We start from the raw sequence: 230,686 nt of genomic DNA on the forward strand, positions 1-230,686 counted from the left end.
GCTGGATACGTTGCTGATGTTCCAGAATTTCACTGGGATCAGCTTGCCTTTGTTCAAGATTGAATTCATGTATGACTTCATCAATGGGGGTTTCTGATGTCGTTTGACGTTGGTTGCGTCGCCAGTGATCAATTAAAACATGATTAGCAATTTTAAACAGGTAAGCTCGGCTCTCTTTTACTGGTGTTTTTTCTTTGCGATTAAGCCATAGTGTAAACACATCCTGTGATAAATCATCAGCATCATTGCTGTTATCTAGCCGATTGCGGAAAAAGCGCACAAGCTGGCTATATGTTGACTGATATGCTCCGCTAATTTTGCGGGCAAGGGATTTATCAATAGTCATTTTGCTGGTGTTAATATCATAAAATGCACAAACAAGGAGTGGGGACCGATGAATTGTGCTGATTAATAATCTGCTCAGATTACTTTTGTAATTAAATCAATGGGTTATTTTTCAGACTGTGTTTTTACTAATAATAATGAATATCATTTTTGTTTGTATTATGCCTATAATTAACAAAAAATAAAGTCGTGAGGCAGAATATGAGCAGTATGACGGGCAAGTTCGAGCGCCCGATTTTCCGTCCACTGGGCGGTTTGTTTTTAAGTTGTCTTTTCCATGGAACACTGGCAGTCATTTTCATCGGATGGTTTACTACTTCAATCCCGAAAACAGGGGTATTACCACCTGCAATTTCACTACAACTCGGGGTATACCAGTTAGAGCAGCAGGCTGAGCCTGAGGTTAACCATGCGCCAAAGCAGCAAGTCACAACGCATGAAGAAGTCTTGCCTGAGGTAGTTGAAAAAACGGAAAAATTACCAGAAACTGCCATCGTAGATAATGGGACGTTAACCAAAGTTAGTGAGAAAAAGCGCCCACCGAAAAAGAAAACAGTACAAGAGAAAAAAGTGCTTGAAGAGGTTCCTACTGCAGATCAAGAGTCTACAGTAACCTCTGCTCCCGCGTCGGGGAGTGAAGCGAGTAGTCGGGCAAATTTTTCCAGTAATGCCTCTGCTGCACTAAGCGGTCACCAAGGCTGGCAGAGTGAAGTCCATCAGCGTATTGCAAAGTCAAAACGTTACCCACGTGCGGCCCTGCGTTTCCGTTCAACTGGGGTTTCTCAGGTAAAAGTGGTTGTGGACAGTAAAGGTGAGGTTATTACTGCCAGTTTATTTAATTCATCGGGAACTAAAATATTGGACAAAGAAGCCTTAGCTACAATTTCACGTGCAGCACCTTTCCCTATGCCACCAGAAACACTGTTGGTGGATGGGCGAGTCGAATTTGTTGCACCAATCGTGTTTGATACTACTTCGATTTAAAATTAACAGTTATTTATCGGCCTGAGGAGGCTTGCTTTTGGGGGCAGGCCGCTTTGGACGGTATGGCCTAGGTTCTTTTTTTCGTCTCAGACGGGCTGGTTTAGGTTTTATTGTTGTTTTGCTAGTAAGGTCATCAGGTTCGTTTTCTTCAGGGTTATCTTCAGTATTTACCACTAATGGCGGCGGCTGTTTGTGGCCTTTCTTTTTCTTTAAACGCAATAATGTATTGGCTAAAACAAAACCGATACATAAAGCGAACAGAATAAAAATCCTTAATACATTCGTACTGTTATCTGCTTGCTGAATTTCAGCAGAAAGTAACTCGGTATCGATAGTTAAACGCAAATAGCCCTTTGGCTCTTTTGCCCCTTGGATTGGTACAACTAATTGATATTGAAAGTTTTGTAGTGATGAATTGCCATCGATAGCTAGCCGTTCTTTTACGGTGGCAGGTTCGCCGACTTGTGTCACAAGAACGCCATTGGCAGTGTAGATGCTGGCATCTAAAATATACTTATCTTTTGCAATGTTATTTAAATTGGCATTAATTCGGTCTAAATTAAAATCTTTGCTGCCGGGGACAATATAATCGGATAAGCTGAAAGCGACTTGTTCTGCGAGCACGTAGGTCAATTGTTTAAACTGTTCAATTCGGTTTTGGTTTTGGCTATTACCCAAATATGAAACACCATGCATAAGTAAGGTTACCAGCGCAATGCAGATAACAATAATGACTGTTTTATGTAGCCTAAAAGTTTGTTTCATTTGGTTAGTTGATGCTCTTTGTCAGTATATCCGTCATACTTCAGGTTATCGTATTGTTAGCGGCACTTCACTACCTAAAATGAGTGATTTAAGGTATAAATTGCAGCGGTATATAAGATTTAAATAGTATACATAGTTAATCGGCGCAAAAACTAAGGCGTTGGCGTTAAGTATAGTGGCTTCGTTCGGCTACTCGCAACTCATCATTAAAATAAAGATTACATCGATTACAGGAGCTAATTTTCATGTCAACGAGTTTGACCTATTGTTATTTACCCGACGAGATCCAAAAATGGCCCGGTTTGCCACTTTCTTTGAGTGGTGAAGAAGTGATGCCTCTGGATTACCGTGCAGGTGACAGTGGGTGGCTACTATATGGCCGTGGATTAGATAAAGCTAGGATCAGTAATTTCCAACAGCGATTAGGGATCGCGATTGTGATTGTGTCCTCATGGCGTATTGATGATTACCAAGTTGTCAGAATCGCTGGGAGTATTACCCCTAGGATTAAAAAGCTCGCTGATGAATGTTTATTAGATGTGGTACCGCTAGGGCAAATTCCACGTTTGCGTTCACCAGGTCTGTTATTGATGGATATGGACTCAACTGCCATTCAAATTGAATGTATTGATGAAATTGCTCGTTTAGCCGGTGTTGGTGAGCAAGTCGCAGAGGTGACAGAGCGTGCAATGCAAGGGGAGCTAGATTTTACCGAAAGCTTGCGCGCACGCGTTAGCTTACTAGAAGGTGCAGATGCGTCAATTCTTGACCAAGTATTGGAAACATTGCCTTTGATGCCAGGGTTGACTAATTTGGTGCGTAAACTTCAAGCCATGAATTGGCATATTGCGATAGCTTCTGGTGGGTTCACTTTCTTTGCTAATGATTTGCAGCAGCGGTTAAAACTCGCAGCCGCAGTTGCTAACCAGCTCGAAGTTAAAAATGGCAAACTGACTGGTAAAGTCAAAGGGCCAATAGTCGATGCAAAATATAAAGCCCAAACGTTGGTCAAACTAGCTGAAAAACTGGAAATACCTATCGAACAAACAGTGGCAATCGGCGACGGGGCAAATGACTTGAAGATGATCCGTAAAGCAGGGCTGGGTATTGCATATCATGCGAAACCAAAGGTGTATGCAAGGGCGAAGGTGGCTATTCGTCACGCGGATCTCATGGGGGTGATGTGTGTGTTGAGCGGGGGCTTGAAGCACGAGGAACGCTAAATATTCGTTATATTTCGTGCTGTGGCGGTGTTGGCTGCACTCGGCTGCTTGGGTCACATACTTTTGTATGCTCCCCAAGACATCCTCTTTTGCCGCCTAGCCACAACCCGAACTATTTTGAATATTGGTATCGATATTTTATGGTTTGCGCTGTGGCGGTGTTGGCTGCACTCGGCTGCTTGGGTCACATACTTTTGTATGCTCCCCAAGACATCCTCTTTTGCCGCCTAGCCACAACCCGAACTATTTTGAATATTGGTATCGATATTTTATGGTTTGCGCTGTGGCGGTGTTGGCTGCACTCGGCTGCTTGGGTCACATACTTTTGTATGCTCCCCAAGACATCCTCTTTTGCCGCCTAGCCACAACCCGAACTATTTTGAATATTGATATCGATATTTTATGGTTTGTGAGATAGCAATAATCTAAAACTAAGTTAATTATCAAGAGGAGTTTGCTGTGGCGAAAGGGGTAAAAAGGGCGTTTGTCTGTAATGAATGCGGGGCGGATTATCCACGTTGGCAAGGGCAGTGTAGTGCTTGCCATGCATGGAATACCATTACAGAAGTGCGTCTGGCCTCAACAAGCTCTTCATCACGTAATGACCGTTTAACGGGCTATGCAGGGAATGCGGCTGGGGTAAGTAAGGTTCAGAAATTATCTGAAATCAGCCTCGAAGAACTTCCTCGTTTTACTACAGGCTTTAAAGAATTTGATAGGGTGCTAGGCGGAGGCGTTGTGCCGGGTAGTGCCATTTTAATTGGCGGGAACCCGGGGGCGGGTAAAAGTACATTATTGCTACAAACCATGTGCTTGCTTTCACGTGAAATGAAAACCCTCTATGTCACTGGGGAAGAGTCATTGCAACAAGTGGCGATGCGTGCGCATCGACTTGGTTTGCCAACAGATTCGCTCAATATGCTATCCGAAACCAGTATTGAACAAATTTGTTTAACCGCGGAACAAGAACAGCCGAAACTAATGGTAATAGACTCCATCCAAGTGATGCATATGGCCGATATCCAATCATCACCGGGCAGTGTGGCGCAAGTTCGTGAAACAGCCGCGTATCTGACTCGCTTTGCGAAAACCCGCGGTGTTGCGATTATTATGGTAGGCCATGTCACAAAGGATGGTTCACTTGCGGGGCCAAAAGTCCTTGAGCACTGTATTGACTGTTCTATCATGCTTGATGGTGATGCCGATAACCGTTTTCGCACGTTACGTAGCCATAAAAACCGTTTTGGTGCCGTTAATGAACTCGGGGTATTTGCTATGACGGAGCAAGGGCTTAAAGAGGTCAATAACCCATCGGCAATTTTCTTAAGTCGCGGTGATGAAGTGACCTCTGGCAGTTCCGTTATGGTGGTCTGGGAAGGGACGAGGCCATTGCTGGTGGAGATCCAAGCCCTAGTTGACCATTCGATGATGTCTAATCCACGTCGGGTTGCTGTCGGGCTTGAACAAAACCGCTTAGCAATTTTGCTGGCCGTGTTGCACCGTCATGGTGGCTTACAAATGTCGGACCAAGATGTTTTTGTGAATGTGGTGGGTGGCGTCAAAGTGACTGAGACCAGTGCTGATTTGGCGTTATTGCTTTCTTTAGTTTCAAGTTTTCGAGACCGGCCGTTACCTAGGGATCTTGTGGTGTTTGGCGAAGTTGGGCTAGCAGGGGAAATCCGTCCGGTTCCAAGCGGGCAAGAGCGTATCTCTGAGGCGGCAAAACACGGTTTTAAACGTGCGATTGTGCCTCATGCTAATATGCCCAAAAAATCGCCGCCAGACATGAAAGTCTACGGGGTGAAAAAGTTGGCGGATGCGCTCAGCATTTTAGATGAGCTATAACGCTTATTACTAAGAGTAAAAAGGAAAATAAATGGCTGAATTTGACTATCTTAAAAACGCAATCAAACGAGCGGGTTACACTCTCCAGCAAGTGGCTGATGCGACAGATATGACCAAAGGCTACCTCAGCCAGTTGATAAACGATAAAATCAAGAGCCCAAGTGCCCAAAAAATAGCGGCTCTTCATCGTTTTTTAGGCCTTGAATATCCCAATAAGCAAAAAACGATCGGCGTGGTATTTGGCAAATTTTACCCACTACACACAGGGCATATTTATTTGATCCAACGTGCTTGCAGCCAAGTGGATGAACTGCATGTAATCCTTTGCCATGATGAACCTCGTGATAAAGACCTGTTTATTAATAGTTCAATGTCACAACAACCAACTGTCAGTGACCGGCTGCGTTGGTTACTGCAAACCTTTAAATATCAAAAAAACATTCACATTCATTCATTTGATGAAAATGGCATAGAGCCTTATCCACACGGCTGGGAAGTGTGGAGCGATGGTATGAAAGGCTTTTTGAAAAAGCACAATATCCACCCTAGTTTTATTTATTCGGGGGAGGCAAACGATGCTCCTCGCTACAAAAAATATTTAGGTATTGAAACTGTTTTGGTTGACCCTGAGCGCACCTTTATGAATATCAGTGGTAACCAAATTCGTCAGGCACCGTTTCGCTATTGGGATTACATTCCAACGGAAGTTAAACCTTTCTTTGTCCGGAAGGTGGCGATTTTAGGAGGCGAATCAAGTGGGAAATCTACCTTAGTTAACAAATTAGCCAACATTTTTAATACCAGTAGTGCATGGGAGTATGGGCGCGATTATGTTTTTAGCCATTTAGGTGGTGACGAAATGGCATTGCAATATTCAGATTACGATAAAATCGCCTTGGGTCATGCACAATATATTGATTTTGCAGTAAAATATGCCAATAAAGTGGCGTTTATTGATACGGACTTTGTGACAACGCAAGCCTTCTGTTTACGCTATGAAGGCAAAGAGCATCCATTCGTTCAGGCACTGATCGATGAATACCGATTTGATTTGGTGATAGTACTGGAAAATAACACGCCGTGGGTGGCTGATGGTTTAAGAAGTTTAGGAAGCGATAAAGACCGCAAAGCTTTCCAAAACTTACTCATTGAAATGCTTAAGAAAAATAATATTGAGTTTGTACGTGTAGAGTCCTCTGATTACGATACGCGTTTCTTAGAATGTGTAACCCTCGTTCAGCAGTTATTGATGTTGGATGACTTATAAATAAAGTCACCCAATAAAAAACGGCATCGAATGATGCCGTTTTGATTCTATCTATATGATATCGATCCCTTAAATAATTTGAATTATAGGTAGGCGGCAAGAGAGTGAGTCCCTAGGAGCATACACCAGTATGTGACTAGGTCTCACAAAAGCAGCCAACACCGCTATAATTCTAAATTATGACAAGGATTATTTGGTCATACGCTTATACTTCATACGATGTGGCTGCAGCGCTTCGGCACCTAATGTACGTTTCTTGTAATCTTCATATTCAGAGAAGTTACCTTCGAAGAAGCTGATATTCCCTTCATCTTGATAATCAATGATATGTGTTGCAATACGGTCAAGGAACCAACGGTCATGGGAAATAACCATTGCGCAGCCCGGGAACTCTAATAGGGCGTTTTCCAACGCACGTAAAGTTTCTACGTCGAGGTCGTTGGTTGGTTCATCGAGTAGCAAGACGTTACCGCCCACTTGCAGTAGTTTAGCTAAGTGTAAACGACCACGTTCACCACCAGATAACTCACCGACGCGCTTACCTTGGTCAATGCCTTTAAAGTTAAAGCGGCCAACATAAGCACGGCTAGGAATTTCAAAGTTACCGATACGCATGATGTCCTGACCGTTAGAAATCTCTTCCCAAACAGTTTTGCTGTCATCCATGGAATCACGGAACTGATCAACAGAGGCAATCTTCACGGTTTCACCAACAGTGATGGAGCCAGAATCAGGCTGTTCTTGCCCTGAAATCATCCGAAATAGTGTTGATTTACCCGCACCGTTCGGCCCGATAATCCCAACAATTGCCCCTTTAGGAATGGAGAAGCTCAGGTTATCAATCAGAACGCGGTCGCCATATGATTTGCTTAGGTTTTCAACATCAATAACCTTATCACCTAAACGTGGACCTGGTGGAATAAATAGCTCACTGGTCTCGTTACGTTTTTGATATTCAACGTTATTAAGTTCTTCAAAACGCGCCAGACGCGCTTTCCCTTTCGATTGACGGCCTTTAGGGTTTTGACGTATCCACTCAAGCTCTTTCTCGATAGACTTACGGCGAGCCGCTTCAGTTGAGGCCTCTTGGGCTAAACGAGCATCTTTTTGCTCAAGCCAAGAAGAATAGTTACCTTCCCAAGGAATGCCTTCACCACGGTCAAGCTCAAGGATCCAACCTGCTACGTTATCAAGGAAGTAACGGTCATGCGTGATAGCTACGACGGTACCTTCATAGTCGTGTAAGAAGCGCTCTAACCACGCCACAGACTCTGCGTCTAAGTGGTTGGTTGGCTCATCGAGTAACAGCATATCTGGTTTTTCTAGCAGCAGGCGGCAAATCGCCACTCGGCGGCGCTCCCCCCCAGATAGATTCTCTATTTTTGCATCCCAAGGGGGAAGACGTAATGCATCAGCAGCACGTTCTAGTTGGTTATCAAGGTTGTGGCCATCTTGCGCAGAAATAATGGCTTCTAACTCGCCTTGTTCTTTGGCCAGTTTATCAAAATCCGCGCCTTCTTCTGCATAAGCCGCATAGACTTCATCTAAGCGGGTCAATGCACGTTTAACCTCACCAACGGCCTCTTCAACGGCTTCACGCACTGTGTGTTCAAGGTTGAGTTTTGGTTCTTGTGGTAGGTAACCAATTTTTAGACCTGGTTGAGGACGCGCTTCACCCTCGATATCGGTATCAATACCTGCCATGATACGCAGTAATGTTGATTTACCCGCCCCGTTTAGACCTAAAACACCGATCTTAGCCCCCGGAAAGAAGCTCAGAGAGATATTTTTTAAAATATGACGTTTCGGTGGAACAATTTTTCCAACCCGATACATACTATAAACGTATTGAGCCAATTTATTTACCTTTTGATTTATAAAGGGAACTTTAGTTTTTTAGTTTATTTTGCTTTAACAAGCTTAGGCTGAAAAGCATTTAATAAACAGCCATATAATTTTCTAGAACTATACCTGAACATCAGGAGATCATCCATCCCTCCCTCTCAGTGAGACAAGCTTGATGACTTTCTATTATCAACTCATGGGGATGTAGTGATGTGATGCGCTATACAGGGAGTTACCCATGATAAACATAAAGGAATTGAATACTTTTTTAAAATGGGCGTTACGTCAGGTATTTAATCGAAACACATAACAAAGTTACGAATACAACTGATTGCGCTGAATATTGCCGAGGGGCAGAGACTTTAAATCATTCATAAAGTGGCTGATACGTAAAAGACTGTAAAGTCGAAATAATCAAGAACTCTCCGCTGTTACTAAATAAAAACTTTCGGTAGCATTCATAGTATTGATATATGCTTAATATACCCGTAATCCTTCAAGTTGCAGTGGTGTTAACTGCGCTCAGCTAGCCGAGTCACATAGTTTATCTATGCTCTCTGTCTATCTTCGCTTGTCGCCTACCTACAACTCGAATTATTTGGGATATGTGTATATATAGGTTAAGGTTTTCCCTGTAGTTTGACTTTAGTTTAGCGATGGAGCGAGTGAATATGAAAGGTTGGTTAGCGGCAGTACCAGTAACAATGTTGCTGGTTTCCAGCACCGTATGGGCTGATTCCTTACAAGCGCAGCGGGAGCGCTATCAGGCAATTAAGGTTGCATGGGATGCCAATAAAATGGATGAAGTCGAGCGCTTACTGCCGACCTTGCATGATTATCCACTTTACCCTTATCTTGCTTATCGTGAGCTAACTCAAGACTTAGATATTGTATCACCTCGCCAAGTTCAGGAATTTATTAACACTTACCCGACGCTACCTGTCGCAAAAAATTTAAAAACTCGCTTTGTTAATGAATTAGCACGCCGCCAAGAATGGAAATCATTGTTGGAATTTAGTCCTGAAGCTCCAAAGCCGGCTGAAGCACAATGTAATTTTTATTTTGCAAATTGGGCAGTAGGTAACAAGCAAGTTGCTTGGCAAGGTGCAGAGAAAGCGTGGTTAAACGGCCGTTCTATGCCATCAGCGTGTGATAAGCTTTTCAATGAATGGGAAAAAGAAGGTTATTTAACCCCTGAAATGACCCTTGAGCGTATTAGTTTGGCAATTAAAGAAGGGAATACTTCGATTGCGAGCTATTTGGCTAAACGTTTACCACCGAGTTATAAAACGATAGGCGATGCGCTGATTAAACTACAAAATGACCCAGCGTCTGTTGTCACTTTTGCTAAAACAGTAACTCCTACCGACTTTACTCGCCAAGCCACGACAGCAGGCTTTAGCCGCTATGCACGTCAATCCCCAGATGCAGCTCGTGCAGTATTAAATACGGTAAGTTCTGCACAAAAAATGAATATGACAGAAAGCCAAGCGCTTAAAGATAGTATCGCATGGCAATATATGGGGGATGTCACGCCAGAACAGGCGCAATGGCGCGATGAAACTATTCAGGAAAGTCATTCATCATCACTGAAAGAACGCCGAGTCCGCCTTGCTTTAGGGGCAGGGGATAAAACCGGAGTAGCCGCGTGGCTGAGGCAATTACCTGCTGATGTGAAAAATAAAGAAGAATGGCAATACTGGCAGGCTATTACGCTCATTGATGCGGGTAAGAAAGCCGAGGGTGAAGCAAAGCTTCGTGAATTAACCAAGAAACGTGGTTTTTACCCAATGGTTGCTGCGCAGGTTTTAAATATTGAATACCCTGTCTATGTCAATACTGCCGCTAAGCCTGATGCCAGTATTAATCAGTTACCTGAAGTGCAACGCGTGCGTGAGTTAATGTACTGGGAACTGGAAAATCTTGCGCGTTCTGAATGGGTTAGCTTAGTGGCTTCTCTCCCTGCTAATCAACAAGAACAGCTTGCGCGTTATGCATTTGATAACAAGTGGCCCGATCTTAGCGTTCAAGCTACGATCACAGCAAAATTGTGGGATCACTTGGAAGAGCGCTTCCCATTGGCGTGGGATAAAGAATTTAGCCTCTATACAAAATCAAAAGATATTCCAAAGAGTTATGCCATGGCAATTGCTCGCCAAGAAAGCGCTTGGAACCCACAAGCACGCTCACCCGTAGGGGCTACAGGTTTAATGCAGTTAATGCCAGCAACAGCGAAACATACCGCTAAAAAGCAAGGTATTAATTATGTGAATACGAGTCAGTTGACTAATCCAACTACCAATATCGAGTTAGGAACTGCCTATCTTGAAGATGTATACCAGCAGTTTGGAAATAACCGTATTTTAGCCAGCGCAGCCTATAATGCAGGCCCTTCAAGGGTAACTCGTTGGTTAGGTAATAGTGGCGGACGCATTGATGCAATTGCATTTGTTGAAAGTATTCCGTTTTCTGAAACCCGTGGTTATGTGAAAAACGTTTTATCCTATGACTTGTTTTATCGCCATTTTATGGGGCAAAAAGGTATGAAGATTTTGCTTCCTAATGAATGGAATATGAAATACTAAAGATACTCTTCATATTTCGAATTGTAGGGGTGTTGGCTACGTTTGCTAACCCTAGTCACATACTTGTGTGTGCTCCTAGGGCTTAGCATCACTTGCCTCCTACCTACAATCCGAACTATTTTGAGTATTCATATTTTTTATATTTCGTTTTATTGGGGCTTCGTGTTACATACAGGTGTATGCTCCCCGAGCTATCCTCGCTGATCGCCTTGCTACAGTACGAATGCTTTAGCGTATAACTCACATTATTTGGCATCTTGGCAATCGCTTTGTGTTTGGTTGATGATTTCTAATAAGAGTGTGTTATTATCTGTACTAGTTAAATAGTATGGATGGATAGACGATGACAGCAAATCAACAATATGACCCGGCTTTGACCGCGGATGAGAACGCTGACTGGCTGCGCTTTGTGAATTTATTACAATTGGCATTTGAACAAGATATCCATTTGCCAGTTCTTCAGTTATTACTTACGCCAGATGAGCGTACAGCCTTATCGACCCGAGTTAAAATAGTGCAAGAGCTAATGCGCGGCGAAATGAGCCAAAGAGAACTTAAAAATGAACTCGGAGTGGGGATAGCGACCATAACGCGAGGTTCGAATAGTTTAAAATCGGCTCCATTGGATGTGAAGGCTTGGCTCGAGTCTCAACTTCTCTAAAATACTCTTCATATTTCAAATTGTAGGGGTGTTGGCTGCGCTTGCTAACCCTAGTCACATACTTATGTATGCTCCTAGGGCTTAGCGCGACTTGCCGCCTACCTACAATTCGAACTATTTTGAGTATTGGCATTTATCTATTTTAAAATAGCAGGGGTGTTAGCTGCATTTGCTAACCCTAGTCATATACTTATGTATGCTCCTAGGGCTTAGCGCGACTTGGCGCCTACCTACAATTCGAACTATTTTGAGTATTGGCATTTATCTATTTTAAAATAGCAGGGGTGTTGGCTGCGCTTGCTAACCCTAGCCACATACTTATGTATGCTCCTAGGGCTTAGTGCGACTTGCCGCCTACCTACAATTCGAACTATTTTGAGTATTGGCATTTATCTATTTTTAAAATTAATAGACACAAAAAAAGTATGGTTTCCCATACTTTAGTGTGAAAAGCGTGATGTTTAATCGCACATGCAATTTTAATTATTTTAAGTATAATTAGTCTTCTACTTGGTTTAGCTCTTTATAAATTTCATGCTTAATGGGAACTAAGGCCAAAATTAAGGCTTGTTGGTAAACACTTGTGCGGGTTAATACCCCGTCGGTGAAAAAACCAATAGCGCCACCTTGTTGTTTGATATTATCAATACCGGTCAAAAAGGCCATTTCATCGCCAAGTTCACGACCTTCACGAATACCTGCCAGAATTTTTTCTGGGATCATAATACTCGCAGAGCGAGACTCGCCGCGTATTTGCTTATGTTCAATAACTATCCAAGCAAAAGTCATATCATCTTCAATGCCTGCTTCGATACCGACCCAAAAGTCTGCTTCAGGGCGAACTTGTCTTGAAGCCATTACGCGTTGTCTAGCCCCTGTACGGGTTTCATTATTACCGATAGGTTGCTGTGGAACACTGCTATCGACATTAATATCTTCAATTTGATAACTGCCAGCCCCAAATACAGCATCGAAAGCTAGATGGATCGCTTTAATTTTGGCAGGATTAGTCGTTGCAGCTATAACTTGGTACATTAATTATTTTCCTTTGAACACATACTTCGAAAAGTAATAACGGAACACATCTATGTTACAGGTTTATCTTGTTCGCCATGGCGAAACTGAATGGAATTTAGCTCGTCGCATCCAGGGACAATCCGATAGCCCTCTGACAGCCACTGGACGACTGCAAGCAAGGCAGGTGGCTGAAAGGATAAAATCAGAAGGCATTACCCATATTATCACTAGTGATATGGGACGCACACTGGAAACTGCACAAATAATTGCAAGTGTATGCGGATGTGAAATTACCACAGAACCGCGTCTACGTGAACTAAATATGGGGGTTCTTGAACAAAGAGCGATTGAGTCGTTAACCTCAGAAGAAGAACAGTGGCGTAAAAGCTTGATTGACGGCACTCGTGGTGGTCGAATCCCTGAGGGGGAATCGATGGAAGAACTCTATACGCGTATGTTTGCGGCATTAAATAGTTGCTTAGATCTCCCCGAAGGGAGTCGACCCCTGCTTGTAAGCCATGGCATCGCACTAAGTACTTTAATTAGCCGTATTATGGGGGTTCCTGCGTATTCAGAGCGCCGCTTACGTTTACGTAATTGCTCATTATCTCGAGTAGACTACCAAAACAGCCCATGGCTTGCGAATGGGTGGATAGTCGAAACTGCGGGGGAAGTGACTCATTTAACGCAGCCAGCCCTTGATGAACAACAAGGCTAATTATTGAAAAGTAAGGAGTTTCAATGTAATGAAACTCCCTCAGCTTAGCGTGCTTTAGTACCGTCTGCTTTGATAGGAACATAATAATCAAACGTATCGATATGCGTTTTAGGGTCATCACTTTCTGGTGTGATATTATGCAAGTCGATATTTTTTAGTCGGTAATGTTCAATATCATACCCAGGGCGACGCGTTAAATTGAGTTTGGGTAAATAAACACCATAAATTTGGTATAAAAACTCCTGTAACGCATTTCGGGTAGGCACGCCATTAAATGAAAATTTCACATACTTACCACTCGGTAATGTCAAATTGGTATACTGATTAGTATTGAAACTTGCATCTTCAGGCCTAACTGCTGTGGTATAGAACACAGTTTGCTCGTCTTCTTTTTCAGGGTTATGGATTGCATGATGCAGCCCGAACACCTCAGAAGCAATCTTGGTGGTATTATCTAAATAATAATGCCAAAACGTTTGGCGCATTTCTGAACATGCGGTTGACCATTCCTCTAAAGCATAAGAACAGCTTTGCTCCAAACCGACCAATTGCAGTTCAGGCATTTGCATAAATTCATGTTCGATATTTATATGATTATCTAAGATAATCGGTGGGCAAATCCCAGTAGCACACCACTCCTCACTACGGCGGTAGAAAGCCGGTGTCAGGTTAAACTGTTTTTTAAATGCGCGCGTAAAAGTTTGTTGCGAGTCAAAGCGATACTGTAGCGCAATATCAAGAATTGGGCGGCTTGTTAAGCGCAGTGCAACCGCAGCACGAGAAAGTCTTCTGGCTCGAATATAAGCACCAATCGCTTGGTCAGTGACTTCTTTAAACATTCTTTGTAAATGCCACTTAGAGTAGCCTGCTTTTGCGGCAACATTATCCAGCGAGAGTGGTTTATCAAGGTTGTCATCTATCCAGCGAAGCAAGTCGCGAATAATATTAGTTTGATCCATGTATATCCCCAGCCAATGCGACTTATAGTACAGATATAATCTATCAATGAATCGCTATTCTATATCAAGTTACCTTTTTCGTTTATAGTAAATGAGTTGTATTTGAGAATTAGTTAGAAAAGTGAATAATTAACCTTGTATTGATACGAGGTTTACCGATTGTGAGTTGAATAGGAAACCCAGTATGCGTTGTTCCAGATTAAAAAATATTGTTCTCGCGTCATTATTATCAGCGTTGCCTTGTATTACTTTCGCTGAAGAAATCGGTTCAGTCGATACTGTATTTAAGATTTTCGGCCCTGACCATAAAATTGTCGTGGAAGCATTTGATGACCCTGATGTTGATAACGTTACCTGTTATTTGAGTCGCTCAAAAACGGGTGGTATCAAAGGGGGGTTGGGGTTAGCGGAAGATACTTCTGATGCTGCTATTTCATGTCAGCAAGTTGGTCCGATTGAACTGAGCGACCGTGTAAAGCGTAAACCAACAAAAGGCCAAGTTGTTTTTCAAAAGCGCACATCGTTAGTTTTCAAAAAACTGCAAGTGGTTCGTTTTTATGACCCGAAACGTAACACACTGGTTTATTTAACGTATTCAGACAAAATGATCGACGGCTCACCGAAAAATGCGTTAAGTGCTGTACCGATCATGCCGTGGTGATTATGACGAGTGTTTGGGCTGCAATCCTCTGATAGTATGGATGCCACTCATAAAAAAATCCGCTGCTTAAAAGACAGCGGATTTCGATAACTATAATGCAAATAATTAGGTTGTTAATTATTCGTCTAAATCACCACAGAAACGGTAACCTTCACCGTGGATAGTGGCAATAATTTCTGGTGTGTCAGGCGTAGATTCGAAGTGCTTACGAATACGACGGATAGTCACGTCAACAGTCCTGTCATGAGGTTTTAATTCACGGCCAGTCATTTTCTTCAGTAAGTCAGCTCGAGTCTGAATTTTCCCTGGGTTTTCACAGAAATGCAGCATTGCACGGAACTCACTGCGCGGCAATTTGTAGTGTTCACCAGCAGGGCTAACTAATGAACGGCTATTAATGTCTAATTCCCAACCATTAAATTTATAGCTTTCAACCAAACGACGCTCTTCAGTACCGCCAGCCAAATTCATGGTACGTGACAGTAAGTTACGCGCACGAATAGTTAATTCGCGTGGGTTAAATGGTTTGGTGATATAGTCATCAGCACCGATTTCCAGACCGAGAATTTTATCAACTTCGTTATCACGGCCAGTTAAGAACATTAACGCAATACTTTCTTGCTCACGTAATTCACGAGCAAGTAATAAGCCATTTTTACCTGGTAAGTTAATATCCATGATGACTAAATTGATGTCATGTTCGGAGAGAACGTTGTTCATCTCTTCGCCATCAGTTGCCTCATGAACCACATAGCCTTCAGCTTCAAAGATACTTTTCAGCGTATTGCGTGTGACTATTTCGTCTTCAACAATCAAAATGTGTGGGGTCTGCATAGTTGCTACCTAAAGTATTAAAATAAAAATACTGAACTCACAAGCCGTTTTCAGTTAGGTGGTTATTATATTTTTCTCTGAAAAAACACGTTTATGAGTATAAATTTGTTTCAAAATCCAACAGTGACATTATGTTGCTTTTGCAGCAAATGGCTCTAAAAAACTAGCCAAAATATAAGCACTTTCCCAATATTGGGCTGTTAACAGCAATATAACAGCTAATACTGCATTTACCACCTAAAAAACTAACTTTTGTTGATACATATCAAAATCAATTGTAGCACGTTAACAAAAATTGTTAGGTACATAATTATATAAATTAACATGCGATTTAGATATCAGATAGTCGGTCAAAATGCAGAAGACGAATATGAGGGTTGTTGCTTTGACTTGAAATTAAAGAATTTAATCTGCAATTCCCCCAATATACCATCAAAAATAATGTCTGATTTGTGACTCATCTCGAATTTTGACAGGTTGTTTTGTTTAAATGATAGAGAGCAAACGCTTCTAAACTAGAAGTAAAGTGTCTATGAAGTAATATGATGAGTCGTTTATGACTGTAAATAAGTAGATATACTTATGTTATTTTAAGGGTGAAGAAATTTACTAACAATATTTTTACATTTAAATAAAGCATAAATTGGTGGAGATTATGCTAAACAACGAATATGAGTGTAAATGTAGAGAGTGATATCAGATATTTTCAGATTAAGCCCATATGATAACGATCAACTTTCCCGGTAAATCACAAAACCCCATGCATTGATCTACAACTAGAAATAAGTCTCTATCAGGTTAATTGGAACATGGGTTTTTTCTGACTCATCTTGGTGGAAATTCCTGCTTATTTTTAGTGGTACATAACTTTTATCAAATCCCATCATTGTATTTATTTGCTTATTTAATAAACAAATAATCCATTAAAATCGCAAAAAATTATTCATCTGCTAATTTAAATTATTTTGGTTGTTAAAGCTGGTACTGGTGGGGTTTTTGTTTTTTTATGAAGATTTTTTCCCTTTTCCTAGAGGGGTTTTTATTGAAAAACTGTTTTGTTAAAGGGGTTGGAATCAAATAAATTTGACAAATTATGCCGATTGCTTTAACCGTATAGGGAGAAACCCAAAAGATCTAAGAGACAGACAGAATTTATGCGTAATATCAGCCTGACTATTATTATTACCACCACCACCGTAACCACAGGAAACGGGGCGGGCTGACGCATCCAAAAAATAAAAATGAAAAAGCCCGCATCCCCATAAGATGCGGGCTTTTTTTTGGTGTTAATTCAGGAGAGAAATACCATGCGTGTGCTTAAATTTGGCGGTACTTCGGTTGCAAATGACGAACGGGTACTAAATGTTGCTGACATCGCTGAAAGTAAATTAGCAGATGGGCAAGTGGCACTGGTGCTATCAGCACCAGCAAAAATCACTAACCATCTGGTTGCTATGATTGAAAAAACGGTTGCAGGTCAAGATGTCATCACGCATGTAAATGATGCCGAAATGATTTTTGCTAACCTTTTAAAAGGATTGAAAGAAAAACAGCCTGGTTTCGAATATGACAAGCTGAAAAAACTTACAGAACAAGAATTCGCACAAATCAAACAAGTACTGCATGGTATTACTCTCCTAGGTCAATGCCCTGATAGCATCAACGCTACAATTATCTGCCGTGGTGAAAAGCTCTCTATTGCTATTATGGAATCTGTATTAAAAGCTCGTGGTCATAATGTGACAGTGATTAATCCAGTTGAAAGCCTATTAGCAAAAGGGCATTACCTTGAATCTACTGTTGATATAAATGAATCGACAAAACGTATTGCTGCTTTAAATATTCCCAAAGATCACTTTGTCTTAATGGCTGGTTTTACCGCTGGGAATGATAAAGGCGAACTAGTAGTGTTAGGCCGCAATGGTTCTGATTACTCCGCCGCGGTATTGGCAGCTTGCTTACGTGCAGATTGTTGTGAAATTTGGACTGATGTTGATGGTGTGTATACTTGTGACCCGCGTTTAGTACCTGACGCACGCTTATTGAAGGGGATGTCTTATCAAGAAGCCATGGAGTTATCTTATTTTGGCGCCAAAGTTCTTCATCCTCGTACAATCGCTCCTATCGCCCAATTCCAAATACCTTGCCTAATTAAAAATACCACTAACCTAAGTGCTCCCGGTACTCTGATTGGGGATGGTCAAACGGATGACAGCACACCAGTTAAGGGGATCACTAACTTAAATAACATGGCAATGATCAACGTATCGGGGCCTGGTATGAAAGGAATGGTGGGCATGGCTGCACGTATTTTCTCTGTCATGTCACGTAAAGGCATTTCAGTCGTGTTGATCACCCAATCTTCATCAGAGTACAGCATCAGTTTCTGTGTGCCACATAATGAACTACAGCGTGCTCGCGCTGCACTAGAAGATGAATTCTATTTAGAGTTGAAAGATGGCGTATTAGACCCACTGGGCGTGATGGAGCAATTAGCGATTATTTCTGTAGTCGGTGATGGCATGCGTACATTGAAAGGTATTTCAGCGCGCTTTTTCTCTGCATTGACCCGTGGCAATATCAATATTGTTGCTATTGCACAAGGCTCATCTGAGCGCTCTATTTCAGCCGTAATTGCGAACGAGGCGGGAACCACGGCGGTACGTCTTTGTCACCAAATGTTGTTCAATGCAGAGCAAGTGATTGAAGCCTTTATCATCGGAGTCGGTGGGGTGGGAAATGCATTGATTGAACAAATACACCGTCAGCAACAATGGTTGAAGCAAAAGCATATCGACCTGCGTGTGTGTGGTATCGCAAACTCACGTGCAATGTTAACGGATATGCAAGGCATTGATTTAGCTAACTGGAAAGCTGAATTAGCGGAAGCAAAAGAACCTTTTAGCTTAAGCCGTTTGATCCGTTTAGAACGCGAGTATCATTTCTTAAACCCTGTGATTATCGATTGTACTTCCAATCAAGAAATTGCAGAGCAATATGTGAATTTCTTAAAAGATGGTTTTAACGTCGTCACGCCAAATAAAAAAGCCAATACATTATCCATGGATTACTACCACCAATTGCGTGGCGCAGCAGAAAGCTCGAAACGTAAATTTCTCTATGATACAAACGTTGGTGCGGGCTTACCTGTTATTGAAAATTTACAAAATTTGCTCAATGCAGGGGATGAATTAGTTCACTTTAGTGGTATTTTATCGGGCTCACTGTCCTTTATCTTTGGTAAGCTTGATGAGGGCATGTCTTTATCTGAGGCAACGGCGCTGGCAAAAGAGAAAGGCTTTACAGAACCAGACCCTCGCGATGATTTATCCGGTATGGACGTAGCACGTAAATTATTGATTTTAGCCCGCGAAGCAGGTTATGACTTAGAGCTACAAGATATTGAAATTGAACCTGTTTTACCTATGGATTTCGATAGCAGCGGCTCTGTTGCTGAATTTATGGCTCGTTTACCACAATTAGATGTACAGTTTGCTCAGCGTATAAAAGCCGCAGAAGCAGAAGAAAAAGTGTTACGCTATGTTGGGTTAATTGAAGAAGGGCGCTGTCAGGTTAAAATTGTTGCTGTTGATGGCAATGACCCACTCTTCAAGGTTAAAAATGGCGAAAATGCACTGGCTTTCTATACACGCTATTACCAACCAATTCCTTTAGTCTTAAGGGGTTATGGCGCAGGTAATGATGTTACTGCTGCTGGTGTATTTGCAGATATGCTGCGTACCCTTTCATGGAAATTGGGAGTTTAAGAAGTGATTAAAGTTTATGCACCAGCTTCAATAGGTAATGTTAGCGTTGGGTTTGATGTCCTTGGAGCGGCGGTCTCCCCTGCGGATGGCTCATTATTAGGTGATTGTGTCACCGTTGAAGCTGCGGATACTTTCTCGCTAACGAACAAAGGTAAATTCGTTGCTAAGTTACCGAAAAAGAACGAACACAATATTGTCTACCAATGTTGGCAGCTGTTTTGTGAACGCCTTGGCAAACAGTTGAATGTTGCAATGACCCTTGAAAAAAATATGCCAATAGGTTCTGGTCTTGGTTCAAGTGCATGTTCCGTGGTTGCCGCGTTAATGGCATTAAATGAGTTTGCGGACAAGCCATTTGATGATACGCAATTATTAGGCATGATGGGCGAATTAGAAGGGCGAATTTCTGGTAGCGTGCATTACGATAATGTAGCGCCTTGTTTCTTAGGTGGGCTACAGTTGATCATCGAACAAAATGGCATTATTTCCCAACCTGTGCCTGCATTTGAAAACTGGTATTGGGTAATGGCGTATCCGGGAATTAAAGTATCGACAGCAGAAGCGCGTGCTATTCTCCCTGATAGCTACCCACGCCATGACATTGTAAATCATGGCCGGTATTTATCTGGTTTTATCCATGCATGCCATACTAACCAACCATTACTTGCTGCAACAATGATCCAAGATGTCGTGGCTGAGCCTTATCGCACTCAGCTACTGCCAGGGTTTGCAGAGGCACGTAAAAATGCCAAAGAAATTGGTGCGTTAGCATGTGGTATTTCCGGTTCGGGGCCGACACTGTTTGCCATTTGCGATGATAAACAAATCGCTGAAAATATGGCGGATTACTTGCAACAACATTATATTCAGAATGATGAAGGCTTTGTGCATATCTGCCGTTTGGATCTCGCAGGGGCAAGGACAATAGGGTAAATAATGAAACTGTATAATTTAAAAGATAATAACGAACAAGTAAGTTTTGCACAGGCAGTTAAGCAGGGGCTTGGTAAACAACAAGGCTTATTTTTTCCGCAAGACCTGCCAGAGTTTAGTGCAAGCGAAATTGAAGAACTATTAAAATTAGATTTCGTGACACGTAGTAGCCGTATTTTAAATGCCTTTATTGGTGATGAAATTCCTCAAGAAGAATTAGCTGCACGCGTGAAAGCCGCATTTGCCTTCCCTGCACCAGTGTCTAAGGTTGAGGAAGATATCGCGACTTTAGAGCTTTATCACGGCCCTACGCTAGCATTTAAAGACTTTGGTGGGCGTTTTATGGCTCAAGCTTTAGGGCAAGTCGCAGGTGACCAACCAGTTACTATCTTAACGGCAACCTCCGGTGATACAGGGGCAGCAGTTGCACATGCATTTTATCGTTTAAAAAATGTGCAGGTTGTTATTTTATACCCAGAAGGGAAAATCAGCCCGTTACAAGAAAAGCTATTCTGTACACTGGGTGACAATATTCATACCGTTGCTATCAAAGATGATTTCGATGCTTGCCAAGCATTAGTCAAACAATCATTTGATGATGAAGCACTGAAAAAGGCCCTATACCTTAACTCAGCTAACTCGATCAATATTAGCCGCTTACTGGCTCAGATTTGTTATTATTTTGAAGCCGTTGCACAGATCCCAGCTGAAAAACGTGATCAACTCGTGATCTCTGTACCAAGTGGTAACTTTGGGGATCTAACCGCAGGTTTATTAGCTAAATCAATGGGGTTACCTGTTAAGCGTTTTATTGCAGCGACTAACGTGAATGATACTGTCCCACGCTATCTTGTTGAAGGCGAGTGGAAACCACATCAAACCGTAGCTACTTTGTCGAACGCTATGGATGTTAGCCAACCAAATAACTGGCCACGCATTGAGGAATTATTCCGTCGTAAAGGCTGGTCACTGAAAGATCTTGGTTATGGCACGGTTAATGATGATGTGACAAAAGAAACCGTACGTGAATTGGATAAAAAAGGTTATCTATCAGAACCACATGCTGCTGTTGCTTATCGTGTTTTACGTGATCAGCTACAACAAGGGGAATACGGACTATTTTTAGGAACGGCTCACCCAGCTAAGTTTAAAGAAAGTGTCGAGGAAATCTTAGGTAAACAGATCCCTTTACCAAAAGAGCTTGCTGAGCGTGCTGAACTTCCGCTGTTATCGCATTTCTTACCTTCTGATTTTGCAGAGTTGCGTACATTCTTGATGAAATTAGCACCTAAGCAATAAGAGTAAATAGCATATTAATAAATAACGGAGGCTCTGGCCTCCGTTATTTATTCAAGTGAATGAACAAGTAAATTTAATCTATTAATTGAGCTGCTCTAAATGACGGTTAATTTCATTTTGAATATTCGCTGAGGAACTATTTTTATTAAACTTCAGAATAGTAATTGCCTTCTCATGTTCATTCATATCGGTAAATAATGTTGAGCTCAAAGGTTTTGATTGTTGAAAATCTTTAGATTGGCTTTTGTGATTTAAAATTGCTTGCCTCATAGTTGGTGACGTATTATTTTTAGTAAAACTAAGGGCAACAGCCGCTTTAGCATGGCTATCTAATTCAGAAAAACTTAATCCTTGGTTAATGGCTTTTTTTGTATTAATTCCAGCTTGATTAAGGTGGTTATTAATCGCCTTTTGAGTCGATGCAGATGTGCTATTCTCAGTAAATGAAAGCGCCGTTGCCGCATTTTTATGTATATTATTTTCAGGTTTTGCGTAAGCCATATTAGCAGTGACAACGATAAGCCCCAAAGTCAAAATAACTTTTTTCATGATAAATCCTTATTAAAATAAAACAGAATAACTTTCTATATGGTTATAATAAGGGTTTATTTCTGTCTAATACCTGACAGAAAAATGACAAATCTGCCATTTTTCTTTTTTAACTCTAAATGAGAAATTTTATATATTATTAGGAAGGAAAATTGTAAAACGGGTAGAATACTCATCTGAAGTAATCTGAATAGATCCTTTATGTGCAAGTATAATTGATTTCACAATCGCTAAACCAATTCCACTTCCCTCATTTTTTCTTTGCCTTGATTTATCCACCCGATAAAAGCGATCAAATAACTTAGGGAGATGTTCTTCAGGGATTTTTTTACCTGGGTTACTAATGATAATCTCAATTCCACCTTTGACATTTGCCAAATTTATACTGACGGAATCACCTTTTGGCGTATAGCGGATGCCATTCGAAATTAAATTGGTAATTGCTCGACGAAGCATGTTTTTATCTGCAAAAATAGGGTTTGCTTCACCAATAAGTTTTAATTGAATTTCATTGTCTTCTGCTAAAAACTCAAAGTAATCAAGAATTAAAGTTATTTCCTCCTTAAGATTGATCTGTTTTTTCTCTGGGATCAATCGGTTATCATCGGCTTGCGCCAGAAATAACATGTCTGAGATCATCCGTGATAGTCGATTATATTCTTCCAAGTTTGAATAAAGCACCTCGACTAATTCTTCCTTTGTTCGATTTTTATTTAAAGATATTTGTGTTTCAGTCATTAAATTAGTGATAGGAGTGCGCATTTCATGGGCTATATCCGCTGAAAAATTGGTTTGCCTGACAAAAACATCTTCAATTTTAACCAACATTTGGTTAAATGAAATAGTTAATTGTTTTAGTTCTTTAGGGACAGCGGTTGGGTCTAAGCGAATACTTAAATTCTCTGAGGTGACATTTTTTATTTCATCACTGACATCTTTAAGTGGTTTCAACCCTTTGATAACAAGAAAATAAACAATAGAAACGGTTAAAAAACATAGCAAAACCGCACTGATAATTAAATTATTTATTAGTGAATTAAGGTAATCATGATGGAAATTTAAGGATAAAGCTGTTACTAGCCGATATTTTTTTGCTTCTGAAGGGCCACTGATTTGAATATAGCTTTCTGACAGGCGGTAATTTTTAAGGTAGAGGTCTTTATTGCTTTTGCTAGGGTCATAATTTTTTAAGTGGGAAATAAGTTCTGTTGTTGCATTCGGTGATGTTAATACCTTTCCATTATTGTCACTCAAATAAACCACAATATCTTGATGTTCATTAATAATAGTTCTGATCAGTGTATATTGCTCATCTTGTGAGCCAGCATTTTCGTTTAATAAACTGTGGATCGTTAAATTAATTTGGTTGAGTGTATATTCATCTTGCTGTTTAAAATGCAAAACGACAGAGTTGATCATAAGCCAGCTAAATAATAACAATGCAAGGGAAAGGGTGATGCTGATCAAGAAAATAAGCCGAGCAGAAATAGAGATCGGGGAGCGAAATAGCTTATTCATTTTCTGGGATCTCAAGTAAATACCCCATACCCCTAATGGTATGGATCAGTTTCGGTTCGTAATTATGATCGATTTTTGATCTTAAACGCTTAATCGCGACATCAATAACATTGGTGTCGCTATCAAAATTCATGTCCCATACTTTTGATGCAATTAAAGAGCGTGATAGCACTTCGCCTTGATGTAGAACAAAAAGCTCAAGCAAAGCAAATTCTTTACTCGTTAAATTAATTTTTTCATTAGACCGAGTGACTCGTCTTTTAATTAAATCAACATGCAAATCAGCAATAGAAAATTGAGTTTTTTGAATATTATTATTTCCTCGACGTAAAAGAGTTCTAACACGAGCAAGTAATTCAGAAAAATCGAAAGGTTTTACAAGATAATCGTCAGCGCCAAGTTCAAGGCCTTTCACTCGATGCTCAACATTACCTAATGCAGTTAACATTAATATAGGAGTGTTTTTGCCAATAGTACGTAGGTTTTTCGCTATTTCCCAACCGTTAATATCAGGCAACATGACATCAAGGATGATGAGGTCATACTCTTCTGTTGTTGCCATATGAAGCCCCGTAATACCATTTTCTATCGCATCGACAATAAAACCAGATTCAGTTAACCCTTTTGATAAATATTCTCTGGTTTTATGTTCATCTTCTACAATAAGTAATTTCACAAGTACCTCAAAGCTGAGTTGGAGCTATTTTATCCAGCTTTATTCTAAGCATTGAAACCAACAAATGTAAAATGACAAATTTGTCATTTTCATGTCATGAATCTAACAGGAGGTGTTTTTTACCATAGCAATAATTTTAATTACTAGGGGCGTGGCTATACCATGTTTTCACCAAAAATATTACTGATAGCTCATGCTCTAATTTTAACAGGGTGCGTCTCTCTCGCTCCTGAATATCAGCGCCCAAAGTCTAATGTACCAGAACAATTACATTCTGATTTAACGGCCGCTAGCAGAACAAGGGAATCGACATTTTCTATACCTAGCTGGCAAGCGTTTATTCAAGACCCGCAAATGAAAAGGGTGATACAGACAGCCCTTGAAAAGAACAGTGACCTTTATCTTGCCGCATTAGATGTGGAAGAAGCTCGTGTTCGTTTTGGCTTGTCTCAGGCTGAAAAGTACCCACAAATTAGCTCATCAGCGAGTGGTGATTATAACCAGTCACTGAATTCTGATTCATCTCTGAATAAAAAATACAGTGCGGGTATTGATATTAGTTATGAGCTCGATTTTTTTGGTCGTATTAAGAATTTATCAGAAGCTGATAAAGCAAAATTCCTTTCTTCTAAAGAAATGAGCCGAGCTACACAAATTTTAACGATTAAGGCTGTCGCTGACGCATATTTAGATGTGGAATACAACCAACAACTTTTATTAATTGCTCAAGAAACAAAAAACAGTTATCTCAACAGCCAATCTATTGTGAGGCAAAAAGTTGCAGCAGGAAATGCGACACTATCAGATTTAGAGCAAGCGAAAGGGCAAGTTCAATCCATTGAAATTAGTATAGAAAAAATTAATAGTGAAATAGTAAGAAATGAAAACTTAGTCAATTTCTTGACGCATGATTACGCTGAGAAAATAAAAATAGCCTCAACGAGCTATGAGCCAAAGTATCCACTTATTATAACCCCCTCAAATATACCTTCTGAAATGTTATTAAAAAGGCCTGATATTATGGCGGCAGAGCAAAATATTATTTCAGAAAATGCGAATATTGGTGTAGCAAGAGCGGCATTCTTCCCTTCTATTTCTTTCAATACTGGCATTGAGAATAGTAATGACTCTTTGTCGGGACTATTTGATTCCTCGAATGGTATTTGGAATTTTATTCCTAAAATTACACTCCCTATTTTTACTGGTGGTACAAATAGCCGAAATTTAGAGCTAGCGACTATTCGCAAAAATAAAGCAATTGTTAATTACGAGAAAAATATCCAAGTGGCTTTTCGTGAAGTGAAAGATGCGTTGGTGATTAAATCTAGTTTAGAAAAACAAATATTCTCTCAAAAGCAGTATGTCAAAACGTTAGAACATGTATTGGCTCAAAAACAAGCTAGTTACCAATATGGCAGTTTAAGCTATTTAGATGTTCTTGAATCACAAAGAATTTTATTTACAGAGCAACAGAATTTATTGATGTTGAAAATAGAGCAGCAGAAGAATGAAGTGAATTTATTCTCTGCATTAGGTGGCGGACAAATAGGATCGTAAACATGAAAAATTTGAATAAAGTTATTTTTGCCCTTTCGATAGGGATGTTCACAACGATAGGTTACGCAAATACAGCGGAGCACGATCATTCTGTTTACCCAGAAAAAGTTGCTGAGCCGGTTATTAACACAGAAGGTAAGTTAATTGCGATTGATAAAGCGAATAAAAAACTAACAATTAACCACCAAGCAATTGAAAGTATTGGTTGGCCACCAATGACTATGCGTTTTACCTATGAAGATGAAAATATGATTAAAGGTTTACAAGAGAATGATGAACTAACGTTTTCTTTTTCTCAAAAAGGCAACCTTTCCATATTGAAATCAATCGAAAAGATAAATTAAATAGATAGAGAGATGTTATGTCATTAGTCAACCTGGCCAAATTACTGCTTGTGGTTATTTTATCGAGTGCGATTTCAATTTTATTTTACCGTTATTTCTTTGTAGATGAAAAACTGGTACAGGAAACTGAAAAACAAGAGCGCACCGTTTTATATTGGTATGACCCGATGTACCCAAATACTAAATTTGAGCAGCCGGGTAAGTCTCCTTTTATGGATATGGACTTAGTACCTAAATATGCGGATGAGAATTTAGCTTCAGCAGATAGTAAAGGGGTCACTATTAACCCAACACAAACGCAAAATTTAGGTGTAAAAACAGTGGCTGTGAAATGGGGAAAATTAAACTATGACTTAACATTTCCTGCTGAAATTGTATTTAATGACCACCAATTTGCCATCGTACAAGCACGGGAAAGTGGTTTTGTCGAAAAAGTTTATCCATTTACGGTGGGGGAGCAGATCCAAAAAGGAGAAGCTATCGCTGAGTTAACCATCCCTGCATGGGTCGAAGCTCAAAGTGAATATCTCGCCTTGAAGCAGATGGGCGTTCCACAAACAGATCTTAATAGCGTGCTTGAACGCCTACGTTTAAATGGCATGCCAGAAAATTCAATTGCTCAATTTATTAAAAGTAGCAAAGTACAAACTCGTTTTATCATCAAAGCGCCTATTTCAGGGGTGATTACAGCACTAAACCTACGCCTTGGAATGAATGTGACAAAAGAAGGAGTTATTGCTCAAATTCAAGGAACAACTCCATTATGGTTGAATGCATCTATTTCACAATCAACAGCAGAATTGTTGAATAAAGAGGTTCAATTTTCTGTTGCTATTCCTGCTTATCCTAATCACCAATTTAAAGTAAATAACTGGTTGATATTACCGAGTGCTGATGCGGCTAGCCGGACTATTAATATTCGTGCAGAAATTACAAATGGAGAAAATTTATTAAAACCTGGGATGACTGCTTATTTAAATTTAGTCGCTGAAGATAAAGAAAGTCTGTTAATTCCTTCTCAGGCGATAGTGGATTCAGGTAAAGAACAACATGTGATTGCGGTAGGGAAAGACGGTGAGTTTATCCCGAAAAAAGTCCGGGTCATCAAGGAATCTCAACAAATGACAGCCATATCTGAAGGTTTACAAGTTGGAGAGCCTATAGTGACTCAAGGTATTTTCCTTATTGATTCTGAAGCCAATATTGCTGGTGCATTAGCACGAATGGAAGCACTTTCTGAGCAAGCCACACCATCTAATCATTCATCACATAAATCTCAGGAGTAGACTATGTTGGAATGGATTATAAGACGCTCAGTAGCTAATCGGTTCTTGGTATTAATGGGGGTAGTTTTTTTAGTTATTGCAGGCCTCTGGAGTATTCGCCATACACCAGTTGATGCCTTGCCTGACTTATCCGATGTTCAAGTCATTATTAAAACGACCTATCCGGGTCAGGCCCCACAGTTAGTTGAAAACCAAGTTACTTACCCAATAACTACCACGATGTTATCTGTACCAGGTGCCAAAACAGTACGAGGTTTTTCTGCATTTGGTGATTCATATGTTTATGTTATTTTTGAAGATAATACTGATTTGTACTGGGCTCGTTCAAGGGTTTTGGAGTATTTAAATCAGGTTCAAACTAAGTTACCTAAAGGGGCAGTCGCATCGATTGGACCAGATGCGACAGGAGTAGGCTGGGTTTTTGAATATGCTTTAGTCGATAAAACTGGAAAGCATAATCTAGCTGAATTACGTTCATTACAAGATTGGTTTTTGAAGTATGAATTAAAAGCGCTGCCTAATGTTTCGGAAGTAGCAACCGTTGGTGGTGTGGTGAAATCATATCAAATAGTGGTTGACCCTCTGAAGCTTGCCCAGTTCTCAATTACTTTACCTGAGATAAAACAATCGGTAGAGATGGCTAACCAAGAAGCTGGGGGCTCTTCAATTGAGATTGCTGAAGCTGAGTATATGGTTAGAGCTAGTGGCTATCTTCAGTCACTGGATGATTTTAATAAAATTTACCTGAAAACATCTGAAAGTGGCATTCCTATTTATTTACAAGATGTTGCTCGAGTACAAGAAGGCCCTGAGATGCGCCGTGGGGTCGCGGAGCTGAATGGTGAGGGGGAAGTTGTTGGTGGAATAATTTTACTTCGCTCAGGTGAAAATGCACGTGATGTTATCCAAGATGTAAAACAAAAACTTGATGATTTAAAAGCTAGCTTACCCGAAGGTATTGAAATCATCACAACCTATGATAGAAGCATATTAATTGATAATGCTATAGATAATTTAAGTTATAAATTACTGGAAGAATTTATTGTTGTAGCCCTCGTCTGTGCCGTTTTTTTATGGCACTTTCGTTCGGCATTAGTGGCTATTATTTCTTTACCGCTTGGTTTATTTATTGCTTTTATTGTAATGCGCTATCAAGGAATAAATGCAAATATTATGTCGTTAGGGGGGATTGCAATTGCGATTGGTGCGATGGTTGACGCTGCAATCGTGATGATAGAGAACGCCCATAAAAAATTAGAAAAATGGCAACACCAAAATGAAGGTAAAATACTCGATAATGCTCAGCGTTGGAAACTTATAACTGATTCCGCTGTGGAAGTTGGGCCTGCCTTATTCATTAGTTTATTAATTATCACTCTTTCTTTTATCCCTATTTTTACGTTAGAAGGGCAAGAAGGACGGTTATTTGGACCACTTGCGTTTACAAAAACCTATGCAATGGCTGGGGCAGCTGCCTTAGCGTTAATAGTGATCCCTATTTTAATGGGGTATTGGATCCGCGGTAATATTCCAAATGAAAATAAAAACCCACTTAACCGTTGGCTTATCTCACTGTATAGCCCTATTTTGCTTAAGGTTTTAGCATGGCCGAAAACGACATTATTAATCGGTTTTTTAACACTATTTACCGTGATATGGCCGTTAAAGCATTTAGGCGGTGAATTCTTACCATCAATTAATGAAGGCGACTTGTTATATATGCCTTCAACATTGCCGGGGGTTTCACCCGCTCAAGCTGCATTTTTATTACAGAACACCGATAAGCTTATAAAAACCATTCCTGAAGTAGACACTGTATTTGGCAAAGTTGGTAAAGCTGAGACGGCAACAGACTCCGCTCCTATGGAAATGATTGAAACGACAATTCGTTTGAAACCACAATCACAGTGGCGAGAAGGGATGACGCTTGAAAAAATCATTGACGAATTAGATGAAACAGTTCGTTTACCAGGGGTTGCAAACCTATGGGTTCCACCAATTCGTAACCGGATCGATATGCTTTCAACCGGGGTAAAAAGCCCTATCGGGATTAAAGTTTCAGGTAAAGATCTCCAAGAAATTGATGCTTTAGCGCAAGAAATTGAAAAAGTAACTAAATCTGTGCCCGGTGTTGTTTCTGTATTAGCAGAAAGGTTGGTTGGTGGCCGCTATATTGATGTCAAGATTGATAGAGAAAAAGCCGCCCGTTATGGAATGAGTATTAGCGATGTACAAGTGTATATATCGATGGCGACAGGGGGGGAAATGATTGGTGAAACGGTAGAAGGTATTGAACGTTATCCCATAAGTCTAAGATATCCACAGGATCATCGAAATAGTGTTTCCGCATTGAAATTATTACCGATTTTAACGCCAAGTAAGCAACAAATTGTACTGAGTGATGTCGCCGATGTGGCTGTCAATATGGGGGCACCTATGTTGAAAACAGAAAATGCACGTCCAACAAGTTGGATTTATATTGACGCACGAGACCGCGATATGGTTTCTGTTATTAAAGATATTGATGCCGCAATAAAAGATAACATCCAAATGAAGCCGGGGTTGAGTTATTCATTTACAGGGCAATTTGAATTATTAGAAAGAGCTAACCAAAAGCTTATGCTAATGGTACCCGCAACTATTATGATCATTTTTGTGTTGTTGTATTTAGCTTTTAGGCGTTTCAGTGAAGCATTACTTATTTTACTCAGCCTACCTTTTGCTTTAGTCGGGGCTATTTGGTTCCTTTATTGGATGAATTTTAATTTATCCGTTGCGACGGGAACGGGGTTCATTGCATTGGCGGGCGTAGCCGCTGAGTTCGGTGTTGTTATGTTGATTTATTTAAGACATGCTATTGAAGATAAAGAAAAAGTGCAAGGAATTAACCAGTTATCAAAACAAGATTTAGATAGTGCATTATATGAAGGTGCAGTACTTAGAGTCAGACCTAAAGCCATGACGGTTGCGGTAATTTTAGCAGGTTTATTACCTATTTTATTAGGTACTGGAGTTGGCTCTGAAGTGATGAGTCGGATTGCAGCTCCCATGATTGGAGGAATGATCACTGCACCATTATTATCGTTATTTATTATTCCTGCTGCATACAAACTAATTTGTCAGGCGCGCAATAAAAAATAGATTTTTATAAATATTATTAGTGATTATTTAAAAGGTGAACTGGATGAAAAAACTAATTTTAAGTGGAATGTTATTACTGTCATTTTCGGCTTTTTCGCAAGCAGAAAGCGTACAATTGTATAAAGATGCAAACTGTGGCTGCTGCCAGTTATGGGGGGAAGCAATTAATAAAGCGGGCTATGATGTTGTTATTAATGAGATAAGTTATGATGAATTAAGCCAGTTAAATGATAAATTAAAGGTGCCTTATAATTTACGTAGCTGCCATATTGCGAAATATAAAGGGAAAGTGATTGTTGGTCATGTCCCTGTAAGTAGTCTTGACGCTATTGAATCACTCCCCGCGGATGTCGTTGGTATTTCGGTGCCGGGGATGCCAATTGGCAGTTTAGGGATGGAACAACCGGATGGCAGAACCCAGCCATATTCCGTCGTCCAATTTAAAGCGAATGGTGAATACCGTTAGTTTTTATTATTATCAAGTTGCAGATGTACTCTGCAACTTGCCTTAAGAAGCAATTTATATTGAATCTTCTAAAATCAATTCAATAGTTTTAAGTTCCTGTTGCGTAAAAGCGCGATTTTTCAATATCCCCATAGCATCATCAATTTGGCTAATGCGACTAGCACCAATCAATACCGAGGTGATTCGGTCATGACGAAGTAGCCATGCTAAGGCCATTTGGTTGAGTTTTTGACCTCTTTTTTCCGCAAGTTCGTTCAACTGTTTGACTTTAGATAAAACACTTGAAGTGAGCCTTTCTGGCGGTAGTGAAGGGTTACCGGCAGCCCGTGAATCGGCAGGGATACCGTTTAAATAGCGGTCAGTTAAAATTCCACCAGCCAGTGGTGAATAAGCGATAGAGCCAACCCCTTCTTCTTCCAGTAAATCAAGGAGTCCTTCTTCGGGCGTGCGTTCTAACATGGAATATTTAGGTTGATGGATAAGACATGGAGTACCTAATTTATTGAGGATACTGATGGCCTCCTTTGCTACATCTGCAGGGTAATTTGATATACCTACGTATAATGCTTTACCTTGGCGCACAATGAGGTTAAGAGCCCCCATGGTTTCTTCTAAAGGGGTGTTTGGATCAGGGCGGTGATGATAAAAAATATCGACATAATCAAGTCCCATCCGTTTCAAACTTTGATTTAGGCTTGCAATAAGATATTTTTTACTTCCCCAATCACCATAAGGGCCATCCCACATGGTATAACCTGCTTTTGAAGAAATAATCATTTCATCACGATAAGGTAGGAAATCTTGTTGTAAGATCCGACCAAATTTGCTTTCCGCAGCACCGGGTGGCGGGCCATAATTATTGGCGAGATCAAAATGGGTGATCCCAAGGTCAAATGCGTGCCGAAGCATGGCTTGGCAATTATCAAAAGGTTTGTTATCGCCGAAATTATGCCATAACCCTAATGAAATCATTGGTAAACGTAACCCGCTACGGCCACATGAACGATACTCCATTTCAGTATAGCGCTTTGATGATGCAACATAAGGCATACTTTACCTCCAAAATAGTGGGTAAAACTTAGCCTATGTTGTCATAAACTGAAACCGTAAACTGAGTAATCGATGCGAATTTTTGTGAGTATGCAGGCTTTATTATTAAACTGTGATGGGGTACGAAAAAATAAAACATCTTGAAATATTCAGGTATTGACCTTATGGCAATACCTGAATTTGAGTTTTAAGGCTGTTCTGAGCGGGTAAAGACTAACTCATTACCTTTAGACTGGCTTTCATCAAATTGATAACCATCTAAATTAAAATCAGAAAGCTGATCTGTTTTCGTTAATTTATTTTGGATAATAAACCGGCTCATTAAACCACGAGCTTTCTTTGCATAAAAACTGATGACTTTATATTTACCGTTTTTTTCATCAAGAAAAATAGGTTTAATGATTTCGCCATCCAGTTTTTTAGTGTTCACTGATTTAAAATATTCATCGGATGCAAGGTTGACGAGCACTTGGTCTTTTTGCTCTGCAAGTGCTTGGTTAAGCTGTTTGGTGATAATGTCTCCCCAAAATTCATACAAGTCTTTGCCACGGGTGTTTTTTAAACGAATGCCCATTTCTAAGCGATATGGCTGCATCAAATCTAAAGGCCTTAATACGCCATACAGACCAGATAAAATACGCAAGTGAGATTGGGCAAATTCAAAATCTGCTTGAGAAAAGCTTTCGGCTTGCATGCCAGTATAGACATCACCTTTAAACGCTAAAATAGCTTGCCTTGCATTGTCAGGTGTAAAATCAGCATGCCACTCTGCGAAACGAGCGGCATTGAGCCCTGCTAGCTTATCACTAATTTTCATTAAACTTGCAATATCAGCGGGGGTTAGCTTACGGCATACATTAATCAGTTTCTGTGATTCAGCCAATAGCTCGGGTTGTGTGAATTGCTGGGTTGCCAGGGGGCTTTCGTAGTCTAATGTTTTTGCAGGTGAAATAGTAATCAGCATGACTTGACCCTTTTTAAACAATGATAGCCGTTACTTTAGCAAAAATTCATCCTTAATGGCTAATTGATATAATAAGCCAAACCAATATTGTTTTTTGTTATTCTTTAATCAATGATGTTTAGCTAAAAGGATTCAGTTTTATATCAAGGGGCGAAACCGATTGCCAATCAAATAGTTGCTTCTGACTGGATTTCCTTGCTTGCAGCAATGTGGATGCATGATATTATCTGTATACGGTGCGGCTATAGCCACAATTCCTTTATAATACGCAAAGTAATTCAAATTGTAGGTAGGTGGTAAGCAAACACCACTACAGCTTGAAGTATGACGGGTATAACAACGAGATTAAAGAAATGACCGATAAACTAACCTCCTTACGTAGTCTGACAACCGTTGTTGCTGATACTGGCGACATCGAAGCGATGAAGCTATACAAACCACAAGATGCGACAACTAATCCGTCGCTGATCTTAAATGCTGCACAAATGCCTGAATACCGCAAACTAATCGATGAAGCGGTAGAGTGGGCGCGTAAGCAAAGCAGCAACCGCGAGCAACAAATTGTTGATGCTTGTGACAAACTGGCAGTTAATATCGGTCTGGAAATTCTGAAATTAGTTCCGGGTCGTATTTCTACTGAAGTTGATGCGCGTCTTTCTTATGACGAAGAAGCTTGTATTGCTAAAGCTCGTCATTTAATCAAAATGTACAACGATGCTGGCATCAGCAATGACCGTATTCTGATTAAACTCGCTTCAACTTGGCAAGGTATCCGTGCTGCGGAGAAACTAGAAAAAGAAGGCATTAACTGTAACCTAACCTTATTATTCTCTTTTGCTCAAGCTCGTGCTTGTGCGGAAGCGGGGGTTTACCTAATTTCCCCATTTGTAGGCCGTATCCTTGACTGGTACAAAGCCAATACGGATAAAAAAGAATTTGCGCCACAAGAAGACCCAGGTGTGATTTCTGTGACTGAAATCTATAACTACTACAAAGCTCATGGCTATAAAACAGTAGTGATGGGTGCAAGCTTCCGTAATGTTGGTGAAATCATCGAATTAGCAGGTTGTGACCGTCTAACAATCTCTCCGGGCTTACTGAAAGAGTTATCTGAATCACAAGGTGAATTAGTTCGTAAACTGACTGATGCGGGTAAAACTCAAGAGCCAGGTGAAAAACTGACTGAAGCTGAGTTCTACTGGCAGCATAACCAAGACCCAATGGCGGTTGATAAACTGTCTGATGGTATTCGTAAGTTTGCGGTAGACCAAGAAAAACTGGAAAAAATGATTGCAGATTTACTGTAATATTACCTTTTTCTATTCAAACCCAGCTTACGAGCTGGGTTTTTTTATGGAAATTTTTCATTGAGTTAGTTCTCAATTTCAATATATAAAATTGAGGGCGCTGTATGAAAAAACGCATCATGATATGATAAGAGCCTGTTTACCCATGAGTAAACAGCTTCTGATTGATCAATTTTTTGAGGTTTATATGAATGAATTGCGCATAGGTCTGGTTTCAGTATCTGATCGTGCTTCGAGTGGTATTTATGAAGATAAAGGTATTCCTGCATTAGAAGAGTGGTTAGCAAAAACGCTGACAACGCCTTTTCGTATTGAAACTCGCCTGATCCCTGATGAGCAAATCATGATTGAGCAAACACTGTGTGAGCTGGTGGATGAATTTGCTTGCCACTTGGTTCTAACAACAGGTGGTACTGGGCCAGCTCGCCGTGATGTGACTCCAGATGCAACTCTTGCGGTTTCAGACCGTGAAATGCCCGGGTTTGGTGAACAAATGCGCCAAATTAGTTTGAAGTTTGTCCCTACGGCGATTTTATCCCGCCAAGTTGGTGTGATCCGTAATCAAGCTTTAATTTTGAACTTGCCAGGGCAGCCGAAAGCAATTGCCGAGACTCTTGAGGGGTTAAAAGATAAAGACGGTAATGTATTAGTCTCTGGGATTTTTGCCAGTATTCCATATTGCATTCAATTACTTGACGGCCCATATGTGGAAACTGACCCTGCAATAGTCAAAGCTTTTAGGCCTAAATCGGCGATCCGGTCAGAATAGTTATCGTGAGAAGTGTCATTGAACGTAATCAGGTGAGTGTTCCCCACCTGATTAAAACGATTTAAGGTAAATAATTAAAAACTATTCCTTATCATTAACTGCGCAGCCCAATAGGTAATACTGTTTTGCCATATTGTTCATTTAAAATCTCAGCAACAGCTAAGTAAAATGCACTGGCGCCGCAGATAATGCCCTCAAAACCTGCAAATTTCAGTAATGTGGCATTGCCTGTTATATTTCCAATGGCTAATAGCGCGAATAAAACCGTTAAGCTACCAAAGACAAATTGCAGTGCTAAGTTTGCTTTAAAGGTTCCTAAGAACATAAAAAAGGTAAAGATTCCCCAAATAGCGAGAAAGACGCCTAAAAACTCAGGGGAAGTTGCTTCGGCTAACCCTAATGTTGGTAAAAATAATAAACCAACTAATGAAATCCAAAACATGCCGTAGGAGGTAAATGCGGTTGCACCAAATGTATTGCCTTTTTTATACTCAATCAGTCCAGCAATAAATTGAGCAAGCCCACCGTAGAAAATCCCCATACTTAAAATAACAGATGAAAGAGGAAAGAAACCTGCATTATGGATATTTAGCAGGATGGTTGTCATACCAAAGCCGAGTAAACCAAGCGGGCCTGGATTTGCAAGAGAGCTAGGCTGCATATAACCTCTAGTAAAATATATAAAATTCAAGTAGATATAAGTTGATTAATGCTGCCTGGTTGGCAGCAACGGCGGATCATACGCAGTTTCAATTGCTCAAACCATGATCACAAGACAGGTTTTTTTGCAATAAATGCAAATTTTTTTTAATTCCCCCCTTGATGAATGGATTTGTGACCCCATCTTTAAGACATCGACGGATATCAATCAGAATTATTGCGTATTTAAAAATAATTTTGAGCTCAGAGTGAAAACTCCCTTGAAAATGAAATATTGAGCCACATATAGATTGATATCGAAATCATAGTGAAAAGAATTCCTTTGGAGGCGTTTTAGATGGGTAAAATTATTGGTATCGACTTGGGTACAACAAACTCATGCGTTGCAATTATGGATGGTACTACAGCTCGTGTTCTGGAGAACAGCGAAGGTGATAGAACTACTCCTTCCATCATTGCGTACACTCAAGATGGTGAAATTTTAGTTGGTCAGCCAGCAAAACGTCAGGCTGTGACTAACCCTGAAAATACTTTATTTGCAATCAAACGTTTGATTGGTCGTCGTTTCCAAGACGAAGAAGTTCAACGCGACGTTTCTATCATGCCATATAAAATTATTGCGGCTGATAACGGCGACGCTTGGTTAGACGTGAAAGGCCAAAAAATGGCTCCACCACAAGTTTCAGCTGAAGTTCTGAAAAAAATGAAGAAAACAGCAGAAGACTATTTAGGTGAGCCTGTAACAGAAGCTGTTATCACTGTTCCTGCATACTTTAATGATGCACAACGTCAAGCAACTAAAGATGCGGGTCGTATCGCTGGTTTAGAAGTAAAACGTATCATTAACGAACCAACAGCTGCTGCTCTGGCCTATGGTTTAGATAGAGAAGTTGGTAACCGTACTATTGCGGTTTATGACTTAGGTGGTGGTACATTCGACTTATCAATTATCGAAATCGATGAAGTTGATGGCGAAAAAACATATGAAGTACTGGCAACCAACGGTGATACTCACTTAGGTGGTGAAGACTTCGATACTCGTTTAATCAATTACTTAGTTGAAGAATTTAAGAAAGAACAAGGTGTTGACCTGCGTAACGACCCGTTAGCAATGCAACGTCTGAAAGAATCTGCAGAAAAAGCAAAAATTGAGCTGTCTTCTGCACAACAAACTGATGTTAACCTGCCGTATATTACTGCGGATGCAACAGGTCCTAAACATATGAATATCAAAGTGACTCGTGCGAAATTAGAGTCACTGGTAGAAGATTTAGTTAAGCGTTCAATGGAGCCAGTTAAAGTTGCTCTACAAGACGCAGGTTTAAGCGTGAGTGAAATCAACGACGTTATTTTAGTTGGTGGTCAAACACGTATGCCAATGGTACAGAAAGTTGTTGCTGATTTCTTCGGTAAAGAGCCACGTAAAGACGTGAACCCAGACGAAGCAGTGGCAATGGGTGCAGCAGTCCAAGGTGGTGTTTTAGCGGGTGATGTTAAAGACGTTCTGTTACTTGACGTAACGCCTCTGTCTTTAGGTATCGAAACTATGGGCGGTGTGATGACTTCGTTAATCTCGAAGAATACGACTATCCCAACGAAACACAGCCAAGTATTCTCAACCGCTGAAGATAACCAAGCTGCAGTAACTATCCATGTTCTGCAAGGTGAGCGTAAACGTGCAAGTGATAACAAATCACTGGGTCAGTTTAACTTAGATGGTATCCAAGCAGCACCACGTGGTATGCCACAAATTGAAGTTACTTTCGACATTGATGCTGATGGTATCTTGCATGTTTCTGCGAAAGATAAAAACAGTGGTCGTGAGCAAAATATCACTATTAAAGCTTCCTCTGGTCTGAATGACGAGGAAATCGAAAAAATGGTACGTGACGCAGAAGCGAACGCTGAATCTGACCGTAAATTTGAAGAGTTGGTTCAAGTTCGTAATCAAGCTGACCAACTGGTGCATGGTACTCGTAAACAAATCGAAGAAGCCGGTGATAAACTCCCAGCGGAAGATAAAGCGAATATCGAAAAAGCAACTTCTGAGTTAGAAGCAGCATCTAAAGGTGAAGATAAAGCAGATATTGAAGCGAAAATCCAAGCCTTAGTAACTGCATCTGCGAAACTTTTAGAAATTGCACAACAACAAGCTCAAGCTGGTGGCGCAGATGCAACTGGTGCTGAAGCTAAGAAAGATGATGATGTTGTTGATGCTGAATTCGAAGAAGTTAACGACAAAGACAAAAAATAATGCCCTTAGCGGGCGCAGTAGCTGTAGCAAATGATAGTTACTGATACCGGATACGGGCGTCGAGGAAACTCTACGCCCGTTCCGCATGTTAAGGGTAAATAGAGAATGGCAAAAAGAGACTTTTATGAGGTTCTAGGCCTCGAGAAAAATGCTTCCGAAAAAGATATTAAGCGGGCTTATAAGCGCTTAGCAATGAAGTATCACCCTGACCGTAATCAGGGGAATAAAGACGAATCCGAAGTCAAATTTAAAGAAATTAAAGAGGCTTACGAAGTTCTATCTGACGATCAAAAACGTGCGGCTTATGACCAATATGGCCATGCAGCGTTTGAACAAGGTGGAATGGGCGGCGGTGGTTTCGGCGGTGGTGCTGACTTTAGCGATATCTTTGGTGACGTCTTCGGTGATATTTTTGGAGGCGGCCGCAGACAGCAACGCCCAAGCCGTGGTTCTGACCTGCAATACAACATGGAACTGACTCTTGAAGAAGCCGTCCGTGGAGTGACCAAAGAAATTCGTATTCCAACACTGGAAACCTGTGATGTGTGCCATGGAAATGGTGCTAAACCAGGGACCAGTGCAGATACCTGCTCAACCTGTCATGGGATGGGGCAAGTACATATGCGCCAAGGCTTTTTCTCAGTACAACAGCCTTGCCCAACCTGTCATGGTCGCGGTAAAGTGATTAAAGACCCATGCAATAAATGTCATGGTCATGGTCGAGTTGAAAGGTATAAAACCTTATCAGTAAAAATTCCTGCAGGGGTTGATACAGGTGACCGCGTTCGCTTATCTGGCGAAGGTGAGGCCGGTGAAAATGGGGCACCATCAGGGGATTTATTCGTTCAGGTTCATGTATTACCTCATAATATTTTTGAGCGTGATGGTAATAACTTGCATTGTGAAGTGCCTATTAACTTCGCTGACGCTGCACTTGGAGGGGAAATTGAAGTCCCAACTCTTGATGGGCGTGTGAAACTAAAAATCCCGGCAGAAACTCAGACCGGTAAAATTTTCCGCATGAAAGGGAAAGGGGTGAAATCCGTTCGTGGGGGCTTACAAGGTGATTTAATGTGCCACATTGTGGTCGAAACACCAGTCAAACTGAATGAGAAACAAAAAGCATTACTGCAAGAGTTTGGTGAGTCGTTAGGTGGAAAAGGGGGAGAAAAGAATAGCCCTCGTTCTAAAAGTTTTTTAGATGGTGTTAAAAAATTCTTTGATGATTTAACTAAATAAATAATTAGTTAATAATAAATCAAGCTGGATGGCTGACTTTACATATGGTGAAGTCAGCCATTTTTATACCTTATTTAACAACTTCTCCGCTAGCAATCACCGTTTTACGTACTTGGTTAGCAAAATCTTGGGCCTCTGCAATAATTGACCCCTCATTTGCGGTCAGTAATTGGCGATCTTTCATCAATAGCTTACCATCAACAATAGTATGGCGAACATTCGAGCCATTGGCTCCATACACTAAAGCAGCATATGGGCTATACATAGGAACCATATTTGGTGATTTAGTATCAATAACAATAATGTCTGCCAGCTTACCTTCTTCAAGGGAACCTAATTTATCTTCCATATGTAGTGCTCGAGCAGAACCCATTGTTGCCATTTCAACAACGGTAATAGGTGGCATAGCAGCTCTATCTTTATTTTCGAGTTTGTGAATTTTACCGACCAAATTGAGTTCATTTAAGGTGGTTAGCGTGTTGCTCGACATCGGCCCATCGGTCCCTAGACCTACCCGAATTCCTTTTTCTAGCATAGTTGTTACGGGAGCAACTCCCTTAGCTGATTTAGTATTCGCACTAATATTATGTGCGACACCTACATCATATTGCTTTAATAAATCCATGTCTTTTTCATCGACCATAATGGCATGGGCGGCGATAACTTTATTATTCAATGCGCCAATATCAGCCATGTACTGAACAGGGCTTTTACCACCAGTGCGTTTCGCAATTTCTTCTTGTTCACGGTCTGTTTCGGCGAGGTGGATCATCACTGGCACATTCAGTTCTTGAGATAACTTAGCAATTTTCTGCAAATGTTCAGTTGAATTGGTATAGGGAGCATGAGGGGCGAAAGCTGGTGTAATACGTGGATGATTTTTATATTGGTTAATAAAGTTAACGGCATATTCAATGCCTTCATCGGCATTTTTCGCATCAGCCACAGGGAATTTGATGACTGACTCCCCTAGTACCGCCCTTAAACCAATTTTATCTACTGTTTTAGCGACTTCATCCTCAAAATAATACATATCAACGTATGTGGTAACACCACCTTTAATCATTTCGATATTGGCGAGATTTGCTCCAATACGTACCATCTCACGAGATACCATTTTGCTTTCTAATGGGAAAATATAGCGATGTAAGCGGTCAGGCACATCATCGGCTAAAGAGCGAAATACAGTCATAGAGGCGTGAGTATGGGTATTAATTAGCCCAGGCATAACAATATCACCATTAACATTTAGAACATCTGATGCTTGATAATTTTTTGCTAGCTCAGGCCCCCCAACAGCTATGATTTTGTTGTCTTTAACCACAACGGTTCCGTGGTCGATAACTTGTTTTTTATTATCCATAGTGAGGACAGTACCATCAACAATCATGATATCAGCGGGCGTAGCAGCAAAGCTGGTGAAAGAAGCGCTGATAACAGTTAGTGCTAGTAAGGATTTTGAGAATGACATTATTGCCTCATATCTAAATGAAAAATTAGCTGCGTTTTTTATATATCGTTTCAGGGTGTTTGAGAGTGAAGTTAATTGCAATCACTCTGGGTATTTTGATATACCAATGATAGTTTACAGAGACTATTATAAAAACTAATAGTTATTTTATTAGTAATATCAGTGTATTAGTATATTAGGTGCTGAGTTTAGCGAGTAAGACACCAAATAAAATAACGACACAGGCAATGACCCGCATCATATTGAACTTTTCTTTCAGAAAAACAATCGATAAAAACATGGCAAACAGAACGCTGGTTTCTCTAATGGCAGCAACGACGACAATAGGTGCTTGGCTCATTGCCCATATTGCAATCCCGTAACTGATAAGTTGCATTAACCCACCTAATAGCCCTGAACGCCAATATTGCTGAACCCCGCTCAATAAACGACGACGGTATTTAATGATGCCAGGTACGATTAATACGACCCCATTTAATAAAAATAACCAAAGTGTATACACCACAGGGTCTTCGCTAGATCGAGAACCATGACCATCTGATAGGGTATAGCAAGCCGTAAAAAAAGCGGTACATAAGGCGAAGGTGAGCGCCTTCCCATTGATATTTAAGGTGAATTTCTTCCCTGCAAAAGCAATTAAGACAACACCACTTATAATTAATAGGATGCCAATAAACCCCATTAATGGTATTAACTCATTGAATAATAAAGCACTAAGTAGAGCCGTTATTAAAGGTGCAGACCCACGAGATATTGGGTAAATCTGCCCTAGATCGCCGTATGTATAAGCCTGACTCAAAAAGTAGGTATAACCAATATGAAACAGTACCGATAACGCAAGCCAATGGATGGCCTCAGGCGAAGGTAAACCAAGCCAAAGTATTGCAGGTATGGTTAATACCCCTGAAAAAAAAGAAATCATCACAAGGCCGAAGAAACGGTCACTGCCAAATTTAACTAGGGCATTCCAAGTCGCATGGCAAAAAGCAGCGAAAAGTACGGCAAATAGTACGTAAGTTGTCATCGTTAAATAGTAATCGTTAGTGTTTTATTGGCAAATTAACCACATCGTTTTTGAGAAGCGCTTGGCAACTATTTTATTAGCAGTCTCCCACATTTAACTTTTTTGCGAAAGGAATCGAATAAAGAAAGGAGGAAGCTTTTATCAGGACATAAAGAAATGTAGATTTTGTACTGTAATAAAAGTTGAATTTATAAAGTTTATTTTTAACAAAAGTTATTATTTGTTTTTATAAAAATTGTCTATAGTAAAATTAACGTTTTTTTATCATTTAGCGTGATCATCGCCCTTAAAACATCGTCTATTCCGAGTGGTAATGGATAAATAAACGATTTTTTACGAATTAATAATTAGCATAGTATTAACATTCAAAAAAATACTGGGGTTATATATATGACAGCAATTATTCGTAAATTTTTAAGGTTAGAAGCAGCAGGGGGCTTACTTCTGATTATTGCTGCCATAGTCGCTTTAGTAATGGCTAATTCACCATTACAAGGGGCTTATCAGCAATTTTTAGATATCCCCGTGTCCATTAAAATATCAGAGTTTGGTTTGGATAAGCCATTGATATTATGGATTAATGACTTCTTAATGGCGATCTTCTTTTTGGTTGTTGGCCTTGAAGTAAAGCGTGAATTATTAGAAGGATCTCTTGCTGGACGAGATAAAGCCATATTTCCTGCAATTGCAGCACTTGGAGGAATGTTAGCACCTGCATTAATTTACCTTTTATTTAATGGCGGAGACAGTGTTACTCAACAAGGTTGGGCGATACCTGCTGCAACTGATATTGCATTTGCATTGGGAGTGATGGCGCTATTAGGAAAGCGTGTACCAACAGAATTAAAAGTGTTCTTATTAGCACTAGCCATTATTGATGATCTTGGTGTCATTGTTATTATTGCATTTTTCTATACAAGTTCTGTATCTCTGATTGCCTTAGGTTTATCAGCATTATGTATCGCCTTGTTATGTGTAATGAATTGGCGTAGGGTTGAGAATACTGCCGCATATTTGGTTATTGGTATCATACTGTGGGTGTGCATATTAAAATCAGGTGTTCATGCTACATTAGCGGGTGTTATTGTTGGCTTCTTAATTCCATTACATGGTACGAATAAGACTAAGCCTTCTGAAGAATTAGAGCATGTTTTACACCCATGGGTTGTCTATCTAATTTTACCTATATTTGCTTTTGCGAATTCGGGCGTTCAGCTACAAGGCGTCACTTTTGAAGGGTTACTCAGCCCATTGCCATTAGGTGTCGCTGCGGGGCTTATTCTCGGTAAACCAATTGGGATTTTTCTGTTTAGTTGGGTTTCGGTAAAACTTGGGTTTGCAAAATTACCTGAGTCGATTAACTTAAAGCAAGTCTTTGCTGTTTCGGTTCTATGTGGGATCGGTTTTACTATGTCTATTTTTATAACGGGTCTCGCATTTGATGGGCTTGATGAGGTGTATAGTACCTATTCACGCCTAGGGATCTTAATTGGCTCTACATTAGCAGCATTCTTAGGTTATTTTATGTTAAGGGTAGTCTTACCGAAGCAAAAAGAGTCAGTATAGTTCATACTATCGAAATAATTTTTCAAATTATTAGTAAGAATTTCCGAGCTAATACTCTATGATATGCCGCAGTATATTGTGAATATACTGCGGCATTTAAATGAAAGCTCCTGAGTTATGGGGTACAGGTAAACGTGTATAACCAGCAGCGCGGATGATTACTGTTGGCGGTGCAAAAGGAATAGATATGCGGGTTTCACATCTTAATTTTAACCACCTTTACTACTTTTGGCATGTATGCAAAGAAGGTTCTGTAGTTGGAGCAGCGGAAGCACTTTACCTGACTCCTCAAACAATTACAGGGCAAATAAAAGCACTAGAAGAGCGTTTAGGGGGGAAATTGTTTAAGCGGCAGGGGCGTGGGTTAGTTCCTTCCGAGCTTGGGCAATTAATTTTTCGCTATGCAGACAAAATGTTTATGCTTAGCCAAGAAATGTTAGATATCGTCAATTATAGCCGGGAATCTAACCTACTGTTTGATGTAGGAGTGGCAGATACACTATCAAAACAGTTAGTCAGTAAAATATTAGAAACTACAGTTGTTGAGCATGAGCAAATTCACTTGCGCTGCTTTGAGTCAACGCATGAGCTGCTATTAGAACAACTTAGTCAACATAAGCTCGATATGATTTTATCGGATTGCCCTGTTGACTCATCTCAACAAGAAGGCTTGTTCTCGGTAAAACTCGGGGAGTGCAGCATGAGCTTCTTTTGCCGTCAGCCTATCCCTAAAAAACCCTTTCCTGAATGTTTAGAAGAACGTCGTTTACTAATACCGGGACGGCGCTATCTATTAGGTCGGCATATACTCGCTTGGATACGGAATAAAAATTTACAAGTGGAAGTGTTAGGTGAGTTTGATGATGCTGCATTAATGAAAGCATTTGGTATGCATTATAATGCAATTTTTGTCGCTCCATCTCAATATACACCTGATCTTTTAGGTGGTGATGATATTGTGGAGTTAGGGCGTTTAGAAAGTGTAAAAGAAGAGTATTATGTTATTTTTGCCGAAAGGATGATCCAGCACCCTGCGGTACAACGTGTCTGTAATAAAGATTTTTCTGATCTATTCTCGGTTCCATTTAATAGCGTAGAGAAAAAAGCTTAGCAGACAAAAAAACCGGCAAAAGCCGGTTTTTTTAGCTAATCAAGAAGCAAAATTACATTGCTTTAATTTGAGCAACTAAGTTAGCTTTATGACGTGCTGCTTTATTCTTGTGGATCAGGCCTTTACTTGCATGGCGATCAACAATAGGTTGCATGTCATTGAATGCTTTCTGAGCAGCTTCTTTATCGCCAGCAGCGATAGCAAGGTAAACTTTCTTGATAAAAGTACGTACCATAGAGCGACGGCTAGCGTTGTGCTGGCGACGTTTCTCTGCCTGAACGGCACGTTTCTTAGCTGATTTGATATTAGCCAAGGTCCAACTCCCAAATGTATTCTATTGAGGACAATTCAAAGGTCGAGGAATATGCCCTTTCGCCCTTCATTTGTCAATGGATTTGTGCAAATAAACATCGTGTACTTCGATGCTAATGCGTTGTGAATGGTGCAAGATTCTATCAGCAAATATGAGAAGAATACAGATCTTAGCGTGAAAAAATGCGTAATTGATGGCAGATATTTGAAAAAAATGAAAACTAAAAAAAAATTTGGCCTATCAATCAGTGGGTAGTATGAAATTTACCCGGTTATTGGTTGCTTATTAATCGTAATCTATGTTTAGCTATAGGCATTGATGAGAAAACGATAAAAATTTAATATTTTTAGAGACCTCGGAACAAATTTGTTGTATTGATAATCCATTGGTTATCCCAACGTTTTTGATATTCGTGCCTAACAGCTCTGTTTGGGTAGCATTATAACCGACTAATCACATAAAATGGGTCGGTAATAAATCGTGTAGAGATCAAAAAAATAGGGTTTAATGAAACCTTTTGCGAACTAAGGTTAACCTTAGGCGTCGTACAAGGTATAATCCTGCAATTTCCTCGGTATTGAGCCTGTTATGGAGCTAATTCGCGGTATACAGAATATCCGGGCGTGCCATCATGGTTGCGTGCTGACTATTGGTAATTTTGACGGTGTCCATCGTGGGCATCAGGTTTTACTTCAAAATTTGAAGCTCAAAGGTGCGGAGTTAGGGCTACCAACGGTAGTGATGATTTTTGAACCACAACCTCTTGAGTTTTTTATTGGTGACAAAGCGCCTGCGCGTTTGACACGTTTGCGAGACAAAGTGAAATATCTTGCAGATAGTGGTATTGATTACCTCTTATGTGTTGAATTCAACCAGCACTTTGCGTCATTGACTCCGGCTGAGTTTGTATTGGACTTACTTGTCAACAAACTAGGCGTGAAGTACCTTGCTATTGGCGATGATTTCCGTTTTGGGAAAAATCGTATGGGTGACTTTACCTTTTTAAAACAAGCGGGTCATGAATTCGGTTTTGAGGTTGCAGATACAGAAAGCTTTTGTGATTCGGGTCTTCGTATCAGTAGCACGGCTATTAGAAAAGCGATACAAGACAATGACCTTGAATTGGCAGAAAATCTGTTAGGGCATACTTATCGTATTAGCGGGCGGGTCGTACATGGTAACCAGCTCGGTAGGACAATCGGTTTTCCCACAGCTAACTTGCCGTTAAAACGTTTAGTCACACCAGTTACAGGTGTGTATGCTGTAGAAGTTTATGGTTTAGGCGATAAGCCTTTACCTGGTGTGGCGAATATCGGCACACGACCGACTGTATCTGGAAAAGGAACGCAGTTAGAAGTTCATCTGATTGATGCAAGTATGGATTTATACGGGCGTCATATTGATGTAGTGTTACGTAAAAAATTACGTGATGAGCAGCGGTTTGCTTCGTTGGAAGCGCTTAAGGAGCAAATTGCTAATGATGTAATTGCAGCGAGAGAATATCTTACTGCAATAGGAATCAGATAATTTAGCGGAAAATTGGAACTGAGAATCGATGAGTGATTATAAAAATACCCTGAATCTACCAGAAACAGGGTTCCCAATGCGTGGCGATCTCGCTAAACGCGAACCACAGATGTTAGAGCGCTGGTACAAAGAAGGTTTGTATCAGGCAATCCGTAAAGCAAAATCGGGCAAGAAAACGTTTATTCTGCACGATGGCCCTCCATATGCGAACGGTAGTATTCATATTGGTCACTCAGTTAACAAAATTCTCAAAGATATTATTATTAAATCCAAAGGGTTGTCGGGTTATGATTCCCCGTATATTCCTGGTTGGGATTGCCACGGATTACCTATTGAACATAAAGTTGAACAAATCGTAGGTAAACCGGGCGAAAAAGTTTCTGCCGCTGAATTTCGTGCACAATGCCGTCAATATGCAAAAGAGCAAATTGAAGGGCAAAAAGCTGATTTTATACGTTTAGGGGTTTTAGGTGAGTGGGATAAACCTTACCTAACGATGGATTTTAAAACTGAGGCTCATATCATTAGGGCATTGGCAAAAACCATCGAAAATGGCCATTTAGTGAAAGGGGCTAAACCTGTTCACTGGTGTACTGCGTGTGGTTCATCACTTGCAGAAGCTGAAGTGGAATATTATGACAAAACGTCCCCTTCTATCTACGTACGCTTCCCTGCGGTAGATGGCAAAGCCGTATGCGAAAAATTTGGCATTGTTAGTGAAAAAACACCTTCATTAGTTATCTGGACGACGACCCCTTGGACTTTGCCTGCTAACCGTGCAATTTCTTTGAATCCTGAATTCAAATACAATTTAGTTGAAGCAAATGGCGAATTAGTCATTTTAGCTGCCGACCTCGTAGAAGATGTGATGAAAACATCCGGTATCGAGTCGTGGAAAGTGTTAGGTGAGTGTGAAGGCACTGCGCTGGAATTGCTGCGCTTCCAACATCCATTTATGGGCTTTGATGTTCCAGCAATTTTGGGCGACCACGTGACATTAGACGCCGGTACGGGAGCCGTTCATACGGCGCCAGGCCACGGTCCTGAAGACTACATTGTTGGTCAAAAATATGGTTTAGAAACAGCGAACCCAGTGGGTCCAGATGGCTGTTTCCTACCAAATACCTACCCAACATTGGATGGGCTATTTATTTTTAAAGCGAATGACCTGATCGTTGAATTACTCGATGAAAAAGGGGCATTGCTCTATAAACAAGCAATTCAACATAGCTACCCATGCTGTTGGCGCCATAAAACTCCTGTTATTTTCCGTGCGACACCTCAATGGTTTATCGGTATGGATAAAAACGGCTTACGTGAACAATCATTGAAGGAAATTGATATTGTTCAATGGATTCCTGGCTGGGGTCGTGCTCGTATTGAGGCAATGGTTGAAAATCGCCCTGATTGGTGTATTTCTCGTCAGCGTACATGGGGCACACCAATGTCTCTGTTCGTTCATAAAGACACTGAAGAGTTGCACCCTCGTACATTAGAATTAATGGAAGAGGTTGCTAAGCGTGTTGAGGTCGATGGTATTCAAGCATGGTGGGATCTTGACCCAGAAGAGCTATTAGGCGCTGAAGCGGAGACTTACCGAAAAGTCCCTGACACATTAGATGTGTGGTTTGATTCTGGTTCGACACATTTTGCAGTGGTTGATGCTCGCCCTGAGTTCCACGGTAATTCAGCGGACATGTACCTTGAAGGTTCAGACCAACATCGTGGTTGGTTTATGTCTTCATTAATGCTATCAACTGCGATGAAAGGTAAAGCACCTTACCGCCAAGTTCTGACACACGGCTTTACTGTTGATGGCCAAGGCCGCAAAATGTCTAAATCGTTAGGCAATACAGTGAGCCCACAAGATGTCATGAACAAACTGGGTGCGGATATCTTACGTTTATGGGTGGCATCAACGGATTATACGGGCGAAATCGCTGTTTCTGATGAAATTTTAAAACGTGCCGCTGATTCTTATCGCCGCATTCGTAATACGGCCCGTTTCTTATTGGCTAATCTGAATGGCTTCAATCCTGAAACAGACATGGTTAAGCCTGAAGATATGGTGCTGCTAGACCGCTGGGCGGTTAGCCGTGCGCTTGAAGCTCAAGCTGAAATTACTAAAGCATATGATGAGTATGACTTCCTATCAGTCATTCAGCGTTTAATGCATTTCTGCTCCATTGAAATGGGGTCGTTCTACCTAGATATCATCAAAGACCGTCAGTATACAGCGAAAAGTGATAGCTTAGCGCGTCGTAGCTGTCAAACTGCTCTGTTCCACATTGTTGAAGCATTAGTACGTTGGGTTGCACCTGTTCTTTCTTTCACTTCAGATGAAATTTGGAACCAGTTACCAGGTAAGCGCTCACAGTTTGTTTTAACCGAAGAATGGTATGACGGTTTATTTGGTTTAGATGCGTCAAACGAAATGAACAACAGTTTCTGGGCTGAGTTGTTAGCTGTTCGTGGCGAAGTGAATAAAGTGTTAGAGCAAGCTCGTACAGATAAACACATCGGTGGTTCATTAGAAGCGGCGGTCACACTGTATGCTGATAAAGCATTAGCAAGTAAACTGCAAAGCTTAGGTGACGAACTACGTTTTGTGCTACTGACATCACAAGCTACAGTTGCAGATATTGCAACAGCGCCAGTGGATGCGCAAGAAAGTGAATTAAGCGGCCTGAAAATTGCTTTCAGCAAAGCTGTGGGTGAAAAATGCCCACGTTGCTGGCACTATGCGAGTGATATTGGTTCTTCAAGCGAGCAACCTGAAATTTGTGGTCGCTGTGTGATTAACGTAGCCGGCAACGGCGAAACCCGTAAGTTTGCTTAATGAAGGCGCCAATTTGTTCGACCGGTCTGCGTTGGTTATGGTTAACCATTGTGATCATCGTTGCGGATTTAGGGATCAAGCAATTAGTGCTAAAAGATCTCAATCTGTACGAACCGCATCCTGTAATGCCGTTTTTCAACATCATGTATGCCCAAAATTTTGGTGCTGCATTTAGTTTCTTAGCGGATGAAGGCGGCTGGCAGCGTTGGTTCTTCGCTGGGATAGCGGTTGGGATCTCCATTATTTTAATGGTTATGATGTATCGCCAAAGTGCACAAAAGCGCTTATCGAATATTGCTTATGCATTAATTATTGGTGGTGCAATTGGTAATCTGAGTGACCGGTTAGTTCATGGCTTTGTTGTTGATTACCTTGACTTTTACGTCGGTAATTGGCATTGGCCAACATTTAACCTAGCTGATATGGCCATTTGTATTGGTGCAGCACTCGTCATTTTTGAAGGTTTCTTGCCAGATAAACCAAAGCAAGAAAAAGCTAAATAAATTGGCGACACAATAGGTTACAATGCAATAACTCACAGCCCAGATTTTCTGGGCTGAATTTTATGACAAAATAGGTTTGGTTTATGTCTACTCAAATACAGGCGCAGAGCTCTGTTTTACTGCATTTCACATTGAAATTGGAAGATGGCTCTACCGCAGATTCCTCACACGCACAAGGAAAGCCTGCGTTGTTTGTCTTAGGGAATGATTCTTTATCTCCAGAACTTGAAGCCCAGCTTATTGGCCTCAATGAAGGTGAAAAGAAAAACTTTTCATTACCCGGAGACACTGTTTTTGGGAAACATAACCCTGATTTAGTGCAATACTTTTCATTGCGTGATTTTACTGAAACAGGTATACCTGAAATTGGTACTATCATGTTATTTAGCGCGATGAATGGCAGTGAAATGCCAGGGGTAGTAAAATCGATTGAAGGCGAATCTATCACAGTCGATTTTAATCATCCTCTGGCAGAGCAGCAGATTAGCTTTGAAATAGAAGTGCTTGAAGTAGACCCGCAATTGGAGGATCACAATGCAAATATTAATGGCTAATCCTCGTGGATTTTGTGCAGGTGTAGACCGCGCAATTAGTATCGTAGAAAGGGCGTTGGAAATTTACGGCGCACCTATTTACGTTCGTCATGAAGTGGTTCATAACCGTTATGTTGTGGATGATCTACGGCAGCGTGGGGCTATTTTTATTGAAGAAATTTCTGAAGTGCCTGATGGTTCAATTTTAATTTTCTCGGCACATGGCGTATCACAAGCTATTCGTCAGGAAGCTCGTTCACGTGATTTAACCATGTTATTCGATGCAACTTGCCCATTGGTCACTAAAGTTCATATGGAAGTTGCACGTGCAAGCCGCAAAGGTAAAGAGGCTATTTTAATTGGGCATGCAGGCCACCCTGAAGTTGAAGGTACTATGGGGCAATACAGTAACCCTGAAGGTGGTATGTACCTTGTTGAAAGCCCTGAAGACGTTTGGAAGTTAACCGTGAAAGATGAAAATAATTTGTCTTTTATGACCCAAACAACACTCTCAGTCGATGATACATCAGATGTAATCGATGCACTGACAAAGCGTTTCCCAAGCATTGTCGGGCCGCGTAAAGATGATATCTGCTACGCAACAACTAACCGCCAAGAAGCTGCGAGAGAGCTTGCTGAACGTGCTGATATTGTCTTAGTTGTCGGTTCTAAAAACTCCTCGAACTCAAATCGCCTTGCTGAATTAGCATCTAGAATGCAAAAACCTGCATTTTTAATTGATGGCGCAGAGGATATCAAAACAGAATGGCTAGCAGGTAAAAATATTATTGGCCTAACGGCTGGGGCGTCAGCACCCGATATTCTAGTTAGGCAAGTTATTGATCGACTTAAAGAGCTAGGTGCAGATTCTGTTGTGGAATTACAGGGACGGGAAGAAAATATCGTCTTTGAAGTACCTAAAGAATTACGAGTTGAAGTCAAAGAAATCAATTAATTATTTGCTGTAAATAAGGCAGCTACATTTTCATAAAGTAGCTGCTATTTTTATTTTGTTTAAACATTCATTTCCTGTTTTTTTCCTACTATTAAAACTTTTTCTGATAATCAACGCGCTCTCTATGCTTTTGTTAATATCAATGCATTTTTGCTAGCGGATTGCCGCTATGATGGTTAATCTGTATCACAATCATTTTTCAGACTGCGGGCAATATATTAATTTTGCAGCCTAAAGCAGTTTAGATTCAATTTCTTGCATTAATAATGAAAAAAGGATGAACCATGGCAAATTCAGTGGTACGTGTTGCGGTAGTCGGCGCAGGTGGTCGCATGGGGCGGCAATTAATTCAAGCGGCACAAGAGCAAGAAGGTATTCAACTAGGCGCAGCCATTGAACGTGAAGGCTCATCACTCATTGGAGCTGATGCCGGTGAGCTTGCAGGGGTTGGTAAACTAGGTGTTTCTGTTGTTGATTCACTCAACCAAGTGGTAAATGATTTTGATGTTGTGATTGATTTTACACGCCCAGAAGGCACATTACATTATTTAGCATTTTGTAAAGAGAATCAAAAAGCGATGGTCATTGGCACGACAGGCTTCGATGAACAAGGTAAGCAAGCTATTGCAGATGCTGCAACGGTGATCCCAATTGTTTTCGCGGCAAACTTTAGTGTTGGTGTTAATTTAGTACTCAAATTACTAGAAAAAGCCGCAAAAGTGATGGGAACTTACACTGATATTGAAATTGTTGAAGCCCATCATCGATATAAAGTTGATGCGCCATCAGGCACAGCTTTAGCAATGGGAGAATCTATTGCTGGTGCACTTGGTAAAGATTTAAAAGATTGTGCGGTATATGCAAGAGAAGGCTATACCGGTGAGCGTGAAGCTGGGACGATCGGTTTTGCAACTATTCGAGCTGGTGATATTGTGGGAGAGCATACCGCGATGTTTGCCGATATTGGTGAGCGAGTTGAGATCACTCATAAAGCGTCTAGCCGGATGACGTTTGCAAATGGCGCAATAAGGGCATCAGGCTGGGTAGTCGCTAAAAAACCAAGTTTATATGATATGAAAGATGTATTGTGTTTAGATGATATTTAATTTTTAAATTATAATTTTTGTTTATAATCAGGTTGATATAGTTATCAACCTGATTATATTTAATGTTCGGTGTTTTTACCTTTTCAAGTAATCATTTCTATTTGTTTTCCTGTTTTTTAGTGCTTTTTTTATCACTAATTTCTCTTTAAACTGATTTTTAGCTGAGTTATTATCATTTTTACAGTTATCTTACGTTGCAACCGTTTACTTATTCATATTGGCTATCATTTTTGGTGGTCATAACGATAAATTCAGGGTAGCTTGGCAAAAAAGTAAGGTAAAATTGTAAAAAATGCATTTTTTTCTAGACAAGACCCTATCTCATCATTAGAATGCGCGCAATTTGCCAAAAATCTGCTTAAAAACTCATTTTGGCATTGATTTAGATCGCAAAATCTGAATTAATATGCAAAAAACGTGATTTATTATTCTCCGGAGGGTGTTTTGATTAAGTCAGCTATATTGGTTCTGGAAGACGGAACCCAATTCCACGGGCATGCCATAGGCGCAGAAGGTGCCGCAGTTGGAGAAGTCGTTTTCAATACGTCAATGACCGGATATCAAGAAATAATTACAGACCCTTCCTATTCCCGCCAAATTGTTACTCTCACTTATCCCCATATTGGTAATGTCGGCACAAATGCTGATGACGAAGAATCTCCAAATGTTCATGCTCAAGGTCTAATCATTCGTGACTTACCATTGGTTTACAGCAACTTTCGTGGGCAAGAAGGGTTGTCAGAGTATCTGAAACGCCACAACGTTGTGGCTATCGCAGATATCGATACACGTAAATTGACCCGCTTATTGAGAGAAAAAGGGGCTCAGAATGGCTGCATTATCGCAGGGGATAGTCCAGATGCCGCATTGGCACTTGAAAAAGCACGTAGTTTCTCTGGGTTGAATGGATTGGATTTAGCAAAAGAAGTCTGCACTAAAGAGATTTATAGTTGGTCTCAAGGATCTTGGACACTAGAAAATGGTCAGCAAGGTGCGAAAGCCGCTGAACAGCTTCCTTTCCACGTCGTTGCCTATGATTTTGGTGCTAAACGTAATATTTTACGAATGCTAGTTGACCGCGGTTGCCGCTTAACAGTTGTTCCCGCAACGACCTCGGCAGAAACGGTTCTAGCGATGGAGCCGGATGGTATTTTCCTATCTAACGGGCCTGGTGATCCTGCCCCTTGTGATTACGCAATCAATGCAATTGAAACATTTTTAACCACCAATATACCTGTTTTTGGGATCTGCTTAGGGCATCAATTATTGGCTCTGGCTAGTGGTGCAAATACCATGAAAATGAAGTTTGGTCATCATGGTGCTAACCATCCTGTGAAAGATTTAGACAACGATGTTGTTATGATCACCGCGCAAAATCATGGTTTTGCTGTCGATGAATCAACACTCCCCGATACACTGCGTGTGACGCACAAGTCACTGTTTGATGGGACATTGCAAGGTATTCACCGTACGGATAAACCAGCATTTAGTTTCCAAGGCCATCCTGAAGCAAGCTCAGGGCCACATGATGCGGCGAACTTATTCGACCATTTCATTGATTTAATCAATGAATACCGTCAAAACACGCCACGTCAAAACGCAAAATAATCGGGAGCAGAAAAATGGCAAAACGTACTGATATAAAAAGCATTCTGATTTTAGGTGCGGGCCCAATCGTTATCGGCCAAGCATGCGAATTTGACTATTCAGGTGCACAGGCATGTAAAGCGTTACGTGAAGAAGGTTATCGCGTTATTTTAGTTAACTCGAACCCTGCAACGATCATGACTGACCCTGAGATGGCTGATGCTACTTATATTGAGCCAATTCATTGGGAAGTGGTTCGCAAAATCATCGAAAAAGAGCGCCCTGATGCGGTATTGCCGACGATGGGTGGGCAAACGGCACTAAACTGCGCACTTGAATTGGAACGCAAAGGGGTTTTAGCCGAATTTGGTGTAACAATGATTGGGGCTACTGCAGATGCGATTGATAAAGCAGAAGACCGTCAGCGTTTCGATAAAGCAATGAAAAAAATCGGCTTGGGTACGGCGCGTTCTGGTATCGCACATAATATGGAAGAAGCCTACGCAGTTGCTGATGATGTTGGCTTCCCATGTATTATTCGCCCATCGTTTACTATGGGCGGAACGGGGGGCGGTATTGCATACAACCGTGAAGAATTCGAAGAAATTTGTACGCGTGGTTTAGATTTATCACCAACGAATGAGTTATTAATTGATGAGTCATTAATTGGTTGGAAAGAATATGAAATGGAGGTTGTCCGCGATAAAAAAGACAACTGCATTATTGTCTGTTCAATCGAAAACTTTGATGCGATGGGGATTCATACCGGTGACTCTATCACCGTTGCACCAGCGCAGACTTTGACGGACAAAGAATACCAAATCATGCGTGATGCCTCTATGGCTGTTTTACGTGAAATTGGTGTGGAAACAGGTGGCTCTAACGTTCAATTTGCTGTAAACCCTAAAGATGGGCGCTTAATTGTTATTGAAATGAACCCGCGTGTTTCTCGTTCATCGGCGCTAGCATCAAAAGCGACAGGGTTCCCTATTGCCAAAATTGCTGCCAAATTAGCGGTCGGCTATACCCTCGATGAGTTGATGAATGATATCACTGGAGGCCGTACACCAGCTTCATTTGAGCCTTCTATCGACTATGTTGTGACAAAAATACCACGCTTTAACTTTGAGAAATTTGCAGGCACGAATGACCGCTTAACGACTCAGATGAAATCTGTGGGTGAAGTGATGGCAATTGGTCGCACATTCCAAGAATCAATGCAAAAAGCCCTACGTGGTTTAGAAGTCGGTGCGACTGGTTTTGACCCAAAAGTCTCTCAAGAAGACCCTGAAGTATTAACTCGGATCCGCCGTGAATTAAAAGATGCGGGAGCAGAGCGAATTTGGTTTATCGCAGATGCTTTCCGCGCAGGTCTTTCGGTAGATGGTGTCTTTAACCTAACGAATATCGACCGTTGGTTCTTAGTACAAATTGAAGAGTTAGTCCGTTTAGAAGAGAAAGTTGCAGAGTTAGGTGTAAATGGCCTGACAAAAGACTTTTTACGGGTATTGAAGCGCAAAGGTTTTGCAGACGCACGTCTTGCTAGCTTAGTTGGCGTCTCCGAAGCCGAGCTACGTAAATTACGCCAAGGGTATGGCTTACACCCTGTTTATAAACGAGTGGACACTTGTGCAGCAGAGTTTGCAACAGATACGGCTTATATGTATTCCACTTATGAAGAAGAGTGTGAATCAAACCCAAATAATGATAAGCCCAAAGTAATGGTGTTAGGCGGTGGCCCGAACCGTATTGGCCAAGGGATTGAGTTTGACTACTGTTGTGTACATGCTTCTTTAGCACTACGTGAAGATGGTTATGAAACCATCATGGTTAACTGTAACCCTGAAACGGTTTCAACAGATTATGACACATCTGACCGCCTGTACTTTGAGCCAGTGACATTGGAAGATGTTCTTGAAATCGTGCGTATTGAACAACCACAAGGTGTGATTGTGCAATATGGCGGTCAAACTCCGCTTAAATTAGCGAGAGCACTTGAGGCAGCAGGTGTTCCTGTTATTGGTACTAGCCCTGATGCCATTGACCGCGCTGAAGACCGTGAACGATTCCAACAAGCAGTTAATCGTTTAAATTTAAAACAACCCCAGAATGCAACGGTAACTGCTATTGAACAAGCGGTTGAAAAAGCTGCGGGAATTGGTTACCCACTGGTAGTTCGCCCATCTTATGTGCTAGGCGGTCGTGCGATGGAAATCGTGTATGATGAGGTGGATTTACGCCGTTATTTCCAAACCGCGGTGAGTGTATCGAATGATGCACCAGTACTGCTTGACCGTTTCTTAGACGATGCAGTCGAGGTGGATGTTGATGCGATTTGTGACGGTGAAATGGTATTGATTGGCGGTATTATGGAGCATATTGAGCAAGCCGGTGTGCATTCTGGCGATTCCGCATGTTCGTTGCCTGCCTATACCTTAAGCCAAGAAATTCAAGATGTCATGCGTGAACAAGTTCGTAACCTTGCATTTGAGTTACGTGTGCGTGGCTTAATGAACGTACAGTTTGCGGTGAAAAATAATGAGGTGTACTTGATTGAAGTTAACCCTCGAGCAGCAAGAACCGTCCCATTTGTGTCGAAAGCAACCGGTGTGCCATTAGCTAAAGTGGCAGCACGTGTGATGGTTGGGCAAACATTGGCTGAACAAGGTGTTACAGAAGAAATCATTCCCCCTTATTACTCAGTGAAAGAAGTTGTTCTTCCATTTAATAAATTCCAAGGCGTAGACCCGATCCTTGGGCCTGAAATGCGTTCAACGGGTGAAGTCATGGGCGTCGGGCGGACATTTGCAGAAGCATTCGCTAAAGCAATGTTAGGCAGTAGCTCAACCATGAAAAAATCAGGGCGAGCGCTCCTGTCTGTCCGTGAAGGTGATAAAACGCGCGTCGTGGATTTAGCCGCAAAATTGCTAAAACATGGTTTCGAATTAGATGCGACGCACGGAACAGCGATTGTATTAGGGGAAGCTGGGATTAACCCTAGGTTGGTGAATAAGGTTCATGAAGGTCGTCCACATATTCAAGATAGAATTAAGAATGGTGAATACGATTATATTGTAAATACAACCGCGGGGCGCCAAGCCATTGAAGATTCTAAATTAATTCGCCGTAGTGCCTTGCAGTATAAAGTACATTATGACACAACGTTAAACGGTGGGTTTGCAACGACTATGTCATTGAGTGCTGACCCAACAGAAAAAGTGATTTCAGTTCAAGAAATGCATGCGTTAATTAAGTAAATTATTCATTAGCCATTAATGAGCCCCTGCAGTTCAGTCTGCTGGGGCTTTTTTGTTTATCTGGGGATAATATGCAATTTCAATAAAAAAATGCAAAATGCTGGTTGACTCTCACGTAACGTGAGGCACTAACCTTAGTCGCAATTACAGGAGGAATGTATGCTATTTCAAGTCGGTGAAATCGCGGAAAAAACAGGGTTAACCATCCGTACACTTCATCATTATGAAGAGATTGGCTTGTTGCTTCCAACTGCAAGGACCGATGCGGGTTATCGGCTTTACAACATGCAATGTATAGAGCGTTTAACGCAAATTCAATTGTTACGGCAAGTTGGAGTCAAACTGAAAGACATCGGTGAATTACTCGATGGTCAGAGTGGGGATATCGCAAGTTTGTTGCAAGAACGTATTGCATTATTAACGGAACAAATGGAACAAATGGCAACGTTACGTTATCGATTAGAGCAATTACATAGGCAAATGCAAACAGGAGATGTTTTAACTCAGGCTGATTGGTTTTCTGTATTGGAGATGATGTCGATGTTTGATAAATATTTTACCCCCCAAGAGTTGGAACAATTGCCATTGTATACAGCACATACGCTGAAAAACCAAGAATGGCAACAGCGTATAGCAGCAGTAAGTCAGTTAATGGAGCAAGGTGCAGCACCGCAATCTACAGAGGTGCAACAAATTGCACATGAATGGATGACTGCACTAGAAAGAGATACCGGAGGGAACCCTGATTTCTTTGCTCGGCTGAATCAAATTCATTTATCCGATAATACATTAGCTTATTCATCGGGAATTTCCGTTGCAATGATCCAATATGTTGCAGAGGGTTTTAGTGAATACCAATTGTCGTTGTTTAGACCACATTTAACGGCTGCACAATTTGCTTTGGTTAGGCAGCATTATTTTGCTTCGGGGCAGGTGTGGCCCGAATTAATTGCAGGTTTATATAATGCAATGAAAGCACGTAAATCCCCAGACTCAGAGGAAGTTCAGCAGTTGGCGAAAACCTGGTTAGCGATGTTTAATCAATTCACGGGGAAAGACCCTGAACTACAGGAAAAGATCCGTATGGTATATCGAGAAGAACCAAGGATTTCTCAAGGGACGTGGATGACCCCAGAAATTGGTCAGTATTTGTTTTCAGCTATCACTGTTTTGATGGCGCAATAAGTGAAACGGCCGCTATTTAGCGGCCATTGAAGTTGCTGACGAAGCGGGATAAAAGCGTGGTTTTCCCCGCTCCGTGTTATCAGCCGAAAATCAATAAATTGATTTTCCTCGTTTATTTCAGAACCCCTAACGACTGTCGCCAAACATGATATGTTTGTCAACAGTCTGAATGGCCGCTATTTAGTGGCCATTGCTGTTATCAATTTTATTTGTTATTTGACAGGGCCTTACGGTGTTTCCAATACACGACAATTGAACCAATTAACCCACTCACGAGTAAAACAACAGGGATGATCATCAGTGCGCTGATAACAATTTGCTCATGTTCTTTTACAAAAGGAATTTGATTGAGGGCGTAACCTAAGCTCACAATTAAGCCAACCCATAATAAGCCACTTAACCAATTGAAAAATTGGAAACGACGGTGGCTGAGTTCGGATAGCCCCGCGAGCAATGGTAATATTGTTCTAACAAATGCAAGAAACCGGCCTATAAGTAACGCATATAACCCTTGTTTGTTAAACATATTGTTTGCTTTAGTATGATATTCCTCAGGGATTTGGGATAACCAACGTTTGACAACGGTGGTCTCGCTTAGCCATCTTCCTTGTAGAAAACCTAGCCAACACCCTAAACTTGCCGCCACCGTTAACAATAATATGGTTGGAATAAAATGTAATACACCTTTGGCTATTAGTGCACCTGACAAGATAAGCAAGGTGTCTCCCGGTAAAAATGCAGCGGGAAGAACGCCATTTTCTAAAACAATGACAACAAAAAGCACGGTATAAATAACCCAAAGCACTTCAGGGTTGGAGAGTTTAAGGAAATCGTGGTTCCAAAGTGCCAGTACGATTTCGCGTAGGACTTCCATAATCGTTCCTGTATTTGCGTAAAAGCGAATTTCTTTATTAACTATATTACAGGAAAAATGTGCGTCGAGTTTGATTTGTTTGATGAATTAGTGATTTAGCAAATTAATTGCAGGCAACAAGCAAATGGAAACCTGCAATTTAAAATAATTAATTTATTGATTTTTAATGAAAATCAAATTCGCTCGAAAGCTAATTGTAAATCATGAATTAAATCATCAGGGTGCTCTAAGCCGATATGCACTCGGAAAAATGTCCCCTCTTTAGGTGAAAAATCATATTGGCGCATGTTTTGTAAATCCTCTTTTTGATACCCCAAAATCAGTGATTCAAACCCACCCCATGAATACCCCATTTTGAAATGAGTAAAGTTATCAAGAAATATGGTGAATTGCTCAGGAGATAATCGAGATTTTAGTTGAAAAGAGAATAAGCCATTACAGCCAGAAAAATCGCGTATGAAGTATTCATGACCGGGCGATGATGGAAGTGCAGGATGAAAAACTTGGTCGACTTCTGGCCGTTGCTGTAGCCAGTGTGCAATCTGCAAACTATTAATTTGGTGCTGTTTTAATCGAGTTGCTAGGGTATGAAGCCCTCTGTTTGCCATATAAACGGTATCAGGATCTGCGGTTTGGCCTAATAGATAAGAATTTTCACGTAATGTTTCGATACAACGTTGATTGGCAACAGCAAGACCTAACATGCCGTCAGAGTGGCCGTTAATATATTTTGTGGCTGACTGAATGGATATATCAATATCGAATAATAAGGGTTTAAGCAATACGCCAGCCGCCCAAGTATTATCAATCATAATAATAATTTCAGGTGATTTGGCACGGACTGCATGAACAATAGCCGGTAAATCATGAACTTCCATTGTAATAGAGCCGGGTGATTCTAAGAAGACGATACGAGTATTTGGCTGGATTAACTCAGCGATATCTTCCCCAATTAATGGGTCGAAATAAGTCGTTTGAACGCTTAGCTTAGTTAAAATGTTGTCGCAAAAATTCTGCGTAGGGTCATAGGCAGAGCCGGTAACAAGGATGTGCTCTCCCGCTGAAATAAAAGACAAAATAGCATTGGTAATTGCGGCTGCACCCGAAGGATAAAGCACACAGCCAGCCCCTTGTTCTAATTCGGTCATTGCTTCTTGAAAAGCAAAATGTGTTTGTGTACCCCGTCGCCCATAAAATAAAGTGTTACCCGCACGGTGACGGGTTGCGTGACGTTTTTCTTCCAGAGTGTCAAAAATAATAGATGATGCACGCTGAATAACTGGGTTTACCCCTTTTTGTGTGTACTTAGGGTTTCGACCAATATGTACTAATTGAGTTTCAGGTTTACTCTCTGCCATGATTTTTCCCTACACAGAATGTGATTTGCCGAATTCTAAGGTGATTAATACTAAGACGTTAAATGATCTCGAAGGAAATGTAACCTGAGTATTCTTCAACTTTCATTTTAAATATGGGGATGAAGTAAATTTGTGGGTAATCTACCGAGTGAAAGCAACCAAGGCCGATGGTGAACTAGCTAAATTGTTAACTCAAAGCTGAAGATAAATAACCGTATCATAGAAGAGGGCTTCTTTGTCGAAGAGCAAAAAAACATAAAAAAATTGCAAATACTAATGATAATTACTATCAATTCGCGCTGTGTTTGATATTATCAGCAGCGTCTTTTTGAAAAGAATGGACAGTGCGAGTCAAATTTCGCTTTTAATGGTTAGTCGATGAATGGCACAATCATCGATATAAATTTTGTTATACAACACTAAAAAGAGAGTAAAGGCCAACTGATGCGTAAACTAACAGCTTCTATTCTATTGGCGTTCGGCTTGATGGGGACGGCAGTCGCTGAAACCACACCTGCAACAACACCAGCGGCGTCTCAAAATACATCCTCAACACCATCGGTAGAAAATTCTGCTACGCCAACCACAACGGCACCAAATGCTGAGGTTGCATCAGTACCCGCAGAGCCCATTCAAGGGGAAGGTGGAAATACATCAGCGGTTAGCGAAAATATTGAGCTGGCAACAGAGGCACCAACTGGCGGGTTTGATCAAGACTTATCTGTTTGGGGGATGTACCAAAATGCAGATAATGTGGTTAAAACCGTGATGATAGGTTTAGTCATTGCTTCAATTATTACTTGGGCACTGTTCTTTTCAAAAGGGTTAGAAATCTTAGTTGCACGTCGCCGCTTAAAAGAAGAAGCCAAAGCGATTGCAGAGGTAAAATCACTTGATGAAGCTGTCAGCATTGCAGATGGTTTCAAAGCTAATAGTGTTACCCGTATGCTATTAAATGAAGCTGTTAATGAAAGAACACTTTCTGTCAATAGTACTGACTTATCAGGGACTAAAGAGCGTACTTCGTTCCGCCTCGAAAGAGCTGTCGCTGGAATTAGCCGTTATATGGGGCGCGGAAATGGTTATTTGGCAACGATTGGCGCGATCTCTCCATTTGTCGGTTTATTTGGCACAGTTTGGGGGATCATGAACAGCTTTATTGGAATTGCTCACTCACAGACCACTAACCTTGCCGTCGTTGCACCAGGGATAGCAGAAGCATTGCTAGCGACTGCAATTGGTCTTATCGCCGCAATTCCAGCCGTTGTGATTTATAATATTTTTGCTCGGATGATCAACAACTACCGTGGTCAAGTAGGGGATGTCGCTGCTCAATCTGCATTATTATTGGGACGTGATCTCGATCTGGCAAATAGCAAAGCAAGGTAATTATTATGGCAATGCGTTTAGGTGACGAACAAGACGATAGTGGTGAAATGCATGAAATTAACGTAACGCCTTTTATTGACGTTATGTTAGTTTTATTGATTATCTTTATGGTTGCGGCACCGTTGGCAACTGTTGATATTAAAGTCAACTTACCTGCTTCGACTGCGAAGCCGCAGCCACGCCCAGAAAAACCCGTATTTCTAACTGTTAAAGCAGACAACCAACTCTTTATTGGTGATCAAGCGGTATCAAAAGATCAGCTTTCAGCAATGCTTGACCAAGCCACTAGTGCGAATAAAGATACAACAATCTTTTTTCAAGCTGATAAGAGTGTAGATTATGAAACTATGATGGATGTAATGAACGCATTACGCCAATCAGGGTATTTAAAAATCGGTCTAGTTGGTATGGAAGCGACATCCTCTTCTAAATAAGGGGAGCATCAAATCTTTCCGGCGCGTTTTATCCTTTGGGATGGAACGCGTTTTTTTATGTATAAAATTAATTGTTCAAAAATAGCTATGTAGTGTTTTGAGCTAACCTCTTTATAGTATTTCTCTTGTGCTTAATCATATTTTTTAGTGATTAACTTATTTTTAAAGCGTTTTATTCTTATTTCACACTATTTTTTCGTCAAATTTATGGGGCTATAGTTTGTTCTTCATGTTTTTTCGCCGATTTTTAGGCGGGGCGTTGGTTATAGTAATAAAAAAATAAGGGGGGAACATTAAATTTTATAATGAATAGGTGTTACTTGGCATCTGATTTTTGATGATAACGGTAAGTGATAGCTTTATTTTTCTAGAATACGCATAAGAAATGTTGATTATTGAGTTGGTTTTTTAGTTTTAAAATGCGAGTTTGTCTGGTTGTAAATGCTTTTTATTTTGTTAAAAACGATTTTAAAGATAAGTTATATATAATAAAAAATAAACCATTTTATTAATAAGGTTTTATGTATTTATCTTTTTTACCAGTTAATATCAATAACCATATATATGTTGCGGCTATTTTATTGTTTTAAAAAAAACAAAAAATGATTGTTAATCATAGGAATAGTAGCTATTAGTTTTATTATGTAAATTTAAAATACACAGATAAGTATATTTGCTTATTTCTTTTGTTTTTTTATATGTAAGCATTATTAATGTTTATATGGGGTTTGAAATCTTAAATAATATATTTAAGTAATTATCTGTAGTGATTAAATAATATTAAAGTTATTTATTGGAAATTATTTTAAATATGTAAAATATATATTTAACGAATAAATGTAAATTGTCTGTAATATCTTAACTATAAGACTATTATTTTGTTGTTTTTCTGTAAATTTACATAACCAATTGATTTTCAATGAAAATATTTTTTTATTTTCACGTGGAGACTCGAGCAAAAAAATGCTTGCGCAACAAATGTATTACGTTATAATGCAATCAATAACATTTAGAAACACTTTTAAATACCTTGTTATATTGAAATGTTTATTTAAAATTTACTTACGCTAGGGTTAATAAAGCCATCGCTAATTTTTGAATTTTAAATTTAGCAAGTTATTAGGCTTTATCTTAAAAATAACTATAATTACTTGGTTAGATAATTCGAATAGCGGGCGTATTTATATAGTGAGATAAGTGTTATTACTGGAGTCAAATGGGCTGACTACAGACTACGCATAGCAAGCGTCGCCGTAATACGGCAATTTCATATTATACACCTCTATAGATAAAATAAGACTACACTTCCAGCGTTATCATTTCGATAACGCTTTTTTTTTGTATTCATTTCGTAGTTTAAGCTCTCATCTCTTTCTGGGATAACATAAAGAAAAACAATACAAGTTAACTAAAGAATGAATTGATATAGCTAAGGGGGTGAGATATGAGAAGCATCAACCTTTTCTGTGTTTTATGATGAAATGGCTTCACGAAAAAATTTATCAGAGTATGATATTGCCTCTTCGCTGTGGGGTATCGATATAACTACTTATAAAGATAATTATACAACGGCGAATTTCTCTGCCAGGATCTGGCGTGAAACGAATTGGAAGTAACAATGACTTGGTCTGATTTTAAATCTCACTATCTCATCGGTTTTTGGAAACCATTACCTGCAGTAATTGCTGCGGGGATCTTATCAACTTATTATTTTGGCTTAACGGGCACATTTTGGGCTGTGACTGGCGAGTTCACTCGCTGGGGCGGACATGTCATGCAACTTTTTGGTGCGGAGCCTGAAACTTGGGGATATTTTAAAGTTATTGGCTTTGAAGGCACGCCATTAGACCGTATTGATGGTGTTATGATTATTGGTATGTTTGCAGGGTGTTTTGCGGCAGCCCTTTGGGCCAATAACATCAAATTACGTATGCCTCAACACCGAATCCGTATTTTCCAAGCAATATTAGGCGGTATTATTGCGGGGTTTGGGGCTCGTTTAGCTATGGGCTGTAATTTAGCCGCATTCTTTACTGGGATACCTCAATTTTCATTACATGCGTGGTACTTTGCCGTTGCCACTGCTGCTGGGTCATATTTTGGCGCCAAGTTTACACTGATGCCAATGTTTCGGATCCCCGTGAAGCTCAAAAAGGTCAATACTGCATCCCCACTAACCCAAAACCATGATGTGGCGAAAAGACGTTTTAAACTTGGTATGGTGATTTTTACTTTAGCCATTGCTTGGGGTTTTTATACGTTGCTTGATTCTCCAGTGATGGGTTTCGCGATTTTATGTGGGATAGGTTTTGGTTTATTAATTGAGCGAGCTCAGATCTGCTTTACTTCTGCGTTTCGTGATCTTTGGATCACGGGGCGTACGCATATGGCGAAAGCAATTATTATCGGCATGGCGGTTAGTGCCGTGGGGATTTTTAGCTACGTACAACTAGGTGCTACACCTAAAATCCTATGGGCAGGCCCGAATGCAGTAATTGGTGGTCTATTATTTGGCTTTGGTATCGTTCTTGCTGGTGGTTGTGAAACGGGCTGGATGTATCGTGCTGTTGAAGGCCAAGTTCATTATTGGTGGGTTGGCTTCGGTAATATTATTGGCGCAACAGTTCTTGCTTATTATTGGGATGATTTGGGCCCTTGGTTGGCCACTGATTTTGATAAAGTTAATCTATTAGAAACTTTTGGGCCAGAAGGTGGTTTATTGGTTACTTATGCATTATTAGCGGTAGCGTTTGTGCTGATGCTGTTATGGGAAAAACACTTTTTCCGTAAACGAGAGCAAAAGTCATCGAATACATCCGTGGAGGCAGTATGAACAAGAAAGACATTATCCCTGATTACCGCTTAGATATGGTTGGAGAACCTTGTCCATATCCTGCTGTAGCAACGTTAGAGGCTATGCCATCACTGAAAAGCGGTGAAATCTTAGAAGTGGTAAGTGACTGCCCCCAGTCAATTAATAATATCCCACTAGATGCGAAAAATTATGGTTATACGGTGTTGGATATTCAACAGGATGGGCCGACTATTCGTTATCTTATCCAAAAATAACAGATACCCGTCATACTTCGCGCTGTAGCGTTGTTGACCGCTCTCACCGCCCCTAGTCACATACTTTTGTATGCTCCTAGGGTTCGGTTCGCTTGTCGCCTAGCTACAACCCGAATTATATAGGGTATCCAAATGGTATTGTTATATTTTGCGTCGGGGCGCTGCCGACTGTAACGACAGCCCTAGTCACATACTTTTGTATGCTCCTAGGGTTCGGTTCGCTTGTCGCCTAGCTACAACCCGAATTATATAGGGTATCCAAATGGTATTGTTATATTTTGCGTCGGGGCGCTGCCGACTGTAACGACAGCCCTAGTCACATACTTTTGTATGCTCCTAGGGTTCGGTTCGCTTGTCGCCTAGCTACCACCCGAATTATATAGGGTATCCAAATGGTATTGTTATATTTTGCGTCGGGGCGCTGCCGACTGTAACGACAGCCCTAGTCATATACTTTTGTATGCTCCTAGGGTTCGGTTCGCTTGTCGCCTAGCTACGGCACAAATTATTTAGGGTATATTAGTGACTTACCATTCAATTTATTAAAATATTTAAATTGCAGATGGGTTTATGAGTAAAATATCGACAGATGTTCAGTTAATCTTCTTGCCAATTTGTAATATCAAGGACTAATTCACACTCATCGTCAATATATCCCCCTGTAGGGACAAAACCGAGCTTTTTGTAAAATTCGAATGGGCTTTCCTCCCCTTCGCCACAACTGTTATAAAGGCGCGGATAGCCTTTCTTTTTTAGATAAGCAATGACTTGAAGTAATGCTTCGCGACCAAACCCTAGTTTTTGATAGGGTTCCGCAATCATAAAGCGCCACAGCATAATGCCATCATATTCTAATTCATCATCATCTAAACCAGAGTGAAGCATGATAAAGCCAACAGGGACATCATCTGCGTAAATTCCTCGGTACCACGCACAACTAGAAAATTGTGCTTCGACCATAGAATAAGCATTGTCTGCCACCATATTACGTTGTGCTTCACTAAGGGTATGACTTAGTAAGCAAATTTCAGAGAAATTATCAGCAGTGATTTTTTGCAAGGTGACCAGTGAATTTTCATCCACTTCAGGTTCGATGAGCTCTTTCATAACAATTCCTTCGATAGAATATTGACCATAGCTCCAATGATGGAGGTTATTATTTATTATTTTTATTTAACAAACTAAGTATCAAATAAATTGGTGGTGTGGATGTAATTTAATCAACCAGAGATTGAGTGAGCAGTCAATGACTTAATTGTGGCTATGTAAGCAGGGTCTAAAAAGAAATGGCAACTTAGTTAGGTAATAAGTTGCCACCGTGAGATGAAAGGGAACCTGAAGGAAAATTAGTGCTCGGCTTCGCCACCTAACACATCAATTAAACGGGCGATCAAAGCGCTAAGTTCGCCGGTCATTAACACATAGTCCGCATCAAATTTTTGGGCGAAATCTTCTTTCGCAATATCATCGTTTTGATCTTTTAATGTATCGCTAAATTTTAACCTTTTTAGTGAGCCATCATCAGATAACATAAACTGAATTCTTTCTTCCCAATCTAACGCTAACTTAGTGACTAATTTGCCCGCTTCGATATGAGTTGTAATTTCATCAGAAATTAAATCTTGTTTTTTACAACGGATAATTCCGCCTTCTTCTAGGATGGCTTTAAGTTCTGCTTCATCCATTACCGCGAAACCTTGTGGTAATGAGCCAGAACGAACCCATTCGGTTAGTGTGAGTTCTATTGGGTCTTTAAATGTAAGTGGAACTACGGGTAAAGACCCTAAGCTTTTACGTAACAAAGCAAGGTTGTCTTCTGCACGTTTTGCACTGGCGGCATCAACAATAATTAATTGATTGACGGTGTCGATCCAAATATAGGTTTTGCTAAACTTACTGAATGCACGGGGAAGCAGAGTATGCACGACTTCATCTTTTAAGGCGTCTTTTTCTGTTTTCTTTAATTTGCGGCCTTGGTCTGCTTCTAGTTTTTCAATTTTATCCTGTACTTCTTGCTTAATTACAGGAGATGGCAGCATTTTTTCTTCTTTTTTTGCACAAATGAGAATTTGATTGCCTGCTACATGGGTTAAGGCGTCTGCGCCATTCATCGGTGCTACCCAGCCTGTTTGCATCATATCTTGGCTGCCACAAGGGTGATAGGCAAGTGAGGCAAGCTGTTTTTCCAGATCATCAGCGGAGAGTGCCAAATCCCGATTCAGGCGATAGACTAATATATTCTTGAACCACATGAAAAACCTACCTTTGTTGATAAATAGCCAATTAGAGCAAGGGGCTATGATAGCGAATTGTCCGTTATTAAGCGAAAAAAAATGTGTTTAGGCTTTGTCGTCCACAATTTTAATGTCTAAGCCTTGAAAATATTGATGAAGACAAGCCATGATAACCAGATAAATGAAAAAAACATTAGAGAGCATCATTATGAGAATAGGTATTGACCTTGGTGGTACAAAAATTGAAGTGATTGCACTAGATAATAACGGTGAAACGCTATTTCGTAAGCGGGTCCCTACTCCTAGGGGGGATTATGATGCGACACTTAGGGCCATTGCAAGTTTAGTGAGTGATGCGGAAACTGCGACAGGGCAGTCAGGGAGCGTTGGCGTTGGGATCCCAGGAACATTATCCCCCGTGACAGGAAGGGTTAAAAATGCCAATTCAACATGGTTAAATGGTCAATTTTTTGATGCAGATTTAGGTCAATTACTAGGACGACCCGTTAAAATTGCTAATGATGCGAATTGTTTAGCGGTATCAGAAGCGATTGATGGGGCTGGAGCTGGCGGAAAAGTTGTTTTTGCGGTGATTATTGGTACGGGGTGTGGTGCAGGGGTGGCAATCAATGGGCAAGTTCACTCTGGCGGCAATGGTGTAGCTGGGGAGTGGGGGCATAATCCTCTACCTTGGCAAGATGACCAAGATAGGCTATTTATTGCTGAAGAGCATTGTTATTGTGGGCTAAATGGCTGTACAGAGCAGTTTGTTTCAGGGACGGGGTTTATCGCTGATTATAAAAAGTTAGCAGGAGAATCTAAGACTGGAATAGAAATTATTCAGTTGGCGCAAAATGGTAACAAGCACGCCATCAAAGCATTTGAAAATTACCAGAATCGCCTCGCGAAAGCTTTGGCTCAAGCTGTTAACATGTTAGACCCTGATGTTATTGTGCTAGGTGGGGGGATGAGCAACGTGGATGCGTTGTATGTCAATTTGCCTGAAAAAATACACCAGTGGGTATTTGGTCGGGAGTTCGATACACCAATTCGTAAAGCCGCGCATGGCGATTCTAGTGGCGTGCGCGGTGCTGCATGGCTATTTTCCGCCTAATTCCAATATGTGTTATTGGCTACACTCTGCGAATCGGGCCATATACATTAGTATATGGCCCACGTTATCCTCTTTTGTCGCCTAACGATAAAGCAAAATTTCAGCAAATAATTTAGAGGATTAATTATAATTCAGTATTTAAATAGTTTTTATATTACTTAAATTAAATTTAGGTTAATTAAAATACTATTTAAGTTGTGATACTTATTAAGTCACGTAGGTAACATGGCTAATTATTTTATTTATCAAATTTAATAATGTTTTAATGCCTATTATGTATAGAAAATAGGGAGTGATTTAAATCACAGTTCTCTTTCTCTTCAAAAAATAGATTCAGCAAAATAACTTCAATTATTTGATGTGAATTTGTCACTATTAATTCATTTTTGTGACCGATATAAAAATCAGGCTTGATAAAAAGATGAAAACCGTGATTTAGTCACAAAAAATGGTTACTGTTTGCAGTGTATTATCATTAAAGATTGATGCTATGCACATAGTGTGAATTTTTAACGCTATTTTTGTTTGTTAATTGTTCAATAGCGCGGGATGAAAATACAAATTTGAGAGGCGATTTTCTCTCAGTAATGGCAACGAAGGGGATTACATGAATAAAGTATTGAAGCTTTCAACGCTTGCTATGCTAGTCGCATTTAATGCGAATGCCGCAACGGTTGATTTACGAGTGATGGAAACATCAGATGTTCACAGTAACTTGATTGATTTTGATTATTATAGAGACAAGCCAACCGAACAGTTTGGATATGTACGTACGGCAACACTGATTAATGCCGCAAAAAAAGAAGCAACAAACTCTGTATTAGTCGATAACGGAGACTTAATCCAAGGTAGTCCACTGGCTGACTATATTGTTGGCGAAGGTTTAAAAGAGGGTGAGTCGCATCCGGCACATAAACTATTAAATACGATGGGTTACACAGTAGGTAATTTTGGTAACCACGAATTCAACTTTGGATTAGATTTCCTGCATAAAGCAATTAAAGGTGCTAAATTCCCATACATCAATGCGAATATTATTGATGCAAAAACAGGTGAAAATTACTTTAACCCATACATTATTGTTGATACACCTGTTAAAGATAGGGATGGTAAAACACACACCATCAAAATTGGTTACATCGGCTTTGTACCACCACAAATTCTAATTTGGGATAAGCCAAATCTAGAAGGTAAGGTTTTAGTGAATGATATCACTGAAACTGCGAAAAAATTTGTTCCTCAAATGAAAAAAGAGGGAGCCGATTTAGTTGTTGCTATTCCTCACTCAGGCTTCTCTCAAGAGCCTTATAAAGCAATGGCTGAAAACTCAGTGTATTACCTCAGTGAAGTTCCAGGTATCGATGCCATCATGTTTGGCCATTCACACGGTGTATTCCCAAGCAAAGACTTTAGCGATATTAAAGGTGTTGACGTTACAAAAGGTACAGTCAATGGTGTACCTGCGGTAATGCCAGGTCAATGGGGCGATCATTTAGGTGTCGTTGATTTAGTCGTAAATAATGATGATGGCGGTTGGAAAGTTGTCGATGCGACAGCTCACGCGCGCCCTGTTTATGATAAGCCTAATAAGAAAGCCCTTGTTGAGCGTGATGAATCTCTCGCTAAAATTATCGATAAAGAACACCAAGATACGCGTAAATTTGTTGGTAAACACATCGGTAAAGCATCTGAAAATATGTACAGCTATTTAGCGTTGGTTCAAAGTGACCCAACTGTACAAATTGTTAACGATGCCCAAGTTGATTACACCAAAAACTTTATTCAGGGTGACCCAGACCTTGCTGATTTACCTGTTTTAGCAGCTGCTGCACCATTTAAAGCGGGTGGACGTAAAAATTCTCCAACTGAGTTTATTGAAGTTGAAAAAGGGGATTTAACCTTCCGTAATGCGGCAGATTTATATTTATATCCGAACACACTTGTTGTTGTTAAAGCAACTGGTGCAGATGTTGTGGAATGGTTAGAATGTTCTGCGGGGATGTTTAATCAAATTGACCCACAATCAACAGCACCACAAAGCTTACTAAATTGGAATGGTTTCAGAACTTATAATTTTGATACTATCAGCGGTGTAAATTACCAAATCGACCTGACGCAGCCTGCAAAATATGATGTTGATTGCCAAACGATTAATAAAGATGCTAACCGAATCAAAAATGTAACCTATCAAGGTAAACCAATTGATCCTAAAGCAACTTTCTTAGTAGCAACGAATAACTATCGTGGCTACGGCGGTAAATTTGCGGGAACAGGTGAGAATAATATTGCATTTGCTTCCCCTGATGAAAACCGTTCTATTTTAGCTGCATATATCGCTAAAGAGTCTAAAGATAAAGGGCAAATCGCTACCAAGGCGGCTAATAATTGGTCATTTACACCAATTAAAACAGACAAAAAGCTGGATGTACGCTTTGAAACTGCGCCAAGTGAAAAAGCAGCAAACTTTATCAAAGAAAATGCTCAGTACCCAATGAAACAGGTTGGTACTGATGAGATTGGCTTTGCTATTTACCAAGTTGATTTAACAGCTAAGTAATTATTCAAGTAGTTATCTGAGTTTAAGCCTACCGTTTGGTGGGCTTTTTTATATTTATAAATTGGTGAATATAGAGATAATATGCTTGAAGTGTTGCTAGATAAAATGAGTCTTACGAAAATGTTATTTTGGATAAATAATGCTCGGAATATTATGACTGTATTTAAATTAAATATTCCGAGCTATTTTAATATTAAAAATAAATTATTCATAAAAAACATTCAACATCGGTAGTTTTGTATTTTTGTCATATTCGACTTTAACATAATCAGACTCTACAGTTTTGCCTCCACGTAAAGAACCTGTTATTGATATATCTTTTCCTTTTCGATAACACTTAATATTGACTTGCTCTTTACTTTCCATATTTATAGAGCATTGAGGTTCATAGACATAGCCTGTAAATGTAATTGCACCTCCTGAATAATTATTACTAGCATAGGTGAAAGAAAAACTTGAAAGGATTATAGCAATAGCAGATGTTAGCAAAGATAAACATTTCATAGTCCACCCCCCTTAATAACACAAGCCACTATTATTAGTGCTTTTGTGTTCTTATTTCAGTGTAGTTCAAATATCGGCAATGCAAAATAAAAAATGAGAATATATTGAATGTTTTTTTATTGAGTTTTATATGTTATTGATAATTATGTGTTTTTGTATTTCATTCTAATTGGGGGTTAAAAGGCAATGAAAGATGAAGGAGGAGAGTAGAATTGAAAATGTATCTTTTAGTTAAATGTTATTAATAGTTTTTCAATAATCATTGATAAATCTAGTTAGTTTGGATTAAGTTGCCATTTAATATTTTTGACACATTTAGAATTATTAGGTATCCCTGATGATGACGAAAATGTATTAACTTAAATTAGATTGAAAAATAACCTTCCCACAAAAATATGCAGTAGGAAGGTTATTTGAAAGTTTTGTATATTATTTGAAAACTTTAAAACGCACTTCGTCAGCCATAAAGTCTTTATCACCAGCCGGCGCATTAATTGAGCCAAAAACAAGTTGTGCACGTAATATCCAGTTAGCTGGCACATTCCACGTTTTTTGCACATCATTATCAATTAACGGGTTGTAGTGTTGTAATGAAGCACCAATATTTTCTTGTGATAATGCCGTCCATACTGCAAATTGTGCTATACCGCTAGCTTGTTCAGACCAAATGGGGAAATTATCTGCATATAATGGGAATTGTTCTTGTAAACCAGTCACAATATCTTGATCTTCGAAGAAAAGAACCGACCCCGCACCAGCAGCAAAACTATCAATTTTTTGTTCTGTTGCAGCAAAAGCCTGTTCAGGAACAATTTTACGTAATGCTTCTTTAGTTATGTTCCATAATTTTTTATGTTCCGCACCAAATAAAATCACAACACGTGAAGTTTGGGAGTTAAAGGATGATGGAGAATGTTTTACTGCTTCTTTAATCAATTTTGTAACATGCTCTTCAGACACCGGCAAAGCCTCGCCAAGGTTATAAATAGTACGGCGATTTTTAATCATTTCGATAAATGCATTAGACATTTTGGTCTCCTAGCTTTTCATTAGCGCACGGCATTATTATGGAATAAATTTAAGAAGCCGTAGTTTGTTTCAATGGTTATTACTATAACGGGCTAGAGATAAAATCATAGAAAAAAAATTTAACGATAAGGTTCAAAATTTTGATTTAAGTTTTAAATATTATTATTTTCAATAATATCAATTGATTAGTTGTTATTTTTGTTGATCGTAGGAATATTATGGAATATAAATAGGAAAAATAAATTAAATTGAAAGAAAAAAATTGAGAGAGTAGAAAGACCATCAATAATATATAAGTTCAAAAGAAAAACCCAATGGGGTGGCGTAAGACCCCACTAGGTAAAGTGATAAATAATTAAGCTCAATCTAGCTAGTTAAGGCCTTTGGTCATTTAAAATTTTGAGCCACCAAAGTTATCATTGATATATTTTTTGACTCATTCAGTGTGGTACAGTTTTGTTGGTTTAGCAAATTTAAGGTCAGCTTATTGCTCGTTGTTACAACCAATAAGCTGATACTATGGTTAATTGTTTTGTCATGCTCTCTCTGTATGGCTTAGCCTAGGATTTCAACAAATTAAGTGTGTACTCACTATCATAAAGGCAGTCAATTTACCCGGTACTGTGCAGGGAGTTCGCTAAAGCCAAGCCCATTGGCCTTTTTTACTGCAATTTGAACGGGAATGCGTTCTTTCATTGCTTCAATATGGCTAATTACACCGATGGTTTTACCAGATGCGTTTAAACTTTCTAATGCATCAAGAGCAATATCTAAGGTTTCAGCATCTAAAGTGCCAAAGCCTTCATCTAAAAAGAGTGATTCTAATTGTGTGCGGTTACTCACCATGTCCGATAACGCTAGTGCTAACGCTAAACTGACTAAGAAACTTTCCCCTCCAGATAAGGTTTTAATATCCCTCACGGTATCAGCTTGCCAGCCATCGATGACTTGCAACTCAAGGTTAGACTGATGATTCCGCTGTAATAAATAGCGGCCATGTAGTTTATCAAGTTGTTGATTAGCAAGAGACACTAAACAGTCTAAAGTCAACCCTTGTGCATAACGACGGAATTTATCCCCTTCGGCGGAACCAATCAGCCCACTTAAGTAGCTCCAATCATCATAGCTTAATTGGCTTTTTTCTATTTCCTGTAGCAAACCTTGCTGCTGCTGGCGTAGTTGCTTGTCCATCCCTAACTGGTTAATAATTTGGCCTTGTTCTTGGTTTAACTGTTTAATTTCTTCATCAAGAGCAATAATAGTGGTGTGTATTTGCTCTTCAGGGATATCAGAAAAACCCGTAATCACTTGTTGCTTTAGCGCTTCTATCGCGAGTTGGCATTCTTTATGGCGTGTTTGATTTTGTAAAAGGTTTTGATTGACGCGTTGCTTTAATTCTTCTAACAGTTGTTTTTCCTCTGAGGTTAATAAAGCATCGAGGAATTTTTGTTGGCTGCTAAATGGGCTGTTCTCCAGCGCTTGTGTGAATTGCGACTCAGCCTGATCCCGCGCTGTGGTGGTCTTACGGGTTATTTCAATTAATTCTTGGTAACTTCCATTCATTACAGAAATTGCATTATCAATCTCATTGAGTTGCTTATGCAGTGCTTCCTGTGCTTGGGAAAGCATTTCCTGTTTTGTATTCAATCGCTGAATATATTGACTCACAGGGAGCCCTGAAAGGTGTGTTTTTCGCAAAGTAGATTTCTGTTCTAAATCGATTTCAATGCGTTTTAATTGATGTTTATCGTTATCGAGCTGTTGGTTAAGCTTGTTTAGCTGGTTGGACTCTGATTGTAATGTCGCATTACTAACATCAATTTGTTGGCTGAGTGTTTGTGCCAACATTTTTTGAGTATTAAAAAACTCACCCCGTTGAGTGACTTCAGTTAGCCATGTATCAAATGTTTCGCTTTCCGGTAAGTTGAGGTCAAAAGGAGCTAATGCTAATTGTAGTTGACCTATTTGTTCGCGTTCGCGCTGTTGTATCTGGCATTGTTCTTTTTGGGTTTCATCAAATAACTGTGTTTGGTATTTCAGGCGTTCCTCGATTAATAATTGGTCAGCCTGTAATTGGTTAAAACTGGCTTGTAGTTCATGTTGCTGGTGTTTTGCTTGTTGGTATTCGTGTTCCAACGTCGCAAAATCGGCAACGATTTTTTGTTGGGAGGCCAGTTGGCAAGTCAACTCATCAATTAATTTGGTTACGGATTGTTCGTTCTGAGCAAGTTTTGGTGTAAGTGCTTGCTCACATGTTTTTTGCCAATGGTGAGTAAGCTCTTCTAATTGTGTTTTAACTTTCTGCTGTTGCTGTATGTTTTCGCTTTGGCGTTGGTTTTGTGTTGCTAATAATGATACCAGCCCAGCATGGTGTTGTTTGAGGTTATCCAGTTTTTCGGTTAACTCGTTCAACTGGCTTTGTGTTTCGCTCAGATGAATAGATTTATATTTATCGACTGCTGGGTGTTCAGTTGCTCCACATAATGGGCAAGGTTCACCGGCGATAAGGTGTTGGCGTTCATTTTCTAAACTGACAATTTTCCGCTCTAGCTGCAACTTTTCATTTGTTAGTTTAATGAGTGGGGTTAACTCATTAATTTTTACCTTGGTTATATCTAGCTCTTTTTCAGATTGAGCGAGAGCTTGTGCTATTTCAGCTTGCTGTAGGTGGTGTTGCTGGAACTGTGCCTGAGTTGCGAGGTATTGGGATAACATTAATGGCAGCAACTTAGCGTGTTGTAGGCGGTTCTGTATTTGCTCAATGCGTTGAGTGTTAACCTTAATGTCTTGTTCTTGTTTGCTATTTTTGTAGCGTTCTTCTAATTGACGAAATACCGCCGTGTGTTGTTCTAGTTCGGCACGTTTTTGGGTTAGTTGTTGTGAGTGCTGTTGGTTGTTTTTTTGTAATTGCTGAGTTTCATGTGCGAGCGTTTGTTGTTTTTGAGTTAAATTAGCCCGTTTGTCGGCTAATTCAAAGACAAACTGGCTCTGTTGTTTCCAACTACCTATTTGCGTATGAATGTCGGCATCTTTATGTTTTTCTTCTAAAAATATATGCAACTGCGCTAATTCTTGGGTTGCGCTTTGAATATGATTTTGCGCTTCAATGACTTGTTGTTGCTTCAGCGTAAAAGAAGCCTGCTGCTCTGTTATTTGTTTAGTAAATTCAACCTGTTGCTGCTTTAATTGCGCAATTTGATTGTCAAGTGGGCGAACAATTTCCTCAATGAGTTGGTGCTGTTGTTTCGTGAAATTAATATGTTGTTGATAATCATTTTGGGCTTGTATTAATTTTTGTTGAACAGGGGTTCGTTCACCTTGTTTTATCGTTAAGGCATTATGCAGACGAGTTTGTTTCTCCATTTGTTCAGTGAGTAGTTGCTGTTGGCGCTCGATATCTTGCCATAAGGGACGAAGAAGCTCTGCTGGGCTATTGTCAGCTAATTTTTTCAATTGGGGTTGTGCATTCTCTAGCGCCAACTCAGCATTTTTTAATTCGCTGTCTAATGATTGCATTCGTTGAGTGAGCTGATGGAATTGCTTCCACCAATTAATGGCTTGCTGGTGGTGGTCACGCTTTTGTTTGAGTTGCGTTTCTTGTTGTAATAGCCCTGTTTGTTTTTCTAGCAGTGATTGATGTTCAGATTCGCTAAGTAAATTAATAGCTTGAGCTTTAGCTTTCAGTAGGTCTAAATCAATTTTGGCTTGCTTATGTTGATTAAAAATATATATCGAGATTTGGCTATAGATTTCAGTGCCAGTAATTTCTTCGAGTAAGTCGGCTCGTTCTTTTTCAGATGCGTTTAAAAAGGCGGCAAAATCCCCTTGGGAGAGCAATATAGATTTAGTAAAGCGTTCATAATCTAGGCCTGTAATTTGGGCGATTAAATCTTTTATTTCAGTTATTTTTACTGTCAGTATTTGGTTGTCAGCAACGGTAGCGAGTTCTGCTTTTGGTTGTTGTAGATTCCCATCGGGTTTGCCTCCTGCCCGCCGTTGGCTCCAAAAGGCACGATAAGCTTTGCCTTTTACCTCAAACTCGACCTCTGTTAGGCACTCTCCAGTATGACGGGTCATTAGTTCATTTTGTGAGTTAGAAATGGTCTTTAAGCGAGGAGTTCGGTGGTATAAAGCTAAGCAAATTGCATCAAGTAGGGTGGTTTTACCTGCACCTGTAGCGCCGGTGATCGCAAATAACCCATTGCTAGCAAAAGGCTCTTGGGTAAAGTCGATTTTCCATTCACCTTTGAGGGAGTTAATATTTTTTAGGCGTAAACTTAAAATTTTCATATTGCTCCTTGCTACTCTTGGCGTAATGCGTCGTAAGATTGTTTAAATAGTTGGATAAGACGCTGCTCACGTTCAGGGTCGTCTAATTCCCCTTCAGCCAGACGACGTAAGAAAACGTCCTCGACACTGAGTTCACTCAGAGTTTCATTAGCTAAAGTGGTTGATTGCCCTTGTCGTAGTTTACGAGCGCGACGTAGCAAAACAATTTCAACGGGTAGGTTGTGTGTTAGAGATTCAATACGTTGTTGAATATCAGCAAGGTAATCTTGGGAAGCGACCTCGATATCTAGCCAAACGGGCTTATCGCCTTGGTAATTTCCCCATGCTTCGAGTTGTTTTTCTATGTCTTTTAATGACCCTTTAATGCTTTGCAGTGGTTGAATAATAGGGATTTCTAGTTGTGTGATTTGAGTGAGTTTAGCGCCATTGAATTCGACCAGACAAATACTTTTTAGCTGGGATGTCTCATCAAAACTTAGTGCAATGGGGGAACCACAGTAACGAATATGTTGGTTCCCGCCAATAACCTGAGGGCGATGAATATGCCCAAGAGCGATATAATCTGCGGGGGGAAATGCCCCAGATGGGAAAGCATCTAAAGTACCGATATAAATATCACGAACAGAATCCGTTAAAGCGGCACCGACAACGGTTAGGTGCCCTGTTGCGATAATAGGAAGATCTAACCCCATTGTTGTACGCTGTTCAAGGGCTAGTTGATAACTGGCTTGGTAATGGTTATGGATCGCTGTTTGCAATGATTGTTGTTTTTCTTCAATACTTTGCCCCGCAATACTTAGTTGAATATCGCGTGGTCGCAGAAATGGAATTGCACACACTAAAGCGGCTGGCTGTGACTGTTTATCGCACAAGGTAATAACATTGGGTTCACTACTTGAAGTTATAACGTGAGTATTAAGATAGCTAAGCAATGCGCTAGACTCATTGAGCACAGAGACGGAATCGTGGTTGCCACTTAATATCACTAATTGGCACCCTGTTTTTTGCAAATTAACAATAAACTTATTGTATAACTCACGTGCATAGCTTGGTGGTGAGCCTGTATCAAAAATATCGCCAGCAACAATGATGGCATCAACTTGGTATAATTCGACTTGTTCAACGAGCCAATTTAAGAAGTGTTGGTGCTCAGGCGCACGGCTTTTGGTAAAAAAGTACTGACCAAGGTGCCAGTCAGAAGTATGAATAATGCGCATGAGTAATCAGTTCCTATCATCATTAAGAGCTATGAATATTCTACAAATCAGTATACCTGATCCCGCTAATTCATAGGGGAAAGTCAATTAATTTCTCATCTATTGCGGAAATATTTCACTTAGATGACATTTAACCGCTAAAATATAGAGGAATGTGTACTATATAGATTGATATTCATAATTCTGTCATAAAAGTGACGCATAATGCGTTCACATTAAAAATGTCTTCTTAGTTTACAGGAACAATCATGGCAAGACGCATTCTAGTTGTTGAAGATGAAGCGCCCATCCGAGAAATGGTTTGTTTTGTGTTAGAACAGAATGGTTTTCAGCCTATTGAAGCTGATGATTATGACAGTGCCATCGCTCAGATGGTCGACCCTTTACCTGATTTAGTATTACTTGATTGGATGATCCCCGGTGGTTCTGGTATCCAAGTGATTAAACACATGAAGCGTGATAGCGCCACGCGTGATGTTCCAGTCATGATGTTGACGGCTCGGGGAGAAGAGGAAGATCGCGTAAAGGGTTTAGAAGTTGGCGCTGATGACTATTTGATTAAGCCGTTTTCCCCAAAAGAATTAATTGCCCGAGTGAAGGCGATTTTACGTCGCATTTCACCAATGGCAACAGAAGATATTATTGAAATGAATGGGTTAACGCTAGATCCAACTTCCCATCGTGTGACCAGTAATGAGACGCCTATTGATATGGGGCCGACAGAGTATAAGCTCTTACATTTCTTTATGACCCACCCGGAGCGTGTATATAGCCGTGAACAGTTATTGAATTATGTCTGGGGGGCTAATGTGTATGTGGAAGATAGAACTGTAGATGTGCATATTCGGCGTTTGCGAAAAGCGTTGGAAATTGGTGGGCATGATAAAATGGTTCAAACTGTGCGCGGTACAGGTTATCGTTTCTCGGTTCGTTATTGAAAACTACCTAAAGAGAGGCATGCGTGCTTGAACGCTTATCCATTAAACAGCTGATTTTAGGGCTGTTTTTATTTATCTTACCAGCACTGATATTATCAGTTTTTATTGGCCACTTACCTTGGCTATTGGTGATATCACTGCTGGCCGCGCTAGTTTGGCATGGGTATAATTTATTAAAACTTTCCTATTGGCTCTGGTTAGATAAAAGTATGCTGCCACCGGAAGGGCGTGGAGGTTGGGAGCCTATCTTTTACGGTATCTACCAGATGCAGCAACGTAACCGTAAGCGCCGTCGTGAATTAGGCCAATTAATTAAACGTTTTCGAAGTGGTGCTGAATCCTTACCTGATGCGGTAGTCATGATGACAACCGAAGGGACGATTTTTTGGTGTAATCGTCACGCCCAAGCTTTACTGGGTTTTCGCTGGCCAGAAGATAATGGTCAACATATTTTTAATTTGTTGCGTTACCCTGATTTTAGCCGTTATTTTTCCATTAAAAATTACGAGCAAGCGCTAACTATTGAGCTTAATAGTGGTGAGATTGTTGAGTTTCGTATCTTACCTTATACCGAAGGGCAGTTATTGATGGTGGCACGAGATGTCACAGAAAAACGCCGTTTGGAAAAGGCTCGTAGGGATTTTTTTGCGAATGTAAGCCATGAATTACGTACTCCTCTTACCGTTATTCAGGGTTATCTTGAAGTGATGGATGACCAAGAAGGGGTACCTGCAGTTAATAAAAAAGCCTTGCATGTTATGCAAGAGCAAACGCAGCGGATGGATAATTTAGTTAAGCAACTGTTGCAGTTATCCCGTATTGAAATTGCCCCACAAATCAACCTTGATGAACAAGTTAATATCCCGTTGATTCTCAAAATGATTGAGCAAGAAGCTCTGAGTTTAAGTCAGGGGCGTCATCAGTTTGTGTTTAATATTGATGAAAAACTGCGGGTTCATGGCAATGAAGAGCAGTTACGTAGCGCGGTTGCAAACTTAGTGTATAACGCAATAAGTCATACACCGGAAGGGTCAAAGATTTGGGTTGATTGGCAAAGAAATTATAGTGGTGCACGTTTTAGCGTGAGGGACAATGGTCCAGGTATCCCTGCAGAACATATTCCACGCCTCACTGAGCGGTTTTATCGGGTAGATAAAGCGCGTTCACGGCAAGGTGGCGGTGGGACAGGTCTTGGGTTAGCTATCGTCAAACATGCGGTTCAACATCATAGTAGCCAATTAGTGGTGACTAGCCAGATTGGTAAAGGGAGTGAATTTTCATTTACTTTACCAACGGTGTTAATTGTTGATGATAAAAACCTTAAAAAGTCATAAATAACTCCACTTTATTAATAGAATCAAAATATTAATAAAGTGGATTCTTTTTATTAATCGATTGATTAATTCTATTAATTCATTTTTTTTATATTTTATCCCACCAACTGTTCATTTTGAAAAAATATATCCTGAAAATTATCGAAATATGGGGGTGACAAAATGATGGGTTGTTTGTTTTTCGAGCAAATCATATAACGGGGATTGTGATTTTACTGAAAGGAATCACTGGTTCTGAAAATTAGTTTAGTGATTTACTCTTGTTTTCACGTTTGCTATTGCCTTTTTGCCCTATAAAAGTTCTACTTGTTGTCAGTTATTGGCGAATTTTTCTGTTTATTAATTTTTCATTTTGTCAAATGCAAAAGAACATACCTTTTTGTATTGTTAATAGTATGTTTCTCAGAATTCTATCTCGCTATATATATTTCAAAGGGTTGCTAAGTGTAAACCCATAACTTTCTATTTTCGTCACTAAAAATTAACATAATATGGCTCATCGTTTATCATCTAGAGATATCATCGCATTAGGTTTTATGACCTTTGCGTTATTTGTTGGGGCTGGGAATATTATCTTCCCGCCTATGGTTGGTTTGCAGGCAGGGGAACAAGTTTGGACGGCAGCACTTGGGTTTCTTGTTACAGGTGTCGGTCTACCCGTTTTAACCGTTATTGCCCTTGCTAAAGTGGGTGGGGGGATTGAAGCCCTTAGTACCCCAGTGGGGAAAACAGCAGGGTTACTACTCGCGGTTATTGCTTATCTATCTGTCGGCCCTCTTTTCGCTACACCAAGAACGGCAACAGTGTCCTATAAAGTCGGTATCGCACCATTATTTGGTGGTGAATCTGACATGTTGTTACTGATCTACAGCCTAGTGTACTTTGTCTTAGTTATTGGTATTTCACTGTATCCAGGTAAATTACTAGATAGCGTAGGGCACATCTTGGCCCCTGTAAAAATGCTTGCTTTAGCTATTTTAGGCGTGGCTGCGGTAATGTGGCCTGCAGGCGACCCAATCCCTTCAACGGTAGATTACCGTGAAATGGCTTTCTCCAATGGTTTCATTAATGGTTATTTGACCATGGATACTCTTGGTGCCATGGTATTTGGTATTGTCATTGTTAATGCCGCCCGCTCAAGGGGGATTGAAAACTCTTCGTTATTGACGCGTTATACGATGTGGGCAGGTTTAATTGCTGGGGTATTATTAACGCTGGTTTATTTATCCTTATTTAAACTGGGCGAAAATAGCGGTTCTTTAATCCCTAACCCAGCAGATGGTGCAGATATTCTGCATACATATGTACAATACACTTTCGGTAACTATGGCAGTTTCTTCTTAGCCGTATTAATTTTTGTGGCGTGTATGGTTACTGCGGTTGGTTTAACCTGTGCATGTGCAGAATTTTTTAGCCGCTATGTATCTATTTCTTATCGTAAATTAGTTTTGATCCTAGGGGTTTTCTCCATGGTGATATCAAACCTTGGTTTAAGTAAACTAATTGCGTTTTCATACCCCGTGTTGGTCTCTATTTATCCACCATGTATTGTTTTGATTTTATTGAGTTTTACTCTGAAGTGGTGGAAGAATCCGACCGTGGTTATTGCCCCAACCATGTTAGTTAGTTTTGTTGTTGGTTTAATTGGCGCAGTTAAAGCCTCTGATCACTTAAAAGTGTATATCCCTGAGTGGATGACAGCAATGCCACTGTATAAGCAAGATTTAGTATGGGTATTGCCAACAATTGTTGTGTTAGTGGTTGCAATTTTGTGTGATAAATTTGTGTCACCGGCGGCGCAACATAAACAAGCGTAATCTAATTCACATGCTGATTTTTAGCTAATAAGACAAAGAGGAAAATACATTTTATCCTTCTTTGTTCGCAAGTTTAAATGCCCCCGTCATTATGGCGGGGGCATTTTTTTCAGGTATTAGTCAACCCCAACGGCACTCCCAGCAGGGCGTCGGACATCGTTAGAGCCATAAATAAAGCCTTCACGTACTTTTCCTGAAACAGCAGAATCATTGCCTGATGATTTGGCACTGACGCCAGCCCCTTCTGGAATGGCGACCATAATCAGCTCAGCTGCGCCCCAAGGGGTTTGTTCAACCATCTTGTAACCCATTTTATCAAGCAGGGCTAAGCTATCTTTAGAGACACCTCTTTGCTCATAATACACTTCATCTGGTAACCATTGATGATGGACCCTCGGTGCATTAACAGCTTCTTGTGGTGGCATACCGTGGTCAATAATATTTAATGCTGTTTGTAAGGTGATAGAAATAATTCTTGAGCCACCAGGCGAGCCTAATACTAAGAATACCTTGCCATCTTTGGTCACAATGGTTGGGCTCATTGAGGACAGGGGGCGTTTACCCGGAGCAATAGAATTGCGCTCACCTTGTACTAAACCATATAGATTTTTTTCTCCCACTTTAGTCGTAAAATCATCCATTTCATCGTTTAGAAAGAAGCCTGTCCCCGGTGGGATCACGACAGAACCAAAGCGACCATTGATAGTATAAGTAGTTGAAACTGCGTTACCTTTTTCATCAACGATAGAATAGTGCGTCGTCTCTGGTTTTTCGTGTGGTCCCATACCCGGTTGAACTTGAGTTGATGGTGTTGCTTGATTAGGTTTTATTTCCTTACGTAATTCTTCCGCGTAAGTTTTACTCAGTAGTTTTTCTGTTGGGTTATCTACAAATTCAGGGTCACCAAGGAAGGTATTTCTATCCATATAAGCATGGCGCATAGCTTCAGTTAGCGTATGGATATAATCCGCAGAATTAAAACCCATTTCTTTGAGGTCATAGCCTTCTAAAATATTGAGGGTTTGGCAAATGGTAACGCCTCCAGAACTTGGGGGTGGCGCCGAAATGAATTTATAACCTCTATAGGTACAGCTAATAGGGGTTGTATCTGTGATGGTATAATCTGCAAAGTCTTTTGCCGTCAAAATACCGGCATTTTTCTTTGAGGCTTCCTCGATAATTTTGGGGATTTCTCCCTCATAGAAGGCGGAAGGCCCATTTTTAGCAATTTTTTCTAGGGTATTGGCTAAATCGCTTTGCACTAATAAATCGCCCGGTTGATAAGGGCTACCATTAGGTTTTAAGAAGATACGTGCGACTTCTGGGTCTTGTTTAAAACGCTCAGTGGTTGTGTCTAACACATCGGTATCTGCACGGGTTAGTACAAAACCTTCTCTAGCTAATTTGATAGCAGGCTCCATCACCTGTTGACGGCTCATTGTGCCATATTTTTCTAAGGCGTAGTCTAAGCCTTTGACCGTTCCCGGTACACCGGAAGCTAGGTAGCCATACAGGCTGGCATCTTTGATTAACTTACCCTCTTTATCGAGATACATATCAGCACTTGCTGCGGCAGGAGCGGTTTCTCTAAAGTTGATAAATAAATCTTTTCCATCTGCCAAATGAATGGTCATAAAGCCGCCGCCGCCAATATTACCACAGCATGGGTTCACAACCGCTTGGGCATAACCGACAGCAACAGCTGCATCTATCGCATTACCACCAGATTTGAGGATATCCGCACCAATCTGCGAGGCTAAATGTTGGGATGAAACAACCATGCCTTTCTTGGCTTCAACGGCAGGTTCTGATGCGGCAAAGAGTTGAGTTGAAAATAATAAGGAAAGTAATAAAGCAGCAGGGCGTAATGATGTTCTGATCATTAGTATCTCCCAGTTAAGGTAAGGTTTGATGTAACACAAATTAATAATATGAATGATTTGTTAATTATTTGTGTTTTTAATGTATAGCATACAATAGTGCGGAATGTTGAATATTTGAGTTAATAAGTGTTAACTTGGTAGGGTTATTTATGAATAAGCAGGGATTAAATATGGATAGGAAAAGGGCTCAAAAAGAGCCCGTAAAGTATATTATTTTTTGTTAAACAACGACATGTGGACCCAGCCATTATTGGTTAAAATGAGAGGGCTTTGTTGTGCACGCTCAGCATGTGTTTGTGCTGATTGAATTTGCGGGTAAGCCGCCATCACTTTTTCATTTTTAGCCCATGGAGCCACATCTTCCAGTTTTTGGGTATAGTTGGCTATAGAGATTTTCTGCCCACCGCGTTCAGCGGGTTCAGTAAAGTTTGTGACTTCATTGACGACTAATTTGCCAGTGCAAAAGCTACCGCGTCCTGAAAATTGAGATTGTTTTTCGTCGTAGAATTTCTCACCTTCACTAGTCAGCGTATATTCAACCCCTTCGCCAGTATGTTCCCCACTCCACATGTCTTTCATGGTGACTTGTTTTTCAGCTTTAGCTAGCAAGCCCGCATCAACTAAGGTATCGAGTTGTTCAATATTACGAGCGCTAAATTTCGTGATAAAGCCTGCTGGCATTTGACCGACATTGATGCAAATAACTTTTCTAGTATCAAGGTAGTCTTGGATGGATTTTTTGAAGTTACTTTCAGATGCGGTTTGGCTGTTGTCACAGCCAGCAAGCAATGCACTGATAATAGCCACTGAGGCTGCGAGTTTTAAGTTCATTTTCCTATACCTAGTTTTCGTTATTTTTATTTAAATTAAAGATGCGATAGTTTAATTGGAGCATCTAAAAATGATGAATTTGTAACTAAATGTCGCTAAATGTAACCATATTATAAATGGAGTAGGGTTTACAGTAAGAATGAGGGGGGAAAGTGGGGTTTTGGCGTGATTTGGGAACTTTCTGACGTAATGATATGTAGCGAATAATGGGGATTTTAGGCAAATAAAAAAGCGGGCATCTGCCCGCTTTTTAAAAACTCATATCACTGATTACAGTTTGGTAGAGTTTTTAGTCAGGTAATCAGCAACGCCTTTCGGAGATGCATTCATGCCTTCTTTACCTTTTTCCCACTGAGCTGGGCATACATCACCGTGCTCTTCGTGGAATTGTAAAGCGTCAACCATACGGATCATTTCATCGATGTTACGGCCTAATGGTAGGTCGTTAACTACTTGGTGGCGAACAATACCGTTTTTATCGACGAGGAAAGAACCACGCAGTGCAACACCTGCATCTGGGTGTTCGATGCCGTATGCTTTAATGATTTCACGTTTGATATCAGCAACCATCGGATATTTAACTTCACCGATACCACCGTTATCTACAGGGGTTTTACGCCATGCGTTATGAACAAACTCAGAGTCAAAAGAAACACCAACCACTTCAACACCACGTTTTTTGAATTCTTCGTAGCGGTGGTCAAATGCGATCAGCTCTGAAGGGCAAACGAAAGTAAAGTCCATTGGCCAGAAGAAGATGACAGCTGGACGACCGTTCAGGTGGTTTTTCAGGTTGAAGTTATCAACAATTTCACCGTTACCTAAAACAGCAGCAGCAGTAAAGTCAGGGGCTTGACGTGTTACCAGAACCATAATTTACTCCTATGAGTTTGAATTAAAGGTTTTTTGCCCTTATCCATTTTTAATCTAAACGGATATTTAGGACATAGACTTCCAAAAGAATAAGGAATTATCTTTTGATAATAAAGGCATTTAAACCAATTATTGTGATAGGTTTTGCCTATCAATCATAATGCTTTATGAAATTAATATCAATAAGATAGTTTTATTCCATTAAAGTGCAAGCTTTAATTTATTACTTTGTATTAATTGTGACATCTTGTACAAAAAAATGTTGCAGCGCGTTTGCCATCATTTGTGGGTAGAATTGGAAGAAAATATTTTCAAGCTGATTATATTGCAATAAAAAATCATCAAATGAACCACTTAGCGCCCCCAGTTTTGGCCGCCTTCTGGCCATACCATTGAGTGATTTGCCTATATAGTTTTTATCTGCATAACGAATTAGCCAGTGTTGTGGCCACAAGTATTCATTTAACTCTTGGAATTTTTCAGGAGTATGACACAGTTGAGGTTCAATTGTTTTTCGGCAATAGCGCACAAAATCTACTAGTGGCAGAGTCGGTTCAAGAGTTGACCAATGTAGCGATAAAAAATGATCCCAGACTAAATCTAATGTAATAGGGGCAACACGGCGGTACTCATCACGAAATAGGCCTTTCGCTTCTTTGACTAGCGGGTGAGTGTCGGTGACCCTATCGACGGTTCGGTGCATAAATATACCCGCGACAATCTCAGGTGAGTATCGCCCAGTAGGGTTACCGCGGACGTAGTCAGCCATGATGTTACCCAATAGGGAACTATGGGCGATATGAGCGAGGTGTAGGTGTGCTAAATAATTCACTTTAAAATGTCCGTCGTCTTTCAAACCACTGGGGTGTTAGCTTTGTAAAGCCACCCGAATCACATACTCATGTATGCTCATCGGGATATCTTTACTTGCTGCCTACCTGTGATTCGAAACCCATAGGACATGTAGCGCAGCTTAGCTAACTTTTTGATTGCTCAAACTATAGCAGTAATTACGTTTAATTCGAAACTTACAGGGCATGACTTGAAAATGGAGTAAAAAACCTTCCTTAATTTGCAGCTTATAGGTATCAGTATTGAGAAACAAAAGAAAAAAGATTGAAATAAATTTGTCATGAAATCTTAGCAAAACAGAAATAATTCATTCTTTGAATGGATAAATAGTACGCAGAATTTTTTGCTAACAAAATATTTGTTAAATAATGGCGAATATTTATACTATTTTGCGCTTATTTCTTGCGCCAAAGGCGGTGCGGCACTAGACTAGTCGCCTGTTTTTTTAGATTGATGTCAATACAATGCGTGTTTCTGATTTTACTTTTCAATTACCTGAAGAACTGATTGCCCACTATCCACAGGCGGAACGTAGCGCTTGCCGCTTATTAAGTCTGGATGGAAGCTCGGGGCAGCTAACGCATGGTGTTTTTACAGATGTTCTAGAAAAATTGGAGAAAGGGGATTTACTGGTATTCAATAATACCCGCGTGATCCCAGCAAGGTTGTTTGGTCGCAAAGTCAGCGGCGGTAAAATTGAAGTTCTCATTGAGCGTATGTTAGATCAACACCGTGTATTGGCCCATGTTCGCGCATCAAAAGCACCGAAAGAGGGGGCTGAACTGTTGTTGGGTGAAGATGAAAGTGTCAAAGCCACGATGATGGCGCGTCACGGTGCCTTATTTGAACTGCGTTTTGATGATGAACGGGATGTTTTGAGCATTTTAAACCAAATTGGTCATATGCCATTACCCCCTTACATCGACCGGCCTGATGAAGAAGCGGATAAAGAGCTTTATCAAACTGTGTATAGTGAAAAACCGGGGGCTGTAGCAGCGCCAACGGCGGGTTTGCACTTTGACGAGCCTTTACTTGAAGCTTTGCGCCAAAAAGGCGTTGAAATGGCATTTGTTACCTTACATGTCGGCGCAGGTACTTTCCAACCTGTTCGTGTTGATACTATCGAAGATCACATTATGCACTCCGAATATGCGGAAGTGCCACAAGATGTGGTTGATGCGGTATTAGCCTGTAAGGCGCGTGGCAATCGCGTTGTTGCTGTAGGAACAACGTCTGTGCGCTCACTGGAAAGTGCGGCTAAAGCTAGCCAAGATGCCTTGATTGCTCCATTTTTTGATGATACCCAGATTTTTATTTATCCCGGGTATGAATATCAAGTGATAGACGCACTTATCACTAATTTCCACTTACCAGAATCAACATTAATTATGTTGGTTTCTGCGTTTGCGGGATATAAAAATACTATCAATGCGTACAAAGAGGCGGTTGAACAAAAGTATCGTTTCTTTAGTTACGGTGATGCTATGTTCATCACACCCAATGCGAATGCACCATTCGAAAAAATTGGGGAATAATCAGTTCGAGCGGTGGCGTTGGCTGCTTGCTTAGCAAATTAATATTATCGACAGCATCAGACTGTTTTTCTGATTGCGTCACAAAAACATTTTGTCAGCGATAAATATTAACTTAATAGAATCAGTCATTTACTATGGAAAGTTTCAGTGGGTGGCTGTTTTCTATATTTGCTTGTGCCAAAAACGTGACAGTGTTGCTGTATTTGGCTAAATGTTCACCACTAAGGTGAGCGTATTTATTGACCATTTCTAGTGTCTCCCATCCTCCCATTTCTTTTAACATCATTAATGGAGTTCCGTTTTGAATGTGCCAACTTGCCCATGTGTGCCTTAAGTCGTGAAAGCGAAAATCATCAAGGCCAGTTAACTTTGTTGCATTTGCAAAATCAGTGCGGCTAATTTGATTTATTTTACTTCCATCAACAGAGAATACATGGTCAGAGTTTTTTTCTATTGAGTTTAAAATAGTAATAGCATCATCATTTAGAGGAACAGCTCTACCTCTTCCTGACTTAGCGTTGTCTGCCGTAACAGATGCAACTTTCCTTTTTAAATTCACGTTAGACCATGTCAGTGATAGAATTTCGCCCTTTCTCATCCCTGTAAGCAAGGCGAAAGACACAACGCGCTTCATCCAATCCAGCCTGAGATTTTCTACCAATTCACTAGCAACGTCTTTTTCTATCCATCTAACTCTAACTTTCGGCTCCCTTAATCTGGCGACATATGGACACTTATCTATCCACCCCATTTTGTGAGCCAGAGAGAAGCATCGAATAATAAATGCCCTGTAGCGATTAATAGTTGCGTTTGATAGTCGTTTTCCTGTGGTGTTATTATGCGTTGGTAGCTTATCGAGTATTTCAGATCCAGTTATGGTGGCTATATTTCTGTTAGCGAAAACAACTCGAAAATATTTTGCGTATATTTTTTTGTTGCTATAACTGGACTGCCCTTCTGCATCCTTGATCCCCAACTTCAGTATGTCATCAGTTGAGCGGTCAGGTCTTTTTTCCAACCGCTCGATAGCCCATTGCTCATGCTTTACTTTATCGTGATACTCTTGCGCCTTTAGCTTGTCGCTTATCCCAGTAGAGCGTCTAATTCTCTTGCCGTCTGGTGTTGAGATATCAATCCAGTAGACATCTCCCCTTTTGTATATAGGCATTCTGTGGTCTCCTTCTTGCCGCCAGAAGCCAGCCTGAGAACATTATTCTGGCTTAGCATTGATTGTTCAAATAGTTTTAAACTATGGTCGTTAGCTCTCCATGAGCCGCCAACCTTAAACATGTTGTATTTTCTAGGGTTTCTTTGGATCGTATGAGGGGATATTTTTAATTTTTCAGCATATTCAGGGATGGTATAGTAATTTTCACTCACCATTAATCTCCTTATCTATCAATTTTGCTGTATATGATAAAAATGAAACTGGGTAATATTTCTTTAATTGCTCACTTGTCATTAACGACTTAAACTTATCTAGGTGTTTATTTAAAACGCTAATTTCTATTTCAGAGGTTAACTTTTCTTCATCCGCTATTTTTTTAAGTTCGTTCCTGCAATCCCTTGCTACTTTTCTGCGTCCATTCTCCATTTCCTGCGGTGTCATAGGCCACCTATGCTATTTTCAATATGTTATTAAATTTAATATTGCTTTCCACTTGATCCCCGAATACATCCCAATCACCAAATTTCTCACGAGCGAATAACTCGATGCGCGGTACGTCTCCATATAACTCTTCAAGCCTGTGGTGTGCTTCCTTTGGCTTTTCACTATGATCACCAAGGCATGAGTAAATTACTTGTCGAACACTGGCAGACTTACGAGGCAAGCCATTACCACGAACAGCTATCAGGCATATTTCGGCATTTGCTCGAGTGTAATTGCCGCCATTGATTTTCGTTTCGTTATTTAGAATATCCATATAATCGTAGGCGTCGAATAATTCACCGTTTTGAATTTGTTTTGTTATTCTTTCCATTGCCAACTTATTTAATTTAATCCAAACGAAACCGAGCATAGTTTTAACCTTAAACCCCCATGCTTCGGATAGCTTAATTGCTTCAAGCGCAAAATTACCCGTGTACCACATGCACAGGACGGAATTTTCAGAGGCTATAGTTTCTATTGGTAATCGAGAGAGGGAGTATAAATCGGTGGTGTTGTAATGATTGGTTGCTGCGCCGTTTGATGCTTTATTATTATATTGCCAAGGAGGGTCGGCTAATATGAGGTCATACTTTTTCATTCTCCGCATCCTTCATTAATAGAAATAATTCCATAGCTGCGCGGTATAAGTTATTGCTTCTAGTTCTTTCACTTGCAAAACCATACGCAGGTGAAGCAACCCAATTACCGCTGTCGTGTTCTTCTGCAAATACATCAAATGCGGTGCATATCTTAATCGGCATTGCATCTGATGGGTTGTTGCATGGGTCGAAAGATTCACCATCAACAAGTATCACCGACCAACTGTCGGTAAATTTAAGAAATAAACTCTCAGCAACCTTTTTATTAATCTCGAAGTCAGATAGTTCGGTGTATTTATTCATTGCTTCACCTCGAATTTAATGCCGACATCTTTATTAATTGATATCTTGATGCATGTACTGTCGTAATAAGGGCTAAGTTGGTCACGTTCGCGCTGTAGGTCTATAGAAACATTATTATCGTGGTAATAAAAATATCGACAACGAAACCAATTATCACCAACCTTAATTACATCATTGGGATTTAATTCACTTGCTGATTTATTCATTGATTAACTCCAGCTCTTCTTCAAGCCACCATGACGTTTGATCGTCTTCATCTACAACTAAATATGGTAATACTGCATCTTTATCGTCAATGGTATAAATAGTTGCTGTAATATCCCACGGTTTAATTTTAACCTTATCGCCGACTTTAAATTTCATATCTCACCCATTTCTATTCTTGCCAATTTATCTAACACCCTATCTCTCCTATATTTATGAACCTTAGGTTCATTCTTTTTATTTCCATGCCTACCACTGAAATAGTAATTAACGATTAATCTGCAATGTTCGTTATAGCTAGCCTCTATTAACTCATCCATCGTTGATAGCTTTTTCATTCCACACCTCCCCACAAACTACCTCAACATCCCGCACCTGCATTAATTGACTGGCACGACTCTCGCATTCTTGCTGTGTGTATATTTGCTCTGTAACAGGCACAGCAGAATCCTGTATTAGCATGAGTAATACATATCCTATTATTTACATTAATTGTTACTCTGAATTTTAGGGATAAAAAACCCCGCTAGTGCAGGGTGTTGATAAATAAAATAGATTGTATTTCTTTTTGTTTATCCATGAATGAATTGCATGATTTTTGTAAACCATCGGCTGTTGAGTATAAAGAGCCAACCTCGTATCCTTTTACTATCTTCTCAGAAAGAAGCATTGAATCATAAAGAATATCATAAGCATCGATTATAAAATCACTAAATAATTCTATCAATGCATCATCATTAATTAGGTTTGTGAGTTCCTTTAGAATTGATTCTAAATTTTCAGTGTTAATGTTTATTATTGCTGATGGCTTATACTCATTGTTGAATATAAAATCAAATCTATTATCTTTGGTCGCAACCAATATGTAACCATTAGTTAAATGATATTTGATATCAATATGCTTACCAACGTTTAATATAATGGATATTAATGATTTAAGCTCCATTACGATATGGTTATTTATTTTCATTTGATGTGTAAATTGATTTCTCACAGCACATATTTTTCTTTCGATAATAGCGTTGTTTGTTTTTTGTGCATCCCATTTCTGCCAAAAATATACAATTATTGTTACCAATATTCCCAATGATGAAATGAGACTAAATATAAGAGATAATTTTTTAGAGGTAATATCACTAGCATGCCAAATTTCAGATATAATTGGATATAAGACCGCAATTAAGAGCATTAAAGTAAAACCAAACGATAGTTTTGTTGTAAGACATTCATCTCTTTTTTTACGCATAACCCCTCCTTATTTAAAGCAGGAATCATACTCACATCCATGTGACTAATCCACTGTCAAAATACCTCCTTAATTCACACTTATTTGTTTTAATGCCTCACGAACTGCATTTAAGCGCGATTCCATTCTTAGATATTTAGGGTTGGAAATAGACGGCCAATCGTTATACCAAGCATCATCACCAAACAAATTAAGTAACTTACTGCCTATATAGCAATTGCAACAATCACTCTTAACATCATCGGATGATTCAATTAAATCCCAATACTCCCTTGCTTCGCATTGGTCTATTTCATCATCTTTGCGCAGTTCGATAACTTGCTTTTTAGCATATTCAGCATTTGCATCGTTATCATCATCTATCTCAGAGTTTAAATTAGAATCTAGCTTACCTATCCAGTAGTGGTTATTAATCCTATGAATAAACTCAACTAGTGAGCTGCCCATAGAGCCCCAAAAACAAGACCATGAATCGCCACTTTCGCTAATAGTAACTCTGCCATTTTTGTTATCACCGTAATCTTCAAGGTAAACATGAATGGGGTCGTGACGCTCTATGCCTGCTATCACCAGTTTAGTCACTTGAGATTGTTCAACCTTCATATTCATTCCTCTTATTGCATCTATTTAATCGATATGATTAAAATAATTCATCATTGTTTTTAATTTATGACCTATAGTTAATTTGAACTTTCTAATTATTTTTGTAGTCCTCGCCGATTCTCCCTGTGTCGGCATTTTTTTATCTACTTCCTTGCTAAATTCCATGCCTTAACTATTCTTAAACTGCATACACAGATAAATTATAAGTTTCATTCCTGCACGTCCCCTTGCCGTCCGCTACGTGGCGGCTTTTTTATTCATTGCATCCCTGCGAGTTAATGGCGATTCTTTAATCCGTAGTAATAACCACGTTTTAACCAGCGATATATTTTCTTAACCGCACCTGGCTTGGCTCTAATTTCGTCGGGAATGCATGATATATGCTTTATCATTGTATTTAATCGCCACCCCTTCTTACCTAAATTAACACCATTATTAATGTATTCACTGCGATATTTTTTAAGCCATTCGTCTGAGTTACACCTAGGGCACGGCATGACATCATCTGAATAATCGTAATAGTCACTATGATTGTCGATATATAAGCGACCTCCGACGCATTTACCTGTCCTATGGCTTCCATAGTTGCACGAGTATTGAGTTTTGTTTTTCATATCTATCTCCTGTTTGCATCCTTGCAAATATATCCTTGTATTTAAACGTATGGCTTAATATCGAATTGTTTAAACCATTCTTTTATTTCGTCGTATTCATCATCGCTAATTCCATTTTCCTCTAGCCATTCTTGAAATGAATCTCTGGCGGCATCTTTAGTTAAGTAATAAATGAAATTTTGCAATTTGTTTGGTGCTTTCATGGCTATATCCTTTGGTTATTATTCGATTGGCTTTTCCCATTCGATGTAAGCACAATCTTCAGCCTCAACTACAACATGACCTGTGTTATCACACCCGCAGCATTCAACCTTATCGTAATTAAACACCTTCTCATGACTTCCTTCCGTGTGAATAATTACTTTATTGGAATGGCAAATTTCGCATAGATTAAATGCATCAATCTCAATTAACTTTTTCATGGTTATATCCTTTGGTTAAATCACATAAATAGCGGGAAGTGTTGCTAGAATGGTGGTTCTTCATCAAAATTCATTGGCGGCTCGTTATAACTCGGTGCCTTTGGTTTATTTGATTGCTGTGGTTTCGGGCTTCCTGCCTGAATACCACCGTTACCGCCTAACATCTGCATGGAGCCACCGATATTTACCACCACTTCTGTTGTGTATCGGTCTTGACCGCTTTGGTCTTGCCATTTACGAGTTTGCAAAGAACCTTCGATATAGACTTGTGAGCCTTTTTTCAGGTATTCACCTGCAATCTCAGCTAATTTCCCGAAGATGCACACTCGATGCCATTCAGTTTTCTCGCGCATTTCACCTGATTGCTTATCATGCCACGATTCCGATGTGGCTAGTGTGAGATTTGCTACTGCGCCACCATTTGGCATATAGCGAATTTCAGGGTCTTGCCCTAAGTGACCAATGAGAATTACCTTGTTTACGCCTTTACTAGCCATTTACGCCGCCTTTTTAAGTTCGTTAATTCTAATACCTGTTAATCTATGGCATTCATCCTGAAGTTGCTTATTGCCTTCCAGCGCGCCCCACGTTTCCCTATATTTAGTCATGATTTCGTCTTCATTGGTCGCCTTTAATAGATAGGCTGTAAAAACATCAAGTGGGGTCTCAGCTTCCTGCTGTTGGTTCACTTGCTGTTTATGTTCATTTCGTGGCGCATTAGATGAAGGCAGTGCCCATGCTGGTAGTGTAGGGATTTCCCACCAAAATATAGTTCCATCCTTGGTTTTGGCTCTAACCCATCCATTTTGATCTTTGGGCTTTTCAGTAACGCATTTGGTAAATGACTCTTCTAGTTGATACAGGTATCTACCAATGCCCCACTGAACTGCCGCGCGTTTCATTGAGCCAGACATACCGCCTTTTACCGCTTCCACTGCGGTATTTTCAGCGCCATCCCATTTAGTGATCCATTCGTTATCAATTTTTATTGATATTCCACACATGACGCCTTTATCTGGTGCTGGGGTGAATTCATTTTTCCAGCCTTGTTTTCCGCAAACTTCATCCAATCGCTTTTGAATAGCTCGATTTGTCACATATGCGAGAACCATTGCCCAGCAAGCACCTTTGTTTGTTTTTCCTGATTGCTGAACTCTCCATTCAATATCGTTAGGGCTGAATGGCTCATCTAGTTTGTCTAAGTCCATATTTACCTCTCAAGCCAGTAATTAATGCTAAACTCAACATCAGGGTCTAAATCAGGTTGGCCTAGCAGCCAAGTTAAATACCCTGCGTTTTCTTTCTTCACTTCGGTAAATGTCATCCCTTTGTACTTACCGAAACGCAACTTGCTTAATAGTGATGGCTGATTAGTTATTTCTAACATTTCCGTATCTGACCATCCGGAATCATCCTTGATCCGCTTAAATAATGACGCTGTAACAATGCAGTCATATAGCGCTCTGTGAGCGTGTAACCCCCCTGGCACATGAACATCCAGTTTCAGTGCGTAGCGCAGATATTGATTACTGTGACTTTCTAGCTCAGGCCATAAACGCCTTGCTAGTTTTAGAGTGCAAATAAAAGGCACGTCCATTTCTTGCATCATCCGTTTATCGAACTCTGCATTGTGTGCAATCAGATAATCAGCGCCTTTGTAGTTAGCGATAACTTCATCAATAATCGGAGAGTTAACTACCATCTCATCGGTGATGTGGTGAATGGCCATTGCGCTTATTGAGATTGGTTTCTGAGGGTTTACAAAGTGGGATTGCTGCGAGTTATAATCAATTTCCGTGTCGTTTAAATCGATACTTGCTATTTCAACTATTCCGCTATCAAAATCACAAGTTTCGGTATCTATTGTTCTGTATTTAGTCGCCAACTTTTCTACCTCCCATTGGTAGCTCTGGAATATTTAGATAAGGGTCAAAGTTATCTTTGAATAAATGCCTTGCGTATCGCTCCAAGTCAGCCTGTCTTCGTTGAGCTTTAATGTGTTCAGGTAGAGGAGGGTAGAATTGAGACATTTCTAAGTTTTGACTTTTAACTACTGCGGCAAGAGCTGTTTCTAGTGTTGAAATCCTTTCAACTGGTTTAATTTCATCGCCCGTTAGGTCGCGCACTCTTCGCCTTTCGATATCTTCATCAATCATTGAGAAAGCATATTTTCGGGCAGCATCCTTGCTTTTATGACTAGGGAATGCAGGTATTAAATACTTACCCATATTCTCTCCTTAGCCAGCCTGTTGGCACTGATTGAGGCTGAATACCAAGGCTTTCCATGCGATAGTATTCTTCTTCCTCCTCACGTTCCCTGCGTCGCTTCTCGGCATCCTGCCTTTGCTTGAGTTCATACTCTGAAATTCTCATGCTGCGTCCTCATGCTGTTCCCTGATGATCTTCTCCAACAGTTCCCTTGTTGGGTTTAAACTCAATATCAGCCATTCCGTGGCGTTGGTTTCTATCCTTGTATGTGAATCAAACTCAAGCGATATTCGCTGCCCTCTGTGCGCCGCTGGCTTTGAATTCAAATAAATAGCATCGCTTTCTATTTCAATTGTTTGCATACGTCACCTCATAAAAGCAGGAAGAAGAAAAAATATAAATATCAGGATGGTAGCTACACAAAATCCGGCACTTGGTTTATTTTTGATAGCTTGCGGCTTGGTAGGTCTAACCATGCAAACGTCTCGCATTGCACGGCTGTATTTATTTTTTTCTTGCATGATTAATCCTCACTTATCGATTGATAGCGATTGTTATTTAGGTTCTGGTGTTGGTGCGGTGGGTATTAGTAATTCATTGTCATGTGGGGGATTTGGTTACTTGCAACTAGCTTAATAAATTCAGTCGCTAATTTTTCGTCAAATCCGTTACTGACTAAGGCTTTCAATGCCTCTTGATTAAATACACGGCGATGTTCTTTATCTTCTTGACGCTTCGCATCTTCCTTACGCTTGCGTTCTTCTTCTGCCAGTCGTGCTTGTTCAGCTTCATGAGCTTTCTTACTTTCAGCTTCGATAGCTAATTGCTTCTCAAGCTCCGCTCGCTCCTGAGCTTCTTTAGCGTCACGCTCGGCCTTTTCCTTGGCTTCTTTAGCTTCTTGCTCTGCACGTTGAATAGCTTCCTGCTTTTCACGCTCGGCGCGTTCGGCGGCTTCTTTTGCTTCACGTTCGCGCTGTGCTGCTGCTTCGATTTCTTGCTGTGCTTTTTGTTCGGCTTCTAACCTAGCTTGCTCTGCTGCTTGTTTCTTCAGCTCTTCTTCGTGAGCAATACGTTGGCGTTCTGCTTCGGCTTTAGCTTCTACTAAATCACGGTCGAATTTCTCATTCATGAGCAGGGCGATTTCATGGTCTGACTCGATGCGCTCAGCAAGTGCCTTATCGAATGCCGCGTTCATTTCTAATGCTTCTTCGTGCCACGCTAACATTTGCTTTTCTGCTTCGATTCGCTCTTGCTCGGCTTCCCACTCAGTTAATGGCTGTCGAACTTTATCGCGCAATGTATCGAAACGCTCTCGCACAGTTCGGCGATTGGCGTCGATTAGCTTTGGTATTTCTTTTAAATCTGCTACTAAATCTTTACCGAGCCCATCAAGGTAAGTTTTTGATTGAGCGACTTTGTAGGCCAATGAAGCAATTTCCTTGCGACCTTTAATAGTGGTGACATCAGGAATAAAAGAGTTAACTTCTTGTTCTACTTTGCGAATGATATCTTCGACGCTATCCGATGACTTAAATACTTCAAGTGCTGTCGATTTCTCAATTACGACTAATTCATTTGCCATTTCCTATGTTCCTTATGTGCGTATTCCTCACTATTAATAGCGATATGAATGATTAAGTGGTGGGTTACTACTGACCGAGGGCTTTTGCGATTACAGCGTCAGTGATATCTAAATTGTCGCCACTGTCCTGTTTGTAGCTTGCAACTATGTTTCGTAGTCGAATGAGCTCACTTAATAACTCTGGTGCTGCTGCGATTAGATGAGCGTTGGCCTTATGCTCTCCACGAGAAAAACTACTAGAGTCATTAATTAATGCAATGAACTTGTCACCAGAGTGTATTGAGCATTGAACTACTTCATCTATTTGCCAAGGTGCTGTACTATGCTTAAATTCCATATCACCCCCTAGCCTTTAACATTGCATCTGCCATGGTATAAGCATCACGCGCTACCCATTTAGCCGCTTCATCATTGACGTTATCCAACTGACCGGGATTAGCTAAAATTCCCTGCATAGCCTTAGCAGCTAGATAGTCACGTAAACTCATACCTGTATGAGTGCCATGTAACTCTGTTGCTGGAATTGGAAAAGCCGCACCACCTGTTTTATCTGTCATACTCCCTCCGTTATTAACTAAACACGATGCTAGTTGTTTTCAATCGCTTGCATTGTGTCGAAAACGCTCCAGTATTTTTCCCAATCGTAGATATCGTATTCTTCTGTTTCTTCGTTCCAGTCACCACTAAACGGGTTTTCACATACTGAAGTTAACCAGAAACCAATAGCAGGGTAGTCAGGGTTACTTTCGAATATTTCAGCAATTCGAGGCCAGTGATTTACACGCTCCTCATTTGGCTTGAAATCAACTAGATAATCCCTTATGCATTTAGCAGCCTCTGCATAGTGTTCTTTTTTCACATAGCAATTATCATAGGTCATCGCTAGAACTGCGCGTTGGTGATAGGGGATGTCTTTGTTTTTATACAAAGGCCATAAACTATCTATAACTCTTGAATACCCAAAATCATCACAGCCTAAATACTTAATAGCCATGTCATTCCATATTACAGGGCCTGAGCCAAATCCATTTTGTAGCTCTTCAATGCAACCGTGGTCTTCATTAGGCCATACCGCAACAATTGTTGTTACGCTCATCTCTATCTCCTATCTATTAATCAACTCACCACAGCCCACCTTGATGGACTGTAATTAGTTAACTGTGCCTGCTTTTACGTTAACGATTTTAATCTTGCTATCAATGTGTTGTAACTTGTTGAAAACCTTTCGCAAGATTCTTTAAGGTCATAATGATTAATTGCGTCAAGGATTACGCTAGCTTCTACATGCGTTAATTGCTTATCTCTGAAGTTATAGGCGGCCGCTGAAATCACTCTCCCGCCTAACGCATCCATTCCTATATCTGGCTGAGGTTCTTTGCCGTTTTTATATTCGACAACATATGTTATTTTTCCCATCTGCTAATCACCTTCTAATTAATTGTTAATAATTGCTTTATTCTTGTTGGTGAGTGTTTTTGTGCATCAAGAACAGCATCACAGAACTCTATTTGGTGATAATAAAATTTAAGCATTAACTCACTCATCATTGATTCATTCATGAATACCTCTTTTGCATCAATACCTCTCTCAGTAAGAAAGAGAATGAATTCTTTTAGGTGCTGTTCTATGTTTAAGTTCATATTCATCCCCTTGCCGTAACGCTTCCATCACTCATAATCGGCTTGCGTAGCCGTGGGTGCTTGCGTTCTACATCGGGTATGTCTTTTATCCCAATAAGTAAATTTGCCAGTACATCGGTTTCGTCTACTGGTTTGAATATCGAGTCCCATATTTCTTCCACTGAGCGGCTTGGCGTTTTTATCTCTTCACGTTTACGAGCTAGAAATGCAGCTCTGCGCTCATATCTACGTTGAGAGTAATTACTTCTCTCAATGACTTTTATCGTTGCCATATTTGCCTCCTAAGTGATCTTTGGTGGTGTAGTGCTGTGTCAATTGTTTTTGTCAGCTTTACCTGCGGCTGCCGGTGCTACCCTCGATTTTGTCTGTGGGCTTGACTCTTCCGGATGATTTGCACTACACCCCAAAAACCACTCAGTGGTGATTCAAGAATGCCTGAATCATGTTTGTCTATTTTTTTAAAGAGCATGGCTTGCTGATTAATCCCGCTTGCCTTTGATGTGATTAATAATACTAGAGGTATTAGTTATGGTCAATACTAATGATATTAAAATAAATACCAAAAGTATTATTTGATTGAATTTAAACGGAATTTATTTTAAAAAATTATTTATCTTGAGAGGAAAATCACACAGTTGGGGAATTGTAGGCACAAAAAAGCCCTCGCGGAGAGGGCTTCTTGTTAGTTAGATGTTATTTTTATTGTTCTATCAGCTAACAGTGAAAACTGATCTTTAAAAGATGTCCTACTTTGCTTCATTGTATTCAGTGCATGCCCAAACTGACCAGAGTCTTTAATGTTTTCATCTGTTATGTCGAAAACAGGAACGGATAACGTCTGGCTTATAGCTATTAATGAGTTAAAGTCAGATATGTGAGCTAAATCATATGCTGATAACTCATTCTTATGGCTCTCATCTAAGATTTTTTGTATCAGTTCTTTACTTTGGACGCAATTTATCTCACTTAGTTTTGGAACCAAAATTGTATCAACTGCTTCTCTAATTTTTGATATCCACAGCTCAAATGATTTAGCTGGCGCTCCATTTCTTGGTCTATATCTTTGCTGAATCATGCCTATAAATTTGGGTGAGTTCTTGATTGCCCTAGATGATGGGCTATCGTGTGCCATTTTAAATAATGATAATTCAGCATGCCATTTTGGTATATTTATCGCTAAAGATTTTACTGCTTGCCAGCAGAAGAAGTCTGGTGTTGCTGGAACAATGAAATAGTCACTAGACATTAATATAACTTCATTTAATCCACCAACATTTGGACTTAAATCGTATATCACATAGTCAATGTTATTTTGATCTGCAATTATCTGAAGTGTCCTTGGTAAGTTTCCAGGTATGTTTCTTGTTGCAGGTATACCTGATGCAATTTTCAAGGAAACGCTAATTTGAGAATCTAATTCAGATACATTTAAATGACCAGGTAGCAAGAATAAGTTTTTATTAAATGTGTTAGTTAAGTTTCCACTTTCAGTGTCTAGGTATCTATCTGGCTGTCCACCATTAATTAAAAATTCGACTATAGGGCCCATAGTAAGGTTGTCCCTACTAGAATAAAAACTTTCAAGGCCGTCAAATATTTTTGAAAACCCTAGAACCATTCCGGTTAAGTTACATTGTGAGTCAAGATCAACTAATAGGACCCTCTTACCTTGGTTTGCTAGCTCCCAGCCAACATTAAATGCTGTTGTAGTTTTACTTACCCCACCTTTGTGATTAAAAAAACATATAGATTTTGCCATGTCACCATCTTTACCTTGAGAAATCATTATCGCCTCTTATTTTACCTTATAGAACTTAGTTAGTAATCTATATTCCCTGTAATAAAAAGGATTTTTATTATTTATATTTAAAATGTTACGCTGGCACTAGACTAGCTTCATCATCATCTGAACAGCCACTCCGATGATCTTGCAGTTTCCATTGATTGGCGTTATAGGCCATGCAGGGTTTAAGCCTTTTAAAAATTTTTGACCGCCATCAATAACTAGTTTTTTGAATGTAGCTTCGTTGTAGTCTGTTAATTTTGCGATGACTAAGCTGTTATTTATAGGCTCTCTACCAGTGTCCACTAAAACTAATGACCCATCTGGGACGCTTTGCCCTGATGGCGCAGTCATTGAGTCACCCTCAACTCTCAACCAGAAAGCAGATCCTTGTACGTGCACTTCTGACTCATACCACTCATCAATCTGATCTAGAGTGTACGGCTCACATGCTTCGTTCCATGACCCAGCTTGTACCCAACTGATTACAGGGTATTTGGGTGCAGGTCTGTATGGTCTAGGGTTAGACACGTTGGGCGAGAGAGCGTTAGTGATCATTTCTGCTTCTTTAGCCAAAGTTGGGCTGAAGTCACCGATAGGGACTTGAAGCACATTAGAAAAAACAGAAGCAATCTGAACATTAAGCGGGTTTCGACCATTTAGATAATGGCCCACACCACCTTGGCTAATATCTAGCATGTCAGCAATTTGCTGTTGCGTTATTCCCAATGATCTTTTCTTGGACTCATACAAAGCTTTCAGTCGATTTGCATCTTCAAGCTGTTCTGTCGTCAATTTGTTCTTGTTGCTCATAGCGCTAATTCTAATACCAAAGCTATTAAAAGTGTTAATACCATATGTATTGACCTTTATTAATACTTTCAGTATTATTTGTGTGTGGAATAAAAAGGAGATTTACCATGGAAAGAATTCCTTTATCTGAATTTGTAAAAGAGAACAGTCAGGAAAAGGCAGCATCACTAATTGGGGTTCACCAAACAGCAATTAGTAAAGCCCTTCGTGAGGGTAGAAATATTTTATTAACTGAAACTGAGAATGGAATTAAGGCCATAGAAATTAAACCATTCCCAAGTAGTAAAAAATAAGAATCAACCGCTCTTTAAACAACTTAAACCGCTCTAGGCACTCTTGGAGCAACCAATAACTCACAGGATCGTGAGCAACGGACTAACTACGTCAAAAGGAATTTAACAAATGGACTACGCAAAAACTATAAACATCACATGTAAGCCTGAAATTCTCGAAAGTTACTTTTTTAAGAGAATGCTAGACGAAGGTAATAACTCGTTCGCTAGTGAAATGGGAATACATCCAACAGCATCAAGCCGAGAAAAGAATCGGATATTCAAACTAGCTTGTAAGGCAATAGCTCATTACGGGCTACCTGCGGATGCTGTATCAATGCCTGAGAATTCTAGAAGCGTAGTGATTGAAGGTGACTATGCAGAACGATTAATTCGGGCGCTGGAAAGAAAAGGGAAGGTAAAAAGAAATGCCTCAAATCTGGCACAAGATGAGGCTCAAATTGAACTACTTTAAGGAATCAATAATTGCAGGAGTAATTATACATGGAAGATGATTTTTTAACAACGAACCAGAAAACGCGTTACTCATACCCATACATAGCAAACAAAGAGGTGATCACTCAAGGTAAATTACCTAGTGATTTCACTGTTGGCGGTTGGGTGTATGTCATGAGTAATCCAAGCATGCCAGACATATATAAAATCGGAATGACGACATCAACCCCTGAGAAAAGAGCTAAAGAGCTTTACTCAAGTTCAGGGGTACCAAATCCCTTTAAGGTTGAAACTGCATATTACTCTCACAACCCAAGGGGTGATGAGAGCGTTATCCATAATACTCTATCTGATTTTAGAGTTAATGAGTCCAGAGAGTTTTTTAATGCTCCATTAGAAAAGATTAAATGGGCCTGTAATGACGCAGGTCTTGACTGTCGAGATAGTGATCTAGCTGAAATTGCGATGCTAACAAATGTCATCTGCACTGATACATCTAAACGTTTAGATATTGAAGATATCTTTGAGCAAGAAGGTCTCTATTTCTTTGGTGACAAAAACGCAATCGCTGAAATACTCCTAAGAATATCTGCTCGATTAATGCTAAGAGCCAAAGGTTTTTCGTTTTATATAAATGAAGGAGAAATTAGCCTTATTGAACAGGCAGATGAACAATATTTCAGGAGCGTAGAAAACAGACCTCAGCGTGAGATACCAGATTTTATTAAGGAGTTAATTGATGGCCAGAGCAAGAAATATTAAACCGGGCTTCTTTACTAATGATGATTTAGCAGAGTGCGAGCCATTGGCTCGTATTCTTTTTGTAGGCTTATGGACAGTTGCCGATCGCGAAGGTCGACTGGAAGATAAACCACGAAAAATTAAAGCTATGGTTTTGCCATATGACGATGCTGATTGTGACAAATTACTCGCTCAATTACATGGCAAAAACTTTATCACTAGATATGCAGTAGATGGAAATGAGTTTATCCAGATTAATAACTGGAAGAAACACCAGAACCCACACATGAAAGAAGCGGCTAGTGAAATACCCGAACAAGTTACGCAACCTACTGATATTAAAGAAGCACCAGAAAAGCACCATACAAGTACAGTGCAAGAACCAGAAGAGAATCAAACTATCCCTGCTGATTCCCTTAACCTGATTCCTGATTCCCTTAACCCTATAAACACCCAAGCCGAAAACACGGCTTGTTCTGATGAGCCTGAAAATAAATCGGCAAGTGTTCACCAGATGTCTAGCAAGTACGCATTCGAAGGCGAGGTGATCCGATTAAACAAAAAAGATTTTACTGAATGGCAAAGCCTGTATTCAAACATCGACCTCGAACACGAGTTGAGACGACTGGATATTGAGTTCAGAGCCGATAAGCCCAAAAACTGGTTTATCACTGCTAGTCAGAAATTGAATTACCAGAACAAAAACACTAAGCCAGCTTGGACGCCATCTAAGCGGGTTATGCCGCCTAGTCGAACCCAAGAATTCATACCGGAGAACTTCTGATGAGCACAGGAATGCAAGCACTGGCTCGGTTTAGAAAACTGATGCCGGAACACATCAAGCCAAAGTTTGAAACACCTGAAGAACTCATGGCATGGCAACGAGAGCAGGGTGAAATTGATTCAAAGCGGATCACCGATGCAAATCGCGTTACTCGACTGAATAAAATTATGGGTCGCTCTGGAATAAACCCGCTTCACCTAGATTGCACATTCGATAACTACCAAGTCACTACACCTGAGCAGCAAGCCGCATTACGCAAAGCCAAGAATTACGCTGAGAATTTTGGCAAAAACTTTGGCGGGTTCATATTCAGCGGCAATGCAGGAACCGGAAAGAATCACTTAGCAGCAGCAATCGGAAACCACCTCATACAGCACGGTAAGAGCATTCTAATCGCTACACTGCCAGACCTAATGATGAGAGTTCGTGAAACCTACCAGAAGGACGCTAATACCTCAGAATCGAAATTAATCGATGACCTGTGCGAGGTTGATTTACTGGTGCTTGATGACGTTGGCGTACAACGTGGAAACCTCAACGAGGATTTAATTATTTTCCAAGTTGTAGACCGTCGATTAGCAAACAAAAAGCCAGTTGGAGTACTGACTAACTTAGCATTCGCAGAGCTTTCAAGGGTACTGGGTGAGCGAGTTATTGACCGTTTAAGAATGGGTAGCCCGACAACGATTAATTTCGGGTGGGAAAGCTACCGTAGCCAAGTTAAGTAATCAAAGGAATTTAAAATGATTAAACACAGAATTGGTAAGCCATACGTTAGGCGTCTAAAGCAAAGTGATACCCCAGCCACTACACAAGCAAAATCAGCGATAGATTACCTAAATCATCAAGATAATTACCTGAAAGATGCCAAGGCATATGCGGTTTGTCTGCGCGGTTTGCCAGAGGTATTCCAAGTTTCATTATCAAAAAGGCAACTCATTAAACTCATGCATGCGGCGATTTTGTAAGCATAACACACCAAATCATAAGGACTTCTAGATGAGCGGATACGCAATTCTTCAAGAATACATGTTTAGTGACAAAGACAAACACGAATGGACTGATGCCATGTGTTACTTGCTAGGAAAGTATGACGAATTTCCTAGTGATATGGATGTAAATATTCAGCCAGAGCCTGAGCATAAGGATTTCAGATTCATCAAATCGCCAGAGGGAAGAATACTTTTCGGTAATTGCATAGTCCCAGCAATAACAGCCGATGATTTTTACCAGTTTAAAGCGATTAATTAAGCGAGGTGTTGAGTGATGAAAGAACGCAAACCACTTTTTGTTAATAGCGCTCCATTTCTTGATGAAAATTTCAACCAAGTCTCAGCTGATTTAGCAACAGCAAGACGCAAAGCGAATGAAATGGAAAGGAAAACACGAAAATTAAACTGGGGTAAAAATGCAATTGGTTTTGTTTTTGAGGCTGAGACTCATTTCAATGTTTCAGTCGGGTTTGAATGTAGAGCATTAAATTAAAGGATTGAGTGATGAAAGGAACAACGTTAACAGAGCTGAACAAAGCCTACTTGCGACAAGGGCGATTTATAGCGGGTAGATACATTCATGCGAACGTTAAATACTTCAGACAAAGAACAGACGCAATATTTTTTGAGCACGAACTAGCAGCCGACAAGCACAGACCACGCGGCAAAGCATATTTGCGATTAATGGAAATCGAGAATTTATCCAACACAATGAAGTTTAAAGCGTTGCAAGAAAAAATTCGCCAGATGGAGGCATCTAATGCAGGGAACTAATTGGGTTAAGTGTTCAAATAAAATGCCCGAAGTTGGTAAACCAGTAATTGTTAAATTGGGAGCCATGCTTCACATCATGCACATCAGCGACTTTGACGGAAAATGGGATGATGGCGAGTTTTTATCGGGCGTGGGATTAGAAAACATCAAGTATTGGCACGAGCTCCCACCAATGCCAGAGGGTGAATGATGAACGAACTCAAGAAGTGCCCGTTTTGCGGGTGTGGTCGAATCTTCGTAGCAGAATATGAATATGAAGATAAACCTACGTACCACAAGGCTGAGTGCAACGAATGTGAAGCAGAAACGGGATTCAAGGAAAGCAAGCATGAGGCCATAGCAGCATGGAACAGGAGAGCTAACAGTGACTAAAGAGCAGCGCGAAAAACTCAGAATGTCATTTGGCGGTAAGTGCGCCTACTGCGGTTGTGAGTTACCAGAAAAAGGTTGGCACGCAGACCATGCAGAACCGATAGTAAGAAAAACCGTTCAAGACATGGAAGCGGCTAAAAAAGGGAAGCTTAGATTTAAGCAAACTGGAGAATGCTATCACCCCGAATTGGACAATGAAGACAACCTAGTTCCAGCATGTAAGGCTTGTAACATCTACAAGGGATGCAGTGGAGTTGAAGAGTTCAGGCAGACGATAACTAGGGTTACGGTAAATTCATTAGATAGAACTCAATCTCTTAGAGCTGCAAAACGATTTGGAATAGTAACAGTCGATGAGTCACCTGTTACGTTTTGGTTTGAAAAGTACCAGCAGGAGAGCTAACAGTGAGTGATGAAACATACAAATGGATAGTGGGCACGTTATCAATGATGGGTTACGTGTGGATTGTTACACAGGCGTTTTGCTGGTTCGTAAGTTTGATATTCAGCAAATTATTTAAACGCAAATCAAAGGAGCGCAAGCAAGCGGCAATTGATGAATTGTACGACGCGTTTGAACTAGGCGAAGTCAAAGATAACCAGACAATTAAGGTTGCAACAAAAGGCGGCTTAGTCGTTATGATTTATCGTCAATAGGAGGTTAAATGTCACTCAAAACATACTATCTCAGCAGTAAAAAAATCAGACAGAACGCCATTGAAGCAATACAAAACCTACCAATAGATTCAGCCAAGCCATACGAAGTCAAACTCTCCGAACCTAAACGAACCAAAGCACAAAATGACCGCATGTGGGCGACTCTTACTGATTTGTCTGAGCAGGTTATGTGGCATGGCCAGCGGTACGACAAAGAGGATTGGAAGGACTTAATCACCGTACTGAATAAACAAGTCAATGGCGGTGCTCAGCGGTCGGCCGTTGGTCTAGGTGGTGGCATTGTCTACTTCGGTGAGCGTACTAGCAAAATGCGAGTAAAGCAGATAGCAGATGTTATCGAATGCGCTCACTGGTTCGGCTCACAAAATGGCGTGAAATTCACTGATGACGCAAAGAGAGAGCTGGAGTGGGCGCAACGTATCGGTGACAAACAGAAACTCAAGGAGCAGCAAGAGAGATGAAACGTAAACACCTAAACTTAACACTCGGAGCCAAACTGTTTTTTGTGGCCATATTTGCTTGTCTATTTGCATCAGCGTGGATATTTATTGAGGTGATATATGGCTAACTTACGCAAAGAAGCAAAGGGCAGAGAGTGCCAAGTCAGAATACCAGGAGTGTGTAACGGAAATTCTGAAACTGTGGTAGGTGCTCATTATCGAATGGCTGGTTTATGTGGCACAGGATGCAAGCCTAGCGATTTATTTATAGCTTGGGCGTGTAGTGCTTGCCATGACGAAATAGACCGCAGGACGCGAATCACGGACGCTGAATACGCAAAGCAATGTCACCTAGAGGGGGTTATGCGAACTCAGGCCATATTGCAAAGTGAGGGGAAGATTAAGGCATGAATGAATATTACCTTAAATTACCGTGGCCACCGACAAATAACACATTATTTTCAGTAGTCAACGGAAGGAAAATAAAGAGCAAGAAAGGCAGGATATTTACCGAAGCAGTAATAAATCAAATCACCAAAGAAAATCAGCAATTCAATTTATCCGGCAAGCTAAAAATCAAAATAGTAGCCAACCCTCCAGACCTAAGAAAGCGCGACCTAGACAACCTCCTCAAAGCACCATTAGACGCACTTACACAAAGCGGCGTTATTGCTGACGACAGCATGTTCCGCAGTATGTGTATTGATTTTGGTGAAAAGGTTAAAGGCGGTTCCTTGGATATCACTATATGGGAGATAGGTGATGCAGACTGAAATAACAACTATTCCAGCGTTGCTTGTTAAGACGCACGGAAACATGAGTGAAGTCGCAAGGCGACTCAATTGCAATAGGGCAACAGTCAAGAAATATTCTGGTGATGTATTTAGTTTTGACCACGCGATTATAAATGGTCGACTGATGACTAAGTATAAACATACGAAGGGGGCTAAATGAGAAAGGCTTCATTTGAACAAATAGCTTACTTCAGAACTGAAAAGGAAATGAGGAAAAAGCTTTTCGGAACACTTCCAAAACTAAGCCCATCAGAAAGACCATGGACTAGATATATGCTCACCATATGGGGAAGAAACTACCAAGGAGACGATTCTCCAGATGGCCTAAATATAAATGTTATTGGTCGACTAATGACAAGGGATGAATGGGACGATGGCTCAGCCACTTTGATTCGTGCCACTTTCGATAACTGTAGAAAGATGGGATACACAGGCAATGAGCTAATCGAAAAGGTAAAAGAAATTATTGCACCAAACAAATCAACACTCGGCGCACTTCGCCTCGCCAAAGAAAAAGATGACGCCGAATTTGTTGAAAAGTGTATTAACGAAATTTTACCAACGAGCAACCCGCTTCGTGATGTAGTTATTAAACGCTATAAGCAATGCAAAAGCCCGCAAAACATTCTAGAGGAGCTATCGAGGAAAACAGGTATAGATCTAGACTCTGCCAAACGTCGCGTTAGATGGGCTTGTGCGATGATTGAAGATGCTATTCATCCTATGGTTAGTGATATCAAGTAGCATTATTTTCTATGTAATTTATTAATAGGAGAAATCTATTGCATTCTGCGCCTAAATAGTATACTGTTTATGTTATGCTCGGTCGTGAAAGGCAAAGAGCAGGTAACAAGGTAAAAGAGGCGGCGCTTGTTATCGATCCCGCCTAGTTGGTCACTTCGTCGATTGACTGGAACTCCAACCGCATCGGCTGAGAGGTCGATATAGTTTGTAATGGTTGGTTATACTTTAATCATCATTCTACCAGTGTGTTAAGTAAGTACGGTCGTGGGGTCCTGACATCTCCGATCTGAGCGTTATCCCCGGCAAGGGATTATGCTTAATTAATAGAGCCTCACTTCGGTGGGGCTTTTCGCGTTAATAGTGCCCCTCATAACCTCTACGCAGAACGGAGAAATCTGGTTTGCGATACGTTTGGGGCTTTCGGTGTAAACACACTCTTCATTTTGGAGAGTTGTGTGATTAGGGACACCAGATGATGTTTTGGTCGACGGATATCTGGTGTCCCTTTCTATTTTAATTACCCCGAATTCGAGGGAATAAGTTATTGATATTGTTCCGTTATGGGAATCCACATAACGCTAATTCAACCTGTAAGTAATCCTTACAAGTTCACATATTCGGTTATTCCGAACAACTGAATCCCTTGCTATAAGGTTACGGTAGCGCGTAACAGTCTGGCTGAACTAAACCAGCCATCTATTTCAAGAGGTCGCCTAGTGCGGCTTTTTTGTTACTGATAGTTTTCGTCAGATTGAGCGCCTATTTTTATCATTTAAAATAAATGCAAATGATGATCTGATGTTGGCAGCGGCGTAAAAAACCAAAGCCCAAGGTATTCCGATTCCTTGTTATCAAATTCGGCGTGGTGTTATCCCTACCGCGATTAAAGGAAAGGGGTATCAAATTTAAGGCTGCGCATTGCGTGGCTTTTTTTATTTGCACCAGTAGCTCAACGGCAGAGCAGGCAACTCATAATTGCTTGGTTATGGGTTCGAATCCCGTCTCGGTGCACCAAATACGCCGCCACAGAATTCTAATCAACCAAACGAAAATTGACGCATAGAGATTGTGCGCGGCTATTTATTAACTAAAACACAGGTGTTATATATGCCAAGTACCGCAGCTGGTGCTATCGTCGGCGCGGCAGGCGGTGGTGCAATCGGATTAATGACAGGAAGCTTTGACTACGGAGTAATTACAGGTGCTATTATTGGCGCAACTGTTGCGGTCATAGCCTCAAAAGATAACAACAAGAAAAAGGTTCTGTTATTTATCTTATCGTTTTTAACTGGCGTTCTTATCTCTGAATCAGTAGAGCGAATAATTGTAGCTGAGACGGGTTATGAGATAGGTAAAACATTAACAGCCATTCTGGTTTCAGCGTTATTCATTTCATTGCTTCTCATTATCGCAAGTAGCGAGACACTAACAAAGGCCATTAGATGGCTACCAAGACTCATTGAGAATAATTTCTCCGTATTGATGAGCACCTTAACTGAAAAGTGGAGGGGCAAAAAATGAGTTATCAAGAGATTATCAACTATACGAATGTCGTCGTGTTAATTCTCATGGCCATTCGTGTATTTCTATGCAATTACGCTCGCCACAGAGATTCATTTATCGGCATGGTGCTTATCTGGCTTTGTATCTGGCAAAGCTACCAATTAATAAAGCCTAATGATTTCGATACGAGCTTATCTAACTTACTCGGTGATGTGTTCATCTGCGTTTTGGTTTTTGCAGCTAAAGGCAACATCATGCAGGTATTTAAAAAGGTGAAAAATGAGCAACTTCAAATTCAGCCAGAGAAGCGAAAACAACCTTAAAGGCGTTAACCCTGATTTAGTGAAAGTTATTCGTCGCACGTTGGAAATAACACCCGTTGATTTCATTGTCATTGAAGGTCTGCGAACTCAAGAGCGACAAAAGCAATTGGTTGCAGAAAAGAAATCACAAACGATGAATAGCCGGCACTTGACAGGTCATGCAGTAGATATCATCCCAGTAAATACTAAATGGCAGGTTGATGAGTTTAAGCCTTTATTGAAAGCGGTTAAGCAAGCGGCTGATGAGTTAGGTGTTAAATTGCGTTTTGGTATCAACTGGAAGAATGACCCGTCACTACCAATTGAAACTAAGTTCATTGATGCGCCTCATGTTGAGATTCCAGCATGAGAGCAGGCTACATAAAAGCGTTATTCATTGCATGGCTGATACTCTTTGGTGTGGTTATTTGGCAGCGATGGGAAATCAGCGGCCTGAATGATGCTAATAAGTCACTCGCCAAATCACTAGCCCAGCAATCTCTCATATCAGACAACGCCTACACCTCAATATCTATCTTTGACCGTATCTCTGGAGCAACCATTGATGCTAAACAACAAAACACACTGGACGCACAGGGAGCCAAGAAAGACGTCAAAACTATTCTTGATGGTAATGACTGCGCTCCCGTTGCTGCTCCTAATGGTCTTATTAACAGGATGCGGCAATACAAAGACTGAATACGTATTAGCACCTCACATCCCCATTCCTGCAAGTTTATTGGCTGATTGCCCGATGCCAGATATCCCCGACAAAATGACGTGGGGAGATATCGCTGAATACAACATTGAACTGATGTCGGTAATTAAGGCGTGCAACTTGGATAAGAAAGCAATACGGGAAATTGAACAACAAAGAAATGCCCCAAATATCGGGGCGAAGCGAGAATAACAGTTCATGAATGTAACGCAACTATACGTTAATCGTGAATGACCACAACCTTAAAAAGGTAGTAATCTCAAACGGATATTACAAATATGAGCCTCGCAAAATAGCGGGGCTTTTTAATGGCAAAAAAATAGCCCCTGGTGTTGAGGCTTGAAAAGGAAAATATCTTTACTGTGTGCATCTTAAGGACGGCACTAATTCTATACAGAGTTTGTTCAATTAGTTACATGGTAGTTAAAAATAAGTTTAATTATGTAAATTTATTTATCTTCCAATGAATCAGAGGCTTTTTAATAGGTGTAATTATCCCACCACTTAAGGGGGTGATCGCTATCTTGACTGCTAGGAACAGACTAGAAGTGGCTTAGCAGAGTATCGCTAGGCTGCGAACTCTACGCATTTCACCGCTCATTCACAGAGCAATTCTAAAACGTCGAATCCAATCACTTTGATATGAGCCTTCGAGGAAGTCAGTTATAGCTGGCGAGCTTCGACGGGCTGATTTTCTATGTGAACGAGGGTTCATTTCAAATGTAGGTAATACGTTATGAATAATTTAATGGTAGTTAATGGCATTGATTTTCGCGAGCTTGTATTTCTAAGCGGCTCAAATGCAGAAACAGACACATTCAAGGTGGCTTTAGCATTTAAGAAAAGTCACAAGGATGTATTAAGGAAGGCAAGGTCAGTCATTAAGTCGTGCTCGCCTAGTTTTGCAGAGCGCAATTTTACGCTTTGCCATGAAAACAATAACTTACAGAATGGCAAGCCCCAGCCATTTTACAAGATGACTCGTGACGGCTGGATGATGTTAGTAATGGGCTTTACTGGAGATGAAGCTGTAAAGCTTAAAGAAGCATTCATCAATGCATTTAACTGGATGGCTGATGTTATTACCAAAAATATCCGCACCATGGAACAAGAGAGAAACGAAGTAATTCTTGAGTTCATGAAAGAGAAGGATGTGGCTAGCATGTCAGGTCGATTACTAAATCGATGGGGTAGAGTCAAAAAGCCACAACTTCTTAATCGAATTGCGGAGATAGAAGAAAAAGGCCAGCTACGATTACCTGAATTCAACGCATAAGGATATCACCATGAAAATAAATACAACTGGACTAACAACGGGTCAATCTTTCGCAATTTTAGCAGTATGCATGATCGCCGCACTATCAATAAGTTTCTTTGTGTCATGGTGCTTGCTGCATATTTGGAATTGGTTTGCTGATTCTGCGGGGTTCGATTTAGCGATAAGTATTAATTGGGGAACCGTGGTTGGATTATCAGTAATTCTATGGGTTCTTAAGTCGATATTTGGCAAGAAGGAATAGGTCGCTCAGCGGCCTTTTTTATGCGAAAGTATAACTACTGGCTAGAGTCGCTCTCGAAAAGTGGTATCGTCACCGCCTGCCAGTATTTCAATGACGAATAACTAGACGAGGTTATTGTGAAAGAGAATCAAAAATTACCACTACATCCGTTAGAAATCATTGCTGAATGGCGCAAAGGGTGTTCGTGTGCAATTGATAGGCCAGCGGAATGCGTTGAATGCACTGAGGCGGCTATGGCAGCTATTGAGAAATGGCACACTATGATAAATGCTCAAAACTATCCTGACGTTGGCGCGCAATTACAGAAAGAAAAAACATTCTCGTTAATCGGTGGTCCATTTGATGGTCAAAAGGTTAGTCTTCCAGTTACAAATGATGGCATCCCACCGTTATCCTATAAGGCAGGTGAGCGGATAGATACTGGTATAGACAATGGTACTGGTGTTCAGGTAATGGCAATTAATACGCATCTTTACGAGTGTAAAAAGGTAAAAGAAGGCGATTGCGTTAAGTATGAATATCACTACAGCGAATCAGCATTCATAACAGAATAGATAACAAGAATTCACAATGACCCGCCAAGTGCGGGTTTTTTATTGGGTGGAATATGAAGAAATACACAGTAACAGCAACAAAGAAAGACGGCACAACATACGAAGGCTTAATGACAACTAAAGAACCTCGTGTGACTAACGGCCTAATCGCAATCGCTCAGGCTGACGGCGCATGGATATACATTTCACCTGACGAAATCAGTAGCGTTGAATATGTGCCAGTTGTGGAGACATTAACTGATGCCTTGAGTGGTGCGTAGATGAAAAATGTCAATGTGAGCATGACCATTGCAGATAGCGAAGGTAAAGAAATAGAAGGCGCTACATTTAAGGTATTCAAGCGTAAAAGAGATGGGAAATTCATTGTTGAGCTCGATGGTATTGGTGAACCATTTGCTATGAGGTTAACTGTGCTAAATAACCTTATGCGCATCGATGATGAGCCAAGTAACGGTGGCGTGATCGGGTGGTTAAAGAGGTTGTTTTGCAAATAACCAATCACAAAGCTCATCATGGTGGGCTTTTTAATTTGTTATGAGGGAAACGATATGGACAAAGAATTGTTAGCTAGGCCATATCCATCACATGATTTTATCGAAGCATTTTCTCCACACATAAAAATAGCACCCGCCCCTGAGGTTAATGAGTGGGTTGTTCACCATTTACTCGACGACGAGAGTGACATCCATAACCCTGATCATCTTCACTTAATTGATGCAGATATTTGTTTTATGTGGGCTTCCAATTCATTCAACAAGAAAGGTCGATATGTACTAGGGCAATGTGAAGAAGTCATGATGCGTGTTGGTGGCTGGCAGAAAGCCAGAATGGAACAGCAAATGTATGCATGGTTTGGTCGCATACCTAAGTTTGTTATCACATTAGCGGCTGATTACTGCGCTCAATGTTCTGATGCAGAGTTTTGTGCATTGATTGAGCATGAGCTTTACCACATAGCGCAAGACATGGATGAATTTGGTGCGCCAAAGTTCACACAGGAAGGCATGCCAAAACTGAAATTAAGAGGTCATGATGTAGAGGAGTTCGTCGGGGTTGTTCGTAGGTATGGTGCTAGCGAAGAGGTTCAAGCGGTCATTGACGCTGCAAGCAAGCCTGCTGAAGTGGCTCGCATTGATGTAGCAAGGGCGTGCGGAACGTGCCTGCTTAAATTGGCGTAATAGTTATATTAAGTTAGTCATGGAGGTAACCAATGGCTGCATTAAAACCAGAGGTTAAAGCCTCCATAGTTCAGGCTTTAGCCTGCTATGACACCCCTTCGCAAGTTGTCGCTTTAGTGAAACAAGAGTTTGGGCTTTCAGTGACACTACAACAAGTGTCTTCATATGACCCCACAAAGGCTATAGCGAAAAACCTTGGGAAAAAATGGGTAGACCTTTTTAACGAAACACGAAAGCGATTCCAAGAAGAAGTGTCTGACATTCCTATAGCAAACAAGGCGTACAGATTAAGAATGCTTGATCGAATGGCAACTAAGGCTGAGGGGATGAGAAATTTCTCTTTAACGGCTCAATTAGTTGAGCAAGCCGCAAAAGAATGCGGGGATGCTTACACCAACAAACAAAAGATTGATCATGTTTCTTCAGATGGGTCGATGTCACCAACAAAAATAGTTCTGGTTGCCGGAGGTAGCAATGACGGTAGCGAGGATTGAAATACCGCCTAAATTAATTCCAGCATTCGAAGGTAACTACCGCTATCGCTGCTCGCATGGTGGGCGAGGCTCTGCAAAGACGAGAACATTCGCATTAATGACAGCTATCCATGGCTATATGGCTGCGATGAATGGTCAATCAGGCGTAATACTTTGCGCTCGTGAATACATGAACTCGTTAGAAGAATCATCAATGGAAGAGGTTAAACAGGCGATTAGGTCTGTACCTTGGCTAAATGATTTCTATGAATTAGGTGAGAAATACATTCGTACTAAATGCCGCTCAGTTAGTTATGTATTCGCAGGGTTACGGCATAACTTAGATAGCATCAAATCCAAGGCAAGAATATTAATCGCATGGGTTGATGAAGCTGAATCAGTATCAGAAATAGCATGGACAAAACTTGCTCCTACGGTTCGTGAGGCTGGCTCTGAAATATGGGTGACATGGAACCCTGAGCGAGACGGTAGCGCGACAGATAAGCGATTTAGAAAGAATCCACCTGACAATGCTGTCGTGGTTGAGATGAACTACGATGATAATCCGTGGTTTCCATCAGTGTTGGAAGATGAGCGGTTAAATGACCAAGCCAGACTAGATTCCGCTACTTATGCGTGGATATGGGAAGGTGCTTATCTTGAAAACTCTGATAAGCAGGTATTAGCTAATAAATACGTTGTTCAATCGTTCCCTGATGACCTATGGCAGAAAGCAGATAGATTACTTTTCGGGGCTGACTTTGGTTTCGCTAAAGACCCTAACACGCTTATTCGTATGTTTATCTTGGATGATTGCCTGTACATCGAGCGCGAGGCTTACGGTGTTGGTGTTGAACTTGACCACATGCCAGCTTTTTACGATGAAATACCTGAAGCTCGTAAGTGGCCTATTAAAGCCGACTCCGCGCGACCCGAAACTATCAGCTATTTAAAGCGGCAGGGATTCAATATCTCAGCCGCTAAAAAGTGGCAGGGTAGTGTTGAGGATGGCATTACTCATTTACGTGGCTTCAAACAAATCATCATTCATCCTCGCTGTAAAGAAACAGCAAAAGAAGCCCGTCTCTACTCATACAAAACAGACCGGATCACTGGTGAAGTATTGCCTGTGATTTTGGATGCTAATAACCACTGTTGGGATGCTGTTAGGTATGGGCTTGATGGGTATATCACACAAAAATCTAACGCAGGTCTACTGGTTCCAAAAAGATTGCTGAGGCGATAATGCAAGAAAACATGAAACTAGCCGTCAATCACCTAGTGAATGATGCGATAGCTCGTGCCCGTATGGCTTTGGTCAATCCAACCATGGGGCTTGATGCTAAGCGATCATCTGCTTGGTGCGAATACGGATTTAAACAAGACTTAACCTTTGATGATTTATACAAACTATTTCGCCGTGGTGGGATTGCATACGGCGGGGTAACTAAATTAAGTGGCACGTGCTGGAAAACATCTCCGCAAGTCATTGAAGGAGATAGTGCCGATGAGTCGAAAGATGAAACGGCGTGGGAAAAGTCTTTCAAAAAAGCAATTAATAAGCGCATATGGAAAGAGTTTAAAGAGGCAGATCAGCGCCGTCTTGTAGGTCGCTATTCTGGCCTAATCCTTCATATCAATGACAATGGCAAATGGCACGAACCGGTTAAATCCTCGAAGCTTTTGAGAAAGGTTACTCCTGCATGGGCTAGTGCTATCAAACCTACTGAGTGGGTAACAGATATTAACTCGCCTGACTACGGCCAGCCGAAGATGTGGCAATACACCGAGTCACTACCCAATGGCGGAACTAGAAACATCAATATTCATCCTGATCGCGTTTTCATTCTTGGGGATTACTCGATTGATGCTATTGGCTTCCTTGAGCCGGCCTACAACGCATTTGTGAGCCTTGAAAAAGTAGAAGGCGGTTCTGGTGAGTCATTCCTAAAAAATGCAGCCAGACAACTATCAGTTAACTTTGACAAAGAAGCCAAGCTTGATGACTTAGCAAGAGCCTACGGCGTTGAAATGTCAGAGTTGCAGGAGATTTATAACGATGTTGCTAGGGAAATAAACATAGGCAATGACGCAGTTATGATCACTCAGGGAGCTAACGTTAACCCGTTAGTTACTGCTGTATCAGACCCAACGCCTACATATAACGTCAATCTTCAAACTGCCGCCGCAGCAATGGATATCCCATCGAAAATACTTGTCGGCATGCAAACAGGCGAGAGAGCAAGTACCGAAGACCAGAAGTATTTCAACTCACGCTGTCAGTCACGTAGGGAAAGTGAGCTTTCATTCGAGGTGGAAGACTTTATTGACCACTTAACACGAATCAAAGTGCTAGAGCCCGTACCAGAGAAAACGGTTATTTGGGATGACTTAAACGAGCAATCAGCCACTGAGAAACTCGATAGTGGTGAAAAGATGAGCCGTATAAATCAAACATCACTAGCGACTGGTGAGCCTGTATTCACCGTTGAAGAGATTAGAACGGCAGCAGGGTATGAGAGTGATAGTAGCGACCCGCTAGGTGAATTTGATGAATATACAGAAGATACGAACCGCGATAAGGTCAGGAACGAAAGCAGATCCGACAGCGGTTGATAAATTAGAGCGCGGAGCAATGAAAGCCTTTGCCAAGCGCATTAAAAAAGTATCACAAGGCTACATACAGCTACTCAATAGAATACCATCAGAACCTGTAGTTAATAAAAAATACCAATTCGACCTAGACCCTAACTATCTTTCAATCATCTTGAGAGACGGCGAGCTCATGGTCGATGAGGTGTTATTGCAGGGTGGTGAATTCAATAACTTCTTTTTCAATGAGTACGTCAGCACAGCATATGAGCGAGGAACAGCGCAGGAGTATGCAAACCTAGCACAGCAGTCGACAGCATATGCCGCAACACAACAAAGCGTGGCAACAATATTACTCAGTGAGCCTTATCAACTACGGATGGCATTAGTGCGCGCTCGTGTGTTTGAGGAGATGAAAGGGCTATCAGCACAAGTCAAAGCAGATATGGCGCGCATTCTTACCGATGGTATAGCGAGGGGGCTAAATCCTCGTGAGGTAGCTAGAAATTTGAATGAGCAATCAAGTATCGAAATTCGTCGCGCTAATCGTGTGGCCAGAACGGAAATCACCACAGCATTGCGTAGGGCAAGAATGGATGAAGCCGATGAGGCTAGTGAAGTTCTTAACCTTGAAACTCGGCAGGTCCACATATCCGCACTAAGCCCAACAACTCGACCTAATCATGCATCACGACACGGCAAAATATTTACCACTGATGAGCAGCGTGATTGGTGGGCTAGAGATGGTAACTCAATCAACTGTAAGTGCTCGACAGTGACGATTCTGACCGACAAAGAAGGTATGCCGTATAACGATACGTTACTCAATAAACTGAAAGAGGAAAAAGAAGCCATGAAAGAACGTGGTTACCAATGGGCGGAGGAATAACGATGCCGATTCAAGTAAACGTCACGACCAAGGTTAACAGCGCATCAATCAGGCGTGAAACCTATAACGGACGTGAGCACATCATCATACCAAGCTACACACTACCAGCTAACGTCATCATGAATGGCGAGTTCTACCCAGAGGCAGAAATAAAAGCTAACTACCTAAGCATGGAGGGGACTATCGCCCCACTTGGACATCCGACTGTAGATGGGCATTTTGTTTCGGCTTTTTCACCTGAAGGCCTTAATCAAGGTTTTGTAGGCGCATGGAGTAGGAACGTAAGCCTAAAAGGCAATCGTGTTTATTCAGAGAAGTGGGTAGATGTAGAAAAGGCCATGGAGTCATCTGGCGGTCAGCGTCTTATGGCTAAATTAACAGCACTAGAGAAAGGGGAGTCATCTGACCCTATTTGGTCAAGTGTCGCCGTATTCAGGGAGCGAACCGAAGCACCAAAAGAATTGCAAGAGCAAGGCGCTCAGTGGGTGGTGAAGATTCATACCATTGACCATGACGCCATATTGTTAGATGAACCACCTGCGGCAGGGCCCGATAAAGGCGTAGGCCTTATGGTTAACGCTGACCAAGCCATATCACTAAAACCAAACTCTGGCGCTCTTATTGGTGAATCCTACCGTGAAAAAGAGAACCGAATCGAACGGGCAGTAAAAGATAAGTTTGTCATAACGCAGGATGATTACGCATGGGTTGCTGACTTTACGGACTCTCAACTTGTGATTGTTCGAAACGGTGGAAAGGCAGAGGTATTTGGTTACACAAATGAAGGCGGGAAAATACTCATTGATGATTCTGGTAGCCCTGTAGTTAGGCAGGAGTCATGGGTAGTTATGGCTGCTAACAAATTTAAATCACTATTCAGTAAACCGCAGGCAAGCCCTGCAACCAACAACAGCACGGAGGGCGACATGCCTTTAACTCAAGAAGAAAAGAAAGACTTAGTCGGCGATATCACACAGGCATTAGCGGCAAACTTTGCAGAGCAATTAAAGCCAATCAATGAAAAGGTTGATGCACTTCAAGTTAACCATCAGAAGTTAGAAGAATCACTAACCGCTAACCAACGCGCTGAAGAAACAGAAATGCGTAAAGAGGTAGCGGCTAAATATGGCGAAGTGGTTGCAAATTCACTGCAGGGTCAAGCGTTAATCGATATGCATAAGCAACTCGGTGAAGCAGCATCATTAGCTGGCAACTCAGGCGCACAGCAGGAGCAAGTTGGCGCACCAAACCCAGCGGAATACTTTAAAGGAGCTCAATAATGGCTACTAGTCGTTACCGCCGTGTAAATCTTGACGGCAAATCAATCACAGAAACACGCGCAGCAAAGGCGAATGTGTTGCCAGGTACTTTCGTAGTTATTGATGCAAATGATGAGTTTGCACAAGCGACAGCGCTAACAGGTCGCATCTACATTACTAATCCTGCATATCACCAAGGGCTGACAATTCGTGATGCGATTCCTGCTGGCGACTCCGCTGTCGGTGAGTATGTGGAAGAAGGCCGAGAGCTTGCTTTATTGGTTCCTGCTGGCACTTACAAAAAAGACTCGCCGATTAAAATTGGTGCGGATGGTCAAGGTGCTTTGGCTACTGCTGATACCGACTCTGTTATTGGCTACAGCCAAGATGAAGTAACTCTGTCTAGCGCGGATTTCATTCGAGTTCGCTTCCGTGTTGGCACTGTTGCCGCTGCATAATTAAAAGGAAAAACTATGTTTTATACTGCTGAAAATTTAGCAACAAATAGCCGACTGCAACGTCAGTGGGAAGGGCTGTGGGCGACACGTAATATTTACAACACGCAGCATAATCTGATGATTAACCAGTATCAGAACGTGATGGACGGTGAAACGTTAGCGGCAAACCAAGTTGGCGGCTTCACTCGTGAATTTTGGGCTGAGATTGACCGTAACATTATCCAGCTCCGCGACCAAGAAACAGGCATGGAAATCGTTAATGATTTAATGGGCCTACAAACCGTATTGCCGATTGGTAAAACTGCCAAGTTATATAATGTGGTTGGTGATATTGCTGACGATGTGTCAATCAGTATCGATGGTCAAGCGCCATACTCACATGACCACACTGAATACGGTTCAGACGGTGACCCAATTCCAGTATTCACCGCAGGTTATGGTGTTAACTGGCGTCATGTGGCGGGTTTAAGCACTGTGGGGATTGACTTAGTGTTGGATTCTCAAACCGCGAAGATGCGCCAATTCAACAAGAAGATTGTTAATTACTTCCTGAATGGTGACGACAAAATCAGTGTTGATGGCTATAAAGGCCAAGGCATGAAGAATCACCGCAACACAGCGAAGATTGACTTAGGCACTTCAGGTGCAAATATCGATTTAACCACAGCAGATTTACCGGCACTGTTAGCGTTCTTCGGTTTCAATGGTGCGTTTGGTCAGACTGCTTACAATAACAAAGTAGATGTTTACGATGTTATGTGGGTGAGCTACGAGGCATGGGGTAACCTGATTAAGCCTACAGTTGTTGCTGTTGGTGCAGGCGCTGGCAATAGCGTAGTGAATGGCCGTGTTATCGATACCTTGCTGCCGTATGCTGGCGTGAAGGAAATTCGCCCCACTTATGCGCTTAAAGGAACTGAGTTCATCGCGTATCAGCGCCGCAAAGATGTAGTAACCCCTTTAGTCGGTATGGCAACGGGTGTTGTTCCTAAGCCTCGCTTTATGCCACAGGACAACTACAACTTCCAAATAATGAGCGCGGCAGGTCTGCAAATCACTCGTGATGGTGAAGGCAAATCTGGTGTGGTTTATGGCGCGAAACTGAGCTAAGGAGATAAAAATGGCCAAGTATGAAGTTATTATCCCTTGGCATGGTGTTATTAAGGGGCAGGTAGTTGAATTTGAAGAGTTGCATCCAGTGTTAAAGCCAAATGTACGCTTGCTGTCCGATGAAGCTAGTGCGGCACTAACACCCTCAATTGAGCAATCTAAAAAGCCAACTAAGAAAGAAGTAATCGAAAAACTCACTGAATTAGGTATTGAGTTTGATGAGAAAGCCAAGGTCGATGAGCTAATTGCTCTGCTTCCAGAAGAATAGCCGCGAAAGCGGTTTTTTTATGCCCTCGAAAGGGGGTTTTGCTTTGTGAGGTAATCATGATCACAAAAGAGCAAGCCAAAGAATACCTGACGGGGCAGGGAATAGAGTTACCTGATTTTATTCTCGATGCATTGATTGAACAGGTCGGTAGCATTCAGGAATGCCTTGATAAACATTATCCAGCGGCAACCGCACTATTGATTCAGATGTATTTGCTTGCACTCATGGCGCTTGGTCAGGGTGACAAGTATATCAGCTCGCAATCAGCCCCCAACGGTGCGTCACGGTCATTTCGGTATCAATCATTTGGTGATAGATGGAAAGCAGCTACATCGCTTCTACGTGGCTTAGATAAGTACGGATGCGCTAATGGTCTAATCCCATCCGACCCGACTCAAACGGCTCATGCTGGATTGTGGATAGCTAAAGGTGGGTGTATGTGCGGAGGTGGTCGATGAGCACTACCGCTAACTGGTCGTATACCGCGCTCGCAACAGTCTACCCCGTCACTCGTGGCGGTGGTGAATGGGATGACACAATCACCTATGGCACGCCTTATCTTATAGACTGCACATGGCAATCTAGCAATGAAGTTGTGAAAGATGATATGGGGAAGGAGTTTGTTACCAATAACGTTTTTTACACTGAGTTGAAGCGTAACGGTGTCGATGTACAAAGGCCAGAGCGCGGCTTCTACATTGCGAAAGGTGATACCACTTCTCAATCTGACCCGAGAGTCGCAGGAGCTGACATTATCATCACGGTTAAACAAGATGATATGAGCTTTTTCGGTGAAGAGTTCGATTATGAGATAAGGACGTGATATGGCTAAACGCTTGAGAGGGGTAAGTCAAGTTCGCAATAATGTTTCAAGATTTATTGAACACAGAAAAGTTTTAGCTGCTAGGGCTGTAACTTTAGCTGTTACGGTTGGTGAGGGATATGCTGTTTTATATACGCCAGTAGGTGAAACATCAAACTTAATCAATAACCGAACTCAGCGTTTGATAGAAAAAGGAACTGCTGTAACTGGAAGGTTAATATATTCAGCTGCATATGCTGCATACGTCCACGAAGCATCAGGGAAACTTAAAGGCAAGCCAAGAGCAGGAGAAAATAAAGGTAACTACTGGGACCCAAACGGAAGACCTAAGTTCCTTAAAATTGGTTTTGAAGAGGCTAAGACGGAGATAGACCAAACCGTTAAGTCGGTGATGAAAACATGATTATTGACGACTTTCTCAATTACTTGGAGCGCGGAAACCTGACTTCTGATTTCATTGCTCAAAGGCTTGAATGGAAGGAGAGACCAGATAGCAAGATTCAGCAATATATCGTTATCCGTCCTGCCAGTGGTTCTGGTCGACTTGGTGAATTGAGTGCCGATGATTATGTCGATGTTATTCTCGTGTCTGCACAAGATGACCCAATTCCCGCATTAACTCGCGCTGATGAAATACTCAAGTATGTCGCAGCGAACCCCAGTGACTGTAATCTCAACTCAGTTTTCAACATGGGCGGGTTGCCGTCAGGAATTGTAACCACAGAAAACCGAACGATATTCAGACTCTCATTCCGCTGCTTATCATAAACAAACAAATCTCAAACTAGGTCGCCAATGTGCGGCCTTTTTTATTTTCTATAGAAAGAGGTAAACACATGGCAGATTGCCCAGTACAAACCAATAAGTTGATTGGGCGTAATGCGATTATTCGTATTGCGAAAGGTTGTCCCGATCAGGTTCCAGAACAGTCAGCATTTAAACGCATTGGGGCGCTAACCACCAAGTCATTTGACTTGTCGCCAAACTCCATCACATCGGAAGCAGATGACACCAAAGGTTTAGTTGAAAACGTAGTCACTAACTTAGATATGACCATTTCATTTGATGGTGAATATCGCAAACGTGATAAAGATGACGACTTTGGCCCATTGTTATTGCTTCAAGAAATCCCTAAAGAAGTTCAGGCAGGTCGCCAACCGTCATATTGGGTGCAGATGGATTTCACTGGTGAAGATGCGATTGTGCTGCAAGGCTATTTCGTTTTCACTTCTTGGTCATCTGAATTCCCAGCGTCAGAAATTGCCACTTACTCAGGCGAGGTTAAAGTTTCAGATGCTGATACGGTCGAATGGCTAGTTGAAGAAGTTCCAGTGACTAGCGTAGCGGTTACACCAACAACGCTAAGCGTAAAAGAAGGTGAGACAGGCACGTTTACAGTTAACTTCACGCCAACAGATGCGACTAATAAGAACTACACGGTTGTAAGTGATAAGACCAACTTTGCAACAGTAAGTAAGTTAGTGAATGTTGTCACTGTCACAGGTGTAGCGGCAGGAACAGCAAACGTAACTGTCACATCTGAAGATGGTGCAAAAACTGCTAAGTGCGTAGTCACTGTCACAGCTGCTTAATATTACAAAGGGTGCTTACGAGTGCCCTTGATAATATTCAGGGGGAAATATGACAGCAAGAAAGGAATATGGCGAATTCACAATATCAACGCCTGATAAAGATTATTTGTTTAGACCATCGTTTGATGCAATGACGAAAATAGGAACGCCAGAGCAGATTGTTGATGCATTTACTTTGCTAAGTGGTGCAGAAGTTCAAGTGCTAATTACTCGTGCTATACAGGCTTATGGAGTTGTTCCTGAATGGCTATTTAAAGCACTAAAAAAGCCAACTTATGGACGTAGTGTTTTATCAACTTCAATGATGGTGATGCAAGCTTGCTGTAATGATGATTGCGATGAACTTATAGGTGAGTGGAAGCCTAGTAAAAATGGCGTTATCTATAAAATGGGTAAGGTGCCAATTACAGATATCATCGTGTTCGCTCGGGAGTTAATGACCCACGGCATTATCGGTAAGGCCAAAGTTAGGAAGCTTCAGCGTAACGAAGGCAAGAACGAATTTACTGATAGCTTTAATGCTATCGAATATATTACCGCTGCACGAGCTCATTTTGGTGTGAATCGCGAGGAAGCCGAACAATTAACAATGACCGAGTTCGTCATGATGTTAAAAGCCAAGTATCCAGACGAGAAAGGTTTCACTCGTGAAGAATACGACGAGATCATGAAGGCAGATGACCAGCGCAATGAAGAGCTGGCGACAGGTAAACGTAGACTTGTGAGTCGGAAGTAGCTTTGCGGCTACTTCTTAATCCCTAATTTTTCCTTAACGACTTCCATCTCTCGTTCAAGCTGGAATATGCGCTCAGCCGCATCAGAAATCGTTAAAACTTCAACATGAGAATTACGCAGTATCCAATATTCGATAGCTGCGACCATTTCCTGATTGGCTGACCGATTATTAAATTCAGCTAATTCTTGAATTCTATCTTTTAAATCAGTCGGTAATCTGAGGTTAACCTGCGGATGCTTATATTTTCTTTCCATGCCACCTATCCTCAAAAACACTCATTCTAGATAGGTGTTTTTTAGGTATCAATGCGTACCAAGTAGGTATCATTGTATATGTATACAGTGTTTTTTAGTCATCTATCAATCGTTAAGTATCGCTATCGATCGCTAAATTCGCACAACTGGGGTTGTTAAGTTAGCTTAAAAACTCTAATATACTCCAAGGTATATTTAGCAATTTGATAAGGCATGAAAATGAATCCTTTACTAAAACATTGTTTTGCGATTTTAGCGAGTGGAGTGCTCAGCATTCCTTCGTATTCGCTAGCTGACGCATGTAATGATAAGGAGCCACATGTCATGAAAAGAAATGTGATTGATAATGTTATAGAGCTTAAGTCTGAGTATGCAGAAAGAAATCAGATAGTTAATAAGCTAGCTGATGAAATAAACGCGTACTACTTTAATCTGCTAGAGATGGACGATTATCAAGCTCATGGCGTTATGCTTCAAAATGGGCTTGTTGAAAACAAAGCTTGCGAAGCTGCTTTAAGAGGATTTGAAAATGTTCTTAAAGTAATGGTTAAGCAAGACGACTTGTCCGATGAAGAAAAAACGGAAATGAAATCATACTTGCGAACAGTTGCTAAGGCTAGACATGCAATAGCTCGTTTAAATGATTTTTCTCGTCAGTTATTCACTATCCCTAAGACATTCGAAAGTGATATTGACTTTAATGCTTTAAGGGAATTGGCTGATCACACAACTAAGAAAATAATTTCAGGTGACTATTCCTTTACTGGCTAATTCATGGACGAAATAGAAGTAACTATAAACGAGCAAACAAGAAATCATTTTTTTGGCGACTTATTCCAAAAACATTTAGATCTCGAAGCTAAGCTACTCAAAGACTTTAAAAAGTATAAGTCAGATGAGGGGATCCCTAGTTATTTCGGAAGAGATGTTTCATACGTTAAGCCATATTCAGCTGAAAAAGCTTGTTTGATGCATATTCATTTAAAAATACCGCCAGATAAATTTCCAGATGATAGAGTTCAATATTATAGAACTCACAAAAAAGGAAATCCTGAAAAAGATATCTGCTTGGTGTATGTGCAGGGGCTTATTGAAGATCACCGATACTCAATTATAGCCATACTACATCCTGATGCTCACCTGAAAGCACAAGACTATAAGTTCATGGATGAGTTGGCGCAAATAGCCCAAAAATTTAGAGATGAAAATTAACCTGCTTCGGCAGGTTTTTTATTGCCTGATCCATACGCTAAAATGATAAATTCCACTCTATATAAATCAATGTGTTATGAAGCGTGAAATGCAAGTATTTTCCATGTATCACTATGATATTAATAGAATAGTAGACTTCTCGATCAAAGCGCCATAAATAAAGCCAAATTCGGCAGGTTTTTTGTTTGCCTCAATTTGCACTCCCGCTCGATGGGAATCTAGCCCGTCCTTGGGCTGGGTGGTTAGGCTGTAAACGTCTTGTTCACAACATCTTTCATTTTGGCAAAAGAAGCTATTTGACCTAGCGCCCATGACATTTCAATCATAGTGTGGCGTAGTGACTCAATTTCAGCCTTAGCCGCTGTTACATCATAGCCAGCACTTTCTAACTTGCTTAAAATTTCTTTGCTTGGGCTTTTGGTCTCAGTAAGCATTGACTGAGTTACTTTTAATTGTCCGTTTTTGTAGAAGCACATATCTACAAATGGGAAATTGTCTGGATACCAAGTAAGAGGATAATTAATATCGAAACTCTCACTTGAATATGTGCCAGTCTTACGAACAGAAGGCAACACCTCATTCGTAACCCACTTTCTAAATTTATGTGGGATAGAACCTTTTTTAATTGCGTCTCGGCAGCGTAACACAAGTGTATACATTCCAGACTCAGAAATGATATTTAAGCTCTGAGCGCCGTGTCCTGCCTGACTCTCGGTTAAACCGATGGTCTCTTTTTCATCGTCATCTAGCTTATATAAAGCATCGGTGACATTGGAAATATTAAGCGCCTTACAGACATCAGCGGCAACGAACCAAGGTTCATTTTTGTAAGTGATGGTTCTTATTTGAGTATTTCCAAATAAAAAAGGTGCAAAAGAAACGATTTCATTTTTCATGCCGCCACCTCGATGTTCAGTAATTTTGCTAATTTAGATAAACCTTTCGCAGTAACACGAACTTGCGACACCTGCTTATCTTCACCTGTTGAGCTTTTTACTACGGTGACTTTATGCTCAAGCAAGCCTTGCTGGATTTTATCTTGATAAGCAATCCAAGCAGTACCAAGGCGACGGTAGATCCATTTGCTATGGCTCATTAAGTCAAATAGTGACTTAGGCTTAACTTGCAATTGCTTAGCGGCATCAGTAACACATAAAGAGCCTTCTGACTTAGCAATACGGGTTAGTGCATCAACATCAGGTTTCATTTCCTCGACTTGGTGCTCAAGTTCTTTATTCTCTAACTGAAGACGTTCTTTTTCTTCTTCAGCCTGAATAACTAATAATGCCAACTCTTTTGCGCTAGGTAATGTAGGTGTGTTGTTTCGGTTTGCTGACTCAAGTTCAAATAAGCGATCAATAACAGCCGTTCTGCGCTTGATATCGTAGCCAGTAATTAGAATCTCAGTGTAACGACGAGAGATATGATACTCCCATGAGTTAGGGCTGTTTGATTCATACTGTAAGCATGTAACATGTTGATTTGTCTTATAACCCAAATCTGGGTTACGGATATAATCAGCATCTTTACCGCCTAATAATGCAACCAATATTGTACGGATATCACGGCAAACGTGGTCGTGACGCTTACCTGTCAGCTTAGCAATCTCACGGCTAGACATGGTGACAACTTGGTTAGTAGTTGTTAAAGTGTTCATGACGTTATTTCCTATGGATGATTTGACGTTAATAGAAGCTCCGAAGGCTGCAACCAACGGGGCTTCGTCCTTATACTGCTGCGTTACTATCATTTTTTTCATCTCCTTGTAGTGATTGTACTAATCGCTGAATAATCGCGGCATTTATTGATAGCCCCTCTTTATCTGCTTTTGATTTGATCGCCAGTTTAATGTTATCAGGCATCCTTAAAGGGAACACACTTGGCTTTGCTTCTTTCATTTTTATCTCTCCGTTAGCATCAAAATGATGTTATGACATCAATATAACATCATTGAGCGTGCTGTCAATATGATGTTATTCTCTTTTTCAAATTAATTTTGAGAATGAGCTTATGAGCGAGCAAGACGGAAAAGAATTTATTGAGAGGTTCACCGTTCGAATGCCAATGGGTATGCGAGAGCGCATAGCAGATAGAGCTGAGAGAAATGGCAGGTCAATGAACTCTGAAATTGTTCAGATACTTCAAGATATTCTTGATAGTAGAGTTCAATATGATTTGTTTGATGGCACAAGAGATTCAGGAATAAGCGGAACGGTTGACATTCTTAGTGCAAACAAAGAGCTTTTGCATGAACAGGCTAGTAACTATCAAAAACAAATAGCTGAGCAGCGATTGATGATAGAGCAGTTAGAGCAAATGAAGAAAATTGCACTAGAGCAGAAACAGTTACAAGAAGAAATAAATAAATACAAAGACACTTTTGATTTGCAAAAAGAATTGATAGAGCAAAATAAAAAACTTATTGAAGAAATCACTAAGAATAAATAACGATTTGCTCCCAATTGCGGCACTAAGAAACTAGACTGATAAAAAAACTGAGGTGAGGGCGTTATGGGTTTAAGAATCATTGGAATTTTTATTTTAGCAGTAAGTATTATATTGGGAATTTATGTTAAAGCCACTACAGGAGGTGGATACTTTGATAGATTTAGCCCCATTGAAAGTTCAATGTACATTTCTTTGGCTGCTATTGTTGCTTTAATGGGAGTTATTCTTATTGGATGTGGTTATATAGTTGAAGCAATAGATAGGAACGGCAGCAAATTAAGATACTTACTTAACTCGGATGAAGAAAGTAATTACCTAGAAGAACTTGCAGAGCAGAACGGCGTTAGGCGCGATGGAAAAGTGGACAAGACGAATCACGAAAAAATAAGAGAAATTCTCAAGCGGTAAGCAAAAGATTTTATGCATAGGCCCTGTCAATTTGACGGGGCTTTCTTTTTTATAGAGGAAAATAATTATGTCAGAAAGCCAATCAGCAGGTGGTATCCACTACGATGTAAGCATGGATATTAAAGAATTGCTTGTCGGTGAGAAGCAAGTTAACAAAGTAATGGATAACGTAGAGAAAAGCACAACTAAAGCCACTGATTCACTTAACAAACTGGATAAAACAGCAGCGCAGGTTGGCGTTGCCTTGAAGATGCCTGAAGTAAACAAGCTATCTAGGGAGTTGTCACAATTATCAGGGAAAATAGGAGCTAATTCATCAGCGACAGATAAAGCAACTCAAACACACAATAAATTCACCGGTGTTTTAAGTACAGTATCTGGATCAATTGGTGCTGGGTATGTTGGTAACATAGGGAATGCTACTGAGACATTAATAAAGCATACGCAGGCAGCAATAAACGCTACAGCAGAAGAGGTAAAGAATGCAGAAGCGATGCAAAAGCAAGCTCAAGCATATCAGGCTGAGGCATCTCAATTAGTTTTATCAACACAAGAGAAAAGAAAGGCAGCAGAGGAGGCCATAAAACTAGCTGAGTCAGAGTTGCAAGTAGCGGAGGCATTAGCAGACAGAAAAACAGCACAAATAGAGTCACTAGAAGCATTACATAAAGAACAAACATACCAGCTTAAACAAGCGGAGCTAGCCCATGAAACAATTGGCAATGAAAAAACATTAGCAGAGGTGGTCAAAGCAAGGAGCGCGGCACAAAGAACACAAAATCAAATAGAAAAGCAATCTAATGCTATAGCTCAAGAAGTCTGGAATGCGGAAGATAAAGTAAAGTCAGCAAAGGAAGCACATAAAAAAGCAACGATAGAATTAGCTCAAGCTGAGGTTCTAGAGAAGCAGGCAAAAGTTACTGCAACAGCCGCTGACGAGGCGGCAACGGTGGCTAGGAATAGAGCTACAGCCGCAACTAAAGCGCAGGCAGTTGCAATGAATGGATTAAGAAGTGTCATGGCTTTATTTGGTGGTCCATCAGGAGTTCTATTACTTGCAGCGGCTGGTGTATATGCTCTTTATCAGGCTATGAGTAATAGCGCCTCTATAGATGATTATAAAAATAAAGTTAATGAGGCCATCCAAAAAGTAGACGAGTTAACACAGAGTCAAGCAAAAGCGGCTGCTAATCAGGCTAAGTTAGCAATAAAAGCCGATACAGAGTCATTAGATAAGGTCGCAAAAAGGATAAAAGAAGTACAGGCAACCATCAAGTACATGGAAGAAAATCCGTTTGAGTGGATGCAAAATGCAGGCGCTATGGCATATACCTACGAAAGTAGGTTGGCAAGTCTTAAAAATAAACTTGATGAATTGAGAGGGGAATATGACACATATGCAGGAAGTGTTGATAACTTAGCAACTCAACAAGATAAATTAAACATAGCTTCAGAGGCAGGGCCAATAGCAACAGGTGATGCTGCAAAGTCAGTTAAAATACTAAAATCAGAATATAGTTCGCTATCTGATCAGCACGTAGTTTTAAATGAGTTGCTCTTAAATGGTGCTCAAGCTGCTGAATTAATGGCTTATAAGCTAAACCTTGAAAATAAATATGCAGAACAAGGTGTTGCCATAACTGATGATATAAGGCGCTCTATTGATGATGTTGTTGCTTCCAAGAAGCAGTTAATGGAAACGCAGGGAGCGGCTAACTTAAAACAGCAATTGGACAGCATAAAAACTAACGTTGAAGCATTGAAGATTGAGTATCAACAAGGAGCTAAAGCTGCTGCTATTTTTAGGGCGGAGCAATTTTTATCAAAACAAGAAGGTTTAGATCCAAAGATTGCCAAAGAATATATTGAAGGAGTCAAACAGCAATATGAGTGGCAAGGAAAAGTTAATGATCAAAGAAAGTCTTCATCAGCATTATCAAAGGTATCAACAAAAGATACTCAACAAGCAGCTGATGCATTAAACAGACTTGAAGCCGAACTAACCAGACTCAACCAAGGTTACGCAGAGGGCTCACTTGAGTTGGCGCAGTATGACGCAGCACAGGCATTGGGTGCTAAAGCCTCACCAGAACAAATAGCATTAGCAAAAGAACGCGCTAAATCTATTTGGGAAGTACAGGCGGCAACCAAAGCAGCAACTAAAGCCGAGGAAGATAGAAAGAACAGTCAGGCAAACTTCACCTCCCTTCAAGAAAGCGTTTCACCAGTGACAGCAATAGATAACCAATTTGCCAAACAAATGGAGCAAATCAACCAATACAAGCAACTTTACCCGCAAAGCATTGCTGAGGCTGAGGCATTACGCTCTCAAATAGAGGAGCAGTATCGCCAGAAGAGGATGGATGCACAGTGGCAAGAGCTAAGTAATGCCAGCTTAGGCTACAACATGCTTACATCAGCTGTTGATTCATTTGGTGGTAATGCATCCAATGTAATTACTGGTTTAGTAACAGGCACTATGTCAGCAGCAGATGCAGCACGCTCGCTAGGTAACACCATGCTAAACAGTGTCGTTAATTCGCTTGTTCAGGTTGGCGTTGAGATGCTGAAAAACTTCATCATTGGTCAAACTATGGGGAGCGCTGCCGCGGCTGCTTCAGCTGGTCAAGCTGCATTGGTTGCTACAGCTTGGGCTCCTGCTGCTGCATTGTCATCACTAGCTACATTGGGAGCAAATGCTGTGGCGGCTAACTCTGCAATTGTCGGGACTGTAGGCGTTGCTAAGGGGATGGCTGTTGCAGGCGCTAGATACAATGGTGGACCCGTTGGAGCAGGTCAAATGTATCAAGTCGGTGAGCATGGTAAACCTGAAATCTTCAAAGCCAGCACCGGAAAGCAATACATGATACCGGGCGACAATGGGCGAGTTATATCGAATAAGGATATGCAGGGGAGTGGTAGCGCAGGCGTGACGGTGATTATTGAACATCACGGAACTCCGATGCAAGTCTTGAGCCAAAGTAATGAAAAAGGATTATCAGGAGAGGATGTAGTAAGGCTTATTACTCAAGATGCTCATGAAAAAGGCCCTATCCTACAGTCAATAATGGCTAACACATCAGCAACAGCAAGAATCAGATAGAGGTAACGATGGACGAAATTATTGACTACCCATCATGGATAACTCCACCGCAAAAAGCCAATAAAAATATGACGTTTGATACTGGCTTTCGAACTGACCAACCGCAAGTAGGCCCACCTATATTCCAGAAATTAACTGATGACATAAAAACAGTTTGGAACTTAACGTGGATATTTACACTGGCAGAAGATAGGGCTTTCAATCAGTGGCTAAGAAGCCCTAATTACCTAGACAATTGCAATAGATGGTTTCGATTAGCAATCAATCTCGGTGGCTCTGGTCAGCAAATGCAGGAGTTACACTTCACTAGCTTTCCTGTGCAAACGTCTATCGATGGCAACTCAACTAAATGGACCGGTACTGTTATCTGCCGCAAACTGTTTAACGAAGATGACGAGTTTGGCGATTTAATCGTTGAGATACCTCCAAGAGATTGGGGCTTGCTCGATATCGTCGTCACCGAGCGATTACCACGATGCAAGGGGGGAGAATGAAGTTAAGAGAGTACAGAGCGCAAAGACCGATGCGTACATTCTACGAGACAATTCAATTCTATCATCCCTCATTCGGAAACATTCACTTAGTCAGCTTACAGATAGAGCCTAAGGTATTGGGCGGTGTTGAGTATCAGCCGTGTAACTTCGAGCTAGCAGAGAGCCAGCAAAGCAAAACGCCGATTATCGATGCTTCGGTTAAGTTTAGCCGAGTCGCGCAGGACTTCAAGCAGCAGCTCAAGTTATGGCGGTCAAACACTCGAATGAAGCCGATTATCGCAACGTTTAGATTGTTTGATTCAGCCGACAAAGATAACCCGATAAGCGAATGGTCGCTGTACGTGAAAGACTGCTCACTTGATGCGGAATCGGTCACTGTCACGCTGTCGATGAATAACCCACTGAATAAAAACGTTGGACGTATTTACACAATGGAAGAATTCACAGGTTTGGAGACTGTTTAATGACGAAATTAGAGTTTATTAATCAGATGATAGGCAAGCCGTGGAAGAATCGGGCGTGTACGTTTGAAGCGTGTGATTGTTGGGCGCTGGTTGTACTTTACTATAGGTACGTACTAGGTACGGAAATTCATCATGATGCTGGCTACGAATCGGACCATGATTTTGTAACCTGCTATGAGAATGAAGTCGAATTCTGGCAGCGCACTGAGCACCCAGTTGATGACGGGATATTCATTGGCTATCGCGGCTCTCAGCCTGCACACATCGGGTTAGTTATCGATGGCAATGCATTTCATAGCCGAGGTGAAAACGGAGCTGTGAGAATGGATAGGCTCATTGTGCTTGAGAAGAAATTCACAAAATTGGAGTTTATGAAATATGCCGATAGTTGAAATTCAGCGAGTGGCTGGAACACCGAAAGAGAGAGTCGATTTAACAGTCGGCTCTTTTTTTTATAGCGATTTTCTAGTGCATCAGCAATTGCATAACGATGCGGTGATTATCGTTAACGGTCGTGAGATGCAAGATGATGACGAGTTAGATTTCGAGATAACACCAACTCACTTTATTCAAATATTCGACCAACCGAAAGGCGTTATTGGTGACATCCTGAACCCAGTTTTCAACCTTGTAACAAAAGTATTCTCGTTTCTTGCGCCGAAAACACCGTCATTTTCTGCGGCTGAATCGAATGTCAAAGATAGCCCGAATAACAGGCTAACAGGGCAAACAAACGTTGCTCGGGCATACCAAGCAAGACCAGAAATTCACGGTCAAGTGAGGGCGTTTCCTGACCTCATTCAGCAGTCAATGTTTGAGTACAATAACAACCTCAAAACGGTGACTGAGTGGCTAAACATCGGCATTGGCGAATATAAAACGGAAAGTATCCGATTTGCTGAATCTGATTTCACGGCGATGGCTGGGGCGAGTTACAAGATATACAGGCCGAAAGAAATTATCCCGCTGATTAATGAAGGGTTTGAATTCCCCGATATCGACGGTCAAGAGTTACCAGGGCCTAACGAAAGTAAAGATATCCCGCAGCAAACAGCAACGGCAAATGAAGTCGTTTCAGGTGAGATAAAAGGTGGCGAAGCTGCGATAAAAATCGTTAAGCAAGATGAGTTTGAATACTTCTACGAGCTAACAAAGCCGCGTTCTATCTCAATGACTGTGAATGTGAGTTACGACACGCCGCAGGGCTCTGTCACTAAAGATGTGAAAATAGACGCTCAATTAGTTGATGCAAAAATAACTGATGACGGTTCATTGATTAACCCTGTTGAATATTATGAATTCTTCTTTGCAAATCTAAGTGGCACTGATTTAGCTCAACTTCCACCGAATGCAGTAGTTAACACAACGAAATTCATTCTGTATGACAACCAGTTTTTAACAGTTGGCCCGTTCTTCTCTCCTGTTGACGGTGACCAAATGTGGATTCATCTACAGGCGCAACTTGGTGGCGGTGATAACTGCAATGCAACCGTTGAAATCTGGAAGATAAACACTGATAACGAGGAAATAGCGGGTACTCGTCAAAGCTTTAATGCTGCTCTAAGCGCTAACAATGGCGCACGAGTTTATTACAAAACAGACAAGGTAACGCTTAATTCAGGCCGTGGACGTTATGCTGTACAACTTACTAGACGCAACAACAGTAGCGACCAAAGCATCATGAAAATCGAAAACGCTCACATTGTCCGAGTTCGTGAGAATGTCGTTTTTGAGAATGACTCGATTGTTAATGTGTCAGTGAGAGCAACGGAAGCGCCAACTGGGGCGAGAGAGCGGAAATACAATCTATTGGCCACACGCATGCGCATTTCGTATGACCGAGTATCAAAGCAGGTGGATTATACGCTCAGGCCCTCACGAAGTTTTGCTGATGCCGTGTTGCACACTTGGCTAATTACCGCAGGAGAAAGCGAGAAGAATATCGATATCGACGGACTATATCGAATTTACGATAGCTTGCCTGATGAGCGTCTCGGATATTTCGATTACACATTCGATGATGAAGATATCTCACTTGGGCAACGTATCGAAACTATCTGTAATGCAGCGCGGGTAACAGCTTACTACGACAATGCAGTCCTCACATTCTCGCGTGAACAGTCCAGTGAATTCCCGATGACTACTTTTAACCGCTCGAATATCACAGGCAATGACATGAAGATATCGTATGACATGTCGATGCCGAGTGGGTATGACGGAATTGAGCTTGAATATGTCGAGCCAGTTCGCAACAAGAAAGACTATATCCGCTTTCGAGTTGATGAGAATGGAATTACTGAAGGGCTATCACGCACGCCGAATAAGATAGTTTTACAAGGTTGCAGGAATCGCTATCAAGCACTAGATCGAGCGCTGTTAGAGGCTAACCGACTAATTCACCAACGAACAAGCATCAGCTTAACGACTCTTGCAGACGGCGGGAATGTGTACCCATCAGATATGGTGTTAATTGCTGATACGTACGACTCAAACCAGCAGGCAGGCTATGTCACTGAACGAAAAGGAGAGGTATTCACAACTAGTGAGAAAATCAAATTTGATGAGGAAATGTGGGTGTATCTCACTGATTCTATGGGCTACACAACGCAGAAATTCAAAGCAGAGCCAAGGCCCGATACTGAATTCGGCTTTATCGCCAGTGTACCAGAAGATATCGAGCTCAATTTCTATGATGGATATCAGAAACAATCCCCTTCTAGATATGTGATAGCGACATCAGTTGAACTCGAAAACATCAAGTGGGTGATAACTGATAAGCGCCCACTTGGTGGAGAGCGTTACACAATAACCGCAACAGAATATTTCGACGCAAAAGCCGACTACAACGCATAACAGCAATCATTAACCAACAAGCCAGCCATTAGAGCTGGCTTTTTTATTGGAAAAAATAAGCATGAGAGAAATTAAACCAACATTAAAAGATGTACCAAGTAGTGATATCAATGATTTATTTTTTAATTCTGGGAAAGTGGATGAGTTCGTAACATCACTTCAGCATTCATACACTGATAGATTTGGTAAGTGTCACAGAACAGTGGAAGGGATGAATTGGGTCGTGGATCAGCTGATTGGGCAATTTAAAATTGATGTCAATCAGGCGATTTTAGCCGCTGGATATGCTCCTGTTGGATCATTCCAAGAAGGGGCTGAAGTTAGAAAATACAACGAAACCGTGTTATGGAAGTTACCAGATGGGGATGGGGAATATTACCGTTGGGATGGCGACTTACCTAAGCAAGTTCCAGCAGGTTCAACTCCGCAATCAACAGGTGGTATAAAATCAACTGATAACCCTGATGGACTGTGGGTTAGTGTTGGTGATGCAAGTTTGCGAGGGGAGTTGAGAAGTGTATCTATATCTCACATTCCAGCAATTGCAGCCCAATTAGATCTTAACTATAAAAAAGGAAAAATATGGGAGAGCGGGCTAACTTCCAGCTCTGATAACTGGTTTGTATTCGACAATGGTGGCACACCTGAAATATGGGATGGAGTTGGAACGTTAGGGAATGAACCCGCTCATCCATTTCAGCGAATAGCAACAAAACCGCCTGTAATTAGAAAGCCAGTTGTTACCAAACTAGACATGCCTCAGCCAAAAGTTTGTTTCATTGATTTTCGTGCATCCAGTCAAATGAAATATATGGAGCTAGCGTTCAGGGTCGGTGATGTAGCGGAAGATATTAGCGTTGTATTGAAAGGTTTTTCATCATCCAAAGCGATAGAAATCAGTGAAAATCCATCTGGCGTTGGTGTTGTATTTGTTGCTCAGGATGATAAATCAGGAACTAATCCAACCTATTTGAAAAGCGCAGTGACTACATCAATATCTAATGGCGAACTAACAGTAACCCTTGCTAAGTCATCAGCCCCTGTGGGTAGATACTGCCGATTTTCTCTGCGCTGCGTTGATGCTGATGTGAGCCTTGATAAAGCTTATATGTATTTGGGGTCGAAAGTCGTCGCGCATTCAGCGTTATCTTGGATGGGGACAGCAACATATCGCGAGTTCGTCGACTCTGATAGTAATTTTTCTGTTAAGTATCAAGTATCAGGAAGTAGTACTGTTGAACGAGATTCGTTACTGGCTATATCAATGCGAGGCGGTAATAGCTTCTTATCAGAGATAATGTCGCTAAGCAAAGCCTATGCGTATTACTCATCAGCTAAAGCAGTCATTAATAGATTTATGTTTGTCGATGGTGGGACTTACTATGAACCATTACGTCAGAGGCAGTGGATAATCAGAGGTGACTGCGATATTTGGGCTCCAAACGGAGCTACAATCCTTGGCGGCGTTGAAATGAAAACTGGGAAATGGGTACAGGTTGAAAATTCGAATAGGTCAACGTATTACTGCCAGTATGATGTTTCAACTAACCCAGATAGCGCAATCAGAAACGGAACTAAGCAGCCGTTTGTCTATGTTGAGATGCAGCCACGGTCAATTGAAAGTGCTTTTACTCGTGAGTTGAAAAACGTATCAAGTATTGATGCTGTAAAGGGTACTGATTTTTCATACTATTTCGACCATGAAAGTGGAAGGCTATATTTCAGTTGGAATAAAGCAAATCAGAATGCCTATGTATATGTCTGTGAATCAGACTCTGTGCTTTATAGTGAGGGTTCTTTCAACGTCAACATATGGGGAGTAACTGCAAAAGCCGCTAAAGTGAATGCATTTGACATTAGAAATGCAAGCTATAGCAGTTCAGAATTCGGTGGCCCTGCGGCGAAGTTATTTGATTGCAATGGTAGCGTTGCTGTTGTGGGGAATGGATTCAGTGTAAATAACTACGATTGTGTCTTGTATAACTGCAACGGAAAATCGGTGGGTAATGACGGCGCTGGCTTTCATAATAATGGGGTGAGTTATATTATTGGTGGTAGTTATTCGAATAATTCCGATGACGGTATTTCGCATCATGAAAATTGCGTCGGGTATGTCATTGGTTCCCATTTGAAATACAACGGTGCTGGCAACTCTACGCCAGCCTTCGGAGCAAAAGTATACCATTGGGATGTTGTAAGCAGGAAAGCGACAGTGACAAAAACTAAACCTTACGCTGGAACCCTTGCGTGTATATCAGGACAGGATTTTAATAAAACAGAAGCTTATTATTTTACTTGCGATACTGATAATGGTTATTTTGCAGAGTCTCAACAAACAGGGACTACAGCGACACTATATGCAATTTCAAGAGCAGGGAGCAATGTTGATATTAAATCCACTGAATCAACCAATGTAATTAAATATTAATTTTAGATGAGCTCACGCCCTGTGGAAATTTTCTGCGGGGTCATGTTGAGGGAAACCGCTGTAACGAGCTGTGCCGAAATTGTGACACAAAATCTACATGAATGGACTTAAATCTACACGAATCTACATACCGCTATTTTGTAGGCTGGCGTATACAGCGGCTTTGTACGTGTTTATAATGCTGCAAATTTTTGTAATACATCAGACTGTTTTTCTGATGCTTGGAGGCAAACGTGAAATATGAATTACAAACGACTAGCGGCAATGCACGTCGTGGTCGCTTAGTATTTGAGCGTGGTGTGGTAGAAACCCCCGCGTTTATGCCAGTAGGCACCTACGGTACTGTAAAAGGCATGACACCTGAAGAAGTAAAAGAAACGGGTGCTCAAATTCTTCTAGGGAATACTTTCCACCTGTGGCTGCGTCCAGGGCAAGAGGTCATGAAGCTCCATGGTGATCTTCATGATTTTATGCAATGGCAGGGGCCGATATTGACGGATTCAGGGGGGTTCCAAGTCTTTAGTCTTGGCGCAATGCGCAAAATTAAAGAGGAGGGCGTGCATTTTCGTAACCCAATAAATGGTGAGAAAATTTTCCTAAGCCCTGAAAAATCAATGGAAATTCAGTACGACCTCGGTTCAGATATTGTGATGATTTTTGACGAGTGTACGCCATATCCGGCAGATTGGGATTACGCAAAGACATCAATGGAAATGTCGTTACGTTGGGCTGCTCGTAGCCGCCAACGTTTTGACGAATTGAACAATAAAAATGCACTATTTGGCATTATCCAAGGCAGCGTTTACGAAGATTTACGAGATATTTCAGTTAAGGGGCTGGTGGAAATTGGCTTCGATGGGTACGCTGTAGGCGGCCTAGCTGTAGGCGAACCAAAAGAAGATATGCACCGCATCTTAGAGCATGTTTGCCCTCAAATTCCGGCAGATAAACCACGTTACTTAATGGGGGTGGGCAAACCGGAAGATTTAGTGGAAGGTGTTCGCCGTGGCATTGATATGTTTGATTGTGTGATGCCGACACGAAATGCACGTAATGGGCATTTATTTGTCACACATGGCGTGGTAAAAATTCGTAATGCTAAGTATAAATCAGATACATCGACACTGGATGCCGATTGTGACTGCTATACTTGTCGCCATTATAGCCGCGCTTATTTACATCACCTTGATAGGTGTAATGAAATTCTTGGTGCAAGGCTCAATACCATTCATAATTTACGTTATTATCAACGTTTGATGGCCGGTATTCGCCAAGCAATCGAAAATGGAAAATTTGAAGAGTTTGCGAAAGATTTCTACCAGAAGATTGGTAAACCCGAACCTTCATTAAATATCGAGTGAATTTAAGTGCGAAATGCTACTAATCTGTGTAGCATATCAATCTGATACTTACCATACTTTGAGGCGCATGCGCTTATTAGCTTTATGTAATTCGAAGTATTTATAGAGTATATTTTTAAATTGCTTTCAATAAAACAATGAGGAAAGTTGAATGAGTTTTTTTATTTCTGAAGCAGCAGCGTCAGCAGGTGCGCCAGCGCAAGGTAGCCCATATACTATGGTTATCATGCTTGTTGTTTTCGCTCTGATCTTCTATTTCATGATTTTGCGTCCACAGCAAAAGCGTGCGAAAGAACACCGTAAATTGATGGAATCTATCACTAAAGGTGATGAAGTTTTAACAACTGGCGGTTTAATCGGGCGTGTGACTAAAGTATCTGAAACCGGTTATGTGGTTCTTGAACTGAGTGAGAACACAGAAGTAACCATCAAACGTGATTTCGTTGCTGCTGTTTTACCTAAAGGCACAATGAAAGCAATTTAATTCTGATTCTCCCGAAGGGAACTGCCGTGCTAAACCGTTATCCTTTGTGGAAGTATCTGATGTTGATCTGTGCGATCCTCATCGGTCTGCTTTATGCGCTTCCAAACCTATATGGTGAGGATCCGGCTGTTCAGATCACTGGCGTGCGGGGAACCGCCGCCAATGAACAAACGCTGATCCAAATCCAAAAATCGTTACAAGATGATAAAATTCAGAGCAAATCAATCTCTCTGGAAAATGGGGCAATTTTAGCCCGGTTCAACAACTCTGATGTTCAGTTACGTGCTCGTGAAGTGATCATGAATGCACTAGGTGATCAGTATGTTGTTGCATTAAACCTTGCACCTGCGACGCCTAAGTGGCTTGAAATGATCGGCGGTGAGCCGATGAAGCTCGGCCTTGACTTGCGTGGTGGGGTTCACTTCCTGATGGAAGTTGATATGGACACTGCATTAGGTAAATTGCAGGAACAAAACATGGATGGTTTACGTAATGACCTGCGTCAAGAAGGCATTGCGTACTCTTCTATTCGTAAAGGCAATGATTATAGCGTTGAAGTCCGTTTCCGTAACGCAGATGATCGTAGCCAAGCAGAAAAAGCACTAGCACGTAAATATCCAGACTTAGTGTTTAGTGATGGTAGCGACAACACGATGATCGCTGTGATGACCGACGAGCGCTTACGTGAAGCTCGTAACTATGCGGTTTCTCAGAATATTACCATCATCCGCAACCGAGTAAACCAATTAGGGGTTGCTGAGCCACTTGTCCAACGTCAAGGTGCTGACCGTATTGTTGTTGAATTACCCGGAATTCAAGACACCGCTCGAGCAAAAGAGATTTTAGGTGCTACAGCAACATTAGAATTCCGTTTGGTGAATACCAGTGTTGATTCATCCGCTGCTGAACGTGGCCGTGTGCCAGGTGATTCAGAAGTGAAATATGACCGTGAAGGCATGCCTTATGTACTGTATAAGCGTGTTATCTTAACGGGGGATCATATTACGGATTCAACATCTGAAGCCGATGAAAATGGTGCACCACAAGTAAGCATCAGCCTTGATAGTTCTGGTGGTTCTATCATGTCCGATTTTACGCGTGATAACCAAGACAAACTGATGGCAACCCTGTTTGTTGAATACAAAGACAGTGGTAAAAAAGATGCAGCAGGCCGTTCAATTTTAGTGAAAGATGAAAAAGTCATCAACGCGGCACGTATTTCGGCTCGCTTTGGTAGCAAATTCCGTATCACAGGCATCAACAATGGTACAGAAGCTCGTCAACTTTCATTATTGTTACGTGCGGGGGCGTTGATTGCGCCAATCCAAATTGTCGAAGAGCGTACCATCGGCCCAACTTTGGGTATGCAAAATATCGAACAAGGCCTGAAAGCTTGTATCGCGGGTCTATTAGCATCAATTCTATTTATGATTATTTACTATCGTAAATTTGGCTTGATTGCCAGTAGTGCGCTGATGGCGAACTTGGTATTAATTGTTGGGGTTATGTCTCTGTTACCGGGGGCGACACTAACTATGCCAGGTATTGCTGGTATCGTCCTCACCCTTGCGGTTGCAGTCGATGCCAACGTTCTTATCAACGAACGTATCAAAGAAGAGCTGCGGAACGGAAGGTCTGTTCAACAAGCAATTCATGAAGGTTATAAAGGCGCCTTCTCAAGTATTACAGACGCAAACTTAACGACATTAATCACGGCTATTATTCTCTATGCAGTGGGTACAGGGTCGATTAAAGGCTTTGCGATTACGACAGCGATTGGTGTCGCAACCTCTATGTTTACAGCTATTGTTGGTACACGTGCAATCGTGAACCTGCTTTATGGTGGTAAACGTATTAACAAGCTGTCAATTTAAGGAGCACGTTGTGGCACAGGATTATTCTGTTGAACAATTGAACTATGGTCGTAAAGTCTATGACTTTATGCGCTGGGACAACGTTGCCTTTGGTATTTCTATCGTATTACTGATCGCTTCTTTTGTGATTATCGGCCTCAAAGGTTTTAACTGGGGGTTAGATTTCACTGGGGGGACAGTTATCGAGATCAACTTAAGTCAGCCTGCTGATTTGGATAAAATTCGAGACAGCTTGTCTAACTCGGCTCATAAAGATCCATTAATCCAGAACTTTGGTAGCAGCCGTGACATCATGATCCGTATCCCGCCAATCGAAGGCGCTGCGGGTCAAGAGGTTGGTAAAGAAATTATCACCATCATTAACCAGAGTGTAGATGATAAAGCGACGGTAAAACGCATTGAATTCGTTGGGCCGAGTGTCGGGGCCGAATTAGCGCAAACAGGGGCTTTAGCACTGTTAACTGCACTAATTTGTATCTTGGTATATGTCGGCTTTCGTTTTGAATGGCGATTAGCCGCGGGGGCTGTATTGTCTCTCGCTCATGACGTGGTGATCACATTAGGTATTTTGTCTCTGTTTCATATCGAAATAGATATGACAATCGTGGCATCACTGATGTCAGTAATTGGTTACTCACTGAACGACAGTATCGTTGTTTCTGACCGTATCCGTGAAAACTTCCGTAAAATTCGTCGTGGTACGCCGTACGAAATCATGAACGTCTCTTTAACACAAACATTGAGCCGTACCATCATGACATCGGCCACAACGTTGTTAGTGGTTCTGATGCTGTATCTGTTCGGTGGCACTATGCTGGAAGGCTTCTCATTGGTTATGTTAATCGGTGTAACCATCGGTACTATTTCATCTATCTATGTGGCTTCTGCATTAGCACTGAAGATGGGAATGAAACGCGAGCACTTGATGCAGGCGAAAGTCGAAAAAGAAGGTGCAGACCAAGAGTCATTACTGCCTTAATTTAAAACTGGCTAAGCCAATTAGCACTTCAAATAGTTGGTGCCGTGAGTTGGCTGCAAACGAGTGATATCTCGAGGAGCATAATAAACTATGTGACTAAGGGTAGCGCAATGCAGCTAACAACACCCTCACAGCACGAAATATGAAGAGTTACGAGCACCCTAGGAGGCATCTTCTAGGGTGTTTTTTATTGCATAGTAGGGTAAACTATGTCTCCGTAAATAGATCCAGGAAACGTTATGCATTGTCCATTCTGCTCAGCTGTAGATACGAAAGTCATCGACTCGCGTCTGGTTGGTGAAGGCGCACAAGTCCGTAGGCGCCGCCAATGTTTGCTTTGTCATGAACGTTTCACGACCTTTGAGGTGGCTGAACTCGTGATGCCTCGGGTTATTAAAAGTGACGATGTACGCGAACCGTTTGATGAAGAAAAACTTAATCGCGGTATGCAAAAAGCGCTAGAAAAACGCCCCGTCAGCTCTGATGACATTGAACAAGCGATTATTTCAATTAAATCCCAGCTTCGTGCTACAGGAGAACGTGAAGTTCCTTCTAAACTTATTGGTAGCTTAGTCATGGATGAGTTAAAAAAACTCGATAAAGTCGCTTACATTCGTTTTGCTTCTGTTTACCGTAGTTTTGAAGATGTGCGTGAGTTTGGCGAAGAAATCGCTAAATTACAGGACTAACGCAAATGATAGAACAAGATGACATCTATATGGCTCGCGCTTTTGAGCTTGCACGAAAAGGGCGCTTTACAACATCACCGAACCCGAATGTTGGGTGTGTAATTGTACGTGACGGTGAAATTGTTGGTGAGGGTTACCACCAAAAAGCGGGTGAGCCTCATGCAGAAGTACATGCATTACGGATGGCCGGAGAAAAAGCTCAGGGGGCAACAGCCTATGTCACCCTTGAGCCATGCAGCCACCATGGTCGTACACCGCCTTGTGCGGAAGCATTAATTAATGCAGGGGTCAGTCGCGTTGTTGCTGCGATGCAAGACCCAAACCCACAAGTTGCTGGCCGTGGTTTGTATATGTTATCTCAGGCAGGGATTGAAACGCGTAGTAACGTGCTTTTAGACCAAGCTGAAGCTGCGAATCGTGGTTTCTTGAAACGTATGCGTACTGGTTTTCCTTATATCCAATTAAAGCTAGCAGCGTCATTGGATGGTAAAACAGCCCTTGAGTCAGGGGAAAGTAAGTGGATTACCAGTACTGCGGCTCGCAAAGATGTGCAGGCGTTTCGCGCACAAGCGAGCGCTATTTTATCCACTAGTAGTACGGTTATCGCCGATGACCCTTCTTTAACGGTTCGTTGGAACGAACTGCCAACGGACGTTCAGCAAATCTACCCAGAAGACCAATTACGTCAACCTATTCGCATTGTGCTGGATAACCATAATCGTGTCACCGCTAACCATAAAGTCACTCAATTAGCAGGTGAATGTTGGTTGGTGCGTTCTAATCCCGATATCGGCTGCTCATGGCAAGGGGATGTCGAGCAAATTAGCATCCCTGCACATGAAAATGGTACAGACCTCGTCATATTGATGATGCAACTTGCCAAACGGAATGTGAATAGTATTTGGGTAGAGGCAGGTGCAAAATTAGCAGGCTCATTGTTGAAACTAGGCTTAGTTGATGAATTAATTGTGTATATTGCCCCTAAATTACTTGGGAACAGTGCCCGAGGTTTGGTTGATTTACCTCCCCTCGATTCATTAATTGAAGCGCCAAAATTTGAATTTACTGATGTAGAAAAGGTCGGTGAAGACCTGCGCGTCAGGCTTCGTCCCGTATGGTAAGTGTGTTTTTTGAAAATCATACATACGGTACATGAAAGAATGTGATAAAATCCGCGCCCCGCGGGTTATAATTAATATTAGAGGAAGGCTATGGACGTAATTAAAGGTGTTGTTGCTGCGCCACAAGCGCGTATTGCTATCGCTATCGCTCGTTTTAACAACTTTATTAATGATAGTCTGCTGGATGGCGCTGTTGATGCGTTAGAACGTATTGGTCAAGTTTCGAATGACAACATTACCATTGTTTGGGTTCCAGGTGCCTATGAACTACCGTTAACGGCAAAAGCGCTGGTTGAAACAAAAAAATATGATGCCGTTATTGCATTAGGTACTGTTATTCGTGGTGGTACAGCTCACTTTGAATATGTCGCTGGTGAATGCAGCTCAGGCTTATCTCATGTCGCAATGAATAGCGAAGTGCCCGTTACTTTTGGTGTGTTAACCACTGAAAATATCGAGCAAGCCATTGAACGAGCAGGGACTAAAGCTGGTAATAAAGGTGCTGAAGCTGCACTGACTGCATTAGAAATGATCAATGTAATTAAAGCCATTAAAGGCAAGTAATACACATTTTACTTCGGGCTATAGACTGTAGTGAAGTTAACTAATACCACTGAGTGTATTGATTAGCTTAGTTTTTTATATGCCCGAATAATTTTGTGTATCGTTTTTTATTTTAAGGGGAATCTTGTGAAACCTGCTGCTCGTCGCCGCGCTCGTGAGTGTGCTGTTCAAGCCATTTATTCATGGCAATTATCTGGCAATCCAATTGCCGAAGTCGAATATGAGTTTATTGCTGATCAGGACATGTCAGACGTTGACGTAAAATATTTTCGTGAACTGTTATCTGGTGTTGCTACTAATGCAGCTAAACTTGATCAACTAATGGCGCCTTATTTATCTCGTCAGCTCGAAGAGTTAGGGCAGGTAGAAAAAGCGATTTTGCGCGTTTCAATGTTTGAATTGAGCTTCCGTGAAGATGTTCCTTACAAAGTGGCAATCAATGAAGGTATTGAGCTTGCTAAAGTGTTCGGTGCGGAAGATAGCCATAAATTTGTTAATGGTGTATTGGATAAAGCTGCACCAGTAGTTCGTCGCAAAAAATAAAAAATCAGGGTTCCCTCCTGTAACACTACAGTAGTAAATAGGTAGGCTGGGTTCCAGTCTACCTTTGTATTTATATATTCGTGGTACTCTAAGTTTCAGGTATATTGATTCAGCTAGTTATTTGCCACTTGTATTATTAAGAGCATAAATTATTTGTTTTATTTAAAACGAAAATAGTTATAGCGAAAACGGAAAATCTACCATGTCCTATGGCGAATTTGACCTCATCGCACGTTATTTTAACCGTCAAACAACGAACCGACGTGATGTAAATATCGGTATTGGAGATGACTGTGCGTTGATGACCATCCCAGAAAAACAGCAACTTGCTGTGAGTACTGACACCCTTGTTTCTGGTGTGCATTTCCTCCCTACGATTTCACCTGCTGACCTAGCCTATAAATCATTAGCATCTAATTTAAGTGACCTTGCAGCAATGGGGGCAGACCCCGCATGGGTATCTTTAGCTATTACATTACCTTGCGTTGATTGTGATTGGTTGCAATCATTTAGTGATAGCTTATTTGAGCAATTAAATTATTACGGGATGCAGCTAATTGGCGGTGATACCACTCGTGGTCCAATGAGCCTGACTTATACTGTCCATGGGTTAGTACCACAGGGTAAAGCATTGTCTCGGGCTGGTGCACGCAATGGGGATTGGATTTATGTGACAGGGACATTAGGGGATAGCGCAGCAGGTCTTGCTATTTTACAAGATAGGCTGAATATCAAAAATACCGCGCATAAAGAATGGCTAATTATGCGTCATTTACGTCCACAGCCACGTATTTTACAAGGTCAAGCCCTTAGGAACTTAGCGTCTTCTGCGATTGATATTTCAGACGGTCTAGTCTCTGATCTTAATCATATTTTGAAGGCAAGTGGCTGTGGCGCTCGAATTAATTTGGATGCACTGCCGCAGTCAGAGGCCTTAGTACAGAACTGTAGCGTTGAGCAAAGCCGTTTATGGTCCCTGAGTGGTGGAGAAGACTACGAGTTATGCTTTACTGTACCGGAAATTAATCGCGGGGCATTAGAAATGGCTTTAGCTCATACAGGGTCTGGTTTTACTTGTATTGGGCAAATTAAGCCGCAATCTGAAGGGATCAGCTACTTTTGCAATAACCAAGAAGTTGATGTAAACCTAAAAGGTTTCGATCATTTTGTTTCGGAAGGTGCGTAGCATGGCAAGTTGCCAAGAAAAAGCAGAAGCAAAAAAACGGCTGAATATGCGTAACCCTTGGCATTTGCTAGCAACGGGGTTTGGCAGCGGTTTATCGCCAATTGTACCTGGGACTATGGGGTCCCTTGCGGCAATACCTTTTTGGTTATTGATGGCAAATATGCCAGTGTGGAGCATATGGGTGCTCATTGTGGCGGGCTTTTGGATTGGCTGTCTAATTTGCCAACGTACCTCTGATGATATGAAAATTCATGACCACGGTAGCATCGTGTGGGATGAGTTTATCGGGATGTGGATTACCTTAATGGCAATCCCAGTGGTCGATTATGAATGGGTCATTACCGCATTCTTTATTTTCCGCATTTATGATATGTGGAAGCCATGGCCAATACGTATTTTTGACCGAAAGGTCAGCGGCGGTTTTGGTATCATGATTGATGATATTATTGCGGCGATATTTGCTTATGTGACAATTTGGTTGTTGGTTTGGTATGACATTATGCCATTCTCAACCAATTAAATACGCGTCATATTTTGCGCTGTGGCGTTGTTGGCTGCACTCGGTTACCCGAATCACATACTTCTGTATGCTCATCGGGATAACCTCGATTGCCGCCTAGCCACAACTCAAACTATTTAGCGTATTGGATGTGATTGCTTATCGTAGTAACTTCTTTTACTTCTTTTACTTCTTTTACTTCTTTTACTTCTTTTTGCGCCGAATACCCATCACTGAGGTTTGTGCTAGGGTTAATCCTTTGGTTTCTGGCGCAAATAGAATTGAGACAACTAGCCCAAGTAAAGAAACCCCTGCCCCCATCAATACCACCGTGCTAACACCGTATTTTGTGATAAAAATCGGTAGTGCCCATGTGGAAAAAATGGTTCCGATACGGCTGATGGACATAATGACCCCAACGGCGGATGCGCGAATATCTGTTGGAAATAACTCATTAGGGTAGAGCCACTGTAAAATCCCTGGGCCCCCAGAGAAGAATGCATAAATACCAAACATGATAATGACGAGGCAGATACCAAGGTTAGAAAATAACCCGAGTATAGTTAGCGCTGCAGTCATTAGGGCAAAGCTACCAATTAGCAGTGGTCGTCTTCCCATTTTATTTAGCCAGTACATCGCTGGTAAGCAACCTAACATAAAAAATAAGCTGATAACTACGTTGCCTAAAGCCGCATTTTTACCTTGATCCCAACCTAATTGCCCAACAATTTGTGGGCCAAAAGTATAGATGGCAAACATTGGGATCACTTGGCAGGTCCAAATAATCGCAGTAAATAATACGAAAGAAAAATGTCGTTTATTAAACAGTTGATGAAAATGTGTTTTTTTCGCTTCCTCAGCTTCAAAAACCACAGGTTGGCCAAACAGTTTTTCCATCATTTTTTCACATTCTTGAATACGTCCTTTGCGGATTAACCAAAGAGGCGATTCAGGTAGATCAAAACGGCCAATTAAAATAACGATACATGGAATGACGGCACTACCTAGCATCCAGCGCCAACCATCTTGAACATCATAAAGCATATAGCCAACAAGATTGGCACAAGTTGCGCCAACGTACCACATGGCTGCAATAAACCCGACCGCAAACGCACGCTGTTTGGTATTGGAAAATTCGGTGATCATCGAGGTTGCGATGGGATAATCAGCACCAATGACAATGCCAATTAAAAAACGCATTATTAGTAGTTCTAAAGGGGTTGAAACAAACATAGTTGCAACAGAGATTGCCCCTATGGCCACTATATCGATTAAGAACATTTTGCGGCGACCGACTTGGTCGCAAATGTAGCCAAACAGTGAGGTACCAATGAATAAACCCGCAAGCGTTGCGGCACCTAGTAAGCCAATCCATTCACTGTTTAAACTTAATATTGGAGTGAGTTGCTCTAAAGCGACGCCGATCAGGACTAAAACATAACCGTCCAGAAAAGGCCCACCACTCCCCCAGAGCATGATCCGCCGATGAACGGAAGAAAATTGGACATCGTCAAAACTTCTTGGTTTCATTGTGCATCCCAGTGTCAGCGCAAATATGCGCTTAAAAACCCTAAAAGTTAATGGCTTTTAGGGTTATGCTAATTAAATTAGCCGTAACGAAATTCAATGCCGAATGTGCCGCGTGGGTATTCCCATTTTTCTAATGCACTATCTAAGCCTAGGATACGGCAGGTTCCGCATTCAAGGCAGCCGGCATAATCAAAACGTACGGAGCCATCTTCTTGTTTTTTATATAAGCCAGCAGGGCAGGCTTTAGTTAATATTTCGAGCACTTTCATATCCGGGTGCTCTTTGATAACAATATGTGGATTTTCTTCATCGACATTAAATTTATTAATGCCTAACTTGACATCAACATTGACTGGATCACTCATATTGCCCTCACTCCTTTAATTCCATCCTTGATTAAATTGATGAAGCCGACTTTTTTTGCCTCTTGTAGCATAGTCTTACGCAGTGGCACAGGTGCTTCATCTGAAATAGTGAAGAGTTTTTTAGCAATACCGACAGCCATTTCTGGATAAGCGGAAAACATGCGTGGGTTATCTAAAAACTCAGGCATTTTTTGGTACATTTTCATATCACGAAGAGGGCCTTCGTTGAGTAATTTGAGGTACTCACTGAGTCCTTGTTTACTAAAGTCCTCTTTTTTCATAGCGTTAATTACTGCATTTGCCGCGGCTTCACCCGAAGCAACGGCTAAGTCCATTCCGCGGATGGTAAAGCCTAAATTCATACACATCCCAGCTGCATCCCCTGCGATTAGCACACCATCACGGACCAACTCTGATTGCATTTTCAAGCCCGCTTCTGGGACAACGTGAGCGGCATATTCAATCATTTTGCCCCCTTCAATTAATGGGGCGACCGCTGGGTGGTGTTTAAAATCTTCGAGCATTTGTGGAACCGATTTTTTGGCATCTTTAATATGATGTAAGCCACAAACTAAACCTAAAGAAATAGTATCTTCATTGGTATAAAGGAAGCCTCCCCCCATCAAGCCATCGGTAGGAGCCCCCGCAAATAGCCATGCAACCCCTTCTTTTTCCTTAAGATTAAATCGGTTAGCTAAAATATCTTTTGGCAATTCAATTAATTCTTTTACCCCAACAGCGACATGCTCAGCATTCACTCGTTTGGTCATTCCTAGTTGTTCAGCCAGTATGGAGTTCACACCATCAGCGAGGATCACCACTTTGGCTTCTAGCACATCACCATCGGCTTCAACACCTACAACTTTGCCATCCCGTTCCACTAACTTATCAACGCGAATACCTGTAATACATTGTGCGCCGGCATTTTCAGCTTGTTCGACTAACCACGGGTCAAGCTTGCCTCTCAGCACTGACCAAGAGGTTTCTTCTGGGGGTTGCTCTGCTCCATTTTGGAAATCGACTGTTACTGCACCTGTTTCTGTCATAAATGACAGCTTTTCACGCGTGATCATACGTTCAATAGGGGCATTTTGGGTAAATTCAGGAATGATACGCTCTAAGCTATGAGCATACATGCGGCCACCAGTGACGTTTTTACCGCCTGCGTAGTTTCCCCTTTCGATTAGGAGAACTTGCGCACCTTCACGGGCAAGCACCAATGCAGCCACTGAACCAGCTAGACCCGCGCCTACAATGATTGCATCAAATATATCATCGGACATAGTTTCTCCAAAGGTCACTGAAACAGTGAGGAAAACCCCACTGCTATTGAATTTATTTAGCCAGTTGTTGCGTTAAAACCGGTAAAATTTTGAACAGGTCGCCAACGATCCCATAGTCTGCAAATTGGAAAATAGGGGCGTTTTTGTCTTTATTAATGGCGACGATAGTTTGTGCGCCGTTTGCGCCAACCATATGCTGAATTTGACCAGAAATTCCTACTGCGAGATATAACTCAGGTTTCAGCATCAGGTTGGAAATACCAACGTAGCGCTCATGCTCCATCCATTTTTCGTTTTCTGCGACAGGGCGAGAACAGGCAATTTCAGCGCCGATGGTATCAGCGAGTTTTTTCGCGATAGCGATATTTTCTTGGCTTCCAATCCCCCGACCTACACTGACCACTAGACGTGCTTTATCTAGTTCAACGGAGTTACCTGCTTTTTTCTGAATCGAGGTACGTACAATAGATTGTTTTGGTTCGACCCATGGTGCAGTTTGAGCAGTACCGCTGAGTGATGCATTATTTTGCGCAGCTTCAAACGTGCCGGTGGTGAGTGTAGCGACTGAAAATGAACTGTTTAAGGTTTCTTGGCCAAAGGCTAACCCACCATAAACCATATGTTTTATTACAGGTCTTCCTGATTCTACTGTCACAGTTGCCGCATCGTTAGACACAGCAGCTTGCAGTCTTGCACCTAAGCGTGCAGCCAGTAATTTACCTCTACGGGTATTAGGTAGCAGTAATAGTCCGTTATCGCCATGCTGTTTAATTGTCGTGACAATGGTATCAGCATAGTCTTCGATGATACGGTCGTCAGGCTTACCAGACAGTTGAAAAACGTGGGTTGCGCCAAGTTGAAAGGCTTGTGAGCTTTGTGCGTCATCTAACGTTAATACATTGACTTGTTCGCCGAGAGTGAGGGCCCCACCGATAAGTTCAGGTAAACGGGAAGTCATATCACTAAATACCCAAACGGTTGATAATTTGCTCATAACTCCTCCGATTAAATGATTTTTCTTAAATGTTCAGCAAATTGTGCAATTTGCTCTTCGCCATCACCTTCAATGATGATGCGTTGACGAACTTTTTGCTTAGGTGCTGCGATAGATTGTGCGGATAATGCTGTAACGTTATCCAAGCCAATATCGGTTATTGCCCAAGCTTGAACGGGTTTTTTAGCGGCACCTAAAATGGCTTTCATTGATGGGATGACAGGGACATTAATATCGGAGGTCACTGCGATAATGGCAGGTAACGAAATGGACAATGTTTCAATTTCATCTTCTAATTCGCGTTCTACAATGAGCGTATCCGGTGTGATGGAGACAATTTTCTTTATGCCATTGATAGCGGGAACTTGCAGGGTTTCACCCATTAAGATACTAACTTGTTGAGCGTTTAAGTCTGCGGAACCATCACCACAGATAATTAAATCAAAACCAACTTTTTGAGCCGCAGAACTTAAGGCAAGTGCAGTTTGATGTGGTAAGGCGTGTTCGAGTTGATCGTCAATAACGACAACAAGTTCATCTGGACCACGAGATAATACATCTTTACGTGCTTTCATATTGGTTAGTGCTTTACCACCAACACTTAACGCAATAACTTTACTATCTGCTTGTTGCGCTTTAATTTGGTTAGCTGCTTCAATCGCATTTAAATCATATTGACTAATTTTGGTATCTGCACGTGAAAAATCTAAAGAACCATCTGAGCTATTTACAATAATATCTTGTTCATCGGGAACAGATTTATAGCATGTAATAATATTCATTACATCTCCTAAAATATAATTAATAAATATGATCCGTTTTTGTTTCGGATTATATAATTATCATGAACTGGATATTTAAAAATAAAACCTAAGTCACCAATATTGAAAACCTTGAATTAAAGTCGGTTTAAATATTCATACTGATACACTACTCACCAATACTGTAAAAATCATCAACTTATCAATGTAATGTTCAATATTGTTATGCTAATCACCAATACTGAAGGTATTTAATAACATTAATATTACAAGATAATTTATCTATATGTATTTATTGGTTATTTTAATTATTAAAGCGTCGGATATTAGTAACAAATATTTATCACGAATAATATTGTGACCTTAATAACAGAATTGTTAATGGGGACTCGACATGATTTGAATAGTGATTGGATTAATACTTAATTAAATTTATTGAGTTTGGTAATAAATAAGTGAGATGAGGTGTTGAGACTAATATCTATTTAAAAGCTTATATATTAAATAATAAATTGGGATCGAACTATGAGCAAAGAAAATAAAAAGGGTGGAATAGAACCAAAAGTTTTTTTTCCGCCATTGATCATTGTTGGACTATTGTGTTGGTTAACCGTCCGTGACCTTGATGCTTCTAACGAAGTTATCAATCAAGTATTCAGCTATGTCACTAATGTATGGGGCTGGGCATTTGAGTGGTACATGGTGATAATGTTTGGTGGCTGGTTTTGGTTAATATTGGGTCCTTACGCCAAAAAGCGTTTGGGGGATGAAAAACCTGAATTTAGCCGCGCGAGCTGGATTTTTATGATGTTCGCCTCCTGTACCTCTGCTGCGGTACTATTTTGGGGTTCTATTGAAATCTATTATTACGTCTCTGCACCTCCTTTTGGTTTTGAAGCCTATTCAACAGAGGCCAAAAATATTGGGCTTGCATACAGTTTATTCCACTGGGGACCACTACCATGGGCAACCTATAGTTTCTTATCTGTTGCATTCGGTTATTTTTTCTTTGTTCGCAAAATGGATGTTATCCGCCCAAGTAGCACCCTTGTCCCATTAGTGGGTCAAAAATATGTAAATGGCTGGTTCGGTACCATTGTTGATAATTTTTACTTGGTCGCTTTGATATTAGCCATGGGGACCAGCTTAGGGTTAGCTACACCACTCGTTACTGAGTGTATTCAATACTTATTTGGTATTCCTCATACCTTACAACTTGATGCCATCATTATCTTCTGCTGGATCATCCTAAATGCAATCTGCGTGGCTTTTGGTTTGCAAAAAGGGGTGAAAATTGCCAGTGACGTCCGTAGTTACTTGAGTTTCTTGATGCTGGGATGGGTATTTATTGTTGGCGGCGCCAGCTTCATTGTGAACTATTTCACCGATTCTATCGGGGTTTTAATGATGTATATGCCACGCATGCTGTTTTATACAGATGCAGTGGGTAAAGGCGGTTTCCCACAAGGTTGGACCGTATTCTATTGGGCGTGGTGGGTAATCTATGCCATCCAAATGTGTATTTTCCTCGCCCGTATCTCTAAAGGCCGTACCGTCCGTGAGCTGTGTATCGGCATGGTAGCAGGCTTGACGGCAGGGACAACGTTAATTTGGACCATCCTAGGCAGTAATACATTACAACTCGTTGACCAAAATATTATTAACATTCCAAAGCTGATTGAAGAATTCGGCGTTGCACGCGCCATTATTGAAACATGGGCAGCCTTACCTTTGAGCACTGCAACAATTTGGGGCTTCTTCATCCTCTGCTTTATCGCCACCGTCACACTCATCAACGCTTGTTCATACACTCTCGCTATGTCGACTTGTCGCGCAGTGAAAGATGGCGATGAGCCACCGTTATTGGTGCGTATCGGTTGGTCTGTTTTAGTCGGTGTTATCGGTATCGTATTACTGGCTCTAGGCGGATTGAAACCGATTCAAACAGCGATAATTGCCGGAGGATGCCCACTTTTTTTCGTCAACATTATGGTAACGCTCTCCTTTATTAAAGATGCAAAAGTGCATTGGAAAAATGATTAATTTATTCAGAAACAACATTTAAGAGGTTATTAATATGGATTTTAGATTGAATGATGAGCAGGAGCTGTTTGTCGCAGGGATCCGTGAGCTGATGGCCAGTGAAAACTGGGAAAGCTATTTTGCACAATGCGACCGTGACAGTATGTATCCTGAACGTTTTGTTAAAGCCTTGGCGGACATGGAAATTGATAACCTGTTGATCCCAGAAGAGCATGGCGGTTTAAACGCTGGGTTTATTACAGTCGCTGCGGTATGGATGGAGCTGGGTCGCCTTGGCGCACCAACGTATGTGTTGTACCAATTACCGGGGGGGTTTAATACCGTACTCAGAGAAGGGACCCAAGAACAAATTGATAAAATTATGGCATTTCGCGGTACAGGTAAACAAATGTGGAACTCTGCGATTACGGAGCCCGGCGCGGGTTCTGATGTAGGGAGTTTACAAACAACTTACCAACGCCGTAATGGCAAAGTTTATCTCAATGGTAGCAAATGTTTTATCACCAGTAGTGCTTACACACCATACATTGTGGTGATGAGTCGTGATGCAGATTCTCCTGATAAACCTGTTTTCACCGAGTGGTTTTTAGATATGAGCAAACCCGGTATCAAGGTCAATAAACTTGAGAAACTGGGCCTACGTATGGATAGCTGCTGCGAAATTACCTTTGATAACGTTGAACTGGATGAAAAAGATATGTTTGGCCGTGAAGGTAACGGCTTTAACCGTGTGAAAGAAGAGTTTGACCATGAGCGTTTCTTAGTCGCATTGACTAACTATGGAACTGCAATGTGTGCATTTGAAGATGCAGCCCGTTACGCCAATCAACGTGTTCAGTTTGGTGAAGCAATTGGCCGTTATCAATTAATTCAAGAAAAATTTGCACATATGGCGATCAAGCTCAATTCAATGCGTAACATGTTATATGAAACTGCTTGGAAGAGTGACAACGGATTGATTACCTCTGGTGATGCAGCAATGTGTAAATACTTCTGTGCGAATGCGGCATTTGAAGTCGTAGACTCTGCGATGCAGGTACTGGGTGGTGTAGGTATTGCTGGTGAGCATCGAATCGCACGTTTCTGGCGTGACTTGCGTGTAGACCGTGTATCTGGTGGTTCAGATGAAATGCAAATACTGACATTAGGCCGCAGTGTACTGAAACAGTACCGCTAATAGCTGAATGTTTATTGGTTGGCTTTTTAAGAAGGCCAGCCAAATTTAACAGGAGATTAGAACATGGCAGAGCATTTACCAATGCCAGAATTTGGCCCATTAGCAGGGGTCAGAGTGGTGTTTTCAGGGATTGAAATAGCCGGTCCATTTGCAGGGCAAATGTTTGCAGAATGGGGCGCGGAAGTGATTTGGATAGAGAACGTAGCTTGGGCAGACACTATCCGTGTTCAACCCAATTACCCACAGCTATCAAGGCGTAATTTACGCGCATTATCATTGAATATCTTTAAGGATGAAGGGCGTGAGGCATTTCTAAAATTAATGGAAACAACGGATATATTCATTGAGGCGAGTAAAGGACCTGCATTTGCCCGTAGAGGGATCACCGATGAAGTACTTTGGCAACATAACCCAAAACTGGTTATCGCCCATTTATCAGGCTTTGGGCAATACGGTGACCCTCAATACACTAACCTAGCTGCCTACAATACTATTGCACAGGCTTTTAGTGGTTATCTTATCCAAAATGGTGATAAAGACCAGCCAATGCCAGCCTTTCCTTATACTGCTGATTATTTTTCAGGCATGACAGCTACAACAGCGGCTCTAGCTGCATTGTATAAAGCCCGTGAAACGGGGAAAGGGGAAAGTATTGATATTGCCATGTATGAAGTCATGCTACGAATGGGGCAATACTTCATGATGGATTACTTCAATGGTGGTGAAATCTGCCCGCGGATGACCAAGGGGAAAGACCCCTATTACGCAGGTTGCGGCCTTTATAGTTGTAATGATGGCTATATTGTGATGGAAATCGTCGGTATCACACAAATCCAAGAAATATTTAAAGATATTGGTCTTGCTCATCTTCTTGGTACACCAGAAATACCGGAAGGCACACAGCTTATTCATCGTATTGAGTGCCCCTATGGGCCTTTAATGGAAGAAAAACTTGATGAATGGTTAGGTGCTCGCTCAATTGATGAGGTGCTAGCGAGATTAGCCGAACTCAACATTGCAAGCGCCAAAGTTTTAACCATTCCTGAATTAGAAACCAACCCACAATATCTGGCTCGTGAGTCGATCACCAGTTGGCAGACTATGGATGGAAAAACCTGTCGTGGCCCAAATGTGATGCCAAAATTCAAAAATAATCCAGGGCAAATTTGGCGTGGTATGCCATCACATGGCATGGATACGACAGAGATACTAAAAAATATTGGATATAGCGAAATTGATATTCGGGGGTTAGTCGACAAAGGATTAGCCAAAATAGTTGATTAATTGAATGGATAGTCAGGTCAATTAATCCAACTGGCCTGATATTCATTAGGGAAATGATGGGAAACAATTAATGGATGTAATCGGTAAACAAAATTTGCGCCAAATGTGGGATGACCTAGCGTTGACCCATCGGGATAATAAGGCGCTTATCTTTGAATCCTGCGATGGAAATATTCGTGAATTCAGTTATATAGAAATGAATCAGCAAATTAATCGCACAGCAAATCTCTTTTTAGATTATGGAATACAAAAAGGGGATAAGGTTGCTTTACATTTAGATAATTGCCCAGAGTTTTTCTTTTGCTGGTTTGGCTTGGCGAAAATTGGGGCGATTATGGTCCCAGTTAACGCACGCTATAAATACCATGAAGCCGCTTGGATTATGCAAAACTGCCAACCTCGTATGGTGGTCACTTGTGCGTCTTTTTTAGATATTTATCAACGTGTACTTGATGATAAAAGTACCAGCCTTGAGCACATTTTTTTAATTTCAGATATGTCGTTTAAACCGCAGGAAGGCATTTCAAACTTTTTGCTTGAACAAGCACAAAAACCGACAGAGTTAACCCAACTTATTGAGCTTAGTGTGGGTGATACTGCGGAAATCTTATTTACCTCAGGTACCACTTCCAAACCGAAAGGGGTGGTTATTACCCATTACAACTTACGCTTTGCGGGTTATTACTCTTCTTGGCAGAACACGTTACGTTCCGACGATATTTACCTTACGGTAATGCCAGTCTTTCATATCGATTGCCAATGTACAGCATCGATGGCGGCATTTTCAGTGGGTGCAACATTTGTCTTACTTGAGAGATACAGTGCGAGACGTTTCTGGCAGCAAGTTGTGAGGCACCAAGCCACTGTTGTTGAGCTGATCCCCATGATGATCCGTACGCTTTTAAGCCAGCCGCTGGCGGATAATGAAAAAGACCATTGCTTACGTGAAGCCATGTTTTACCTCAACTTGAGTGATGAGGAAAAAGAGCAGTTTATGGCTCGATTTGCTGTGAAAAGTTTTCTGACTTCTTATGGCATGACGGAAACTATTGTGGGGCTAATTGGGGATAGACCTGGTGATATCCGCCGTTGGCCATCCATTGGTCGTCCTGGTTTTTGCTATAAAGCGCAAATTAGGGATAAAACCAATCAACCTGTTGCCACTGGGGTGATTGGTGAGCTTTGTGTGAAGGGAGAACGAGGTAAAACTTTATTTAAAGAGTATTACAACAACCCTGAAGCCACAGAAAAAACATTTGATGAGCAAAATTGGATGCACACAGGCGACTATGCATACCAAGATGAAGATGGATTTTTCTATTTTGTGGACAGAAGCATCAATATGATCAAACGAGGCGGTGAGAACGTCTCATGTAGTGAAATTGAAAATATTATTGCTTCACATCCTTTGATTGTTGACGTGGCGGTGATTGGTGTTGCTGATGAGATCCGTGATGAAGCGATTAAAGCCTTTATTGTGTTAGAAGAGGGTGAAACATTAACTCAGGAAGAGTTTTTCGCTTTTTGTGAAAAGCAAATGGCGAAATTTAAAGTGCCATCATGGGTTGAGGTACGTAAGGATTTACCGCGTAACTGTTCTGGAAAAGTGCTGAAAAAACATCTGCAATAATCGAATAACTCTATTAATTACGCGAACGTTTTGGCTGCAACTTTCTGTAGGCAAAATGGCAGCGCATGATGACTAAAGGATTGCACTATGAGCGAATCATTAAAAATTACCCGTAATGGCTCCATTTTGGAAATCGTACTTGATAGACCTAAAGCAAATGCGATAGATGCAAAAACCAGTTTTAAAATGGGGGAAGTTTTCCTTAATTTCCGCGATGATCCTTCGCTGCGTGTCGCCATTATAACAGGAGCAGGAGAGCGATTTTTCTCTGCGGGTTGGGACTTAAAATCTGCGGCAGAAGGTGAAGCACCTGATGCCGACTTTGGTCCCGGTGGCTTCGCCGGACTCACTGAAATTTTCAATTTAAACAAACCAGTGATTGCTGCTGTTAATGGTTATGCGTTTGGTGGAGGCTTTGAACTAGCTTTAGCGGCAGATATGATCATTTGCTCTGAAAATGCCAGTTTTGCCTTACCAGAGGCCCAACTTGGTATTGTGCCTGATAGCGGCGGTGTCTTGCGTTTACCTAAAATCTTACCAGCACCGATCGTGAATGAAATGGTGATGACGGGAAGGCGTATGGATGCTCAGGAAGCATTACGCTGGGGGATCGCTAATGAAGTAGTACCAATGGAAAGTTTAATGGAAAAAGCACGTGAACTCGCAGAAAAAATCACTCAAAGTGCACCACTTGCGGTTGCGGCCTTGAAAGAAATTTTTCGCGCAACCGGAGAGCTTACTGTTGAAGAGGGTTATAAGCTTATGCGCAGCGGTGTGCTGACAAACTACCCCGCGGTTTTACACTCCGAAGATGCAACAGAAGGTCCGCTGGCGTTTGCCGAAAAACGTTCACCAAGTTGGAAAGGGCGCTAGTTCATTTAGCAAAGAGGTGAATTTTGAGTTTTTACGCTTTTGAAGGGGTGATCCCAGTTGTTCACCCTACCGCATATGTACATCCATCAGCGACGGTGATTGGTGATGTGATTATCGGTGAAGGGGTATTTGTTGGGCCTAACGCTTCTTTACGTGGAGACTATGGCCGTTTGATCATAGAAAAAGGAGCCAATATTCAGGATTGTTGCATTATGCATGGTTATAGCGATGTCGAAACCATTGTCCACGAGTGTGGGCATATAGGCCACGGAGCTATTTTGCATGGATGTATTATTGGTCGTGATGCATTAGTGGGAATGAACAGTGTGATTATGGATGGAGCCCTGGTTGGTGAACAAAGTATTGTTGCGGCGATGAGCTTTGTTAAAGCTGGGTTTCAAGGCGAACCTCGCCAATTACTGGTTGGCAGCCCTGCACGTTTTGCTCGTCATATTCGTGAGGAAGAATTGCATTGGAAGCAGCTCAATACGAAAGAATATCAAGACTTAGCCATTCGATACCGACAAGGATTACATGAAGCGTTACCCTTGATAGAAATAGAGTTGAATAGGCCAAGGCTCATGGGGACAACGGATGTCAAACCTAAAGGCCAGTAATTAATCTTTGAACGCCCAGTTAAAAGCTGGGCGTTTTCATTATCGACAGTGATTATTATGAAAAAATGAGGTTAGTTATTTTTTTGCTGTTCAGCTTTTTGAAACCACTCTTGAGCCACGCTTTCATTTTTTTCAACGCCATCACCATTTTTATACATCACACCGAGATTAAATTGTGCGGAAGCATTATTTTGTTCCGCGGCTTTGAGAAACCATTCTTTTGCAAGAGTATAACTCTGCGGCGTGCCAATTCCTTTTAGATACAATATGGCAAGCTGATTTTGCGCGGGCGCATAGTTTAGCTCAGCGGCTTTTTGATACCACTCTTTCGCTAAGCTATGATTTTGGTGGTTATATTTTTCATCTTGGTACAATAATCCAAGATTATATTGTGCGGATGGGTAATTTTGTTCAGCGGCCTTTTGTAGCCATTTTATTGCCATTTCTTTATTTTTAATGCCGCCATCACCATTTTTATACATCATGCCAAGATTATATTGTGCAATGACGTAATCTTGTTCTGCTGCCCTTTGAAACCATTCTCTGGCGGAGGTATAATCTGGTTGTTTTTCAGTGTCTTGAATATAGATAAGCCCTAAATTGCTTTGAGCGGGTGCATGCCCTCGTTGTGCAGATTTTAGATACCATTCTTTTGCTAGTGAATTGTTGGGGGGAGTGCCTAACCCGTCTTGATGCATTAAACCTAAATTGTACTGAGCAGCCGCGTTTCCTTGCTCAGCGGCTTTTTGAAACCACCACAACGCTTCTTGATAGCTTTGTTCGGTACCCAAGCCGTCTAAGTATATAAGTGCAAGGTTGAATTGTGCGTTTGCATTTCCTTTGTCTGCGGCACTTTGAAGCCACTTTAAGGCGAGGGGATAGTTTTTCTGGGTTCCGTCACCGTTTAAGTACATTTCACCGAGTTGGCTTTGTGCGTCAATATAGCCTTTATCAGCAGCTTGTTGAAACCACTCTTTTGCTTGAGCAAGATCCTTCTTGGTTCCTTCCCCTTTTTTATGCATTATTCCAAGGTTATATTGAGCTTGCGCGTATCCCTGTTCAGCCGATTTCTGGAGCCAGCCCTTTGCCAGAGTATAACTTTGCTGAGTTCCCAAACCTTGTAAATAAATTATCCCAAGATTGCTTTGTGCAGCGTCATATCCTTGTTCAGCGGCTTTTTGAAACCACTCTATTGCCTTAACATAGTCTTGCTTGGAGCCAGAACCGTTGAAATACATGATCGCGAGTTGATTTTGAGCCTCAATATTGCCTTGTTCTGCTAATATTTTTGTTTGCTCAAAGTTATCATTATTTAACTCTGGGTTTGAATATGCATGGCTTGCCGTTATTAACAATAGCGCGATTAGAAATAATTTATTTTTCATATTAATTATAGGTGATAAATAGCGTCCATTTTCTGCTATGAAAGTTAAGTTTTCTTAGCAACCTTTTAACCTAAACCAATATTCAGTAAATATTTCTCTCTTGGATAGGCAATACTATACAGGCTTATTCTTCCCATAGATGGCTATCATGCCATAAATAATATATTTTTAGAATTATAAAGCTAGCTTTGCATCTCATTTGTTGAGTTGTATAAGTTATTGAAAGTATATCAAGAAAATTAATTTGTTGATTTTCGGCTGATAATACAAAGCGGGAAAAATACGCTTTTATCCCGCTTTGTCGACAGCCTTAACGCAGACTTGAGCCCGTGTTTTTTTGATGTGATCATTATGTTAACGGCGTTGTGCCTTTGATAGCATCCATTGCCATTTTTGCTCTCGATTTAATTCACTCGGTGGCATAGATGCCGCTTTCACTGGAGAATCAATAGTGACTTTTTCAGATTGGTGGTTTCTAAGACGTGCATAAAGTTGATTATCAATTTTTGTAACCTTAATCAGCCTTTGGCACTGACAGCCACGACCCGATAATTTATTCGGGATCATTTTAACTTCACATTGAATTTCAGCTACGTCAGATAAAATATAAGAAACAATATTAACCGCATTAGGGTGAGGGATATCAAAATTATTGGATATTTCTCTGGCGGTGATCCAGCGCCCTTGTTTCATTACCCAGTTAGCAATGGATAAATACAAAGGTTCATTAATATATTGTCCACACATAAGCGCTCCCAAATATATTTATTAAAATTGGCTAAATAAAGAGAAACTATATGCAAATTGTAGTTGGAATGCGTTTATTTGTTTCCTGGTTTTTAAATTAAGAAAACAAAATAATTAAATATTAAAGCCTGGTTAAAATTGTTAAAATCATATAGTCGTTATTATTCAGTGTTACGCTTTGAAATATAATAGGAAAAGCTTTATTGCATAATGCAATGAAAAACCAATATAAGTCAGAGCTTAAGTTACACTGTCATACAGTGACATAGTTCATATTAATGGATTTAAAAATAATTTGCATGTTTTTATTTTCAAAATTTACATTCAAGATAAATATTTTGTATATATTCTGTTTTAGAGTGAATAGAATAAATATCATTGTATATAAGTTTATTATGTTTGGTTTTTTTTATTTATTATTATGATATAAAAATATAGTTAAGATGTAAAAGCAGGGTTTAAAAGTGTTTTTTTTAAAAGTTGCATTGGAAATGAAATAATAGAGTTAAAGTTAACACTCTATTACTGTGTATATAAAAAGAAAATGAGAGTGATTAACTTTGTTATTTAAAAAGGCATTACATTATCATGGTAATGCCTTTTTTCGTTAACCTATTACTTGGCTAAGTAGGTATTAATTGACTTAATAATACCCGTTGCATCTAACCCGAGCTCAGCGATAAGTTCCTCTTGGCTACCTTGAGAAATAAAATAGTCTGGTAAACCAAGGTTTAAAACAGGAATGATTCTTTTTTCCTGCATTAGGAACTCATTCACACCACTACCCGCACCACCCTTAATTGCATTTTCTTCGAGTGTAACGAGCACATCATGGCTGCTTGCCACCTCAAGGATTAGGGCTTCATCTAATGGTTTAACAAAGCGCATATCAACCACAGTCGCATTTAATTGCTCAGCGGCTTCTAATGCATGACTAAGTAACGTACCAAAACACAAAATAGCAACTTTTTCCCCTTGGCGACGGATAACTCCTTTACCAATTTCTAGTGGAGCTAAAGGTTGTAGCTGTGCACCTGTCCCCGTGCCTCGCGGGTAACGAATAGCACTTGGGCCATCTTGGTAATGGTAGCCAGTATGTAGCATTTGGCGGCATTCGTTTTCATCACTTGGTGCCATGATCACCATAGTAGGGATACAGCGTAGGAATGAAATATCAAATGAACCTTGGTGGGTTTGGCCATCAGCGCCAACAATGCCGGCTCGGTCAATAGCAAACATCACCGGTACTTTTTGGATAGCCACGTCATGGATGACTTGGTCATAACCCCGTTGTAAGAAGGTCGAATAGATAGCGACGATGGGTTTATAGCCCCCAATAGCAAGACCAGCTGCAAAGGTGACAGCATGTTGCTCTGCGATCGCGACATCGAAGTATTGATCAGGGAATTCTTTAGAAAACCGAACCATACCAGAGCCTTCGCGCATAGCTGGCGTAATTGCCATTAGCTTGTCATCATCTTTGGCTTCTTCGCACAGCCAATCTCCAAAGATTTTAGAGAATGTCGGTCCCGTCTCTTTGCTTTTGGGTAAAGTGAATGTGCTTGGGTCAAATTTTGGTACTGCGTGCCAACTGATTGGGTCCTTTTCGGCAGGTTCATAACCACGACCTTTTTTAGTCATGATATGTAAAAACTGTGGGCCTTTTAAATCACGCATGTTTTTTAAGGTTTGAACTAAGGCGACGACGTCATGTCCATCAACAGGGCCAATATAGTTAAAGCCTAATTCTTCAAACATGGTACCAGGAACAACCATACCTTTGATATGTTCTTCGGTCTTTTTCAGCAATTCTTTGATTGGCGGTAAGTTAGAGAAAACTTTTTTCCCACCTTCACGTAATGTGGTGTATAGCTTGCCAGAAAGCAGGTGAGCCAAATGGTTATTTAACGCGCCAACATTTTCGGAGATAGACATTTCATTATCATTTAAGATAACAAGCATATCGGGTGCGGCGTCCCCTGCGTGGTTCATGGCTTCGAATGCCATCCCTGCGGTGATAGCTCCATCACCAATCACACAGACGGTTTTACGGTTTTGCTTTTCTTTTTCTGCCGCAATAGCCATTCCTAAACCCGCACTAATCGATGTGGATGAATGGCCAACACTTAAAATGTCATATTCACTTTCTTCACGCCATGGAAAAGGGTGCAAACCATTTTTTTGACGAATAGTATCAATACGGTCACGACGACCCGTTAAAATTTTATGTGGGTAGGCTTGGTGCCCGACATCCCAAACAAGGTTATCAAACGGGGTTTTGTAGACGTAATGTAATGCGACGGTAAGCTCAACTGCACCGAGACCAGAAGCAAAGTGACCACTAGAACGACCAACGCTACTCAGCAAAAACTGTCTGAGTTCATCACACAGCTTAGGCAAACTTTCTTTGGGCAACAGACGAAGCTCATCTGGTGTCTCTGCCAATGCTAGCGTTGGATATTTAGCGATATCAATACTCATTAGGTACTCACTTATAATTAATAAAAAACCCACATATTGAATACTCGGTACTGAAACAGTTATCTAAGTATTGCGGTGCGTAAATTTATCTACGCATATTGTGGGTGATCCTCATTGATTGCCTTTCTATAACTCGCTTAGTGTAAGCAATAGTCTGTCTGTTTTTTGAGTTATAGAATGTTCTGAAGATTCATCAAGGTAATAAATGCCGTAATTATCGACCTTCTTGTTGCCAAAAGGCAAAGCATATTGTCAGTTTTTACGCTCAATAATGAAATTAGCTAAAGCGCTTAGCATTTCTATATTATACCCATATGACTGGATCGTCTCTAAAGCGCTTATTGCATCATGATATAGCTCACGTGCTTTTTGTTGAGCCGCTTCAAGGCCGAGTAAAGATGGGTAAGTGCTTTTTTCGTGCTCAGCATCAGTCCCTTGGCGCTTACCTGTTACCGTGCTGTCCCCGATAACATCTAGGATATCGTCTTGAACTTGAAAGGCAAGCCCGATGGACTGTGCGTATTTATCTAAAACAGGTAGTAATTGATGCCCTTTTTCGCCAGCGGCATAAGCACCAAGGCGAATAGCTGCGCGAATGAGTGCACCAGTTTTATGCAGATGAATACGTTCTAAGGATTCAAGGTCGACGTATTTCCCTTCGGCGTCTAAATCCAGAGCCTGCCCACCACACATCCCAGCAAGGCCACTTGCATAGGATAGCTCGGCTATCATTGCGATACGGTCTTTATCAGCGACATCTGGCATTGGGGCACAAGCAAGTAATTGAAAGGCCAGCGTTTGTAATGCATCTCCCGCCAAGACAGCATTACCCTCACCATATTTTATATGGCAGGTTGGTTGACCTCTGCGTAAATCATCGTCATCCATAGCGGGCAGGTCGTCATGAATTAATGAATAGGCATGGATGCACTCGACAGCGGCAGCTGGTGCATCAAGGTTTTCTTGGTTCACACCAAGCATAGAGCCTACCGCATAAGTTAAAAATGGGCGTAAACGTTTCCCGCCTAATAACGTGCCATATCGCATTGCTTGTGCAAGAGGAAGGTTTGCAAAAGGCATCGCATTTAGGGCATCTAAAAGGTATTGATTGACTCTGTCATAGGTTTGTTTTTGTTGCAGCGTGAAGCTATCTAAATGTTGTTCAGACATAATTTATTCAGTATCAGGTGAAAAATCGGCAAGAGGTTTATTTTCGTCATCACTGAGCAATATTTGTACACGCTGCTCAGCTTGTTGCAGTACTTTTTGACCTTGTTTGGCAATTTGAACGCCACGTTCAAACTCATTCAGAGCGTCTTCTAGAGGGAGGTCACCGGATTCAAGACGAGCGACGATTTGCTCTAGCTCTTGAAGCGAGTTTTCAAAACTAACAGGTGCAACTTGCTGAGATTTTTCTTTAGCCATATTCTTTAGCCACTAATGTTAAATTAGTTAATTCGGGGAATGTTAAATATTTAGCAGACTAACGTAGTCTTGCCACGGTTACAATTTATTATTGGTGTTTTTAGATTCAGTCCGCAAGATAGTGTTATAATACGCCTCTTTATTGACAATTGGTAACCTATACGTGTGTCCTTGTTAAGACACGTTCGTTTGCCCCACAACCATGAACATGCAGCTATTATGAAGTTTATCATTAAGTTATTCCCAGAAATTACCATCAAAAGCCAAACTGTTAGGCTACGTTTCATTAAAATTCTGACTAGCAATATCCGTAACGTGCTAAAACCTCTTGGCGAAGAAATTTCGGTTGTCCGTAATTGGGATAATATTGAAGTGCGTGTGAAAGGGGAAACGAAGCACGACGAAATTTGTGACATGTTAGGTCGTATTCCCGGTATCCACCATATCCTTGAAGTGGAAGAAAAACCGTTTACTAGCCTGCACCATATTTATGAAATGACCCATGAATCTTATGGTGCGTCTCTCGAAAACAAAACTTTTTGTGTTCGGGTGAAACGCCGCGGTAAGCACGAATTTTCATCGATTGAAGCTGAGCGTTACATTGGTGGTGGTTTAAACCAACATATTCCTTCGGCTAAAGTTAAGCTCAAAGACCCAGATACAACCGTGCATTTGGAAATTGAAGATGACAAACTGATTTTAGTTAAATCACGTATTGAAGGTATTGGCGGGTTTCCTATAGGGACGCAAGAAGATGTTTTATCGCTAATTTCCGGTGGGTTTGACTCTGGTGTTTCTAGCTATATGTTGATGCGCCGTGGTTGCCGTGTTCATTACTGCTTTTTTAATTTAGGTGGTGCGGCACATGAAATTGGCGTGAAGCAAATTGCACATTATCTATGGAACCGTTTTGGTAGCTCCCATAAAGTGCGCTTTATTGCTGTAAACTTTGAGCCAGTTGTGGCTGAAATTTTAGAGAAAGTCGATGATGGCCAAATGGGCGTTGTACTTAAACGTATGATGGTGAGAGCTGCGTCTAAAGTTGCGGAGCGTTATGGTGTGCAGGCAATTGTTACGGGTGAAGCGCTTGGTCAAGTGTCTAGCCAAACTTTAACTAACTTGCGTCTTATTGATAATGCTTCTGATACTTTGGTGCTAAGGCCACTGATTTCTCATGACAAAGAACACATAATCAAATTAGCTCGGCAAATTGGGACTGAAGATTTTGCGAAAACCATGCCGGAATATTGTGGTGTGATTTCAAAAAGCCCAACAGTGAAAGCTGTTAAAGCACGAATTGAAGCAGAAGAGGCCAATTTTGATTTTGCTATTTTAGAGTCTGTTGTGGAGCAAGCGCAAAATATCGATATTCGACAAATTGCACAAGAAAGCCTTGAAAAAGTCCCTGAAATTGAAATGGTGAGTGAGCTTTCAATTGAAAATGAAGTGATTTTAGATATTCGTTCAATTGATGAATTTGAAGACAAGCCACTGAATGTAGATGGAATGGAAGTTAAGCACATTCCATTCTATAAATTGAGTACGCAATTTGGTGACTTACCAAAAGATAAAACCTATTTATTATATTGTGACCGTGGGGTAATGAGCCGCTTGCAAGCACTATACCTAAAAGAGCAAGGTTATGAAAATATAAAGGTTTATCGCCCATAACTTAAAACAGGGTGCTTGTATCACCAACGCACAATTAGAGAGAAATGTGGGGGAAATTCCCCCACAAGACTAGTTATCGCAAGATAACGTCGCTTGAACCAGCGTGCTTCCGCTGCTGATACTGAAAGAGCATAGCCTTTCTTGCATTAACAATGAAAAACACAACACCGTAAGACACACGGTAACTAGCCCCAGAAGGGCAATTTTGACCATTCCTCTTGACTCCTTTTCTAAAAGGAGACAGAATCAAATTGTGTGATTTGGAAACTGCCTCGGATTAAGGTTAACATCTAAATTCGGGGCTTTCGTCTTTTTGGCTTTGGCAAATGCTTGAACCAAAATGATCCAAGCACCCACGGCAATCATAGCAAAGATCCACTCGAAATAAATCTATTTACAGTCAGTTTTTATAATAAAAGAATTTAAATTCAATCGGTTATAATGATTTTGATATCATTGGTATTATTATGATTATTGATTGAACTGAAGTAAGAATGGCAAAGAGTGTAGATTCAAAACAGGGTGCTTGTATCACCAACGTACAATTAGAGAGAAATGTGGGGGAAATTCCCCCACAAGACTAGTTATCGCAAGATAACGTCGCTTGAACCAGCGTGCTTCCGCTGCTGATACTGAAAGAGCATAGCCTTTCTTGCATTAACAATGAAAAACACAATACCGTAAGACACACGGTAACTAGCCCCAGAAGGGCAATTTTGGCCATTCCTCTTGACTCCTTTTCTAAAAGGAGACAGAATCAAATTGTGAGTTTGGAAACTGCCTCGGATTAAGATTAACATCTAAATTCGGGGCTTTCGTCTTTTTGGCTTTAGCAAATGCTTGAACCAAAATGATCCAAGCACCCACTATGATAATAGCAAAAAAGGGCTATAAACGAAGTCTTTTTACTGATGGTTTTATTTGATAATCATTATTATTCAGTGGGTTAATGTTATCTGATAACCTATTATGCGATGTTATAAATTTCCATTTAATCTTCTAAATAATCGTTGATCCCATTCGGCAAAACTAGCTGGCTGGCAACATTCCCTGCAATTTCACGACCAACTAAGAGTTCGATTAATTTTAAGGCGAAATCAAAAGATGTTGCGGGACCTTGGCTCGTTAGCAAATTAACTCGCTCATCAAAATAAACTCGGCGGTCAACCCATTTATTGGCTGAAATTTTATCTTTCATGGCAGGATAACCCGTCATATTGCCAAGTGGGAATAGTTGATGGTACTCCAATACAATGGCTGGCGCTGCACAAATAGCTGCGACAATTTTGCCATCAAGATGCATGCGGCGAACCTTTTCGACAACCAGAGGGCTATCACGGAAAGTCTCAGCGCCAGCAAGCCCTCCTGGAAGTACGATTGCGTCAAAAGGTTCATCTGCGACTTTAATTAATGGTGTGTCTGCGACAATTTTCATTCCTCTAGAAGCAGTAACCTGTAAGGAGCTATCCTCAGTTACACTGGCTAAAGTAACATTAATACCGGCTCTGACTAATAAATCTGCGCTAGTCACGGTTTCTATTTCTTCACTACCATGAGCGATGCAAATTAGAACGGAAATCGTCATATTGTTGTTCTCTATTTTTGACTAAATGATAAAGGCGGTCATTTTCAGGAGTACTAAGCCCATGAGCTCGCGCTTGTTTGATTAAAAAACCCGTAATGTAATCAATTTCGGTACGGCGGTTATTGCGCACATCTTGCAGCATAGAAGAATAGTTAGCCGAAGTATTATAAATAATGCTGTATATATACTCGGTTAGCTCTGATTTATCGGTATGTAGCCCTTCTGCTTCCATAACAGCGCAGATTTCATCTATGATTTGTGAAATTTGTTTCGGGTAATCAATTAGCTGCCCATTTTTACAGTCATATTCAACCGTAAGCGGGTTAATCACGCAGTTTGCGATAAGTTTGCGCCAACAGGTTGTTTGAATATGGTTATGCCAAGCGACGTCTGGTAAAGCTTCATGTAAAATATCTGCAATTGGGTAGTAAGCTTGTGCTTGTGAATTAATTGCACCGATATGCGTAATACCATGAGCGACATGGAATACTTGGTTATTTTTTTGCCAAGCAGCGTGTGTTGTGACACCCGCTAAAATTGGGTGGCGTATAGGGGCGAGTTCTTCGATTGTTCCCATTCCATTGTGGAGCAATAAAATTGGCGTATTCTCAGGGATATTACCGAGTAAGGGGAGTAGGGCATCGGAAACTTGCCATGCTTTTAAACACACGATAACAAGCTCACTTGTTTGCAGATGGTTAATATTATTGCAAGGAATAAGTTCTCGGAAAGTACGCCCACTGGGGTCATTAACATCGACAAATAAATCAGACTGAGCAACACGTAACCAACCTTGTGTTTCGTGCCCTTGCAAGGTTAGTGAGGAAAGCCACAATTTACCTATTGCACCACAACCAATTAGGGTTATTTTCATTGTTTCCCCTTTCATATCGGATCTCTAACGTCTTATAAGGTAAGGCGGAAGTGATTTTTTCTTAGTATATACTGTTAATACGTTGAGTTGTAGTAAACGAAATCTAGTGGTCCTTGATAACTTGAAGTAGGGGGAGCAAAGACGGTATTATGCGGGCAACCTAAAAAATAATTAGTCGAGGTTTTAGTTATGCCATCGTTTGATATTGTATCTGAAGTTGAAATGAATGAAGTGCGCAACGCAGTGGAAAATGCACAGCGTGAGCTAACAAGCCGTTGGGATTTCAAAAATGTTGAAGCCAGCTTTGAACTAAATGACAAAAATGAGTCAGTGAAAATCACCAGTGAGTCTGATTTCCAAGTACTTCAGTTAGTCGATATTTTAAGAGAAAAAATGGCAAAACGCGGTATTGATGGTGCGGTATTAAATGTACCAGATGATATTGTACATAGCGGGAAAACCTATAGTGTTGAAGTGACATTCAAACAAGGGATAGACGCTGCTATTGCTAAGAAGATAATAAAATTGATCAAAGACAGCAAGCTAAAAGTACAAGCGCAAATTCAAGGCGACCAAGTTCGTGTGACAGGTAAAGCTCGCGATGACTTACAATCGGTTATGGCGCTCGTGCGTGGTGGTAATTTAGGCCAACCTTTCCAGTTTAATAATTTTCGCGATTAATCATTGTGAAACTTACATGTTAAATAGTTAGCCCATTTATTATGGGCTAACTATTTATTGCTTATTGTGAGTTGATAATCGCTTCGAGTTGTTCCCTGTTAATAATCTTTCTATCAACTTTAACGTAAGCACTTAACTCTTCATCTACAACGAGCGCTTCCATGACTCCATTTTGTGCCTGTAATTTTTGCTCAAGAGCGCGACTATCTTCAATGTGTTTTGGTAATTCGATGCGAATACTGCTGACATAAGGCGGTTGTTGCATTGTTAAGCTAATAACAAACCAGATAACCGTTAAAATTAAGCCACCAATAAAGACAGTGCTTGCCCCTTCAAAATTGTATAACCACCCACCGACAATACCACCGATAGCGACACCTAAAAATTGGCTAGTGGAGTAAACACCCATTGCGGTTCCTTTGTAACCAGCGGGAGCTTCCTTACTAATCAGTGATGGTAAAATGGCTTCCATAATATTAAAGGCAATAAAAAACAGTTGAATACCTAAGAAAATAACCCATAAGTGATTACCTGAAAGCCATAATGTCACTTCAGCAGCAGCGAGCAGTACGATGCAAAATAGAAAGACTTGCTTCATCTTGCGGTATTTTTCAGCATAAATAATGAAAGGCAGTACTGTTACAAAGGCAATTAGCATGGTAACTAGGTAGGCTTTCCAATGATCGGGGGCTAAAAAACCAGCTTTTGTCATAATGAGTGGCAAGGCAACAAAACTCGACATTAACAAGGTATGTAAACATAAAATACCTATATTCAATTTCAGTAATTGTGGCTGAGCAAGAACGGTTTTTAAGTTACCTTGAACAAAGGCTGACTCACGGTTTAAAACATGGGTATTGGTGTCTGGAACAACAAAAATAGTGAGTGCGATAGCGCCGACAGCGAGAAGTGCGATCCCCCAGAATAGGCCATTTAACCCAATCATATGGGTAATAATAGGGCCCAAAACTAATGCGATGGCAAATGTTAAGCCAAAGCTAATGCCTAGAAATGCCATAGCCTTGGTTCGATTTTGTTCGCGGGTTAAGTCAGAAAGTAATGCCATTACAGCCGCAGAAATCGCCCCAGCTCCCTGAAGGGCCCGACCGATGATAATTCCCCAAATAGAATCACTTAATGCAGCAATAATGCTACCGAGAATAAAGATCACTAACCCAATAATAATGAGTGGCTTACGGCCTATTTTGTCTGACATTAAGCCAAAAGGAACTTGGAAAATGGCTTGGCTAAGGCCGTAAATACCGATAGCAACACCAACTAAAAATTCGCTAGCGCCCTGTAAATGCATCCCATAGCTGGTCAAAATGGGTAAAACCATAAACATTCCAAGCATGCGCAAGGAAAAAACAGAACCTAACCCCCAAGTGGATCTAAGCTCTGTGGATGTCATTTTATTATCATTCATTTTTATTCTTCATATTTCGTGCTGTAGCGGTGTTGGCTTCTCTCGGCTCCTTAGGTCACATACTGATGTATGCTCCCTAAGATATCCTCGTTTGCCGCCTTGCTACAACACGAACTATTTTGAATAAAAAAGTGATGTTGTAGCAAAATAATTTAAACCAAACTATCAGTATGTTAGCTGTAGCGGTGTTGGCTTTTCTCGGCTTCTTAGGTCACATACTGATGTATGCTCCCTAAGATATCCTCGTTTGCCGCCTTGCTACAACACGAACTATTTTGAATAAAAAAGTGATGTTGTAGCAAAATAATTTAAACCAAACTATCAGTATGTTAGCTGTAGCGGTGTTGACTTCTCTCGGCTCCTTAGGTCACATACTGATGTATGCTCCCTAAGATATCCTCGTTTGCCGCCTTGCTACAACACGAACTATTTTGAATAAAAAAGTGATGTTGTAGCAAAATAATTTAAACCAAACTATCAGTATGTTAGCTGTAGCGGTGTTGGCTTCTCTCGGCTCCTTAGGTCACATACTGATGTATGCTCCCTAAGATATCCTCGTTTGCCGCCTTGCTACAACACGAACTATTTTGAATAAAAAAGTGATGTTGTAGCAAAATAATTTAAACCAAACTATCAGTATGTTAGCTGTAGCGGTGTTGGCTTTTCTCGGCTTCTTAGGTCACATACTGATGTATGCTCCCTAAGATATCCTCGTTTGTCGCCTTGCAATAATATTCTTCATATTTCGAGTTGTAGCGGTGCTGGCATCTCTTAGCTACCTAGGTCACATATTGATGTACGTTCTCAAGGATATCTTCGTTTGTCGCTTTTCTATAATTCAATCTATTTTGAATCTTTATAAGTAGAACTGATATTTTTAATGTATAAAATCAATGGATTATAGCTTTTAATAGTGCGTTTTATATCTAGCTTATAATAGCAAGGGGCTATTTAACCATAAAATTGCGTCATAAGGGTAGGCAGAATAAGTAAAAATGGGTCATTAACGCAAGGAATGGTAAATGAAAACGGCGGGGGAAACCCCGCCGTTTAGGCATAGTTATCATCAGTAACTAGAAAAGTTATCTGACGAGAGCTATAACAGTATCGCTTGAAACAATAGGATCAACAGACATCATCACGCTCAATGAGGTTATAGCTACGATTGAGAAGATGAATAATTTTCTAGCCCAAACACGGTCGTCATTTTCGGTTTTAAAACCGGAAATAGCCATACCGAGCCACCACAGGCTAACTGCTGCACCTACGATTAAATACTTATAGCCCGCATATCCACTGATAGCTAACATTAGTGTTGCGACCATGAATGCTAGGATATATAGGAAAATATGTGTCTTAGCGACAGATATTCCCTTGATAACCGGTAACACAGGAATGTTTGCGGCTTTATAATCCTTGAAGCGGAAAATAGCAATGGCATAAGAGTGAGGCATCTGCCACAAGCTGAAAATTAATAGCAGGATCAATGCACCTGTATCAAATTCATTTGTGACAGCGCAGTAGCCGATAACTGGTGGTGCTGCACCAGATAGACTACCAATCAACGTGCCATAAACTGATTTACGTTTCATATAGAGGCTATAAACGCCTACATAAACAATGAAACCGATAACTGCAAGTAGCATTGCCAAAGCATTGGCTGCTACAAGTAGTAGCAGCATACCCGCAATACCTAATACAGTTGCGTAAATCAGGCTAACTTTCGGGTCAATCAGCCCTTTAACTAACGGGCGATTCTTTGTTCTTTCCATGATACGGTCGATATCACGGTCGATGTAGTTGTTAAAAACACAACCAGAAGCCACGACCAGTGATACACCCAGCAAAGTCGCAACGAACAGCGGGTAATCTATCGAGCCTTTAGAGGCTAATAAAAAACCGCCGATCACAGAAATCAAGTTTCCGAATATAATTCCTGGTTTGGTCACTTGCAGGTATTGCTTAAACATATCGGCAACTCTTTAGTCGAGCATCATATTGATGTTCAGGTTGTACATAATCCACAGCGAGCCGACAACAACAATGCCGACAATTAGCATGGTGAACAGAAATGCAACCAGGTTCCAACGCTCATCTGATGAGGTATTCATATGTAAGAAACATACTAAGTGAACCAGTATTTGCACAACTGCCATGCCAACAACAGTCCAGAGGATTGTTGATGTTGACGCCGTGCCTTCCATCACCATCCAGAACGGAATGACGGTCAGGATAACTGATAGAATAAAGCCAATCAGGTATGTTTTAACGCTACCGTGGCTTGCTCCAGTGTGAGCATCTTTTGCATGACTCATTTAAATAGCCCCCAGAAGATAAACAACGGTAAATACACAAATCCAAACCACGTCTAAGAAGTGCCAGAACAGGCTTAGACAATTCAAACGTGTTTTGTTTACATCAGTCAGTCCACGACGAGTAACTTGGATCATCATGATAATAATCCAAATGAGACCCGCAGTTACGTGTAAACCATGCGTTGCAACTAGTGCAAAGAAGCCAGATAAGAAACCGCTACGGTCAGGACCAAAACCTTCAGCAATCAGCTCATGGAATTCATAAACTTCCATGATAACGAAGCCAAGACCTAACAAAAACGTTGCAAACAGCCATAAGTTAACGGCAGCAATCTTACCTTTATGCATCGCAATCATTGCGAAGCCATAAGTGATACTACTTACCAAGAGTAAGAAAGTTTCGCCTAATACGAACTTCAGACTGAAGATATCTTTACCAGCTGGACCGCCAGCAGTTCCATCGGCCAAAACAACATAGGTAGCAAACAAACAAGCAAACAGAATCAAGTCGCTCATGATATAGAGCCAGAAACCGAATACTTTTGTTCCACCTGCATCGTGGTGCCCATGCTCAGCATGGGCGATATTTTGGTTAGTCATTGTATTAGTTGACATCGTTCACACCTGCCTTACGTAATTCTTCAAAGTGCTTATTCTCGATTTCTTCGATTTCAGCCACAGGTACGTAGTAATCAACATCTTCGTCGAAGCTTTTTGCAATCCAAGTTACGATCATTCCACCGAAACCAATGATTGCCATCCACCAGATGTGCCAAATCATTGCGAAACCTAAAATCAAGCTAAATGCGGCGATAATAACGCCTGCGCCTGTATTTTTCGGCATATGAATTTCTTCATATGAAGTTGGTTTCTTATGAGCAAGACCTTTTTCTTTTAGATCCCACCAAGCATCACGAGTTTGAACATGTGGCTCAATCGCGAAGTTATAGAATGGTGGTGGAGAAGAGGTTGCCCACTCAAGAGTACGTCCACCCCATGGGTCACCAGTTAGATCACGGTTTTCATGGCGGTCACGGATACTCACAATGATTTGGATAACTTGACATGCAATACCGAGTGCGATTAAAGCAGCACCGCCTGCGGCAACGACTAACATTGTATGATAAGTCGGGTCAATATTCTGGCTTAAGCGACGGGTCATACCCATAAAGCCCAGAATGTATAACGGCATAAAGGCTAAGAAGAAACCGATGATCCAGAACCAGAAGGCACGAACACCCCATTTCTCATTCAGCGTGAAGCCGTAAGCTTTCGGGAACCAGTAAGTCATACCTGCGAAGCACCCGAATACTACACCGCCAATGATAACGTTATGGAAGTGGGCAATCAGGAATAAGCTGTTGTGCAGAACGAAGTTTGCACCAGGTACGGCTAACAGAACGCCGGTCATACCACCTACAGAGAAGGTGATGATGAAACCGATAGTCCACAGCATTGGAGATTTATATTCGATACGGCCTTGGTACATAGTAAACAGCCAGTTGAAGATCTTAACCCCTGTTGGGATTGCGATAATCATCGTGGCGATACCGAAGAAGGCGTTAACGTTCGCGCCTGAACCCATCGTAAAGAAGTGGTGCAACCAAACGATAAAGGACATAACGGTGATAACGATTGTTGCCCAAACTAATGAGGTATAACCGAATAAACGTTTTTTCGAGAAAGTTGCTGCAACTTCAGAGAATACACCGAACACAGGCAGAACAAGGATATACACCTCAGGGTGACCCCATGCCCAAATCAGGTTGATGTACATCATCATGTTGCCGCCCATATCGTTGGTGAAGAAATGGGTACCTAAATAACGGTCTAACGTCAGAAGAGTCAGCGTCACAGTTAAGATAGGGAATGCAGCAACAATCAATACGTTAGTACATAACGCAGCCCAGCTGAATACAGGCATTTTCATCATCGACATACCCGGCGTACGCATACGGATAATAGTTGCGATGAAGTTAACCCCTGTTAATAGTGTACCAATACCGGATATCTGGAGACTCCAGAGCCAATAATCGACCCCGACCCCCGGATTGTACTCCAAGCCAGATAGTGGCGGATAAGCTAACCAACCTGTTTGTGCGAATTCACCTACCCCTAAAGAGATGTTGATAAGAACAACACCGACTACAAAGAACCAGAAGCTCAATGAGTTAAGGAATGGGAAGGCAACGTCGCGTGCACCAATTTGCAGAGGTACAACGAGGTTCATCAGACCGACAACAAATGGAGTTGCCATGAAGAAAATCATGATAACGCCGTGTGCGGTAAAGATTTGGTCATAGTGATGAGGGTTTAAGAAGCCCTCTTGGCCAGCAGAAGCAAGTACTTGCTGACCACGCATCATAATCGCATCCGCAAAGCCACGGAACAACATGACCATAGCGACAATGATGTACATGACACCAATTTTTTTATGGTCAACAGAAGTCAACCATTCTTTCCACAACCATTTCCACTTACCAAAGTATGTAATCGCACCGACCAGTGCGAGTCCACCAAGGACAATACCAATCAGTGTGACAACGATAATTGGCTCATGGAGCGGAACTGCATCTAGTGTTAATTTTCCGAACATGCCCTTATTCCTCAGCGCCTGCTGCATGAGCACTGTGGCTCATTTGCATTGAATTGCCTGTAGTTTCTTTATGATCAGTCATTGAATGACCTTCATTTTCTACAGGAGCGTGACCTTTATGGTGCTCATGACCAAACTTCAGAACGATATCTTCATAAAGTTTAGGTTTCACGCTTGAGAAGTAGGTAACAGGAACGTTCATGCTTGGCTTAGCGACTTCGTCGAACGCCTGCATGGTATCCATTGTTTTAGGAGAAGCTTTTACCTTTTGTACCCACTCATCAAAACCTTGGCGGTCAGGAGTTGCAATAGCATTAAACTTCATATCAGAGAAGCCATGGCCACTATAGCTTGCAGAGAAGCCTTTATAAGTACCTGGTTCATTAGCGATTAAGTGAAGCTTAGTTTGCATACCCGCCATCGCGTAGATTTGGCCACCTAATGATGGAATGAAGAAAGAGTTCATCACCGAATCTGACGTGATTTTGAAGTTGACTGGCACACCCGTAGGGAATGCAATTTCGTTAACTGTAGCAATACCTTGCTCTGGATAAATAAATATCCATTTCCAGTCAGCCGAAATAACTTCGATTGTGACAGGTTCCTGATCACTAACTAATGGCTGATATGGGTCCAGCTCATGTGTTGTTTTCCAAGTAATAGTACCTAGAATAATGATAATGATGATAGGAACAGTCCAGCAGACTAACTCTATTTTATTTGAGTGAGCCCAGTTTGGACGGTACGTAGCTGACTTGTTGGATTCACGATATTTCATAGCGAAGATGATCGTCATGAAAATAACAGGAATAACAACAAGAAGCATTAAGCCAATTGCAATAAGAATTAGCTCTTTTTGTTTAACGCCAACGGCGCCTTTTGGATCCATCAACACCATATCGCACCCACCTAATAATAAGGCAGCTACAACGAGTGAGATTGCTCCGATACTTTTTTTGTAGTTCATAAGTCTCATCCACGACCCCAAATGACAAAGATTCTAATTGTCGTTTCATCAGTGCGGGCATTTTACGGTAAGGTTATGCGAGTGTAAATGATTGTAAGGCAAAGAAACGGAATTGTTAGCTCTTTATGTTAATATGATCACATGTAAAGAACTTATAAAGAAAAAGTTAAAATTGATACGTATTATAAGTATATATTGATAAAAGCCCGCTAATACTAAATTATCTTAGTAATTATTCAAAGAAAAATATATACAAAAGAAGCATAAAAACAAGCGAACTGATATGAATGATAAGTAAAATGCTAAGGGAAGTTACGGTTTTTATTGCTGATAAAACCATTTTTATGGTTTTATCAGCAAAACAGTAAAGAAAAATTATTACTTTACTGATAAAAAAAGAAAAATAATTAAATGCTAATGCAATTTTCTGGAGCGCGTTAGAATGTATACTTTAATGTATAAATGATTGCATCTTGGTAAAAAGTATCCCCTAACTTATTGTCAGCATAGCGATATTGCACACCCGCAGATAAGTGCTTGGTTGCATTCCACCAAAAAGCGACCGCCCCATTTATGCCATCGCGTTTGCCACCGTTATAGCGTTTATTTCTTGCAAATTCCATTTCGTGCCAGTTGGTGATCATAAAGTTTTCTTCTAACACGTTGAAATTATAACCGGCAACCCAACCTGCGACATAGCCATTATTTCCGGAATAGAATGTTTGGTCTGTATAATTCAATGCGATAAACGGTTTAAACCACAAGTCACCAAATGCGGTGTTATAACCGATACCATATAGCGTATTGACGTCATGGAAGTTGCCACCATATTTAGCTCCCGGCAATGACCAAGTTCCATAAACATGACCATACAAATTAAAACCCGTATCACCTAAATAGTAACGACCAGTTGTTTTAATGGTATAGCGGCGATTACGTCCGGAATCGGTGTGCTGAGAGTGGAACGGGTTTTCTAGATCAAAAAAACCATATAATTCACCCCAATTAAAATTAGCTCCTCCCTCTAATTCAATATAAGCAAAGTCTTTTTTACGCGTAGTCGTTTCTGTTTTTGTTTCAGTACGATGTGACCAATCTAAATAGTTTACATTGATATCAGCAAAGCCATTTTGATAGCCAATAAAATCGTCAGAATATGCCGTTCCGGCTATAGATGCTAAGGTTGCTATGCAAATGATTTTTTTCATAATAGATTATTTTCGTTTAATGATTAATAAGGTTGGGTTGTACGCTATCTGTTAACGCATTAGACAGTCCGCCTTTAACTTGTGATATATTAGTCTTTAAAATTGCAATTAAGAAATATATTTCAGTGTTATGGTGATCGTAATCACGATATTGAGTTGGATTTAGTTAAATTTGCTATTTGGGTCTAATTTAATCAACAGATCAGATTCCCTAAACTAATAAGTTCTATTTAGGGAATTGATTTAATGGATGAGGGGGATTTAATGAAGGACTAGGATTGAGACGTTTTACGGACAGCTAGAAAATCTAAGCTACCACCTATAATTAAACTGATAGCGCCAATACTAATACCTGTATTAAATATTAGATTTTGATAACTAGGGAGAGCCAACCAAAACTCAATTTGTGTTGTAAATAAATACAGTTTCATGCCACTAAATGAGAACACAAGTAGCGAAAGCAGCCAAATAGATAGAAAACTGACCGCAGTAATTAGAGCATATACGGCAAAGCGGTAACCTTTGGCATATAACTCACGGCGCTGAAATAAGCCTGTAGTCTGTGTGTAAACCAAAGAGGTTCGGCAAGCTAATAATAGTAAAACCCCAGGAACAGCCACACCAATTGAAATTAGGTAGAAAAGCGGCCAGCCATAATTACTGACAAAAATACTAGCAATTGGCCCAATATATACACGCCCTACAGCAGAAAGCGCTGAAAGCAGTGCAAATTGCGTTGCTGACAATGATTTATTACACAATGTCATTAACAGGGCAACAAATGCAGCTGTTCCCATACCAGAGAAAATATTTTCAAGAAAAATAATTGAACCCATGGTGAGAATGTGTGGAGGTGTGATTGCTAAAAACCAATACCCTATATTTGACCCGCCTTGCAGTAACCCAAAAAGAAACAGAGCCTTAAATAAGCTCATGTTTTTCATTAGGTACCCACCTAAAAGCGCCCCAATAATGGTTGCTGCCATCCCAACCGTTTTATTGACAGTGCCAACCTCACTTAAGCTAAAGCCTAATGCATTCAATAAAAAGTTAGTATTCAACGCCATTACAAAGGCATCGCCGAGCTTATAAAACACTAACAGTAATAAAATCAGCCAAGCATTGTTGCGGCTAAAGAATTCAGCTAAGGGTTCGTAGATGGCTTTTTTTAGGGATGTGGGAGGAGCAGTATCTTCTTCAGGTTCTTTGGCTAGCAGTGTTGCGATAACACCAATAACCATTAACCCTGCCATCAGTAGGTAGAGTTGTTTCCAGGTTAAAAACTTATCGGCTAACCAAAGTGCAAGCCCACCAGAAACGAGCATGCTGATCCGATAGCCCATCACAGAGGTCGCAGCGCCAATTCCACGTTCTTCTGCACTGAGTAAATCGGTTTTATATGCGTCAAAAACAATATCTTGGGAGGCAGAGCAAAATGCAACAGTGACAGCTAACGCAGCAAGATACCATAAGTGTTCAGAAGGGTTCATGAAACCCATCGCGGCAATACTGATAATTAACAAAATCTGAGTTGTTAATAACCACCCACGGCGTCGGCCGAGGAATGGCGGGGTATAGCGATCCATCATAGGGGACCACAGAAACTTCAATACATAAGCTTGACCGACTAATGAAAAGAAACCAATGGTTCTGATATCAACATTTTCAACAGTTAACCAAGCCTGTAAAGTACCCGCAGTAAGTGCTAAAGGCAGCCCTGAGACAAAGCCTAAAAGAATTAAAGTAATATTATTGGGTAGTGTAAAACGAGGCATAATCCCCTCTAGGCCTAATGTTATATTGCTGCAATACATTGACTGGGGAGACATTGCACTGCGGAGCTAGTCGCCGCGCTAGGCTACCCAAGTCATGGTGATTAAAACTTGGATAGCTTAATACGTTATAGTGTAGATTGCCCGATTAATAGCGTGAATTCTGTCTGATAAAATCGGTGATTTCTTGGTCTGTAGCCATATCTGCAATTAAATCAGCTAATGCACTATTGATAGCAGTTTCTATTTTGGCATTACTCGCAGCCAACAATTCTTGCGTATTAAAGTTGCGCGTGAATGAACGCGTTTTGGTCGAACCATTCGGGGCTGTAGCTATAATACTAACGCTAGAGTTGACGGTAATATTGTGGCGTAAACTGCCTTCAGCAACTTTAGTCTCTAATTTATTCAATTGAACCACTAAATTCACATTTGCAGGCGATGTCACCATGAAGCCGCGCGCTGCCATTTGTTTTTCTACTGCTTCTTGCATGAGGTAACGCGGGTCACGCGATGGGTTAAGCACGACTAAGCTACCATTACGATTCACTTCTGCTAAGGACTTATTAGTGCGGTTATCAACACTACTGACACTAATCGATGTTGCATTTAATGTCGGGTTTTTAGCAGGTAAAGCAATTTTCGGTTCAAGTGATAGCGTGTTGCTGCTAGTTGCACATCCAGCGAGCAGGAACAACGCAACAAGTGGAAAACACAGTTTTTTTAACATAATTTTTCCCAGTTCATCTTTCCTAATTGAAAATGTTTCGTTATGGTGCGGGTAGCCGTTATACAATATAGAATGTTGTGGTTTATTTTCCCTGAATGGTTAGACAACATTTTTTAAAAAAATTCGCACTAACGTATCGCTATCATAACATTGCCAAATCATAATCGGGTATTTCTATAATAAGAAGACAACATTAATTAAGATGTGCAATATAGTTTACTGAACTTACCAATACTAGAGAGAATCACAATTTAAGGAGTATTTTATGGTCGCTAATGCATCGCAAAGTATGCAAGATCGAGTGAGCCAAAAATTACAAACTGCTTTTGAACCTTCACATTTAGATGTGATCAACGAAAGTCATCAACACAATGTATTACCGGGTTCAGAAAGCCATTTTAAGGTAGTTTTAGTCAGCGATAAATTTGAGAATAAACGAATGCTTGCTCGTCATCGTGAAATTTATGCTATTTTAGCCGATGAATTAGCGGGGGGCATCCATGCTCTTGCTTTGCACACTTATACACAAAAAGAATGGGATGAGCTTGCCAATACGGCATTAAAATCGCCAGCCTGTCGTGGTGTTGGTGGAGTAAACCGGTAATTTTTAGTTTCAGTTAATAGACTGAAACTATTCTTTTGATAATTTATCATTCCTATGATGGGTTTGATGAGTATTTTTTCTTCAAATTTTGAAGGGAAATAAAAAATTTAGTCAGAAAAGTCACAAATAAAGAGGAAAAATCGCTTCTTTTCTCAGCTTTTCTCGACTCAGGGCGCATGCATCGGTATAATGCTGCGTCTAATTTTCAGTAAGGTTTCGGGACGCTTCTGATATCAGGGATGACCGTTATGAAAGTAACGCCCCCGGTTCTGGAAGGGAGACAGCCAATATGATTTAATGGCATAACTCTGGAGTAGACCGATCACTAAGATTTATTTTGAGGTAAGAAGATGCAAGTTTCTGTTGAAACGACTCAAGGCCTTGGGCGTCGTGTAACAATCACCGTTCCTGCCACTGATATTGAAAAAGCAGTAAATAGCGAGCTAGTCAGCGTTGCTAAAAAAGTGCGTATTGATGGTTTCCGTAAAGGGAAAGTACCAATGAATATTGTTAAACAACGTTACGGTGCGTCAGTTATGCAAGACGTTCTGGGCGATGTTATGCAACGCAACTTCATTAACGCTATTATTGAGCAAAAAATCAACCCAGCGGGTGCGCCTAGTTACAAACCAGAGCAACTCGAAGACGGTAAAGATTTTGTCTATTCAGTTGAATTCGAAGTTTACCCAGAAATCGAATTAACAGGTTTAGAAACGATTGAAGTTGAAAAACCGGCTGTATCTGTAAAAGATGAAGATCTGGAAAGCATGTTAGAAACTCTGCGTAAGCAACAAGCGGAGTGGAAAGAAGTTGAAGCAGCAGCAGAAGCTGATTCTCGTATCACTATCAACTTCACTGGTTCTATCGATGGTGAAGAGTTTGAAGGTGGTAAAGCAGAAGACTTCGCATTAGTTATGGGTGAAGGTCGCATGATCCCAGGCTTTGAAGAAGGCGTTGTTGGCCACAAAGCTGGCGAAGAGTTTGAGATTGAAGTTAACTTCCCTGAAGATTACCACGCTGAAAACCTGAAAGGTAAAGCAGCAAAATTTGCTATCGTTCTGAAGAAAGTAGAACAGCGCGAATTACCTGAATTCACTGAAGAATTCATTAAGCGTTTCGGTATCGCTGATGGTTCTTTAGATGGTCTGCGTGCAGAAGTTCGTAAAAACATGGAACGTGAACTGAAAAATGCAGTTCGTAACCGTGTGAAGGCTCAAGTATTAGAAGGCCTGATCAAAGCTAATGACATCGAAGTTCCAGCAGCGGTTGTTGATGGTGAAATCGATGTTCTGCGTCGCCAAGCTGCACAGCGTTTTGGTGGTGATGAAAAACAAGCGATGGAATTACCACGTGAACTGTTCGAAGAACAAGCTAAACGTCGCGTTGTTATCGGCCTGCTGTTAGGCGAAGTGATCAACAAAAATGAGCTGAAAGCTGACGAAGATCGCGTTAAAGCGCTAATCGAAGAGATGGCATCTGCATACGAAGATCCAGCTGAAGTTATCGAATACTATAGCAAAAACGAAGAGTTAATGAACAGCGTTCGTAACTTAGCTTTAGAAGAACAAGCCGTTGAAACTGTACTGGCGGTTGCTAAAGTGACAGAAAAAGAAACTAACTTTACTGAGCTGATGAACCAAGTTCAAGCTGGTTAATTTTTTTCTTGCTGTAGAAAATAAAAAACCCGTAGTGTGTTACTGCGGGTTTTTTGTCAATTAAAGCCGTTAAATTAACACTTTTGTGAATTTAGCTAGGTTAGCCTTGAAAATCACATTTAAACCCTAATTATATTATCTATACTTCAAGTAGCATGAATGTGCTCACTATACTTCAAGCTGTAATGTGGTTGATTATGTTTATACATACTAGTTACATACAAATGTGCACTCTAAGAGGCTGATTGGCTTGTGGTCTAGCTACCACGTGAATGATTTAGAGTATAGTTTTTGATTTGCGAAAAGCTTTAATTGAGATTTGAATTATTTTAAATAGCTTAACATTGAAGAAAGTGCTGATATCAGCCTAACGAGTTATTTCGCAAATTTTGAAAATCAGGTAAGGTTTTCTAATGGGATAATCCGTGTAACCTAATTAACTTGTGTTAAACTATTTTCAACAGCGTCTTGTTTACTGCAGCATATTTAGCTGCATTTTCTTCTTAATTTTTATCTGTGACGCGGTTAAATTTTAGCTAAACTAAAAATAAGAAGATCGCAACAGGTTGCAGGCACGGTCTTTTTTTAAGGCAGATGTTTTAAAGACAGTTGTTTGTGGCACGATCTCTGCTCTATATAGCGGACAGAAAGCAAATTAGGCGCAAGCACCAGAACGTTTTTAATAGGAGATTTCGATGTCACATTTTGGCAGTCAGGAACAATTAGCATCCCAAATGGCACTTGTGCCAATGGTCGTAGAGCAAACCTCCCGTGGTGAGCGCTCATATGATATTTACTCACGTCTATTAAAAGAACGGATTATCTTCCTGACAGGTCAAGTGGAAGACCATATGGCGAACTTAATCGTCGCTCAAATGTTATTTCTTGAAGCAGAAAACCCTGAAAAAGATATTCATCTGTATATTAATTCACCTGGTGGTGTGATTACAGCAGGAATGTCAATTTATGACACAATGCAATTTATCAAGCCTGATGTGAGTACTATTTGTATGGGGCAAGCATGTTCCATGGGGGCTTTCTTATTGACAGCAGGTACGAAAGGTAAACGTTTTTGTTTACCTAACTCACGAGTCATGATCCACCAACCATTGGGTGGCTACCAAGGCCAAGCGACAGATATTGAAATTCATGCTCAAGAAATCCTCAAAGTGAAAGCACGTATGAATGAGCTAATGGCTCAACATACTGGAAAATCTATTGAAGAAATTAACCGTGACACGGAGCGTGACCGTTTCTTATCGGCTAATGAAGCAAAAGAATATGGTTTAGTCGACCAAATTTATAGTAGCCGTTAATGGGTCAACTTTTGGTATAATTAGTTTATACCATAAACTATTTTAAGAAATTGCGGCTTTGTTTTTAGCTTTAATTAAGAAAAACAAAGTGGTATAGATAAAAGTGAGGTCAACTGATGACAGAGAAACGCAAAGAGGGGACAGGCAAACTGCTTTACTGTTCTTTCTGCGGAAAAAGTCAGCATGAAGTTCGTAAGCTGATTGCCGGTCCGTCAGTCTATATTTGTGATGAATGTGTAGATTTATGTCTCGACATCATCCGTGAAGAGATCAAGGAACTTGCACCGCATCGCGAGCGTAGTGAATTGCCGACTCCACATGAAATTAGGCAACATCTTGATGACTATGTTATTGGCCAAGAAAAGGCAAAAAAAGTCTTAGCTGTTGCGGTATATAATCACTACAAGCGCCTACGTAATGGTGATAAAACCAGTGATGGTGTTGAACTAGGTAAAAGTAACATTTTGCTTATAGGGCCAACAGGTAGCGGTAAAACTCTCTTAGCTGAGACATTAGCTCGTTACTTGGATGTACCGTTTACAATGGCTGATGCAACAACATTAACTGAAGCTGGTTATGTTGGTGAAGACGTTGAAAACATCATTCAAAAGCTTTTGCAAAAATGTGACTATGATGTTGAAAAAGCACAGCGTGGAATTGTATATATAGATGAAATTGATAAAATTTCACGTAAATCAGATAACCCATCAATTACTCGTGATGTTTCCGGTGAAGGTGTGCAGCAAGCGTTACTGAAACTTATTGAAGGGACGGTTGCGGCGGTACCACCACAAGGTGGTCGTAAGCACCCTCAACAAGAATTTTTGCAAGTTGATACATCAAAAATCCTGTTTATCTGTGGTGGTGCATTTGCCGGTTTAGACAAAGTCATTGGGCAACGTTTAAACACGCGTTCTGGTATTGGCTTTGCTGCGGAAGTTAAAGGTGAATCAGAGAAAGCAACGGAAGGTGAATTGCTGACTCAAGCAGAGCCAGAAGACTTAATTAAGTTTGGCTTAATTCCTGAATTTATTGGCCGTCTGCCAGTTGTTGCAACGCTGACAGAACTAAGCGAAGAAGCATTAATTCAGATTCTGCAAGAACCAAAAAATGCCTTAACCAAGCAATACCAAGCGTTATTTAGCCTTGAAGGGACTGAACTCGAGTTTCGTGAAGAAGCATTAAAGGCAATTGCGAAAAAAGCAATGGCACGTAAAACGGGTGCACGTGGTTTACGTTCTATTGTTGAAGCGGCATTGCTGAATACTATGTATGACCTTCCTTCAATGAGTGATGTTGAGAAAGTTGTTGTCGATGAAAATGTAATTAACGAACAGTCTGAACCTTTGTTGATTTACAGTAAACCTGAGGCTCAAGCTTCTGGCGATAACTAATCCTTAATAAACGTTCAATAATTAATCAAACAAAATGAGGGGTTTCCCTCATTTTGTTTTTTATGTTCAACTAGCTATTGAATGCTAAAATCTTGTCCCCATATAGTTTATATTCTGAGGTGTGGTTTCCTTGTTTTAGAAAGTAATTTTAGAATAAGAAACAGAAACCCTTAAACTAGCGTGAGCTAAACGAAGAGAGAGCTTTATGAATCCTGAGCGTTCCGAACGCATTGAAATACCAGTATTGCCTCTGCGTGATGTAGTGGTATACCCACATATGGTGATCCCACTGTTTGTTGGACGTGAAAAATCCATTCACAGTCTGGAAGCAGCGATGGATCATGACAAGCAAGTGATGCTGGTTGCGCAAAAAGAAGCCTCGACTGATGAGCCAGGGGTGAATGATTTATTTGCTGTAGGTACTGTTGCATCCGTTATTCAGATGCTGAAACTACCTGATGGCACCGTTAAAGTCCTCGTTGAAGGGCTAAAACGCGCACGTATTACGAGCTTGACTGATAATGGCGAATATTTCTTAGCACAAGCGGAATATTTAGCCCCAGAACAAGATACACAAGCTGAAAACGTAGTTTATGACGAAACAACCGCGGGCTCTCAGTCATCAAGTGTACTTGATGAAAAAGAAAACGAAGTTTTATATCGTACTATTGTTAGTCAGTTTGAAAGCTACATAAAACTAAATAAGAAAATACCACCTGAAGTACTAACGGCATTGCATGCGATAGAGCAAGATCAGCTAGATAAACTAGCGGATACCATTGCGTCTCACATGCCATTGAAATTAGCTGATAAGCAGCGTGTTTTGGAAATGGCAAATATTGCTGAACGCGTTGAATTCTTGATGGCAATGATGGAATCAGAAACTGAATTGCTGCAAGTAGAAAAACGTATCCGCAATCGCGTTAAAAAACAGATGGAAAAAAGCCAGCGTGAGTACTATCTGAATGAGCAAATGAAAGCTATTCAGAAAGAGCTTGGTGAAATGGACGATGCGCCAGACGAGTATGAATCGCTAAAACGTAAGATTGAAGAAGCGAAAATGCCAAAAGAGGCACAAGAAAAAGCCGAAGCTGAGTTGCAGAAGCTGAAAATGATGTCTCCGATGTCTGCAGAAGCTACAGTTGTTCGTAGCTATATTGATTGGATGGTACAAGTACCATGGAATAAGCGTAGCAAAGTTAAAAAAGATTTAGTTAAAGCGCAAGAAGTGCTAGATACCGATCACTACGGCTTAGAGCGCGTGAAAGATCGGATTTTAGAATATCTGGCAGTACAGAGCCGTGTTAGCAAAATTAAAGGGCCAATTCTTTGCTTAGTTGGGCCTCCGGGCGTTGGTAAAACGTCATTGGGGCAATCCATTGCGAAGGCAACAGGCCGTCAGTACACTCGCATGGCTTTAGGTGGGGTACGTGATGAAGCAGAAATTCGTGGTCACCGCCGTACTTACATTGGTTCTATGCCGGGCAAACTTATCCAAAAAATGGCTAAAGTTGGGGTGAAAAACCCGCTATTCCTATTGGATGAAATTGACAAGATGTCATCTGACATGCGTGGCGACCCCGCTTCTGCATTGTTAGAGGTCCTTGATCCAGAACAAAATATTGCATTTAATGATCACTATTTAGAAGTCGATTACGATCTGTCCGATGTTATGTTTGTTGCGACGTCTAACTCGATGAATATTCCGGCGCCATTATTAGACCGTATGGAAGTTATTCGTCTTTCTGGTTATACAGAAGATGAAAAACTGAACATAGCGAAAAAACATCTATTGTCTAAGCAAATAGAACGTAATGCTTTGAAAAAGGGTGAGCTTACTATTGATGATAGCGCCCTAATGAGCATCATTCGTTACTATACTCGCGAAGCTGGTGTACGTGGTTTAGAGCGTGAAATTTCAAAACTGTGCCGTAAGGCAGTTAAAGCTTTATTAATGGATAAAAAGCTTAAGCATATTGAAATTAATGCAGACAACCTGAAAGACTATCTGGGCGTTCGTCGCTTTGATTATGGCCAAGCGGATACTGAAAACCGTGTAGGGCAAGTTACTGGTCTTGCTTGGACTGAGGTTGGTGGTGACTTACTTACCATTGAGACCGCCTGTGTTCCAGGTAAAGGTAAGTTAACTTATACCGGTTCTTTAGGTGAAGTGATGCAAGAATCTATCCAAACGGCATTAACCGTAGTTAGAGCTCGTGCAGAAAAATTGGGTATTAATAGCGATTTTTATGAAAAACGCGATATTCATGTCCATGTTCCTGAAGGCGCGACACCGAAAGATGGTCCAAGTGCGGGGATTGCCATGTCAACGGCATTGGTATCTTGCTTAACGGGTAATCCTGTTAGAGCAGACGTGGCTATGACAGGGGAAATTACATTAAGAGGGTTAGTTTTCCCAATCGGTGGCTTAAAAGAGAAACTATTGGCGGCACACCGTGGAGGGATTAAAACCGTATTAATCCCTAAAGAAAACGAACGTGATTTAGAAGAAATTCCTCAAAATGTGATCGCTGATCTGGAAATTCATCCAGTAAAAACTATTGAAGAAGTGCTTTCTTTGGCTTTAGTTAACCCTCCATTTGGGGCTGAAGTTGTAAAAAATAAAGCTAAAAGAGTGAGCTGAATCAAGAAGTTTGTATAAAATTAAGGCTGATAGCTAATTTAGGGCTTGTCAGCCTTTTTTTTCATAGCTACTTTAGCGATGATTCTGATAATTGTTTGTATGTAATCTGTTCTCTTGCCATTGGTAATCAGGATTGATATAACGACTGCATCATTAATTAACTATGCTAATAACCGTTAGAGTTAATTAAGAGATTTATAGTCCAACTAATATGGGGATGATAAGAGTGAATAAAGCTCAACTGATTGATCAAATCGCTTCTGATGCGAATATTTCTAAAGCTGCAGCAGGTCGTGTTGTTGACGCGTTCGTCGCTACTGTAACGGGCTCTCTTAGTAAAGGGGACGATGTTGCTCTAGTTGGCTTTGGTACTTTTTCTGTTCGTGAGCGTGCAGCACGTACAGGCCGTAACCCTCAAACGGGTAAAGAAATTAAAATCGCTGCGGCGAAAGTTCCAGCTTTCCGTCCAGGCAAGGGTCTTAAAGACGCTGTTAATAGCTAATTAGGTATTTAAGTTTGTCTTTCTTGCATTTTTGCGAAAACTCAAACTGACGGAATGTCTTTAATCAGCTAATATATAAGCGCACCATGTAAATGGTGCGCTTTTTTTTCTTTCTGAGTTAAGATTAGCGTATTATCAGGAAATTGAATTCAACAAAGCGGAGTTAAGCCTTTTTATGATGGAAAATTTACGCACAAAGGCAAATAGTCCTTTGCTCAAAATAATACTAGCGCTGATAATCCTTTCATTTGTGTTAGGTGGCGTTATGATGGGCGGCATCGGAGGCAATAGTGCAAATAATGCAGCCGAAGTTAACGGTCAGCCAATTAGCAGGGAACAGTTGCAGCAGGCCTTTCAGCAGGAACGTCAGTCATTGCAAGAATATCTGGGAGATAAATTCTCAGAAGTGGCTAGTAACGAAGAAAGCATGAATTTGCTGCGCCGCCAAGCACTTGATAACTTGATTAACAATGAATTGATTAATCAATATGCTAATGAACTAAACCTGTCAGCAAGCGATCAGCAAATTGAGCAATCTATATTCTCAATGCAAATTTTCCAAACAGATGGTCGATTTGATAGCGAAAAGTACCGTGAGATTTTACAGCGTTACAATATCAATGCAGATAGCTTTGCAGCACAAATTCGCCAAGACCTTACACGCGCACAGTTAGGTAAAACCTTTACCGGTACAGATTTTGCTTTGCCATCTGAGGTTAAAGCATATGCACAACTGTATATGCAAGAACGTGAAATTCGTACGGCAACGTTACCTTTAGCTGATGTTCAAGGTAAACAAACCGTTTCAGACGATGAATTAAAAGCTTATTACGATGCTAACCAAGATAGCTTTATTTCACCTGAAAAAGTGAAAGTAAGCTATGTTGAAATGGATGCGGCATCTATGCCAGCAGCAACAGTATCTGATGAAGATGTGAAAGCATATTATGAGCAAAACCTGAAAAACTATACTCAGGCTGAGCAAAAACAATATAGTATGATCCAAGTAGCTTCAGAAAAAGAAGCAAATGATATCCTAAATGAACTAAAAGCAGGGGCTGATTTTGCTGCCATTGTAGCTGAAAAGTCGACGGATATATTCAGCGCTAAACAAAAAGGTCTTATTGGTTGGATGGAAGCATCATCAACACCAAGTGAGATTGCTGATGCAAAATTAACTGAGAAAGGCCAACTTTCTGCCCCAATCAAGTCACAAAATAACTATATTATTTTCCGCTTAGATGATATTAAGCCAGAATTAACTAAGCCTTTTGAACAAGTTAAAGAAAGTATCAAAAACAGTTTACTGCAAGATAAAAACATCAAACAGTTCTATGACTTACAACAAAAGGTTAGTGAAGCAGCAACAAATGATATGGAATCATTAGTTTCAGTTGAATCTGTTTCAGGTTTGAAATCAATCACAACGGATTGGTTTGACCGCAATAATCCTCCGGCGGCACTTAACTTCCCGAAAGTGATTAACGAGGTATTTAGTGATCGATTAGTTGATAAAAATGGTTCTAAAGGTATTAATTCAGACGTTATTAACGTAGAAGGTGACCGTGCATTTGTTGTACGTGTTACAGAGTATAAGCCTGAAAACATTGAACCTTTTGACACTGTTAAGCCTGAAATAGAAGCTTTAGTTAAACGTCAAAAAGCAGAAGCAGAACTTAAAGCAACGAGTGAGAAACTACTGGCTGAGCTGAAAGCAGGTAAAGGCGAAGAAGCTCTGAATGCAGCAGGCATTAAATTTACGGATGTTCAAACAGTTTCACGTTTGATGCCACAGACTGCGATTATCAATGCATCAATGGAAATGGCAGAACCGGCTGAAGGTAAACCAAACTATGCCATTGCACGTGATGAAGCTGATAATTATGTGATTATTCAGTTAGATAAAGTCACTTTAGGCCAACCAACGGAAGATGAGTTAAAACAGCTGTCACGTGAATACCAAGGGGCGATGAGCTCTGCGGTTAACGAAGCTCTGATGCTTAACTTACGTGAAAATGCAAAAATTGAAGTGTTGAATATGGAATAATTGCGAGAAGCTTCGCAATTTAATTTGCAACATTATAAATGAAAGGTCACCTTTGGGTGGCCTTTCGCATTTAAATAACCCTCTGAAAGCTTTCATTGTTTTTCTTTGTCATTGTTACTCCTCAACACACACAGGAGAATCATTATGTTATGGAATACAGTGATGAAACATGGGGCTAATACCGTACTTCTTCTTTCTCTATTAGGGGCTTTTACTTCTTTTTCTTTAGCGAAAAAGATTGAAGCGGAAAAAACCACAACAGCACTTGTGCAAAAAAAAGCGTCAAATGAAAACTCACAACTCATATCTTCAGAGCAATCAGACAAAGTCAATATTAATTCAGCAAGTGTAGATGAGCTAGCACAAAAGCTGAGTGGCATCGGCAAGCAAAAAGCGAAAGCAATTGTTGAATATAGGCAAAAGTATGGGGCTTTTAATTCAATTGAAAATATTCTAGAAGTTCAGGGGATAGGGCCTGCATTTTTAGAGAAAAATAAAGATAAAATTGTACTGTAGTTGAATATTCCCCATACATTGTGGTTCATTCAATTGTATGGGGATACCATTTTAATGGTGGGTAATTGAGCTGTAATATTAATTTATTGTAAATAATTTGGGAGCTAGATCTTATTTCTGGTATTCATTCAGCATATTTTCCGTACATTTGTTATTTTTATGTTATCTAAAATTAAACTGGTCGGAGTAGTTAGAATGACAACACATGTCAAGATCCATGGTTACCATATTGATGTTTTCCAACATGTTAATAATGCACGTTATTTGGAATTTTACGAAGCAGACCGTTGGGAATGGATGAATAAGCGTAATTTCATTAATTGGGCGATAAAAAATAATCTAACTATGGCTGCGGTGAATATTAACGTAAATTATATCCAAGGAGTGCTGTTAGGTGATGAGCTTACTGTTGTAACGCGTATGGATAAAATAGGCTCTAAGAGTGCGGTGTGCTATCAGCAAATTATCCGTAATAACGCGGGGGGAGCAGAAGTGGTATCTGACGCTTATGTTACGTTTGTTTTTATCGATAATATAACTAATAAAGCCATTGTTATAGATGATGAGTTACGTGAAAAACTAGCATCGTTCAAATCAGGGACTGATGATTTCATTCAGAACTAGCCTACCTAAAAAGTGGTTAGGCAGGCGTATCTCTGTTCGGTTTAGTTTGTTTTTTGTTGCTGCTGTTTTAGAGAGAGCATGACAGCTTCTTTGTCATCTAAATATTCATGTAAGCCTTTGCTTCGTAGGTGGCATGCAGCACATTCACCACATCCGTCACCTTGAATCCCATTATAGCAAGTGAGTGTTTGCTTCCTAATGGTCTCAAGGTGGCCATAACTGTCGGCAAGAGCCCATGTTTGGGCTTTATTCAGCCACATTAATGGGGTTTCAAAACGTATATTTTTAGCGAGCCCAAGGTCAACCGCGTGGTTAAGGGCTTTGACAAACTCATCTCGGCAATCAGGGTAACCGGAAAAGTCAGTTTCACAAACACCAGTAATGACGGCTTCAGCTTGTACTTGGTAAGCATATATTGCCGCTAATGTGAGAAATAAAATATTACGACCGGGTACAAAAGTACTTGGCAGACTGCTCGATTCGCTTTCTGTAAAATCAGGCACAGGGATATTATCCCGAGTTAAACTACTGATCGCTAACTCATTGAGTAAGGTCACATCTAAAACCTTATGAGCATTGGCACCAAGTGATACACTTAACTTTTGTGCAACTTCGATTTCAAAGCGATGACGCTGCCCGTAATCAAAGGTAACACAATGCACTTCGTCATAGTTTTGTAAGGCCTGAATGAGGCAGGTTGTTGAGTCTTGCCCTCCGCTAAAGACCACCACTGCACGTTTCATAGGGACTCCTTGGTGATATCACGTTGCTTAAAAAGAGTATTAATTCTCTGCTTTCATGTTAGCGACACTGTAATTTAATTAACAGTTCTATTTTTATAAATTTCCATTGATTAGCGTGCTATTTGTACTCTTATTTGGTTATCTGGGTAAAATTCTTCTATAATAATGTCAATTGGTAACATTTTTATTGTTTTTAAATGATGAGATTTTGCTTAATATTGGTAATTCAAATAATAGAAAGATAAAAGAGCATTTCCACCTAAGCCATGAGGGCAATTATGTTAGATAAAATAGACAAAAAACTGCTTTTTTTATTACAAAATGACAGTAGTCTATCTTTAAATACCCTGGCAGAAGCTGTCAATTTAACCTCTACACCATGCTGGAAAAGACTAAAACGACTCGAAGATGATGGCTATATTCGGGGTAGAGTAACGTTATTAGATGGTGAGAAACTTGGGTTAGGTTTAACTGTCATCGTAACAATTAAAACACAGCACCATAATAGTGAATGGTATGAACAGTTTGTGTCTTTCGTGAGTCAACTTCCTGAAGTGCTAATGTTTTATCGCATGGCTGGTGAATATGACTATCTTATGCAGGTAGAAGTTCACGATATGAAATCCTACGATTTGTTTTACAAAAAACTGGTTAATGGGGTACATGGCTTAATTGATGTAACGTCCAGCTTTGCGATGGAAAAAATTAAATATACCACGGTGCTGCCAATCCCCGATTAGCGCAATTTTGTTGGTAAACGACACGAGCGTTTCAGTTATGTATAAATAAATTAACATTATCCAAGGCAGTAATACGTGCGATTATTTTCACAACTAAGTTGGTATTTTTTGAGCGAATGGAAGCGCTATTTTGGCGCAGTTTGCTTTTTAATTATTATTGCAATTCTACAACTGGTTCCGCCGCGCATCGTGGGTGTCGTGGTTGATGGCATAAGTAAAGATACTATGCCTAAAAAACAGTTGGTGACATATATCTTATTAATGCTGCTTATTGCATTGGTTGTTTATGGCCTGAGGTACGTTTGGCGACTATGGCTATTTGGGGCATCTTATAAGCTGGCAGTTCAATTGCGCCAAAAATTTTATCGACAATTAAGCTTACAAAATCAACAGTTTTATCTTAAATATCGAACTGGGGATCTAATCGCTCGTACAACAAATGATGTGGATCGTGTGGTATTTGCTGCTGGAGAGGGTGTTTTAACGCTAGTAGACTCATTGGTTATGGGGTGTGCAGTATTAATCATGATGAGCGTTGAAATTAGTTGGCAGCTCACATTGCTTGCGCTTATTCCGATGCCGATCATGGCAATGGTTATTAAGCGTTACGGCGATCAGCTCCATCATCGTTTCAAGCACGCTCAAGGTGCGTTTTCATCTTTGAACAATCACGCACAAGAGAGCTTAACCAGTATTCGTATGATCAAAGCGTTTGGCCTTGAAGATCATCAGTCGAATCAATTTGAACAAGTGGCAACGGAAGCGGGGCGTCGTAATATGCATGTTGCGAAAGTCGATGCTCGTTTTGATCCAACAATTTTTTTAGCGATAGGCATGGCAAATTTGCTCGCTATTGGTGGCGGAAGTTGGATGGTGCTAAATGGCACTTTGACTTTAGGTGAGTTAACTAGTTTCGTGATGTATTTAGGGTTGATGATTTGGCCAATGTTAGCCCTTGCTTGGATGTTTAATATTGTCGAACGAGGAAGTGCGGCTTACAGCCGTATCTTAAGTTTATTAAATGAGCCTCTCGTTATTCAAGATGGTTCCCATTCATTACAGCCTGAAAAAGGACCGTTGGATGTGAACATAATAAGGTTTAGTTACCCAGAAACAACGCGAGTCGCATTACATGATATTCAATTTAACCTGCAACCAGGGCAGTTTTTAGGTATCTGTGGGCCAACGGGGGCGGGGAAATCAACATTGCTGGCATTATTACAACGTCAGTTTGATATCACTGAAGGGGCTATTTGTTATCAAGGGCAGCCCTTGTCTGAAGTATTACTAGATGAATGGCGCGCAAGGCTATCGGTAGTAAACCAATCTCCATTTTTATTTTCAGAAACTGTCGCAGGGAATATTGCTCTAGGAAGACCAGAAGCTAGCCAAGAAGAAATAGAGCAGGCGGCTCGGATTGCTTGTGTACATGATGATATTTTACGTCTGCCTGAGGGGTACTTAACCCAAGTCGGTGAGCGTGGAGTGATGCTTTCTGGAGGGCAAAAGCAACGGATCTCAATAGCACGGGCTATCTTACAAAATGCAGAAATACTTATATTGGATGATGCGCTTTCAGCAGTAGATGGGCAAACAGAGTTTACTATTTTGCAAAATTTAAGCCGCTGGCGACAAGGGCGAACCTTAATTATTAGTGCTCATCGCTTATCTGCATTGGTTGAAGCCGACAATATTATAGTGTTATCCCAAGGAGCTATGGTTATTCAAGGTAGGCATGAGGCGTTAATTAGCCAGACTGGTTGGTATAAAGATATGTATCATTATCAACAAATTGAAGCTGCTTTGGATGGTGATTTATGAGCCAGAAAAAACCACTTTGGCCAGCATTGAAGCGCTTATTATCTTATGGCAAAGCATACCGGGGTACAATGGGAATTGCCATTGCTATGCTATGGTTAGCCGCGATTGCAGAGGTCAGTGGGCCGCTATTGATCAGTTATTTTATTGATAATATGGTCGCGAAAAAGCAAATCATTATGCCATTGACGTTATATATGGCTATTGGCTTTATATTGCTTCAAGTTATTGCTGCGTTATTACATTATTATCAGATTATTTTATTTAACAAAGCATCAGTGGGGGTTGTGCAAACATTACGAACTGATGTGATGAATGCTGCCTTGCGACAGCCACTAAGTGCATTTGATAAACAGCCTGTTGGCCAGCTAATTTCACGAGTGACTAATGATACCGAGGTGATTAAAGACCTGTTTGTCATGGTCGTGCCAACGGTTTTTCGCAGTTTAGCACTGATTTGTGCCATGTTAGTTGCGATGTTTTCATTAGAATGGAGAATGGCATCTATTGCTGTGATGATTTTCCCTGCTGTATTTGTGGTGATGATTGTTTATCAGAGGTTGAGCACACCGATAGTACGTCGTGTTAGGTCTTACCTTGCTGATATTAACAACGGTTTTAATGAAGTGATTAATGGAATGACCGTTATTCAGCAGTTTCTACAGCAAGCAAGGTTCGGGGCAAAAATGCAAGAGGTCAACCAAGACCACTATTTTGCACGGATGAAAGCTTTAAAATTAGATGGTTTGTTACTAAGACCATTACTGAGTTTATTTTCTGCATCAGTATTGTGTGGGTTGTTACTACTGTTTGGGTTTGAAGGAACAACGACGATTGGTGTTGGTGTTTTATATGCATTTATTAATTATTTGGGGCGATTAAACGAACCATTAATTGAATTAACCTCTCAACAATCCATGTTACAGCAAGCGGTTGTATCAGGTGAGCGAGTTTTTGAATTAATGGATAGCCCACAACAGGGTTATGGCGAAAGCCTTGTCCCATTGCAAGGTGGCTCAATTACCATTAACCACCTATCTTTTGCCTATCGTAATGACAAAATAGTGTTGCAAGATATCAACTTACACGTACCTGATAATAATTTTATAGCTTTAGTTGGTCACACAGGAAGTGGTAAAAGTACTATTGCTAATTTAATTATGGGTTATTACCCATGGCAAAAAGGTGAGATCCTATTAGATGGGCGAGATTTAAATTCATTGTCTCACCATGTATTAAGAAATGGTATTGCGATGGTACAGCAAGACCCTGTCGTACTTGCAGCTTCATTTTTTGACAATGTGACGCTTGGGCGTGATATTAATCAAGAGAAAGTCTGGGATGTTCTTGAAATTGTTCAACTTGCAGAGTTAGTTCGCACTTTACCTGAGGGGTTAGACACAGTATTAGGTGAACAAGGAAATACCTTATCTGTAGGTCAAAGGCAGTTATTAGCGATGGCTAGGGTGCTGGTGGTGACCCCGAAAATTTTAATCCTAGATGAAGCAACTGCAAATATAGATTCAGGGACAGAGCAAGCGATACAAAAAGCGCTTCGAGTGATCCGTCAACATACAACACTGGTGGTGATTGCCCATCGTTTATCAACGATAGTTGATGCCGACCAAGTTGTTGTGTTACATCGTGGTGCAATTGTTGAGCAAGGTCAACATCTACAACTTTTACAACAAAAAGGGCGTTATTATCAAATGTACCAGTTACAACAAGTTGGGGAGTCGTTGAATGCCCTCAGTGATGCTGAAAAAGAAGTTGTAACCAGTTAATTATTCTGCACCATTATAATGCACACCTTAAAACCACTCAGCCGAGTGGTTTTTTATTTTGTCTTTTCTTTTTGATTTTTAAGCAAAAAAACATTTTGGCATAAGTTTTGCTCTGACGTCAGTACTGCTCGCTAAATTGAGTGGGTTATTGGTATGACTTATAGGAGTAAATATGAAATACATCATCGCAATTATTAAGCCATTTAAATTAGATGAGGTTCGAGAAGCGCTGTCTGATGTTGGTATTCAAGGGCTTACCATTACTGAAGTTAGGGGGTTTGGGCGGCAAAAAGGGCACGCAGAGTTATATAGAGGAGCTGAATATACTGTTGATTTTTTGCCCAAAGTACGAATGGAAATAGCGGTGTTAGATGAACAGTTAGAGCAGGTCATTGAGACCATTGAGGGTGTTGCTTGTACCGGACAGGTAGGGGACGGAAAAATATTTGTTTTGCCTCTAGAGCAAGCTGTACGGATCCGTACGGGTGAAAAACAAGATGAAGCACTGTAGGAGAATGACGATGCGTAAATGGTTCCTAGTCGTATATATATATGGGTATTAATGGGTTTTCCAATGAGCGTGTTTGCTTCGCCAAAAGAAGTCGATAAAGCCGATAATGCTTTTATGATGATAGCTACTGCATTGGTTATTTTTATGATTGTACCGGGTATTGCACTGTTTTATGGCGGGTTATTAAGAAGTAAAAATGTGCTTTCTTTAATGGCGCAAACAACGGTGATCTTTGCATTGGTATCTGTTATTTGGATTGTTTATGGTTATAGTTTGGCTTTTAGTGAAGGAAATGCTTTTTTTGGTGGTTTTAACCAAGTGTTACTTAAAAACATTTCAGTAGAAAGTTTATCCGGTTCAATTCCCCAGTTTGTGCATGTGGCGTTTCAAGGTGCATTTGCATGTTTAACTGTTGCATTAGTTGTTGGCGCATTAGGAGAACGCATTAAATTTTCTGCCATTCTCATTTTTACCGTTATTTGGACTACATTTGCTTACTTACCTATGGCTCACATGGTCTGGGGAGGCGGTATTCTTTCTCAAGATGGTGCGCTTGATTTTGCAGGGGGCACTGTTGTACACATTAATGCCGCTGTTGCAGGTTTAGTTGGTGCTTACTTACTTGGGCATCGAACAGGATTAGGAAAGGAAGCAATTAAACCTCATAACTTACCGATGGTATTTATGGGGACATCTATTTTATTTGTTGGGTGGTTTGGCTTCAATGCAGGGTCGGCGGGAAGTGCAGATGGTATTGCTGCTCTGGCATTTATCAATACGATTGCGGCAGCGGCTGGAGCAATCCTGTCTTGGACATTTGCCGAGTGGATTTTTAGGGATAAGCCCTCATTGTTAGGTGCTTGCTCTGGTTGCTTAGCGGGGTTGGTTGGTGTGACTCCTGCCGCAGGAACTGTCGGGGTTGGTGGGGCGCTAATCATCGGTTTGCTTTCTGGGATCGCCGGCTTATGGGGCGTGGTCATTCTTAAACGTTGGTTAAAAGTAGATGATGTTTGTGATGTTTTTGGTGTTCATGGGGTCTGCGGTATCTTAGGGTGCTTGTTGACAGGGGTATTTACTGCCAGCACATTAGGCGGAAGTGGTTATGCAGAAGGAATTACTATGATGAAACAAGTTGGTATTCAAGCTGTTAGCATTTTAGTCTGTGTGGTTTGGACTGCGATTGTTGCCTTTATTGCTTTTAAGATAGCAGCTAAAACATTCGGTCTAAGAATTACAGTAGAGAAAGAAAGGGAAGGTTTAGATATAACTTCTCATGGTGAAAGTGCTTACAATTAAACAAGTACGGCACGATATGATAATGCTGAAAACAGGATAAATACTGTGTTCTATTCGAATTGATAATGGCAGTTTATTGTTTGCTGCCATTACCTTTTCTTTTTTAGTCTGTAAGTATTCACTTACTTTTTTACTGCGGATTAACGAGGTTGCCTGTGACGTATCACACCTTCTTGAACCGCTGTTGCGACTAGCTCCCCTTGGGGACTATAGATTTGGCCTTTTACAAAACCTCTCCCACCTGATGCCGAAGGGCTTTCTACGGCATATAACAACCAATCATCAATCTTAAATGGGCGATGAAACCACATTGAGTGGTCGATAGTCGCTACTTGTAAGTCGCGTTCCATAAACCCTCGACCGTGTGGCTGTAAAGCGGCAGGTAAAAAGTTATAGTCAGAAGCATAGCCAAGTAAATAGCTATGTAGTGAGGGTAAGTCGGGCAGTTGCCCTTTGGCTTTAAACCAAATATAGCGAAATGGCTCCTGAGGTGGTGCATCAAATGGGCTATAAAATTCCACTGGACGGAACTCAAAAGGCGTTGGGCGAAGGGCGTATTTCTTAACTGATTCGGGGAGTTGATCCGCTAAGCGCTGTATAATATCGTCTTGAGAAATTAATTTTTCTGGTGGTGGAACGTCTGGCATTAGGTTTTGATGATTATAGCCTGTTTCCTCAGACTGGAATGAGGCAGTCATAAAGAAGATTGGTTTTCCATTTTGGATAGCACTGACACGTCGGGCGCTGAAGCTTCCACCATCACGCAGTATCTCAACATCGTAGATAATAGGGCGCGAGCTATCACCAGGACGTAGAAAATAGCTATGGAAAGAGTTAATAGCTCTATCTTCTGGTATGGTTTGCTTCGCAGCATACATAGCTTGTCCGACAACTTGTCCGCCAAAAACTTGTGGTAAACCAAGGTCTTCACTTTGTCCTCGAAAAATACCTTCTTCAATCTTTTCAAGCTCAATTAGGCTAATTAAGTTCTTTAATTCTGGGCTCATAGTTATCTTCGGTTCACTTGGACATAATTAGATATTGGTATTTTCCCATTATTTACTTTAAATAGGTAGGATGATTATGCGTAGAAAATTTTAATTCACTTAATGTTACATTTTGAAATATTAATTTATTATTTTATTTATATTGGTTATACTTCACCCTATTCCCATATCTAAAAATGATGTGTTTATTTCTCTACCATAAATGTTTTAAATAAAACATAGGCTTACAGGTAATATCTATGAGTTTCTTTCGCCATATAGTTAGCTTATTGGTCGTTTTGACGTTGATTGGCTGTGAAGGGAATAGCACAAAGCCAAGCGCAAAAACACTTAATGCTAAAAGTAGCCACAATAACCAAATGGTTGATTCAGGGAAAATTGAAGGGCGAGTGGTGATTTTGCAAGATTCTGTTTTACCAGAAAGTGCGATTGTCACGGTAACTCTTGCAGATACATCTGTTGTAGATCTGCCTGCATTGATATTATCGCAGAAATATTACAATTCATTGAATAATCGACCGACAATTCCATTTGAGCTAACTTATCTCAAAAATGAAGTTAGACAAGAGGGTACCCTGACCGTCAATGCGACGATTAAAGCTGACGGGAAGCTATTATACATTGCTGATTCTGATGCTGAAGTTATCAATAATGGTATAACTAAAGATGTGGAGTTGCTGATGGTACCAGCAAACTAATTTGATGGCAGCTAATTTTCAGTATTCTATCTCTTATGTTGGTTCTTGTGTAATAAACCAGCACTTGGCTGTGGCTTTCTTGCTATTTTAGTGACTATCAAGCATAATGCCCCTGCTTTGAAAGAAGCAATCAATGGGGGCTCTGTTGGTTCTCCCGCAACGCTAACTTGTTAACTTGGTCAGGTCCGGAAGGAAGCAGCCATAGCAGGGGTCGTGTGTGCCGGGATGTCGCTGGCAGGGCTCCCACCCAATTTATCCCACTGCTTTCATCTAAACTAGAAAAAATCCCCTTATTTTTATATCAAATTAATTGGCTAGTTTTGTGTTCTGTATTTAATTGTATTTATAAATATGAAGTTTATTTTTATTCTTTAAAATAATATCTAATATTAAAATAGAATAAAGTTAAAAATATCGCATTAATTGTTAATTATAATGGTGATAAAAAACAGAAGGCAGGGAAATTAGAAATAAAAAACCTACTAGCACTATATTAATGCTAAAAATAAAATTGTATTAAGTTCAGCCGATAAGTGGATTTACCGGCTATAACCATTCACTATCTGCGCGTGTTAATACAGTATTATCTAACAAACTTCCATACAGAAGGTGGAATTTTATCGTAGAGCTTATTCATAGTGAGTTCAGCAAGACGATGATCTGCCGCTGAGTAGAATAACTCTAGTTCATCATCAGATAGTTCATACTTGTTTTTTTCAATGACACGCTCAAGTGTTTCAATTGTTGTGCATTTTCTCAAACGCATCAGATAATCAGATTTGGTCATAACGCCCTTTCTTTATATGGAATATAACTTAGTAACATACGATGTTATTGTTTGATTAAAGATAAATAATGATTTTATGTTTTGCTGGTCAGACATTTTAGGTCATCATCCAGCACTGAAACTAGATTTTGATTCATAGTTTCCCAATCTATAATTTCACTTAATGTGATGACTGGGCTACCAAATAAGTCATAAGTCTCATCGAGGTACTCTTCAATTAATGATATAACGAGATTTTCTTTTGGATATTTGATCTTAAATCGCCAGACAAAAGCTGCGATATGTTCAATGAGTTCATTTAGAGCTGCACTTTGTGCAGAGCTTAGATCGTTAATCCAATGTGTGTTGGTTTTTTGCAAACTTAAGATAGCGTCTCTATTGAGACTGTTACATAAGTATTTTAGTTCTGCTATATCATGTCTTTTGGGTGAGTATTCATCCATAATCACCTCCGCGGGCGAATCTGACTTTTGCTATGTGTATTGTTATATCAATAATAATGTCACGTTAACTAATTAAAAGCACCTATGTTCAATATACATATATAAAGCAGTAATATATTGAAAAATATAAAGTTATTGCTAGTTCGTTAAGTTTTCGAAGATTATTAATATTATACATAAGTGACATTCGAACACGGACTGGCAGCTTGGACTAGTTTAGCCGCGATATAATAATAGCATTATTATTACATAAGTCACCACCAATCAACTACTTTTTTCATTTTTATTAGTAAGTGACTAAAATAGAGCTATAAATGCTCGACTTAAACTCAATTTTATAAAATGTTTAAATTACGTTTAACCATTTGGTTATTTTAGTACGGCTAATATGAAATGTTTACACAAAAGATGTTATAAAAAGTATTACTCCATTCAGAGTATTTAAATAGTTTAATTTTACCAATGAAATAAGATAATTAAATAAGAAAAAACCTCGACCAAAATTGGGGAGGTTTTTCATGGAGGTAACTTAGAGGTAAAGGTTTAAGGTTACCCCTGGTTTTAAATCAGCCATTTTTACGCCTGAGTTCCAAGTCATTAAATCATTGAGCTTGATACCATGGCGTTTTGCAATACTATAATAGGAATCGCCTTTTCTGACTTTATAGGTTTTCGTTTTACGATTGTTTGCTGCCGATATTGGGCTAGAAACTTTTAATGTTTGCCCTGGCATTATCACACTCGCCGTTTTTAACCCATTTAGCTTCTGAATATTTTTGGCTGTGGTATTAAACTTTTTAGCAATACTGGCGACTGATTCCCCTTTACGTACTTTATAAGTCGTAATTTTTGCTCGGTTTTGGCGAGCTGTTGAAATTGCCGTCGGTTGTGCCGTTTTAATTTGTTGATTTTGTATTGCGGCAAGGCGGATGGTTTCTAAAACGTCTTGATCAGATAACGATGTTTTAAATTGCTCCGCTTTTGCTGTTGGTAACATAATATAATGTGGGCCTGTTGGCGATGTGATGCCTCGAGTATAGCCTGAATTATAGGTTTTCACTGATTCTACAGTAAGCCCTGCTAGCTCAGCGGCTTGGGATAGTGTAATTTGCTGGCCTACATCAATTTGAGTTAACGCCCTATTTTTATTACTGGTTGGCAGGTTAACTTGGTACTTTTCTGGTGTTTTCAGCACTTGGCTGAGAGCTAGAATTTTGGGTACGTATTGTTTAGTTTCTTTTGGCAAAGAAAGGGACCAGAAATCAGTCGGCAACCCAGCAGCCTCATTCTTTTTAATAGCATTTAGCACACAACCTTCACCACAATTATACGCAGCTAACGTGAGCTCCCAATCATGGCCAAACATGATATTTAGGTTTTCAAGTAAATCAAATGCAGCTTTAGTTGATGAAACAACATCTCTACGTTCATCAACCCATTGGGTTTGTTTTAGCCCATAAGAACGCGCTGTAATTGGAACGATTTGCCACAGGCCTGCGGCTTTTGCTGGTGAAGTTGCTTTAGGGTTGAAAGAACTTTCAATAATCGGAATTAATGCTAATTCCATCGGCAAGTTACGTTCGTTAATTTCGTCTACGATGAGGTACATATAGGGCTCTGCTCTTAATGCCACATCGTAGACAAAACGTTGTTTGTTTAGGTAACTGTTAGCCATTTCCCTGATTTGTGGGTTATCAGGTATATCCATTTTTAGCTCATCACTGATGTAACCCCAAAGGTCATAATCTACTTTTGGAAGTTGTCTACTTGCTGCTTGGTTGTGAGAGGCAACAGTTTCAATTGTGTGATTGGCTGAAGGTTTGTTCTGCTTAACATTTTTTGGGGCGGTTTGGCATCCTGCCAGCAGAACAATGGCGATGAGTGTCGCGATTTTCTTCATTTTATTCTATTGTTCTTCGTTGCAATGTTTAAAAGTCGAACAATAATACTTATCCCACCCCATGATGACAATCATTAAACTTTAAAATTGATCTTTTAATTGACGTAAAAGGGTAAAAACTGCTCTCAAAGGGGGATTTTGCATATTAATTTCGAGTTTTTTTTGTAATTGTTGATTGTCGCATTGCAAGAAAATATTTATTTTCTTCTCATCTTTCAATAGGGTAGGAACTGTTGCTTGATGTTTGTCACGCATTTGCGTTATTTTTTGTAAATATTGTGTAATCGCTTCATTTTCAGGCCAGATATGGTGAGCAAATTTAAGGTTCGACAAGGTATATTCATGGGCGCAGCATATTAATGTTTCGTCTGGGAGCGCTGCAATTTTTTGAATAGATTGCCACATTTGTTCTGGTGTACCTTCAAAAATACGCCCACAACCAGCTGAAAATAAAGTATCACCGCAAAACAAATAAGGCGCTTGGTAAAAACCAATATGCCCAAGGGTATGCCCAGATAAAGCAATTACTTGGAATTTAAATTGGTTAATAATGACAGTATCACCTTCTTCGACTAATTCTGTTGCACCTTTATTTTCAGTTTCTTTAGGTCCAAAAACAGGTAGCGATGTAAATTTGTTTAAAATGCCTTTTACACCGCCGGTATGGTCATTATGGTGGTGAGTTAAGAGGATAGCGACTGGCGTTAAATGTTGTGCGGTAATTATTTCGAGCACAGGCTCTGCCTCCGCAGGGTCAACAATGATACACTGCTGGTTATCAGCTAAAACCCAAATGTAGTTATCATTTAAAGCTGGGACTCGAATTAACTCCATAACGACCTCGATACTTGTTAATAGGGGAATTTCATGAAGCCTGCACGTATTGATAAAAAGCTCCAAATGCCCGTTAGTTGGTGTGATATTCCTTTTGGAGAGCAATACCGGCAGTCTATAGAAAACCAATTAAGGCCTTGGTGGCCAAAGATATTTGGTTTTCATCTCCTTAAGTTAGGCCATTTAAGTACTGAAATCCAGACCCAAGAGTGCCTAATTTCTCATCAGTTCAATGTTGGGAATAATGACCCGCGGTTTAATCTTATTGCTCAACCGGGGGCGTTGCCCTTTACTGAGAAATCAATTGATGCATGCTTAATGGCTCATTGTTTAGCCTATGATAGCGACCCACATTGGCTTCTAAGGGAGGTCGACCGTGTATTAATTGATGATGGGTGGCTAGTTATTTCAGGGTTTAACCCCTTTAGCTTAGCAGGGTTAGCAAAGTTAGTACCTGTTCTACGTAAACGGCAACCTTATTGTAGCCGGTTTTTTCCTGCTTTAAGGGTATTTGATTGGCTAAGTTTATTAAACTATGAAGTTTTATATCATCGTAATTGTCATGTTATCCCTTGGATGAATTCACACAGACGGATTAATAAACATGGCGGTGGTATAGGGGTACTAAGTGTTATTGTGGCGCGAAAACGGACTTATCCGCTCACGCCAACGCCGTTAAAATTTAAGCAGCCGAAAGTTAAAATAGGCACGGCTTTAGGTGCGGCAAAAGAGCTGAGTGAACGCACTAAAGTTAACCATAATCGTTAATCTTGTGCAGGTTGGTAGCCGGTATCTTCTTTGGTTGGAGATGACGCCGCCGCGCGAGCAAGCTCATCGCATTTTTCGTTTTCTGGGTGACCTGCGTGCCCTTTAACCCAGCGCCAGTCGATAGTGTGACGTTGGATAGCTTCATCGAGGCGCTTCCATAAGTCTACATTGACAACGGGAGACTTATCCGCTTTACGCCATTGTCTGCGTTTCCAACCGTGGATCCATTGGGTGATCCCTTGGCGGACGTACTGGCTGTCAGTGGTTAATATGATATCACAAGGCCGTTTCAGTGATTCTAGGGCGACAATAGCCGCAAGTAGTTCCATCCGGTTATTTGTGGTTAAAAAATACCCATCACTCAACGTTTTTTCATGCTGTTGATAACGTAGAACAACACCATATCCCCCCGGGCCAGGGTTACCCAAACAGGAACCGTCCGTGAAAATTTCTACCTGCTTTGTCATTTCTGTTACACTCTATATTATTCGTTCCTTTCTAGTTTGACACAAAAAAACATTATGAGCACGGTGATAACCAGACAAATTGTTCTTGATACTGAAACAACCGGTATGAATAAACTCGGTGTTCATTATGAAGGGCACAATATAATTGAGATTGGTGCAGTTGAAGTGATTAACCGCCGACTCACAGGGCGTAATTTTCATGTGTACATTAAACCCGATCGCTTAGTGGACCCTGAAGCATTTGAAGTGCATGGGATCAGCGATGAGTTTTTGCAAGATAAGCCCGTTTTTGCAGATATTGCGGATGAATTTATTGAATTTATTCGTGGCGCTGAATTAGTCATTCATAATGCCCCCTTCGATATCGGGTTTATGGATCATGAATTTCGTAAGCTCAATAAAGGTATTCCACCAACGGCTGACTTTTGTACGATCACGGACAGCTTGGTTTTAGCTCGTCGCCTTTTCCCCGGAAAGAGAAACAACTTAGATGCATTGTGCGATCGTTATCTAATTGATAACACTAAGCGTACTTTACACGGGGCATTGCTCGATGCGGAGATTTTATCTGACGTCTATTTAGCAATGACGGGTGGGCAAACATCGTTGTCATTTTCGATGGAGTCTGAGTCCGCCGATAATGAGCAAGCCAATGAAATACAAAGAATTGAACGACCGACAACAGGCTTGAAAGTACTCTATGCTTCCGATGAAGAGGTCATTGCCCACGAAGCGCGATTAGACATTGTCGATAAGAAAGGGGGAAAACCTTGTCTTTGGCGGCAGTCTTCTGATGAGGCTGAAAATTTACATTGATATATAGAATGTATTGGTACAAATGATGGCATGCAAATTAAGTGTGCTATTTAAGGCTAAAAACTGCTCAACTGCGCGATTTCCCAAGAAAAAGTATTGACGGGGCTGCAAAGTATTCGTAATATGCTTGGCGTTCCCAGAAGGGAACATCCGGAGCGGTAGTTCAGTTGGTTAGAATACCTGCCTGTCACGCAGGGGGTCGCGGGTTCGAGTCCCGTCCGTTCCGCCAAATATTAAAGCCCTGAGTTTTTAACTCGGGGCTTTTTTTTGTCTCATCATCTCATCTTGTCAAAATAGTTTTATTTCATTATCAGTTGCTTAACCATCTGTATATTAGACTAAAAAAGTTTAATTTTAGACCTTTGTTCAATCGGATGGAGAGCTGTCACTATCAACTGCGTTGTATCATTGAAAGGCTAAATGACTAAATAGATAACAATCAGTTTATTAATAAGAGCTGTTTTTTAGCAAATGGTTACCTATTTTGTGGTAGGTTAATCAATTTTTTACTGAAACTATTTTATTTGGTTATTAATTTAATGGGCTAAAATAGGTCGATTTTTATGCTGTATTTGGCGAATTGAGGGTGTGTACTTTTTATATCATTGATGAATTGTTTCGGTTACGATTGTTATTCTAGTTATTATTTTATTTTTTAAATTCTTCAAAAGAGTAAAATTAACTGAATACATTTTTGATTTACATCAATAAATATATCATACTCGATCTTAACGCTAAATAATGATCTCTTCGTAGAGATAAATCCTTAATACTCATATTATGTGTTATCGTAATAATTTATTTATACATTACATGCCAAATTGTAACAAAATGAAAAATAGTATTAATTTAAATGTCCATTAAATATATTATGTTTTAATTAAAATAATTTTTGCAACTTATTTTACTAATATAAAAAACAATATTTTCACATCAAAAAATAATTTACTTATCACATAGTTACTTATCATTTTTCTACTCTGACTACGTGTTTTATCTGGTGATAAAACTGAAATGTGGTTCATAAAAAACACCTAAATAGAGTTAATCTATTGATTTTCTAACATTGATAGGTTTAAACATTTTTACACGTTTTTTAATCAATTTATATTATTAAGTATAAATTAATAGTCAGAGAATTATTATCAAATAATTTATCCTATTAAATATAAATATATTAATGATTATCATTTATTGAATGATTTTACTTGAATTTTGTCATCGGGAAAATTTTGGAAATGCTTATGGAAGTAAATAACTTAAGTTATTATGCGGGGGTTTTTTTACGAAAGTCCAGAAAAGAAAAAAATCTAACGGGAAAGCAACTAGCAAAGTTAATGCATGTCAGCCAGCAACAAATTTCACGCTATGAAACTGGAAAAACATCTTTGACCATAGACCAATTAAGTCAACTTTTGAATATACTAGATAAAAATTGGGTTGAACTAATAATGTTTGTTCAAAATGAACATGACTTTGATATAAAAATGGCTAAGGAAGAATCTAATAAAAAAAATTACTTGTTAAGTAATTACTTAATGGATAATTTTTTAAATAAAAAATAATAATAAAAATATTTTTTAATTACATTTTTAGTGGTCAAGATTATATTTTATAAAAAACACAACTAAAAGTGTTTTTTATACTATGTAATTTTTATTTGGTATGTATTTAATTTTAATTAGAGAGAATAACAATGTTTAATAAAAGAATATCGTCTGTACTATTATCTGGGATTATTGCTGCTTCTTTTGCTACTGTTGCGAATGCGGATACGCGCACTGCACAAGCGACCGCAACATGGCAAGCAACCGCAATTAAAGATACAACAAGTATGTTAGTTGTTACTCCGTTAAAAAGCCTGACATTTAATTATGCCGAAGGCCAACAAAGTTTTAATCAGCAAAATGGGGCATTTGATGTTGCTATTCAAGGGCAGTCAGGTGCTACAGATTTTAAATTAACCTCAAAAGTGATTGCTAATACATTATCAAGAACTACTGATAACTCCACATTAAAAGTGGGTGTTAAATGGAATGGAACTGACTTAGATACGGCAACGGAGACAACTTTAATTGATGTTGCTGGTGGTTTAACGTCTGGTTTAGATAATTTAGCTGCTGATGGTGTTTATAATGGTTCTGACCGTGCAACAGACCGTGGTGAATTTACATTCGTTATTGCAAGTGCAGAATCTGCAGGTGCGGCAGCTGAATTTAAAGATCTTGCTGATGGCGTTTGGGATGGTGATGTAAAAGTTCAATTTACTGCAAATTGGGAAGGAACTTTTGTTACACCATAAGTTATTTCATTAATTAAATAACAAATCCTTTATTACGATAAAGATAATATAAGGAAATAGTATCTTTATCGTCTTTTATTTGAGTTTTATTATGAAAAAAACAATTCTTGCGCTCATTTTATTATCAATTATTCCACTGAAAAATAGTTTGGCTGTTAATGTTGGGAATATAACAGAAATTATTTCTTCTGAAGAAAACACCTTGTCAAAGGAAATTGAAAATACGGTCGATGCAGCAAGGTTGGTAAATTTAAGCATTGAAAAAATAGATTCTCCTTTAGAGAATGGAAAAGTTATTCCCGTTAATGACCCTAATGAGATATTGTCAACACCAGCGAATATTATTCTTCCGGGCAAAGCAAGAGACATATTTAAAATTATTTATAATGGCCCTAAAGATGATCAAGAACGTTACTACCGATTAAATTGGAAAGATGACCCAATAAGTGAAAGCGGAATAACGAAAAGTTCAAAATCAGCCTCTGCAACAACATCAGCGACGATAAGCACGATACTTGTTGTCGCTCCTAGGGTGGAAAACTTTCGATATCAATATGAAAAATACCAAGTTGCTAATTTAGGAAATACTTCTTTCCGTGTTGTTGCATCAGGCCCTTGCTTAACAGAAAAAATAACTTTTGGAATTGAAGGTATATGTCGAGAGCGCTATTACTTGATGCCAAACTTGGCAGTGAAACTTCAATTAGTCAATGTAAATAATAAAAAAACAAGTATTGGTATTTGGCACAAAGGGAATTTCATTGTTGTCAAATAGCAGGGTTAGGGCTTAATTATGCATAAAAGTATTATTACGTTATCAATAATAAGCTTTATTTTTTCAAATGCTATTTATGCTAGGGACATAAAGCGTATTAAAGTTGGAGGGTATATTATTCCTCCTGCTTTTGTTATTGCGTTGGAAGAAGGTATGTCTGTCCCTGTATTTTTACGTCTAAATAGCGATATAGAGAAGAATCAAAGTGAAGATAAGATAGCAGATGCTATTATAGTTGTAGAACAAGGAAAGATTAAGCTTGCGAACATTCATTTAGTTGATGCTAGTCAAGGACCAAAATTAAACCAATTATTAATTGAAAAATTAGAAAGTAAGAAAGAGTCATTCTTCAATGAGACAAATAATATTGAAGTTGATAAAAATGCATGGTTACAACTCGATGTATCCTCATTTAATCTATCTTTAGATGTGGATAGTGATGCATTTGCTCCTCAGGAAAAAATACGCCAATTTTCTCTTGGAAATTCGTCTGTTGATGCTTTCTCTTCCGTAGTTAATTATGACTTCGGTATTTTTCAGAGTCAGATAAAAAAAGGTAAAAATTCATCTAGTAGTTATTTTAATTTAGATACCCTATTTGCGATCGCAGAGCATCATATCAATATTAATGCTTCGGCGTACAGTATTGGAAAGTCAAACTCTAATACTGAGCTCTATCGAGCAATGTATGAGCGTGATTTTAATGGGTTACGCTTCGCTCTCGGGTTAATGAGTACATGGAACTTACAGTCTATCGCTAGTTTAACAACGTTAAATAGCAGCAAAATTTATGCGGTTTCAGTTGGTAATAATGCTTCGAGTGTCGTGGTCAATTCAAAATATTCGTTAACCCCTATTTACGTCTTTTTGAATAGTCCTGGTGAAGCTCGTATATATCGCGATGGAAAATTATTAAACATTCAAAATTTCCCAATGGGAAGCTTTGAAGTAGACACCAGTATTCTACCATTTGGTATCTATGACGTTACTATTGAAACGGTTGTGGATGGCAAGATTGTGACAACTCAACATCAAACTATTAATAAATCTTTCGGGGGAAGAGGTGTCAATTTTGACAAACTCAACTGGGAGATTTACGGGGGATATGTTGATTTTGATAAGAAGCGTTATGTGAGAGGGAAATACACTCAACGTGAGCCGCTCAAGCAAAGTTATTTATTCGGGGTTTCTGCAGCAAAAAGTTTCCCTGTCTTATCTGGGGTTAACATTCAGATGTCTAATTACGGCTATGATGATTTTTTGATTAATGAAAGTAGCATTAACCTTTCTTTAAATCAGTATATCTCATTGTCTTGGCAGGGGATGTTTGAGAATCATGGCAGTCATCGGAATATTGCTACCCTATCGTCAAGTATTCCTGATGGTTACGGTTCTATTTGGGCATCAAAAGAAAAAGCGGTAGTAAAAGGCGAATTACCTATCTATGACTCAAATAGCTACTCTTACGGTGCAACATTAAATATTGATAAAGTCTTTGAGCGAGCAGGGTCATTTACCATTAGTCGTACAACAGATAAACGTATTGGCGGTGATTCTATCAACTATGAGTATGCAAATACGCTATTTTCAGGCCGCTATGGTACGGTTGGCTTAAGAACAGGCGTACAGCGTTACCACTATGATGACCAAAAAAGTATGAATGAAAAATTTATTAGCCTTGATTTTTCATTACCTTTATCAACATGGTTAAGCACTGGGCTTTCATCAAGTAATGGCAACATGAAAGCAAATATTTATGCTAATAAAAATTTTGAAAATTCGGCAATTACGAATATAGGCGGCTCAGTTTCTAAGTTGGTTAGAGATAAAAATAATGGGGAGTCTGATTTCTCAACCATGGGTTACGCCTCTTATGAAACTAAATATAACTCGGGCATGGTGACTATTAACCGACCTGACAGCAATAGAATAAATGGTAATTTTACCTCAAGAGGTGCTGTTGCATATAGCAATGGAACAGTTATGCCGAGCGGTCAACAAGGGAAGTCGGGTGTTATTATCCATTCGGATATACATGGCGCGGGGAGTATGACAGCTCGTGTTAATGGGCAAAGTTATCCAATTAGTGGTACGAACACATTTATCCCATTATCACCTTATTCTGATTATGACATTCAATTAATGAATGACGCTAAGTCTAAAGATAGTTTTGATATTGTCTCTGGACGAAATAAATCTGTCACTTTATACCCTGGAAATATCGCTTTTTATAAACCAGAGGTCAGGCAATTAGTCACGGTATTTGGTCGCCTTAAATCCCCTGATGGTGAGTTTATAAAATATGCATCAATCCGCAATCATATTGGCCGAACAAAAACAGATCATAATGGCGAATTTTCGATGGATGTCGATATTCGTTACCCCGTTATTTCTCTTTTACAAGAAGATGAGCAAACAATTTGCGAAGCTGATTTGAATTTAGAGGGTGCTAGAGGGGCGTTATGGTTAGGTGATGTAACCTGTGATCCACAGAAAACCGTCGCATTAAGACAATGAGAATTTTATGATAAATAAAATAATGTATACATTACTTCCGGTGTTAGCATTGCTTAGTGGCTTTTATAGTTCCTCTGTCATAGCGATAGCCCTTAGTAATTCCTATGTTTTTATTGAAAATGGGATAGATGATGAATACTTCGTTACTCCCAGATCATTAGACCCACGATTTACAGGGGCGAATAAGTTTTCCCGTTATTCAGCAAAATCACAGGAGAGCTTAGGTTATATGGGGTATACCAATACTGCCATTAGAGCAAACCAAAATGTAGATATTTGGTTTGAAAACTCCCCCATCGACAGCCCGTTTATTGGTAACCGCTGTATGCGTAATTACTGTCATCGTGATAGCGGTTATTGGCCAGCTCAATATATTGGAAAAAACGGTGCATATAAGATAGTGCAATCTGACACCTTAGGTGAAGGCATTTATGCTCGAGGTATATTTAGTGAGTCGACTTACCAATATTTTCAGAAACTCCCTGTTGGTGCGGTTGAGACATATAGTTATCGTGCCTGCATGACAAATATTGATTATGACCCTTCTAAGGGCGAGACCTGCCAAGGAGTCGGTGGAAATATTATTGCTTCTCATGAATTTACGATGACGAAGGCAGGGCATATAAAGTTGAGCTCAACAGGTGCGATGCAAGAGGTTTATATTGATAGCAATGGTAATCCAAGTTTGGGGCCAGGGGCTCAATTTTGCCGGATTGGCATTGTTGCTAATGTGAATGGCTTGATATGCCAAGTTGTTAAGCATGAGACATCAGGGGATATTTTTGCAAATATCTTATTGAGTTTAAAAGTTAACTCAACGTTAATTCCATTTACGCCTGCGAGCGCATCAATAAAAATAGGTCCTGATGACGGGTCAAATATTTGGTGGAATTATAATTCTACTTACGCAGCAAACACTTATTTCAAAACTTCGAATGATTCCGTATCTATCTTTTTTTCTAATACGTTTTTTAAGCAGTTAATTACGAACAACGTCGATTTTACTAATAGCCAGGATTTCTTTACTTTTTCATTTACTAACCCAGCTGCAGCGCCACAATCGGGATATTATGAATTTACCCCCTCAAATCAGTTAGTGATTAAGCCTCGTGACTATAGTATCAGTATTGTTCCTTCTGATTTTATTCCAAATCCGTCAAAAACAGGTAAAGTTGGAGCCAATGAACCTGCAATTGAGTTTAATTATATTGTAACAACAAGTGGTCCAAGGCAGGCCGACTCAATTACCGCTAGAGTAGAGGGGCCTACGGTTAATGTGAGTGGGCAAGCTTACTGCTTATTTAGTTCGGATGATGATAAGTTCCATGTCCCTTTTCCAGCTTACCTTTCGTTTAAGAACGCATCGGGAGTTGAGGAGTCTTATCGTTCAAGTTGCGATGGCACGGAAGTCTCTATGGATAATGCATTATGGACGGAAACTCCATGGGATATTCCCAATCAAGATTTAGGCTCTTTTTATCGTACCAACTTAGATTTACGGTTCCCAATGAATGATTCAAACTCTTTGTTTACGTTAGATGGTATTGATTGGCTAGGAACGGTATCGGCAAGTGGAACTGTGGCTGTAAAAGCGACTTGGACGGGACCAGATGTACATTTGTAATATTAAGTCGATGCTCCTGTCCGCTAATATAATAATGAAAGTACGTAGAAAACAATTATTCAGTAGCTTGTTGTTACTATTGCTTTTATTTTTTGGAAAGGCATATGCGCTTTATTTGAGTTCGGATATTTCTTCATTAGAACCTAATAATAGTTTTTTTTCAAAACCGTATGTTAATGATACGAAAAAGGTAAATTTATATACTTTTAGTGCTTATCAAATTGATAAACCAAACGAAAAAGAACAAGGAAACGCGATTAAGGATGGGGAAATTATTTTCACTCCATTGAAAAAAGTCCTACTACCAGGAGAACAGGAATATTTTAAAATTTTTTATCGTGGTCAAGAAGATAATAAAGAACGTTATTATAAGATTGTGATTAGTGAAACAGCCCTTGATGTTCAAAGTGATAACAGGCAAAACCGACAATCTTTATTTTATCCAACAGTCAGTTTGGAAACTTACTTTGTGGTAAGGCCTAAAAATATTGATTTTAAATATGAAATAAATAGTGATAGCGGCGTATTGAAAAATACAGGAAATACTTATTTTCGTGTATTGATTCATCAAAGCTGTGAGGTTGATGAAAATGAGGTGCCATTAATGCTGTATCTACTACCTCAGCAAGAGTTTCGTGATAGTAGTATGAAAAAGAAAAGCCGTAAGTATATCGTTATTTTTAATAAATATTATTCAATTGGTAACTGCGAAGGGGCTAAGTAGAGTAAGAAAGCCACTCATCAAGCGGGCTATTTTTCAGTATGGGCCAATGATAAGCCAGAGATTAGCCAGTCTCTGGCTTTTTTCTTATGATTTGAAATATAACCCCTTTTGGAGCCAACCTTGCTTAGGTTTACACTCGGAAGCAGTCGGTAGTTTTTCATACTTTTTTTGCCTAAAACTTTGCCTATTATCACTATTGTGGCAGCTAAATGCTTAAGATGGATAAATCACCTTGATCCCAGACCGTGAACTCAGGTTTAATAAGACTAGTCAATTGCGCAAAAATGTAAGCCCTAAGGGATATTTTGCGCAATGGAATGGATTCAGCTTTGCAGCAGTTTAATTTTTTTCGATCTGCTGCCATGAACATAGCAAATATTGCGGTATGAATGGAATTACGTTACTTTCAATCACTCTGCTCATAATATTCAAGTTGTCATGTGTAAGCTCTTGTGGCTAATGGTATCAGTTAAAAGACTGAAAAAGTTGTTATGCATTGATAAACTGAATGGTTGGTGTGTAGGTGTTAATAGAAGTAGAAGTATTTATATCGCGTTGTAAAAATTGGTTTAAGTACGTTTTTATCCTACCTGGAGTATACTGATGACGACTCGTAAAACCCTTGCTAATGCTATCCGCTTTCTAAGTATGGATGCGGTTCAAAAAGCAAAATCAGGGCATCCTGGCGCGCCAATGGGCATGGCTGATATTGCTGAAGTGCTGTGGCGTGACCATATGAATCATAACCCAGCAGACCCACACTGGGCGAACCGTGACCGCTTTGTATTATCCAATGGTCATGGCTCTATGTTAATTTATAGCTTGTTGCATCTTGCAGGTTATGATTTACCTATTGAAGAGTTAAAAAACTTCCGCCAATTACATTCTAAAACACCGGGTCACCCTGAATATGGTTATACTCCAGGTGTTGAAACTACGACAGGTCCTTTAGGGCAAGGCATTGCAAATGCAGTCGGTTTTGCTATCGCAGAGCGCACATTAGCAGCGCAATTCAACCGTCCTAGCCATGATATTGTTGATCACCATACTTATGTTTTCATGGGTGATGGCTGTATGATGGAAGGTATCTCTCATGAAGCCTGTTCTTTAGCGGGTACTCTCAAATTAAATAAACTGATCGCTTTTTATGACGACAACGGCATCTCGATTGATGGTGAAGTTGAAGGTTGGTTTACTGATGATACAGCAGCACGTTTCGAATCTTATGGCTGGCATGTGATCCGTGATATTGATGGTCACGATGCAGCGCAAATCAATGCGGCTGTTAATGAAGCGAAAAACCAAACAGACAAACCAACGCTGATTATGTGCAAAACCATTATTGGTTTTGGTTCGCCAAATAAAGCGGGTTCTGAGTCTGTCCATGGTGCACCTTTGGGTGATGCAGAAATTGCAGCAACACGTGAAGCATTAGGTTGGAACTACGGCCCATTCGAAATCCCTAAAGATATTTATGAAGCTTGGGACGCGCGTGTTGCAGGTAAAGAAAAACAAAGCGCATGGGATAAAAAATTCGCAGCGTATACCGCTCAGTTCCCTGAGTTAGCGGCTGAGTTTACTCGTCGTATGAACGGTGAATTACCAGCAAACTTTGATGTTGAAGCGAAACAGTTTGTTGAAAAACTACAACAAAACCCAGCGAACATTGCAAGCCGTAAAGCATCACAAAATGCTTTAGAAGCGTTTGGTAAAGTATTACCTGAATTTATGGGTGGGTCTGCGGACTTAGCGCCAAGTAACTTGACCATGTGGTCAGGTTCGAAAGCATTGAATGTTGACCTTGCAGGTAACTACATTCATTACGGTGTACGCGAATTTGGTATGTCAGCTATCATGAATGGTATTGCATTACATGGTGGTTTCATCCCTTACGGTGCAACATTCCTGATGTTTGTTGAATACGCACGTAATGCTGTTCGTATGGCCGCGTTAATGAAAATTCGCAGCATCTTCGTTTATACACATGATTCTATTGGTCTGGGGGAAGACGGTCCAACTCACCAACCAGTTGAACAGTTAGCTAGCCTGCGCGTTACTCCAAACCTCAGCACATGGCGTCCTTGTGACCAAGTTGAATCTGCGGTTGCATGGAAATATGCCATTGAGCGTAAAGATGGCCCAAGCGCACTGATTTTCTCTCGTCAGAATTTAGAGCAACAGCCACGTACTGCTGAGCAACTAGCGAATATCGAGAAAGGTGCTTACATCCTGAAAGATTGCGCGGGCACTCCTGAGCTAATCTTTATTGCGACAGGTTCTGAAGTGGAATTAGCGGTTAAAGCGGCAGAACAACTGTCAGCAGAAGGCCGTAAAGTTCGTGTTGTATCCATGCCTTCTACCGATGCATTCGATAAACAAGATGCGGCTTACCGTGAAGCGGTATTACCTGCAAATGTTAGCGCACGTGTTGCTATTGAAGCTGGTATTGCCGATTACTGGTTCAAATATACAGGCTTAAATGGCGCCATCATCGGTATGCATTCTTTTGGTGAGTCTGCACCGGCTGAAGAGCTATTCAAAGAGTTTGGCATTACCGTAGAAAAAGCGGTTGAAGCGGCTAAGTCTTTATTGAAATAAAAATGTTAAGGAATTAGCAGGGGTTTACGGCTAATTCCGGTTATGTGACTTAACAACGCTTGACGATGAGTTGGGCGTTGTTTTTTTGTGCATGAATATCTGCTTTTCTATTGCGTTCTGTAAATATATCCCTTAATCTAACTCTAGATAAGCTGAAGCGTTTCAGTTGAGTAGCGTAGAATGAAAATTTTTTCAAAAAATGTCGGTTGTAGCACATTTTTGATGTTTGACTGTTAAAATGAGCAGTAGAGTTAATGTGAGTCAGTTATCCTTATGGCCTGCTGAAGTTCTCTGGTTATTTTAGTGACTCACTTCAGGTTTGAATGTAGTAAGTGCTTATGTTTTATACTAAATAGTTAGCAGCTAATGACTTCAAATCACAGGTTTAAATATCATGACTAAAGTCTGTTTACGGGGTAAGTTGAAAATAAACTCACATGCGTCAGCAGTCTTTAGCAACCGTATGATTTTGCTTATATACAAGGTACGCAATGGCTATCAGGGTAGCAATTAATGGCTTTGGCCGAATCGGTCGCAGTGTATTACGGGCGTTATATGAAACTAGCCGCCGAGCCGAAGTTCAAGTTATCGCAATTAATGAACTCGCTGAACCGGAAGGGGTTGCGCACTTGCTAAAGTATGACTCTAGTCATGGGCGGTTTGCGTGGGATGTAAGGCTTAGCGGTGAACTTTTACAGGTTGGTGATGACAACATTCGCTTATTTCACCAAGCCGATATTGGTGAGCTACCTTGGAAAGAATTAGGCATTGATATCGTTCTTGATTGTAGTGGGGTTTATGGCTCGCGGGATGATGGCTTGCAACATTTAACCGCAGGGGCAAAAAAAGTATTATTTTCACACCCCGGTACGGATGACCTTGATGCCACGATCGTGTATGGGGTTAATCATGAAAGCTTAACGGCAAGCGATAACATTGTTTCTAACGCGTCTTGTACGACAAATTGCATTATCCCGATTATCAAATTACTGGATGACAGCTTTGGCATTGAATCGGGCACTGTGACCACTATCCACGCCTCCATGAATGACCAACCCGTTATCGATGCTTATCATAAAGATTTACGCAGAACACGTGCGGCAAGCCAGTCGATTATTCCAGTTGACACCAAATTAGCTGCGGGGATTACCCGTATTTTCCCTAAATTTAAAGATCACTTTGAAGCGATTTCCGTCCGTGTACCCACGACCAATGTGACAGCGATTGATTTGAGTGTTACCGTACATGACGATGTTTGCGTCGAAAAAGTGAACCAACTATTGCGAAGCGCTGCACAAGGGCATTTTCGTGGTATAGTGGACTACACAGAATTACCGCTCGTGTCGATGGATTTTAATCATGACCCGCACAGTGCTATCATTGATGGTACGCAAACGCGAGTTAGCGGAAAACATTTAATTAAAACCCTGGTTTGGTGTGATAACGAATGGGGGTTTGCTAACCGGATGCTAGATACTACACTAGCGATGGCAGCCGTCGGTTTCGGCGAACAGGTTTAAACTAATTGGCTACTGACAGACAACGGACACTATCCTAGATAGCTTCCGCGCAGTAGTTAATAGCAACTTTATAGAGAATCAACAAGAGGATTCACCATGTCTGTAATTAAGATGACCGATTTAGACTTAGCGGGTAAACGTGTTTTCATCCGTTCTGACTTAAACGTCCCTGTAAAAGATGGCAAAGTTACTTCTGATGCACGTATTCGTGCTTCATTACCAACCATTGAAGCTGCTCTTAAACAAGGCGCTAAAGTCATGGTCACTTCTCACCTTGGTCGCCCGACCGAAGGCGAGTACAACGAAGAGTTTTCACTGCAACCTGTTGTTGACTATCTGGCCGACAAAATTGATTACCCTGTTCGTTTAGTTAAAGACTACTTAAACGGTGTCGAAATCGCAGATGGCGAATTAGTTGTTCTGGAAAACGTTCGCTTTAATAAAGGCGAGAAAAAAGACGATGAAACGCTATCAAAACAATATGCAGCACTATGTGATGTATATGTCATGGATGCATTTGGTACGGCTCACCGTGCGCAAGCGTCAACTCATGGCGTTGCAAAATTCTCTCCAGTTGCTTGTGCGGGTCCACTGTTAAGCAATGAACTGGAAGCACTGGGTAAAGCATTGGGTAACCCTGCTCGTCCAATGGTGGCGATTGTGGGTGGCTCTAAAGTATCCACTAAACTGACAGTATTAGATTCTCTGTCTAAAATTGCTGACCAACTGATTGTAGGTGGGGGGATTGCAAATACCTTCATCGCAGCTGAAGGGAACAATGTTGGTCGCTCTTTGTATGAAGATGATTTAATCCCAGAGGCGAAAAAACTACTGGCTAACTGCCAAATTCCAGTGCCGACTGATGTCCGTGTTGCAACCGAGTTTTCAGAAACCGCAGAAGCAACATTAAAATCAAGCACTGAAATTAAAGATGACGAGCAAATTCTGGATTTAGGTGATAAGTCAGCAGAGCGTTTGGCCGAAATCCTCAAAAATGCAAAAACCATTTTATGGAATGGCCCTGTTGGCGTGTTTGAGTTCCCTAATTTCCGCAAAGGAACTGAAATTGTGGCGAGAGCAATCGCAGATAGCGACGCATTCTCTATCGCAGGAGGTGGTGACACCTTAGCAGCTATCGATTTATTCGGTATCGCTGACAAAATTTCATATATCTCTACGGGCGGTGGTGCTTTCCTTGAGTTCGTTGAAGGTAAGAAACTCCCTGCCGTTGTGATGCTAGAAGAACGAGCTAAATCGTAATTAATTTTTTCATACACAACAGGCAGCGTAGGCTGCCTGTTCACCACAGGACCTTTTCACATGTCTAAAATTTTTGATTTTGTTAAACCGGGTGTTATCACGGGTGATGATGTACAGAAAGTTTTCGCAGTTGCCAAAGAAAATAACTTTGCATTGCCAGCAGTGAACTGTGTTGGTACTGATTCAATTAATGCGGTACTTGAAGCAGCAGCAAAAGTACGTGCACCAGTTATCGTTCAGTTTTCAAATGGTGGTGCTGCATTTATCGCAGGTAAAGGCCTGAAAGCAGAAGGGCAACAAGCAGCAATTTTAGGTGCAATCTCAGGTGCTTATCACGTACATCAAATGGCAGAACATTACGGTGTTCCAGTTATTCTGCATACTGACCACTGCGCACGTAAATTACTGCCATGGATTGACGGTTTACTGGATGCAGGTGAAAAACACTATGCGAAAACAGGTAAACCACTGTTTTCTTCCCATATGATTGACTTATCAGAAGAATCTTTAGAAGAAAACATTGAAATCTGTTCTAAATACTTAGCGCGTATGGCTAAAATCGATATGACTCTGGAAATCGAATTAGGCTGTACTGGCGGTGAAGAAGACGGTGTTGATAACACTGGTATGGATAGCTCAGAACTGTATACTCAACCAGAAGATGTTGCATACGCCTATGAGAAACTGAGCGCAATTAGCCCTCGTTTCACTATTGCGGCTTCATTTGGTAACGTCCATGGTGTTTATAAACCAGGTAACGTACAGTTAACGCCAAAAATTCTGCGTAATTCACAAGACTATGTTTCTGAGAAATATAACCTGCCACACAACAGTTTAGATTTCGTATTCCATGGCGGTTCAGGTTCAAGCGCTGAAGAAATCAAAGAAGCTGTAGGCTACGGTGTGATCAAAATGAACATCGATACTGATACCCAATGGGCTACTTGGGATGGTATCTTACAGTACTACAAAAAGAACGAAGGCTATTTACAAGGTCAGTTAGGTAACCCTGAGGGTGCTGATAAACCTAACAAAAAATACTATGACCCACGTGTATGGCTGCGTAAAGCACAAGATTCAATGGTTGTTCGTTTAGAGCAGGCATTTAAAGAATTAAACTGTATTGATGTTCTATAATTAATACTGATTTAATTTTTAATAACCCCCCGGTAAGGTGACTTATTGGGGGTTTTTTATTTGTTTAATCAAGTTGTTCACCTGAATGTGAGAGTAATTTTAAAAATAATGACTCACTTTGTGTGAGGGGTTTGCTGGCTTCAGTGATAGCACAAATTCGGTTATGAAAAACGGGAGAGTGTTCCACTTCTATAAGGGAATGGCGAAAATTAATTTGAGATGCGTAATTTTCAGGCAATATTCCGACATAGTGACCTGATGCAATAAAGGTTGCGACAGCTTCAAGCCCCGCAGCTTCAGGGCCTTTATTAAATTCACCTGAAGCTAGAATACTTTCTGTGAATGGGTGAGGGCGGTAGACTAATGCTAGATTGTGCTTATTTGGAGCGCTTTTAGCCGAAATATACAGCTTATGTTTTTCAATAAATAAAAATTGGTAATTAAAACGGCTATTTTCATGATATTGCCCCCTAATACCAATATGAATAGTTCTATCACTAAGTGCTCGGTTTAATTGGTTATGGTTGAGTATAATCAGCTCTAATTTAACGTTGGGAGCCGCTTGGGTGAATTGAGAAATGGTGGATGAAAGGTGGCAAAGTGGGTCAATCAAGATATGTTCGATAACACCAATCACAAGTGTCCCAGATAAAATTCCATGTAACTCATCTACTTCTGTCTTAATATTATCCAAAGCTGTCAAGGCCATGTTAGCTTTTTCAATCACTAACAAACCCGATTCTGTGAGTTTAAAGCCTGCAGGGCCTCTTTCACAGAGCTGTACTCCCAATTTATCTTCAATTTCACGGATGTGACGACTTATTGAGGCTTTAGACATACTGAGTTTTTTCTCTGCGATAGAAAAGCCCCCCGCCTCAGCAACGGAAATAAAAACCCGCAATGATTTTAAATCTTTTTCAGTTAATTTTTTATTATGCATATTTATACCTATTACGTGAAATCAATCACTAATTGTTAATTTAACTTACTTTCTATTGAGACACAAATAACATAATTGATATGTTTTTATTTTAATTTTTAAAATTATTTTTTATTTCAGAAAAGGTTTCATTTTATGAAACCATAGGATCAAAAATATCACTTTTATTCTTAGCAGATATGTATATCTTAAAGTTGTAGTTGTTAATAAATTATTACCAAAGTGGCGCCACAAAATAATAATTAATCCAAATATATATAAATACAAAAGGATTCTAATTTATGGTCACAGATGAAATGTTAACAATAAAACTGGATATGATTACATTTACAGCATTAGGGGCCTTATTATTAATTGCGAGCAATGTAATTATAAAAAAGTTTCCATTTTTTATGAAGTATTCGATTCCTAGCCCTGTTATTGGCGGGTTTATATTTTCCGTCATTATGTGGTTAGCATACCAATTTAATATTGTAGAACTAAGTTTTGATAATACATTATATGATTTATCTATGTATGTGTTTTTCGTCACTATCGGTTTGATGACGGGGGTTAAATTACTTGTTAGTGGCGGTAAGATATTATTATTGTATATGGTTATTTGTTGGGGGCTAGCGTTCGCCCAAAATGGTGTTAGCCTTGGCTTATCTTATGTTTTAGATATCGAACCATTAATTGCGATGATGGCGGGCCAAGCCTCCATGCAAGGTGGTCACGGTATGGCGGCTTCTTTGGCTCCTCTTATCGAATCTTTTGGTTACGACCAAGCACTGAATGTCGGACTCGCCGCTTCAACATTTGGGCTGATCGCCGGCTCAATATTAGGTGGGCCAGTAGGAAACTGGTTGATAAAAAGAAATAACTTAAAAATTGAAACCGATCATATTGATTTGGATGACTTAACTGAAAAGGAAAGTAAGGAAGATAAGGTCACGCCTCAGCAGTGTATCGTCACAGGGGCCGTTATTTTATCAATACTTGCTATTGGTATGCCAACAGCTAAATGGATCAGTGAAGCTACAGGGTTTACTATTCCAGGACATATTTTTAGTTTATTTGTTGGTGTTATTTTCCATTCATTTAATGAAAGAAAACCAATTATCAAAATATCGCGTAGTACAGTGGTATTAATTTCAACAATATCGTTAGAAATGTTTTTAGTTATGGCGATGATGAAATTAAAGCTTTGGGAACTTTACGAATTAGCATTGCCATTAACCATAATATTAATCACTCAGGTTATTGCAACAGTGCTCGTTGCTATATTTATTGTTTATCGTGCATTAGGGCGAAATTATGATGCTGCTGTCATGTCAGCAGGGTTTATTGGTCATGGGTTAGGTGCGACACCAAATGGGTTAGTCGTAATGGATGCAATTTGTAATAAATATGGGCTGTTTTCGCGAAAAGCCTTCATCATTATCCCTATTGCCGGAACGGTATTAACAGATATTGTCGGAGTTCCATTATTTGTCTTTTTAGCCAATACATTTGGCAGCTAATTAAGAAATAAAAATAAATTTAATAAGGATTATGTTCTATGAAAAAATTAACGACACCTCCTCATGTTGGTCATAAAACATTTTTATATTCAGAGCTTGTAACTGACTTGACCAATATTGAAGCGGATATTGCCATACTAGGGATGCCATTTAGCTCAGCTTACAGTGCCCATGCTTTTACCAATGATCAGTCGAGGGCTCCACAATATCTACGTGATATGAGTGATAGGATTGTGAGACACCCAGATCATTATGATTTTGATATTGACGGACCATTATTACAAGGGCGGGAAGACATCAAATTTGTCGACTGCGGTGATGTCATCCCTGACTTATCAAAACCATTGGGAGAGCATCACCAACGAGCAGCACAAGCTATTCGGCAATTATTAAGAGCAAATGCACTACCGATTGTTTTAGGTGGAGACCATGGAATTACCACGCCTATTTTGCAAGGTTTTGACGAGGTAGGCCCTGTTACTTTGGTTCATATTGATGCTCATTTAGATTGGCGCGAAGAGGTTAATGGGGTAGATACTGGCCTGTCGAGCCCTATTCGTCGCGCATCTGAAATGAAACATATTGGTGAAATATTCCAAATTGGTTTGCGTGCTCAAGGAAGTGGTCGTCCCGCAGATTACCAAGCTGCCAAAGACCATGGAGCCCATGTTATTCCTGCCTACGAATTGCATGAAGTGGGGATGCAGGCAATTTTAGACCGTATTCCAGATAACTCAAATTACTATATCAGTATTGATGCTGATGGTATCGACCCAAGCATTATGCCGGGGGTTGATGGCCCTGCACCGGGCGGAGTGACTTACTTACAAGCGCGTAGCTTAATTCACGGCTTAGTGAAAAAAGGCCGAGTTGTGGGGATGGATATCGTCGAAATCACCCCAGCTAAGGATATACCCTCGAAATTAACAGGGGTGACCGCGGGGCGTTTTGTCGTGAATTTAATTGGCGCATCGATTCGAGCAGGGTATTTTGATAAGAAATAACTCAACGAACTAATATCGTACTCATCATAAAGTGGGAGATATTTTCCCACTTTATTGACCGCCCGTCGGCGTCCCTTGATGAAACCTTAATTGCCATTGGTTTTTTGAGTTTTTCAGCCAAATAGATGAGCGATGGGTTAACTTTATTTTAACATTTTGTTGTCGCTCGAAACTGGTATAGGTCATTAGCAGCGTATTATCACTCAATAACGTGCAATGATAATCTTCTGAATAAATTGTTTTAGGCTGTTCATCAACAAGTACGGATAAAGTATTGGTCTTATTCGTCGTCCCCCCTGAGCGTCCAAATTCAAAAAAATCCTCATGTAGCACCTCACGAAGGAAATTAATATTTTGCCGGTTAGCTGAAAGATGTAGCTTTTTTTCTACATCAATTAATTTATTAAATAATGCTTCCATAGCTAGCGCTCCCCTAATTGTTGAGCCAGTTTTTCGGCTAATTGATTAATTATATCGGAGGTATTAGTGTGAAAATGCATGGCGATTTCCATTTCTTGAGCAACAGGAAAACCTTCTTCTTCTGTTAAAACCCGATGTTGCGGGAGTTTCGCACGTAGAGGTAATAAACTAACGCCTAACCCATCAGCAATAGCGCTCTGGATACCAGCAAGGCTGGAACAGGTATAGGTAATGTGCCAAGGGCGTTGTTCACTATCCAATAGTTTAAACATATCATTGCGGTATAGGCCATTTTCAGGGAAAACCACCAGTGGAACGGAGTCAATATTTAACCGTTTTGCTTGGCTGCTGGTTAACCAACATAAAGGCTCTGGCCAGTGATAGTCGCTTTTAAACTCGCCTTTTTTTTGCTTAACAATGATCAAATCCAGTTCACCATGTTGGTAACGTTGGTGTAATTGGCGGCTTAATCCACTAGTGACTTCTAAGCGCACATTCGGGTTTGCCTGCATAAAAGCAGCTAAAGTGGGAGTGACTTGCCCTGATGCTAAATCTTCAGGGAAACCTAGCCGAATAGTTTGGATGACGGCATTACCTGTTATTTTCATAAAGAAAGTATCATTTAGGGCTAAAATATTTTTAGCGTAGCTAAGTAGGATCTCCCCTGTTTCTGTGAGTGTCAGTATTCGATGCCCACGTATAAATAAAGGGTGTTCCACAAGTACCTCTAAACGTTGTATTTGTTGACTTAATGTTGACTGCGTCGAATTTAGGTGCTGTGAAGCAACAGTAAAATTCCCTGTTTCAGCAACCGTTACAAAGGTTTTTAATAATACAAAGTTGAGTAGTGGATTCATTTTTTTAATACCTATCATTAAGTTATTTAATTTTTAAATAGCATATTTTTTGAGTAGATTAAAGGGCTTATAGGAGATAAATCATGAAAATAACTTTTTTATCTATTAAGTGGTTGGTTTCTTTACTGGGTATTTTGACTATTTCTTTGATATTTATGGTGAAAGGGATGGCAAATCCACAACAGAGTCCACTTGTCGCACTTGCGGAGCAAGGCGACCTTCATCAGTTGCAATCTTTGGTCGAACAGGGGGCTGATATTGAACAGCGAGATCTGCGTCAGCGTACACCATTGATGGCAGCAACACATAAAAACCAAATTGCAGTTGCTCGTTACCTGATTGAACAAGGTGCAAATGTGAATGCACGGGATGCAATGCAAGATTCCCCTTATTTATATGCAGGTGCCCGCGGCTTGCAGGAGATTTTGTTATTAACCTTACAAAATAGGGCTGATTTAACGAGTACCAACCGTTATGGTGGTACGGCGCTGATCCCAGCGGCAGAGCGGGGGCATGTGCAGACAGTTAAGACGTTGATTGACGCTGGTGTGGATGTTAACCATGTTAATCGCCTAGGATGGACTGCTCTAATTGAAGCTATTATTTTGGGTGATGGTAGTGATAAGTACGCGCAGATTGTGACACTATTGATTAACGGTGGCGCGGATGTCAATTTAGCGGATAGTACGGGTGCATCGCCGTTGACGCTGGCAAAAAGTAAAGGGTATCGTAACCTTATTGAAATTCTTGAAAAATCAGGAGCTAAATAATGTCAGATAGGCAATTTTTACAGCAAGCTATCACTTTAGCGGCAGAAAATGTACGGGCTGGTGGTCGCCCATTTGGTGCTGTCGTGGTGTGTGACGGGCAAGTGGTGGCGACTGGTGTGAACCAAATGCTTGAATTAAGTGACCCAACAGCACACGCTGAATTGATGGCTTTGCGACAAGCAGGGAAAACATTGAACCGCGTTAAACTGGAAGATTGTGTGGTCTATGCCAGTGGGCAACCTTGTCCTATGTGCCTTGCCGCTATGCGAATGGCAGGGGTTAGCCGGGTTGTGTACGCTTATTCAAACCAAGATGCAGAGCCCTTTGGGCTTTCAACAGAAGGGATTGCCAAGGCTTTGCGGGTTGAACCTGAACACCAATCCGGTTTGCGTTTTGAACAGTTGAAACCTGATAATGACGCTTGTTCTTCACTGTATCAGTTATGGTCGGAACAACAGAAATAATGGGTAAAACAGCCTCATCCTCTTTTGCCTTGATACTCACTATTGTGTTAGTGGGGGTCAATTTACGGCCATTCATGACCGGCCCAGGGCCCGTTATTGATAGTATTATGCAAACGACAGGGATGAGCTATCAAAGTATTTCTTTGCTCACTTTATTACCTATGTTGTTGATGGGCATTGGCGCATTAATTGTACCTATCTTAAATCAACAGTTAGGAGAACGGTTAGGGATTAGTGCAGCGATGTTATTGCTGCTCGTTGGCTCATTAGGGCGCTATTTTGTAGAGGATGGCACCTCTTTACTGTTCACGGCCTTTTTATGTGGTGTAGGGGCGGCGTACATTCAGTCGGTATTTCCGGGGCTTATCAAAGCTAACTTCCCACAAAAAATGGCGATGATGACAGGGCTGTATTCTGCAACCTTAATGGCTGGTGGTGCGATCGGGGCGCAATTAACGCCACTATTAGAAAATGCAACGGGGCATTGGCAAACGGCTTTAGCTTGGCTTGCATTCCCTGCGCTGTTGGCTTTGGTTGCTGTTTTTCTGAACATTCGTACGGCTCGTACGCCAAAAGCCGAGCAGGTTTCTTTATGGCGCTTTTTACGTAAACCCAGAGCTTGGTTGTTAATGGCTGGGTTTGGGCTTATCAACGCAGGCTATGGCACTGTGGTGACTTGGTTGGCGCCATTTTTCCAAGAACAAGGGATCAGTGCTGCACAAAGCGGTTCTTTTGTTGCCATATTAACGGTGTTTCAAGCGTTATCTGCATTGATGATCCCTGTACTGGCTTCACATAATATTGATCGGCGATTTTGGCTAATGGTAACGCTTAGTAGCCAAGCAATTGGATTTTTAGGGTTAATGTTATTCGCGAATGCTTTCCCGTTGTTATGGGTTGCTTTGCTCGGCCTAGGGCTTGGTGGGTGTTTTGCACTGAGTATTATCACTGCATTAGACCATATATCGCACCCTGTTAGTGCTGGAGCTCTTACGTCTTTAATGCAAGCGGGGGGCTTTATTATTGCCGCATTTGGCCCGCTATGTGCAGCTTGGTTACACCAAGTCAGCCATAATTTTACATGGGTGTGGGCAATGCATATTGCATTTGTATTAGTGACATTGTTGCTTTATTTACGTTTAAACCCTAAAAATTACAGTAAGATTTTTGCATTGAAACCATAAAAAGGACTTTTATTTGTCCTCTATTTTTTGTTTTTCCGTTTGGATTTTTGTTTTTTGGTTTCTTTTTCAATTTTATTTTCAATGGAATTAAAATAGATCTCCAAATAATGTCGGTTACTTAAAAATGAAATTAGGCAACTGGCAACAATAATGACCCAGATAAGTTGTAACTTGATTGAGTCTTCAATACTGAAAAGCAGTAATAGTGGGATCATCACAATCATGCTAATAAAAACTGAGCAAAATAAAGCCCCTGAAATATAGAGTGAGAGTTTTTTTAACCCGAGTATATTTAGTACGACAAGGGTGGCAATAGATAAAAACAATGTGCCGAACGTGGCAAACATAATGACTAACCCAGCTTCTTGCTCAAGAAGCCAATCAGTAAAACCAAACCAAGAAAAAGGAATGCTGATCATTGTGAAGGCTCCTGTTTACCGTATAGCAGAGGAATAGCTTTAAAGCGAAATAACGCTGCAAAAATTAGGTTTGGAAAGATGTGA

Annotated in this window: 236 protein-coding genes, 2 tRNA genes, 1 other RNA gene, 1 pseudogene and 1 other annotated feature (2 of these 241 only partly in view); of the genes and pseudogenes, 147 read left to right on the top strand and 93 right to left on the bottom strand. The window is 40.6% G+C overall.

All coding sequences use genetic code 11. The features are described from left to right. Nucleotides 1–346 carry the 5' portion of an RNA polymerase sigma factor gene (locus P3L56_RS03230; protein ID WP_048608459.1) on the bottom strand. 191 nt of this gene lie to the left of the window's left edge, so only the first 346 of its 537 coding nucleotides appear in the window; the start codon lies at nt 344–346; its stop codon lies off the left edge, out of view. A gap of 200 nt (nt 347–546) precedes the next feature. Between P3L56_RS03230 and P3L56_RS03235 the strand changes: the two genes are divergently transcribed. After that, nucleotides 547–1,329, top strand: coding sequence for an energy transducer TonB (locus P3L56_RS03235; protein WP_042847012.1), 783 nt, complete (start codon nt 547–549; stop codon nt 1,327–1,329). A 9-nt stretch (nt 1,330–1,338) separates the two neighbouring features. Here P3L56_RS03235 and P3L56_RS03240 read toward each other — a convergent pair whose 3' ends face one another. Then, the gene (locus P3L56_RS03240) at nt 1,339–2,094 is read right to left on the bottom strand and encodes an AhpA/YtjB family protein (protein WP_042847011.1); all 756 of its coding nucleotides are present in this window, start codon (nt 2,092–2,094) and stop codon (nt 1,339–1,341) included. 245 nt (nt 2,095–2,339) lie between these two features. Here P3L56_RS03240 and serB point away from each other — a divergent pair, with 245 nt between their 5' ends. The 3 genes from serB (at nt 2,340) to nadR (ending at nt 6,429) form a co-directional block, all read left to right on the top strand. Continuing rightward, entirely contained in the window at nt 2,340–3,317 is a 978-nt protein-coding gene (serB, locus tag P3L56_RS03245) for a phosphoserine phosphatase (RefSeq protein ID WP_042847010.1), read from the top strand. 459 nt (nt 3,318–3,776) lie between these two features. Beyond that, complete coding sequence (radA, locus tag P3L56_RS03250) at nt 3,777–5,162, top strand: DNA repair protein RadA (protein ID WP_042847009.1); 1,386 nt, start codon at nt 3,777–3,779, stop codon at nt 5,160–5,162. Between the two features lie 31 nt (nt 5,163–5,193). Further along, entirely contained in the window at nt 5,194–6,429 is a 1,236-nt protein-coding gene (gene nadR, locus P3L56_RS03255; RefSeq protein WP_042847008.1) for a multifunctional transcriptional regulator/nicotinamide-nucleotide adenylyltransferase/ribosylnicotinamide kinase NadR, read from the top strand. Nucleotides 6,430–6,618: 189 nt separating this feature from the next. Here the strand turns inward: nadR and ettA are convergent, their stop codons facing one another. Continuing rightward, entirely contained in the window at nt 6,619–8,286 is a 1,668-nt protein-coding gene (ettA, locus tag P3L56_RS03260) for an energy-dependent translational throttle protein EttA (RefSeq protein WP_042847007.1), read from the bottom strand. A 659-nt stretch (nt 8,287–8,945) separates the two neighbouring features. On the opposite strand from ettA, the gene sltY reads away from it, so the two are divergent. Beyond that, entirely contained in the window at nt 8,946–10,859 is a 1,914-nt protein-coding gene (sltY, locus tag P3L56_RS03265) for a murein transglycosylase (RefSeq protein ID WP_042847006.1), read from the top strand. 343 nt (nt 10,860–11,202) lie between these two features. Then, nucleotides 11,203–11,520: a trp operon repressor gene (gene trpR, locus P3L56_RS03270; protein ID WP_042847005.1), complete on the top strand. Its 318-nt coding sequence runs from the start codon at nt 11,203–11,205 to the stop codon at nt 11,518–11,520. Between the two features lie 498 nt (nt 11,521–12,018). Here trpR and yjjX read toward each other — a convergent pair whose 3' ends face one another. Beyond that, nucleotides 12,019–12,555, bottom strand: coding sequence for an inosine/xanthosine triphosphatase (gene yjjX, locus P3L56_RS03275; protein ID WP_004914743.1), 537 nt, complete (start codon nt 12,553–12,555; stop codon nt 12,019–12,021). 52 nt (nt 12,556–12,607) lie between these two features. Here yjjX and gpmB point away from each other — a divergent pair, with 52 nt between their 5' ends. Then, nucleotides 12,608–13,255, top strand: coding sequence for a 2,3-diphosphoglycerate-dependent phosphoglycerate mutase GpmB (gene gpmB, locus P3L56_RS03280; RefSeq protein WP_042847004.1), 648 nt, complete (start codon nt 12,608–12,610; stop codon nt 13,253–13,255). Nucleotides 13,256–13,299: 44 nt separating this feature from the next. On the opposite strand, the gene robA is transcribed toward gpmB, so the two are convergent. Further along, nucleotides 13,300–14,214 (bottom strand): MDR efflux pump AcrAB transcriptional activator RobA, encoded by a 915-nt coding sequence (robA, locus tag P3L56_RS03285; protein ID WP_042847003.1) that lies wholly within the window; start codon nt 14,212–14,214, stop codon nt 13,300–13,302. Between the two features lie 184 nt (nt 14,215–14,398). On the opposite strand from robA, the gene creA reads away from it, so the two are divergent. After that, the gene (gene creA / locus P3L56_RS03290; protein ID WP_042847002.1) at nt 14,399–14,875 is read left to right on the top strand and encodes a protein CreA; all 477 of its coding nucleotides are present in this window, start codon (nt 14,399–14,401) and stop codon (nt 14,873–14,875) included. Between the two features lie 117 nt (nt 14,876–14,992). On the opposite strand, the gene arcA is transcribed toward creA, so the two are convergent. Then, nucleotides 14,993–15,709, bottom strand: a complete 717-nt coding sequence (arcA, locus tag P3L56_RS03295; protein ID WP_004905684.1) for a two-component system response regulator ArcA — start codon at nt 15,707–15,709, stop codon at nt 14,993–14,995. Nucleotides 15,710–16,863: 1,154 nt separating this feature from the next. Here arcA and thrL point away from each other — a divergent pair. The 4 genes from thrL to thrC all read left to right on the top strand — a co-directional run bounded on the left by thrL (nt 16,864) and on the right by thrC (nt 21,708). Beyond that, a complete protein-coding gene (thrL, locus tag P3L56_RS22600) occupies nt 16,864–16,932 on the top strand; it encodes a thr operon leader peptide (protein ID WP_071548816.1) in 69 nt (22 codons plus the stop codon). Beyond that, nucleotides 16,871–16,992, top strand: a sequence feature (Thr leader region). Its footprint overlaps the gene before it by 62 nt. A gap of 24 nt (nt 16,993–17,016) precedes the next feature. Beyond that, nucleotides 17,017–19,476: a bifunctional aspartate kinase/homoserine dehydrogenase I gene (gene thrA / locus P3L56_RS03300; RefSeq protein WP_042847001.1), complete on the top strand. Its 2,460-nt coding sequence runs from the start codon at nt 17,017–17,019 to the stop codon at nt 19,474–19,476. Nucleotides 19,477–19,479: 3 nt separating this feature from the next. Next, on the top strand, nt 19,480–20,409 hold the full coding sequence (gene thrB, locus P3L56_RS03305; RefSeq protein WP_048608446.1) for a homoserine kinase: 930 nt from the start codon (nt 19,480–19,482) through the stop codon (nt 20,407–20,409). Between the two features lie 3 nt (nt 20,410–20,412). Beyond that, on the top strand, nt 20,413–21,708 hold the full coding sequence (gene thrC / locus P3L56_RS03310; RefSeq protein WP_048608444.1) for a threonine synthase: 1,296 nt from the start codon (nt 20,413–20,415) through the stop codon (nt 21,706–21,708). An 81-nt stretch (nt 21,709–21,789) separates the two neighbouring features. Here thrC and P3L56_RS03315 read toward each other — a convergent pair whose 3' ends face one another. From P3L56_RS03315 to P3L56_RS03325, 3 genes are all read right to left on the bottom strand, one after another. Next, complete coding sequence (locus P3L56_RS03315) at nt 21,790–22,257, bottom strand: hypothetical protein (RefSeq protein ID WP_166686983.1); 468 nt, start codon at nt 22,255–22,257, stop codon at nt 21,790–21,792. A 129-nt stretch (nt 22,258–22,386) separates the two neighbouring features. Beyond that, nucleotides 22,387–23,775, bottom strand: a complete 1,389-nt coding sequence (locus tag P3L56_RS03320; protein WP_166685893.1) for a Cu(+)/Ag(+) sensor histidine kinase — start codon at nt 23,773–23,775, stop codon at nt 22,387–22,389. Then, nucleotides 23,768–24,451, bottom strand: a complete 684-nt coding sequence (locus P3L56_RS03325; RefSeq protein WP_048608439.1) for a heavy metal response regulator transcription factor — start codon at nt 24,449–24,451, stop codon at nt 23,768–23,770. Before P3L56_RS03325 ends, P3L56_RS03320 begins: the two co-directional genes overlap by 8 nt. Nucleotides 24,452–24,613: 162 nt before the next feature. Here P3L56_RS03325 and P3L56_RS03330 point away from each other — a divergent pair, with 162 nt between their 5' ends. Genes P3L56_RS03330 through P3L56_RS03350 form a run of 5 tightly spaced genes read left to right on the top strand, consistent with a single transcriptional unit; the run spans nt 24,614 to nt 31,245 of the window. Beyond that, nucleotides 24,614–26,008 carry an efflux transporter outer membrane subunit gene (locus P3L56_RS03330; protein WP_210831669.1) on the top strand — a complete coding sequence of 465 codons (1,395 nt, stop codon included), beginning with the start codon at nt 24,614–24,616 and terminating at the stop codon, nt 26,006–26,008. Between the two features lie 2 nt (nt 26,009–26,010). After that, a complete protein-coding gene (locus tag P3L56_RS03335) occupies nt 26,011–26,352 on the top strand; it encodes a copper-binding protein (RefSeq protein WP_042846995.1) in 342 nt (113 codons plus the stop codon). A 17-nt stretch (nt 26,353–26,369) separates the two neighbouring features. Next, complete coding sequence (locus tag P3L56_RS03340) at nt 26,370–27,638, top strand: efflux RND transporter periplasmic adaptor subunit (RefSeq protein WP_042846994.1); 1,269 nt, start codon at nt 26,370–26,372, stop codon at nt 27,636–27,638. Nucleotides 27,639–27,641: 3 nt separating this feature from the next. Next, nucleotides 27,642–30,779, top strand: coding sequence for an efflux RND transporter permease subunit (locus tag P3L56_RS03345; RefSeq protein WP_048608436.1), 3,138 nt, complete (start codon nt 27,642–27,644; stop codon nt 30,777–30,779). A 43-nt stretch (nt 30,780–30,822) separates the two neighbouring features. Continuing rightward, complete coding sequence (locus P3L56_RS03350; RefSeq protein WP_042846992.1) at nt 30,823–31,245, top strand: DUF411 domain-containing protein; 423 nt, start codon at nt 30,823–30,825, stop codon at nt 31,243–31,245. A 54-nt stretch (nt 31,246–31,299) separates the two neighbouring features. Here the strand turns inward: P3L56_RS03350 and P3L56_RS03355 are convergent, their stop codons facing one another. Together P3L56_RS03355 and yaaA are read right to left on the bottom strand one after the other, a co-directional pair. Beyond that, nucleotides 31,300–32,295 (bottom strand): aldo/keto reductase, encoded by a 996-nt coding sequence (locus P3L56_RS03355; protein ID WP_131680440.1) that lies wholly within the window; start codon nt 32,293–32,295, stop codon nt 31,300–31,302. 187 nt (nt 32,296–32,482) lie between these two features. Then, nucleotides 32,483–33,259 (bottom strand): peroxide stress protein YaaA, encoded by a 777-nt coding sequence (yaaA, locus tag P3L56_RS03360; protein WP_048608432.1) that lies wholly within the window; start codon nt 33,257–33,259, stop codon nt 32,483–32,485. Nucleotides 33,260–33,612: 353 nt separating this feature from the next. Here yaaA and tal point away from each other — a divergent pair, with 353 nt between their 5' ends. Together tal and mog are read left to right on the top strand one after the other, a co-directional pair. After that, the gene (tal, locus tag P3L56_RS03365; RefSeq protein WP_042846989.1) at nt 33,613–34,566 is read left to right on the top strand and encodes a transaldolase; all 954 of its coding nucleotides are present in this window, start codon (nt 33,613–33,615) and stop codon (nt 34,564–34,566) included. A gap of 187 nt (nt 34,567–34,753) precedes the next feature. Continuing rightward, entirely contained in the window at nt 34,754–35,335 is a 582-nt protein-coding gene (gene mog / locus P3L56_RS03370) for a molybdopterin adenylyltransferase (RefSeq protein ID WP_042847030.1), read from the top strand. 94 nt (nt 35,336–35,429) lie between these two features. On the opposite strand, the gene satP is transcribed toward mog, so the two are convergent. Then, nucleotides 35,430–35,996 (bottom strand): acetate uptake transporter, encoded by a 567-nt coding sequence (satP, locus tag P3L56_RS03375; protein WP_129466871.1) that lies wholly within the window; start codon nt 35,994–35,996, stop codon nt 35,430–35,432. Nucleotides 35,997–36,332: 336 nt separating this feature from the next. Between satP and dnaK the strand changes: the two genes are divergently transcribed. Beyond that, nucleotides 36,333–38,249: a molecular chaperone DnaK gene (gene dnaK / locus P3L56_RS03380; RefSeq protein WP_048608428.1), complete on the top strand. Its 1,917-nt coding sequence runs from the start codon at nt 36,333–36,335 to the stop codon at nt 38,247–38,249. 105 nt (nt 38,250–38,354) lie between these two features. After that, the gene (dnaJ, locus tag P3L56_RS03385) at nt 38,355–39,488 is read left to right on the top strand and encodes a molecular chaperone DnaJ (protein ID WP_042846986.1); all 1,134 of its coding nucleotides are present in this window, start codon (nt 38,355–38,357) and stop codon (nt 39,486–39,488) included. A gap of 70 nt (nt 39,489–39,558) precedes the next feature. Here the strand turns inward: dnaJ and P3L56_RS03390 are convergent, their stop codons facing one another. Further along, entirely contained in the window at nt 39,559–40,959 is a 1,401-nt protein-coding gene (locus P3L56_RS03390; RefSeq protein ID WP_048608426.1) for an amidohydrolase, read from the bottom strand. Between the two features lie 175 nt (nt 40,960–41,134). Next, a complete protein-coding gene (locus tag P3L56_RS03395) occupies nt 41,135–41,983 on the bottom strand; it encodes an EamA family transporter (RefSeq protein WP_129466869.1) in 849 nt (282 codons plus the stop codon). A gap of 390 nt (nt 41,984–42,373) precedes the next feature. Between P3L56_RS03395 and nhaA the strand changes: the two genes are divergently transcribed. Together nhaA and nhaR are read left to right on the top strand one after the other, a co-directional pair. Then, nucleotides 42,374–43,549 carry a Na+/H+ antiporter NhaA gene (gene nhaA, locus P3L56_RS03400; RefSeq protein ID WP_048608421.1) on the top strand — a complete coding sequence of 392 codons (1,176 nt, stop codon included), beginning with the start codon at nt 42,374–42,376 and terminating at the stop codon, nt 43,547–43,549. Nucleotides 43,550–43,736: 187 nt separating this feature from the next. Further along, on the top strand, nt 43,737–44,660 hold the full coding sequence (gene nhaR, locus P3L56_RS03405) for a transcriptional activator NhaR (RefSeq protein WP_048608452.1): 924 nt from the start codon (nt 43,737–43,739) through the stop codon (nt 44,658–44,660). Between the two features lie 52 nt (nt 44,661–44,712). Here nhaR and rpsT read toward each other — a convergent pair whose 3' ends face one another. Beyond that, a complete protein-coding gene (gene rpsT, locus P3L56_RS03410) occupies nt 44,713–44,973 on the bottom strand; it encodes a 30S ribosomal protein S20 (RefSeq protein WP_042846982.1) in 261 nt (86 codons plus the stop codon). Nucleotides 44,974–45,561: 588 nt separating this feature from the next. On the opposite strand from rpsT, the gene ribF reads away from it, so the two are divergent. From ribF to P3L56_RS03455, 9 genes are all read left to right on the top strand, one after another. Then, nucleotides 45,562–46,500 carry a bifunctional riboflavin kinase/FAD synthetase gene (gene ribF / locus P3L56_RS03415; protein ID WP_042846981.1) on the top strand — a complete coding sequence of 313 codons (939 nt, stop codon included), beginning with the start codon at nt 45,562–45,564 and terminating at the stop codon, nt 46,498–46,500. 28 nt (nt 46,501–46,528) lie between these two features. Continuing rightward, nucleotides 46,529–49,339, top strand: a complete 2,811-nt coding sequence (gene ileS / locus P3L56_RS03420; protein ID WP_198861138.1) for an isoleucine--tRNA ligase — start codon at nt 46,529–46,531, stop codon at nt 49,337–49,339. Continuing rightward, entirely contained in the window at nt 49,339–49,842 is a 504-nt protein-coding gene (lspA, locus tag P3L56_RS03425; protein WP_042846979.1) for a signal peptidase II, read from the top strand. The genes ileS and lspA overlap by 1 nt, the downstream gene beginning before the upstream one ends. Nucleotides 49,843–49,925: 83 nt before the next feature. Next, a complete protein-coding gene (gene fkpB / locus P3L56_RS03430; protein WP_042846978.1) occupies nt 49,926–50,396 on the top strand; it encodes an FKBP-type peptidyl-prolyl cis-trans isomerase in 471 nt (156 codons plus the stop codon). Beyond that, entirely contained in the window at nt 50,377–51,330 is a 954-nt protein-coding gene (gene ispH / locus P3L56_RS03435) for a 4-hydroxy-3-methylbut-2-enyl diphosphate reductase (protein WP_042846977.1), read from the top strand. The genes fkpB and ispH overlap by 20 nt, the downstream gene beginning before the upstream one ends. Nucleotides 51,331–51,614: 284 nt before the next feature. Continuing rightward, nucleotides 51,615–52,436, top strand: coding sequence for a 4-hydroxy-tetrahydrodipicolinate reductase (dapB, locus tag P3L56_RS03440; protein ID WP_042846976.1), 822 nt, complete (start codon nt 51,615–51,617; stop codon nt 52,434–52,436). A gap of 444 nt (nt 52,437–52,880) precedes the next feature. Beyond that, the gene (gene carA, locus P3L56_RS03445; protein WP_164975528.1) at nt 52,881–54,044 is read left to right on the top strand and encodes a glutamine-hydrolyzing carbamoyl-phosphate synthase small subunit; all 1,164 of its coding nucleotides are present in this window, start codon (nt 52,881–52,883) and stop codon (nt 54,042–54,044) included. Between the two features lie 14 nt (nt 54,045–54,058). Continuing rightward, complete coding sequence (gene carB, locus P3L56_RS03450; protein WP_042846974.1) at nt 54,059–57,280, top strand: carbamoyl-phosphate synthase large subunit; 3,222 nt, start codon at nt 54,059–54,061, stop codon at nt 57,278–57,280. A 159-nt stretch (nt 57,281–57,439) separates the two neighbouring features. Then, nucleotides 57,440–58,465 carry a MerR family transcriptional regulator gene (locus P3L56_RS03455; protein WP_042846972.1) on the top strand — a complete coding sequence of 342 codons (1,026 nt, stop codon included), beginning with the start codon at nt 57,440–57,442 and terminating at the stop codon, nt 58,463–58,465. Nucleotides 58,466–58,670: 205 nt separating this feature from the next. On the opposite strand, the gene P3L56_RS03460 is transcribed toward P3L56_RS03455, so the two are convergent. Then, nucleotides 58,671–59,339, bottom strand: coding sequence for a DedA family protein (locus tag P3L56_RS03460; protein ID WP_042846971.1), 669 nt, complete (start codon nt 59,337–59,339; stop codon nt 58,671–58,673). 173 nt (nt 59,340–59,512) lie between these two features. Then, entirely contained in the window at nt 59,513–60,697 is a 1,185-nt protein-coding gene (gene metC, locus P3L56_RS03465) for a cystathionine beta-lyase (RefSeq protein WP_129466865.1), read from the bottom strand. A gap of 444 nt (nt 60,698–61,141) precedes the next feature. On the opposite strand from metC, the gene exbB reads away from it, so the two are divergent. The 4 genes from exbB (at nt 61,142) to yedF (ending at nt 65,589) form a co-directional block, all read left to right on the top strand. Then, nucleotides 61,142–62,086 (top strand): tonB-system energizer ExbB, encoded by a 945-nt coding sequence (exbB, locus tag P3L56_RS03470; RefSeq protein WP_042846969.1) that lies wholly within the window; start codon nt 61,142–61,144, stop codon nt 62,084–62,086. 5 nt (nt 62,087–62,091) lie between these two features. After that, nucleotides 62,092–62,520 carry a TonB system transport protein ExbD gene (gene exbD / locus P3L56_RS03475; RefSeq protein ID WP_042846968.1) on the top strand — a complete coding sequence of 143 codons (429 nt, stop codon included), beginning with the start codon at nt 62,092–62,094 and terminating at the stop codon, nt 62,518–62,520. A gap of 1,618 nt (nt 62,521–64,138) precedes the next feature. Further along, nucleotides 64,139–65,353 (top strand): selenium metabolism membrane protein YedE/FdhT, encoded by a 1,215-nt coding sequence (gene yedE, locus P3L56_RS03480; protein ID WP_042846967.1) that lies wholly within the window; start codon nt 64,139–64,141, stop codon nt 65,351–65,353. After that, nucleotides 65,350–65,589 (top strand): sulfurtransferase-like selenium metabolism protein YedF, encoded by a 240-nt coding sequence (gene yedF, locus P3L56_RS03485; RefSeq protein WP_042846966.1) that lies wholly within the window; start codon nt 65,350–65,352, stop codon nt 65,587–65,589. The genes yedE and yedF overlap by 4 nt, the downstream gene beginning before the upstream one ends. A gap of 597 nt (nt 65,590–66,186) precedes the next feature. On the opposite strand, the gene P3L56_RS03490 is transcribed toward yedF, so the two are convergent. Further along, a complete protein-coding gene (locus P3L56_RS03490; RefSeq protein WP_042846965.1) occupies nt 66,187–66,696 on the bottom strand; it encodes a GNAT family N-acetyltransferase in 510 nt (169 codons plus the stop codon). Nucleotides 66,697–66,935: 239 nt separating this feature from the next. Next, on the bottom strand, nt 66,936–67,841 hold the full coding sequence (rdgC, locus tag P3L56_RS03495) for a recombination-associated protein RdgC (protein ID WP_048608409.1): 906 nt from the start codon (nt 67,839–67,841) through the stop codon (nt 66,936–66,938). Between the two features lie 190 nt (nt 67,842–68,031). Between rdgC and mak the strand changes: the two genes are divergently transcribed. Further along, a complete protein-coding gene (mak, locus tag P3L56_RS03500) occupies nt 68,032–68,937 on the top strand; it encodes a fructokinase (RefSeq protein ID WP_198861428.1) in 906 nt (301 codons plus the stop codon). Nucleotides 68,938–69,544: 607 nt separating this feature from the next. Continuing rightward, complete coding sequence (locus P3L56_RS03505; RefSeq protein ID WP_042846963.1) at nt 69,545–71,494, top strand: bifunctional 2',3'-cyclic-nucleotide 2'-phosphodiesterase/3'-nucleotidase; 1,950 nt, start codon at nt 69,545–69,547, stop codon at nt 71,492–71,494. Nucleotides 71,495–71,698: 204 nt separating this feature from the next. Here the strand turns inward: P3L56_RS03505 and P3L56_RS03510 are convergent, their stop codons facing one another. The 4 genes from P3L56_RS03510 to sbcD all read right to left on the bottom strand — a co-directional run bounded on the left by P3L56_RS03510 (nt 71,699) and on the right by sbcD (nt 78,534). Beyond that, complete coding sequence (locus P3L56_RS03510) at nt 71,699–71,998, bottom strand: hypothetical protein (protein ID WP_048608407.1); 300 nt, start codon at nt 71,996–71,998, stop codon at nt 71,699–71,701. 429 nt (nt 71,999–72,427) lie between these two features. Continuing rightward, a complete protein-coding gene (locus tag P3L56_RS03515) occupies nt 72,428–73,027 on the bottom strand; it encodes a nitroreductase family protein (protein WP_272686199.1) in 600 nt (199 codons plus the stop codon). Between the two features lie 606 nt (nt 73,028–73,633). After that, nucleotides 73,634–77,317: an SbcC/MukB-like Walker B domain-containing protein gene (locus tag P3L56_RS03520; protein WP_166686976.1), complete on the bottom strand. Its 3,684-nt coding sequence runs from the start codon at nt 77,315–77,317 to the stop codon at nt 73,634–73,636. An 11-nt stretch (nt 77,318–77,328) separates the two neighbouring features. Next, nucleotides 77,329–78,534, bottom strand: coding sequence for an exonuclease subunit SbcD (gene sbcD / locus P3L56_RS03525; protein WP_198861139.1), 1,206 nt, complete (start codon nt 78,532–78,534; stop codon nt 77,329–77,331). Between the two features lie 248 nt (nt 78,535–78,782). Here sbcD and phoB point away from each other — a divergent pair, with 248 nt between their 5' ends. The 3 genes from phoB to brnQ all read left to right on the top strand — a co-directional run bounded on the left by phoB (nt 78,783) and on the right by brnQ (nt 82,623). Then, complete coding sequence (phoB, locus tag P3L56_RS03530) at nt 78,783–79,472, top strand: phosphate regulon transcriptional regulator PhoB (RefSeq protein WP_042846958.1); 690 nt, start codon at nt 78,783–78,785, stop codon at nt 79,470–79,472. A 23-nt stretch (nt 79,473–79,495) separates the two neighbouring features. Next, nucleotides 79,496–80,806 carry a phosphate regulon sensor histidine kinase PhoR gene (phoR, locus tag P3L56_RS03535; RefSeq protein WP_166685952.1) on the top strand — a complete coding sequence of 437 codons (1,311 nt, stop codon included), beginning with the start codon at nt 79,496–79,498 and terminating at the stop codon, nt 80,804–80,806. A gap of 491 nt (nt 80,807–81,297) precedes the next feature. Next, nucleotides 81,298–82,623: a branched-chain amino acid transport system II carrier protein gene (brnQ, locus tag P3L56_RS03540; RefSeq protein ID WP_048608400.1), complete on the top strand. Its 1,326-nt coding sequence runs from the start codon at nt 81,298–81,300 to the stop codon at nt 82,621–82,623. A gap of 116 nt (nt 82,624–82,739) precedes the next feature. On the opposite strand, the gene ggt is transcribed toward brnQ, so the two are convergent. The 4 genes from ggt to P3L56_RS03560 all read right to left on the bottom strand — a co-directional run bounded on the left by ggt (nt 82,740) and on the right by P3L56_RS03560 (nt 87,042). Then, nucleotides 82,740–84,506, bottom strand: coding sequence for a gamma-glutamyltransferase (gene ggt, locus P3L56_RS03545; protein WP_210831650.1), 1,767 nt, complete (start codon nt 84,504–84,506; stop codon nt 82,740–82,742). A gap of 210 nt (nt 84,507–84,716) precedes the next feature. Then, nucleotides 84,717–85,337, bottom strand: a complete 621-nt coding sequence (locus P3L56_RS03550) for a hypothetical protein (protein WP_042846954.1) — start codon at nt 85,335–85,337, stop codon at nt 84,717–84,719. 270 nt (nt 85,338–85,607) lie between these two features. Next, the gene (locus P3L56_RS03555) at nt 85,608–86,210 is read right to left on the bottom strand and encodes a peroxiredoxin C (protein ID WP_042846953.1); all 603 of its coding nucleotides are present in this window, start codon (nt 86,208–86,210) and stop codon (nt 85,608–85,610) included. Nucleotides 86,211–86,433: 223 nt separating this feature from the next. Then, on the bottom strand, nt 86,434–87,042 hold the full coding sequence (locus P3L56_RS03560) for an ACP phosphodiesterase (protein ID WP_042846952.1): 609 nt from the start codon (nt 87,040–87,042) through the stop codon (nt 86,434–86,436). A gap of 484 nt (nt 87,043–87,526) precedes the next feature. Between P3L56_RS03560 and queA the strand changes: the two genes are divergently transcribed. Continuing rightward, nucleotides 87,527–88,597 carry a tRNA preQ1(34) S-adenosylmethionine ribosyltransferase-isomerase QueA gene (queA, locus tag P3L56_RS03565; protein WP_042846951.1) on the top strand — a complete coding sequence of 357 codons (1,071 nt, stop codon included), beginning with the start codon at nt 87,527–87,529 and terminating at the stop codon, nt 88,595–88,597. A 121-nt stretch (nt 88,598–88,718) separates the two neighbouring features. On the opposite strand, the gene P3L56_RS03570 is transcribed toward queA, so the two are convergent. The 27 genes from P3L56_RS03570 to P3L56_RS03700 form a co-directional block, all read right to left on the bottom strand. After that, nucleotides 88,719–89,765: a tyrosine-type recombinase/integrase gene (locus P3L56_RS03570; RefSeq protein WP_272686198.1), complete on the bottom strand. Its 1,047-nt coding sequence runs from the start codon at nt 89,763–89,765 to the stop codon at nt 88,719–88,721. Between the two features lie 204 nt (nt 89,766–89,969). After that, complete coding sequence (locus P3L56_RS03575; RefSeq protein WP_272686197.1) at nt 89,970–90,206, bottom strand: hypothetical protein; 237 nt, start codon at nt 90,204–90,206, stop codon at nt 89,970–89,972. A 7-nt stretch (nt 90,207–90,213) separates the two neighbouring features. After that, a complete protein-coding gene (locus P3L56_RS03580; RefSeq protein ID WP_272686196.1) occupies nt 90,214–90,846 on the bottom strand; it encodes an MT-A70 family methyltransferase in 633 nt (210 codons plus the stop codon). Further along, nucleotides 90,833–91,150, bottom strand: a complete 318-nt coding sequence (locus P3L56_RS03585; protein WP_272686195.1) for a recombinase — start codon at nt 91,148–91,150, stop codon at nt 90,833–90,835. The genes P3L56_RS03580 and P3L56_RS03585 overlap by 14 nt, the downstream gene beginning before the upstream one ends. Continuing rightward, the gene (locus tag P3L56_RS03590) at nt 91,147–91,356 is read right to left on the bottom strand and encodes a hypothetical protein (RefSeq protein ID WP_272686194.1); all 210 of its coding nucleotides are present in this window, start codon (nt 91,354–91,356) and stop codon (nt 91,147–91,149) included. Before P3L56_RS03590 ends, P3L56_RS03585 begins: the two co-directional genes overlap by 4 nt. After that, on the bottom strand, nt 91,349–91,513 hold the full coding sequence (locus tag P3L56_RS03595; RefSeq protein WP_272686193.1) for a hypothetical protein: 165 nt from the start codon (nt 91,511–91,513) through the stop codon (nt 91,349–91,351). The genes P3L56_RS03590 and P3L56_RS03595 overlap by 8 nt, the downstream gene beginning before the upstream one ends. Continuing rightward, nucleotides 91,510–91,692 carry a hypothetical protein gene (locus P3L56_RS03600; RefSeq protein ID WP_272686192.1) on the bottom strand — a complete coding sequence of 61 codons (183 nt, stop codon included), beginning with the start codon at nt 91,690–91,692 and terminating at the stop codon, nt 91,510–91,512. Before P3L56_RS03600 ends, P3L56_RS03595 begins: the two co-directional genes overlap by 4 nt. 188 nt (nt 91,693–91,880) lie before the next feature. Beyond that, nucleotides 91,881–92,600 (bottom strand): hypothetical protein, encoded by a 720-nt coding sequence (locus P3L56_RS03605; protein WP_272686191.1) that lies wholly within the window; start codon nt 92,598–92,600, stop codon nt 91,881–91,883. 69 nt (nt 92,601–92,669) lie between these two features. After that, nucleotides 92,670–93,203 (bottom strand): hypothetical protein, encoded by a 534-nt coding sequence (locus P3L56_RS03610; RefSeq protein ID WP_198861206.1) that lies wholly within the window; start codon nt 93,201–93,203, stop codon nt 92,670–92,672. Nucleotides 93,204–93,478: 275 nt separating this feature from the next. After that, complete coding sequence (locus tag P3L56_RS03615) at nt 93,479–93,817, bottom strand: hypothetical protein (protein ID WP_316927692.1); 339 nt, start codon at nt 93,815–93,817, stop codon at nt 93,479–93,481. Nucleotides 93,818–93,858: 41 nt separating this feature from the next. Beyond that, nucleotides 93,859–94,020 carry a hypothetical protein gene (locus tag P3L56_RS03620; RefSeq protein ID WP_272686350.1) on the bottom strand — a complete coding sequence of 54 codons (162 nt, stop codon included), beginning with the start codon at nt 94,018–94,020 and terminating at the stop codon, nt 93,859–93,861. A gap of 18 nt (nt 94,021–94,038) precedes the next feature. After that, nucleotides 94,039–94,239: a hypothetical protein gene (locus P3L56_RS03625; RefSeq protein WP_272686349.1), complete on the bottom strand. Its 201-nt coding sequence runs from the start codon at nt 94,237–94,239 to the stop codon at nt 94,039–94,041. A gap of 44 nt (nt 94,240–94,283) precedes the next feature. Beyond that, nucleotides 94,284–94,736 (bottom strand): single-stranded DNA-binding protein, encoded by a 453-nt coding sequence (locus P3L56_RS03630; protein ID WP_272686348.1) that lies wholly within the window; start codon nt 94,734–94,736, stop codon nt 94,284–94,286. After that, a complete protein-coding gene (locus tag P3L56_RS03635) occupies nt 94,737–95,447 on the bottom strand; it encodes a Rad52/Rad22 family DNA repair protein (protein WP_164529041.1) in 711 nt (236 codons plus the stop codon). A gap of 2 nt (nt 95,448–95,449) precedes the next feature. After that, nucleotides 95,450–96,124, bottom strand: a complete 675-nt coding sequence (gene exoX / locus P3L56_RS03640; protein ID WP_272686347.1) for an exodeoxyribonuclease X — start codon at nt 96,122–96,124, stop codon at nt 95,450–95,452. Then, on the bottom strand, nt 96,114–96,467 hold the full coding sequence (locus P3L56_RS03645) for a hypothetical protein (RefSeq protein ID WP_272686346.1): 354 nt from the start codon (nt 96,465–96,467) through the stop codon (nt 96,114–96,116). Before P3L56_RS03645 ends, exoX begins: the two co-directional genes overlap by 11 nt. Further along, nucleotides 96,460–96,612 carry a hypothetical protein gene (locus tag P3L56_RS03650; RefSeq protein ID WP_272686345.1) on the bottom strand — a complete coding sequence of 51 codons (153 nt, stop codon included), beginning with the start codon at nt 96,610–96,612 and terminating at the stop codon, nt 96,460–96,462. Before P3L56_RS03650 ends, P3L56_RS03645 begins: the two co-directional genes overlap by 8 nt. After that, nucleotides 96,609–96,809, bottom strand: a complete 201-nt coding sequence (locus P3L56_RS03655) for a hypothetical protein (protein ID WP_272686344.1) — start codon at nt 96,807–96,809, stop codon at nt 96,609–96,611. The genes P3L56_RS03650 and P3L56_RS03655 overlap by 4 nt, the downstream gene beginning before the upstream one ends. 224 nt (nt 96,810–97,033) lie before the next feature. Beyond that, nucleotides 97,034–98,029 carry a cell envelope biogenesis protein TolA gene (locus tag P3L56_RS03660; RefSeq protein ID WP_316927693.1) on the bottom strand — a complete coding sequence of 332 codons (996 nt, stop codon included), beginning with the start codon at nt 98,027–98,029 and terminating at the stop codon, nt 97,034–97,036. Between the two features lie 67 nt (nt 98,030–98,096). Beyond that, a complete protein-coding gene (locus tag P3L56_RS03665) occupies nt 98,097–98,366 on the bottom strand; it encodes a hypothetical protein (protein WP_272686334.1) in 270 nt (89 codons plus the stop codon). Nucleotide 98,367: 1 nt separating this feature from the next. Beyond that, nucleotides 98,368–98,586 carry a hypothetical protein gene (locus P3L56_RS03670; RefSeq protein ID WP_272686336.1) on the bottom strand — a complete coding sequence of 73 codons (219 nt, stop codon included), beginning with the start codon at nt 98,584–98,586 and terminating at the stop codon, nt 98,368–98,370. Nucleotides 98,587–98,615: 29 nt separating this feature from the next. Continuing rightward, nucleotides 98,616–99,125 (bottom strand): hypothetical protein, encoded by a 510-nt coding sequence (locus tag P3L56_RS03675; protein WP_105881161.1) that lies wholly within the window; start codon nt 99,123–99,125, stop codon nt 98,616–98,618. 74 nt (nt 99,126–99,199) lie between these two features. Continuing rightward, nucleotides 99,200–99,445: a hypothetical protein gene (locus P3L56_RS03680; protein ID WP_272686333.1), complete on the bottom strand. Its 246-nt coding sequence runs from the start codon at nt 99,443–99,445 to the stop codon at nt 99,200–99,202. A gap of 14 nt (nt 99,446–99,459) precedes the next feature. Next, nucleotides 99,460–99,669 carry a hypothetical protein gene (locus P3L56_RS03685; protein WP_272686332.1) on the bottom strand — a complete coding sequence of 70 codons (210 nt, stop codon included), beginning with the start codon at nt 99,667–99,669 and terminating at the stop codon, nt 99,460–99,462. 2 nt (nt 99,670–99,671) lie between these two features. After that, complete coding sequence (locus P3L56_RS03690; protein ID WP_272686331.1) at nt 99,672–99,941, bottom strand: hypothetical protein; 270 nt, start codon at nt 99,939–99,941, stop codon at nt 99,672–99,674. 410 nt (nt 99,942–100,351) lie between these two features. Further along, nucleotides 100,352–101,455, bottom strand: a complete 1,104-nt coding sequence (locus tag P3L56_RS03695) for a ParA family protein (protein WP_272686330.1) — start codon at nt 101,453–101,455, stop codon at nt 100,352–100,354. Nucleotides 101,456–101,554: 99 nt separating this feature from the next. Then, nucleotides 101,555–102,265 (bottom strand): LexA family protein, encoded by a 711-nt coding sequence (locus P3L56_RS03700; protein ID WP_193450963.1) that lies wholly within the window; start codon nt 102,263–102,265, stop codon nt 101,555–101,557. A 107-nt stretch (nt 102,266–102,372) separates the two neighbouring features. Between P3L56_RS03700 and P3L56_RS03705 the strand changes: the two genes are divergently transcribed. From P3L56_RS03705 to P3L56_RS03910, 43 genes are all read left to right on the top strand, one after another. Continuing rightward, nucleotides 102,373–102,558: a Cro/CI family transcriptional regulator gene (locus tag P3L56_RS03705; RefSeq protein ID WP_042847907.1), complete on the top strand. Its 186-nt coding sequence runs from the start codon at nt 102,373–102,375 to the stop codon at nt 102,556–102,558. A gap of 109 nt (nt 102,559–102,667) precedes the next feature. After that, the gene (locus P3L56_RS03710; protein WP_240105867.1) at nt 102,668–103,012 is read left to right on the top strand and encodes a hypothetical protein; all 345 of its coding nucleotides are present in this window, start codon (nt 102,668–102,670) and stop codon (nt 103,010–103,012) included. 29 nt (nt 103,013–103,041) lie between these two features. Beyond that, nucleotides 103,042–103,755 (top strand): GIY-YIG nuclease family protein, encoded by a 714-nt coding sequence (locus tag P3L56_RS03715; protein WP_272686329.1) that lies wholly within the window; start codon nt 103,042–103,044, stop codon nt 103,753–103,755. Further along, nucleotides 103,733–104,518 carry a hypothetical protein gene (locus P3L56_RS03720; RefSeq protein WP_105881152.1) on the top strand — a complete coding sequence of 262 codons (786 nt, stop codon included), beginning with the start codon at nt 103,733–103,735 and terminating at the stop codon, nt 104,516–104,518. Before P3L56_RS03715 ends, P3L56_RS03720 begins: the two co-directional genes overlap by 23 nt. Beyond that, nucleotides 104,518–105,246 carry an ATP-binding protein gene (locus P3L56_RS03725; protein ID WP_272686328.1) on the top strand — a complete coding sequence of 243 codons (729 nt, stop codon included), beginning with the start codon at nt 104,518–104,520 and terminating at the stop codon, nt 105,244–105,246. The genes P3L56_RS03720 and P3L56_RS03725 overlap by 1 nt, the downstream gene beginning before the upstream one ends. 15 nt (nt 105,247–105,261) lie before the next feature. After that, complete coding sequence (locus P3L56_RS03730) at nt 105,262–105,486, top strand: hypothetical protein (RefSeq protein ID WP_272686327.1); 225 nt, start codon at nt 105,262–105,264, stop codon at nt 105,484–105,486. A gap of 31 nt (nt 105,487–105,517) precedes the next feature. Beyond that, nucleotides 105,518–105,769 carry a hypothetical protein gene (locus P3L56_RS03735; RefSeq protein WP_272686326.1) on the top strand — a complete coding sequence of 84 codons (252 nt, stop codon included), beginning with the start codon at nt 105,518–105,520 and terminating at the stop codon, nt 105,767–105,769. Nucleotides 105,770–105,784: 15 nt separating this feature from the next. Beyond that, complete coding sequence (locus tag P3L56_RS03740; RefSeq protein WP_272686325.1) at nt 105,785–106,003, top strand: hypothetical protein; 219 nt, start codon at nt 105,785–105,787, stop codon at nt 106,001–106,003. A gap of 11 nt (nt 106,004–106,014) precedes the next feature. Next, a complete protein-coding gene (locus P3L56_RS03745) occupies nt 106,015–106,284 on the top strand; it encodes a hypothetical protein (RefSeq protein ID WP_272686324.1) in 270 nt (89 codons plus the stop codon). Continuing rightward, nucleotides 106,271–106,474, top strand: coding sequence for a DUF551 domain-containing protein (locus P3L56_RS03750; RefSeq protein ID WP_272686323.1), 204 nt, complete (start codon nt 106,271–106,273; stop codon nt 106,472–106,474). Before P3L56_RS03745 ends, P3L56_RS03750 begins: the two co-directional genes overlap by 14 nt. After that, a complete protein-coding gene (locus P3L56_RS22605; protein ID WP_410480076.1) occupies nt 106,474–106,656 on the top strand; it encodes a Lar family restriction alleviation protein in 183 nt (60 codons plus the stop codon). The genes P3L56_RS03750 and P3L56_RS22605 overlap by 1 nt, the downstream gene beginning before the upstream one ends. A 22-nt stretch (nt 106,657–106,678) precedes the next feature. Next, nucleotides 106,679–107,059, top strand: a complete 381-nt coding sequence (locus P3L56_RS03755) for an HNH endonuclease (RefSeq protein ID WP_272686335.1) — start codon at nt 106,679–106,681, stop codon at nt 107,057–107,059. Between the two features lie 2 nt (nt 107,060–107,061). Then, nucleotides 107,062–107,313 carry a DUF4752 family protein gene (locus tag P3L56_RS03760; RefSeq protein ID WP_272686322.1) on the top strand — a complete coding sequence of 84 codons (252 nt, stop codon included), beginning with the start codon at nt 107,062–107,064 and terminating at the stop codon, nt 107,311–107,313. Nucleotides 107,314–107,321: 8 nt separating this feature from the next. Further along, complete coding sequence (locus P3L56_RS03765; RefSeq protein WP_272686321.1) at nt 107,322–107,795, top strand: recombination protein NinB; 474 nt, start codon at nt 107,322–107,324, stop codon at nt 107,793–107,795. Nucleotides 107,796–107,894: 99 nt separating this feature from the next. Further along, entirely contained in the window at nt 107,895–108,185 is a 291-nt protein-coding gene (locus P3L56_RS03770; RefSeq protein ID WP_109911134.1) for a DUF1364 domain-containing protein, read from the top strand. Then, on the top strand, nt 108,182–108,547 hold the full coding sequence (locus tag P3L56_RS03775; protein ID WP_272686320.1) for a RusA family crossover junction endodeoxyribonuclease: 366 nt from the start codon (nt 108,182–108,184) through the stop codon (nt 108,545–108,547). The genes P3L56_RS03770 and P3L56_RS03775 overlap by 4 nt, the downstream gene beginning before the upstream one ends. A gap of 43 nt (nt 108,548–108,590) precedes the next feature. Further along, entirely contained in the window at nt 108,591–108,728 is a 138-nt protein-coding gene (locus tag P3L56_RS03780) for a hypothetical protein (protein ID WP_316927702.1), read from the top strand. Further along, complete coding sequence (locus tag P3L56_RS03785; RefSeq protein ID WP_226693966.1) at nt 108,725–109,312, top strand: hypothetical protein; 588 nt, start codon at nt 108,725–108,727, stop codon at nt 109,310–109,312. Before P3L56_RS03780 ends, P3L56_RS03785 begins: the two co-directional genes overlap by 4 nt. 938 nt (nt 109,313–110,250) lie before the next feature. Then, a tRNA-Ile gene (locus P3L56_RS03790) sits at nt 110,251–110,326 on the top strand. 93 nt (nt 110,327–110,419) lie between these two features. After that, nucleotides 110,420–110,833 carry a putative holin gene (locus P3L56_RS03795; protein ID WP_071548375.1) on the top strand — a complete coding sequence of 138 codons (414 nt, stop codon included), beginning with the start codon at nt 110,420–110,422 and terminating at the stop codon, nt 110,831–110,833. Further along, on the top strand, nt 110,830–111,138 hold the full coding sequence (locus P3L56_RS03800) for a hypothetical protein (protein WP_272686292.1): 309 nt from the start codon (nt 110,830–110,832) through the stop codon (nt 111,136–111,138). Before P3L56_RS03795 ends, P3L56_RS03800 begins: the two co-directional genes overlap by 4 nt. Then, the gene (locus P3L56_RS03805) at nt 111,095–111,487 is read left to right on the top strand and encodes a M15 family metallopeptidase (protein ID WP_272686291.1); all 393 of its coding nucleotides are present in this window, start codon (nt 111,095–111,097) and stop codon (nt 111,485–111,487) included. Before P3L56_RS03800 ends, P3L56_RS03805 begins: the two co-directional genes overlap by 44 nt. Further along, entirely contained in the window at nt 111,484–111,816 is a 333-nt protein-coding gene (locus P3L56_RS03810; RefSeq protein WP_272686294.1) for a hypothetical protein, read from the top strand. Before P3L56_RS03805 ends, P3L56_RS03810 begins: the two co-directional genes overlap by 4 nt. Further along, nucleotides 111,779–112,027 (top strand): peptidase, encoded by a 249-nt coding sequence (locus P3L56_RS03815; RefSeq protein ID WP_306804139.1) that lies wholly within the window; start codon nt 111,779–111,781, stop codon nt 112,025–112,027. Before P3L56_RS03810 ends, P3L56_RS03815 begins: the two co-directional genes overlap by 38 nt. Before the next feature lie 544 nt (nt 112,028–112,571). Continuing rightward, nucleotides 112,572–113,111, top strand: coding sequence for a Rha family transcriptional regulator (locus P3L56_RS03820; protein ID WP_210846710.1), 540 nt, complete (start codon nt 112,572–112,574; stop codon nt 113,109–113,111). Between the two features lie 360 nt (nt 113,112–113,471). Continuing rightward, a complete protein-coding gene (locus P3L56_RS03825) occupies nt 113,472–113,909 on the top strand; it encodes a hypothetical protein (protein WP_272686290.1) in 438 nt (145 codons plus the stop codon). 53 nt (nt 113,910–113,962) lie between these two features. Further along, nucleotides 113,963–114,169 carry a hypothetical protein gene (locus P3L56_RS03830; RefSeq protein ID WP_272686289.1) on the top strand — a complete coding sequence of 69 codons (207 nt, stop codon included), beginning with the start codon at nt 113,963–113,965 and terminating at the stop codon, nt 114,167–114,169. Further along, entirely contained in the window at nt 114,170–114,403 is a 234-nt protein-coding gene (locus tag P3L56_RS03835) for a hypothetical protein (protein ID WP_210831460.1), read from the top strand. A gap of 54 nt (nt 114,404–114,457) precedes the next feature. Beyond that, entirely contained in the window at nt 114,458–115,087 is a 630-nt protein-coding gene (locus P3L56_RS03840; RefSeq protein WP_272572431.1) for a putative metallopeptidase, read from the top strand. A 32-nt stretch (nt 115,088–115,119) separates the two neighbouring features. Continuing rightward, nucleotides 115,120–115,581 (top strand): DUF2280 domain-containing protein, encoded by a 462-nt coding sequence (locus tag P3L56_RS03845; protein WP_272686288.1) that lies wholly within the window; start codon nt 115,120–115,122, stop codon nt 115,579–115,581. Next, complete coding sequence (locus P3L56_RS03850) at nt 115,562–116,806, top strand: PBSX family phage terminase large subunit (RefSeq protein WP_272686287.1); 1,245 nt, start codon at nt 115,562–115,564, stop codon at nt 116,804–116,806. The genes P3L56_RS03845 and P3L56_RS03850 overlap by 20 nt, the downstream gene beginning before the upstream one ends. After that, nucleotides 116,806–118,176, top strand: coding sequence for an anti-CBASS protein Acb1 family protein (locus P3L56_RS03855; protein ID WP_272519558.1), 1,371 nt, complete (start codon nt 116,806–116,808; stop codon nt 118,174–118,176). The genes P3L56_RS03850 and P3L56_RS03855 overlap by 1 nt, the downstream gene beginning before the upstream one ends. Further along, entirely contained in the window at nt 118,112–119,041 is a 930-nt protein-coding gene (locus P3L56_RS03860; RefSeq protein ID WP_272667201.1) for a phage minor head protein, read from the top strand. Before P3L56_RS03855 ends, P3L56_RS03860 begins: the two co-directional genes overlap by 65 nt. Before the next feature lie 2 nt (nt 119,042–119,043). Further along, nucleotides 119,044–120,321, top strand: coding sequence for a hypothetical protein (locus tag P3L56_RS03865; protein WP_272686286.1), 1,278 nt, complete (start codon nt 119,044–119,046; stop codon nt 120,319–120,321). Next, nucleotides 120,321–120,758 (top strand): hypothetical protein, encoded by a 438-nt coding sequence (locus P3L56_RS03870; RefSeq protein ID WP_272686285.1) that lies wholly within the window; start codon nt 120,321–120,323, stop codon nt 120,756–120,758. The genes P3L56_RS03865 and P3L56_RS03870 overlap by 1 nt, the downstream gene beginning before the upstream one ends. Nucleotides 120,759–120,773: 15 nt before the next feature. Continuing rightward, complete coding sequence (locus P3L56_RS03875; protein WP_272686284.1) at nt 120,774–121,868, top strand: major capsid protein; 1,095 nt, start codon at nt 120,774–120,776, stop codon at nt 121,866–121,868. Nucleotides 121,869–121,878: 10 nt separating this feature from the next. Next, nucleotides 121,879–122,136 carry a hypothetical protein gene (locus P3L56_RS03880; protein WP_272686283.1) on the top strand — a complete coding sequence of 86 codons (258 nt, stop codon included), beginning with the start codon at nt 121,879–121,881 and terminating at the stop codon, nt 122,134–122,136. Between the two features lie 56 nt (nt 122,137–122,192). Next, a complete protein-coding gene (locus P3L56_RS03885) occupies nt 122,193–122,594 on the top strand; it encodes a hypothetical protein (RefSeq protein ID WP_141173681.1) in 402 nt (133 codons plus the stop codon). After that, nucleotides 122,591–122,959: a hypothetical protein gene (locus P3L56_RS03890; RefSeq protein ID WP_272686282.1), complete on the top strand. Its 369-nt coding sequence runs from the start codon at nt 122,591–122,593 to the stop codon at nt 122,957–122,959. Before P3L56_RS03885 ends, P3L56_RS03890 begins: the two co-directional genes overlap by 4 nt. 1 nt (nt 122,960) lies before the next feature. Then, nucleotides 122,961–123,362, top strand: a complete 402-nt coding sequence (locus tag P3L56_RS03895) for an HK97 gp10 family phage protein (protein ID WP_272686281.1) — start codon at nt 122,961–122,963, stop codon at nt 123,360–123,362. A gap of 23 nt (nt 123,363–123,385) precedes the next feature. After that, entirely contained in the window at nt 123,386–123,727 is a 342-nt protein-coding gene (locus tag P3L56_RS03900) for a hypothetical protein (protein ID WP_272686280.1), read from the top strand. Between the two features lie 68 nt (nt 123,728–123,795). Then, a complete protein-coding gene (locus tag P3L56_RS03905; RefSeq protein WP_272686279.1) occupies nt 123,796–124,551 on the top strand; it encodes a phage tail tube protein in 756 nt (251 codons plus the stop codon). 49 nt (nt 124,552–124,600) lie between these two features. Beyond that, complete coding sequence (locus tag P3L56_RS03910; protein ID WP_272686278.1) at nt 124,601–125,287, top strand: DUF6246 family protein; 687 nt, start codon at nt 124,601–124,603, stop codon at nt 125,285–125,287. Nucleotides 125,288–125,295: 8 nt separating this feature from the next. On the opposite strand, the gene P3L56_RS03915 is transcribed toward P3L56_RS03910, so the two are convergent. Beyond that, nucleotides 125,296–125,541, bottom strand: a complete 246-nt coding sequence (locus tag P3L56_RS03915) for an Arc family DNA-binding protein (RefSeq protein WP_006661960.1) — start codon at nt 125,539–125,541, stop codon at nt 125,296–125,298. Nucleotides 125,542–125,865: 324 nt separating this feature from the next. Here P3L56_RS03915 and P3L56_RS03920 point away from each other — a divergent pair, with 324 nt between their 5' ends. Continuing rightward, nucleotides 125,866–126,312: a hypothetical protein gene (locus P3L56_RS03920; RefSeq protein ID WP_272686277.1), complete on the top strand. Its 447-nt coding sequence runs from the start codon at nt 125,866–125,868 to the stop codon at nt 126,310–126,312. Between the two features lie 3 nt (nt 126,313–126,315). Then, nucleotides 126,316–126,753, top strand: a complete 438-nt coding sequence (locus tag P3L56_RS03925; protein ID WP_272581873.1) for a type II toxin-antitoxin system YafO family toxin — start codon at nt 126,316–126,318, stop codon at nt 126,751–126,753. Between the two features lie 542 nt (nt 126,754–127,295). Here P3L56_RS03925 and P3L56_RS22610 read toward each other — a convergent pair. The 3 genes and pseudogenes from P3L56_RS22610 to P3L56_RS03940 all read right to left on the bottom strand — a co-directional run. Continuing rightward, nucleotides 127,296–127,649: pseudogene (locus P3L56_RS22610) on the bottom strand (Bro-N domain-containing protein); the annotation flags it as partial. Further along, nucleotides 127,646–128,503 (bottom strand): phage antirepressor KilAC domain-containing protein, encoded by an 858-nt coding sequence (locus P3L56_RS03935; protein WP_272671587.1) that lies wholly within the window; start codon nt 128,501–128,503, stop codon nt 127,646–127,648. The gene P3L56_RS03935 and the pseudogene P3L56_RS22610, both read right to left, overlap by 4 nt. Next, entirely contained in the window at nt 128,481–128,651 is a 171-nt protein-coding gene (locus tag P3L56_RS03940; protein ID WP_210789340.1) for an Arc family DNA-binding protein, read from the bottom strand. Before P3L56_RS03940 ends, P3L56_RS03935 begins: the two co-directional genes overlap by 23 nt. A 112-nt stretch (nt 128,652–128,763) precedes the next feature. On the opposite strand from P3L56_RS03940, the gene P3L56_RS03945 reads away from it, so the two are divergent. From P3L56_RS03945 to pgpA, 18 genes are all read left to right on the top strand, one after another. Next, entirely contained in the window at nt 128,764–129,201 is a 438-nt protein-coding gene (locus tag P3L56_RS03945; protein WP_272686276.1) for an Arc family DNA-binding protein, read from the top strand. 63 nt (nt 129,202–129,264) lie between these two features. Then, entirely contained in the window at nt 129,265–129,609 is a 345-nt protein-coding gene (locus P3L56_RS03950; RefSeq protein ID WP_137019150.1) for a hypothetical protein, read from the top strand. A 67-nt stretch (nt 129,610–129,676) separates the two neighbouring features. After that, complete coding sequence (locus P3L56_RS03955; protein WP_272686275.1) at nt 129,677–132,712, top strand: hypothetical protein; 3,036 nt, start codon at nt 129,677–129,679, stop codon at nt 132,710–132,712. An 8-nt stretch (nt 132,713–132,720) separates the two neighbouring features. Continuing rightward, nucleotides 132,721–133,206 carry a hypothetical protein gene (locus P3L56_RS03960; RefSeq protein ID WP_221078470.1) on the top strand — a complete coding sequence of 162 codons (486 nt, stop codon included), beginning with the start codon at nt 132,721–132,723 and terminating at the stop codon, nt 133,204–133,206. Further along, nucleotides 133,203–133,670 carry a DUF1833 family protein gene (locus P3L56_RS03965; RefSeq protein ID WP_036943373.1) on the top strand — a complete coding sequence of 156 codons (468 nt, stop codon included), beginning with the start codon at nt 133,203–133,205 and terminating at the stop codon, nt 133,668–133,670. Before P3L56_RS03960 ends, P3L56_RS03965 begins: the two co-directional genes overlap by 4 nt. Next, nucleotides 133,670–134,062: an NlpC/P60 family protein gene (locus tag P3L56_RS03970; RefSeq protein WP_272686274.1), complete on the top strand. Its 393-nt coding sequence runs from the start codon at nt 133,670–133,672 to the stop codon at nt 134,060–134,062. The genes P3L56_RS03965 and P3L56_RS03970 overlap by 1 nt, the downstream gene beginning before the upstream one ends. Next, the gene (locus P3L56_RS03975) at nt 134,049–136,523 is read left to right on the top strand and encodes a host specificity factor TipJ family phage tail protein (protein ID WP_272686273.1); all 2,475 of its coding nucleotides are present in this window, start codon (nt 134,049–134,051) and stop codon (nt 136,521–136,523) included. Before P3L56_RS03970 ends, P3L56_RS03975 begins: the two co-directional genes overlap by 14 nt. 61 nt (nt 136,524–136,584) lie before the next feature. Next, on the top strand, nt 136,585–138,951 hold the full coding sequence (locus tag P3L56_RS03980; protein ID WP_316927694.1) for a hypothetical protein: 2,367 nt from the start codon (nt 136,585–136,587) through the stop codon (nt 138,949–138,951). 233 nt (nt 138,952–139,184) lie between these two features. Next, complete coding sequence (gene tgt, locus P3L56_RS03985) at nt 139,185–140,312, top strand: tRNA guanosine(34) transglycosylase Tgt (protein WP_042846950.1); 1,128 nt, start codon at nt 139,185–139,187, stop codon at nt 140,310–140,312. Nucleotides 140,313–140,463: 151 nt separating this feature from the next. Beyond that, complete coding sequence (gene yajC, locus P3L56_RS03990) at nt 140,464–140,796, top strand: preprotein translocase subunit YajC (protein WP_004905542.1); 333 nt, start codon at nt 140,464–140,466, stop codon at nt 140,794–140,796. 26 nt (nt 140,797–140,822) lie between these two features. After that, nucleotides 140,823–142,670: a protein translocase subunit SecD gene (secD, locus tag P3L56_RS03995; protein WP_071547706.1), complete on the top strand. Its 1,848-nt coding sequence runs from the start codon at nt 140,823–140,825 to the stop codon at nt 142,668–142,670. A 10-nt stretch (nt 142,671–142,680) separates the two neighbouring features. Then, nucleotides 142,681–143,649 carry a protein translocase subunit SecF gene (secF, locus tag P3L56_RS04000; protein WP_042846948.1) on the top strand — a complete coding sequence of 323 codons (969 nt, stop codon included), beginning with the start codon at nt 142,681–142,683 and terminating at the stop codon, nt 143,647–143,649. Between the two features lie 239 nt (nt 143,650–143,888). Beyond that, on the top strand, nt 143,889–144,338 hold the full coding sequence (nrdR, locus tag P3L56_RS04005) for a transcriptional regulator NrdR (RefSeq protein ID WP_042846947.1): 450 nt from the start codon (nt 143,889–143,891) through the stop codon (nt 144,336–144,338). Nucleotides 144,339–144,343: 5 nt separating this feature from the next. After that, nucleotides 144,344–145,459 carry a bifunctional diaminohydroxyphosphoribosylaminopyrimidine deaminase/5-amino-6-(5-phosphoribosylamino)uracil reductase RibD gene (gene ribD, locus P3L56_RS04010; RefSeq protein WP_042846946.1) on the top strand — a complete coding sequence of 372 codons (1,116 nt, stop codon included), beginning with the start codon at nt 144,344–144,346 and terminating at the stop codon, nt 145,457–145,459. A gap of 90 nt (nt 145,460–145,549) precedes the next feature. After that, nucleotides 145,550–146,023 (top strand): 6,7-dimethyl-8-ribityllumazine synthase, encoded by a 474-nt coding sequence (gene ribE / locus P3L56_RS04015; RefSeq protein ID WP_042846945.1) that lies wholly within the window; start codon nt 145,550–145,552, stop codon nt 146,021–146,023. 126 nt (nt 146,024–146,149) lie between these two features. After that, a complete protein-coding gene (nusB, locus tag P3L56_RS04020; protein WP_042846944.1) occupies nt 146,150–146,566 on the top strand; it encodes a transcription antitermination factor NusB in 417 nt (138 codons plus the stop codon). Nucleotides 146,567–146,768: 202 nt separating this feature from the next. Beyond that, nucleotides 146,769–147,752 carry a thiamine-phosphate kinase gene (gene thiL / locus P3L56_RS04025; protein ID WP_042846943.1) on the top strand — a complete coding sequence of 328 codons (984 nt, stop codon included), beginning with the start codon at nt 146,769–146,771 and terminating at the stop codon, nt 147,750–147,752. A 1-nt stretch (nt 147,753) separates the two neighbouring features. Further along, nucleotides 147,754–148,272 carry a phosphatidylglycerophosphatase A gene (gene pgpA / locus P3L56_RS04030; protein WP_042846942.1) on the top strand — a complete coding sequence of 173 codons (519 nt, stop codon included), beginning with the start codon at nt 147,754–147,756 and terminating at the stop codon, nt 148,270–148,272. Nucleotides 148,273–148,455: 183 nt separating this feature from the next. Here pgpA and P3L56_RS04035 read toward each other — a convergent pair whose 3' ends face one another. The 5 genes from P3L56_RS04035 to fixA all read right to left on the bottom strand — a co-directional run bounded on the left by P3L56_RS04035 (nt 148,456) and on the right by fixA (nt 153,205). Continuing rightward, nucleotides 148,456–149,781: an MFS transporter gene (locus P3L56_RS04035; protein WP_129466863.1), complete on the bottom strand. Its 1,326-nt coding sequence runs from the start codon at nt 149,779–149,781 to the stop codon at nt 148,456–148,458. 77 nt (nt 149,782–149,858) lie between these two features. After that, nucleotides 149,859–150,146: a ferredoxin-like protein FixX gene (gene fixX / locus P3L56_RS04040; RefSeq protein ID WP_042846940.1), complete on the bottom strand. Its 288-nt coding sequence runs from the start codon at nt 150,144–150,146 to the stop codon at nt 149,859–149,861. Then, the gene (gene fixC / locus P3L56_RS04045; RefSeq protein WP_042846939.1) at nt 150,143–151,429 is read right to left on the bottom strand and encodes an FAD-dependent oxidoreductase FixC; all 1,287 of its coding nucleotides are present in this window, start codon (nt 151,427–151,429) and stop codon (nt 150,143–150,145) included. Before fixC ends, fixX begins: the two co-directional genes overlap by 4 nt. 52 nt (nt 151,430–151,481) lie before the next feature. After that, the gene (locus P3L56_RS04050) at nt 151,482–152,423 is read right to left on the bottom strand and encodes an FAD-binding protein (protein ID WP_166685955.1); all 942 of its coding nucleotides are present in this window, start codon (nt 152,421–152,423) and stop codon (nt 151,482–151,484) included. Between the two features lie 11 nt (nt 152,424–152,434). Beyond that, nucleotides 152,435–153,205: a putative electron transfer flavoprotein FixA gene (fixA, locus tag P3L56_RS04055; RefSeq protein WP_042846937.1), complete on the bottom strand. Its 771-nt coding sequence runs from the start codon at nt 153,203–153,205 to the stop codon at nt 152,435–152,437. Nucleotides 153,206–153,709: 504 nt separating this feature from the next. On the opposite strand from fixA, the gene caiT reads away from it, so the two are divergent. From caiT to caiE, 6 genes are all read left to right on the top strand, one after another. Continuing rightward, the gene (gene caiT, locus P3L56_RS04060) at nt 153,710–155,227 is read left to right on the top strand and encodes an L-carnitine/gamma-butyrobetaine antiporter (RefSeq protein WP_166685957.1); all 1,518 of its coding nucleotides are present in this window, start codon (nt 153,710–153,712) and stop codon (nt 155,225–155,227) included. 34 nt (nt 155,228–155,261) lie between these two features. Beyond that, nucleotides 155,262–156,404: a crotonobetainyl-CoA dehydrogenase gene (gene caiA, locus P3L56_RS04065; protein ID WP_042846935.1), complete on the top strand. Its 1,143-nt coding sequence runs from the start codon at nt 155,262–155,264 to the stop codon at nt 156,402–156,404. A 63-nt stretch (nt 156,405–156,467) separates the two neighbouring features. Beyond that, nucleotides 156,468–157,688 carry an L-carnitine CoA-transferase gene (gene caiB / locus P3L56_RS04070; RefSeq protein WP_042846934.1) on the top strand — a complete coding sequence of 407 codons (1,221 nt, stop codon included), beginning with the start codon at nt 156,468–156,470 and terminating at the stop codon, nt 157,686–157,688. A gap of 70 nt (nt 157,689–157,758) precedes the next feature. Then, a complete protein-coding gene (gene caiC / locus P3L56_RS04075; protein WP_042847027.1) occupies nt 157,759–159,318 on the top strand; it encodes a crotonobetaine/carnitine-CoA ligase in 1,560 nt (519 codons plus the stop codon). An 87-nt stretch (nt 159,319–159,405) separates the two neighbouring features. Beyond that, the gene (caiD, locus tag P3L56_RS04080) at nt 159,406–160,191 is read left to right on the top strand and encodes a crotonobetainyl-CoA hydratase (RefSeq protein WP_129466860.1); all 786 of its coding nucleotides are present in this window, start codon (nt 159,406–159,408) and stop codon (nt 160,189–160,191) included. A 23-nt stretch (nt 160,192–160,214) separates the two neighbouring features. Next, the gene (caiE, locus tag P3L56_RS04085; protein ID WP_210831853.1) at nt 160,215–160,808 is read left to right on the top strand and encodes a carnitine operon protein CaiE; all 594 of its coding nucleotides are present in this window, start codon (nt 160,215–160,217) and stop codon (nt 160,806–160,808) included. 71 nt (nt 160,809–160,879) lie between these two features. Here the strand turns inward: caiE and P3L56_RS04090 are convergent, their stop codons facing one another. From P3L56_RS04090 to xseB, 5 genes are all read right to left on the bottom strand, one after another. Continuing rightward, complete coding sequence (locus tag P3L56_RS04090) at nt 160,880–162,193, bottom strand: SEL1-like repeat protein (RefSeq protein ID WP_272686270.1); 1,314 nt, start codon at nt 162,191–162,193, stop codon at nt 160,880–160,882. 354 nt (nt 162,194–162,547) lie between these two features. After that, the gene (gene caiF / locus P3L56_RS04095; RefSeq protein ID WP_042846931.1) at nt 162,548–162,940 is read right to left on the bottom strand and encodes a carnitine metabolism transcriptional regulator CaiF; all 393 of its coding nucleotides are present in this window, start codon (nt 162,938–162,940) and stop codon (nt 162,548–162,550) included. 615 nt (nt 162,941–163,555) lie between these two features. Further along, complete coding sequence (gene dxs / locus P3L56_RS04100) at nt 163,556–165,421, bottom strand: 1-deoxy-D-xylulose-5-phosphate synthase (RefSeq protein WP_166685959.1); 1,866 nt, start codon at nt 165,419–165,421, stop codon at nt 163,556–163,558. 252 nt (nt 165,422–165,673) lie between these two features. After that, on the bottom strand, nt 165,674–166,591 hold the full coding sequence (gene ispA / locus P3L56_RS04105) for a (2E,6E)-farnesyl diphosphate synthase (protein ID WP_042846929.1): 918 nt from the start codon (nt 166,589–166,591) through the stop codon (nt 165,674–165,676). 3 nt (nt 166,592–166,594) lie between these two features. Continuing rightward, entirely contained in the window at nt 166,595–166,846 is a 252-nt protein-coding gene (xseB, locus tag P3L56_RS04110; protein ID WP_042846928.1) for an exodeoxyribonuclease VII small subunit, read from the bottom strand. A 219-nt stretch (nt 166,847–167,065) separates the two neighbouring features. Between xseB and thiI the strand changes: the two genes are divergently transcribed. After that, on the top strand, nt 167,066–168,517 hold the full coding sequence (thiI, locus tag P3L56_RS04115; protein WP_042846927.1) for a tRNA uracil 4-sulfurtransferase ThiI: 1,452 nt from the start codon (nt 167,066–167,068) through the stop codon (nt 168,515–168,517). 69 nt (nt 168,518–168,586) lie between these two features. Here the strand turns inward: thiI and P3L56_RS04120 are convergent, their stop codons facing one another. The 4 genes from P3L56_RS04120 to panE all read right to left on the bottom strand — a co-directional run bounded on the left by P3L56_RS04120 (nt 168,587) and on the right by panE (nt 170,976). After that, complete coding sequence (locus tag P3L56_RS04120) at nt 168,587–168,730, bottom strand: Hok/Gef family protein (RefSeq protein WP_198861142.1); 144 nt, start codon at nt 168,728–168,730, stop codon at nt 168,587–168,589. A gap of 367 nt (nt 168,731–169,097) precedes the next feature. Continuing rightward, nucleotides 169,098–169,241 carry a Hok/Gef family protein gene (locus tag P3L56_RS04125; protein ID WP_004914564.1) on the bottom strand — a complete coding sequence of 48 codons (144 nt, stop codon included), beginning with the start codon at nt 169,239–169,241 and terminating at the stop codon, nt 169,098–169,100. Between the two features lie 267 nt (nt 169,242–169,508). Further along, nucleotides 169,509–170,102 carry a protein deglycase YajL gene (yajL, locus tag P3L56_RS04130; RefSeq protein ID WP_042846926.1) on the bottom strand — a complete coding sequence of 198 codons (594 nt, stop codon included), beginning with the start codon at nt 170,100–170,102 and terminating at the stop codon, nt 169,509–169,511. Continuing rightward, nucleotides 170,065–170,976: a 2-dehydropantoate 2-reductase gene (panE, locus tag P3L56_RS04135; protein WP_042846925.1), complete on the bottom strand. Its 912-nt coding sequence runs from the start codon at nt 170,974–170,976 to the stop codon at nt 170,065–170,067. The genes yajL and panE overlap by 38 nt, the downstream gene beginning before the upstream one ends. A gap of 189 nt (nt 170,977–171,165) precedes the next feature. Here panE and P3L56_RS04140 point away from each other — a divergent pair, with 189 nt between their 5' ends. Beyond that, nucleotides 171,166–171,657, top strand: coding sequence for a YajQ family cyclic di-GMP-binding protein (locus P3L56_RS04140; protein WP_042846924.1), 492 nt, complete (start codon nt 171,166–171,168; stop codon nt 171,655–171,657). A gap of 61 nt (nt 171,658–171,718) precedes the next feature. On the opposite strand, the gene P3L56_RS04145 is transcribed toward P3L56_RS04140, so the two are convergent. The 9 genes from P3L56_RS04145 to P3L56_RS04185 all read right to left on the bottom strand — a co-directional run bounded on the left by P3L56_RS04145 (nt 171,719) and on the right by P3L56_RS04185 (nt 182,671). Next, the gene (locus P3L56_RS04145) at nt 171,719–173,083 is read right to left on the bottom strand and encodes an MFS transporter (RefSeq protein ID WP_042846923.1); all 1,365 of its coding nucleotides are present in this window, start codon (nt 173,081–173,083) and stop codon (nt 171,719–171,721) included. Nucleotides 173,084–174,165: 1,082 nt separating this feature from the next. Then, nucleotides 174,166–175,053 (bottom strand): heme o synthase, encoded by an 888-nt coding sequence (cyoE, locus tag P3L56_RS04150; protein ID WP_042846922.1) that lies wholly within the window; start codon nt 175,051–175,053, stop codon nt 174,166–174,168. 12 nt (nt 175,054–175,065) lie between these two features. Then, nucleotides 175,066–175,398, bottom strand: coding sequence for a cytochrome o ubiquinol oxidase subunit IV (locus tag P3L56_RS04155; protein WP_042846921.1), 333 nt, complete (start codon nt 175,396–175,398; stop codon nt 175,066–175,068). Further along, complete coding sequence (locus P3L56_RS04160; protein WP_042846920.1) at nt 175,399–176,013, bottom strand: cytochrome o ubiquinol oxidase subunit III; 615 nt, start codon at nt 176,011–176,013, stop codon at nt 175,399–175,401. Then, nucleotides 176,003–177,994: a cytochrome o ubiquinol oxidase subunit I gene (gene cyoB / locus P3L56_RS04165; protein ID WP_042846919.1), complete on the bottom strand. Its 1,992-nt coding sequence runs from the start codon at nt 177,992–177,994 to the stop codon at nt 176,003–176,005. Before cyoB ends, P3L56_RS04160 begins: the two co-directional genes overlap by 11 nt. Before the next feature lie 4 nt (nt 177,995–177,998). Further along, on the bottom strand, nt 177,999–178,970 hold the full coding sequence (cyoA, locus tag P3L56_RS04170; RefSeq protein ID WP_042846918.1) for a cytochrome o ubiquinol oxidase subunit II: 972 nt from the start codon (nt 178,968–178,970) through the stop codon (nt 177,999–178,001). 428 nt (nt 178,971–179,398) lie between these two features. After that, nucleotides 179,399–180,169 (bottom strand): outer membrane protein OmpK, encoded by a 771-nt coding sequence (locus P3L56_RS04175; RefSeq protein ID WP_042846916.1) that lies wholly within the window; start codon nt 180,167–180,169, stop codon nt 179,399–179,401. A 272-nt stretch (nt 180,170–180,441) separates the two neighbouring features. Continuing rightward, nucleotides 180,442–181,944 carry a muropeptide MFS transporter AmpG gene (gene ampG / locus P3L56_RS04180; RefSeq protein WP_042846915.1) on the bottom strand — a complete coding sequence of 501 codons (1,503 nt, stop codon included), beginning with the start codon at nt 181,942–181,944 and terminating at the stop codon, nt 180,442–180,444. A gap of 145 nt (nt 181,945–182,089) precedes the next feature. Then, entirely contained in the window at nt 182,090–182,671 is a 582-nt protein-coding gene (locus tag P3L56_RS04185; RefSeq protein WP_042846912.1) for a YajG family lipoprotein, read from the bottom strand. 265 nt (nt 182,672–182,936) lie between these two features. Between P3L56_RS04185 and bolA the strand changes: the two genes are divergently transcribed. The 9 genes from bolA to P3L56_RS04230 all read left to right on the top strand — a co-directional run bounded on the left by bolA (nt 182,937) and on the right by P3L56_RS04230 (nt 193,973). Then, nucleotides 182,937–183,275 carry a transcriptional regulator BolA gene (gene bolA, locus P3L56_RS04190; protein ID WP_071547712.1) on the top strand — a complete coding sequence of 113 codons (339 nt, stop codon included), beginning with the start codon at nt 182,937–182,939 and terminating at the stop codon, nt 183,273–183,275. Nucleotides 183,276–183,625: 350 nt separating this feature from the next. After that, the gene (gene tig / locus P3L56_RS04195; protein ID WP_042846908.1) at nt 183,626–184,930 is read left to right on the top strand and encodes a trigger factor; all 1,305 of its coding nucleotides are present in this window, start codon (nt 183,626–183,628) and stop codon (nt 184,928–184,930) included. A 695-nt stretch (nt 184,931–185,625) separates the two neighbouring features. Next, complete coding sequence (gene clpP, locus P3L56_RS04200; protein WP_042846907.1) at nt 185,626–186,246, top strand: ATP-dependent Clp endopeptidase proteolytic subunit ClpP; 621 nt, start codon at nt 185,626–185,628, stop codon at nt 186,244–186,246. 116 nt (nt 186,247–186,362) lie between these two features. Then, on the top strand, nt 186,363–187,640 hold the full coding sequence (gene clpX, locus P3L56_RS04205; protein WP_042846906.1) for an ATP-dependent protease ATP-binding subunit ClpX: 1,278 nt from the start codon (nt 186,363–186,365) through the stop codon (nt 187,638–187,640). Nucleotides 187,641–187,845: 205 nt separating this feature from the next. Continuing rightward, nucleotides 187,846–190,284, top strand: coding sequence for an endopeptidase La (lon, locus tag P3L56_RS04210; protein ID WP_042846905.1), 2,439 nt, complete (start codon nt 187,846–187,848; stop codon nt 190,282–190,284). Nucleotides 190,285–190,510: 226 nt separating this feature from the next. Then, a complete protein-coding gene (gene hupB, locus P3L56_RS04215; RefSeq protein ID WP_004914513.1) occupies nt 190,511–190,786 on the top strand; it encodes a nucleoid-associated protein HU-beta in 276 nt (91 codons plus the stop codon). 175 nt (nt 190,787–190,961) lie between these two features. Then, nucleotides 190,962–192,833 (top strand): peptidylprolyl isomerase, encoded by a 1,872-nt coding sequence (gene ppiD / locus P3L56_RS04220; protein ID WP_210831400.1) that lies wholly within the window; start codon nt 190,962–190,964, stop codon nt 192,831–192,833. A 144-nt stretch (nt 192,834–192,977) separates the two neighbouring features. Then, nucleotides 192,978–193,349, top strand: a complete 372-nt coding sequence (locus P3L56_RS04225) for a ComEA family DNA-binding protein (RefSeq protein ID WP_042846902.1) — start codon at nt 192,978–192,980, stop codon at nt 193,347–193,349. Nucleotides 193,350–193,544: 195 nt separating this feature from the next. After that, entirely contained in the window at nt 193,545–193,973 is a 429-nt protein-coding gene (locus tag P3L56_RS04230; protein ID WP_129466855.1) for an acyl-CoA thioesterase, read from the top strand. A gap of 41 nt (nt 193,974–194,014) precedes the next feature. Here P3L56_RS04230 and queC read toward each other — a convergent pair whose 3' ends face one another. After that, nucleotides 194,015–194,716, bottom strand: coding sequence for a 7-cyano-7-deazaguanine synthase QueC (gene queC / locus P3L56_RS04235; protein ID WP_042846900.1), 702 nt, complete (start codon nt 194,714–194,716; stop codon nt 194,015–194,017). Between the two features lie 278 nt (nt 194,717–194,994). Here queC and P3L56_RS04240 point away from each other — a divergent pair, with 278 nt between their 5' ends. From P3L56_RS04240 to amtB, 5 genes are all read left to right on the top strand, one after another. Continuing rightward, complete coding sequence (locus tag P3L56_RS04240) at nt 194,995–195,456, top strand: Lrp/AsnC family transcriptional regulator (protein WP_042846899.1); 462 nt, start codon at nt 194,995–194,997, stop codon at nt 195,454–195,456. A 75-nt stretch (nt 195,457–195,531) separates the two neighbouring features. Next, nucleotides 195,532–197,277 (top strand): SmdA family multidrug ABC transporter permease/ATP-binding protein, encoded by a 1,746-nt coding sequence (locus P3L56_RS04245; RefSeq protein WP_071547717.1) that lies wholly within the window; start codon nt 195,532–195,534, stop codon nt 197,275–197,277. Continuing rightward, nucleotides 197,274–199,058: a SmdB family multidrug efflux ABC transporter permease/ATP-binding protein gene (locus tag P3L56_RS04250; protein ID WP_210831401.1), complete on the top strand. Its 1,785-nt coding sequence runs from the start codon at nt 197,274–197,276 to the stop codon at nt 199,056–199,058. Before P3L56_RS04245 ends, P3L56_RS04250 begins: the two co-directional genes overlap by 4 nt. Before the next feature lie 172 nt (nt 199,059–199,230). Then, a complete protein-coding gene (locus P3L56_RS04255; RefSeq protein WP_042846895.1) occupies nt 199,231–199,569 on the top strand; it encodes a P-II family nitrogen regulator in 339 nt (112 codons plus the stop codon). Between the two features lie 51 nt (nt 199,570–199,620). After that, entirely contained in the window at nt 199,621–200,865 is a 1,245-nt protein-coding gene (amtB, locus tag P3L56_RS04260) for an ammonium transporter AmtB (RefSeq protein ID WP_230233526.1), read from the top strand. 140 nt (nt 200,866–201,005) lie between these two features. On the opposite strand, the gene tesB is transcribed toward amtB, so the two are convergent. Next, nucleotides 201,006–201,872, bottom strand: coding sequence for an acyl-CoA thioesterase II (tesB, locus tag P3L56_RS04265; RefSeq protein WP_042846893.1), 867 nt, complete (start codon nt 201,870–201,872; stop codon nt 201,006–201,008). Between the two features lie 239 nt (nt 201,873–202,111). On the opposite strand from tesB, the gene P3L56_RS04270 reads away from it, so the two are divergent. After that, nucleotides 202,112–202,570, top strand: a complete 459-nt coding sequence (locus P3L56_RS04270) for a YbaY family lipoprotein (RefSeq protein ID WP_166685880.1) — start codon at nt 202,112–202,114, stop codon at nt 202,568–202,570. A 143-nt stretch (nt 202,571–202,713) separates the two neighbouring features. Further along, an RNA gene (ffs, locus tag P3L56_RS04275) (signal recognition particle sRNA small type) lies at nt 202,714–202,810 on the top strand. A 343-nt stretch (nt 202,811–203,153) separates the two neighbouring features. Here ffs and P3L56_RS04280 read toward each other — a convergent pair. From P3L56_RS04280 to gloB, 4 genes are all read right to left on the bottom strand, one after another. Continuing rightward, nucleotides 203,154–203,357: an HHA domain-containing protein gene (locus P3L56_RS04280; RefSeq protein ID WP_042846891.1), complete on the bottom strand. Its 204-nt coding sequence runs from the start codon at nt 203,355–203,357 to the stop codon at nt 203,154–203,156. Between the two features lie 74 nt (nt 203,358–203,431). After that, nucleotides 203,432–203,800 (bottom strand): Hha toxicity modulator TomB, encoded by a 369-nt coding sequence (gene tomB, locus P3L56_RS04285; protein WP_042846890.1) that lies wholly within the window; start codon nt 203,798–203,800, stop codon nt 203,432–203,434. A gap of 529 nt (nt 203,801–204,329) precedes the next feature. After that, on the bottom strand, nt 204,330–205,700 hold the full coding sequence (gene mltD, locus P3L56_RS04290) for a murein transglycosylase D (protein ID WP_048608373.1): 1,371 nt from the start codon (nt 205,698–205,700) through the stop codon (nt 204,330–204,332). An 81-nt stretch (nt 205,701–205,781) separates the two neighbouring features. Continuing rightward, on the bottom strand, nt 205,782–206,534 hold the full coding sequence (gloB, locus tag P3L56_RS04295) for a hydroxyacylglutathione hydrolase (protein ID WP_042846888.1): 753 nt from the start codon (nt 206,532–206,534) through the stop codon (nt 205,782–205,784). Between the two features lie 33 nt (nt 206,535–206,567). Between gloB and P3L56_RS04300 the strand changes: the two genes are divergently transcribed. Beyond that, nucleotides 206,568–207,302, top strand: coding sequence for a class I SAM-dependent methyltransferase (locus P3L56_RS04300; RefSeq protein ID WP_042846887.1), 735 nt, complete (start codon nt 206,568–206,570; stop codon nt 207,300–207,302). Here P3L56_RS04300 and rnhA read toward each other — a convergent pair. Further along, nucleotides 207,299–207,769, bottom strand: coding sequence for a ribonuclease HI (rnhA, locus tag P3L56_RS04305; protein WP_042846886.1), 471 nt, complete (start codon nt 207,767–207,769; stop codon nt 207,299–207,301). The genes P3L56_RS04300 and rnhA overlap by 4 nt on opposite strands. Nucleotides 207,770–207,823: 54 nt before the next feature. Between rnhA and dnaQ the strand changes: the two genes are divergently transcribed. The 12 genes from dnaQ (at nt 207,824) to fbaA (ending at nt 223,042) form a co-directional block, all read left to right on the top strand. Beyond that, complete coding sequence (dnaQ, locus tag P3L56_RS04310; RefSeq protein ID WP_042846885.1) at nt 207,824–208,585, top strand: DNA polymerase III subunit epsilon; 762 nt, start codon at nt 207,824–207,826, stop codon at nt 208,583–208,585. Nucleotides 208,586–208,737: 152 nt separating this feature from the next. After that, a tRNA-Asp gene (locus P3L56_RS04315) sits at nt 208,738–208,814 on the top strand. 1,015 nt (nt 208,815–209,829) lie between these two features. Next, nucleotides 209,830–210,150, top strand: a complete 321-nt coding sequence (locus tag P3L56_RS04320) for a helix-turn-helix domain-containing protein (RefSeq protein WP_042846884.1) — start codon at nt 209,830–209,832, stop codon at nt 210,148–210,150. Between the two features lie 131 nt (nt 210,151–210,281). Beyond that, on the top strand, nt 210,282–210,887 hold the full coding sequence (locus tag P3L56_RS04325) for a common pilus major fimbrillin subunit EcpA (protein WP_042846883.1): 606 nt from the start codon (nt 210,282–210,284) through the stop codon (nt 210,885–210,887). A gap of 91 nt (nt 210,888–210,978) precedes the next feature. Further along, entirely contained in the window at nt 210,979–211,662 is a 684-nt protein-coding gene (locus tag P3L56_RS04330; protein ID WP_048608337.1) for a hypothetical protein, read from the top strand. An 18-nt stretch (nt 211,663–211,680) separates the two neighbouring features. Continuing rightward, nucleotides 211,681–214,179 carry a TcfC E-set like domain-containing protein gene (locus P3L56_RS04335; RefSeq protein WP_166685883.1) on the top strand — a complete coding sequence of 833 codons (2,499 nt, stop codon included), beginning with the start codon at nt 211,681–211,683 and terminating at the stop codon, nt 214,177–214,179. Nucleotides 214,180–214,186: 7 nt separating this feature from the next. Continuing rightward, nucleotides 214,187–215,803, top strand: a complete 1,617-nt coding sequence (locus tag P3L56_RS04340) for a fimbrial protein (protein ID WP_232370519.1) — start codon at nt 214,187–214,189, stop codon at nt 215,801–215,803. 34 nt (nt 215,804–215,837) lie between these two features. After that, nucleotides 215,838–216,527 (top strand): hypothetical protein, encoded by a 690-nt coding sequence (locus P3L56_RS04345; protein WP_042847024.1) that lies wholly within the window; start codon nt 215,838–215,840, stop codon nt 216,525–216,527. A gap of 603 nt (nt 216,528–217,130) precedes the next feature. Further along, nucleotides 217,131–219,125 carry a transketolase gene (tkt, locus tag P3L56_RS04350; protein ID WP_206227136.1) on the top strand — a complete coding sequence of 665 codons (1,995 nt, stop codon included), beginning with the start codon at nt 217,131–217,133 and terminating at the stop codon, nt 219,123–219,125. A gap of 491 nt (nt 219,126–219,616) precedes the next feature. After that, nucleotides 219,617–220,645 carry an erythrose-4-phosphate dehydrogenase gene (gene epd / locus P3L56_RS04355; RefSeq protein WP_042846879.1) on the top strand — a complete coding sequence of 343 codons (1,029 nt, stop codon included), beginning with the start codon at nt 219,617–219,619 and terminating at the stop codon, nt 220,643–220,645. Nucleotides 220,646–220,741: 96 nt separating this feature from the next. After that, entirely contained in the window at nt 220,742–221,905 is a 1,164-nt protein-coding gene (gene pgk / locus P3L56_RS04360; protein WP_166685884.1) for a phosphoglycerate kinase, read from the top strand. 60 nt (nt 221,906–221,965) lie between these two features. After that, entirely contained in the window at nt 221,966–223,042 is a 1,077-nt protein-coding gene (gene fbaA / locus P3L56_RS04365; RefSeq protein WP_042846877.1) for a class II fructose-bisphosphate aldolase, read from the top strand. Nucleotides 223,043–223,106: 64 nt separating this feature from the next. Here fbaA and P3L56_RS04370 read toward each other — a convergent pair whose 3' ends face one another. Continuing rightward, nucleotides 223,107–223,982, bottom strand: coding sequence for a LysR family transcriptional regulator (locus tag P3L56_RS04370; RefSeq protein WP_042846876.1), 876 nt, complete (start codon nt 223,980–223,982; stop codon nt 223,107–223,109). Nucleotides 223,983–224,263: 281 nt separating this feature from the next. Here P3L56_RS04370 and P3L56_RS04375 point away from each other — a divergent pair, with 281 nt between their 5' ends. After that, nucleotides 224,264–225,484, top strand: coding sequence for a sodium/glutamate symporter (locus P3L56_RS04375; RefSeq protein ID WP_048608321.1), 1,221 nt, complete (start codon nt 224,264–224,266; stop codon nt 225,482–225,484). 38 nt (nt 225,485–225,522) lie between these two features. Further along, complete coding sequence (locus P3L56_RS04380) at nt 225,523–226,488, top strand: agmatinase (RefSeq protein WP_048608319.1); 966 nt, start codon at nt 225,523–225,525, stop codon at nt 226,486–226,488. Between the two features lie 51 nt (nt 226,489–226,539). Here the strand turns inward: P3L56_RS04380 and P3L56_RS04385 are convergent, their stop codons facing one another. Together P3L56_RS04385 and P3L56_RS04390 are read right to left on the bottom strand one after the other, a co-directional pair. Continuing rightward, nucleotides 226,540–226,908: a DUF4440 domain-containing protein gene (locus tag P3L56_RS04385; RefSeq protein ID WP_217008446.1), complete on the bottom strand. Its 369-nt coding sequence runs from the start codon at nt 226,906–226,908 to the stop codon at nt 226,540–226,542. Nucleotides 226,909–226,910: 2 nt separating this feature from the next. Beyond that, nucleotides 226,911–227,765: a LysR substrate-binding domain-containing protein gene (locus P3L56_RS04390; protein ID WP_187550652.1), complete on the bottom strand. Its 855-nt coding sequence runs from the start codon at nt 227,763–227,765 to the stop codon at nt 226,911–226,913. Nucleotides 227,766–227,848: 83 nt separating this feature from the next. On the opposite strand from P3L56_RS04390, the gene P3L56_RS04395 reads away from it, so the two are divergent. The 3 genes from P3L56_RS04395 to P3L56_RS04405 are packed head-to-tail and all read left to right on the top strand — an operon-like array spanning nt 227,849 to nt 230,183. Further along, the gene (locus tag P3L56_RS04395; RefSeq protein ID WP_166685886.1) at nt 227,849–228,535 is read left to right on the top strand and encodes an ankyrin repeat domain-containing protein; all 687 of its coding nucleotides are present in this window, start codon (nt 227,849–227,851) and stop codon (nt 228,533–228,535) included. Next, entirely contained in the window at nt 228,535–228,999 is a 465-nt protein-coding gene (locus P3L56_RS04400; protein WP_048608315.1) for a nucleoside deaminase, read from the top strand. The genes P3L56_RS04395 and P3L56_RS04400 overlap by 1 nt, the downstream gene beginning before the upstream one ends. Continuing rightward, a complete protein-coding gene (locus P3L56_RS04405) occupies nt 228,999–230,183 on the top strand; it encodes a cyanate transporter (RefSeq protein ID WP_210831592.1) in 1,185 nt (394 codons plus the stop codon). The genes P3L56_RS04400 and P3L56_RS04405 overlap by 1 nt, the downstream gene beginning before the upstream one ends. A 20-nt stretch (nt 230,184–230,203) precedes the next feature. Here P3L56_RS04405 and P3L56_RS04410 read toward each other — a convergent pair whose 3' ends face one another. Continuing rightward, on the bottom strand, nt 230,204–230,602 hold the full coding sequence (locus tag P3L56_RS04410; protein WP_042846863.1) for a hypothetical protein: 399 nt from the start codon (nt 230,600–230,602) through the stop codon (nt 230,204–230,206). After that, on the bottom strand, nt 230,599–230,686 hold the final stretch of the coding sequence (locus tag P3L56_RS04415) for a LemA family protein (RefSeq protein WP_272686248.1). Its footprint extends 467 nt past the window's final position; the window shows 88 of its 555 coding nt (coding positions 468–555); the start codon falls outside the window, past its right edge; it ends in the stop codon at nt 230,599–230,601. Before P3L56_RS04415 ends, P3L56_RS04410 begins: the two co-directional genes overlap by 4 nt.

The sequence above is a fragment of the Providencia sp. PROV024 genome, from assembly GCF_032709665.1.
GTDB lineage: Bacteria > Pseudomonadota > Gammaproteobacteria > Enterobacterales > Enterobacteriaceae > Providencia > Providencia huashanensis.

Bases quoted from the DNA above. Each gene is read 5' to 3' on its own strand.
- P3L56_RS03815 (WP_306804139.1), top strand. From the start codon at position 111,779: ATGGTCTTATTAACAGGATGCGGCAATACAAAGACTGAATACGTATTA.
- P3L56_RS04240 (WP_042846899.1), top strand. From the start codon at position 194,995: ATGTTAGATAAAATAGACAAAAAACTGCTTTTTTTATTACAAAATGAC.
- nrdR (WP_042846947.1), top strand. From the start codon at position 143,889: ATGCATTGTCCATTCTGCTCAGCTGTAGATACGAAAGTCATCGACTCG.
- metC (WP_129466865.1), bottom strand. From the start codon at position 60,697: ATGGCAGAGAGTAAACCTGAAACTCAATTAGTACATATTGGTCGAAAC.
- P3L56_RS04120 (WP_198861142.1), bottom strand. From the start codon at position 168,730: ATGGTCAAAATTGCCCTTCTGGGGCTAGTTACCGTGTGTCTTACGGTG.
- P3L56_RS04405 (WP_210831592.1), top strand. From the start codon at position 228,999: ATGGGTAAAACAGCCTCATCCTCTTTTGCCTTGATACTCACTATTGTG.
- P3L56_RS04230 (WP_129466855.1), top strand. From the start codon at position 193,545: ATGACAACACATGTCAAGATCCATGGTTACCATATTGATGTTTTCCAA.
- P3L56_RS03805 (WP_272686291.1), top strand. From the start codon at position 111,095: ATGAGCAACTTCAAATTCAGCCAGAGAAGCGAAAACAACCTTAAAGGC.
- P3L56_RS03340 (WP_042846994.1), top strand. From the start codon at position 26,370: ATGTCATTAGTCAACCTGGCCAAATTACTGCTTGTGGTTATTTTATCG.
- P3L56_RS03795 (WP_071548375.1), top strand. From the start codon at position 110,420: ATGCCAAGTACCGCAGCTGGTGCTATCGTCGGCGCGGCAGGCGGTGGT.
- P3L56_RS03775 (WP_272686320.1), top strand. From the start codon at position 108,182: ATGAATGAATATTACCTTAAATTACCGTGGCCACCGACAAATAACACA.
- P3L56_RS03925 (WP_272581873.1), top strand. From the start codon at position 126,316: ATGGACGAAATAGAAGTAACTATAAACGAGCAAACAAGAAATCATTTT.
- ribF (WP_042846981.1), top strand. From the start codon at position 45,562: ATGGAGCTAATTCGCGGTATACAGAATATCCGGGCGTGCCATCATGGT.
- P3L56_RS04155 (WP_042846921.1), bottom strand. From the start codon at position 175,398: ATGAGTCATGCAAAAGATGCTCACACTGGAGCAAGCCACGGTAGCGTT.
- P3L56_RS03705 (WP_042847907.1), top strand. From the start codon at position 102,373: ATGGAAAGAATTCCTTTATCTGAATTTGTAAAAGAGAACAGTCAGGAA.
- ggt (WP_210831650.1), bottom strand. From the start codon at position 84,506: ATGATCAGAACATCATTACGCCCTGCTGCTTTATTACTTTCCTTATTA.
- P3L56_RS04300 (WP_042846887.1), top strand. From the start codon at position 206,568: ATGAAGCCTGCACGTATTGATAAAAAGCTCCAAATGCCCGTTAGTTGG.
- bolA (WP_071547712.1), top strand. From the start codon at position 182,937: ATGGTCGCTAATGCATCGCAAAGTATGCAAGATCGAGTGAGCCAAAAA.
- P3L56_RS03320 (WP_166685893.1), bottom strand. From the start codon at position 23,775: ATGAATAAGCTATTTCGCTCCCCGATCTCTATTTCTGCTCGGCTTATT.
- P3L56_RS04375 (WP_048608321.1), top strand. From the start codon at position 224,264: ATGGTCACAGATGAAATGTTAACAATAAAACTGGATATGATTACATTT.
- P3L56_RS04185 (WP_042846912.1), bottom strand. From the start codon at position 182,671: ATGTTAAAAAAACTGTGTTTTCCACTTGTTGCGTTGTTCCTGCTCGCT.
- P3L56_RS03690 (WP_272686331.1), bottom strand. From the start codon at position 99,941: ATGGCAACGATAAAAGTCATTGAGAGAAGTAATTACTCTCAACGTAGA.
- P3L56_RS03505 (WP_042846963.1), top strand. From the start codon at position 69,545: ATGAATAAAGTATTGAAGCTTTCAACGCTTGCTATGCTAGTCGCATTT.
- P3L56_RS04140 (WP_042846924.1), top strand. From the start codon at position 171,166: ATGCCATCGTTTGATATTGTATCTGAAGTTGAAATGAATGAAGTGCGC.
- trpR (WP_042847005.1), top strand. From the start codon at position 11,203: ATGACAGCAAATCAACAATATGACCCGGCTTTGACCGCGGATGAGAAC.
- clpX (WP_042846906.1), top strand. From the start codon at position 186,363: ATGACAGAGAAACGCAAAGAGGGGACAGGCAAACTGCTTTACTGTTCT.
- P3L56_RS04330 (WP_048608337.1), top strand. From the start codon at position 210,979: ATGAAAAAAACAATTCTTGCGCTCATTTTATTATCAATTATTCCACTG.
- robA (WP_042847003.1), bottom strand. From the start codon at position 14,214: ATGGATCAAACTAATATTATTCGCGACTTGCTTCGCTGGATAGATGAC.
- ppiD (WP_210831400.1), top strand. From the start codon at position 190,962: ATGATGGAAAATTTACGCACAAAGGCAAATAGTCCTTTGCTCAAAATA.
- creA (WP_042847002.1), top strand. From the start codon at position 14,399: ATGCGTTGTTCCAGATTAAAAAATATTGTTCTCGCGTCATTATTATCA.
- P3L56_RS04410 (WP_042846863.1), bottom strand. From the start codon at position 230,602: ATGATCAGCATTCCTTTTTCTTGGTTTGGTTTTACTGATTGGCTTCTT.
- P3L56_RS03975 (WP_272686273.1), top strand. From the start codon at position 134,049: ATGCCGATAGTTGAAATTCAGCGAGTGGCTGGAACACCGAAAGAGAGA.
- P3L56_RS03715 (WP_272686329.1), top strand. From the start codon at position 103,042: ATGGAAGATGATTTTTTAACAACGAACCAGAAAACGCGTTACTCATAC.
- ribE (WP_042846945.1), top strand. From the start codon at position 145,550: ATGGACGTAATTAAAGGTGTTGTTGCTGCGCCACAAGCGCGTATTGCT.
- pgk (WP_166685884.1), top strand. From the start codon at position 220,742: ATGTCTGTAATTAAGATGACCGATTTAGACTTAGCGGGTAAACGTGTT.
- gpmB (WP_042847004.1), top strand. From the start codon at position 12,608: ATGTTACAGGTTTATCTTGTTCGCCATGGCGAAACTGAATGGAATTTA.
- carB (WP_042846974.1), top strand. From the start codon at position 54,059: ATGGCAAAACGTACTGATATAAAAAGCATTCTGATTTTAGGTGCGGGC.
- amtB (WP_230233526.1), top strand. From the start codon at position 199,621: ATGGGTTTTCCAATGAGCGTGTTTGCTTCGCCAAAAGAAGTCGATAAA.
- P3L56_RS03845 (WP_272686288.1), top strand. From the start codon at position 115,120: ATGGCTGCATTAAAACCAGAGGTTAAAGCCTCCATAGTTCAGGCTTTA.
- P3L56_RS04125 (WP_004914564.1), bottom strand. From the start codon at position 169,241: ATGGCCAAAATTGCCCTTCTGGGGCTAGTTACCGTGTGTCTTACGGTA.
- P3L56_RS04395 (WP_166685886.1), top strand. From the start codon at position 227,849: ATGAAAATAACTTTTTTATCTATTAAGTGGTTGGTTTCTTTACTGGGT.
- P3L56_RS03590 (WP_272686194.1), bottom strand. From the start codon at position 91,356: ATGAATAAATCAGCAAGTGAATTAAATCCCAATGATGTAATTAAGGTT.
- fkpB (WP_042846978.1), top strand. From the start codon at position 49,926: ATGTCTACTCAAATACAGGCGCAGAGCTCTGTTTTACTGCATTTCACA.
- P3L56_RS03620 (WP_272686350.1), bottom strand. From the start codon at position 94,020: ATGAAAGCACCAAACAAATTGCAAAATTTCATTTATTACTTAACTAAA.
- mog (WP_042847030.1), top strand. From the start codon at position 34,754: ATGAATGAATTGCGCATAGGTCTGGTTTCAGTATCTGATCGTGCTTCG.
- yajC (WP_004905542.1), top strand. From the start codon at position 140,464: ATGAGTTTTTTTATTTCTGAAGCAGCAGCGTCAGCAGGTGCGCCAGCG.
- P3L56_RS04035 (WP_129466863.1), bottom strand. From the start codon at position 149,781: ATGAAACCAAGAAGTTTTGACGATGTCCAATTTTCTTCCGTTCATCGG.
- P3L56_RS03315 (WP_166686983.1), bottom strand. From the start codon at position 22,257: ATGAAAAAAGTTATTTTGACTTTGGGGCTTATCGTTGTCACTGCTAAT.
- P3L56_RS04335 (WP_166685883.1), top strand. From the start codon at position 211,681: ATGCATAAAAGTATTATTACGTTATCAATAATAAGCTTTATTTTTTCA.
- P3L56_RS03980 (WP_316927694.1), top strand. From the start codon at position 136,585: ATGAGAGAAATTAAACCAACATTAAAAGATGTACCAAGTAGTGATATC.
- lon (WP_042846905.1), top strand. From the start codon at position 187,846: ATGAATCCTGAGCGTTCCGAACGCATTGAAATACCAGTATTGCCTCTG.
- P3L56_RS03595 (WP_272686193.1), bottom strand. From the start codon at position 91,513: ATGAAATTTAAAGTCGGCGATAAGGTTAAAATTAAACCGTGGGATATT.
- caiT (WP_166685957.1), top strand. From the start codon at position 153,710: ATGAGCAAAGAAAATAAAAAGGGTGGAATAGAACCAAAAGTTTTTTTT.
- P3L56_RS04400 (WP_048608315.1), top strand. From the start codon at position 228,535: ATGTCAGATAGGCAATTTTTACAGCAAGCTATCACTTTAGCGGCAGAA.
- panE (WP_042846925.1), bottom strand. From the start codon at position 170,976: ATGAAAATAACCCTAATTGGTTGTGGTGCAATAGGTAAATTGTGGCTT.
- P3L56_RS03765 (WP_272686321.1), top strand. From the start codon at position 107,322: ATGTCACTCAAAACATACTATCTCAGCAGTAAAAAAATCAGACAGAAC.
- P3L56_RS03895 (WP_272686281.1), top strand. From the start codon at position 122,961: ATGGCTAAACGCTTGAGAGGGGTAAGTCAAGTTCGCAATAATGTTTCA.
- tomB (WP_042846890.1), bottom strand. From the start codon at position 203,800: ATGGATGAATACTCACCCAAAAGACATGATATAGCAGAACTAAAATAC.
- tesB (WP_042846893.1), bottom strand. From the start codon at position 201,872: ATGAGCCCAGAATTAAAGAACTTAATTAGCCTAATTGAGCTTGAAAAG.
- cyoB (WP_042846919.1), bottom strand. From the start codon at position 177,994: ATGTTCGGAAAATTAACACTAGATGCAGTTCCGCTCCATGAGCCAATT.
- P3L56_RS03810 (WP_272686294.1), top strand. From the start codon at position 111,484: ATGAGAGCAGGCTACATAAAAGCGTTATTCATTGCATGGCTGATACTC.
- P3L56_RS03730 (WP_272686327.1), top strand. From the start codon at position 105,262: ATGATTAAACACAGAATTGGTAAGCCATACGTTAGGCGTCTAAAGCAA.
- P3L56_RS04280 (WP_042846891.1), bottom strand. From the start codon at position 203,357: ATGACCAAATCTGATTATCTGATGCGTTTGAGAAAATGCACAACAATT.
- P3L56_RS03395 (WP_129466869.1), bottom strand. From the start codon at position 41,983: ATGACAACTTACGTACTATTTGCCGTACTTTTCGCTGCTTTTTGCCAT.
- P3L56_RS03575 (WP_272686197.1), bottom strand. From the start codon at position 90,206: ATGACACCGCAGGAAATGGAGAATGGACGCAGAAAAGTAGCAAGGGAT.
- yaaA (WP_048608432.1), bottom strand. From the start codon at position 33,259: ATGCTGATTACTATTTCACCTGCAAAAACATTAGACTACGAAAGCCCC.
- P3L56_RS22605 (WP_410480076.1), top strand. From the start codon at position 106,474: ATGAACGAACTCAAGAAGTGCCCGTTTTGCGGGTGTGGTCGAATCTTC.
- P3L56_RS03970 (WP_272686274.1), top strand. From the start codon at position 133,670: ATGACGAAATTAGAGTTTATTAATCAGATGATAGGCAAGCCGTGGAAG.
- P3L56_RS03665 (WP_272686334.1), bottom strand. From the start codon at position 98,366: ATGGAATTTAAGCATAGTACAGCACCTTGGCAAATAGATGAAGTAGTT.
- P3L56_RS03670 (WP_272686336.1), bottom strand. From the start codon at position 98,586: ATGACAGATAAAACAGGTGGTGCGGCTTTTCCAATTCCAGCAACAGAG.
- P3L56_RS03820 (WP_210846710.1), top strand. From the start codon at position 112,572: ATGAATAATTTAATGGTAGTTAATGGCATTGATTTTCGCGAGCTTGTA.
- P3L56_RS03610 (WP_198861206.1), bottom strand. From the start codon at position 93,203: ATGAAGGTTGAACAATCTCAAGTGACTAAACTGGTGATAGCAGGCATA.
- P3L56_RS03390 (WP_048608426.1), bottom strand. From the start codon at position 40,959: ATGTCATTCTCAAAATCCTTACTAGCACTAACTGTTATCAGCGCTTCT.
- P3L56_RS03840 (WP_272572431.1), top strand. From the start codon at position 114,458: ATGGACAAAGAATTGTTAGCTAGGCCATATCCATCACATGATTTTATC.
- P3L56_RS03945 (WP_272686276.1), top strand. From the start codon at position 128,764: ATGAGCGAGCAAGACGGAAAAGAATTTATTGAGAGGTTCACCGTTCGA.
- dnaK (WP_048608428.1), top strand. From the start codon at position 36,333: ATGGGTAAAATTATTGGTATCGACTTGGGTACAACAAACTCATGCGTT.
- exbB (WP_042846969.1), top strand. From the start codon at position 61,142: ATGCGTAAACTAACAGCTTCTATTCTATTGGCGTTCGGCTTGATGGGG.
- P3L56_RS04390 (WP_187550652.1), bottom strand. From the start codon at position 227,765: ATGAATCCACTACTCAACTTTGTATTATTAAAAACCTTTGTAACGGTT.
- P3L56_RS03515 (WP_272686199.1), bottom strand. From the start codon at position 73,027: ATGTCTAATGCATTTATCGAAATGATTAAAAATCGCCGTACTATTTAT.
- P3L56_RS03660 (WP_316927693.1), bottom strand. From the start codon at position 98,029: ATGGCAAATGAATTAGTCGTAATTGAGAAATCGACAGCACTTGAAGTA.
- P3L56_RS03960 (WP_221078470.1), top strand. From the start codon at position 132,721: ATGGACGAAATTATTGACTACCCATCATGGATAACTCCACCGCAAAAA.
- satP (WP_129466871.1), bottom strand. From the start codon at position 35,996: ATGCAGCCTAGCTCTCTTGCAAATCCAGGCCCGCTTGGTTTACTCGGC.
- P3L56_RS03915 (WP_006661960.1), bottom strand. From the start codon at position 125,541: ATGGAAAGAAAATATAAGCATCCGCAGGTTAACCTCAGATTACCGACT.
- tkt (WP_206227136.1), top strand. From the start codon at position 217,131: ATGACGACTCGTAAAACCCTTGCTAATGCTATCCGCTTTCTAAGTATG.
- P3L56_RS03680 (WP_272686333.1), bottom strand. From the start codon at position 99,445: ATGGGAAAAATAACATATGTTGTCGAATATAAAAACGGCAAAGAACCT.
- P3L56_RS03835 (WP_210831460.1), top strand. From the start codon at position 114,170: ATGAAAAATGTCAATGTGAGCATGACCATTGCAGATAGCGAAGGTAAA.
- P3L56_RS04385 (WP_217008446.1), bottom strand. From the start codon at position 226,908: ATGGAAGCATTATTTAATAAATTAATTGATGTAGAAAAAAAGCTACAT.
- ispH (WP_042846977.1), top strand. From the start codon at position 50,377: ATGCAAATATTAATGGCTAATCCTCGTGGATTTTGTGCAGGTGTAGAC.
- caiA (WP_042846935.1), top strand. From the start codon at position 155,262: ATGGATTTTAGATTGAATGATGAGCAGGAGCTGTTTGTCGCAGGGATC.
- caiF (WP_042846931.1), bottom strand. From the start codon at position 162,940: ATGTGTGGACAATATATTAATGAACCTTTGTATTTATCCATTGCTAAC.
- P3L56_RS04175 (WP_042846916.1), bottom strand. From the start codon at position 180,169: ATGAAAAAAATCATTTGCATAGCAACCTTAGCATCTATAGCCGGAACG.
- P3L56_RS03850 (WP_272686287.1), top strand. From the start codon at position 115,562: ATGACGGTAGCGAGGATTGAAATACCGCCTAAATTAATTCCAGCATTC.
- P3L56_RS03630 (WP_272686348.1), bottom strand. From the start codon at position 94,736: ATGGCTAGTAAAGGCGTAAACAAGGTAATTCTCATTGGTCACTTAGGG.
- sbcD (WP_198861139.1), bottom strand. From the start codon at position 78,534: ATGCGCATTATTCATACTTCTGACTGGCACCTTGGTCAGTACTTTTTT.
- P3L56_RS03490 (WP_042846965.1), bottom strand. From the start codon at position 66,696: ATGAAAGAGCTCATCGAACCTGAAGTGGATGAAAATTCACTGGTCACC.
- P3L56_RS03750 (WP_272686323.1), top strand. From the start codon at position 106,271: ATGCAGGGAACTAATTGGGTTAAGTGTTCAAATAAAATGCCCGAAGTT.
- queC (WP_042846900.1), bottom strand. From the start codon at position 194,716: ATGAAACGTGCAGTGGTGGTCTTTAGCGGAGGGCAAGACTCAACAACC.
- P3L56_RS03940 (WP_210789340.1), bottom strand. From the start codon at position 128,651: ATGAAAGAAGCAAAGCCAAGTGTGTTCCCTTTAAGGATGCCTGATAAC.
- P3L56_RS03570 (WP_272686198.1), bottom strand. From the start codon at position 89,765: ATGCCTATATACAAAAGGGGAGATGTCTACTGGATTGATATCTCAACA.
- dapB (WP_042846976.1), top strand. From the start codon at position 51,615: ATGGCAAATTCAGTGGTACGTGTTGCGGTAGTCGGCGCAGGTGGTCGC.
- pgpA (WP_042846942.1), top strand. From the start codon at position 147,754: ATGGCAAGTTGCCAAGAAAAAGCAGAAGCAAAAAAACGGCTGAATATG.
- xseB (WP_042846928.1), bottom strand. From the start codon at position 166,846: ATGGCTAAAGAAAAATCTCAGCAAGTTGCACCTGTTAGTTTTGAAAAC.
- P3L56_RS04345 (WP_042847024.1), top strand. From the start codon at position 215,838: ATGAAAGTACGTAGAAAACAATTATTCAGTAGCTTGTTGTTACTATTG.
- dnaQ (WP_042846885.1), top strand. From the start codon at position 207,824: ATGAGCACGGTGATAACCAGACAAATTGTTCTTGATACTGAAACAACC.
- P3L56_RS03585 (WP_272686195.1), bottom strand. From the start codon at position 91,150: ATGAATAAATACACCGAACTATCTGACTTCGAGATTAATAAAAAGGTT.
- thrC (WP_048608444.1), top strand. From the start codon at position 20,413: ATGAAACTGTATAATTTAAAAGATAATAACGAACAAGTAAGTTTTGCA.
- P3L56_RS03870 (WP_272686285.1), top strand. From the start codon at position 120,321: ATGGCTACTAGTCGTTACCGCCGTGTAAATCTTGACGGCAAATCAATC.
- P3L56_RS03700 (WP_193450963.1), bottom strand. From the start codon at position 102,265: ATGAGCAACAAGAACAAATTGACGACAGAACAGCTTGAAGATGCAAAT.
- fixC (WP_042846939.1), bottom strand. From the start codon at position 151,429: ATGTCCGATGATATATTTGATGCAATCATTGTAGGCGCGGGTCTAGCT.
- P3L56_RS03935 (WP_272671587.1), bottom strand. From the start codon at position 128,503: ATGATAGTAACGCAGCAGTATAAGGACGAAGCCCCGTTGGTTGCAGCC.
- tal (WP_042846989.1), top strand. From the start codon at position 33,613: ATGACCGATAAACTAACCTCCTTACGTAGTCTGACAACCGTTGTTGCT.
- P3L56_RS03580 (WP_272686196.1), bottom strand. From the start codon at position 90,846: ATGAAAAAGTATGACCTCATATTAGCCGACCCTCCTTGGCAATATAAT.
- P3L56_RS03615 (WP_316927692.1), bottom strand. From the start codon at position 93,817: ATGAAAAACAAAACTCAATACTCGTGCAACTATGGAAGCCATAGGACA.
- P3L56_RS03865 (WP_272686286.1), top strand. From the start codon at position 119,044: ATGCCGATTCAAGTAAACGTCACGACCAAGGTTAACAGCGCATCAATC.
- P3L56_RS04320 (WP_042846884.1), top strand. From the start codon at position 209,830: ATGGAAGTAAATAACTTAAGTTATTATGCGGGGGTTTTTTTACGAAAG.
- P3L56_RS04370 (WP_042846876.1), bottom strand. From the start codon at position 223,982: ATGCATAATAAAAAATTAACTGAAAAAGATTTAAAATCATTGCGGGTT.
- P3L56_RS03695 (WP_272686330.1), bottom strand. From the start codon at position 101,455: ATGATTTCTCAAGGTAAAGATGGTGACATGGCAAAATCTATATGTTTT.
- clpP (WP_042846907.1), top strand. From the start codon at position 185,626: ATGTCACATTTTGGCAGTCAGGAACAATTAGCATCCCAAATGGCACTT.
- nhaA (WP_048608421.1), top strand. From the start codon at position 42,374: ATGACAGCAATTATTCGTAAATTTTTAAGGTTAGAAGCAGCAGGGGGC.
- P3L56_RS03950 (WP_137019150.1), top strand. From the start codon at position 129,265: ATGGGTTTAAGAATCATTGGAATTTTTATTTTAGCAGTAAGTATTATA.
- P3L56_RS04090 (WP_272686270.1), bottom strand. From the start codon at position 162,193: ATGAAAAATAAATTATTTCTAATCGCGCTATTGTTAATAACGGCAAGC.
- P3L56_RS03460 (WP_042846971.1), bottom strand. From the start codon at position 59,339: ATGGAAGTCCTACGCGAAATCGTACTGGCACTTTGGAACCACGATTTC.
- ispA (WP_042846929.1), bottom strand. From the start codon at position 166,591: ATGTCTGAACAACATTTAGATAGCTTCACGCTGCAACAAAAACAAACC.
- P3L56_RS03685 (WP_272686332.1), bottom strand. From the start codon at position 99,669: ATGAACTTAAACATAGAACAGCACCTAAAAGAATTCATTCTCTTTCTT.
- P3L56_RS03720 (WP_105881152.1), top strand. From the start codon at position 103,733: ATGGCCAGAGCAAGAAATATTAAACCGGGCTTCTTTACTAATGATGAT.
- sltY (WP_042847006.1), top strand. From the start codon at position 8,946: ATGAAAGGTTGGTTAGCGGCAGTACCAGTAACAATGTTGCTGGTTTCC.
- P3L56_RS03920 (WP_272686277.1), top strand. From the start codon at position 125,866: ATGAAAAGAAATGTGATTGATAATGTTATAGAGCTTAAGTCTGAGTAT.
- P3L56_RS04340 (WP_232370519.1), top strand. From the start codon at position 214,187: ATGATAAATAAAATAATGTATACATTACTTCCGGTGTTAGCATTGCTT.
- rnhA (WP_042846886.1), bottom strand. From the start codon at position 207,769: ATGACAAAGCAGGTAGAAATTTTCACGGACGGTTCCTGTTTGGGTAAC.
- fixA (WP_042846937.1), bottom strand. From the start codon at position 153,205: ATGAATATTATTACATGCTATAAATCTGTTCCCGATGAACAAGATATT.
- P3L56_RS03885 (WP_141173681.1), top strand. From the start codon at position 122,193: ATGATCACAAAAGAGCAAGCCAAAGAATACCTGACGGGGCAGGGAATA.
- P3L56_RS03335 (WP_042846995.1), top strand. From the start codon at position 26,011: ATGAAAAATTTGAATAAAGTTATTTTTGCCCTTTCGATAGGGATGTTC.
- P3L56_RS04050 (WP_166685955.1), bottom strand. From the start codon at position 152,423: ATGAGCAAATTATCAACCGTTTGGGTATTTAGTGATATGACTTCCCGT.
- P3L56_RS04225 (WP_042846902.1), top strand. From the start codon at position 192,978: ATGTTATGGAATACAGTGATGAAACATGGGGCTAATACCGTACTTCTT.
- P3L56_RS03330 (WP_210831669.1), top strand. From the start codon at position 24,614: ATGTTTTCACCAAAAATATTACTGATAGCTCATGCTCTAATTTTAACA.
- thiI (WP_042846927.1), top strand. From the start codon at position 167,066: ATGAAGTTTATCATTAAGTTATTCCCAGAAATTACCATCAAAAGCCAA.
- thiL (WP_042846943.1), top strand. From the start codon at position 146,769: ATGTCCTATGGCGAATTTGACCTCATCGCACGTTATTTTAACCGTCAA.
- P3L56_RS04145 (WP_042846923.1), bottom strand. From the start codon at position 173,083: ATGAATGATAATAAAATGACATCCACAGAGCTTAGATCCACTTGGGGG.
- P3L56_RS03800 (WP_272686292.1), top strand. From the start codon at position 110,830: ATGAGTTATCAAGAGATTATCAACTATACGAATGTCGTCGTGTTAATT.
- P3L56_RS03855 (WP_272519558.1), top strand. From the start codon at position 116,806: ATGCAAGAAAACATGAAACTAGCCGTCAATCACCTAGTGAATGATGCG.
- P3L56_RS03905 (WP_272686279.1), top strand. From the start codon at position 123,796: ATGGCAGATTGCCCAGTACAAACCAATAAGTTGATTGGGCGTAATGCG.
- caiD (WP_129466860.1), top strand. From the start codon at position 159,406: ATGAGCGAATCATTAAAAATTACCCGTAATGGCTCCATTTTGGAAATC.
- P3L56_RS03785 (WP_226693966.1), top strand. From the start codon at position 108,725: ATGAGAAAGGCTTCATTTGAACAAATAGCTTACTTCAGAACTGAAAAG.
- thrA (WP_042847001.1), top strand. From the start codon at position 17,017: ATGCGTGTGCTTAAATTTGGCGGTACTTCGGTTGCAAATGACGAACGG.
- P3L56_RS03880 (WP_272686283.1), top strand. From the start codon at position 121,879: ATGGCCAAGTATGAAGTTATTATCCCTTGGCATGGTGTTATTAAGGGG.
- P3L56_RS03890 (WP_272686282.1), top strand. From the start codon at position 122,591: ATGAGCACTACCGCTAACTGGTCGTATACCGCGCTCGCAACAGTCTAC.
- serB (WP_042847010.1), top strand. From the start codon at position 2,340: ATGTCAACGAGTTTGACCTATTGTTATTTACCCGACGAGATCCAAAAA.
- exbD (WP_042846968.1), top strand. From the start codon at position 62,092: ATGGCAATGCGTTTAGGTGACGAACAAGACGATAGTGGTGAAATGCAT.
- P3L56_RS03650 (WP_272686345.1), bottom strand. From the start codon at position 96,612: ATGAGAATTTCAGAGTATGAACTCAAGCAAAGGCAGGATGCCGAGAAG.
- yjjX (WP_004914743.1), bottom strand. From the start codon at position 12,555: ATGTACCAAGTTATAGCTGCAACGACTAATCCTGCCAAAATTAAAGCG.
- P3L56_RS03355 (WP_131680440.1), bottom strand. From the start codon at position 32,295: ATGCCTTATGTTGCATCATCAAAGCGCTATACTGAAATGGAGTATCGT.
- rdgC (WP_048608409.1), bottom strand. From the start codon at position 67,841: ATGTGGTTCAAGAATATATTAGTCTATCGCCTGAATCGGGATTTGGCA.
- nadR (WP_042847008.1), top strand. From the start codon at position 5,194: ATGGCTGAATTTGACTATCTTAAAAACGCAATCAAACGAGCGGGTTAC.
- caiC (WP_042847027.1), top strand. From the start codon at position 157,759: ATGGATGTAATCGGTAAACAAAATTTGCGCCAAATGTGGGATGACCTA.
- P3L56_RS04325 (WP_042846883.1), top strand. From the start codon at position 210,282: ATGTTTAATAAAAGAATATCGTCTGTACTATTATCTGGGATTATTGCT.
- lspA (WP_042846979.1), top strand. From the start codon at position 49,339: ATGAAGGCGCCAATTTGTTCGACCGGTCTGCGTTGGTTATGGTTAACC.
- ribD (WP_042846946.1), top strand. From the start codon at position 144,344: ATGATAGAACAAGATGACATCTATATGGCTCGCGCTTTTGAGCTTGCA.
- P3L56_RS03520 (WP_166686976.1), bottom strand. From the start codon at position 77,317: ATGAAAATTTTAAGTTTACGCCTAAAAAATATTAACTCCCTCAAAGGT.
- P3L56_RS04250 (WP_210831401.1), top strand. From the start codon at position 197,274: ATGAGCCAGAAAAAACCACTTTGGCCAGCATTGAAGCGCTTATTATCT.
- mak (WP_198861428.1), top strand. From the start codon at position 68,032: ATGAGAATAGGTATTGACCTTGGTGGTACAAAAATTGAAGTGATTGCA.
- P3L56_RS03600 (WP_272686192.1), bottom strand. From the start codon at position 91,692: ATGAAAAAGCTATCAACGATGGATGAGTTAATAGAGGCTAGCTATAAC.
- phoB (WP_042846958.1), top strand. From the start codon at position 78,783: ATGGCAAGACGCATTCTAGTTGTTGAAGATGAAGCGCCCATCCGAGAA.
- P3L56_RS03550 (WP_042846954.1), bottom strand. From the start codon at position 85,337: ATGAACTTAAAACTCGCAGCCTCAGTGGCTATTATCAGTGCATTGCTT.
- P3L56_RS03710 (WP_240105867.1), top strand. From the start codon at position 102,668: ATGGACTACGCAAAAACTATAAACATCACATGTAAGCCTGAAATTCTC.
- ileS (WP_198861138.1), top strand. From the start codon at position 46,529: ATGAGTGATTATAAAAATACCCTGAATCTACCAGAAACAGGGTTCCCA.
- cyoE (WP_042846922.1), bottom strand. From the start codon at position 175,053: ATGTTTAAGCAATACCTGCAAGTGACCAAACCAGGAATTATATTCGGA.
- P3L56_RS04380 (WP_048608319.1), top strand. From the start codon at position 225,523: ATGAAAAAATTAACGACACCTCCTCATGTTGGTCATAAAACATTTTTA.
- cyoA (WP_042846918.1), bottom strand. From the start codon at position 178,970: ATGAGACTTATGAACTACAAAAAAAGTATCGGAGCAATCTCACTCGTT.
- P3L56_RS03860 (WP_272667201.1), top strand. From the start codon at position 118,112: ATGAATATACAGAAGATACGAACCGCGATAAGGTCAGGAACGAAAGCA.
- P3L56_RS03635 (WP_164529041.1), bottom strand. From the start codon at position 95,447: ATGGACTTAGACAAACTAGATGAGCCATTCAGCCCTAACGATATTGAA.
- nhaR (WP_048608452.1), top strand. From the start codon at position 43,737: ATGCGGGTTTCACATCTTAATTTTAACCACCTTTACTACTTTTGGCAT.
- P3L56_RS03965 (WP_036943373.1), top strand. From the start codon at position 133,203: ATGAAGTTAAGAGAGTACAGAGCGCAAAGACCGATGCGTACATTCTAC.
- ampG (WP_042846915.1), bottom strand. From the start codon at position 181,944: ATGCCTCGTTTTACACTACCCAATAATATTACTTTAATTCTTTTAGGC.
- P3L56_RS03740 (WP_272686325.1), top strand. From the start codon at position 105,785: ATGAAAGAACGCAAACCACTTTTTGTTAATAGCGCTCCATTTCTTGAT.
- P3L56_RS03350 (WP_042846992.1), top strand. From the start codon at position 30,823: ATGAAAAAACTAATTTTAAGTGGAATGTTATTACTGTCATTTTCGGCT.
- P3L56_RS03345 (WP_048608436.1), top strand. From the start codon at position 27,642: ATGTTGGAATGGATTATAAGACGCTCAGTAGCTAATCGGTTCTTGGTA.
- P3L56_RS03745 (WP_272686324.1), top strand. From the start codon at position 106,015: ATGAAAGGAACAACGTTAACAGAGCTGAACAAAGCCTACTTGCGACAA.
- fixX (WP_042846940.1), bottom strand. From the start codon at position 150,146: ATGAGTGATCCAGTCAATGTTGATGTCAAGTTAGGCATTAATAAATTT.
- P3L56_RS03725 (WP_272686328.1), top strand. From the start codon at position 104,518: ATGAGCACAGGAATGCAAGCACTGGCTCGGTTTAGAAAACTGATGCCG.
- P3L56_RS03235 (WP_042847012.1), top strand. From the start codon at position 547: ATGAGCAGTATGACGGGCAAGTTCGAGCGCCCGATTTTCCGTCCACTG.
- P3L56_RS03455 (WP_042846972.1), top strand. From the start codon at position 57,440: ATGCTATTTCAAGTCGGTGAAATCGCGGAAAAAACAGGGTTAACCATC.
- P3L56_RS03780 (WP_316927702.1), top strand. From the start codon at position 108,591: ATGAGTGAAGTCGCAAGGCGACTCAATTGCAATAGGGCAACAGTCAAG.
- P3L56_RS04160 (WP_042846920.1), bottom strand. From the start codon at position 176,013: ATGTCAACTAATACAATGACTAACCAAAATATCGCCCATGCTGAGCAT.
- P3L56_RS03645 (WP_272686346.1), bottom strand. From the start codon at position 96,467: ATGGGTAAGTATTTAATACCTGCATTCCCTAGTCATAAAAGCAAGGAT.
- yedF (WP_042846966.1), top strand. From the start codon at position 65,350: ATGAACAAGAAAGACATTATCCCTGATTACCGCTTAGATATGGTTGGA.
- P3L56_RS03830 (WP_272686289.1), top strand. From the start codon at position 113,963: ATGAAGAAATACACAGTAACAGCAACAAAGAAAGACGGCACAACATAC.
- P3L56_RS03605 (WP_272686191.1), bottom strand. From the start codon at position 92,600: ATGCGTAAAAAAAGAGATGAATGTCTTACAACAAAACTATCGTTTGGT.
- P3L56_RS04270 (WP_166685880.1), top strand. From the start codon at position 202,112: ATGAGTTTCTTTCGCCATATAGTTAGCTTATTGGTCGTTTTGACGTTG.
- P3L56_RS03755 (WP_272686335.1), top strand. From the start codon at position 106,679: ATGTCATTTGGCGGTAAGTGCGCCTACTGCGGTTGTGAGTTACCAGAA.
- dxs (WP_166685959.1), bottom strand. From the start codon at position 165,421: ATGAGTATTGATATCGCTAAATATCCAACGCTAGCATTGGCAGAGACA.
- P3L56_RS03655 (WP_272686344.1), bottom strand. From the start codon at position 96,809: ATGCAAACAATTGAAATAGAAAGCGATGCTATTTATTTGAATTCAAAG.
- P3L56_RS03770 (WP_109911134.1), top strand. From the start codon at position 107,895: ATGGCTAACTTACGCAAAGAAGCAAAGGGCAGAGAGTGCCAAGTCAGA.
- yedE (WP_042846967.1), top strand. From the start codon at position 64,139: ATGACTTGGTCTGATTTTAAATCTCACTATCTCATCGGTTTTTGGAAA.
- caiB (WP_042846934.1), top strand. From the start codon at position 156,468: ATGGCAGAGCATTTACCAATGCCAGAATTTGGCCCATTAGCAGGGGTC.
- P3L56_RS03910 (WP_272686278.1), top strand. From the start codon at position 124,601: ATGACAGCAAGAAAGGAATATGGCGAATTCACAATATCAACGCCTGAT.
- mltD (WP_048608373.1), bottom strand. From the start codon at position 205,700: ATGAAGAAAATCGCGACACTCATCGCCATTGTTCTGCTGGCAGGATGC.
- P3L56_RS04255 (WP_042846895.1), top strand. From the start codon at position 199,231: ATGAAATACATCATCGCAATTATTAAGCCATTTAAATTAGATGAGGTT.
- P3L56_RS03735 (WP_272686326.1), top strand. From the start codon at position 105,518: ATGAGCGGATACGCAATTCTTCAAGAATACATGTTTAGTGACAAAGAC.
- gloB (WP_042846888.1), bottom strand. From the start codon at position 206,534: ATGGAGTTAATTCGAGTCCCAGCTTTAAATGATAACTACATTTGGGTT.
- P3L56_RS03555 (WP_042846953.1), bottom strand. From the start codon at position 86,210: ATGGTTCTGGTAACACGTCAAGCCCCTGACTTTACTGCTGCTGCTGTT.
- dnaJ (WP_042846986.1), top strand. From the start codon at position 38,355: ATGGCAAAAAGAGACTTTTATGAGGTTCTAGGCCTCGAGAAAAATGCT.
- P3L56_RS03625 (WP_272686349.1), bottom strand. From the start codon at position 94,239: ATGAAAAAGTTAATTGAGATTGATGCATTTAATCTATGCGAAATTTGC.
- fbaA (WP_042846877.1), top strand. From the start codon at position 221,966: ATGTCTAAAATTTTTGATTTTGTTAAACCGGGTGTTATCACGGGTGAT.
- tig (WP_042846908.1), top strand. From the start codon at position 183,626: ATGCAAGTTTCTGTTGAAACGACTCAAGGCCTTGGGCGTCGTGTAACA.
- queA (WP_042846951.1), top strand. From the start codon at position 87,527: ATGCGTGTTTCTGATTTTACTTTTCAATTACCTGAAGAACTGATTGCC.
- P3L56_RS03875 (WP_272686284.1), top strand. From the start codon at position 120,774: ATGTTTTATACTGCTGAAAATTTAGCAACAAATAGCCGACTGCAACGT.
- P3L56_RS03675 (WP_105881161.1), bottom strand. From the start codon at position 99,125: ATGAGCGTAACAACAATTGTTGCGGTATGGCCTAATGAAGACCACGGT.
- epd (WP_042846879.1), top strand. From the start codon at position 219,617: ATGGCTATCAGGGTAGCAATTAATGGCTTTGGCCGAATCGGTCGCAGT.
- P3L56_RS03955 (WP_272686275.1), top strand. From the start codon at position 129,677: ATGTCAGAAAGCCAATCAGCAGGTGGTATCCACTACGATGTAAGCATG.
- P3L56_RS03240 (WP_042847011.1), bottom strand. From the start codon at position 2,094: ATGAAACAAACTTTTAGGCTACATAAAACAGTCATTATTGTTATCTGC.
- brnQ (WP_048608400.1), top strand. From the start codon at position 81,298: ATGGCTCATCGTTTATCATCTAGAGATATCATCGCATTAGGTTTTATG.
- arcA (WP_004905684.1), bottom strand. From the start codon at position 15,709: ATGCAGACCCCACACATTTTGATTGTTGAAGACGAAATAGTCACACGC.
- P3L56_RS03510 (WP_048608407.1), bottom strand. From the start codon at position 71,998: ATGAAATGTTTATCTTTGCTAACATCTGCTATTGCTATAATCCTTTCA.
- yajL (WP_042846926.1), bottom strand. From the start codon at position 170,102: ATGACGATTTCCGTTCTAATTTGCATCGCTCATGGTAGTGAAGAAATA.